The sequence below is a fragment of the Nocardia sp. NBC_01327 genome (genome assembly GCF_035958815.1).
Lineage (GTDB): Bacteria > Actinomycetota > Actinomycetes > Mycobacteriales > Mycobacteriaceae > Nocardia.
On record NZ_CP108383.1, the window covers coordinates 4,132,432 to 4,362,442 of the forward strand.

At 66.7% G+C, this 230,011-nt stretch carries 218 protein-coding genes and 1 pseudogene (2 of these 219 running past the window's edge); 132 read left to right on the forward strand and 87 right to left on the reverse strand.

Features of this window, described 5'->3' with window-relative positions; genetic code table 11:
- A protein-coding gene (locus OG326_RS18805) for an SDR family NAD(P)-dependent oxidoreductase (RefSeq protein WP_327145944.1) crosses the window boundary here: on the reverse strand, window positions 1-291 show its 5' end (the start). The gene continues 576 nt to the left of window position 1, outside the view; only the first 291 of its 867 coding nucleotides appear in the window; its start codon is at window positions 289-291; its stop codon lies off the left edge, out of view.
- Between the two features lie 208 nt (window positions 292-499).
- On the opposite strand from OG326_RS18805, the gene OG326_RS18810 reads away from it, so the two are divergent.
- Window positions 500-1,576, forward strand: a complete 1,077-nt coding sequence (locus tag OG326_RS18810) for a lipase family protein (RefSeq protein WP_327145945.1) — start codon at window positions 500-502, stop codon at window positions 1,574-1,576.
- Between the two features lie 41 nt (window positions 1,577-1,617).
- Here OG326_RS18810 and OG326_RS18815 read toward each other — a convergent pair whose 3' ends face one another.
- From OG326_RS18815 to OG326_RS18825, 3 genes are all read right to left on the reverse strand, one after another.
- Window positions 1,618-2,814, reverse strand: a complete 1,197-nt coding sequence (locus tag OG326_RS18815) for a lipase family protein (protein ID WP_327145946.1) — start codon at window positions 2,812-2,814, stop codon at window positions 1,618-1,620.
- Between the two features lie 10 nt (window positions 2,815-2,824).
- The gene (locus OG326_RS18820) at window positions 2,825-4,078 is read right to left on the reverse strand and encodes a family 1 glycosylhydrolase (protein ID WP_327145947.1); all 1,254 of its coding nucleotides are present in this window, start codon (window positions 4,076-4,078) and stop codon (window positions 2,825-2,827) included.
- Between the two features lie 189 nt (window positions 4,079-4,267).
- Complete coding sequence (locus OG326_RS18825; protein WP_327145948.1) at window positions 4,268-5,179, reverse strand: LysR family transcriptional regulator; 912 nt, start codon at window positions 5,177-5,179, stop codon at window positions 4,268-4,270.
- 117 nt (window positions 5,180-5,296) lie between these two features.
- Between OG326_RS18825 and OG326_RS18830 the strand changes: the two genes are divergently transcribed.
- Window positions 5,297-6,484, forward strand: coding sequence for a YbfB/YjiJ family MFS transporter (locus OG326_RS18830; protein WP_327145949.1), 1,188 nt, complete (start codon window positions 5,297-5,299; stop codon window positions 6,482-6,484).
- On the opposite strand, the gene OG326_RS18835 is transcribed toward OG326_RS18830, so the two are convergent.
- A complete protein-coding gene (locus tag OG326_RS18835; protein ID WP_327145950.1) occupies window positions 6,466-6,696 on the reverse strand; it encodes a hypothetical protein in 231 nt (76 codons plus the stop codon). The two genes, OG326_RS18830 and OG326_RS18835, sit on opposite strands and share 19 nt — an antisense overlap.
- 126 nt (window positions 6,697-6,822) lie before the next feature.
- On the opposite strand from OG326_RS18835, the gene OG326_RS18840 reads away from it, so the two are divergent.
- Window positions 6,823-7,065: a CDGSH iron-sulfur domain-containing protein gene (locus OG326_RS18840; protein WP_327145951.1), complete on the forward strand. Its 243-nt coding sequence runs from the start codon at window positions 6,823-6,825 to the stop codon at window positions 7,063-7,065.
- Between the two features lie 14 nt (window positions 7,066-7,079).
- Here OG326_RS18840 and OG326_RS18845 read toward each other — a convergent pair whose 3' ends face one another.
- Together OG326_RS18845 and OG326_RS18850 are read right to left on the reverse strand one after the other, a co-directional pair.
- Window positions 7,080-8,120: an iron-containing redox enzyme family protein gene (locus tag OG326_RS18845; RefSeq protein WP_327145952.1), complete on the reverse strand. Its 1,041-nt coding sequence runs from the start codon at window positions 8,118-8,120 to the stop codon at window positions 7,080-7,082.
- Between the two features lie 6 nt (window positions 8,121-8,126).
- Entirely contained in the window at window positions 8,127-9,257 is a 1,131-nt protein-coding gene (locus OG326_RS18850; protein WP_327145953.1) for a carboxylate-amine ligase, read from the reverse strand.
- A 258-nt stretch (window positions 9,258-9,515) separates the two neighbouring features.
- Here OG326_RS18850 and OG326_RS18855 point away from each other — a divergent pair, with 258 nt between their 5' ends.
- The gene (locus OG326_RS18855) at window positions 9,516-9,899 is read left to right on the forward strand and encodes a DUF5313 family protein (protein ID WP_327145954.1); all 384 of its coding nucleotides are present in this window, start codon (window positions 9,516-9,518) and stop codon (window positions 9,897-9,899) included.
- 276 nt (window positions 9,900-10,175) lie between these two features.
- Window positions 10,176-10,718 (forward strand): hypothetical protein, encoded by a 543-nt coding sequence (locus OG326_RS18860; protein ID WP_327145955.1) that lies wholly within the window; start codon window positions 10,176-10,178, stop codon window positions 10,716-10,718.
- Here the strand turns inward: OG326_RS18860 and OG326_RS18865 are convergent.
- The gene (locus OG326_RS18865) at window positions 10,708-11,583 is read right to left on the reverse strand and encodes a hypothetical protein (RefSeq protein ID WP_327145956.1); all 876 of its coding nucleotides are present in this window, start codon (window positions 11,581-11,583) and stop codon (window positions 10,708-10,710) included. The two genes, OG326_RS18860 and OG326_RS18865, sit on opposite strands and share 11 nt — an antisense overlap.
- Window positions 11,584-12,118: 535 nt before the next feature.
- Between OG326_RS18865 and OG326_RS18870 the strand changes: the two genes are divergently transcribed.
- The gene (locus OG326_RS18870; protein WP_327145957.1) at window positions 12,119-12,883 is read left to right on the forward strand and encodes a glucose 1-dehydrogenase; all 765 of its coding nucleotides are present in this window, start codon (window positions 12,119-12,121) and stop codon (window positions 12,881-12,883) included.
- Between the two features lie 14 nt (window positions 12,884-12,897).
- Here OG326_RS18870 and OG326_RS18875 read toward each other — a convergent pair whose 3' ends face one another.
- Complete coding sequence (locus OG326_RS18875; RefSeq protein WP_327145958.1) at window positions 12,898-13,350, reverse strand: SRPBCC family protein; 453 nt, start codon at window positions 13,348-13,350, stop codon at window positions 12,898-12,900.
- Between the two features lie 93 nt (window positions 13,351-13,443).
- On the opposite strand from OG326_RS18875, the gene OG326_RS18880 reads away from it, so the two are divergent.
- The gene (locus OG326_RS18880) at window positions 13,444-14,292 is read left to right on the forward strand and encodes a MerR family transcriptional regulator (protein WP_327145959.1); all 849 of its coding nucleotides are present in this window, start codon (window positions 13,444-13,446) and stop codon (window positions 14,290-14,292) included.
- A gap of 18 nt (window positions 14,293-14,310) precedes the next feature.
- Here the strand turns inward: OG326_RS18880 and OG326_RS18885 are convergent, their stop codons facing one another.
- The 5 genes from OG326_RS18885 to OG326_RS18905 form a co-directional block, all read right to left on the reverse strand.
- Complete coding sequence (locus tag OG326_RS18885; RefSeq protein WP_327145960.1) at window positions 14,311-15,672, reverse strand: TIGR01777 family oxidoreductase; 1,362 nt, start codon at window positions 15,670-15,672, stop codon at window positions 14,311-14,313.
- An 80-nt stretch (window positions 15,673-15,752) separates the two neighbouring features.
- Window positions 15,753-16,733, reverse strand: coding sequence for a glycine betaine ABC transporter substrate-binding protein (locus OG326_RS18890; RefSeq protein ID WP_327145961.1), 981 nt, complete (start codon window positions 16,731-16,733; stop codon window positions 15,753-15,755).
- Window positions 16,730-17,518, reverse strand: a complete 789-nt coding sequence (locus OG326_RS18895; protein ID WP_327145962.1) for an ABC transporter permease — start codon at window positions 17,516-17,518, stop codon at window positions 16,730-16,732. The genes OG326_RS18890 and OG326_RS18895 overlap by 4 nt, the downstream gene beginning before the upstream one ends.
- Window positions 17,515-18,696 (reverse strand): ABC transporter ATP-binding protein, encoded by a 1,182-nt coding sequence (locus OG326_RS18900; protein ID WP_327145963.1) that lies wholly within the window; start codon window positions 18,694-18,696, stop codon window positions 17,515-17,517. The genes OG326_RS18895 and OG326_RS18900 overlap by 4 nt, the downstream gene beginning before the upstream one ends.
- Window positions 18,689-19,339, reverse strand: a complete 651-nt coding sequence (locus OG326_RS18905; protein WP_327146521.1) for an ABC transporter permease — start codon at window positions 19,337-19,339, stop codon at window positions 18,689-18,691. Before OG326_RS18905 ends, OG326_RS18900 begins: the two co-directional genes overlap by 8 nt.
- Before the next feature lie 405 nt (window positions 19,340-19,744).
- On the opposite strand from OG326_RS18905, the gene OG326_RS18910 reads away from it, so the two are divergent.
- Window positions 19,745-20,359 carry a cutinase family protein gene (locus OG326_RS18910; protein ID WP_327145964.1) on the forward strand — a complete coding sequence of 205 codons (615 nt, stop codon included), beginning with the start codon at window positions 19,745-19,747 and terminating at the stop codon, window positions 20,357-20,359.
- Between the two features lie 18 nt (window positions 20,360-20,377).
- Here the strand turns inward: OG326_RS18910 and OG326_RS18915 are convergent, their stop codons facing one another.
- The gene (locus tag OG326_RS18915) at window positions 20,378-20,878 is read right to left on the reverse strand and encodes a hypothetical protein (protein ID WP_327145965.1); all 501 of its coding nucleotides are present in this window, start codon (window positions 20,876-20,878) and stop codon (window positions 20,378-20,380) included.
- A gap of 283 nt (window positions 20,879-21,161) precedes the next feature.
- On the opposite strand from OG326_RS18915, the gene OG326_RS18920 reads away from it, so the two are divergent.
- A complete protein-coding gene (locus tag OG326_RS18920) occupies window positions 21,162-22,397 on the forward strand; it encodes a cytochrome P450 (RefSeq protein WP_327145966.1) in 1,236 nt (411 codons plus the stop codon).
- 19 nt (window positions 22,398-22,416) lie between these two features.
- Here OG326_RS18920 and OG326_RS18925 read toward each other — a convergent pair whose 3' ends face one another.
- Window positions 22,417-23,298 carry an SDR family oxidoreductase gene (locus tag OG326_RS18925; protein ID WP_327145967.1) on the reverse strand — a complete coding sequence of 294 codons (882 nt, stop codon included), beginning with the start codon at window positions 23,296-23,298 and terminating at the stop codon, window positions 22,417-22,419.
- Between the two features lie 85 nt (window positions 23,299-23,383).
- Between OG326_RS18925 and OG326_RS18930 the strand changes: the two genes are divergently transcribed.
- A complete protein-coding gene (locus tag OG326_RS18930; protein WP_327145968.1) occupies window positions 23,384-23,956 on the forward strand; it encodes a TetR/AcrR family transcriptional regulator in 573 nt (190 codons plus the stop codon).
- 215 nt (window positions 23,957-24,171) lie between these two features.
- On the opposite strand, the gene OG326_RS18935 is transcribed toward OG326_RS18930, so the two are convergent.
- The 4 genes from OG326_RS18935 to OG326_RS18950 all read right to left on the reverse strand — a co-directional run bounded on the left by OG326_RS18935 (window position 24,172) and on the right by OG326_RS18950 (window position 27,324).
- A protein-coding gene (locus OG326_RS18935; protein ID WP_327146491.1) for an IS3 family transposase occupies window positions 24,172-25,586 on the reverse strand; the annotation gives its coding sequence in 2 pieces (ribosomal slippage) (window positions 24,172-25,220 and window positions 25,220-25,586; 1,416 coding nt in all).
- A gap of 105 nt (window positions 25,587-25,691) precedes the next feature.
- Window positions 25,692-26,492, reverse strand: a complete 801-nt coding sequence (locus tag OG326_RS18940) for a helix-turn-helix domain-containing protein (RefSeq protein ID WP_327145969.1) — start codon at window positions 26,490-26,492, stop codon at window positions 25,692-25,694.
- 3 nt (window positions 26,493-26,495) lie between these two features.
- Window positions 26,496-27,014, reverse strand: coding sequence for a DUF6879 family protein (locus OG326_RS18945; protein ID WP_327145970.1), 519 nt, complete (start codon window positions 27,012-27,014; stop codon window positions 26,496-26,498).
- On the reverse strand, window positions 26,995-27,324 hold the full coding sequence (locus OG326_RS18950; RefSeq protein ID WP_327145971.1) for a hypothetical protein: 330 nt from the start codon (window positions 27,322-27,324) through the stop codon (window positions 26,995-26,997). Before OG326_RS18950 ends, OG326_RS18945 begins: the two co-directional genes overlap by 20 nt.
- Window positions 27,325-27,541: 217 nt before the next feature.
- On the opposite strand from OG326_RS18950, the gene OG326_RS18955 reads away from it, so the two are divergent.
- The 3 genes from OG326_RS18955 (at window position 27,542) to ligD (ending at window position 29,482) form a co-directional block, all read left to right on the forward strand.
- Window positions 27,542-28,030, forward strand: coding sequence for a hypothetical protein (locus tag OG326_RS18955; RefSeq protein ID WP_327145972.1), 489 nt, complete (start codon window positions 27,542-27,544; stop codon window positions 28,028-28,030).
- Between the two features lie 183 nt (window positions 28,031-28,213).
- Window positions 28,214-28,459 carry a hypothetical protein gene (locus OG326_RS18960; RefSeq protein ID WP_327145973.1) on the forward strand — a complete coding sequence of 82 codons (246 nt, stop codon included), beginning with the start codon at window positions 28,214-28,216 and terminating at the stop codon, window positions 28,457-28,459.
- 63 nt (window positions 28,460-28,522) lie between these two features.
- On the forward strand, window positions 28,523-29,482 hold the full coding sequence (ligD, locus tag OG326_RS18965) for a non-homologous end-joining DNA ligase (RefSeq protein WP_442790974.1): 960 nt from the start codon (window positions 28,523-28,525) through the stop codon (window positions 29,480-29,482).
- Between the two features lies 1 nt (window position 29,483).
- Here the strand turns inward: ligD and OG326_RS18970 are convergent, their stop codons facing one another.
- Window positions 29,484-30,671: a L,D-transpeptidase gene (locus OG326_RS18970; RefSeq protein WP_327145975.1), complete on the reverse strand. Its 1,188-nt coding sequence runs from the start codon at window positions 30,669-30,671 to the stop codon at window positions 29,484-29,486.
- Between the two features lie 249 nt (window positions 30,672-30,920).
- Between OG326_RS18970 and OG326_RS18975 the strand changes: the two genes are divergently transcribed.
- The 8 genes from OG326_RS18975 (at window position 30,921) to OG326_RS19010 (ending at window position 39,535) form a co-directional block, all read left to right on the forward strand.
- The gene (locus OG326_RS18975) at window positions 30,921-33,152 is read left to right on the forward strand and encodes an MMPL family transporter (protein WP_327145976.1); all 2,232 of its coding nucleotides are present in this window, start codon (window positions 30,921-30,923) and stop codon (window positions 33,150-33,152) included.
- A 261-nt stretch (window positions 33,153-33,413) separates the two neighbouring features.
- Window positions 33,414-34,082: an XRE family transcriptional regulator gene (locus OG326_RS18980; RefSeq protein WP_327145977.1), complete on the forward strand. Its 669-nt coding sequence runs from the start codon at window positions 33,414-33,416 to the stop codon at window positions 34,080-34,082.
- Window positions 34,079-34,516 (forward strand): hypothetical protein, encoded by a 438-nt coding sequence (locus tag OG326_RS18985; protein WP_327145978.1) that lies wholly within the window; start codon window positions 34,079-34,081, stop codon window positions 34,514-34,516. Before OG326_RS18980 ends, OG326_RS18985 begins: the two co-directional genes overlap by 4 nt.
- On the forward strand, window positions 34,503-34,979 hold the full coding sequence (locus OG326_RS18990; protein ID WP_327145979.1) for a hypothetical protein: 477 nt from the start codon (window positions 34,503-34,505) through the stop codon (window positions 34,977-34,979). Before OG326_RS18985 ends, OG326_RS18990 begins: the two co-directional genes overlap by 14 nt.
- A gap of 11 nt (window positions 34,980-34,990) precedes the next feature.
- The gene (locus OG326_RS18995; RefSeq protein ID WP_327145980.1) at window positions 34,991-36,127 is read left to right on the forward strand and encodes an MAB_1171c family putative transporter; all 1,137 of its coding nucleotides are present in this window, start codon (window positions 34,991-34,993) and stop codon (window positions 36,125-36,127) included.
- Window positions 36,085-37,401: a cytochrome P450 gene (locus tag OG326_RS19000; protein WP_327145981.1), complete on the forward strand. Its 1,317-nt coding sequence runs from the start codon at window positions 36,085-36,087 to the stop codon at window positions 37,399-37,401. Before OG326_RS18995 ends, OG326_RS19000 begins: the two co-directional genes overlap by 43 nt.
- A gap of 224 nt (window positions 37,402-37,625) precedes the next feature.
- Window positions 37,626-38,861, forward strand: coding sequence for a sensor histidine kinase (locus tag OG326_RS19005; protein WP_327145982.1), 1,236 nt, complete (start codon window positions 37,626-37,628; stop codon window positions 38,859-38,861).
- Complete coding sequence (locus OG326_RS19010) at window positions 38,858-39,535, forward strand: response regulator transcription factor (protein ID WP_327145983.1); 678 nt, start codon at window positions 38,858-38,860, stop codon at window positions 39,533-39,535. Before OG326_RS19005 ends, OG326_RS19010 begins: the two co-directional genes overlap by 4 nt.
- Window positions 39,536-39,556: 21 nt before the next feature.
- Here OG326_RS19010 and OG326_RS19015 read toward each other — a convergent pair whose 3' ends face one another.
- A complete protein-coding gene (locus tag OG326_RS19015; RefSeq protein WP_327145984.1) occupies window positions 39,557-39,808 on the reverse strand; it encodes a hypothetical protein in 252 nt (83 codons plus the stop codon).
- Window positions 39,809-39,826: 18 nt separating this feature from the next.
- On the opposite strand from OG326_RS19015, the gene OG326_RS19020 reads away from it, so the two are divergent.
- The 5 genes from OG326_RS19020 to OG326_RS19040 all read left to right on the forward strand — a co-directional run bounded on the left by OG326_RS19020 (window position 39,827) and on the right by OG326_RS19040 (window position 43,236).
- The gene (locus OG326_RS19020; protein WP_327145985.1) at window positions 39,827-40,492 is read left to right on the forward strand and encodes a hypothetical protein; all 666 of its coding nucleotides are present in this window, start codon (window positions 39,827-39,829) and stop codon (window positions 40,490-40,492) included.
- Window positions 40,493-40,576: 84 nt separating this feature from the next.
- Window positions 40,577-41,335 (forward strand): nuclear transport factor 2 family protein, encoded by a 759-nt coding sequence (locus tag OG326_RS19025; RefSeq protein WP_327145986.1) that lies wholly within the window; start codon window positions 40,577-40,579, stop codon window positions 41,333-41,335.
- 48 nt (window positions 41,336-41,383) lie between these two features.
- The gene (locus OG326_RS19030) at window positions 41,384-41,542 is read left to right on the forward strand and encodes a hypothetical protein (protein ID WP_327145987.1); all 159 of its coding nucleotides are present in this window, start codon (window positions 41,384-41,386) and stop codon (window positions 41,540-41,542) included.
- A 59-nt stretch (window positions 41,543-41,601) separates the two neighbouring features.
- Window positions 41,602-42,363: a trypsin-like serine peptidase gene (locus OG326_RS19035; RefSeq protein ID WP_327145988.1), complete on the forward strand. Its 762-nt coding sequence runs from the start codon at window positions 41,602-41,604 to the stop codon at window positions 42,361-42,363.
- A gap of 99 nt (window positions 42,364-42,462) precedes the next feature.
- A complete protein-coding gene (locus tag OG326_RS19040) occupies window positions 42,463-43,236 on the forward strand; it encodes a TIGR03084 family metal-binding protein (protein ID WP_327145989.1) in 774 nt (257 codons plus the stop codon).
- Between the two features lie 4 nt (window positions 43,237-43,240).
- Here OG326_RS19040 and OG326_RS19045 read toward each other — a convergent pair whose 3' ends face one another.
- Entirely contained in the window at window positions 43,241-46,048 is a 2,808-nt protein-coding gene (locus OG326_RS19045; RefSeq protein ID WP_327145990.1) for an ATP-binding protein, read from the reverse strand.
- A 203-nt stretch (window positions 46,049-46,251) separates the two neighbouring features.
- Between OG326_RS19045 and OG326_RS19050 the strand changes: the two genes are divergently transcribed.
- Genes OG326_RS19050 through OG326_RS19060 form a run of 3 tightly spaced genes read left to right on the forward strand, consistent with a single transcriptional unit; the run spans window position 46,252 to window position 48,388 of the window.
- Window positions 46,252-46,608 carry a VOC family protein gene (locus tag OG326_RS19050; protein WP_327145991.1) on the forward strand — a complete coding sequence of 119 codons (357 nt, stop codon included), beginning with the start codon at window positions 46,252-46,254 and terminating at the stop codon, window positions 46,606-46,608.
- 38 nt (window positions 46,609-46,646) lie between these two features.
- Window positions 46,647-47,570 carry an ABC transporter ATP-binding protein gene (locus tag OG326_RS19055; protein WP_327145992.1) on the forward strand — a complete coding sequence of 308 codons (924 nt, stop codon included), beginning with the start codon at window positions 46,647-46,649 and terminating at the stop codon, window positions 47,568-47,570.
- Window positions 47,567-48,388 carry an ABC transporter permease subunit gene (locus tag OG326_RS19060; protein WP_327145993.1) on the forward strand — a complete coding sequence of 274 codons (822 nt, stop codon included), beginning with the start codon at window positions 47,567-47,569 and terminating at the stop codon, window positions 48,386-48,388. Before OG326_RS19055 ends, OG326_RS19060 begins: the two co-directional genes overlap by 4 nt.
- Window positions 48,389-48,479: 91 nt before the next feature.
- Here the strand turns inward: OG326_RS19060 and OG326_RS19065 are convergent, their stop codons facing one another.
- Window positions 48,480-49,427 (reverse strand): alpha/beta hydrolase, encoded by a 948-nt coding sequence (locus tag OG326_RS19065; protein ID WP_327145994.1) that lies wholly within the window; start codon window positions 49,425-49,427, stop codon window positions 48,480-48,482.
- A gap of 166 nt (window positions 49,428-49,593) precedes the next feature.
- Here OG326_RS19065 and OG326_RS19070 point away from each other — a divergent pair, with 166 nt between their 5' ends.
- From OG326_RS19070 to OG326_RS19165, 21 genes are all read left to right on the forward strand, one after another.
- A complete protein-coding gene (locus OG326_RS19070; RefSeq protein WP_327145995.1) occupies window positions 49,594-50,505 on the forward strand; it encodes a helix-turn-helix transcriptional regulator in 912 nt (303 codons plus the stop codon).
- Window positions 50,502-51,158 (forward strand): NAD(P)H-binding protein, encoded by a 657-nt coding sequence (locus OG326_RS19075; RefSeq protein WP_327145996.1) that lies wholly within the window; start codon window positions 50,502-50,504, stop codon window positions 51,156-51,158. Before OG326_RS19070 ends, OG326_RS19075 begins: the two co-directional genes overlap by 4 nt.
- Window positions 51,155-52,057 carry an alpha/beta fold hydrolase gene (locus OG326_RS19080; protein WP_327145997.1) on the forward strand — a complete coding sequence of 301 codons (903 nt, stop codon included), beginning with the start codon at window positions 51,155-51,157 and terminating at the stop codon, window positions 52,055-52,057. The genes OG326_RS19075 and OG326_RS19080 overlap by 4 nt, the downstream gene beginning before the upstream one ends.
- A gap of 154 nt (window positions 52,058-52,211) precedes the next feature.
- Entirely contained in the window at window positions 52,212-53,345 is a 1,134-nt protein-coding gene (locus OG326_RS19085; RefSeq protein WP_327145998.1) for an FAD-dependent oxidoreductase, read from the forward strand.
- Window positions 53,346-53,456: 111 nt separating this feature from the next.
- Window positions 53,457-53,831, forward strand: a complete 375-nt coding sequence (hypA, locus tag OG326_RS19090) for a hydrogenase maturation nickel metallochaperone HypA (protein ID WP_327145999.1) — start codon at window positions 53,457-53,459, stop codon at window positions 53,829-53,831.
- Window positions 53,789-54,613, forward strand: coding sequence for a hydrogenase nickel incorporation protein HypB (hypB, locus tag OG326_RS19095; RefSeq protein WP_327146522.1), 825 nt, complete (start codon window positions 53,789-53,791; stop codon window positions 54,611-54,613). The genes hypA and hypB overlap by 43 nt, the downstream gene beginning before the upstream one ends.
- A 112-nt stretch (window positions 54,614-54,725) precedes the next feature.
- Entirely contained in the window at window positions 54,726-55,781 is a 1,056-nt protein-coding gene (locus OG326_RS19100; RefSeq protein WP_327146000.1) for a hydrogenase expression protein HypE, read from the forward strand.
- A 10-nt stretch (window positions 55,782-55,791) separates the two neighbouring features.
- Entirely contained in the window at window positions 55,792-57,588 is a 1,797-nt protein-coding gene (locus OG326_RS19105) for a nickel-dependent hydrogenase large subunit (protein ID WP_327146001.1), read from the forward strand.
- Window positions 57,589-57,615: 27 nt separating this feature from the next.
- The gene (locus OG326_RS19110; RefSeq protein WP_327146002.1) at window positions 57,616-58,533 is read left to right on the forward strand and encodes a NifU family protein; all 918 of its coding nucleotides are present in this window, start codon (window positions 57,616-57,618) and stop codon (window positions 58,531-58,533) included.
- A complete protein-coding gene (locus OG326_RS19115) occupies window positions 58,530-59,162 on the forward strand; it encodes a DUF5947 family protein (RefSeq protein ID WP_327146003.1) in 633 nt (210 codons plus the stop codon). The genes OG326_RS19110 and OG326_RS19115 overlap by 4 nt, the downstream gene beginning before the upstream one ends.
- Window positions 59,162-59,812: a DUF6084 family protein gene (locus OG326_RS19120; RefSeq protein ID WP_327146004.1), complete on the forward strand. Its 651-nt coding sequence runs from the start codon at window positions 59,162-59,164 to the stop codon at window positions 59,810-59,812. The genes OG326_RS19115 and OG326_RS19120 overlap by 1 nt, the downstream gene beginning before the upstream one ends.
- Entirely contained in the window at window positions 59,809-61,134 is a 1,326-nt protein-coding gene (locus OG326_RS19125; RefSeq protein ID WP_327146005.1) for a hypothetical protein, read from the forward strand. The genes OG326_RS19120 and OG326_RS19125 overlap by 4 nt, the downstream gene beginning before the upstream one ends.
- 25 nt (window positions 61,135-61,159) lie before the next feature.
- Window positions 61,160-61,270 carry a DUF6893 family small protein gene (locus OG326_RS43050; protein WP_442791041.1) on the forward strand — a complete coding sequence of 37 codons (111 nt, stop codon included), beginning with the start codon at window positions 61,160-61,162 and terminating at the stop codon, window positions 61,268-61,270.
- A gap of 1 nt (window position 61,271) precedes the next feature.
- Entirely contained in the window at window positions 61,272-61,748 is a 477-nt protein-coding gene (locus OG326_RS19130; protein WP_327146006.1) for a hydrogenase maturation protease, read from the forward strand.
- A gap of 3 nt (window positions 61,749-61,751) precedes the next feature.
- On the forward strand, window positions 61,752-62,009 hold the full coding sequence (locus tag OG326_RS19135) for a HypC/HybG/HupF family hydrogenase formation chaperone (RefSeq protein ID WP_327146007.1): 258 nt from the start codon (window positions 61,752-61,754) through the stop codon (window positions 62,007-62,009).
- Window positions 62,006-64,444: a carbamoyltransferase HypF gene (gene hypF / locus OG326_RS19140; RefSeq protein WP_327146008.1), complete on the forward strand. Its 2,439-nt coding sequence runs from the start codon at window positions 62,006-62,008 to the stop codon at window positions 64,442-64,444. The genes OG326_RS19135 and hypF overlap by 4 nt, the downstream gene beginning before the upstream one ends.
- Window positions 64,445-64,462: 18 nt before the next feature.
- A complete protein-coding gene (locus OG326_RS19145; RefSeq protein ID WP_327146009.1) occupies window positions 64,463-64,804 on the forward strand; it encodes a HypC/HybG/HupF family hydrogenase formation chaperone in 342 nt (113 codons plus the stop codon).
- Window positions 64,801-65,913, forward strand: coding sequence for a hydrogenase formation protein HypD (hypD, locus tag OG326_RS19150; RefSeq protein ID WP_327146010.1), 1,113 nt, complete (start codon window positions 64,801-64,803; stop codon window positions 65,911-65,913). Before OG326_RS19145 ends, hypD begins: the two co-directional genes overlap by 4 nt.
- Window positions 65,906-66,991: a hydrogenase expression/formation protein HypE gene (hypE, locus tag OG326_RS19155; protein ID WP_327146011.1), complete on the forward strand. Its 1,086-nt coding sequence runs from the start codon at window positions 65,906-65,908 to the stop codon at window positions 66,989-66,991. The genes hypD and hypE overlap by 8 nt, the downstream gene beginning before the upstream one ends.
- Window positions 66,992-67,041: 50 nt before the next feature.
- Window positions 67,042-68,109, forward strand: a complete 1,068-nt coding sequence (locus OG326_RS19160) for a HoxN/HupN/NixA family nickel/cobalt transporter (RefSeq protein ID WP_327146523.1) — start codon at window positions 67,042-67,044, stop codon at window positions 68,107-68,109.
- The gene (locus tag OG326_RS19165) at window positions 68,106-68,837 is read left to right on the forward strand and encodes a DUF6390 family protein (protein ID WP_327146012.1); all 732 of its coding nucleotides are present in this window, start codon (window positions 68,106-68,108) and stop codon (window positions 68,835-68,837) included. The genes OG326_RS19160 and OG326_RS19165 overlap by 4 nt, the downstream gene beginning before the upstream one ends.
- On the opposite strand, the gene OG326_RS19170 is transcribed toward OG326_RS19165, so the two are convergent.
- Complete coding sequence (locus OG326_RS19170) at window positions 68,834-69,577, reverse strand: SDR family oxidoreductase (RefSeq protein WP_327146013.1); 744 nt, start codon at window positions 69,575-69,577, stop codon at window positions 68,834-68,836. The two genes, OG326_RS19165 and OG326_RS19170, sit on opposite strands and share 4 nt — an antisense overlap.
- A gap of 123 nt (window positions 69,578-69,700) precedes the next feature.
- Here OG326_RS19170 and OG326_RS19175 point away from each other — a divergent pair, with 123 nt between their 5' ends.
- Window positions 69,701-70,528 (forward strand): helix-turn-helix transcriptional regulator, encoded by an 828-nt coding sequence (locus tag OG326_RS19175; protein ID WP_327146014.1) that lies wholly within the window; start codon window positions 69,701-69,703, stop codon window positions 70,526-70,528.
- A gap of 56 nt (window positions 70,529-70,584) precedes the next feature.
- On the forward strand, window positions 70,585-71,694 hold the full coding sequence (locus tag OG326_RS19180; RefSeq protein ID WP_327146015.1) for a DNA alkylation repair protein: 1,110 nt from the start codon (window positions 70,585-70,587) through the stop codon (window positions 71,692-71,694).
- Between the two features lie 15 nt (window positions 71,695-71,709).
- On the opposite strand, the gene OG326_RS19185 is transcribed toward OG326_RS19180, so the two are convergent.
- The gene (locus OG326_RS19185; protein ID WP_327146016.1) at window positions 71,710-72,072 is read right to left on the reverse strand and encodes a nuclear transport factor 2 family protein; all 363 of its coding nucleotides are present in this window, start codon (window positions 72,070-72,072) and stop codon (window positions 71,710-71,712) included.
- Between the two features lie 406 nt (window positions 72,073-72,478).
- On the opposite strand from OG326_RS19185, the gene OG326_RS19190 reads away from it, so the two are divergent.
- Window positions 72,479-72,757: an alpha/beta hydrolase gene (locus tag OG326_RS19190; RefSeq protein WP_327146017.1), complete on the forward strand. Its 279-nt coding sequence runs from the start codon at window positions 72,479-72,481 to the stop codon at window positions 72,755-72,757.
- A 131-nt stretch (window positions 72,758-72,888) separates the two neighbouring features.
- Complete coding sequence (locus OG326_RS19195) at window positions 72,889-73,524, forward strand: TetR/AcrR family transcriptional regulator (protein ID WP_327146018.1); 636 nt, start codon at window positions 72,889-72,891, stop codon at window positions 73,522-73,524.
- Between the two features lie 21 nt (window positions 73,525-73,545).
- Here the strand turns inward: OG326_RS19195 and OG326_RS19200 are convergent, their stop codons facing one another.
- Window positions 73,546-74,328: an antibiotic biosynthesis monooxygenase gene (locus tag OG326_RS19200; protein ID WP_327146019.1), complete on the reverse strand. Its 783-nt coding sequence runs from the start codon at window positions 74,326-74,328 to the stop codon at window positions 73,546-73,548.
- A gap of 7 nt (window positions 74,329-74,335) precedes the next feature.
- On the reverse strand, window positions 74,336-75,829 hold the full coding sequence (locus OG326_RS19205; protein WP_327146020.1) for an FAD-dependent monooxygenase: 1,494 nt from the start codon (window positions 75,827-75,829) through the stop codon (window positions 74,336-74,338).
- Window positions 75,830-75,999: 170 nt separating this feature from the next.
- Between OG326_RS19205 and OG326_RS19210 the strand changes: the two genes are divergently transcribed.
- On the forward strand, window positions 76,000-76,446 hold the full coding sequence (locus tag OG326_RS19210) for a nuclear transport factor 2 family protein (RefSeq protein ID WP_327146021.1): 447 nt from the start codon (window positions 76,000-76,002) through the stop codon (window positions 76,444-76,446).
- Here the strand turns inward: OG326_RS19210 and OG326_RS19215 are convergent.
- On the reverse strand, window positions 76,425-77,003 hold the full coding sequence (locus tag OG326_RS19215) for a TetR/AcrR family transcriptional regulator (protein WP_327146022.1): 579 nt from the start codon (window positions 77,001-77,003) through the stop codon (window positions 76,425-76,427). The two genes, OG326_RS19210 and OG326_RS19215, sit on opposite strands and share 22 nt — an antisense overlap.
- 110 nt (window positions 77,004-77,113) lie before the next feature.
- Here OG326_RS19215 and OG326_RS19220 point away from each other — a divergent pair, with 110 nt between their 5' ends.
- Entirely contained in the window at window positions 77,114-78,061 is a 948-nt protein-coding gene (locus OG326_RS19220; RefSeq protein WP_327146023.1) for an SDR family NAD(P)-dependent oxidoreductase, read from the forward strand.
- 119 nt (window positions 78,062-78,180) lie between these two features.
- Complete coding sequence (locus OG326_RS19225; RefSeq protein ID WP_327146024.1) at window positions 78,181-78,921, forward strand: glucose 1-dehydrogenase; 741 nt, start codon at window positions 78,181-78,183, stop codon at window positions 78,919-78,921.
- Here OG326_RS19225 and OG326_RS19230 read toward each other — a convergent pair.
- Window positions 78,918-79,187, reverse strand: coding sequence for a hypothetical protein (locus OG326_RS19230; protein WP_327146025.1), 270 nt, complete (start codon window positions 79,185-79,187; stop codon window positions 78,918-78,920). The two genes, OG326_RS19225 and OG326_RS19230, sit on opposite strands and share 4 nt — an antisense overlap.
- A gap of 161 nt (window positions 79,188-79,348) precedes the next feature.
- Between OG326_RS19230 and OG326_RS19235 the strand changes: the two genes are divergently transcribed.
- Window positions 79,349-79,678, forward strand: coding sequence for a cupin domain-containing protein (locus OG326_RS19235; RefSeq protein ID WP_327146026.1), 330 nt, complete (start codon window positions 79,349-79,351; stop codon window positions 79,676-79,678).
- Between the two features lies 1 nt (window position 79,679).
- Here the strand turns inward: OG326_RS19235 and OG326_RS19240 are convergent, their stop codons facing one another.
- Entirely contained in the window at window positions 79,680-80,372 is a 693-nt protein-coding gene (locus OG326_RS19240; protein WP_327146027.1) for an alpha/beta hydrolase, read from the reverse strand.
- A gap of 142 nt (window positions 80,373-80,514) precedes the next feature.
- The gene (locus OG326_RS19245) at window positions 80,515-80,925 is read right to left on the reverse strand and encodes a WhiB family transcriptional regulator (protein ID WP_442790975.1); all 411 of its coding nucleotides are present in this window, start codon (window positions 80,923-80,925) and stop codon (window positions 80,515-80,517) included.
- Between the two features lie 515 nt (window positions 80,926-81,440).
- On the opposite strand from OG326_RS19245, the gene OG326_RS19250 reads away from it, so the two are divergent.
- Complete coding sequence (locus OG326_RS19250) at window positions 81,441-82,076, forward strand: ATP-binding protein (RefSeq protein WP_327146028.1); 636 nt, start codon at window positions 81,441-81,443, stop codon at window positions 82,074-82,076.
- 78 nt (window positions 82,077-82,154) lie between these two features.
- Here the strand turns inward: OG326_RS19250 and OG326_RS19255 are convergent, their stop codons facing one another.
- Entirely contained in the window at window positions 82,155-82,364 is a 210-nt protein-coding gene (locus OG326_RS19255; RefSeq protein ID WP_297614961.1) for a TOBE domain-containing protein, read from the reverse strand.
- 167 nt (window positions 82,365-82,531) lie between these two features.
- Between OG326_RS19255 and OG326_RS19260 the strand changes: the two genes are divergently transcribed.
- The 5 genes from OG326_RS19260 to OG326_RS19280 all read left to right on the forward strand — a co-directional run bounded on the left by OG326_RS19260 (window position 82,532) and on the right by OG326_RS19280 (window position 87,233).
- Entirely contained in the window at window positions 82,532-83,461 is a 930-nt protein-coding gene (locus OG326_RS19260; RefSeq protein ID WP_327146029.1) for a TauD/TfdA dioxygenase family protein, read from the forward strand.
- A 109-nt stretch (window positions 83,462-83,570) separates the two neighbouring features.
- Window positions 83,571-84,227: an ABC transporter permease gene (locus OG326_RS19265; RefSeq protein ID WP_327146030.1), complete on the forward strand. Its 657-nt coding sequence runs from the start codon at window positions 83,571-83,573 to the stop codon at window positions 84,225-84,227.
- Window positions 84,224-85,522: an ATP-binding cassette domain-containing protein gene (locus OG326_RS19270; RefSeq protein ID WP_327146031.1), complete on the forward strand. Its 1,299-nt coding sequence runs from the start codon at window positions 84,224-84,226 to the stop codon at window positions 85,520-85,522. The genes OG326_RS19265 and OG326_RS19270 overlap by 4 nt, the downstream gene beginning before the upstream one ends.
- Window positions 85,519-86,256, forward strand: coding sequence for an ABC transporter permease (locus OG326_RS19275; protein WP_327146032.1), 738 nt, complete (start codon window positions 85,519-85,521; stop codon window positions 86,254-86,256). Before OG326_RS19270 ends, OG326_RS19275 begins: the two co-directional genes overlap by 4 nt.
- Window positions 86,253-87,233 (forward strand): glycine betaine ABC transporter substrate-binding protein, encoded by a 981-nt coding sequence (locus OG326_RS19280; RefSeq protein WP_327146033.1) that lies wholly within the window; start codon window positions 86,253-86,255, stop codon window positions 87,231-87,233. The genes OG326_RS19275 and OG326_RS19280 overlap by 4 nt, the downstream gene beginning before the upstream one ends.
- A 25-nt stretch (window positions 87,234-87,258) precedes the next feature.
- On the opposite strand, the gene OG326_RS19285 is transcribed toward OG326_RS19280, so the two are convergent.
- Complete coding sequence (locus tag OG326_RS19285; protein WP_327146034.1) at window positions 87,259-87,864, reverse strand: class I SAM-dependent methyltransferase; 606 nt, start codon at window positions 87,862-87,864, stop codon at window positions 87,259-87,261.
- 102 nt (window positions 87,865-87,966) lie between these two features.
- On the opposite strand from OG326_RS19285, the gene OG326_RS19290 reads away from it, so the two are divergent.
- Window positions 87,967-89,565, forward strand: coding sequence for an FMN-binding glutamate synthase family protein (locus OG326_RS19290; RefSeq protein WP_327146035.1), 1,599 nt, complete (start codon window positions 87,967-87,969; stop codon window positions 89,563-89,565).
- Window positions 89,566-89,666: 101 nt separating this feature from the next.
- On the opposite strand, the gene OG326_RS19295 is transcribed toward OG326_RS19290, so the two are convergent.
- The 7 genes from OG326_RS19295 to OG326_RS19325 all read right to left on the reverse strand — a co-directional run bounded on the left by OG326_RS19295 (window position 89,667) and on the right by OG326_RS19325 (window position 96,588).
- Complete coding sequence (locus OG326_RS19295; RefSeq protein ID WP_327146036.1) at window positions 89,667-90,287, reverse strand: NAD-dependent epimerase/dehydratase family protein; 621 nt, start codon at window positions 90,285-90,287, stop codon at window positions 89,667-89,669.
- A gap of 222 nt (window positions 90,288-90,509) precedes the next feature.
- Window positions 90,510-90,911, reverse strand: coding sequence for a peptidase inhibitor family I36 protein (locus tag OG326_RS19300; protein WP_327146037.1), 402 nt, complete (start codon window positions 90,909-90,911; stop codon window positions 90,510-90,512).
- 126 nt (window positions 90,912-91,037) lie between these two features.
- On the reverse strand, window positions 91,038-91,808 hold the full coding sequence (locus OG326_RS19305) for an ATP-grasp domain-containing protein (protein ID WP_327146038.1): 771 nt from the start codon (window positions 91,806-91,808) through the stop codon (window positions 91,038-91,040).
- A gap of 42 nt (window positions 91,809-91,850) precedes the next feature.
- Window positions 91,851-93,068, reverse strand: a complete 1,218-nt coding sequence (locus OG326_RS19310; RefSeq protein ID WP_327146039.1) for a hypothetical protein — start codon at window positions 93,066-93,068, stop codon at window positions 91,851-91,853.
- A 219-nt stretch (window positions 93,069-93,287) separates the two neighbouring features.
- On the reverse strand, window positions 93,288-94,334 hold the full coding sequence (locus OG326_RS19315) for an alpha/beta hydrolase (RefSeq protein ID WP_442790976.1): 1,047 nt from the start codon (window positions 94,332-94,334) through the stop codon (window positions 93,288-93,290).
- A gap of 127 nt (window positions 94,335-94,461) precedes the next feature.
- Entirely contained in the window at window positions 94,462-95,271 is an 810-nt protein-coding gene (locus OG326_RS19320) for a class I SAM-dependent methyltransferase (protein ID WP_327146041.1), read from the reverse strand.
- A gap of 63 nt (window positions 95,272-95,334) precedes the next feature.
- Complete coding sequence (locus OG326_RS19325) at window positions 95,335-96,588, reverse strand: nitric oxide synthase oxygenase (RefSeq protein ID WP_327146042.1); 1,254 nt, start codon at window positions 96,586-96,588, stop codon at window positions 95,335-95,337.
- A 334-nt stretch (window positions 96,589-96,922) separates the two neighbouring features.
- Between OG326_RS19325 and OG326_RS19330 the strand changes: the two genes are divergently transcribed.
- The 4 genes from OG326_RS19330 to OG326_RS19345 are packed head-to-tail and all read left to right on the forward strand — an operon-like array spanning window position 96,923 to window position 100,005.
- Window positions 96,923-97,321 carry a TOBE domain-containing protein gene (locus tag OG326_RS19330; protein WP_327146043.1) on the forward strand — a complete coding sequence of 133 codons (399 nt, stop codon included), beginning with the start codon at window positions 96,923-96,925 and terminating at the stop codon, window positions 97,319-97,321.
- A gap of 5 nt (window positions 97,322-97,326) precedes the next feature.
- Window positions 97,327-98,115, forward strand: coding sequence for a molybdate ABC transporter substrate-binding protein (gene modA, locus OG326_RS19335; protein WP_327146044.1), 789 nt, complete (start codon window positions 97,327-97,329; stop codon window positions 98,113-98,115).
- 28 nt (window positions 98,116-98,143) lie between these two features.
- Entirely contained in the window at window positions 98,144-98,959 is an 816-nt protein-coding gene (gene modB, locus OG326_RS19340) for a molybdate ABC transporter permease subunit (protein WP_327146045.1), read from the forward strand.
- Entirely contained in the window at window positions 98,956-100,005 is a 1,050-nt protein-coding gene (locus OG326_RS19345; protein ID WP_327146046.1) for an ABC transporter ATP-binding protein, read from the forward strand. Before modB ends, OG326_RS19345 begins: the two co-directional genes overlap by 4 nt.
- A 16-nt stretch (window positions 100,006-100,021) precedes the next feature.
- On the opposite strand, the gene OG326_RS19350 is transcribed toward OG326_RS19345, so the two are convergent.
- Both OG326_RS19350 and OG326_RS19355 read right to left on the reverse strand, forming a co-directional pair.
- The gene (locus OG326_RS19350; RefSeq protein ID WP_327146047.1) at window positions 100,022-100,792 is read right to left on the reverse strand and encodes an MmyB family transcriptional regulator; all 771 of its coding nucleotides are present in this window, start codon (window positions 100,790-100,792) and stop codon (window positions 100,022-100,024) included.
- A gap of 142 nt (window positions 100,793-100,934) precedes the next feature.
- Window positions 100,935-103,559 (reverse strand): helix-turn-helix transcriptional regulator, encoded by a 2,625-nt coding sequence (locus OG326_RS19355; protein ID WP_327146048.1) that lies wholly within the window; start codon window positions 103,557-103,559, stop codon window positions 100,935-100,937.
- Between the two features lie 114 nt (window positions 103,560-103,673).
- On the opposite strand from OG326_RS19355, the gene OG326_RS19360 reads away from it, so the two are divergent.
- On the forward strand, window positions 103,674-105,491 hold the full coding sequence (locus tag OG326_RS19360) for an alkyl/aryl-sulfatase (protein WP_327146049.1): 1,818 nt from the start codon (window positions 103,674-103,676) through the stop codon (window positions 105,489-105,491).
- Window positions 105,492-105,530: 39 nt separating this feature from the next.
- Here OG326_RS19360 and OG326_RS19365 read toward each other — a convergent pair whose 3' ends face one another.
- Window positions 105,531-106,124: a TetR/AcrR family transcriptional regulator gene (locus tag OG326_RS19365; protein WP_327146050.1), complete on the reverse strand. Its 594-nt coding sequence runs from the start codon at window positions 106,122-106,124 to the stop codon at window positions 105,531-105,533.
- 160 nt (window positions 106,125-106,284) lie between these two features.
- On the opposite strand from OG326_RS19365, the gene OG326_RS19370 reads away from it, so the two are divergent.
- From OG326_RS19370 to OG326_RS19380, 3 genes are all read left to right on the forward strand, one after another.
- Window positions 106,285-107,811, forward strand: a complete 1,527-nt coding sequence (locus OG326_RS19370; protein ID WP_327146052.1) for a sensor histidine kinase — start codon at window positions 106,285-106,287, stop codon at window positions 107,809-107,811.
- 215 nt (window positions 107,812-108,026) lie between these two features.
- Window positions 108,027-109,457 (forward strand): sensor histidine kinase, encoded by a 1,431-nt coding sequence (locus tag OG326_RS19375; RefSeq protein WP_327146525.1) that lies wholly within the window; start codon window positions 108,027-108,029, stop codon window positions 109,455-109,457.
- Between the two features lie 51 nt (window positions 109,458-109,508).
- On the forward strand, window positions 109,509-110,225 hold the full coding sequence (locus tag OG326_RS19380) for a response regulator transcription factor (RefSeq protein ID WP_327146053.1): 717 nt from the start codon (window positions 109,509-109,511) through the stop codon (window positions 110,223-110,225).
- Here OG326_RS19380 and OG326_RS19385 read toward each other — a convergent pair whose 3' ends face one another.
- The 7 genes from OG326_RS19385 to OG326_RS19415 all read right to left on the reverse strand — a co-directional run bounded on the left by OG326_RS19385 (window position 110,226) and on the right by OG326_RS19415 (window position 116,988).
- Window positions 110,226-111,359 (reverse strand): mandelate racemase/muconate lactonizing enzyme family protein, encoded by a 1,134-nt coding sequence (locus OG326_RS19385; RefSeq protein ID WP_327146054.1) that lies wholly within the window; start codon window positions 111,357-111,359, stop codon window positions 110,226-110,228.
- The gene (locus OG326_RS19390) at window positions 111,356-112,735 is read right to left on the reverse strand and encodes an aldehyde dehydrogenase family protein (RefSeq protein ID WP_327146055.1); all 1,380 of its coding nucleotides are present in this window, start codon (window positions 112,733-112,735) and stop codon (window positions 111,356-111,358) included. The genes OG326_RS19385 and OG326_RS19390 overlap by 4 nt, the downstream gene beginning before the upstream one ends.
- Window positions 112,732-113,328: a thiamine pyrophosphate-dependent enzyme gene (locus tag OG326_RS19395; RefSeq protein ID WP_327146056.1), complete on the reverse strand. Its 597-nt coding sequence runs from the start codon at window positions 113,326-113,328 to the stop codon at window positions 112,732-112,734. The genes OG326_RS19390 and OG326_RS19395 overlap by 4 nt, the downstream gene beginning before the upstream one ends.
- A 2-nt stretch (window positions 113,329-113,330) precedes the next feature.
- Complete coding sequence (locus OG326_RS19400; protein WP_327146057.1) at window positions 113,331-113,873, reverse strand: thiamine pyrophosphate-binding protein; 543 nt, start codon at window positions 113,871-113,873, stop codon at window positions 113,331-113,333.
- 137 nt (window positions 113,874-114,010) lie between these two features.
- A complete protein-coding gene (locus tag OG326_RS19405) occupies window positions 114,011-114,721 on the reverse strand; it encodes a GntR family transcriptional regulator (protein ID WP_327146058.1) in 711 nt (236 codons plus the stop codon).
- A 98-nt stretch (window positions 114,722-114,819) separates the two neighbouring features.
- Window positions 114,820-116,175, reverse strand: coding sequence for an MFS transporter (locus tag OG326_RS19410; RefSeq protein ID WP_327146059.1), 1,356 nt, complete (start codon window positions 116,173-116,175; stop codon window positions 114,820-114,822).
- 114 nt (window positions 116,176-116,289) lie between these two features.
- Window positions 116,290-116,988: a class I SAM-dependent DNA methyltransferase gene (locus tag OG326_RS19415; RefSeq protein WP_327146060.1), complete on the reverse strand. Its 699-nt coding sequence runs from the start codon at window positions 116,986-116,988 to the stop codon at window positions 116,290-116,292.
- 111 nt (window positions 116,989-117,099) lie between these two features.
- Here OG326_RS19415 and OG326_RS19420 point away from each other — a divergent pair, with 111 nt between their 5' ends.
- Together OG326_RS19420 and OG326_RS19425 are read left to right on the forward strand one after the other, a co-directional pair.
- On the forward strand, window positions 117,100-117,678 hold the full coding sequence (locus OG326_RS19420) for a TetR/AcrR family transcriptional regulator (RefSeq protein WP_327146061.1): 579 nt from the start codon (window positions 117,100-117,102) through the stop codon (window positions 117,676-117,678).
- The gene (locus OG326_RS19425) at window positions 117,675-118,880 is read left to right on the forward strand and encodes an NADH:flavin oxidoreductase (protein WP_327146062.1); all 1,206 of its coding nucleotides are present in this window, start codon (window positions 117,675-117,677) and stop codon (window positions 118,878-118,880) included. Before OG326_RS19420 ends, OG326_RS19425 begins: the two co-directional genes overlap by 4 nt.
- Here OG326_RS19425 and OG326_RS19430 read toward each other — a convergent pair.
- Genes OG326_RS19430 through OG326_RS19455 form a run of 6 tightly spaced genes read right to left on the reverse strand, consistent with a single transcriptional unit; the run spans window position 118,874 to window position 124,422 of the window.
- Window positions 118,874-119,614 carry an anti-sigma factor gene (locus OG326_RS19430; protein WP_327146063.1) on the reverse strand — a complete coding sequence of 247 codons (741 nt, stop codon included), beginning with the start codon at window positions 119,612-119,614 and terminating at the stop codon, window positions 118,874-118,876. The genes OG326_RS19425 and OG326_RS19430 overlap by 7 nt on opposite strands.
- On the reverse strand, window positions 119,607-120,263 hold the full coding sequence (gene sigK / locus OG326_RS19435) for an ECF RNA polymerase sigma factor SigK (RefSeq protein ID WP_327146064.1): 657 nt from the start codon (window positions 120,261-120,263) through the stop codon (window positions 119,607-119,609). Before sigK (OG326_RS19435) ends, OG326_RS19430 begins: the two co-directional genes overlap by 8 nt.
- Window positions 120,264-120,273: 10 nt before the next feature.
- Window positions 120,274-121,056, reverse strand: a complete 783-nt coding sequence (locus OG326_RS19440) for a DUF1295 domain-containing protein (RefSeq protein WP_327146065.1) — start codon at window positions 121,054-121,056, stop codon at window positions 120,274-120,276.
- Window positions 121,053-122,324: a class I SAM-dependent methyltransferase gene (locus tag OG326_RS19445; RefSeq protein ID WP_442790977.1), complete on the reverse strand. Its 1,272-nt coding sequence runs from the start codon at window positions 122,322-122,324 to the stop codon at window positions 121,053-121,055. Before OG326_RS19445 ends, OG326_RS19440 begins: the two co-directional genes overlap by 4 nt.
- Window positions 122,321-123,115 carry a DUF1365 domain-containing protein gene (locus OG326_RS19450; protein WP_327146066.1) on the reverse strand — a complete coding sequence of 265 codons (795 nt, stop codon included), beginning with the start codon at window positions 123,113-123,115 and terminating at the stop codon, window positions 122,321-122,323. The genes OG326_RS19445 and OG326_RS19450 overlap by 4 nt, the downstream gene beginning before the upstream one ends.
- Entirely contained in the window at window positions 123,112-124,422 is a 1,311-nt protein-coding gene (locus tag OG326_RS19455; RefSeq protein WP_327146067.1) for an NAD(P)/FAD-dependent oxidoreductase, read from the reverse strand. The genes OG326_RS19450 and OG326_RS19455 overlap by 4 nt, the downstream gene beginning before the upstream one ends.
- 273 nt (window positions 124,423-124,695) lie before the next feature.
- Between OG326_RS19455 and OG326_RS19460 the strand changes: the two genes are divergently transcribed.
- The 7 genes from OG326_RS19460 (at window position 124,696) to OG326_RS19490 (ending at window position 152,800) form a co-directional block, all read left to right on the forward strand.
- Window positions 124,696-125,334 carry a fasciclin domain-containing protein gene (locus tag OG326_RS19460; RefSeq protein ID WP_327146068.1) on the forward strand — a complete coding sequence of 213 codons (639 nt, stop codon included), beginning with the start codon at window positions 124,696-124,698 and terminating at the stop codon, window positions 125,332-125,334.
- Window positions 125,335-125,454: 120 nt separating this feature from the next.
- Window positions 125,455-126,114 carry an ECF RNA polymerase sigma factor SigK gene (gene sigK / locus OG326_RS19465; RefSeq protein WP_442790978.1) on the forward strand — a complete coding sequence of 220 codons (660 nt, stop codon included), beginning with the start codon at window positions 125,455-125,457 and terminating at the stop codon, window positions 126,112-126,114.
- A complete protein-coding gene (locus OG326_RS19470) occupies window positions 126,114-126,854 on the forward strand; it encodes an anti-sigma factor (protein WP_327146069.1) in 741 nt (246 codons plus the stop codon). The genes sigK (OG326_RS19465) and OG326_RS19470 overlap by 1 nt, the downstream gene beginning before the upstream one ends.
- A 32-nt stretch (window positions 126,855-126,886) precedes the next feature.
- Window positions 126,887-128,455 carry a molybdopterin-dependent oxidoreductase gene (locus OG326_RS19475; RefSeq protein ID WP_327146070.1) on the forward strand — a complete coding sequence of 523 codons (1,569 nt, stop codon included), beginning with the start codon at window positions 126,887-126,889 and terminating at the stop codon, window positions 128,453-128,455.
- A gap of 254 nt (window positions 128,456-128,709) precedes the next feature.
- Entirely contained in the window at window positions 128,710-151,887 is a 23,178-nt protein-coding gene (locus tag OG326_RS19480) for a non-ribosomal peptide synthase/polyketide synthase (RefSeq protein ID WP_327146071.1), read from the forward strand.
- Entirely contained in the window at window positions 151,884-152,108 is a 225-nt protein-coding gene (locus tag OG326_RS19485) for an MbtH family protein (protein WP_327146072.1), read from the forward strand. Before OG326_RS19480 ends, OG326_RS19485 begins: the two co-directional genes overlap by 4 nt.
- Before the next feature lie 95 nt (window positions 152,109-152,203).
- Entirely contained in the window at window positions 152,204-152,800 is a 597-nt protein-coding gene (locus tag OG326_RS19490; protein WP_327146073.1) for a fasciclin domain-containing protein, read from the forward strand.
- Window positions 152,801-152,818: 18 nt separating this feature from the next.
- Here OG326_RS19490 and OG326_RS19495 read toward each other — a convergent pair whose 3' ends face one another.
- Both OG326_RS19495 and OG326_RS19500 read right to left on the reverse strand, forming a co-directional pair.
- Window positions 152,819-153,283 carry a nitroreductase family deazaflavin-dependent oxidoreductase gene (locus tag OG326_RS19495; RefSeq protein WP_327146074.1) on the reverse strand — a complete coding sequence of 155 codons (465 nt, stop codon included), beginning with the start codon at window positions 153,281-153,283 and terminating at the stop codon, window positions 152,819-152,821.
- 31 nt (window positions 153,284-153,314) lie between these two features.
- The gene (locus tag OG326_RS19500; protein ID WP_327146075.1) at window positions 153,315-153,725 is read right to left on the reverse strand and encodes a VOC family protein; all 411 of its coding nucleotides are present in this window, start codon (window positions 153,723-153,725) and stop codon (window positions 153,315-153,317) included.
- A 179-nt stretch (window positions 153,726-153,904) separates the two neighbouring features.
- Between OG326_RS19500 and mptB the strand changes: the two genes are divergently transcribed.
- Entirely contained in the window at window positions 153,905-155,542 is a 1,638-nt protein-coding gene (gene mptB / locus OG326_RS19505; protein ID WP_327146076.1) for a polyprenol phosphomannose-dependent alpha 1,6 mannosyltransferase MptB, read from the forward strand.
- A 21-nt stretch (window positions 155,543-155,563) separates the two neighbouring features.
- Here the strand turns inward: mptB and OG326_RS19510 are convergent, their stop codons facing one another.
- The 5 genes from OG326_RS19510 to OG326_RS19530 all read right to left on the reverse strand — a co-directional run bounded on the left by OG326_RS19510 (window position 155,564) and on the right by OG326_RS19530 (window position 163,317).
- The gene (locus OG326_RS19510) at window positions 155,564-156,790 is read right to left on the reverse strand and encodes a vWA domain-containing protein (protein WP_327146077.1); all 1,227 of its coding nucleotides are present in this window, start codon (window positions 156,788-156,790) and stop codon (window positions 155,564-155,566) included.
- Window positions 156,787-158,034 carry an AAA family ATPase gene (locus OG326_RS19515; protein ID WP_327146078.1) on the reverse strand — a complete coding sequence of 416 codons (1,248 nt, stop codon included), beginning with the start codon at window positions 158,032-158,034 and terminating at the stop codon, window positions 156,787-156,789. Before OG326_RS19515 ends, OG326_RS19510 begins: the two co-directional genes overlap by 4 nt.
- Before the next feature lie 53 nt (window positions 158,035-158,087).
- On the reverse strand, window positions 158,088-158,891 hold the full coding sequence (locus OG326_RS19520; RefSeq protein WP_327146079.1) for a hypothetical protein: 804 nt from the start codon (window positions 158,889-158,891) through the stop codon (window positions 158,088-158,090).
- Window positions 158,892-159,795: 904 nt separating this feature from the next.
- Window positions 159,796-160,485, reverse strand: a complete 690-nt coding sequence (locus OG326_RS19525; RefSeq protein ID WP_327146080.1) for an alpha/beta fold hydrolase — start codon at window positions 160,483-160,485, stop codon at window positions 159,796-159,798.
- Window positions 160,486-160,572: 87 nt separating this feature from the next.
- The gene (locus OG326_RS19530; RefSeq protein WP_327146081.1) at window positions 160,573-163,317 is read right to left on the reverse strand and encodes an AAA family ATPase; all 2,745 of its coding nucleotides are present in this window, start codon (window positions 163,315-163,317) and stop codon (window positions 160,573-160,575) included.
- 92 nt (window positions 163,318-163,409) lie between these two features.
- On the opposite strand from OG326_RS19530, the gene OG326_RS19535 reads away from it, so the two are divergent.
- The 9 genes from OG326_RS19535 (at window position 163,410) to OG326_RS19575 (ending at window position 169,291) form a co-directional block, all read left to right on the forward strand.
- Window positions 163,410-163,760, forward strand: coding sequence for a nuclear transport factor 2 family protein (locus tag OG326_RS19535; RefSeq protein ID WP_327146082.1), 351 nt, complete (start codon window positions 163,410-163,412; stop codon window positions 163,758-163,760).
- A gap of 47 nt (window positions 163,761-163,807) precedes the next feature.
- Window positions 163,808-164,398: a TIGR03086 family metal-binding protein gene (locus tag OG326_RS19540; protein ID WP_327146083.1), complete on the forward strand. Its 591-nt coding sequence runs from the start codon at window positions 163,808-163,810 to the stop codon at window positions 164,396-164,398.
- A gap of 118 nt (window positions 164,399-164,516) precedes the next feature.
- Window positions 164,517-164,978: an SRPBCC family protein gene (locus tag OG326_RS19545; RefSeq protein ID WP_327146084.1), complete on the forward strand. Its 462-nt coding sequence runs from the start codon at window positions 164,517-164,519 to the stop codon at window positions 164,976-164,978.
- Complete coding sequence (locus OG326_RS19550) at window positions 164,975-165,325, forward strand: ArsR/SmtB family transcription factor (RefSeq protein ID WP_327146085.1); 351 nt, start codon at window positions 164,975-164,977, stop codon at window positions 165,323-165,325. Before OG326_RS19545 ends, OG326_RS19550 begins: the two co-directional genes overlap by 4 nt.
- A gap of 50 nt (window positions 165,326-165,375) precedes the next feature.
- A complete protein-coding gene (locus OG326_RS19555) occupies window positions 165,376-165,819 on the forward strand; it encodes an SRPBCC family protein (RefSeq protein WP_327146086.1) in 444 nt (147 codons plus the stop codon).
- Between the two features lie 130 nt (window positions 165,820-165,949).
- Window positions 165,950-166,423 carry a carboxymuconolactone decarboxylase family protein gene (locus tag OG326_RS19560; protein ID WP_327146528.1) on the forward strand — a complete coding sequence of 158 codons (474 nt, stop codon included), beginning with the start codon at window positions 165,950-165,952 and terminating at the stop codon, window positions 166,421-166,423.
- A 13-nt stretch (window positions 166,424-166,436) separates the two neighbouring features.
- A complete protein-coding gene (locus tag OG326_RS19565) occupies window positions 166,437-166,871 on the forward strand; it encodes an ester cyclase (RefSeq protein WP_327146087.1) in 435 nt (144 codons plus the stop codon).
- A 244-nt stretch (window positions 166,872-167,115) separates the two neighbouring features.
- On the forward strand, window positions 167,116-168,054 hold the full coding sequence (locus OG326_RS19570) for an alpha/beta hydrolase (RefSeq protein WP_327146529.1): 939 nt from the start codon (window positions 167,116-167,118) through the stop codon (window positions 168,052-168,054).
- Between the two features lie 208 nt (window positions 168,055-168,262).
- A complete protein-coding gene (locus OG326_RS19575) occupies window positions 168,263-169,291 on the forward strand; it encodes an alpha/beta hydrolase (RefSeq protein ID WP_327146088.1) in 1,029 nt (342 codons plus the stop codon).
- 45 nt (window positions 169,292-169,336) lie between these two features.
- Here OG326_RS19575 and OG326_RS19580 read toward each other — a convergent pair whose 3' ends face one another.
- The 4 genes from OG326_RS19580 to OG326_RS19595 form a co-directional block, all read right to left on the reverse strand.
- The gene (locus OG326_RS19580; protein WP_327146089.1) at window positions 169,337-170,314 is read right to left on the reverse strand and encodes an AurF N-oxygenase family protein; all 978 of its coding nucleotides are present in this window, start codon (window positions 170,312-170,314) and stop codon (window positions 169,337-169,339) included.
- 119 nt (window positions 170,315-170,433) lie between these two features.
- Window positions 170,434-171,129 carry a TetR/AcrR family transcriptional regulator gene (locus OG326_RS19585; protein WP_327146090.1) on the reverse strand — a complete coding sequence of 232 codons (696 nt, stop codon included), beginning with the start codon at window positions 171,127-171,129 and terminating at the stop codon, window positions 170,434-170,436.
- 105 nt (window positions 171,130-171,234) lie between these two features.
- Window positions 171,235-171,858, reverse strand: a complete 624-nt coding sequence (locus OG326_RS19590) for an NADPH-dependent F420 reductase (RefSeq protein ID WP_327146091.1) — start codon at window positions 171,856-171,858, stop codon at window positions 171,235-171,237.
- A gap of 16 nt (window positions 171,859-171,874) precedes the next feature.
- Window positions 171,875-172,672, reverse strand: a complete 798-nt coding sequence (locus tag OG326_RS19595; RefSeq protein WP_327146092.1) for an inositol monophosphatase family protein — start codon at window positions 172,670-172,672, stop codon at window positions 171,875-171,877.
- Between the two features lie 117 nt (window positions 172,673-172,789).
- Between OG326_RS19595 and OG326_RS19600 the strand changes: the two genes are divergently transcribed.
- Window positions 172,790-173,752 (forward strand): Lrp/AsnC family transcriptional regulator, encoded by a 963-nt coding sequence (locus OG326_RS19600; RefSeq protein WP_327146093.1) that lies wholly within the window; start codon window positions 172,790-172,792, stop codon window positions 173,750-173,752.
- A 271-nt stretch (window positions 173,753-174,023) separates the two neighbouring features.
- Window positions 174,024-174,233, forward strand: a complete 210-nt coding sequence (locus tag OG326_RS19605) for a hypothetical protein (protein WP_327146094.1) — start codon at window positions 174,024-174,026, stop codon at window positions 174,231-174,233.
- Window positions 174,234-174,265: 32 nt separating this feature from the next.
- Here OG326_RS19605 and OG326_RS19610 read toward each other — a convergent pair whose 3' ends face one another.
- Entirely contained in the window at window positions 174,266-175,162 is an 897-nt protein-coding gene (locus tag OG326_RS19610) for a MarR family transcriptional regulator (protein WP_327146095.1), read from the reverse strand.
- Window positions 175,163-175,234: 72 nt separating this feature from the next.
- On the opposite strand from OG326_RS19610, the gene OG326_RS19615 reads away from it, so the two are divergent.
- Window positions 175,235-176,038 (forward strand): SDR family NAD(P)-dependent oxidoreductase, encoded by an 804-nt coding sequence (locus OG326_RS19615; RefSeq protein ID WP_327146096.1) that lies wholly within the window; start codon window positions 175,235-175,237, stop codon window positions 176,036-176,038.
- Between the two features lie 50 nt (window positions 176,039-176,088).
- On the opposite strand, the gene OG326_RS19620 is transcribed toward OG326_RS19615, so the two are convergent.
- From OG326_RS19620 to OG326_RS19630, 3 genes are all read right to left on the reverse strand, one after another.
- Window positions 176,089-177,171, reverse strand: coding sequence for a GGDEF domain-containing protein (locus OG326_RS19620; protein ID WP_327146097.1), 1,083 nt, complete (start codon window positions 177,169-177,171; stop codon window positions 176,089-176,091).
- A gap of 267 nt (window positions 177,172-177,438) precedes the next feature.
- A complete protein-coding gene (locus tag OG326_RS19625; protein ID WP_327146098.1) occupies window positions 177,439-177,858 on the reverse strand; it encodes a CD225/dispanin family protein in 420 nt (139 codons plus the stop codon).
- A gap of 138 nt (window positions 177,859-177,996) precedes the next feature.
- On the reverse strand, window positions 177,997-179,562 hold the full coding sequence (locus OG326_RS19630) for an adenylate/guanylate cyclase domain-containing protein (RefSeq protein WP_327146099.1): 1,566 nt from the start codon (window positions 179,560-179,562) through the stop codon (window positions 177,997-177,999).
- A gap of 278 nt (window positions 179,563-179,840) precedes the next feature.
- On the opposite strand from OG326_RS19630, the gene OG326_RS19635 reads away from it, so the two are divergent.
- The 8 genes from OG326_RS19635 (at window position 179,841) to OG326_RS19670 (ending at window position 185,638) form a co-directional block, all read left to right on the forward strand.
- A complete protein-coding gene (locus OG326_RS19635) occupies window positions 179,841-180,578 on the forward strand; it encodes a response regulator transcription factor (RefSeq protein ID WP_327146100.1) in 738 nt (245 codons plus the stop codon).
- A complete protein-coding gene (locus tag OG326_RS19640; protein ID WP_327146101.1) occupies window positions 180,565-181,527 on the forward strand; it encodes a sensor histidine kinase in 963 nt (320 codons plus the stop codon). The genes OG326_RS19635 and OG326_RS19640 overlap by 14 nt, the downstream gene beginning before the upstream one ends.
- Before the next feature lie 139 nt (window positions 181,528-181,666).
- The gene (ectA, locus tag OG326_RS19645; RefSeq protein WP_442791042.1) at window positions 181,667-182,185 is read left to right on the forward strand and encodes a diaminobutyrate acetyltransferase; all 519 of its coding nucleotides are present in this window, start codon (window positions 181,667-181,669) and stop codon (window positions 182,183-182,185) included.
- Complete coding sequence (ectB, locus tag OG326_RS19650; RefSeq protein WP_327146102.1) at window positions 182,182-183,456, forward strand: diaminobutyrate--2-oxoglutarate transaminase; 1,275 nt, start codon at window positions 182,182-182,184, stop codon at window positions 183,454-183,456. Before ectA ends, ectB begins: the two co-directional genes overlap by 4 nt.
- 1 nt (window position 183,457) lies before the next feature.
- Entirely contained in the window at window positions 183,458-183,853 is a 396-nt protein-coding gene (locus OG326_RS19655; protein ID WP_327146103.1) for an ectoine synthase, read from the forward strand.
- A 24-nt stretch (window positions 183,854-183,877) separates the two neighbouring features.
- Window positions 183,878-184,762 carry an ectoine hydroxylase gene (gene thpD, locus OG326_RS19660; protein ID WP_327146104.1) on the forward strand — a complete coding sequence of 295 codons (885 nt, stop codon included), beginning with the start codon at window positions 183,878-183,880 and terminating at the stop codon, window positions 184,760-184,762.
- Window positions 184,731-185,441, forward strand: a complete 711-nt coding sequence (locus OG326_RS19665; protein ID WP_327146105.1) for a DUF5753 domain-containing protein — start codon at window positions 184,731-184,733, stop codon at window positions 185,439-185,441. The genes thpD and OG326_RS19665 overlap by 32 nt, the downstream gene beginning before the upstream one ends.
- Window positions 185,438-185,638, forward strand: coding sequence for a DUF397 domain-containing protein (locus OG326_RS19670; RefSeq protein WP_327146106.1), 201 nt, complete (start codon window positions 185,438-185,440; stop codon window positions 185,636-185,638). The genes OG326_RS19665 and OG326_RS19670 overlap by 4 nt, the downstream gene beginning before the upstream one ends.
- A 622-nt stretch (window positions 185,639-186,260) precedes the next feature.
- Here OG326_RS19670 and OG326_RS19675 read toward each other — a convergent pair.
- A complete protein-coding gene (locus tag OG326_RS19675) occupies window positions 186,261-187,493 on the reverse strand; it encodes an IS256 family transposase (protein ID WP_327139069.1) in 1,233 nt (410 codons plus the stop codon).
- Between the two features lie 447 nt (window positions 187,494-187,940).
- On the opposite strand from OG326_RS19675, the gene OG326_RS19680 reads away from it, so the two are divergent.
- The 6 genes from OG326_RS19680 to OG326_RS19705 all read left to right on the forward strand — a co-directional run bounded on the left by OG326_RS19680 (window position 187,941) and on the right by OG326_RS19705 (window position 193,700).
- Window positions 187,941-189,533: a TROVE domain-containing protein gene (locus tag OG326_RS19680; RefSeq protein WP_327146107.1), complete on the forward strand. Its 1,593-nt coding sequence runs from the start codon at window positions 187,941-187,943 to the stop codon at window positions 189,531-189,533.
- Window positions 189,534-189,722: 189 nt separating this feature from the next.
- A complete protein-coding gene (locus OG326_RS19685; protein ID WP_327146108.1) occupies window positions 189,723-190,277 on the forward strand; it encodes a TetR/AcrR family transcriptional regulator in 555 nt (184 codons plus the stop codon).
- Between the two features lie 76 nt (window positions 190,278-190,353).
- Window positions 190,354-192,090 carry an alpha/beta fold hydrolase gene (locus OG326_RS19690; RefSeq protein ID WP_327146109.1) on the forward strand — a complete coding sequence of 579 codons (1,737 nt, stop codon included), beginning with the start codon at window positions 190,354-190,356 and terminating at the stop codon, window positions 192,088-192,090.
- Window positions 192,091-192,127: 37 nt separating this feature from the next.
- Window positions 192,128-192,544 (forward strand): VOC family protein, encoded by a 417-nt coding sequence (locus OG326_RS19695; RefSeq protein WP_327146110.1) that lies wholly within the window; start codon window positions 192,128-192,130, stop codon window positions 192,542-192,544.
- Between the two features lie 60 nt (window positions 192,545-192,604).
- Window positions 192,605-193,093 (forward strand): GyrI-like domain-containing protein, encoded by a 489-nt coding sequence (locus OG326_RS19700; RefSeq protein ID WP_327146111.1) that lies wholly within the window; start codon window positions 192,605-192,607, stop codon window positions 193,091-193,093.
- A gap of 16 nt (window positions 193,094-193,109) precedes the next feature.
- A complete protein-coding gene (locus OG326_RS19705; protein WP_327146112.1) occupies window positions 193,110-193,700 on the forward strand; it encodes a dihydrofolate reductase family protein in 591 nt (196 codons plus the stop codon).
- A gap of 25 nt (window positions 193,701-193,725) precedes the next feature.
- Here the strand turns inward: OG326_RS19705 and OG326_RS19710 are convergent, their stop codons facing one another.
- A complete protein-coding gene (locus tag OG326_RS19710) occupies window positions 193,726-195,048 on the reverse strand; it encodes a GDSL-type esterase/lipase family protein (protein ID WP_327146113.1) in 1,323 nt (440 codons plus the stop codon).
- A gap of 246 nt (window positions 195,049-195,294) precedes the next feature.
- Here OG326_RS19710 and OG326_RS19715 point away from each other — a divergent pair, with 246 nt between their 5' ends.
- From OG326_RS19715 to OG326_RS19730, 4 genes and pseudogenes are all read left to right on the forward strand, one after another.
- On the forward strand, window positions 195,295-196,812 hold the full coding sequence (locus OG326_RS19715) for a carboxylesterase/lipase family protein (protein WP_327146114.1): 1,518 nt from the start codon (window positions 195,295-195,297) through the stop codon (window positions 196,810-196,812).
- 21 nt (window positions 196,813-196,833) lie between these two features.
- Window positions 196,834-198,822, forward strand: coding sequence for an FAD-dependent oxidoreductase (locus tag OG326_RS19720; RefSeq protein ID WP_327146115.1), 1,989 nt, complete (start codon window positions 196,834-196,836; stop codon window positions 198,820-198,822).
- A 13-nt stretch (window positions 198,823-198,835) separates the two neighbouring features.
- Entirely contained in the window at window positions 198,836-200,275 is a 1,440-nt protein-coding gene (locus OG326_RS19725; protein WP_327146116.1) for an aldehyde dehydrogenase family protein, read from the forward strand.
- Between the two features lie 289 nt (window positions 200,276-200,564).
- Window positions 200,565-201,290 (forward strand): annotated as a pseudogene (locus OG326_RS19730) (M23 family metallopeptidase); the annotation flags it as partial.
- A 4-nt stretch (window positions 201,291-201,294) separates the two neighbouring features.
- Here OG326_RS19730 and OG326_RS19735 read toward each other — a convergent pair.
- Window positions 201,295-202,476: a cation:proton antiporter gene (locus OG326_RS19735; protein ID WP_327146117.1), complete on the reverse strand. Its 1,182-nt coding sequence runs from the start codon at window positions 202,474-202,476 to the stop codon at window positions 201,295-201,297.
- 567 nt (window positions 202,477-203,043) lie between these two features.
- Here OG326_RS19735 and OG326_RS19740 point away from each other — a divergent pair.
- From OG326_RS19740 to OG326_RS19760, 5 genes are read left to right on the forward strand one after another with little or no spacing between them, the layout of a single operon-like run.
- Window positions 203,044-204,039 (forward strand): ABC transporter substrate-binding protein, encoded by a 996-nt coding sequence (locus tag OG326_RS19740; RefSeq protein ID WP_327146118.1) that lies wholly within the window; start codon window positions 203,044-203,046, stop codon window positions 204,037-204,039.
- On the forward strand, window positions 204,036-204,911 hold the full coding sequence (locus OG326_RS19745) for an ABC transporter permease (protein ID WP_327146119.1): 876 nt from the start codon (window positions 204,036-204,038) through the stop codon (window positions 204,909-204,911). Before OG326_RS19740 ends, OG326_RS19745 begins: the two co-directional genes overlap by 4 nt.
- A complete protein-coding gene (locus tag OG326_RS19750) occupies window positions 204,899-205,786 on the forward strand; it encodes an ABC transporter permease (RefSeq protein ID WP_327146120.1) in 888 nt (295 codons plus the stop codon). The genes OG326_RS19745 and OG326_RS19750 overlap by 13 nt, the downstream gene beginning before the upstream one ends.
- The gene (locus OG326_RS19755) at window positions 205,783-206,853 is read left to right on the forward strand and encodes an ABC transporter ATP-binding protein (RefSeq protein WP_327146121.1); all 1,071 of its coding nucleotides are present in this window, start codon (window positions 205,783-205,785) and stop codon (window positions 206,851-206,853) included. Before OG326_RS19750 ends, OG326_RS19755 begins: the two co-directional genes overlap by 4 nt.
- A gap of 13 nt (window positions 206,854-206,866) precedes the next feature.
- A complete protein-coding gene (locus OG326_RS19760) occupies window positions 206,867-207,631 on the forward strand; it encodes a GntR family transcriptional regulator (RefSeq protein ID WP_327146122.1) in 765 nt (254 codons plus the stop codon).
- Here the strand turns inward: OG326_RS19760 and OG326_RS19765 are convergent.
- Window positions 207,609-208,178, reverse strand: a complete 570-nt coding sequence (locus OG326_RS19765) for an HD domain-containing protein (protein ID WP_327146123.1) — start codon at window positions 208,176-208,178, stop codon at window positions 207,609-207,611. The two genes, OG326_RS19760 and OG326_RS19765, sit on opposite strands and share 23 nt — an antisense overlap.
- Window positions 208,175-209,305, reverse strand: coding sequence for a 2-trimethylaminoethylphosphonate dioxygenase (tmpA, locus tag OG326_RS19770; protein ID WP_327146124.1), 1,131 nt, complete (start codon window positions 209,303-209,305; stop codon window positions 208,175-208,177). Before tmpA ends, OG326_RS19765 begins: the two co-directional genes overlap by 4 nt.
- A gap of 114 nt (window positions 209,306-209,419) precedes the next feature.
- Between tmpA and OG326_RS19775 the strand changes: the two genes are divergently transcribed.
- The 4 genes from OG326_RS19775 to OG326_RS19790 are packed head-to-tail and all read left to right on the forward strand — an operon-like array spanning window position 209,420 to window position 211,574.
- Window positions 209,420-210,610 (forward strand): inorganic phosphate transporter, encoded by a 1,191-nt coding sequence (locus OG326_RS19775; RefSeq protein ID WP_327146125.1) that lies wholly within the window; start codon window positions 209,420-209,422, stop codon window positions 210,608-210,610.
- Between the two features lie 13 nt (window positions 210,611-210,623).
- Complete coding sequence (locus OG326_RS19780) at window positions 210,624-210,920, forward strand: hypothetical protein (RefSeq protein ID WP_327146126.1); 297 nt, start codon at window positions 210,624-210,626, stop codon at window positions 210,918-210,920.
- Between the two features lie 4 nt (window positions 210,921-210,924).
- Window positions 210,925-211,236, forward strand: a complete 312-nt coding sequence (locus OG326_RS19785) for a DUF3349 domain-containing protein (protein ID WP_327146127.1) — start codon at window positions 210,925-210,927, stop codon at window positions 211,234-211,236.
- Window positions 211,237-211,262: 26 nt separating this feature from the next.
- Window positions 211,263-211,574 (forward strand): DUF3349 domain-containing protein, encoded by a 312-nt coding sequence (locus OG326_RS19790; RefSeq protein WP_327146128.1) that lies wholly within the window; start codon window positions 211,263-211,265, stop codon window positions 211,572-211,574.
- A gap of 9 nt (window positions 211,575-211,583) precedes the next feature.
- Here OG326_RS19790 and bla read toward each other — a convergent pair whose 3' ends face one another.
- The 3 genes from bla to OG326_RS19805 all read right to left on the reverse strand — a co-directional run bounded on the left by bla (window position 211,584) and on the right by OG326_RS19805 (window position 214,899).
- A complete protein-coding gene (gene bla, locus OG326_RS19795) occupies window positions 211,584-212,531 on the reverse strand; it encodes a class A beta-lactamase (protein ID WP_327146129.1) in 948 nt (315 codons plus the stop codon).
- 83 nt (window positions 212,532-212,614) lie between these two features.
- Entirely contained in the window at window positions 212,615-214,303 is a 1,689-nt protein-coding gene (locus OG326_RS19800; RefSeq protein WP_327146130.1) for an FUSC family protein, read from the reverse strand.
- Window positions 214,300-214,899 carry a TetR/AcrR family transcriptional regulator gene (locus OG326_RS19805; protein ID WP_327146131.1) on the reverse strand — a complete coding sequence of 200 codons (600 nt, stop codon included), beginning with the start codon at window positions 214,897-214,899 and terminating at the stop codon, window positions 214,300-214,302. The genes OG326_RS19800 and OG326_RS19805 overlap by 4 nt, the downstream gene beginning before the upstream one ends.
- A 79-nt stretch (window positions 214,900-214,978) precedes the next feature.
- Between OG326_RS19805 and OG326_RS19810 the strand changes: the two genes are divergently transcribed.
- The 4 genes from OG326_RS19810 (at window position 214,979) to OG326_RS19825 (ending at window position 221,109) form a co-directional block, all read left to right on the forward strand.
- On the forward strand, window positions 214,979-215,602 hold the full coding sequence (locus OG326_RS19810) for a phosphoribosylanthranilate isomerase (protein WP_327146132.1): 624 nt from the start codon (window positions 214,979-214,981) through the stop codon (window positions 215,600-215,602).
- Between the two features lie 104 nt (window positions 215,603-215,706).
- A complete protein-coding gene (locus tag OG326_RS19815; RefSeq protein ID WP_327146133.1) occupies window positions 215,707-216,330 on the forward strand; it encodes a DUF3159 domain-containing protein in 624 nt (207 codons plus the stop codon).
- Window positions 216,327-219,485: a cytochrome P450 gene (locus OG326_RS19820; protein ID WP_327146134.1), complete on the forward strand. Its 3,159-nt coding sequence runs from the start codon at window positions 216,327-216,329 to the stop codon at window positions 219,483-219,485. Before OG326_RS19815 ends, OG326_RS19820 begins: the two co-directional genes overlap by 4 nt.
- Before the next feature lie 631 nt (window positions 219,486-220,116).
- Window positions 220,117-221,109: a zinc-binding dehydrogenase gene (locus tag OG326_RS19825; RefSeq protein WP_327146135.1), complete on the forward strand. Its 993-nt coding sequence runs from the start codon at window positions 220,117-220,119 to the stop codon at window positions 221,107-221,109.
- A 72-nt stretch (window positions 221,110-221,181) separates the two neighbouring features.
- Here OG326_RS19825 and OG326_RS19830 read toward each other — a convergent pair whose 3' ends face one another.
- Complete coding sequence (locus tag OG326_RS19830; RefSeq protein ID WP_327146136.1) at window positions 221,182-222,180, reverse strand: sigma-70 family RNA polymerase sigma factor; 999 nt, start codon at window positions 222,178-222,180, stop codon at window positions 221,182-221,184.
- A 158-nt stretch (window positions 222,181-222,338) separates the two neighbouring features.
- On the reverse strand, window positions 222,339-222,668 hold the full coding sequence (locus OG326_RS19835) for a VOC family protein (RefSeq protein ID WP_327146531.1): 330 nt from the start codon (window positions 222,666-222,668) through the stop codon (window positions 222,339-222,341).
- Between the two features lie 16 nt (window positions 222,669-222,684).
- On the opposite strand from OG326_RS19835, the gene OG326_RS19840 reads away from it, so the two are divergent.
- Together OG326_RS19840 and OG326_RS19845 are read left to right on the forward strand one after the other, a co-directional pair.
- Entirely contained in the window at window positions 222,685-223,047 is a 363-nt protein-coding gene (locus OG326_RS19840; protein ID WP_327146137.1) for a VOC family protein, read from the forward strand.
- Between the two features lie 6 nt (window positions 223,048-223,053).
- Window positions 223,054-223,494: a Clp protease N-terminal domain-containing protein gene (locus tag OG326_RS19845; protein WP_327146138.1), complete on the forward strand. Its 441-nt coding sequence runs from the start codon at window positions 223,054-223,056 to the stop codon at window positions 223,492-223,494.
- Window positions 223,495-223,515: 21 nt separating this feature from the next.
- Here OG326_RS19845 and OG326_RS19850 read toward each other — a convergent pair whose 3' ends face one another.
- Window positions 223,516-223,857 (reverse strand): type II toxin-antitoxin system VapC family toxin, encoded by a 342-nt coding sequence (locus OG326_RS19850; protein ID WP_327146139.1) that lies wholly within the window; start codon window positions 223,855-223,857, stop codon window positions 223,516-223,518.
- A 165-nt stretch (window positions 223,858-224,022) separates the two neighbouring features.
- Between OG326_RS19850 and OG326_RS19855 the strand changes: the two genes are divergently transcribed.
- Together OG326_RS19855 and OG326_RS19860 are read left to right on the forward strand one after the other, a co-directional pair.
- A complete protein-coding gene (locus tag OG326_RS19855) occupies window positions 224,023-225,354 on the forward strand; it encodes a S8 family peptidase (RefSeq protein ID WP_327146140.1) in 1,332 nt (443 codons plus the stop codon).
- 9 nt (window positions 225,355-225,363) lie between these two features.
- The gene (locus OG326_RS19860) at window positions 225,364-225,615 is read left to right on the forward strand and encodes a hypothetical protein (protein WP_327146141.1); all 252 of its coding nucleotides are present in this window, start codon (window positions 225,364-225,366) and stop codon (window positions 225,613-225,615) included.
- Between the two features lie 30 nt (window positions 225,616-225,645).
- On the opposite strand, the gene OG326_RS19865 is transcribed toward OG326_RS19860, so the two are convergent.
- Window positions 225,646-226,599, reverse strand: coding sequence for an LppP/LprE family lipoprotein (locus OG326_RS19865; RefSeq protein WP_327146142.1), 954 nt, complete (start codon window positions 226,597-226,599; stop codon window positions 225,646-225,648).
- Window positions 226,600-226,937: 338 nt separating this feature from the next.
- On the opposite strand from OG326_RS19865, the gene OG326_RS19870 reads away from it, so the two are divergent.
- Entirely contained in the window at window positions 226,938-227,498 is a 561-nt protein-coding gene (locus OG326_RS19870; RefSeq protein ID WP_327146143.1) for a hypothetical protein, read from the forward strand.
- A 67-nt stretch (window positions 227,499-227,565) separates the two neighbouring features.
- Here the strand turns inward: OG326_RS19870 and OG326_RS19875 are convergent, their stop codons facing one another.
- The 3 genes from OG326_RS19875 to OG326_RS19885 are packed head-to-tail and all read right to left on the reverse strand — an operon-like array spanning window position 227,566 to window position 229,569.
- Window positions 227,566-228,138: a dihydrofolate reductase family protein gene (locus OG326_RS19875; protein ID WP_327146144.1), complete on the reverse strand. Its 573-nt coding sequence runs from the start codon at window positions 228,136-228,138 to the stop codon at window positions 227,566-227,568.
- 55 nt (window positions 228,139-228,193) lie between these two features.
- Window positions 228,194-228,928 carry an SRPBCC family protein gene (locus OG326_RS19880; RefSeq protein ID WP_327146145.1) on the reverse strand — a complete coding sequence of 245 codons (735 nt, stop codon included), beginning with the start codon at window positions 228,926-228,928 and terminating at the stop codon, window positions 228,194-228,196.
- A 2-nt stretch (window positions 228,929-228,930) separates the two neighbouring features.
- Window positions 228,931-229,569, reverse strand: coding sequence for an ArsR/SmtB family transcription factor (locus OG326_RS19885; RefSeq protein ID WP_327146146.1), 639 nt, complete (start codon window positions 229,567-229,569; stop codon window positions 228,931-228,933).
- Between the two features lie 118 nt (window positions 229,570-229,687).
- Between OG326_RS19885 and OG326_RS19890 the strand changes: the two genes are divergently transcribed.
- On the forward strand, window positions 229,688-230,011 hold the 5' portion of the coding sequence (locus OG326_RS19890) for a TetR/AcrR family transcriptional regulator (RefSeq protein ID WP_327146147.1). 258 nt of this gene lie beyond the right edge of the window; only the first 324 of its 582 coding nucleotides appear in the window; it begins with the start codon at window positions 229,688-229,690; the stop codon falls past the right edge of the window.

Below are 230,011 nucleotides of genomic sequence, written 5' to 3' on the forward strand. Positions count from 1 at the left end.
GTTGCACAGCAATTCGACCGAACCGAATTCGTCATAGGCGACCTTCGCGAGAGCCTCGGCCGATTCCGGATCGGTCACGTCCACCCGCACCCCGAGCGCGCTGATGCCGTCCGCCCGCAGCGCCTCCGCGACCGCCCGCGCGCCGTCGCCATCGATATCGGCGACGACCACCGACATGCCGTGGGCGCCGAGTTCGGCCGCCAGTGCCGCACCGATTCCACCCGCCGCGCCGGTCACGACCGCGCTGCGACCCGCGAACTCCCCGGATTCGGGCCCCGCAATTTCGGACATCGATATCCCTTTCCTCGGTGGATCGACGCACGCAAGCTAGCACACTGACTCGTCAGTCGGTTAGCCTTCGTCGAATATTCCGGATCCTCCGAGAAAGAGTTCGATCATGCTCCCGTGTCGCGTCCTGGCGGTCGCGCTCCTTGCGTTCGCCACTCCGATATTCGTTCCCGCCTCATCCGGCGCCTACCCTGTGACCTCAAGTTTCGCTGTGCCGGATCGGGATTCGTTCTATGCACCGCCTGCAGACCTGGGCGCCTATCCGCTCGGGGGACTCATCGCCTCCCGTCCGATCACGACGACCCTTCGTGTGCCGGTCGGCGCCTGGCAATTGGCGTATCGCAGCAACGATTCCCATGATCAGCCACGACTGGCGGTCACCACGATCCTGGTTCCACGCACGCCATGGCCGGGACCCGGACCCCGCCCGGCGGTCTCGGTGCAGGTGGCCGAGGATTCGACCGGCACCCGGTGCGCACCGTCGTATCAGCTGGCCTCGGGCGGATTTCGGGGCGATACCGTCGAAAAGCTGCTCGCCCGCAACTGGGCGGTGGCGGTACCCGACCATGAAGGGCCCGAATCCGCTTTCCTGGCCGGGATACCGGCCGGGCACGCGGTCCTCGACGGCATTCGCGCCATCGAGGGGTTCGGCGCGGCAGATCTGGGGCCGGACACCCGCTGGGGACTGACCGGCTACTCCGGGGGCGGCTTCGCGACCGCGTGGGCAGCGCAGCTGCAACCTGCGTACGCCCCGGAGCTCACCTTCGTGGGCGCCGCGATCGGCGGGCTCCCGGCCGACCTGCCGATTGTCGCCGCCAATGTCGACGGAAGCCTGTTCGCCGGTTTCGGTTTCGGAGCCATGGTCGGCCTGCGCCGAGAGTTTCCCGAAGCCGATATCGACAGTGTGCTCAATGATCGAGGCCGCGCGGACCTCGCCCGAGCCGACGGCAAATGCATGCTCGAGCTGCTGGCCAACTTTCCCTTCCAATCGGTCGCCGCCGGCACGGCACTCGCCGATCCCTGGCACGATCCGCGATTGATCACTGTGCTGCACCATAATTCACTGGGGGAGGGAGCCCCGGTGATGCCGATCTACAGTTATCACTCGATGGCCGACGAGGTGGTGCCCGTCGGCCAGGACGACGACCTCGTGCGTACCTGGCGTGAGCGAGATACGGATATTGTGACGGTCCGCGATCCCGTCGGCACGCACGCAGAGGAAGCGTCGAAAGGCCAAGCGGGCGCGGATGATTACCTCGCAGGCCGGTTCGCCGCCACGCCACGCTGACCCGACTATGCACGGCCGCCGCAGCACATGTTTCATCCGTTTCAGCGATGTGCGGCGGCGGCCACCGCGGTGGCGGCGAATCGGTTCTGCAGAAACTCCTGCGCTCGCGGCATGTGCTGGATCGATTCCAAGCCGTGCTCGCCGATCGGGTCGCGGACCGAAACTACCGCCGCTCCACCTGCCCGCCACTGCGCGACCAGGTTGTCGCTCTGGCTGACCGGAACGATCTCATCGGTCGACGCGTGATAGTCGTAGATCGGCATGGTGGGGGCGGACGCACCGAGCGAGTTGTCGCGCAACAGATCCGCGAGCCGGGGATCACGCAGTGGATCGGCGACCACGCTGAGGTCAGCCAACCGGCGGAACGGAAATCCGTACAGCAGATCGTCGACGCAGGAGTTACCGGCGGCGGCCAGGGTCGCGCGACCGCGCTCGTTCAGCATGGCGTCGAGGCCTGCCTCCGGGAACTCGCGCTCGTAGCCGATCAGGATATCGATGTTGTACGAGGAGAATATGCCACCATCGAAATGCACTGTGAGAGAGGGTAGATCGGCTGGCACGCCGCCCATCGCGGCGCCGGCGAACGTCAGCTCGGGAGCGTAGGACGGTTGCAGCTGCGCGGCCCAACCGGTCGCCGCGGCACCGCCCGAGTAGCCGTCGAGCGCCCACACGGCGCCCGGGCCCACGCCTGCCGGGCCGAACTGCCCCACCGCCCGGATGCCGTCGAGGACGGCATGGGCTGATTGCGGTCCGGTCAGGAATGTCGACTTCGGCCCTTCGAAGTCGGGTACGGCGACCACCCAGCCCTGCGCCAGCATCCGCGTCACCGCTTCGCCGGACTTCAGATAGCCCTTGGCAATTCCGTACGACGGCGCACAGCGGGTTCCGGTGGAGTCCTCCGGTATCTGCTCCGAGACGATCGGTCGCGGGCCCGGGCCGGACCACGGCGCGGTCGGAACCAGCACCGTCGTGACGGCGAGCTCGGGCAGATCGCGAGAGTTGTCGGTGCGGTAGGACAATTGCCACGCCCGCACCGGTACGCCCATATTCGCGGCGACCTCGCGGCTCGACGCCAGTTGGCCGTGACGGTAGGACGCGAGATCCGCAGGCGGTGCGTAGAACGGATCCGCGTCGGGGGCAACGGAACCGGCAACGAGGGGAACCTCGTCGGCCCAGGCCGGTGTGGTCGCGGAACAGGCGATGGCGAGGATCGCGGCAGCCGCTACTCGGGTGATCATGAAGTCTCTTTCAGCCGGCGGGGCGCAGGCAGCTGGCGAGCGCGTCGACGAGGGAGCACCGGGTCGAGGGGTGCACCGGGGTGTAATCGGCGCGAACGCCGCCCTGGGCGATGAGCGTGCGGTAGGTGTCGACCGCCTGGGTGGGCACGCGCGTGAGTGCCGGATCGTTCTTCACATCGACGGTGTACAGGCCGAAACGCGGTGCGTAACTGCCCCATTCGTAGTTGTCGGTGAGGCTCCAGTAGTTGTAGCCGATAACGTTCATCCCGTCCTGGACGGCGCGCTGGACCCAGTAGACGCTGTCGGCGAGATGATCTGCGCGCCCGTAGCCGTCCGGTCGCGCCGCGGCGTTCTCGGTGGGCATTCCGTTCTCGACCACATAGAGCGGACGTCCCGGATACGCCTCGCCGTAGTGCCGCAGCGCGTAGTAGAGGCCGTCGGGAGCGGGCGTGGCCTTCCACGGCTCGGAGAAGGTATTCGCGTAGCCGAGGTCCGTCGGTGACATCGAGTAGTAGTAGTCCACCCCGATGAAGTCGAGCTTGTCCGCCACCCGGTTCAGGAAGGTGGTGTCGACCTGGGATTCGGCGACCGGGAAGTAGGCGATATTGGACGAGACCTGCGCGCCAGGCTGTTTCGAGTGGATGTAGTCGTAGATCTCGCGGTGCACCCGCACCCATCGATCGAGGGCGCCCGGCAGGTCCGGCGCGCCCAGCCCACCGACCTGCATCTCCTCGAACGCGTACGCGGACGGTTCGTTGATGGTGATCCAGAGCGGGTCAGCGCCGGCGTAGCGGTCGACGACGCGGCGGGCATTGGCCAGCCACTGCTGCGTCATTTCTTCGTTCCGCCAGCCTCCCCGGTCGAACACCCAGCCCGGATACACCCAGTGATCGAGCGTGATCATCGGCCGCATACCGGCCGCGCCGATCGCCGCGATCACATCGTCGTAGTACTCCCAGGCCGCCGGATCATACTGTCCCGGTGCGGGTTCCAGCCGCGCCCACTCGATGCTGATCCGGAACACGCGCGCCCCGAGAGCGTGCGCGCGCTCGATATCCGCGCGGTACCGGTGCAGGAAGTCGACCGAGGTGCCGATGGCATCGCGGGTCTTACCCGAGGCGGCGAAACGTGACCAGTTGCTGTCGGGGGAGGTCCCCTCGGACTGAAATCCGGAGCCTGCCACACCCCACAGGAATCCGGCGGGCAACGGTTCCGGGGGTGGTGCGCCCGAAGGCCCCGCGGTCGCCGGTGCCACCGACAACATCGCTGAAACCGCTACGACAGCTGCGATTCCCACTCTTCGCCGCATACATGCTCCTCACGCTCGACCTTCCATCACCAATGGTGGAAGAGAGATTGCGCGAGATACTAGCCGACTGATGAGTCGGTCTGCTAGCTCTCCCGAGTGGAATCGTGCGATTGCCTGCAGTGGTAGGCGAAGGCTCTCAGAGGATCAGCGGTGTGGGTCGCCATCGGGAAGCCAGGTATTCGGCCCGTGCAGTCCGAGGTCGCCGACGTTGTCGCAGAGTGCGTCGACCACCGCGAGTACGGCGGCCCGATTCTCGTTCGCGCGCCGGACCAGCGACCATGTCCAGTACACCGCTGGTGCGACGATCTCTCGGCGGACGAGATCCGCCGGAATGGGTGCGGCCATATCCTTCGGTGATCGCACCACGGGTCGTGCGCTGTGGCGGACGTGATCGAAGAATGCGGATCCGGTGATGCCGCCGTCGCTGATTCGCGCGATGTGCGCGCCGGTGTCGCGGGCAAGCTGTTCGGCGTAGACGTTCCAGGACGACCAGGAGGTGGTGTCGTCGTCGAGCAGTACAAGGGTGTCGGCTGCCGGGACGGCGGCGGTCCGGGTGCCGGATGCGACGGCGTGCAGCCGATCGGCTCCGATCAGTCGCGCGTGTAAACCCAAGTCCGCCAGGTCTTTCGACTGTACCCAGCAGACCGCGAGATCGAGGCTGCCGTCCGCGACCCGCGCCGCCTGGGTGTGTGACGGCGCGACCCAGGCGTCGAGATGGATCTGCGCTACCGCGGTGGTGCGCGCGGTCAGGTCCGGGGGCAGCCAGCTGACGTATCCCAATCGCACCTGCTCGGCTCCGGACAACCGCCGTGCGTTCACCCGCAGATCGTCGGCGCGAGTCAGCAGGGCGTGCACCTCGGGCAGCAGGGTCGCCCCGGCCGGCGTGAGTGTCACCGACCGGCGGTCGCGGTCGAACAGCCGCACGCCCAGATCCCGCTCCAGGGCTTTGATCTGCTGCGACAGCGACGGACCCGCGATCAGCAGCCGCGCGGCGGCCCGGCCGAAGTTCAGCTCCTCGGCGACCGCGACGAAGTACCTCAGCTGGCGTAGTTCCACCCCTCGATGCTACGTCGGTAGGAGGCTGCGCCTAATACAGCGGAGGAAGCCGGTCGTGGTGCGACAGCCGGTCACGGGCAGAGGATGGACACATCCACCCGTGAATGGAGACGAGCCGTGCAAGAGATTCCGGTGCTCGAAGGATCCCGGCCCGCTGTCCGGAAAGCCCCGTGGGGGTTGGTCATTCAGGCCGCCGCCGCATTGGCCGCGGGTATGGGGGTGGGCCGGTTCGTCTACAGTCCGATCCTCCCGCTCATGCATGCCGGGGCCGGATTGTCCGCAGTCGACGGTGCTCACCTGGCTACCGCCAACTACGCCGGATACCTCGCCGGCGCACTGCTGGGCATTGCCCTGCCGCGGTTGGCGCGCTCGCCGGTGGGGCTGCGCATCGCCTTCGTCGGCCTCATCGCGAGCCTCGCCGGGATGCCGTGCGCCGAGAGTCCGCCGATCTGGATGGCGCTGCGGTTCATCGCCGGTGTGGCAAGCGCTCTGATCTTTGTCATCACGGTCAACTGTCTGCACAGCCGCCTGAGTGGTCACCCCGGCCATTTCGCGGGCTGGGCCTTCGGCGGCATCGGTGCGGGCATCGCACTGTCCGGGGTGCTGGTTCTCGTGCTGCGCGTGGTCGCGGACTGGCGAGCCGCGTGGTTCGCCTCGGCTGTTCTCGCGACGATTCTCGCCGCGGCAGCCTGGCGTCTGCACCCGGACTCTTCCCCTTCTGTCGAGATGAACAGGGTTGCGCCCCAGCCGCTTACAGCACATTCGCGTCGCCTGTTCGCGGCATTGTTCACCTCCTACACCTTGGAGGGCGTCGGATACATCATCGCCGGTACCTTCCTGGTCGCCGCCATCGAGCAGAGTTCCCCGGGCGGTCTCGGCAGCAGCGCGTGGGTCCTCGTCGGCATTGCCGCCGTGCCCTCCTCGGCCCTGTGGACATGGCTGGTCCGCCGCTGCTCCCGCTCGGTTCTACTGATGGCCGCGCTCCTGCTGCAATCGCTGGGCATTGCCCTTCCCGCCCTATCCAGCAGTCCCGCAGCCGCATTGGCCGCCGCGGTACTGTTCGGCGGCACCTTCGCGGGCATCAGCGTGCTCGCCCTGGCCGCGGGCGCGGCCCTCCGGATGCCCCATGCGGTCGCGGTATTGACCAGCGGCTATTCAGCCGGTCAGATAGCCGGCCCGCTACTCGCCGCCCCGCTCCTGCACGACGGCTACCGCCCCGCCCTCCTCCTGGCGTCCGCGGTCGTCCTCATCGCGGCCGTCGCCGCCCTCCCCACTTCGTCGGGGAGCTACCCTTCCGCGGCGTAGGCGTCGGTGACGCTCTCCACGGATTCGACGAACGGAAGCGATCCGACCCGGTCGATGGCGTCCTCGGCGATCCCGATCACCACGGGATCCGGAAACGTGCCGTAGATGACCATTCCGCCCAGCGCTCTGAGCCCGCCGCGAAAGGCCTCCGCGTCAGCGGTAGCGGGGAGCAGGGGCGAGAACCGCACTCGATACACACCTTCGTCGGCCATGCCGCCTCCTTGTCGATCCGGACTGACGTTGCGGTTGTGGTTTGCCCGTTTTTCCTCCTGCTACACAATGCTCCGGCGTGATTGCGGGCGATATGCCGGGGTATACGCACGTAGGAGGTGGAACAGATGCCAGAGGAATGGGCGAGGCCCGAGGATACGACGTCTGCGGCGGAGCCGTCGCGTACGCGAATCACCTTCAGTCCCGATGGTCCGGCACTGGTCGAAGGGCCGGTCGAATTGGTCCGAGCCGATGGCACGACGGTGTGTTCGGATCGATTCCTGGTGGCGTTGTGTATGTGCCGGCGCAGCAAGAGTTTCCCGCTGTGCGACACCAGTCACCGCAAGCGGGCCAGGCGCACCGCGGAATAGGCGGCTCGATCGCATCAGCTCGTGACGGGCTGACGTAGTGAGCTGCGCCCCGCACGCCAGCTGTCGAGCGTGTGCTCGCTGAAGCGATCCTCGAGCAGAGTGGTGGCCTGGATCCCGAGCACGACCGATTCGGCGAGCTCCGGTTCACGAGCGAGCAGGTTCGCGACCACGTCATGGCGCATTACCTGTTCATGCACCGCGTCCGCCTCGACGTGCTCCGCATAGAAACTCACGCATTCCGGTGCGGCGCCGAGCTTTTCGAGAGCGGCGATCATTCGGCGCGCCCCCGGCGAGGAGGTGATCTCGGCGGCGGCCAGGTGCCCGACCAGTGCGCCGCGATATTCCCGATGCAGCCCGAACAGCGACATCATGTTCACGATTGCCAGCATCGGAGCGGGGACAGCATCGAGGTAGTACAGATACTCGGTGCGCAGACCGGCTGCGGCCATGAGGTTCACATAGAGCCGAGCGTGTATGCGATCACCGTGCCCACCGCCGAATTCGTCGAACTCGACCGCGACCAGGGAGGCCTTCTCCTGACCCTGCAAACGGGGGATCACCCACGCATGCGGGTCGCCTTCCTTGTGATGGTAGATAGAACGGTGCACGAAGAATTCGCGGAGCTGCTCATAGTCCCCTCCGGTGAGTAGATAGCCCGCGATGCCCGAATCATCGGCAGGTGGCGACAGCAGCGCCCGGAATTCCCGCTGCACATCCGAGCCGCCGATCACAGTGCCGCGCAACGCATCGAGGAACGGCTGTTCCATCGCGGCGCGAAAGCGCAACAGGTCGGGATCCCACTCCCAGGCGGGGTCCACGCTGGGAAAACTCTGATAGTGCAACTCATAGCAGAGATGCAGCGCCAGTTGCAGATCGTCGCCAAAGGGATCGGCATTGCCGGGGTGCGGCAGTGCGGTGCGGGTCGCCGGTGAAGTGCGCAGCGCGTTCACGACCGCCGCGGACAAATCGCCACGCGGTACGGGTAAGCCCCGGGCGGGCTGCTGAAGGACGTCGTTCAGCGCTGACTGCGACGTGTATGGCAGGACATTGGTCATCGTTGATCACCCTCCTTCTTCGAAACTCATACCTGCCGGTGCGAATTCGCCTGTCAGCCGGAACGATTCGACCAGCCCCGGGAGGCCGGACACGGCGGCGATACGTTGTCGCGCGGCACCGGTGCCGTGCTGGTGCACTGCGGTCAGCAGTCGTGTCGCCTCCGCGGTATCGCCGACTTCCTCGAGTTCGTCGGCGATCCACGCGGTCAGCTTTTCCACCATCCGTACTGCGGGAACCTGGATTTGCCCGATCGGATCGATCGCGGGTCCGTCGAGCCCGTAGCGAGCCGCGGTCCACACGGCGGCCGCGGCGACCTGGTCGTCGAGAGCGGGTCCTTCGATCCCCGCGTCAAGTTTGCGTATCGCGGTGTGCACCAAACCGCGGGTCAGCAGCGCCTGTAAGACGGCGTCGTCGACTGTCGCGGCGGTGTCGACGGCCCGAACTTCGACAGTGGGAAAGGCGTCGGAGGGTCGAGCCATCCAGAACGACATGTGGTCGTCGATGAGGACACCGCATTCCCTCAGCACTGCAATCCGCTCTCGATAGTCCGCTGCCGAACGTGAGAACGGCGGTAATCCCGCACCGGGAAACCGGGCCTGTTCCGCGATCCGCCAGGAGCTGTACCCGGAATCGCGTCCATGGTGGAATGGCGAATTGGCGCCGATCGCGACCAGAATCGGCAGCCAGGGCCGGAGATGATTCACCACCGCGACGGCTTGCTCGGCATCGTCGATGCCGACATGCACGTGTGCCCCGCACGCGGTATAGCTTCGCGTCATTTCTCCGTACCGGTGGTGGATCCGTTCATATCGACTGTGCGTGGTGACATCGGCCGCAGCGCCGCAGGCCGGTGCCGTTCCGACCGGCAGGACGGCCAGCTCGCACCGATCGGCCGCGGCACCGAGCCGCTGCCGGGCGGTACTCAGCTCCGCGTGCAGTGCTTTCATGCTCGTGTGGACGCCCGATACCGATTCGATCTGCACTTTCTGCAGTTCCGGTTTGAACCTCTCGGATTCATCGGGATCGAGATTGGCGCGCAGCCAATCCAGAACCAGATCCGCCTTCGGTGCGGGAACTCCGTTCGCATCGACAAGGAGAAACTCCTCCTCGAATCCCACTGTGCGCCGGTCCTCCATCGGTTCCGCCTTCCGCCGAGGTGTCTGTCAGACTGCCCGAATCGTCTTCGACCGACGTGTCATCTTCGACCGGCGTGCCAATTGGCGAATAACCCGCTTCGGGAAGATCAAACAAGGGTTGCCGGTGTTCGCCGCCACTGCGGGGCAACCCATAGATTCGGGCTATGACTACATAGACGGCGGAGGGCTACCGGGTGGACGGCGCCGGGCGCACGCTCGAGGGGAACCGCCGATTGCACCGAACGAGAGGAGCCGGTCATGACCCGTCAACGCCGTCGCCCCACCTTCCCGGAATGGCTGGGGTACACCGTCGGTCGGCCCCTGCCGCCGGATCTACGCGGCTGGGTCCTGCGCGATCTGACCGGAAAGCACGCGTACACAAGGCATCTCGTGCGCGGCATGGTCCCGTTCCTGCCGATCTTCGCCGTCTTCCTGCTGCTGTTCCCGGGGCCGCTGTGGCTGCGCGGCGCCATGAGCCTGCTCGCGCTGATCCTGGCCCTGTTCTACTGCGCGGCCTATATGGCCCCCAACCGCGCCTACCGGCTGGCCCAGCACGGGCTGCCCGCAGACCTGGATGCCCCCGGAGTCCTGCACGCCACCAACCCGGAGCGTGTTCGCTACGCCCACAACCATCCGCACTGACGACACGCAATCCCGCGGCCTCGACTCGCCGTGACGTCGAATTCATTCGGTCGCATATCTTCTCGCCTGGATGTTCGATTGTTTCGTCTCGGTATCGAATCCGGAATGTCGGACGTTGGCGAGGTAGCGTCGAATCCGCACTTCACACAGTGTTATTCGTGGAATCGGAGGCGCGGATATGCGTGGTGGCGGTCGTGTAATTGTTCCGAGGCTCGTGAGTGAAATTCTGGAATTCTGTGATCGTTACCGCGTCGCATCGATCGTGAGGAATCTTCGGTGACCGCGCTGATCGATCTCTCGGTAGTCTCCGAACCCCGGGTTCGGACCGCCGAGTGCCGCACGGTCGAAGTGCTCACTTGCATCGAGGATATCGACCGTTTGCGGGTGGTGGTGGCGCATGTACTCGAACGTTGCCATCGAAGATGGTGCGGGCGTAATGATATTGATGCGTTCCCCCCGATCGGCCGCTGGCAGCATATCGAGCGCCCGCCGACACCGGCCGGCTGCCGCACCCCGCGGGAGCACATTCGCATTGCCGCGCTCGGCCGCCGCCAGCGCCTGGACCCGATCCACGGACTCGAGGCCGCGCTCATGATGACCTCGGGCTGCCCGGCCTTTGTCATCGCCGGCGATCCGGGCCAGGATCCCGGTCTGCCGCGCAGCGCCTCCGGGGCCCGCACCCTGGTGATCACGCTCTTCGCGCTCGACGGCGATGATCTCTCGCTGGCCGAAGGCCTGCTCAATGCCGTTCTGGAGCTGTGCGATGCGACGCTGCTGCGCCGGAACCTGCGTCACGATCAGCTGACCCTCACCGACTGAGCGGGCGCCTGGAGTGCAGCAGTGCCACACCGGCCATGCAGCACACCATGATTGCGCCTGCGGCCAGGCTCGGTGCCGCCGCGAAGGCCGCTCTCGGATCGTTCGAGTACCCCGCACGGTTCGCGGTGCGAATCGCCGTGACGCAGGTCGGCAGCGCCAGCGCCGCGATCAGCAGCACACCGCTGGGGACCTGCTGGGGTCGAGCGCTCGCGCAGAGGTGGCCGACCGTGAACGCCAGGACCGCGCCCCCGACCACTACGACGGCTCGACTGCCTCCGTGGGACGCGGCGGTCGATGCGGTGAATACGGCCACCGCCAAGGTCATTCCGGCCGAGGTCCACACGGAAGGGCGACGCGCGCCGGCGGCCAGTCCCGCCCCGGCGAGGACGATGAGAACCGGGACGATCCATCCGGGCTGCGGTGCGACGCCCACGGCGCCGGCAGTCGCCGCGATGCCGACGACCATGAGCAATCCCGTCCCGTCCCGCCCCGGCAGCAAGGCGGCGGCAATCATCGCAGGCACGACGGCCGCGAGTACGGCAATGCCGACGGTCACCGGTGTCGGATTTCTTCCGGCGAGCCACTCGGCCGAGAAGAGCGCTCCGAGTGCGAGTGCCACGGCCGCGATGATGGGCGGCAGGAAGGAAACGGGCGTCGTTTCGGCGTCGGAATCCAGTCGTGCTCGCCATGTGCCCGCGGCGGTCAGCAGAAGCGCCGCGGCCACCAGCCAGATCGGCGGCTCCTCGATCGGAGTCCACGCCACCGCCGCCGGTCCGCTGAGCGGATGCCTCCCGAACAGGTCGATGTCACCGGTCAGATCACCGGCCACAAAGGCCGAACAACCGCCCAGGGCAAAGCCGAACATAGGCAGTATCTTCCGCTGCGCGGTGGCCCCCAGCGCCCCCAATGTGATGCCGCCGGAAATGGAATCAACATAATTCAGCGAGGGCAATGTCAGGTCGTGGGTCCATATGTATTGACCCCCAATGTGATTCACGAAGATTATCAGTATGCCGGCGAGTGCGGCCAGCCAAATAACCGCGTTCCGCCCGGAAGCATAAGCGAGAACCGCCACCATCACGGCCACGATTACCCCGATCGCGGCCGCCCGGGGCGCACTGAGAATCAGCCTCTCGATTTGAAAGATGTGATCCTCGCGCGTCGCCCATCGGAAGTTGGTGGGTAATTCGATCGCGGAACTGGCGGCCATGGCGCCGACGAACAGCGTGACGGCTTGCATCCTGTTGCTGGCCGAATACATTTTGCGAGAATACAACCGCCGACGGCCTCGACATAGCTACAAGGTAGCTACGTTGTTTCGGTGTGGCGGCCACAGGTTAGGATCGGAGGGCCTTCTGGGATCTGGCTCGAAACAGGTATTCCCTTCGAACGGAGGACCCATGACCGATCTTTCCGGAAAAGTCATCATCGTGACCGGCGCCGCACGCGGCATCGGAGCGGAAACCGCGCGGGAGGCCATTGCCGCGGGCGCCAACGTCATCGTGGCCGATGTCCTGGCCGACGAGGGAGCGGCCACCGTTGCCGAGCTCGGTGACCGGGCCCGCTTCGTCGCGCTGGATGTGACCTCGGAACAGGAATGGGATGCCGCCATCGCCGCGGCCGAGCGCGAATTCGGCGGCTTGCATGGTTTGGTCAATAACGCGGGCATCTCCACCGGTCAGCCGTTCGAGACCGAGACCCCCGAACACTTCCGGAAGGTGCTCGAGATCAACCTTGTCGGCGTCTTCCTGGGGATGCGGGCCGCGGTGCCTGCAATGCAGCGGGCGGGCGGCGGCTCGATCGTGAACGTATCCTCCGCGGCCGGACTCATGGGTCTGGCGTTGACCGGCAGCTACGGCGCGTCCAAATGGGGTGTGCGCGGATTGACCAAGATCGCCGCAGTTGAGCAGGGCGTCAACGGGATTCGCGTGAATTCCGTGCACCCCGGCATGACCTATACGCCGATGACCTCCGGTGTCGGGATCCAGCGGGGCGAGGGCAACTACCCGAACACTCCGATGGGCAGAGTCGGTGAGGCGAACGAGATCGCCGCCGCCATCGTATTTCTGCTGTCGGACGCGGCGTCCTATATGACCGGCGCGGAACTGGCCGTCGACGGAGGATGGACGACCGGACCCACGGTCAAATACGTCATGGGGCAGTGACCGGCGCGTCCTGCCTATTCGACGAAGGCCTTGATGCGCTCGAGCGTCTCGCGCATCCCGTCGGTATTGGTCTTGCCCCGGGCCAGGCCCGCCACCGCCCAGTACAGCCGCAACACCGGTGTGCGGTGCAGTTGGAACGATTCGGTGACGTCGGTGCCGCCCTCGACCGGTTCGAAGAGGTAGCGCCAGGTATTGATCCCCATACCGCCGGGGCCCAGCACGGTGAAGGCGAATTCCCGGCCCGGTTCGCAGGCGATGATCCGGCAGACCGTCCAATACTTCAGACCCCACCCGTTGCGGTTCACATGCCCGCGAAATTTCACCCCGACAGCGGGCGCCGTCGCGCCACCGACCCATTCGGCGGCGAAGGTCTCCGGACTGAACTTCCCTGTGTTCGTGATGTCGCTGACGAGCCGCCAAATCTCTTCGGTGGGCGCGGCCATCCGAACTGTCACACTGCCCTGCATCCCCGTACGCTAACAGCCCCGCTCGGCCACCGGGTCGCCGAGAACGCGCGGGCGACTGGCGGCTGAGCGTGTCGATAAGGGCAGAATGGAATGATGACCGCGCGTTCCGCTGCTCCTGCCGAGGGCGTGCTCGGGTACCCGGTGCGCGTGGTTGCCGAGCGCCTGGGCATACCGACAGCGACACTGCGGACCTGGAATCAGCGGTATGGGATCGGACCGGCAGTACATCAGCCGGGGCGCCATCGCCTCTATTCCGAGGCGGATATCGTCCTGCTCGAGCGCATGTGCGCGCTGATCAAGTCCGGGGCCAGTCCGTCCGGTGCGGCCGGGCTCGTTCGCGAGGGCGGTGCGGCGCGCGGCGATATCGCGCCACTGCTGGAGGCGGCCTTCGCGCTCGACACGCCTGCGATCTCACGACTGCTCACCGCGCATCTGCGTGATTTCGGCGTGGTCGGCACCTGGGATCAGCTGTGCCGCCCGGCTTTTGCGGACATTGTGGCGCGACAGGGGGCGGGGGAGGGGTGTATCGATGTCGAGCATCTGCTGTCCTGGTGCGTGATGTCGGTCCTGCATCGCACGAATCCGCCTCCGGCACAAGGGGTTCCGGTGCGTGCGGTGCTGGCCTGCACCCACGGCGAGACGCATTCACTACCGCTCGAGGCGCTGCGCGCGGCGCTCGCGGAGCGCGGTGCCGGCGCACATATGCTGGGCGCGGATGTGCCGGCCGCCGCGCTGTCGGACACCCTGCGGCGGCTCGGGCGCGGAGTGCCGGTCATGCTCTGGTCGCAGCAGGAGTCCACGGCGCTGATCTCGGCGGTGCGAACCGGCATCGAAGCCGGCGCCCGTGTTCATGTCGGCGGTCCCGGCTGGACCTCGATCATATTGCCGGAGCGGGTAGTTCGTGTTGCCGACCTGCGTGAAGCTATCGATCTGATGAGCTGATTCGGGCCGGGGTCAGTGTCAGTCGCCGACCTGCGCCGAATCGACGGTGCGGCCCAGCAGATGGCGAAGCGCCGCATCGAGTTCGGGTGTGCGGAAGTGATGGCCCGCGGCGTTCAATCGAGCCGGGACGACCCGCTGACTTGCCGCGGCGAGTTCCCGCGCGCCCTGTCCGCCCAGTAGTAGCGCCGGTCCGAATCCCGGCACCGGCAGCGCCGCCGGACGATGCAGCACCGCGGCGAGCACCCGTGTGTATTCGCTACTGCGCACCGGTTCCGGCGCCACCGCATTCACCGCGCCCGACAGCGAATCATCCCACAGCGCACGGTGATACACATCGATCAGATCGTCGATCCCTATCCAGGACAGCCACTGCCGCCCATCGCCGATGCGCCCGCCCAGGCCGAGTGCGAACAGCGGCCGCAGCAGGCGCAGCGTGCCCCCGCCCGGTGACTGGACGATGCCGGTCCGCACCCGGACCACGCGGCAGGTGGCGGTCTCGGCGGCCTGCTCCCAGTCGGTCACGACATCGGCGAGGAACCCGTCGCCCCGGGCGCTGTCCTCGGTCAGCGACTCATCACCGCGGTCGTAGCCGTAGTACCCGATCGCCGAAGCGCTGATGAATGTGGAAACGCCTGCGCGCGAGGCCAGTTCGGCCAATACGCGAGTCGGTGCGATGCGGGAGTCGGCGATATCGCGCTTGTGCCGCTCGGTGAACCGGCCCGCGATCGGCGCTCCGGCCAGATGTACGACCGCGTCCACAGTGTCGAGCAGATCCGGCGCCGGATTCGCCGGGTCCCAATGACGTTCACCCGCATGCCGGGGAGCGTGGCGGACCAGGCGAATCACCGTGTGGCCGCCGGTGCTGAGAAATGCGGTCAGCGCGGTGCCCACCAATCCGCCCGCCCCGGTCACGGCGATGGTGGAGCGCGGAAATCCGTGCCGGGCCGCGTCCTGGTGTGCCGCCAGATCCGCGGCCAGCTGCCGGTAGCGGTAGTCGAAGGTGGAGCGCAGCAGCCCGGCCGGCACCGGCGTATCGACATGGTCGAGGACCCGGGTGTGCGTAGTGTCGACCGCCTCGAATTCGTGCGTGTGCCGCCAGCGCACGGCCATTCCGGCCGGCATCGAGGCGAGGCCGTCCACCGCGACCTCGTCGGTGAATCGATGAGGCGGGTCGTAATCGTCCGGGTCGTGGCGCGCGACCCACCGCAGTCCGCCCGGCAGCCCCAGCACGGCCCGGCCGTCGGCCAGTGACGTGGCCTCCTCGATCAGGGACATGGGCTGCCACGGCGGCGAGAGCCGGGTGAACGCTCCAGGCCGGGAGAACCAGTCGAAGACCTCGGTCAGCGGTGCGGCGACAATGCTCGAACACGAGATGCCCATCCCTCGACTGTAGCCAGACCAGCCTCGGATGCAACGTTTGTGAATCGTTTCATGCTGCGAGTCGGTGGGCCGCGATCCGGTCAGCGGGCGGTGACGAACCCCTGAGCGACCATCCAATCGCGTGCGACATCGGCGGGCTCGCGGCCTTTGACATCGACCTCACTGTTCAACGCGGTGATCGATTCATTGGTCAGCCGTGCCGAAATCGGCGCCATGATGGCCGCGATCTGCGGGTGGGCATCGGCGAAGGATTTGCGCATCACCAGTGCCGCATTGTATTTCGGGAAGAAGCCGAGATCGTCCTTCAGCAGCACCAGACCGAGCGCGGGAATGCGGCCGTCCGTCGCGGCGACCGAGCCGAACCTGCACTGCGTGGCATCGGCGGTGGCCTGGTAGACCACCGCGTCCTGCACGATCTGCTTGTGCACCTTGCCGACATCGATCCCGTACTTGTGCGCCATTCCCGGGAAACCGTCCTGGCGCACATTGAATTCGGTGCCGACGCAGGTCGTCGCGGCGCCCGGATCGGTGGCGATGAGCCGGGCATAGTCCGAGAGGGTCACCACCCCGGTCTCCTTGGCGGTGCGGGCGCTGGTGACCATGGCATAGGTGTTGTTCATGGGCGCCATATCCGCCCAGACGATGCCGTGCGCGGCCAGGTCGGCATCGCGGACGGCATTGAACTGCCCCACCTCGTCCGGAATCGGGGTCTCATTGCCGAGATAGTTGATCCAGCCGGTGCCGGTGTACTCGTAGGAGATATCGATCTGCCCATTTAGCTGCGCATCGCGAACACTGTTGGAGCCCTGGATATTTGTCAGATCGCGGACATTCGCTCCGGCCGCGGCCATGGCGAACTCGATGAGATAGCCGAGGATGTTCTGCTCGGTGAAGTCCTTGGAGCCCACCGTGATCGACACGCCCTCGAGCTCGGGCACCGGGCGAATGCTGCCGGGCCCCACCTGCAACGGCACCGCGCTTCCGGATTCCAGTCCGCACCCCGCGAGCGCCAGCACCGCCACGAACCCCAGCGCGGCCGCCCGCCACGCGCGCGTCCTCACTTCAACCCCCGGGGACCGAGGAACTGTTCCGCCAGTGCGCCGAGCCAGTCGACGAGCAGGGCCAGCGCGACCGCGAGCACCGCGCCGACCACCAGGGTCACGTTGTCCCGCAACTTGTATCCGGTATCGATGAGAATCCCGAGCCCGCCCGCGCTCACCAGGAACGAGAGCGTCGCGGTGCCGACGGCGAGCACCAGGGAGGTGCGCAGTCCGGCCAGGATGTAGGGCACCGCGAGCGGAAATTCGATGCGGCGCAAGACCGTCAGCGTCGACATGCCCTGCCCGCGCCCGGCATCGATGAGCGTGTCGTCCACCTGCTGATAGCCCAGGATCGTATTGCGCAGCACCGGAAGCAGTGAGCAGAAGGCGATGGGCAGCACGCCGATCCAGAAGCCGGTGGTGCGGGTGGCGAGGTAGAACAGCACGATCAGGCCGATGGCGGGCGCGGCCGCGCCGATATTGGCGATCCCGATGAAAAGCGGTGCCAGACGGCGGTATCCGGGCCGGGTGAGCAGGGTGCCCAGCGGTACCGCCACCGCGATCACGATCACCACGACGGTCGCCGAGATCAGCACGTGCTGCCAGGTGACATGGGCGATATTGGAGACGCTGATGCTCGCCTGCTGGGTGACGGTGAGAGTGCGCCGGAACGCCCACACCAGCACACCGGCGGTGAGCGCCAGCACGATCACCGGTTGGATGAGCAGCCGAAGTCGTTCGGCCCGGCGAACTGTCGCCGGCGCGTTCGTGGCCGGTGCGGCGGTGGTCGTGATCGCGGCCGTCATTGCTCGGCGCTCGTATGTGTTGCCCGCAGCGCCGACAGATGTCCGACGAGGGTGTCGATCGTAATGAGGCCCGCGTACTCGCCGCGGCGGCCGGTGACCACCGCCGTGGCCGTCTGCTCGGCGAGCAGGGCCGCCAGCGCCTCCTGCAGCGTCGACTGCAGTGAGAGCGGTTCGCCGATCGGCAATCCGATACCCCGCAGCGAATCCGCGTGTGCCAGTTGCTCGTTCGACACCCAGCGCAGCGGCCGCCGCTGGTCGTCACAGATCAGCGCCCACGGCCATTCCCGCCCGGCCAGTGTGGTCCGCAGAGTCTCGACAGCATCGGTCTCGCTGACGGTCGGGCAGTCACCGAGCTCGACATCGCGGACCCGGGTGAGGGTGAGCTGTTTGAGCGAGGCGTCCCCGCCGACGAATCCGGCGACCGTCTCATCGGCGGGATCGGCGAGGATCGCCGCGGGTGTGTCGTACTGCAGAATGCGGGAGTGGTTGCCCAGCACCGCGATTCGGTCGCCGAGCTTGACCGCCTCGTTGAAATCGTGCGTGACGAAGACGATCGTCTTTCCCAGATCGGACTGCAGCCGGAGCAATTCGTCCTGCAGCAGCCCGCGCGTGATCGGATCGACCGCGCCGAACGGTTCGTCCATCAGCAGCACCGGCGGATCGGCCGCCAGCGCGCGGGCCACCCCGACCCGCTGCTGCTGACCGCCCGAGAGCTGCCGCGGATACCGGTGGCGATAGGTGCCCGGATCGAGGCCGACCAGCTCGAGCATCTCATCGGTGCGCGCGGCGACCTTCTTGCGATCCCAGCCGATCAGACCCGGTACTGTCGCAATGTTTTTCGCGACGGTGAGATGGGGGAACAGCCCCGCCTGCTGGATCGAGTAGCCGATGCCGCGGCGCAGATGATCCGGATTCACCGAAGTGACATCGCGTCCGCCGATGGTGATGGTGCCCGAGGTCGGCTCGATGAGCCGGTTGATCATGCGCATGGTGGTGGTCTTGCCGCAGCCGGACGGCCCGACCAGGACGACGATCTCACCCGCCGGGATGGTCATCGAGACCGAGTCGACGGCCGGATCATCCTGTCCCGGATAGCGTTTGGTGACCTCGGTCAGCACGATCTCGACGCCGGACACCGCCGATGCCGTGCCGTCGCCGCGGATTTCGGTGTCAGTCACGAATTCCCCTCGAAGTGGTGAACCGCCCGATGATCACGAAGACCCCGTCCAGCAGCAGCGCCAGCACGACGATCAGAATCGTGCCGACCAGCGCCTGCGGTACCGCGTTCGGACTGCCCAGCCGGGCCAGGCCGGAGAAGATGAGGTTGCCGAGCCCCGGCCCCTTGGCATACGCGGCAATCGCGAGAATGCCCATGATCATCTGGGTGCTGACCCGCATACCGGTCAGAATCGACGGCCAGGCCAGCGGCATTTCGATGCGCGCGAGCACCCGCAGCCGGTTCATGCCCACACCGCGCGCGGCATCGACGATCGCCGGATCCACCGAGGCCAGCCCGACAATGGTGTTGCGCAGGATCGGCAGCAGGGCGTAGAGCACCAGTGCGGTGACGGTCGGCCCGACGCCGAGCCCGAGCCACGGAATCAGCAGCCCGAGCAGTGCGAAGGAGGGCACCGTGAGAATTGCGCTGGCCAGCGCCGTGGCCGCCGCCGACCCGATCGGACTGCGGTAGACCAGCACTCCGATCAGTACGGCGATCACCGTCGCGATCAGCAGTGACTGCACCACCGCCGAAACATGCAGATACGAATCGGTGACGAGCTGCGCTCGCCGGTGCACCACGAATGTCCAGAGTGTGTCCAGGGCCCTACCTCCCCGTTGCCCGGCTGTCCTCGGACCCTAGCCCGATCGCGCGTCCTCGGGACGGAAATCGCTCGGCGCGTTCAACTATCGCGAACGTCAGCTCCGAGGGCCGTCTCCCGGCCTCGGTGAGCCGCAACAGCAGCCGAAAGTGTGTGCAAACCTTCGGTTATGCGAAGTTTCCCGCGGGGGAGAGGGTTTCGTGACGACTGCGGCGCGCCCTGCTCCGGTGAACGCCCAGCCAGCGGATATGAGCTCCGGATGACGCCCTGCGACATCGCATTACGGCATACGAAAACATGCCCCAGGTAACTGTTTCGCTGGAGTGATTGGGCGCCAGCAATTTCTGGGTACATACCGTTCGAGCCGGGCAGGCCCCGGAGGCACGATTAGTTAAGAAGTACGATTATGCGTAGAGCAACGGCGCTCTTCGCCGCATTACTGTTGGCCATCCTCTTTTCCATCACCTACGTGACAAGTCCGAAGGCGCAAGCCGATGTCTGCACCGGCGATTGGGCCATAGGTATCGGCGGTCTCGGGGACAACACCTCGTCGGTGTTCGCTCCCACCGTGGACCAGCCTGTCGGGTACAACTCCGCCGACCCGATGTCGGGGTTGAACGAACTCGACCGGCTTTTCTGGTTGCATCGCAGCCAATGTCCGGACGACCACATCAAACTGATCGGACACAGCGAGGGCGCGGGCATCGTCCACGCCTGGGTCACCGCACACCAGGATGTCGGCAATGCCAATGCCATTCTGCTGGCCGATCCCAAACGTGACGCCGGGCCCGGCTCGGCCGGATTGGCGTCGACTCCCGGGAGCGGGATCATCGGCTATCCGCTGGCCGGTGTCGACGACTGGTTCGGCGGCTTCCCGGTATTGACGGTGTGCAATCACGACGATCAGATCTGCGATACCTCGGCTGGTTGGCAGGGGTACCTCTTCGGGGGTGCGCATAATCGCTACGATTTCAACGTCTGGGACTACGGCGACTGGGATTCCGGTGTCTGGTACCGGTAATCGGTGAATCATGGGGGATCAGTAGCCATTCGGCACTGGTCCCCTTTGGCTGAACCCGTGCCCCATCGAGGTGCACACGGCCGTTCCGTTGAAGGTGATTTGACAGTTCGCCCCAGCATAGGTGACCGAATACTGCGGGTCGTGGTAGTTCCCGGGTGCGAGGCGTGGCAGTGCGGGATTTCCGCCCGGCAGGGTGTGACTGCCGCCGGCGCTCCACTGGGGGCGCGCGGGCAAGCCGGCCGAATCGATGAGGATGGCGGGAACATTCGGCAGCGGTACCTGCATTCCGGCATAGAGCACGTTCATATACGACGCCGGGACCGCGAGGTCGCATCCCACGGCGCCGTTCGCGGCGATCGAGCAATTCCACACGCCCAGGGCGAAATACGCGGTGTCGCCGACGAGTATCGGACCGGGTGCGTCATCGTCATGCGCGGCGGCCACACCGGACAGGCACGCGAGAATCCAGATAATTGCTCCGCAAACTCCTGCGGCGGCGACTTTTACGGCTCCGGCCACGGCATCTCCTTGGATGCGCAATGATTCTCAGGTCTCCCCGACCATGCACAAAAACTATCACTTTACGGCGCAAAGACAAGAGATCTGTCGAGGGGTCTTGCACAATAAATTGCCCGCTCCGCACCCGTGCCGACCTCGGATCGAGCGATGCGGCAGCGTATTCGTTCGCGCAGCGAAAGACTCTGCCCGCATTGGGGTTCGAGGGTAGGCTGCCTGGGTTCCGCGTCCGGGATGTGCGGTGATCGGCGGCGGTGAGTGTCGTGCACCGCGGTGGAGTTCATTGATGTCAGATCCGGTCCCAGCCGTCCCCGTCGCGCCGATCGATGTTTCCGGTCCGCGCGTGCCGATGTACACCCCGCAATTCGCGGCCGATCCGCATCGGGCGTACCGGGAGATGCGGGAGAGGTTCGGCGCGCTGGCGCCCGTCGAGCTGGCTTCGGGTGTGCCCGCCACGCTGGTGCTCGAATATCGCACTGCGGTACGGATTTTGAATGATCCGGAACGTTTTCCGGCCGATCCCCGCGTCTGGCAGGAGGGGGTGCCCGCTGATTGCCCCGTATTGCCGATGATGCAGTGGCGTCCGAACGCGCTGCGCAATGCGGGGAATGTGCACGCGCGCTATCGGCAGACCAATACTGCCGGGTTGGCCGGGATCGATCAGTTCGGGCTGCAATCCGTCGTGGAGCGGACCGCGGTATCGCTGATCAATGCGTTCTGTGCGTCCGGATCCGCGAATCTGGTGCGCGACTACGCTTTTCCGCTGGCCTTCGAGGTGCTCAACCACCTGCTCGGCTGTCCTGCCGATATCGCCGGGCAGGCGGCGGAGGGGTTTCGCGCGATCTTCGAGGGCATCGGCGCGGAAACCGGTAACAAGCTCCTCGTCGGGGCGCTGCAACGCCTCGCCGTGCACAAGCGGGCGCAACCGGGCGACGACGTCACCACCCGGATGCTCGAGCACCCCGCCCGGCTGACCGATACCGAGATGGTGCATCAGCTGGCCACCCTCTACGGCGCGGGCATCGAGCCGCAGCAGAATCTGATCATCAACACTTTGCTGCTCATCCTGGCAGACGACCGTTTCGGCGGAATTGTGCTGGGCGGCAGCCTGTCCACCCGCGACGCCCTCGACGAGGTGCTCTTCGACGATCCGCCCATGGCCAACTTCTGCATCAGCTTCCCGCGCCAGCCCGTCCTGGTGGAGGACCGCTGGCTCCCGGCGCATCAGCCGGTGGTAGTCAGCATGGCCGCGTGCAATACCGACCCGGCGATTCGGGCCGGGCAGTTGGCCGGAAACCGCTCCCACCTCGCGTGGGGAGCGGGCCCGCACTCCTGCCCCGCGAGTTCCCTGGCCTATCTCATCGCCCAGGAGGCCATCGACCAGCTGCTGGACGCCCTGCCCGAGATCCGCCTGGCGGTCCCGATCGGTGAATTAGACTGGCGCCCAGGCCCTTTCCATCGCGCCCTATCGGCCCTCCCGGTCCTTTTCACGCCCTCGGCGCCGCTGCCGGAGCGGGCATGATCGCCCCGCCGGCGCCCGGTCAGGGCTGGATGTTCTCCAGATCTTCGAGCAGGCTCGGGTGGATGGGCTGCCAGCCGAGTGTCTGCCGGGTGTGGGTGCTCGACGAAGGCTGATCGGTGGCGAAGATCGGGCCGAGCGGTCCGAATGTCTCCTCCGGCACCGCTTCGACCGCGATCCCGAGCCTGCGACCGATGACCGCGGCCATATCGCGGACGGCATCGCCTTCATCGGCCACAGCGTGCCATGCGGTTCCGCCGGGCGCCTTCTCGAGAACGAGCCGGAAGAGTACGGCCGCATCGAGCGCATGCACCGCGGGCCAGCGCTGTGCGCCGTCACCCGGATAGCCTGCTACTCCGGTGCGGCGTGCGATGCCGGTCAGCAGCCCGGCGAATCCGCCGGTGCCGTTGTTGTGCACCGTGCGCGGCAGTCGCACGGCCGCACTTCGCACCCCGCGCGAGGCCAAGTCCAGCACGGCATTGACCGAGACGCCGCGCCCGCCGACGGGTCCGTCGGTAGAGGAGGGGTCGGCCTCGGTGGACGCCCGTCCCGGCACCCACGGAGTGCCCGAAACCGTGAGGAACGGCCGGTCGCTGCCAATGAGTTCCTCGCCCAGGGTCGCCAGCGCCGCACTCTCCTCGGCGACCGCCGCCGCGACGGCAGCGGGACTGCTGAAGTCATTGGCGAAGGCCAGATGGATCACGCCATCGGTCCGCGCGGCGCCGGCGCGGAGCGTGGCCAGATCGGTGAGGTCACCCCGAATCGTCTCGGCCCCAGCGGTTTCGAGGGCCGCCGCCGACGAATCGGAGCGAGCGAGTGCGAGCACGGTGTGCCCGTTGCCGAGCAGCTCGGCAATAACGGCCGACCCGATCAAACCGCTGCCGCCGGTGATGAATACCTGCATGTCTCTCCCTGGAGAGTGATGGGACTGTTGTCTCATCACTGTAGCAGAGTGATGAGACAACAGTCCCATCATCTATGGTGGTCTGATGGCGAGATGGGAACCCGGGGCACGTGAGCGACTAGTCCTGGCCGCAGTGGACCTGTTCACCGAGCTGGGCTACGACGCGACCACCGTCGCCCAGATAGCCGAACGCGCCGGCGTCACCAAGAGCACCTTCTTCCGTCACTTCTCCGACAAACGAGAACTCCTCGCCGCCGGCCAAGAGGCCCTGAGCCAACTCCTGACCGAGGGCATCGCCGAGGCCCCCGCCCATGCCACCCCCCTCGAAGCCGTCGCCGCCGGCCTCGAACGCGCCTCCACCGCCATGGGCCCGATGAACCGCGAACTAGCTCCCCGCCTTCAAGCCGCAATAGCCGCCAACAGCGAACTCCAAGCCCGCGACGCCCTCAAAAGCGTCGGCCTAGCCGAGGCCATGGCCACCGCCCTCCGCGCCCGCGCCATCCCCGCCCCCACCGCCCACCTCGCCGCAGAACTAGGCGTCCTAGCCTTCAAACAGGGCTACGCCCAATGGCTCCAAGCCACCCCCGACGCCCCCCTCGCCCCCTACGCCCTCGCCGCCCTCGAAGCCCTGCACGCAGCGACCAAGTCCCTCACCTGACAGAAACGCTCGAACGCCACCACACAGCCCGCATCCGCAACGCACAACCCATGTTGGGCCTGCGCGGCGCAGACATAGTCTGTGCGATCCGGGCTGTGCGGTAAGGGTTCTCGTCGCTGCCTCACCTGGTGCGGTGCGCTTGTAGTGCTTTGGTAATCAGCTGCCGTGCATCGTCTCCGGACGGAATTTTTCAAGGTGGATGAGTCCAACGGGTGTTAAGCGGCTGTCGTGTCGGCCTCCTGGGTGGCGTCGTCGGCTGGTCGGTTGATCCAGACGGTCTCGGGTAGGTCAAGGATCTTCGGTGCCGTGGTGGTGCCGAAGCGGTGTGGGTGGCGGGCGCGGGCCTGGGCGAGCACGGCTTGGCGGGCGGCGGCCTTGTCGGTGGCCAGCCCGTAGTGAACGTCGGCGGGGGTGTGTAAACCGATGCCGGTGTGGCGGTGTTGGTGGTTGTACCACCCGGCGAAGGAATCCATGAATTGTCGTGCCTCGGTGAGTGATCGGAAACGTTCGGGGAACTCTGGACCGTATTTCAGAGTCTTGAACAGCGCCTCCGAAAAGGGGTTGTCATTGGATACCCGTGGCCGTGAATGCGAGCGGGTGACCTCGAGATCGGCGAGCAGAGCGGCGACCGATTTGGACGTCATCGACGTGCCCCGATCGGCGTGCACTACCTGCGGAATCCCGTGGACCCCGAAGATCTCTTTCATCAATTCCGTTGCCAGAACACCGGATTCATGATTGTGAACATGGACCCCGACGATGTAACGGGAGTAGATGTCGATCATCACGTAGGCATCGAAATACTGTCCCTTGACCGGGCCGGCGAGCTTGGTGATGTCCCACGAATACACCTGCCTCGGTGCGGTGGCGACCAACTCCGGACACACCTTGGCCGGATGCCGCGCCAACCGGCGCCGCTCCTTGACCTGCTTGTTTTCCCCTAACACCCGATACATCGTGGACACCGAACACAGGTAGGTGCCCTCGTCCAGGAGCTGGGCGAAGACCTGCAACGGCGCCAGATCGACGAACCCGGCACTGCCCAGTTTCTCCAGGATCGCGCGTCGCTCGAACTCGGAGAGCTTGTTCACCGGATCTGAAACCGGTTGCGGTACACCCGAACTCGGTGCCGCGGCGGCCTTACGGCGGCGGTTCGCGGTGGAACGCACCAGTCCCGTCAATACCGCCGCACGCCGAGTACCGGCTCCGGCATCGGTCAACGACATGTACGCGGTGGTCAACGCCTTCTGCGCTGCTCGTCGGAATCCGCTCTCTCGGAGAGAGATTCCAAGAGAGCGTGTGCTTTTCCCATGATGTCCAGGGCGGCCTCGGTAGTGACGAGACGTTTGTTGGCACGCGCTAATTCCGCTGTCAGACGTGCGATTTCGGCTTGCTCAGCGGTCAGTTTACCGACCTTCTCACCCGGTTTCTTACCGGAGAGGACCCCCGCGTCGCGCTGCTTGCGCCACTCGCTGATCTGCGAGGAATACAGCCCTTCTCGGCGCAGATACCCGCCACCGTCGCCGTGTTCGATCGCCTGCTCGTAGGCCTGCAGATACGCCAACTTGTCCGCTGCGCTGAACGCACGCCGCCGCTTCGGCTCGTCACCACGCGGCCCTGGAGAACCCATCCGCCCATTGTGGCCTTCGGCGACCGCGGCTCTTGTCCTGGTCATGAAATAGCGATCCGTCTCTCGCCCTGCATCTCCGATTGGCTCCGAGCCGGTGGACTCACCTCACCCTGACACGCAGGGGGACACCGACTGCCCAACCAGGACATCGAAGGTTCGGTGATAGAGCTTGATTTCTCGCGGTTGGGTAACGGTGAGTTCCGCGGAAATCGACTCGACGGTTACCCTGCGCTGGTCGAACATGACGAAGTTGGTCAACTGCATCGGCAGTTCGGCGCTCATCGGCACGATCCCGAAGGTGACCCGGGGTAATCCCATCGCGGCCAGTAGTCTGTCCAACTGCCCGATCATGACCGAGTCCCCGCCGACAGTGTTGTACAAAGCTTGCTCGCCCATGAGGATATGAAACCGGTGGTCCCCTCGGTAGAGAATCTGCTGGCGCTCAATGCGTTTGGAGACTCCCTCATCGAGATCATCGGGTATCCCGTGGAATTTGATCGACCTGCGCAGGACCGTGGAAGCGTATTCCGCGGTCTGAAGAAGTCCTGGTATCAGGGACGGCTGATAGGCGCGGATCACCTTGGACTGCTGCATCAGATGCAGGATCTCGTGCTGTTTCTGTTTGGTCCCACCGCTGAGCGTTCGCCGCCACTCGCGATACGAGGTCTCTATATTCCGCAGCGTAGCAACAAGATTCGGCATCTCACTCTGGGCCCCGGTAAGGGTGCACCACACCTGGATGTCGGCGATCGACGGTTTCGTCCTGCCGTATTCGATCTTGGGTATCCTGGTCTGATGCCATCCGGCCCTGCGGGCAAGCTCGCTACCGCTGAGTCCGGCGGACTGGCGAAGCTCCCGGAGGCGTTCCCCGAGAGCTTCGCGCGCTTGCTGTAGAGAATTGGTCACCGGTCAGAGTTCACGTTCGTATTCATTGAACGGGACCGCCGATCGCCACAGCTTTTCCTTCACTCCCCGGCAGTACGCCGCGATGCCGGGGTCGGTGGTTATTGCCGCTCCGGAGGGTCTGCCGTCATTGTCTACCAGGTTGAAACCCACTGTCGTGCCGTCGAACAGCCACCAGTCATCCGAGGGCACGTCCCCGGCAAGGTGTCGAGGCAGATAGCGAATGTCTTCTCCGGCATCTACATTGCCCGCCGTGATCGAAAGCAGCCAGCGCTGATAGTCGCTGTGCGGCACCGTGACTACACGGACCCGAGTCACCCGCACTCCGCGACCGACGGTTTCCTGAACAAGCTCCGTCCACGGTCGCCTGCCGTACTCCGGTACCGGTGTTGCACCGTTGAGGAATCGGCGCAGCGATTCGGACTCACTGGGAACAGAGTAGGCGTCTCTCACCTCCAGATGGAATGCCTCCTGCTCGGCCAGCCGGAACAGCTCAGGCCACGGACTAGGCTGCCGCAGTAACACCGTGAAAAGCCCTCTCCGCCTTCGGCACTTCAATGGCGGCTTCGTGGGGTTCCATGCTCATCGTGTCCACCGTCGCACGGTCGGTGATCGGCTGGCCGGAGATCAGGAACGTCCCGCGGCCGGTGTCGCTCAATGTGGCACCGATGAATGTCTCCGGCTCTGCGAACCCCAGCAGTAGATGCGGAATCTCCACAGTCGCCTGCGTCCCTGTCTTCCAGCCCACCACAACGTAAGTGCCGGTGTCGGTCGCGTACAGCGTTGGGCAATCGCCGTCACCCGAACCGCCCTTGCCGAGGAATTTCAACAACATGATGACGCTCCTATCTGAACTACGCGCAACTATGCCTACAAGCTCCAATTGTCTCGCCCAAATGACCTGGCTGACCAGTGATTAAGTCATTTTCAGCATAGTTCGGCATAGGTGTGGCCAAGCAGGTTTGAGGTCTCTTAGCGTCGATCCAAGCGTTCGGGGCCGGTGCAATCGTCTCGGTCCAGGCGGGCCTCGCCAACCGACGACAGGGGCGGTCATGGATGACAAAGCGGAGCGCACACGACTGTTCTCGTTCCCCGGCGGGGTGCTCGAACTGCAGAGCACCGGGGACGTGGACGAGGACTACGCCGGGTTCTATCTCCAACTCCACGGACAGGCTCACGATGAGGAAGGCGGAGTGGCTGTAATGCGCTGGAAGCCAACATGTATCGGGTACCTGCGTACCGACGTATCGGGCGTTGCCCAGATGTGGGATCAATCCCAAATCCGAAGGCTAGCTGAGCGTCTCGGGTACGACTTCGCCGATATGGTGATCTATGACCCGAAGTTCGGACGTCCGCCACTGGCGCGTTTGAGGGCGCAGGCGACCCGCTTGGACGCTGAAGCGGTGGTAGTCCCCAGCCCTGAGCATTTCGAGGGTGGGGAGATACCGGCGGCGTTGGTGCTCCAAGTGGACGTGATCGTCGTGAACCCCGAAGAGACCTACGCGCGACGGCCCGTGAGTCAGCTTCCGCAGCACAGATGATGTTGTTGTGCAAGGGATCTGGATTGAGTCGAAGCGTCATCGAATTCGTGCAGTAGGTTGGATTGTGGCGTCGGCGGGGATGCTGTCGGCTCGTAGTCTCGATGCCGCCCTGGGGTGGCCGAAGGGTGGGAGGCGTTCGTGATTGTTGCGGTGTTTGCTCGGAGAGTTCGGGTAGGGGTGTCGGTGGACGATTTTGTGCGGGCTTGGGCGCCGGATAGCGGGGACCCGTATCCCGCTGGTGTCGAGGTGGGGGTGGATCCGGGTGATGATCGCCGGATTCTGACGATCATCAGGTTCGACGGGGATATGGAGGCGTTTCAGCGGGCGATGCCGCGGTTGATTCATCCTGAGTCGCATCGGCGGGTGGATGAGCTGGTGGAGTCGACTGAGCTGGAGAGTGTGTATGAATCGGTTGCCGTGAGCGTGTGACAACCTCGCCGCAGATCGTGTTGCGGCGGGCGTGTGGGCGGAATGCCCGTTATCGTCGGACGGGTGGCCAGTAAATCGGCGTCGCCGGCCGTGGAGTTGGCGGTGGGCGAGCAGACGGTGCGCGTATCCAATCCGGATCGGGTGTATTTCCCCGAGACCGGGGCTACCAAGTTCGATCTGGTGCAGTACTACCTGAGCGTGGGGGACGGGATCGTCAATGCGCTGCGGGATCGGCCGTGCATGATGCACCGGTTTCCCAAGGGTCTGCCCGGCGGCAAGGTGCATCAGAAGCGGGTGCCCGCCGGTGCGCCGGACTGGATTCCCACTGTGCAGCTGTATTTTCCGCGCTACGGGCGCACCGCCGACGAACTGTGTGTCGAAAAGCTCGCCGATGTCGTGTGGGCGGTGCAGATGTCGACGGTGGAGTTCCACCCCTGGAATTCCCGCCGCTTCGACACCGAGATGCCCGACGAATGGCGGATCGACCTGGATCCGATGCCGGACTGCCCATGGTCGCGAGTGCAGCGGGTGGCCGGTGTGGTGCAGGAGGTGCTCGACGAACTCGGTGCGGTCGGCTGGCCGAAAACCTCCGGCGGCAAGGGATTACACGTGTACGTGCGCACCACACCCCGCTTCGGCTTCCAGGAGGTGCGCCGGGCCGCGCTGGCCTTCGCCCGCGAGGTCGAGCGCCGCGCCCCGGACGACGTCACCACCGCCTGGTGGCGCAAGGACCGCGACCCGAGCCAACTATTCGTCGACTACAACCAGAACGCCCGCGACCACACCATCGCGGCCGCGTATTCGGTCCGCGGCGTCCCGGAGGCCACGGTGTCCACCCCGATCCGCTGGGACGAACTCCCCGACCTGCACCCCCGCGATTTCACCATGTCCACGGTCCCCGCGCGCTACGCCGAACTGGGTGACCTGCACGCCGGCATCGACGAAGCCGTCTTCGACCTCGAACCGCTGCTGGAATGGGCCGACCGCGACAAGGTCGACATAGCCGACCTCGACGAGGACTGAATCAGGCCGCGCCGCCGCGCAGCCAATCGGGCCAGGCGATCGTCCAGTCACCGTTCTGCCAGATATCGAGCGGATCGCCACCGGTATTGCGAACCTCGACCACATCACCCGGAATGACGAAGTCGTAGAACCACGCGGCATCGTCGGGGGAGATGTTCAAACAGCCGTGCGAGACATCCGTATTGCCTTGGGCCCACATGCTTCCCGCCAGCTCGTGCACATAGATTCCGTCGTGGGTGAGGCGGACCGCGTGGTAGATCGTCGTCCGGTAGCCCAAGCCGGAATTGACCGGCAGCCCATAGCTCGAGGAGTCCATGGTCACCGGATTCCTGCAGTCCAAAACGGTGTAGACCCCCGGCCGGGTCCAGAACGACAGCACAGTGCCGCCGACCACCGCCGTGCCACCCTTGCCCATCGATGTGGGCATGGTGCGCACCAGATTTCCGTTCTCGAACACCTCGATCTGCTTCGTATTGTCATCGGCGATCGCGACATGCGCGGGACCGATGAGCACCGACACCCGCTGATCGCGCAGTCCGTAACCACCGTCGGCAAGTGCCGCGCCGAACAGCTCGGCCGCAACGGTGATCCTGGTTCCCGGCGCGTAGTACCGCTCCGGCCGCCAGTGCGCATTCTGATCGTCGAGCCAATACCAGGCCCCGGTCACCGCCGGTTCGGCGGTGATCTTCATATGCGCCGCCGCCACCTCCCGGTTGACCGGCTCGTCGAAATGCGCGACAAGGACGAAACCCACTCCGTAAGTGTCGTTTTCGGCAATCTCGACCTTGTTGGCCGACCGCAGCGAGACATCGATGAGCCGATCGGGCAGCACCGTCGAGCAGGTCGTCGTCGCGCTGACCTCTCCGGTTTCGCCCTGCGCCACGGCTTTCGCGGTATAGGTGTGCCCGTAGCCGAGCGGTTCGCTACTGGTCCAGCTGCGGTGATCGGGCGCCGATACGCCCGGCAGCGAACGGCCGGTTTCGTCGATCCACTCGACATTCCGCAGCGTCCCGTCGGCGACCTTGACGGTGCCCGGCTTACGCGCTTCGACATTGTGCGCATCGGCCGCGGGATCGAACCGGATCACCGCGGGCTTGGGCGGCGGCGCGGGTTCTCCGGCGCATCCGGCAAGAGCGAGACCACCCGCTCCGGCAATGCCGATCAGCAGCTCACGACGTCGCAAGGCCACCGCATATCCTCCTTCGCCGGGTGTACGACCGGCCATGGTCAGCATGCGACAGCCGACCCCGGCCGCCACGCCGACAAGCCACACCTCCACCGAACCGACACACTTCTCGATCGAACACCCGCGCAACCGGGGCGCCGCTGCGGCCTGCGGATCGAGTACGAGGTAGCCCGGCGTACTGCATTCGCAGTACGCGCAACGGCCTCCGCACGCACGATGCCGACTACAGAGCCGTAGAACGATCATGGCGACATGGCGAAATTCCTGTACCGGCTCGGTCGGTTCTCGTTCGAGAAGCGGCGGCTCGTCGTCCTGCTCTGGCTGGGGGTCATGGCCGCGCTGGTGGCCGGAGCCGCCAATGCGCCGACGCCCCCGCCGGATACGTTCTCGATTCCGGGGACCGAATCCCAGCAGGCCTTCGATCTGCTCGGCGAACGCTTTCCCGGCACCAAATCCGATGGCGCACAAGCTCGTATCGTCTTCGTAGCGCCCGAAGGCCAGCAGATCAGCTCCGAGCCGAACAAGGCCGCGGTCGAGAAGATCGTGTCGGATGTGTCCGGCGGCGCCCAGGTCAAGGGCGTACTCGATCCGTTCCAGACCGGTGCGGTCAGTAAGAACGGCACGACCGCCTACGCGACCGTGAGCTACGGCGCGACACCCCAGGACCTCACCGACGCCACCAAGAACGCGCTCACCACGGCGATCGACAATGGCAAGACCTCCGGGGTCACCGTCGAGGTCGGTGGCACCGCGCTGATGGCCAAGCCCGAAATGGGCGGCGCCACCGAGGCCATCGGCATCGCCATTGCCGCCATCGTGCTGATGATCACCTTCGGCGCGTTCGCGGCAGCGGGTCTGCCCCTGCTCACCGCGCTCATCGGAATCGGCGTCGGCATCGCCGCCATCGTGGCGATCGGCATGTCCACCACCACAACAACTCTCGCCATGATGCTCGGGCTCGCGGTGGGCATCGACTACGCGCTGTTCATCGTCTCCAGATACCGGACCGAACGAGCCGAGGGCTACAGCGCCGAGGAATCGGCGGGCCGAGCCGTCGGAACCGCCGGATCCGCAGTGGTTTTCGCGGGACTCACCGTGGTCATCGCACTGGGCGGCCTGGCCGTCGTCGGTATTCCGGCGCTCACCAAGATGGGTCTGGCCGCCGCCGGCACCGTCGCGGTCGCCGTCACCATCGCACTGACACTGCTGCCCGCGCTGCTCGGATTCTTCCAGCGCGCGGTCATGCCGAAGGCATTCCGCAAGGCGCTCGCCGCTGATGCGAAGTCTCCGGCCGACGCACAGGCCTTGGCCGCCATGCCGATTGCGGAGAAGAAGCCCAATATGGGCACCCGCTGGGCCACCTTCGTCGTCCGCCGCCCGGTGGCAGTGTTGCTGATCGGCCTGGTCGGCATGGGCGTGCTGGCGCTGCCGGTATCGAGTCTCGAACTCGGTATGCCCGGTGACGAATCGCAGCCGACCTCGACCACCCAGCGCCGCGCCTACGATGCGCTGGCCGAGGGCTTCGGTCCGGGCTTCAACGGCCCGCTCACCGTCGCCGTCGATGTCAAGGGCGTCGGTGATCCGAAGGCCGCGCTGGACGAGGTCACCAAGACCCTGGCGGCGACCAAGGATGTGGTCTCGGTATCGCCCGCGATGTTCAACAAGGCCGGTGATGCCGCCATGCTCACCGTGGTGCCCGCCAGCGGCCCGTCCGCGACCGCGACCAAGGATCTTGTGCACGCGCTGCGCGGCGAAGCCGGCGGTCTGAAGTCGGCGACCGGTGCGACCGTACTGGTCACGGGTGCGACCGCCATGAATATCGATGTCTCGCAGAAGATGTCCGACGCCCTGCTGCCGTATCTCGCGGTGGTGGTCGGCCTGGCAATCCTGTTGCTGATGGTCGTATTCCGCTCGATCGCGGTCCCGATCAAGGCGGCGCTGGGCTTCCTGCTCTCGGTCGGCGCGGCCTTCGGTGTGATCGTCGCGGTCTTCCAGTGGGGCTGGCTGGCGAACATCATCGGCGTCCATCAGACCGGACCCGTGATGAGCATGATGCCGATCTTCCTGATCGGCGTGGTGTTCGGACTCGCGATGGATTACGAGGTCTTCCTCGTCACCCGCATGCGTGAGGCCTACGCACACGGCGAGAGCGCACACGATGCCATCGTCACCGGATTCCGGCACAGCGCCCGGGTGGTGGTGGCCGCGGCGGCCATCATGATCGCGGTTTTCGCCGGATTCATCGGCGGCGGCGAACCGATGATCAAGATGATGGGCCTCGGGCTCGCCTCGGCGGTCTTCTTCGACGCCTTCATCGTCCGCATGACGCTGGTGCCGGCGGTGCTCGCACTGCTCGGCGACAAGGCCTGGTGGCTGCCGCAGTGGCTGGCGAAGATCCTGCCGAATGTGGATGTGGAGGGCGAGAGCCTGAACCATCTGAAGGCGGAGGAGCCGGTCCGAGAGCTCGAATCAGCCAACGCCTGAATGTAATAGCACCGGTAGGCCGTCCCGAGGGGCGGCCTACTTTGCTGTATCCGAGTGCACTCGGGGTGGTGCGCCGATCTCTCCCCTCCGCACAGATCGGTGCACCACCGCGAGCCGTCGCACGACGACCAGCACGGCGCTGTCCCGGCCGTCGGCTTTCACAGCCTAGGTCAGATCCCGCAGCCCAGCAAGCAAAATCAGTAGAGAATGAACCGGATATCACTGTCGTGAAAGACAGGTCATGCAGTAGATTCGGTTTACATGCAACCTGAGTACGCCACGTTCCTCGCGGCCTGTGTGCGGGAGCGGCGGCGGGAGCTCAATTTCAGCCTCGACGATGTGATCGCGGCTGGTGGACCGACCCGGCGCACGCTCGTCCGCGTCGAGGCCGCGAATCTGGGGCCGGCGCCGAAGCCGGTGACCTTCCGGCGCCTCGATTCCGCGCTGTCCTGGGGGAGTGGCAGTGCCGCACGGGCATATTGGCGTGGTGAGAAGCCGCAGGCGGTCGTGCCGGGCCGAAAGCTCGACGCGGGCACGGCCTTCGTGGCGGTCCCGGCGGCGCTGGCGCTGGATCTGTTCGGTGTTCAGATCGAACTGAATCAGGTCCTGGCCGAGGATCCGGCCGATCCGGCCAGGCTGCGTGCCAGTGTCGACCGGCTCAATACCGATCTCGGCCGACTGCTCGGCCTCTACCTCACCGACCTGCTGGAACGGAACTGGCAGGCGGACGGATCGGCGCTGCCGCTGGTCGAGCACGCTTTCCGGGAACTGCTCAGCGCACCGGTTTCCGAGGACGATCCCGACTACGAGGAGAAGCTGTACCGGCGCTGGCTGATCGGCGGCACGGCGGGCATTGCGAGTGAACTGACGGGTAGATTCATGGAAAGGCTGCAGCAGGCGCGTAAGGATTCAGGGGAAAACCAGGCATGAATGTCGTCGCGGATCGAGTCAACCGACTGTGTGGGTTGCTCGGATCACCCGACGATCAGGACGGCCTGAACGATATGATCGCCGCGGCCGCGGCCGCGAACGCGATCCTCGCTCGCACCGTCACCCGCGCCGAGATCGCCGCGGTGCGTAGTGGAGAGGGTGACGCACCACCGGATCTCTTGCGCGCCATCGCAATACACTTCGATATCGACCCCAGATACGTACTGGAGCCCGACCTCGAGGAGATGCGGGTACTCGATCAGAAGCTCTCGATCCTCGAGACTGCGCGCACCCTCGGCATCAAGCTCGGCGCGGTGCATTTCCGGGGCGGCGCCATGGATGTCGAGGCCTTGGACTTGCTGGTCACCACCATTCGAGATGCGCGGTCCGCCGCACACCCGCACCCCGTGGATGCACCGCATGGCGGGCGCTGATCCCCTCGCGACGCTGGTCGCGGAACTCGAGATCCCCAGCCCCTGGAATCTGCAGCGATTTGTCGACCTGCTCGCCGAACAGCGCGGCAAACCCATTGTGCTGACCGGACATCGGGGCCTGCGCGCCGCCGGATTCCCGTGCGGACTGCTGGCGGAGATGGACGATCTGACGCTCATCGTCTACGAGGAGCGGTCCTCCCGCTATATGGTCGAGCACACCGTGCTGCACGAAATCGGCCATCTGCTGCTGGGGCACGAGGGTGAGCGCATCCAGGATTCCCTCGGCGAATACCTCGGTGGATTTGTCGGATCGGCCTCGATCGCGCGAATGGAGACGGTACTCGCGCGGGGCGTTTTCGATACCGCCAAGGAGCTCGAGGCGGAGACCTTCGCGAATCTCATCATGCCCGATATCCGCCGCCGCCCCTTCGCACCGCTGCGCAATATCTTCGTGCGCGGCTGAGGAATTCGCACATGCTGCCTCCGTACTCGTCCATGCCCGAAGTGGTGGCCTGGCCGCTGTGGATCCTCACCGCGAGTGTGACGATTCTTCGATTGCGCTGGTGCAGCGATACTTTCGCGCAGCGGCGCATCAATGGCGCACTGGTCGGATCCACGATCGCGTGGCTGCTGCTCATCGCGACGGCGCAGCAGTGGATTGTCCAGCTGCTCGAATGGCTCACCCCCGCACGGCAGTACCAGCTCGCGAACGCGCTCATGATCGTGGTGACCGCCGAGGCGTACCTGATGATCTCCCATGCGCGGCAGCAGAATCCGCTGTCCGCGCGGATCGTGTACGCCGCGGCCGTCGCTATGGGACTCGGCTACCTGGTGCTGGGCAGCCCCGTGGCGGCCGGCGGCGGGATCGTCCTGCAGTATCCCGGGTGGGAAGCCGCGCCGATGACGGTGCTGTTCGTCGTCTTCCCCTATGCCTGTTCGATATTGCTCGTCGCCGCCTGCGTCCAGGAACTGCGGGCCCGGCCACCGCTCGCCGCGCGAGTGTTCTACCTGCTGTTCATGGCCATCTTCGCCGGTCTGATCTGCAGTCTCAGCTTCGGGCTGAGCACCTCGCTCGTGCTGGCGACCGGGTATGTGAACGCCTTCACCGAATACGCGGCGAACACCGATCGGATGGCGTTCGTCATGGACATCATCGCCTTCACGCCGCTCGCCGCTATTCCCTTGGTGCTGCGGGCTTTCGACGCCGTCCGCGGTGATCCGGTGGCGCGCGCTCTCGACGATCTCACTCCGCTGTGGGAGGAGCTCACCGCCGCATGTCCCGATATCGTCCAGCCGCGTCCGGACAATGCCGGAGCCACCTACCGATTGCATCGCATGGTCATCGAGATCAATGACGCGATCCTGTCGCTGCTGCCGTATGTGCCCGACCACGAGCCCGCCGCGGCCACCGATCTCGCGTCGATCGCCCCGCTGCTGCGGGCCGCGCGGGATGCGAAGCTGGCCGCGGAACCGCCCAATTTCGCCGCCCGGCAGCTCGAGATTCCCGGTGGCGCCGACCTGCAGACCGAAACTCGAGTCCTGTCCGCCCTCGCAAAGGAGTGGTCCAGATGCCGGCCGTCCCCCATCCCCCCTGGCGCATTCCATTCGTAGGCGATGCCCTCTCACTCTCGGCGCAGACGCCCGCGCAGAGCATTACCGGCTATGCCGGACTCGGTGAGGTGTTCGAGGTACGCGTGCTGCGCTATCCGCGCATGCTCATTGTGAATTCGGCCGAACTGGCCGAACCGATCCTCGACGATGCCGCATGGACCAAGGTCAACGGCCCGGCCTTCCGCCGCCTGGCGCCCATGGCGCCGACCGGACTGCTGTTCACCGGCACGGAGGATGCGCTGTGGAAGCTCGCGCATCAGCGTCTGCAACCGGCCTTCAGTCGTACCGCCATGCGCGAGTACCACGCGAGCATGAATCCGCTCATCGCCGCGCACGTTCGCCGCTGGGCCGAGGCGCCGCAGCCGGTGAACATCACCGATCTGACGCAGGACCTGGCCTACGACATCATCACCCAGGCCGGATTCGGCGCCGCGCTCTCACGCGAGCAGCGCAATGATTTCGTGCGGACCATGTTCGCGCTCATTCGGGCCACCAACCGCGGCAAGATCATTCCGTTCCTCGATGCCGTCCTGGGCGTGAATCCCACACCGCCGCACGCCGAGGCCCTGCGCCGGCATGTCGAAATGATCATCGACACCCCCGGCGCGAATGCGCCCATTCTTCGGGCTCTCAGCGATACCGACCCCGAGCAGGGCGCACCGCTGACCCGCGATCAGATCATCGATCAAGCCCTGGTGCTGCTCATCGCCGGTCATGAAACCACCTCGGGCACAGTGGCATTCGCCCTCTATGAACTCGCCCGCAATCCGCAGATCGCCGAGCGTGCGCGCCAGGAGATCGCCGAAACCGGTAAGAGCCCAGCCGAACTCGAATACGAAGACATCGTCGGATTGCGCTACCTGCGGGCGATCATCGACGAGACCCTGCGCCTGCACCCGGTGGCCCCGGCATTCATTCGAAGCGCGCTGTCCGACACCACCATCGGCGAGCACCCGGTCACCCCGCACGACTGGGTGTATCTGAACCTGCTCGCGATCCATCGCGACCCCACCCGCTGGGACGACCCGGACGCCTTCGCTCCGGACCGATTCCTCACCGGACCCACTCCCAAGTCCTACAAACCCTTCGGCACCGGGGCCCGCGCCTGCATCGGCCGCGCGCTGGCACTGCACGAAGCCGTGCTGACCCTGGTGCACGTCCTGCACACCCAGACCCTCACCCCCACCGGATACCGCCTGGACATCGAGGAATTCCCGACCCTCAAGCCCCGTGACTTCACGCTCGCGCTGACCGCCCACCAGTACTCGAACTGAATCCGGCAGCACGCGGCACTCGATCTGCGGAACGCAGTACATAGCGGCCCTATGTACTGCATCCGCAGTACACGTGACGGCCTTCACACGCACGATGCCGACTACATGGCCGTGCCACGACCATGGGGGTATGGCGAGATTCCTGTAGGCCGTCCCGGGTGGGCGGCCTACCGGTCTCTTGCCGGCCTGCCGATTAGGGTTCTCAACGACGAGAGGAACGCATGATGACCGCAGAATGGTCGCAGTGGCCACGACGGCACAGCCGTGCCGTCGATGTGGTCATCGCCATTCTGCTGTGCGGGCTGGCCACCTATGCGAGCCGGTTGGCCGATCACGGCGCCGGGCAGGGCGCGGTGGTGGTCCGCCCCGCGTCGCTGGCGGTCTTCGGATTGTCGGCACTGGCCTCGTTCACCCTGCTGTGGCGGCGCATGTTCCCGCGTGCGGTCCTGGTGATCACCACCGCCTGCGGTGTTGCCATCGGCGCCCTGGGTTTCGAGGTGTCCATCGTGACCGCGGGCGCGGCATTGGTCGCGGCGTATTCGATCGGGCTCTGGACACCGGATCTGCGCACCGCGAAGGTCGCACCGGTGATCGCCGGCGGCGTCCTGCTGATCACCTCGCTCTTTCACCAATTCTGGCCGCTGCTGAATCCCGGGCGCATCACCCTGGTGGCTGCGGTGCTCGTGGCGGGCGCGTTCGCCGAGGCCGGGCGGAGCAGGCGCGACTATCTGGCGGCCCTGCACGCGCGCGCCGAACTGGCCGAGCGGACCCGCGAGGAGGAGGCGCGGCAACGCGTCGGGGAGGAGCGACTCCGGATCGCGCGCGAGCTGCACGATATCGTCGCGCACCATATGGCCCTCGCACACGCCCAAGCCTCCACTGCCGCATATCTGCTGCGCACCAAGCCGGATCAGGCGCAGGAGATGCTCGATCAACTGGCGGGCACCACATCGGCGGCATTGCGGGAACTCAAGGCCACCGTGGGACTGCTGCGCGAGGACGACTCCGACGCTCCGCTGGAACCGACACCGGGCCTGGCGCAATTATCGGAACTGCTCACCTCTTTCGAGCGGACCGGCCTGACCCTGTCACTGTCGATCACCGGGGTCCCGCGCCCGCTGTCACCCGGCGCGGATCTGACGGCGTACCGGATCATCCAGGAGGCGCTCACCAATGTCACCAAGCATGCGGGAACCTCGGCGGCGACGGTGCGGCTGGTCTACTCCCGGCTGCTGCTGACCATCAGCGTGACCAATGCCGGCGGCACGGCCTCCGAACCCGTTCGCGGCGAAGAGGACTCGGACAGCCAGGGTTATGGTCTGATCGGCATGAACGAACGAGCCGTCTCCGTCGGCGGCCACCTGCAGGCCGGGTGCCGGCCGGACGGCGGTTTCGAAGTCACCACCGAACTTCCCCTCGAGCCACCGAAACCCCCTGACGACGAGGACAAAACGCCATGACCATCCGTGTTCTGCTGGCCGACGATCAAGCCCTGCTGGCCGGAACCTTCCGGCTGCTGATCGATTCGGCCGAGGATATGGAGGTGGTCGGCATTGCCGGAAACGGCCGTGAGGCAGTCGAACTCGCGCAGGCGGCCAAGCCGGATGTGGTGGTCATGGATATCCGCATGCCCGGGGTCGACGGTCTCACCGCGACCCAGGAGATCTGCGCCGACCCGGAATTGCGCGAGACCCGCGTCCTGATCCTCACCACCTTCGAACTCGACGAGTATGTGGCACAGGCTCTGCGCGCCGGCGCCAGCGGATTTCTCGGCAAGGACGTCGGCCCCGAGGAACTGCTGCGCTCCATCCGCGTGGTCGCCGCGGGCGACTCGTTGCTCTCGCCCACCGCGACCCGCACCCTGATCGCGCGCTACCTCGCCCGCCCCGAAAGCCGTGTCAGCGCAGCCGAATCCCTCGAGGTCCTCACCGCCCGCGAGCGCGAAGTCGTCGCCATGGTCGCCGAGGGCATGTCCAATGAGGAGATCGCCGAGAAGATGTACGTCAGCCCGCTGACCGTGCGCACGCATGTCCAGCGCGCCATGTCGAAGGTGGGCGTCCAGAACCGCGCCCAACTCGTCGTCATCGCCTTCCAGTCCGGCCTGGTCCGCGTCGAGCCGCCCCGCCAACTCTGATTCACAGAGCGTCGGTCAACTTCACCGAGTGGCGGTGAATCGCTCGAACAACTGTCGCAGGCGTTCGCGGATACCGGAGGCGTTTCGCGTTGGGGGAGGGGCAGTTTCGATCGCTCCTTCGGCCGCGGTCGCCTGCGCGAATCGCACGTGTAGCTGTTCACGGACCTGGTCCGGGGTGTAGGCACGCCGACGACGCTCGGAACGCACGACGACCACTCCGGTCGCGACCACTCCGGCCGCACCCGCCAATCCCACTGCCTTCCACCACCTCATACCGCCTAGGCTACGGGTATGACGGGTACCGGCATCGGATTGGACCGAGCACTCGAGCTCACCAGAACCGGCGACATCTGGTTGTTCCGTGGACATTCGGCCGCCGACCGGGCGATTCGCATGACCACCAACAGTCCGGTCAACCATGTCGGCATGTCCGTCGTGATCGACGATCTGCCCGCATTGATCTGGCACGCGGAACTGGGTCGTTCGCTTCCGGACATGTGGTCCGGAACCGCGCACCGCGGCGTCCAATTGCACAACCTGCGCGATGCGGTCATGGTCTGGTCCCACCGCTACGAACAGCAGGCCTGGTTGCGCCAGCTGAACCGCCCGATCACCCCCGGTATGGAAGAAAGCCTGCTGCGCACCATCGCCCGCCTCGACGGCACCCCCTTCCCCTCCACCACCGCACTGGCCGGCCGCTGGCTCCGCGGCCGCGCCCAACTGCCCCGCCGCAAGTCTCCGCAGCCGACCGCCCGCCAACTGGAAAGCGCCTACTGCGCCGAAATCGTCGCCGCCACCTACCAGGGAATGGGCCTGCTCCCCTCGAACCGCAGCCCCAATTGGTATGACCCGGGCCGATTCTGGAGCGGTGACGGCCTGCACCTGGCCGACGGCTATGACCTGGGCGGTGAAATCTCCGTCGAGATACCGCCCGCCACAGCCGATCCCGCCACCTGAGCTTCGCCGATACGGACGTGTGGCGGCACGCGGTGTACCACCATGACTCATCAGGAAGCATCTGTTTCCGGAGGGAGAGGGTGGATGTTCACCGACGAGCAGTTCCAACTGTCATTGCGGCAACCGCGCCTGGCGCAGCCGATTCCGGCGGTGCTGACCAACCGCGCCGAGCCGGTCGAAGTCCTCGACGAAGCGGCGCTGACCGCCATGACGCAGACGTGGTTCGACGAATACGAGAAGAAGATCGAGTTCTATGCCGGGCACGGCCTCGATATCGCCTGGACTCTCGACTGGGCGAAGAAGTACTGGTGGAGTTGGCAGACCCGGGACATGAGCCATAACCATGAGCTCTACACGGACGACCTGCGCTATAAGGACGTGACAACCCTCGGCGCGACCATGGTCGGCCTCGACGAATTCGTGGCCTACAACTTCGCGTTCTTCGATGCCATCCCCGATTGGCGCTACGACCCCATACCCGGACAGTGCTACATCGACCTGACCCCGGACGGGGAGGTCCGAATGGTGGTGCGCTACTACGGAAGTGGTCATCTCGTCGGTCCGCTGAAGCTGCACCCCTACGGACCCGGCGCCGCCGCGATCCCCGGCAACGGCGCGTTCATCCAATGCACCGCCGTCGACCGCTACCACTTCAACGCCGACCACCTGATGTACGAGGGCGAAACCCTCTACGACCTGCTCGACGGCGTACAGCTCGCCGGAATCGTCCCCGGCCCCTCGACCACAGCCTTCAAATGGCTGATGCGCGGCGCAGGTCTCGCCACCCGGGCCCTCACCCGACTCCACCGTCCCGCCACCCACCCCTCGGCGACCCTCCGATAGTCGGCGTGCCGAGTTCGCCGGAGCCTCATCGCCCGAGGGCGAAAATGCTTGCGCACCTACGATGGCTACAGCGCGACGGAATGGATAGCGGTCAACCGGAAGAAGGGACGGCAGCCGATGAGCCTTCGTCAGTTCGAGATCGAGCTGTTTCACGGTATGTCGGCGAAAGAACCCGGGGCAAAGACGAATATTCAGCAGGTGGCATAGGAAATTCCTATGCAGCCCGGAGCTTCACGATTTGCGTGTGCTGCATTACGGTCCGAGAGATGCGACGGATTGCGGGTCTTGTGTGTGGGGTTCTTCTCGGTTTCGCGGCGCCGCAGTCGGCGTGGGCGGACGAACCGGCTGCGTATCCGGTCGAGACGGTTCCGGCGGCCGGGGCGCTGTTCTACCCCAGCGCACTCGGTGTGGTCCCGCGCCTCGGTGGCCCGCACTTCTGCTCGGCGGGCGTCGTGGACTCGCCCTCGCGCGATCTGCTGGTGACCGCGGCGCACTGTGTTCTCGGGCCGGGCGCGCTCATCGAGTTCGCGCCACTGCTGCACGACGCGGAGCTGCCCGTAGGAGTGTGGACGGTGACGGATATGTACATCGACCCGGCGTGGCAGCAATCGTTCGATCCGCGCCATGACGTCGCGTTCCTTCGCGTCGCGCCGCGCGATGGAAAGAAGATCGAGGATGTGGTGCCGGGGCTACCTCTGGGCGAACCGCGCGTGGGTGAGCCCGTCACCGTCAGTGGATATCCGCTGGGCAGTGGTGGTCGGCCGCTGACCTGCACCGCACCGTTGGAGGCCGTGGCGGACGGCTCCGCGATTCACTGCGGTGGTTTCGGCGAGGGGACCAGTGGCGGGCCCTGGGTCCAGAACGGTCAGGTCGTCGGCGTGATCGGCGGACCTGAACAGGGTGGATGCGCCCCAGATGTGGAGTACAGCACGCCTTTCGGGCCCGACGTCCGAGCGCTGCTGAGCCGCGCTGCGGCAGGCGGCAAAGGCGATGTGCTCCCGATCGGTTTCCTGGCGAACGACTGCTGACAGCGGCGTGACATTTCCGGAGGCGTCCGGCAGGGTGCCACCGGCGGCGATTATGTTGGTGGTGACCATGTTCGACCATCGGGGTGAGGGTGATACCGGATGTTGGATTACGGGCTCGATCTATCCGAGGTGAAGCGCGATATCGCGCTGCCCGACTTGGTGATCGAAGGAGATGAACTCGACGCCCTGGTGGCAGCGCACGCCGATTGGTCCGTACCCACACCGGCGGTGGGGTGGACGATCGCCCACCAGATCGCGCACCTCGCTGCGGCTGACGCGAACGTTCTCATCGCGCTGAAGAACCCGGAAGCGTTCGACATCGTGCTGCAGCAGGCGGAAGCCGCAGGCGGCCGAGCCGCTGATCTCGACGCCGCCGCGGGCGCAGCCCAACCGCGATCGGAACTGCTGCGGCAATGGCGCGAGGTCCGAGCCGACGTGGCTGCGGCGCTCCGGGATATTCCACTGGACCAAGGGTTTCCGTGGTTCGGCTCGCAATTGACCGCAACCCTGATGGTGCCGCTTCGCCTGATGGAGACGTGGGCGCACGGCCAGGACGTTTTCGATGCGCTGGGTGTCTCACGGCCCGCTACGGGCCGGCTCCGGCATGTGGCCGCATTGGGAGTAGCAGGGCGCGAACTGTCGTTTTACGCCGCCCAATTGCCCACGCCGGCAGCGCCTTTCCGTATCGAGCTGAACGGTCCCGTGGGTCAGGCCTGGGTATGGGGCCCGGAGGACGCCGAACAACGCGTACAGGGCAGTGCTCTCGACTTCTGTCTGCGAGTCACCCAGCGCAGGCCTCTTGCCGACACCGACCTCACGGCGGTGGGCGCGGACGCACAGAAGTGGCTCGAGATCGCTCGCGTCTTCCTCTGAAGTGCTATCGGCGCGGAGCCATCGGCGCGAGATCGAGATCGGCCAGTGTGGCCGCGCCGCGCGCGGCATGCTCGCCGCCGGCGAGGATCAGGGTGCGGGCTGACTGGTACGTGCAGCCTGCCACCTCGAATGCCGCTGCTGCGGTGAGCAATTGCTCCTCATCCTTGGTGAACAGGGCTTCGGCGCGGTCCACAATCGCTGTGGCCAGGGGATTTCCGGCCACGATGGTGCGGGCCTCCGCCACACGTGCACCGGCGTCGGGTCTTCCGGCGAGCACGGTGGCTTCGGCGCGCAGCGCCACATACCAGTGCAGCCAGATCCAGGTGAGCGAGCGCCATACCGCACTGGGCTCGGGCGCCATGCGCTCCAGCGCCTCGTCCGCCCGGTCTTCGTGCAGCAGCAGGATCGAGTCGAAGACGGCCTTGTAGCCGTAGGCATGTTCCGGTGGGGTGTCGAGCCGGTTCATGACGGAGGTCCATTCGGACCGGTCGTCATCATCCGCGCGCAGACCGTGGATCATCTCCACCCCGGCCACCGCCGCACCCAGACCCGATCCGGCGGGACTGCCGCTGCGCTGCCACGATTCGAGGAATCGCACACTGCGGGTGCGGACTTCGCCGACATTGCCCGCCAGCGCGTCGACCACCAGCAGCCAGCACGTGGCTCGATGACCCACCTCGGCCAGCAGCGGATGATCCGCGAGCTGCCGCGCCCACCGCCGAGCGCCCCGCAGATCTCCGACGCCGAGACAGGCTTCGGTGGCCTCGCCGAGCGCGTCGATCAGCTCGTGAATGCCTGCCGGAGTGTCCTGGACGGACGAGAGCAGCGCGATCCGCCGCCGTGCCGTGGCCGCCGCGGTGAAAGTGTCACCGCCCCAGCTCTGTGCGCCGGCGAGGGTATCGAGCGCGGCGGATTCGGCGAGCGGGTCGCCGGTGCGGTGCGCGAGTTCGACCGCCCGTTCGGCGCACGCGATCGTCTCCGGCACGACGGCGCCGGGCGAACATTCGGCGGCAGCGAACGCCTCGGTGAGCGCACTCCCGGCCTCGGCCAGCGCGACCGCGGCCAGGGCTGCCGGGTCGTCCCCGGCCAGCGCCCGCGCCTCGTCGATCACCGCGATCGCCTTGTCCTGCGGCAGGATTCGGGCGAACTTGCTGCCGAATCGGTAGGTGAGGGTGATGGCGGCGGCCAGGTCGGCGGCGGCCCCGGCGGTATCCCCGGCGCGAAGGGCGGCGTCCGCGGCGGCGCGGTGGAGGCGGTACATATCGTCGCCCCGCATCTGACATCCGGCCACCGCGGCCGCGTTCCGCAGCAGCGCCGCACCGGCGGCCGGATCATCGGCGAGCGCGGCCGCCTGCTCGTAGCGCATCTGAGATTCGCCGGTCAGGTGCCGGGTGAAGGACAGGTCCGCTAGATACCGGGCAAAGCGATACGCCTCCGGGCGCTGCTCGGGCCGGTCGGCCACCCATGCCATGGCGGCGCGGAAATCGTCTGCCACCGCGTCGAATCCGGCTCGCCAGTCCGAGCGCATGACGGTCAGATCGGCGGCCGCGGCCAGACACCAGCGCAGGTGCCGGGACCGGGCCTCGACGAGTTCGCCTGCCTCGGTGAGCCGTTCGATCCCGTACTGGCGAATGGTCTCGAGCGCCCGGTATTCGGTCCCGTTCGGCGACGCCGTCACCACCAGCAGACTCTGTTCGACGAGCCGGGCCAATCTGTCTGCGACAACACCTTTTTCGGAGTCGGTGACCTCCGCGGCGGCTGCCACCGTGAACGATTTCATGAACACCGACACCTGGCGCAGCAGCACGCGGTCCTCGGACTCCAGCAGCCCGTGGCTCCAATCCAGCGCCGCCCGCACCGAGCGGTGCCGGTCATCGCCGCGCGCGCCGCCCGCGAGCATTCGCAGCTGATCGGACAGACCCTCGGTGAGGCCGTCCAATCCGAGTGTGGTCCAGCGGGCGGCGGCGAGTTCGATGGCCAGCGCCACGCCGTCGAGTCGGCCGCAGAACTCCGAGACCTGGTCGCGCAGAGCATGATTCGGCGGCCAGCCACTGGCGGCCGCGCGGTCCATGAACAGCATGACCGCATCGGATTCGCCCTCGCCGGCCAGGGACATGGGCGGGACCGGATAGACCCGTTCGAACGGCACCATCAGCCGGGCCTGGCTGGTGGCCAGCACGGTCACCCGGGGACAGGCCGCGAGCAGGCGTTCGATGAACAGCGCCACGCCATCTCGCACATGTTCGCAATTGTCCAGCACCAGCAGGGCATGCCGGTCGGCCAGTGCGGCCAGCACCGACTCGTCCATGCCGCGGCCGGGTTGCTCGCCGATGCCGAGGGCATTGGCGACCGTGCCGGCGACCACGCAGATATCCGAGCTGGTGATCGGCACCAGGTCGACGAACCACACCCCGTCGGAGAAATCGCCCGCTGCGTCCGCGGCGATCGACAGTGCGAGCCGGGTCTTGCCCACCCCGCCGGGGCCGACCGCGGTGACCTGCCGGTGCTTGTCGATGAGCTCGGTCAATTCGGCCCGCTCCCGCGTCCGGCCGATGAAGGAGGTCAGCGGCGCCGGCAGGACCGGGGCCGGATGCGGTCGGTCGGCGCCGGTCTGCTCGGCGGCGCGCTGAGCGAGCGCGCGGCGGTCCGGAACCTCCAGCTTGCGCAGCAGCGAGGACACGTGGCTCTCCACCGTGCGTACCGAAATGAACAGTTGCGCACCGATTTCGGCGTTACTGAGATGTTCTCCCAGCAGCGCCAGCACCTCGGCCTCGCGCGCCGAGATCTCCACTGTTGCCGCCACGGTTCTCATCCTGCCCTATCTCGGCCTCCTTCCCGGTACATGCAGGTGGATTCCGTAGTGCACGTAGGTGGTCCGTGCCCCGATCAGTGGTGGGTTCCGTGATCGGCACGGATGTGGGGCGGCAGCACCGGAAGCCAAGCTATGACCACGTCCAGAACGGCTCACCGGCCGCGGAGATCGGGTCGCTTCGGCCCACTACCTCAGGAGTCATCATGACCACCTCGTCCACCCAGGGCATCAAGACCGTGCTGCACACCGTCTCCGATCTGCCCGCCGCCAAGGCGCTGTACACCGCGCTGCTCGGCGTATCGCCGCAGACCGATTCCTCCTTCTACGTCGGCTTCGATACCGAGGGCCAGCACATCGGCCTGGTCCCGGCCGGCGGCGCCGAGAACGTGACCGCACCGGTCGCGTACTGGCACGTGCCGGATATCGAGGCGAAGCTCGCCGAGGTGACCGCGGCGGGAGCCACCACGAAGGAGCCCGCACACGAAGTCGGCGGCGGCCGGCTGGTGGCCACCTTCGCCGATCCCGACGGCAATGTCCTCGGGCTGATCCAGGACCGATAAGCACCAGCCCCGTCGCTCGTCTTTCTAAGGAAGAAGCCATGATCGAGGCCAAGCACCTCACCAAGCACTACGGTGGCAAAACCGCCGTGAACGACCTCTCCTTCACCGTCCAGCCGGGCCGGGTCACCGGATTCCTCGGTCCGAACGGTGCGGGCAAGTCCACCACCATGCGCCTGCTGCTCGGTCTCGATCGCCCCGACCACGGCGACGCCACCATCAACGGTCAGCACTATCGCGATATGCCGCAGCCGATGCGGGTGGTCGGCGCGCTGCTGGAAGCGCGTGCCGTGCACAGCGGCCGCAGCGCCTACGACCACCTGCTGTGCCTGGCTCAGGCGCAGGGCCTGCCCCGGCGCCGCGTCGACGAGGTCATCGAGCAGGTCGGCCTGACCGCGGTGGCCCGCAAGCGGGCGGGCGGCTTTTCCCTGGGCATGGGCCAGCGGCTCGGCATTGCCGTTGCGCTGCTGGGTGATCCGGCCCTGCTGATTCTGGACGAACCGCTCAACGGTCTCGATCCCGAGGGCATCGTTTGGATCCGGAATCTGATGAAGGCGCAAGCCGCGGCGGGCCGCACCGTGTTCGTCTCCAGTCATCTGATGAACGAAATGGCCGTCACCGCAGACCATCTCATTGTCATCGGCCGCGGCAAGCTGGTCGCGGACTGCTCCACCGAGGAGTTCATCGAGCGCAGCACCGACCACAGCGTCCTGGTCAAGAGCCTCGATCAGGAGCGGCTCGCACAGCTGCTGCGCGCCGAGGGCGGCATGGTCACCGGCGGTGTCGAGGGTCTCGAGGTGACGGGACTGGAGGCTCCGCGCATTGCCGAACTCGCCGCCTCCGCCGGGCTGGTGCTGCACGAGCTCACCCGCCGGCGCGGCTCGCTGGAGGACGCGTTCATGGAGCTGACCCGCGAGAGCGTGGAGTACGACATCAAGATTCCGGCCGCTGGAGGAGTGAAATGACCACCGACACCGCATTTTTCATCGATACCCGGGAACCGGGTTTCGGGCAGCTGATGCTGTCGGAGTGGACCAAGATCCGCTCGGTCCGCTCTACGATCTGGTCACTGATCCTGCTGGTTGTCCTCGGTGTGGCGAGCACCGCGCTGTTCATCGGAATGGGCGTCGCCCAGTGGGACGGCGCAGATGCCTCCCAGCAGGCCGCCATGCGCCTCGATCCGACCGGAACCATCCTCGGCAGCGGAATCCTGCTCAGCCAGTTGACCGTCTGCGTGCTCGGCGTCATGGTCATCTCCTCCGAGTACTCCACCGGCATGATCCGCGCCAGTCTGCTCGCCGTGCCCAAGCGAGTACCGATGCTGGCGGCCAAGGGCGCGGTCTTCGGGCTGCTGACCCTGGTGATGGGCGAACTGGTCTCGTTCCTGTCCTTCCTGATCGGCGCCCCGATCATGAACAGCAAGGTCCCGGTCTCCCTCGGTGACCCCGGAGTCCTGCGCGCCGTCATCGGCTGCGGCCTCTACCTGGCCATGCTCAGCCTCTTCTCCCTCGCCGTCGGCGCCATCATCCGCCACACCGCAGCCGGTATCACCGGCGTCATCGCCTTCGTCCTGGTCATCGCGCCGATAGCCAAAATGCTCCCCGGCACCCTCGGCAAACACATCCACGCCTACCTCCCCTCCGAAGCCGGCCACCTCCTTGCCCAGCAACACCCCGCCGCCGGCGACCTCCTCGGCCCCTGGCAGGGCTTCGCCGTCCTAACCCTCTGGACCGCAGCCCTTCTGGTCATCGCAGCCGTGCGCCTACAGCGCCAGGACGCCTGACCCACCGCAGTTGCCGGGCAATTCGAGCAACTATCGAGCGGGGAGTGCTTCAGCGAATTCGTTGAAGCACTCCCCGCTCGATTCCGTTGTCCTACCCCGCCTCTTGACCCGACCCCGCCGGAGCGGCAGCTAGGTGCTCGGCAAAGAAGCCCGCCAGCTTGGTGACGGCGGCCGGAACGTATTCGTCCCGGTCGTAGAGGTCGATATGAGTCGCGCCCTCGATCCAGAACAGTTCCTTGGGTTCGCGGGCCTGCTCGATCGCCTGCCGGCTGAAGTAGGTGGTGTCCGCTTCGGTGCCGGCGATCATCAGCAGCGGTCGCGGCGAGATCAGGTGGATGAGGTCGTAGGAGGAGTACTGGGCGATCTGGTCCACACTGCGCGATACCCACCAGTTGGGTGAATTCGGGTGTTGCGCACGAGGTGTGCGGTAGTAGTCGCGGCCCTCGGCATAGAGGGTGGGCCAGCCCCGTGCGTCCTCTTCGGTCTCCGGAACCACGCGTTGCCGCCGAGGTTCCTTGCCCTGCGCCTCTTCATTGCGCGCGGCCCCGGCCTCATCGAGCATGCCGCGCACTATGTCTTCGCTCTGTCCGCCGCCGAGCCCCTCGCGGAAGAGAGCGCCGATATCGGCCGCGCTGACGGTCGCGACGGCCTTGATCCGGTGCTCGGTCTGCGCGGCGAAGGGAACATAACCGCCGGATGCGCAGATTCCCAGCGCACCGATCCGTTCCGGATCGACCTGCGGCAGGGTCGCCAGGTAGGTGACGGCGCTCCTGATGTCTTCGGCGCGGGCGAACGGATTCTCCAGGAATCGCGGTTCGCCCTCGCTCTCGCCCTGGTACGACGCATCGAAGGCGAGGGTGACAAAACCGGCGCGGGCGAGTCTTTCGGCATAGAGTCCCGCGGTTTGCTCCTTTACTCCGCCGAAGGGGTGCGAGACCACGATCGCGGGGCGTCGCTGTCCGTCGGTGTAATCAGCCGGGGTGTAAAGGTTTCCGGCGAGTGTCAGCCCACTGCTGGGGAATTTCACATCGGTCCGCACGTTTCGTCTCCTCAACGTTGTCGCTGCGATGCCGTCCTCGGCATGCTGTAGTCAGCCTCGCTCGCCGCGAATACCTCGACCAGCGTGAAATCGTTCCCGGGCACCTGCGTTCCTGGGACAAAACCTGCCATCCCTGGAACAGCGGGGGGAGTGCACAATCAAGACCATGGGCAGCGGCGCGGAACGGCACAACGAGCTGGGGGAGTTCCTGCGCACCCGGCGTGCCCAGATCACGCCGGACCAGGTCGGACTGCCTGCGGTGGGCCAGCCGCGCCGCGTTGCGGGCCTGCGCCGGGAGGAGGTCGCACAGCTGGCCGCGATCAGCGCCGACTACTACACCCGGCTCGAGCAGGGGCGTCTCACGAGTGCTTCGGAGTCGGCGCTGACCGCTATCGCTCGCGCACTGCGTCTGGATGCCGACGACGAGATCTATCTGCGGCAGCTGGCCCGCAAATCGAAGGTTCGCCGAGGTCCCGCCGTCCAGCGCGCCCGGCCTGCGACCGAGTTGCTGCTGAACAATCTGATCGACACCCCCGCCATTGTCCTGGGCAGGCATATGGACATCCTGGCGTGGAATCGGCTGGCCGCCGCACTGTTCACCGATTTCGCCGAAATCCCGGTCGAGCAGCGCAATTTCGTGCGGATGGCATTCCTGGACCCTGCGGTTCGCGGCCGCTATGTGGCCTGGGAGGCCACCGCCCGCATCTGCGTGGAGTACCTCCGGATGGATGCGGTGGAGTTCCCGGACGACCCCAGGCTGATGGCGCTGGTGGGTGAGCTGTCCGTCCGTGACGCCGACTTCCGGGACTGGTGGGCGGCCCGGCATGTGGCCAGGAAAACCTTCGGCGCCAAGACCTTTCACCATCCTGCCGCCGGTGAGCTCACCTTGGATTGGCAAATGCTGGCGTGCCTCGACGATCCGCACCAGACGATTCTGGTGATGACGGCGGTGCCGGGGACCCCGTCGCACCAAGCATTGCGTTTCCTCGCCTCCTGGGCCGATCCTGCAGATGGGCCGCCGGCATCCGAGAGCATCACTGCCACACCACGCGATCCTGATTACAGTGATCGTTCATGACGCGAACCGTTTTGGTCATCGGTGGTACCGGCCGCATCGGCGGGATTCTCGTCGCCAGGTGTGCCGCCCGCGGTGACAACGTCAGGATCATGAGTCGGCGCCCGGGGCCGGAGCAGCAGGATGCGCGATTCTTCGTGGGGAGCATTACCGATCGCGACGTAGTGGAACAGGCGATGCGGGAGGTGGATGCGGTGGTGATCACGGTGGAACCTCCGCGCGACGCCGAAGGTGTTGAGGCCGTTCTGCATCGAGGGGTCCGCTCGGTCGCGGAAGTCGCGGCATCGAGTCAGGCGGCGGTGGTGCTGGTGAGCCAGATCTACATCACCCGGCCGCACGCCATGCCCGGATTCGAGGAGATCGTCGCTGCCCGCGCCCGGGGCGAGCAAGCCCTGCGCGCCAGTGGCGCGCAGTACAGCATTGTGCGACCCAGCTGGCTCACCGACGAACCCGGCGGCCGGGCCGGACTGCTGCTCGACCAGGGCGACACCGGCGAGGGCAGCGTCACGCGCGAGGATATCGCCGGAATCTGCCTGCAGGCGCTGGTGCATCCGCAGGCCCGCGGCAAGACCTTCGAGGTCTACAACACCGACGGCCCACCCGATATCGACTGGGCCAAGCAGTTCGACGCGCTCGACCTCGATCCACAGGCATGACGGAGAGCGCGGCGTCGCTGCCACCGGATGTCCGGTCGTGGCGCGAGAGTGGGCGCTGGATGCAGTGTGCAGCCGGTCGGGTGTTCGTACGGTCGGGTCAAGGTTCCGGGCCGACTGTGCTGCTGCTGCATGGATATCCCTCGAGTTCCTACGATTTCCGGCGCGTTGTCGATCAGCTCGGGGGCCGGGCGTGGGTGGCGCTGGACTTTCTGGGCTTCGGGTTCTCGGATAAGCCGCGTCCGCATCGGTACAGCCTGTTCGAGCAGGCCGATATCGTCGAGGAGGTCGTCGCCGGGAGTATTGCCGGGCCGGTTGTGGTGCTGGCGCACGATATGGGGACCTCGGTCGCCACCGAGCTGCTCGCGCGGGATATCGAAGGCGCACTGTCGTTTTCGATGGAGCGCGTGGTGCTGGGCAATGGCAGTGTGATTCTGGAGAAGGCATCATTGCGGCCGATTCAGAAGATTCTGCGTGGTCGGCTCGGTCCGGTGGCGGCGCGGCTGGCCAATCGGGTGCTGTTCACTCGTGAGTTCGCGCAACTGTTCTCCGCGCGGCATCCGCTGTCGAAGGACGAGGCTGCCGCGCAATGGGCGCTGCTGTCCAATGAACGTGGCCACCGGATCACGGATCTGCTCACCGCCTACCTGGATGAGCGGGTGGTCCATGCCGCCCGCTGGCACGGCGCTGTCCGCGACTGGGGCAAACCTCTCGGATTTCTCTGGGCCACAGGTGATCCGGTCGCCACGACAGCCGTTCTCGACGGACTGCGCGCTTTGCGGCCCGCCGCGGCTGTTGTCGAGCTACCCGGCCTGGGCCACTATCCGCAGATCGAGGATCCCGGTGCGTACGCTGCCGGTGCCCGGCGGCTGCTGGGTATCGAGGACGGTCCCGGTACGTAGTATGGTGTGCGGGAACAACTGAACAGGATGCACGAAAAAATGTCCCAGAATGGTGTTTCGGGACAGCACGATTCGCAGGTTATCGCGACCTCCGTAGTGTGAAATCCCTTGGGGATCCGGTGCTTTCTTCGTATGTATTAGAAGGAAGTGGACTGTGAATTTTCGTGTGAATATTGTCGGGGCAGGTATGAGCGGGCTGGCGCTTGCGCACGGTCTCCATCGTCTGGGCATCGAGGTAGCTGTTTTCGAGCGGGATCCTTTTCCCGGTGCTCGGGCGCAGGGGTACCGCATTCAGCTCGACGCACCGGGGCTCGACGGCTTGCGGCGTTGTCTGCCGCCGGAACTGTATGAATCGTGTCTGGCCACAGCCGCATCGCCGCCACCTCGGGTGACAGTGCTGGATCAGCACCTGAAGGTCCTTGCCGATCGGGCGGTGAGCGAACGTGCGAGGTCGGGGATGATCACCTCGCTCGCTTTCGACCGCGCGACGCTGCGGCAGCTCCTGCTGGCCGGTCTGCCCGCCGACGTGCACTATGGCGCACAGTTCGCCACCTACGACCAGCTGCCCGACGGCCGCATCGCCGCCCACTTCGCGGACGGTCGCATCGTGGCCGGGGATCTGCTGGTCGGTGCGGACGGCGTCAACTCGGCTGTGCGCCGAAAACTGTTGCCAGAGGCCGAGATCGAGGACGCCGGGCTGCGGCTCATCTACGGGAAGATCCCGCTGCCGGATCCGGCCGCGCACGCAGTGCCGGACTGGGTGTTCGAGAGCATCTTCACCGTGGTGAAGGGAGCGGGCGGCACGCATATGGGCGTGGGTCCGGTCCGGAACTACGTCGCCTGTCTGGTCGGCGCGACCACCGATCATCCGTGCATGCCGTCGTTCGCCGAAATGCGTCGGCTCGACGGACCGAATCTTCGCGACCTCGCACACCGCATTATCGGAACCGGCCACCATCCCGATATCGACCGCATTCTCGGCAGTTGGGACACCGCCACCCTGATCCCCCTGCGCATCTCCACCTCCGGTGCCGTGCGGCAATGGGATTGCCACGGCGTCACACTGGTCGGTGATGCCGTCCATGCCATGAGCCCGGTACTGGCCATGGGCGCGAACACCGCGCTGCGGGATGCAGGGGAGCTGACCCTCGCGATATCGGCGGCACTCGAATCCGGAACATCCCCGCACGATGCGGTCCGCCGCTACGAAACCGGCATGCTCGAGTACTCCTCGGCATTGGTCGCCGCTTCCCGGCGCACGGGTCAGGAGCGCGTCGGGCAGCGATGAACCTGGTCAGTGGTCCACACGGCGGAACCGGTATCGGTCACCGGAACCGCTATATCTGCGGGACTCACAGCGGTAGCCTCGAAGTGGTCCTTCGATAAAACGAGGCCTGTGATGCACGAAATGGCTATCACCCAGAGCGTGGTCGAAGCCGTGTGTGAGCACGCGGCCGGCCGGACGGTGTACAGCGTCACCATTGCGGTCGGCGCGCTGTGCGCGGTGGTTCCCGATGCGATGCGGTTCTGTTTCGAGCTCGCCACCGAGGACACTGTCGCCGCCGGGGCCCAGCTCGACATCGAGCTGGTCCCCGGTCAGGCGAACTGCCGATCCTGCGGCGCGGAATTCACACTGGCCGACCTGATTCTGTTGTGCCCCTGTGGAAGTGCCGATCTCGATGTGACCTCCGGGCGGGAACTGAAGATCCGGTCGATGGAAGTGAGCGAAGAATGTGCGCAACCTGCGGATGCGGCAACGATGCGGCGGCCGTAATCACCATCCCGCATGAACACGGGCATGAGCACGCCGCCGGGCACAGCCATGAGCACGATCAGCACAGCCACGATCATGACCATGCGCACGGGGCGGATCATGTCCACCTGCCGGTGACCGAGACGATCACCCTGGAACAGAAGATCCTGGCGAAGAACGACATCCTCGCCGGTCACAATCGCACCTGGCTGGAACAGCGAAAGATTGTGGCGTTCAATATGACCAGCTCACCGGGTGCGGGCAAGACCACCCTGCTCGAGCGCACCATCCGTGAGCTCGGCGAGCTGCCGATCGCGGTGATCGAGGGCGATCAGGAGACCCTGCTCGACGCCGAGCGAATCCGGGCCACCGGTTGTCCCGTCGTGCAGATCAATACCGGCGCGGGCTGCCACCTCGACGCCGACATGATGCGCCGGGCGCTCGACACCCTGGCGCCGGCGGCCGGCACGCTGCTGTTCATCGAGAATGTCGGAAACCTGGTGTGCCCCGCGCTGTTCGATCTGGGCGAGCGGAGCAAGGTCGTAGTGATCTCGGTGACCGAGGGCACCGACAAACCACTCAAATATCCACACATGTTCGCAGCCGCCGGGCTCGTCATCGTAAACAAGATTGATTTACTTCCGTATGTCGACTTCGACCTGGAGAAATGCCGAGAATATGCGCGCTCGGTGAACCCGGGCGTAGAAATTCTGCCGATGTCGGTAACCACAGGAGAAGGCGTTCCGGCCTGGTATGCGTGGCTCGCGAAGGAGTGCGGGCTGGTTGCTTTCGACCGGCCTTGATCACGCTGGGGGCCGGGCCTAGACTCATGTGATCGGGGTCACGTTCAGGTGATGATCTCCATATTGGGAGAGACCATCACCAGCGTGTCCGTGCTCCAGAAGGGTGGCTTCCGTGCCAACTCAGGAAGCAGTCAAAGCCGAAGAAACGCTGATTCATGTCTTGTGGATCAATGCCGGCCTCAGTTGTGACGGTGACTCTGTGGCGCTGACTGCCGCCACTCAGCCGAGCATCGAAGAGATTGCGCTAGGGGCGCTTCCGGGCTTGCCGAAAATTGCGGTGCACTGGCCGCTCATCGATTTCGAATGCGGCCCGACCGGCGGCGCCGACGACTTCCTCGAATGGTTCTTCAAAGCCGATCGCGGCGAATTGGAACCGTTCGTCCTGGTGGTCGAGGGCTCGATACCCAATGAGCAATTACATGAAGAGGGCTACTGGTGCGGATTCGGAAACGATCCGGCCACCGGGCAGCCCATGACAACCAGCGAATGGCTGGACCGGCTCGCGCCCAAGGCGACCGCCATCGTCGCGGTCGGCACCTGTGCGACCTACGGTGGCATTCACGCCATGGCCGGTAACCCGACGGGCGCCATGGGCGTCCCGGATTACCTGGGCTGGGACTGGAAGAGCAAGGCCGGCATTCCGATCGTCTGCGTACCCGGCTGCCCGATCCAGCCCGACAACCTGTCGGAGACCCTGACCTACCTGCTGTACATGGCGACCGGCCAGGCGCCGATGATCCCCCTCGACGAGGCGCTGCGGCCGAAGTGGCTGTTCGGCGCGACCGTGCACGAAGGTTGCGACCGGGCAGGCTATTACGAGCAGGGCGAATTCGCCACCGAGTACGGTTCGCCGAAATGCATTGTGAAACTGGGCTGTTGGGGTCCGGTCGTCAAATGCAATGTGCCCAAACGCGGTTGGATCAACGGCGTCGGCGGCTGCCCGAATGTCGGCGGTATCTGCATCGGATGCACGATGCCCGGATTCCCCGACAAATTCATGCCTTTCATGGACGAGCCGCCCGGCGGCAAGCTGTCGTCCACGGCATCCGGGCTCTACGGATCGGTGATCCGCAATTTGCGGCACATCACGGGTCGCACGGTCGACAAAGAGCCGCGCTGGCGGCACAAGGGCGAAAAGCTGGAAACCGGCGCGTCGCGCACCTGGTAGGAGAAGCTCGATGACACAGATCATCCCGGAGCCGTCGCACCGAAAGATCGATCCGGACAGTCTCGTCGAAATGGCGTGGGATCCGATCACCAGAATCGTCGGCAGTTTGGGCATCTACACGAAAATCGATTTCGAGAATCGTGAGGTGGTCGAGTGTCACAGCACCTCCTCCATCTTCCGCGGTTATTCGATCTTCATGCGCGGCAAGGATCCTCGCGACGCGCACTTCATCACCAGCCGCATCTGCGGTATCTGCGGTGACAATCACGCGACGTGCTCGTGCTATTGCCAGAACATGGCATACGGTGTGAAGCCGCCGCATCTGGGTGAATGGATCGTCAATCTCGGCGAGGCCGCCGAGTACATGTTCGACCACAATATCTTCCAGGAGAACCTGGTCGGCGTGGACTTCTGCGAGCGAATGGTCGCCGAGACCAATCCCAGCGTGCTGGCCAAGGCCGAGAACACCGACGCACCGCACGCGGGTGAGCACGGCTATCGCAAGATCGCCGACATCATGCGGGCCCTCAACCCGTTCACCGGTGAGTTCTACCGGGAGGCATTGCAGGTCAGCCGGTACACCCGCGAGATGTTCTGCCTGATGGAAGGCAGGCATGTGCACCCCTCGACGCTGTACCCCGGCGGTGTGGGCACGGTCGCGACCATCCAGTTGATGACCGACTACATGTCCCGGCTCATGCGCTACGTCGAGTTCATGAAGAAGGTCGTGCCCATGCACGACGACCTGTTCGACTTCTTCTACGAGGCCCTGCCCGGCTACGACCAGGTCGGCCTGCGCCGCACCCTGCTCGGCTGCTGGGGTTCGTTCCAGGATCCCGAAGTGTGCAATTTCGCCTACAAGGATATGGAGACCTGGGGCAACAGGATGTTCGTGACCCCGGGCGTGGTGGTGGACGGCAAGCTGGTCACCACCTCCCTGGTCGATATCAACCTCGGCATCCGAATCCTTTTGGGCAGTTCGTATTACGACGACTGGACCGATCAGGAGATGTTCGTCAAGACCGATCCGCTGGGCAATCCGGTGGACCGGCGGCACCCCTGGAACCAGCACACGAATCCGAAACCGCAGAAGCGGGATATGGACGACAAGTACAGCTGGGTCATGTCACCGCGCTGGTACGACGGCCAGGACCATCTCGCGCTCGATACCGGCGGCGGGCCACTGGCCCGGCTGTGGTCGACGGCGCTGGCCGGGCTGGTCGATATCGGCTACGTGAAGTCTACGGGCCACAGCGTGCAGATCAATCTGCCCAAGACCGCGCTCAAGGGCCCGGTCAGCTTCGAATGGCAGATTCCGGTCTTCGGCAGCAATACCTTGGAGCGCAATCGAGCTCGCACGTATTTCCAGGCCTATGCGGCGGCGTGCGCACTGCACTTCGCCGAACAGGCGCTGGTGGAGATCCGGGCCGGCCGCACCAAGACCTGGGAGAAGTTCGAGGTGCCGGACGAGGCCATCGGCTGCGGTTTCACCGAGGCGGTGCGCGGCGTGCTCTCGCATCACATGGTGATCCGGGACGGCAAGATCGCCAACTATCACCCGTATCCGCCGACACCGTGGAATGCCAACCCGCGCGACAGCTTCGGCACGCCGGGACCGTACGAGGATGCGGTGCAGGGCCAGCCGATCTTCGAGGAGAACGATCGCGAGCACTTCAAGGGCATCGACATCATGCGCACCGTGCGCAGCTTCGATCCCTGTCTGCCGTGCGGTGTGCACATGTATCTCGGCGAGGGCAAAACGCTGGAGAAACTGCACTCGCCGACACAGACGCTCACCGCGGAGTGAACAGCACCGGGCGACAGGAGAGATGAAGTGGACAATCGCCCGGGAGATCGAGACGGCGGCGCTGTCGACGAGAGCTACTGGCGCGGAGCCGGTGAGCGGATAGAGACGCTGCTGGATGCCAGTTCGGCCGGCGGCGCGGTGGCCAGGGACCGCGCCGAGCAGCTGGTGCGTGAGGTCGCCGATCTGTACGGGGCCGCGCTCGCGCGGGTGCTACAGCTGGTCGACGCGCACACCGTCGACCGGCTGGCCGGCGATGATCTGGTGGCCAGTCTGCTGCTCGTGCACGGTCTGCACCCGCACGATGTACATCGCAGGGTGCAGACGGCATTGGACAGTGTGCGGCCCTACCTCGGATCGCACGGTGGTGATGTGACACTGCTCGGCGTCGCGGAAGGTGTGGTGCGGCTGGAACTGTCGGGTAGTTGCAAGACCTGCCCGTCCTCCTCGGTGACGCTGGAACTGGCGGTGGAGGATGCCGTCCGCGCCGCCGCGCCGGAGATCGAATCCATTGAAGTGGCTGCGGCACAGCAGGAATCGTCGAGCGGATTGATCGCGGCCGATTCGCTGTTCTCCCGCGTGCACGCGAACGGCCATTCCTCGGGCAGCTGGATCGCCGCACCCGAACTGGCGCAATTGCAGCCGGGTGAGGTGGGCGGCTTCGCGCTGGCCGGTATGACCATCCTGGCCTGCCGCGTCGGTGAGGATCTGTACGCCTACCGCGATCACTGCCCGTCCTGCGATAAATCGCTCGCGGGCGCGGCGCTGCACCGCCGGGTCGGCTACCCGGTCGGTGATGCGGTCCTGCGATGTCCGTCGTGCCGCGCGCATTTCGATGCCGTGCACGCCGGCGCGCGAGTCGACGGCGAGGGTCACCTCGAACCCCTGCCGGTGCTGGTGCGTTCGGGTGAGCTGTCGGTGGCCGTCCCGGTGGGGGTGGGCGGATGAGCTCTCCGTTCCGCGTGCTGCAACGCATTACCGCCGATCGCAAGCCCGCCGTCCCGGCCGGTGAGCGGTGCGAAATGTGTGCGGAGACCATTGCCGACCAGCATCAGCATGTCGTGAATGTCGAAGGCAGACAGCTCATGTGCGTATGCCGCGCGTGCTATCTGCTGTTCATCGACGGAAACGCCACCCTGCGCTACCGGGCCGTCCCGGACCGCTATCTGTCCTTTCCGGACTTCACGATCAGCCAGGGGGAGTGGGACGCTCTCGATATTCCGGTCGGCCTCGCCTTCTTCTTCCACAATTCGGCGCTGGATCGGACCGTCGCGTTCTATCCGGGTCCGGCGGGTGCGACGGAATCCGAACTGCCCCTGGCGGAATGGCGTGCGGTCCGGGAACGGCACCCCGAGCTCGACGTGCTGGCCGCCGATGTCGAAGCGCTGCTGATCCGGATACCCGAACGCGGTACCGCCGAGGCCACCTGCCTGCTGCTGCCCATCGACGCCTGTTACGAATTCGTCGGCCGGATGCGCACGCTGTGGCGCGGTTTCGACGGCGGGCAGGATGTGCACCGCTATATGGACGACTTCTTCGCCACGGTGTCCGCCCGCGCGCGGCCCGGAGGTGCGTGATGAGTCCCGTCTACTCCACCACCTTCGCGGTCATGGACATCGAACCGGAACCGTATGCGGTGGCGCCGATCCTGTCCGCGCGCGTGGGCATCGCCGCCCTCGGCGAGGACCCGGTGCATGCCATCGCCCTGCGGGCCCAGGTGCGGATCGAACCGTACCGCCGCTCCTACACCGATGAGGAGAGCAGCGGCCTGGTCGACCTGTTCGGCCCGCGTGAACGCTGGCGTGACACCCAGCGGTCCTTCCTCTGGATGCATTGCGCCACCATGATTCCCGGCTTCAACGGCGGCACCGAGGTGGATCTGCCGATGCCGGTCACCTATGACTTCGAAGTCACCGGATCCAAGTACCTGCACGCGCTGCGTGAGGGCACCGTGCCCTTGATCTTCCTGTTCAGCGGGACCGTATTCTTCAAGGGCGCCACCGGTTTCGCGATTCAGCAGATCCCCTGGGATCGTGAGGACAAGTTCGACATGCCGGTCTCGGTCTGGCACGACCTGGTCGCGGCGCATTTCCCCAATGACGGATACGTCCGCTTGACCTCGGAAACCCTCGCCGCCCTGGCCGCCTACAAATCCAGCCACGGTCTGCTCGGATTCGATGACGCCGTGACCAAGCTGCTGGCCCACGCGGCCGAGGGGGCGTCATGAACGCTCCCGGTTCCGCCGCCGTCCGTGCCGTCGCCGACGCGGTGCTGTACGAGGGCTATCTGCTCTACCCCTACCGCTCGACGTCGGGAAAGAACCAGTCCCGCTGGCAATTCGGGGTACTCGGCCCCGAAGGCGCGGTGCAGTCCGGCCTCGGTGAGGACCCGGAGATCTCCGCGCAATGCCTCATCGAGGCGGGCGAGGGAGCCTCGATCCAGCTCGCGGTGCGCTTCCTGCACTTGCAGCGCCGGGAGGCGCAGGACCGGGACAGGACACCGACTGCGGAACTGGTCGTCGGCGCGCAGTCCTGGATCACCTGGGACGAAGCCGTCGAAGGTGAGATCGCTTTCGGCCCGATGCCGCCCAATGACATGACATTGCCGTTGTCGGTGCCGGGCGGGACCGAGGTCGAACAGATCTGCGATGCCGGGGGAGACCCGGCCGGGCGGTTGGTGCGAACGCGTTTTCCCTTGGCGGGGGAGCTCACCCTCGCCGCCGAAAAGGACGGTCCCTACCTGCGATTGACCGTGCGGGTGCGCAATGCCGGTGCGCCCGCGGCCGATAGCCGCGATGCCATCGCCCGCTCATTCATCGGCGCGCACATCATTGCCGAACTCGAAGGCGGACAGTTCATTTCACTGCTCGAACCGGAGCCGGACGCGGCAGCTGCCGCGGAGCGCTGCGTGCATCACCGATGTTTCCCGGTCCTCTCGGGTCCGGAGGGTGATCGCAGCACACTGCTGATCTCCCCGATCATCCTCTACGACTACCCGCAGATCGCGGAACAGAGCGAGGGCGCGCTGTTCGACTCCACCGAGATCGACGAGATCCTCACCCTGCGCGTCATGACCATGACCGATGAGGAGAAGGCACAGGCCCGCGCCACCGATCCCCGTGCGGCACAGATCATCGACCGCTGTGACGCCATGACACCGGAGTCCATGCAGCAGCTGCACGGTGTGCTGCGCGATCCACATCTCGGCGAGCCCCGCCTGGTGCCGGAAATTCCGGAGGGCGTCGACTGGTGGGATCCGCTCGCCGACAATGCCGTCGCGCCGGAGTCGGATGCGGTGTCGGTCAACGGCATTCGTGTCAGCAAAGGCAGCCGTGTGCGCCTGCACCCGTCCCGTCGCGCCGATGCCCAGGACCTGTTCTTCGACGGACAGATCGCCCGGGTCACCACGGTGCACGAGGATGTCGACGGCCAAGCCCACGTCGGCGTCGTCATAGAGGACGATCCCGCGGCCGACCTGCATGAATGGTACGGCCGCTACCTCTACTTCGCGCCGGACGAAATCGAACCTGTCAGCAGCCCAGAAAAGTGAAGGGAAGTCATCCGCCATGGAAGTAATGGGAGTGATCGCGACCGTAGTGGTCGGTGTGGTCGTCGTGGCAGGGCTGTACCTCGGTGTCCGATCGATACCGGATGTACGGCGCTACCTGAAGATTCGCCACATGTGAGATGACGGATCGGGTGCTCGTCGCCGGAATCGGCAATATCTTTCTCGGTGACGACGGATTCGGCCCGGAGGTGGTGCGGCGACTACCGCAGCATCCGGATACCGCTGTGCGCGTGGTCGATTACGGGATTCGCGGCATGCACCTCGCCTACGACCTGCTGGACCCGTGGGCCGCACTGATACTGATCGATGCGATACCGAATCACGGTGCGCCGGGCGCGATCAGGATCTTCGCCCCCGAGCCGCATGCCTCCGGCGCCGCACAGCTCGATGCCCACGCCATGAATCCGGAGGCCGTCTTCGCGAGCGTGCGCGCACTCGGCGGACAGCTGCCGCGCACCGTTGTCGTCGGCTGCCAGGTCGAATCCGTGGACGAGCGCATGGGCCTGTCCGAACCGGTCGAGGCCGCCCTCGATGCCGCGGTCGCCGCGGTGGATCGGGTGCTCGCCGAGCTGCTGACCACCTCAGGGGAGGAGTGAACCATGTGCCTGGGTATTCCGGGACGCGTCGTGGAGATTCTCGACGGGTACAACAACCAGGTCGCGCTGGTGGACGTCTCCGGTGAGAAGCGGAAGGTGAATATCGGTCTCCTGGAGGATGATCCGGCACAACCGGGTGATTGGGTGATCATTCACATGGGCTTCGTGGTCGAGAAGACCGACGAGGCGGGCGCGGCATCGGCGCTGGCCGGATTGCGCCTGCTCGGCAGCGGTGACGAGCCGCCCGGTGACTTCCCATGACGCGCGCGCGTCGGCGGCTGCTGGTCGCAGGTGTGGTGCAGGGTGTCGGATTCCGGCCCTTCGTCTACAGCACCGCGGCCGAACTGGCGCTCTCGGGCAGCGTATCCAACGACAGTTCCGGCGTGATCATCGAAGTGGAGGGCGCCCCCGGGGATCTCGCGGAATTCGCGCGGCGGATGCGTGAGCAGCCACCACCGCTCGCCGTCGTGGAATCGGTGCGCGAGAGCGAAATCCCGCTACGCGGCGGCACGGGATTCCACATTGCCGACACCTCCCGCACCGGCGGCGGCCGCACCCTCGCCTCTCCCGATGTCGCCATGTGCGCGGACTGCGCCCGGGAACTCGCCGATCCCGGCAATCGCCGCTACCGGCACCCGTTCATCAACTGCACCAACTGCGGTCCGCGCTTCACGATCATCGCGGACCTGCCGTACGACCGCGACCGGACATCGATGGCGGACTTCGCCATGTGCGAACGTTGCGCCGAAGAGTACGCGGATCCCTCGGACCGGCGTTTCCACGCCCAGCCCATCGCCTGCCCCCACTGTGGCCCGACCCTGGCGTTCGACGCCCGGCCCGGCGCAGGGCAATTGCCCGAATCGAAAAGCCTTGCGGTGGAACCGGATGCCCGCGATGCCGCGTTGTGGCGAGCCTGGCGGAGCGTCGAGGCGAACATGCTCGCGCAGGCCGTGCGCCATCCGGGCGACAATGCACTCCCGCAGACCCAGTGGAATCCCGGGGAGTTCGCGCTGGCCCAGGCGCGAGAGCTGTTGCGCGCCGGCGGAATCCTCGCCGTCAAAGGCATCGGCGGATACCACCTGGCCTGCGACGCCGCCGATGACGCCGCCGTGGCCGAGCTGCGCCGCCGGAAGCGCCGCGGCGACAAGCCTTTCGCCGTCATGGTTCCGGACCTGGCCACCGCCCGCACCATCGCCGAGGTCGACCAGACGAGCGCGGCCCTGCTTACCGGCCCGCAGCGCCCGATCGTCCTGCTTGCCCGCAAGGACCACACGCTGGCGGCCTCGGTCGCGCCGCGCACTCCGGATCTGGGCGTCATGATCGCGTACACCCCGCTGCACGTACTGCTGTTCGGTGGCCCCGAGGATCGTCCCGGACCACAGGTGCTGGTGATGACCTCGGGCAATCTCGGCGGTGAACCGATCTGCTACGACGATGCCGACGCCCGCGAGCGCCTGGCCGAGCTCGCCGACGGCTGGCTGTCGCACAATCGGCGCATCCTCATCCCCTGCGACGATTCGGTGGTCCGCGTGGTGGACGGGATCGAACTGCCGATCCGGCGCTCGCGCGGATACGCGCCCCTGCCGCTGGCGCTTCCGGTCCCCGTGCCGCCCACCCTGGCGGTCGGCGGCGACCTCAAGAACACCTGCGCGGTCGCGGACGGCCGCTATGCCTGGCTGAGCCAGCACATCGGCGATATGGACGATCTGGCCACCCTGCGCGCCTTCGACAATGCGGAGCGGCATCTGGAGGTGCTCACCGGCGTGCAGCCGATTCAATTGGCCGCCGATGCGCATCCGCTCTATCGATCCACCGCATGGGCGCGCCAGCACGCGGGGGATCGGCCCGTGCGCACCGTCCAGCATCACCACGCCCATATCGCCTCCGTCATGGGTGAGCACGGCCTCGGCGAATCGGCGACCGTGGTCGGCCTCGCCTTCGACGGCACGGGCTTCGGTCCGGACGGCGCGGTGTGGGGCGGTGAGGTACTGCTGGCGAGCTACAAGGGATACCGGCGACTCGCGCATCTGAAATACGTTCCGCTGGCCGGTGGGGACGCCAGTGTGCAGCGGCCCTACCGCATGGCGCTCGCCCATCTGCGGGCCGCCGGCATCGAATGGTCGGACGACATCAACTCGGTGGCGGCCTGCCCGGAAAACGAAAGACGGGTGCTGGCACATCAATTCGACACCGGACTCGGCTGCGTGCCGACCTCGAGTATGGGCCGGCTGTTCGACGCGGTGTCGTCGCTGGCCGGTGTGCGGCATATCGCCGACTACGAGGCGCAGGCGGCGATCGAACTCGAAGGCCTTGCGCGCGGTATCGCTCCGGCAGCGGACGTCTCCGGGACGGTGTACCGGTTCGGAATCGACCGGGAGGCGGACCCTCTCGTGATCGACCCCGCGCCGGTGATCGCCGCGGTCGTCGCCGATGCGACCGGTGGCGTCGCCCCCGCGCTGATCGGTGCGCGCTTCCACGACGCCGTCGCCCGGCTGGTCCTGGAACTGGCGAACGCCTTTGCCGGCGCATCGACCACAGTGGCCCTGTCCGGCGGCGTCTTCCAGAATGCCCTGCTGCTTTCGCAGTCACGAACTGTGCTGCGGGAAAACGGATTCCATGTCCTGAGTCATCGGCGGCTGCCGCCGAACGATGGTGGTCTCGCATTCGGGCAGATTCTTGCCTCGGGCGCGGGCTGAGCGAAAGGAGAGCCGACAATGTGCCTGGCAGTCCCAGGAAAGGTGCTCAGCCTCCAGGAGCGCGACGGCACGCTGATGTCCGTCGTCGACTTCGGGGGCGTGCACAAGGATGTGTGCCTGCAATACATTCCGGACGCCGCCATCGGTGACTACGTGGTGGTGCACGTCGGCTTCGCCATTCAGCGGCTCGACGAGGTGTCCGCACTGCGCACACTGGCCGAATTCGAGCATCTCGGGGTGCTGAAGGAGGAATTCGGCGACGGTTTCGCACTGGCCGCCAAACAGGCCGGTCTCGCAGACCCCACCAGCGCGGGAGCCGAATCCGCACCGCCACAATCTGATACAGAGGTGCCGTCATGAAGTATCTCGACGAGTTCAGCAACCCTGAGCTGGCCAAGAACCTGCTCGACAAGATCCGCGCCGTCACCACCCGGCGCTGGGCGATCATGGAAGTATGTGGCGGACAGACCCATTCGATCATCCGCCACGGCATCGACCAGCTGCTGCCCGACCAGATCGAGATGATCCACGGGCCCGGCTGCCCGGTCTGTGTGACGCCGCTCGAGGTGATCGACAAGGCGCTCGAGATCGCCGCGCAACCCGGTGTGATCTTCTGTTCCTTCGGTGACATGCTGCGGGTGCCGGGCAGTAAGAAGGACCTGTTCCACGTCAAGAGCGAGGGCGGCGACGTCCGGGTGGTCTACTCACCGCTCGACGCGCTCACTATCGCCAGGGAGAATCCGGACCGCCAGGTGGTGTTCTTCGGCATCGGATTCGAGACCACCGCACCCGCCAACGCTATGACCGTCTATCAGGCGAAAAGGCTTGGTATCGAGAACTTCTCGCTGCTGGTCTCGCATGTGCTGGTACCGCCCGCCATTGCCGCCATCATGGAATCGCCGAGCTGCCGGGTACAGGGTTTTCTGGCGGCCGGGCATGTGTGCAGTGTGATGGGCACCGAGGAGTATCCGCCGCTGGCCGAGAAGTACCGGGTGCCGATGGTGGTCACCGGTTTCGAACCGCTCGACATTCTGGAAGGCATCCGCCGCACCGTCATCCAGTTGGAGGAGGGCAGGCACGAGCTGGAGAACGCGTATCCGCGCGCGGTGACCCTGCAGGGCAATTCCGCCGCGAAGGCGATGCTCACCGATGTCTTCGAGGTGACCGACCGGGCCTGGCGCGGAATCGGCGTCATCCCGCTGAGCGGCTGGCGGCTCTCCGAGCGCTACCGCGATTACGATGCGGAACAACGGTTCTCGGTGGGCGATATGCACACCGCGGAATCCTCGATCTGCCGCTCCGGCGAGGTCCTGCAGGGCCTGATCAAACCGCACGAGTGCGCGGCCTTCGGCAAGGAGTGCACGCCGCGAAATCCGCTGGGCGCCACCATGGTGTCCTCCGAGGGCGCCTGCGCGGCCTACTACCTGTATCGACGCCTGGATCTGCCCGCGGAGGTGGCTCATGCCTGACGATATCGCAATGCCGACCGCCGCTGCCGCGATCGATATGGAGAACTGGGTGTGCCCGATGCCCCTGCGGGACTCACCGAATATCGTGATGGGGCACGGCGGCGGGGGCGCCATGTCGGGGGAGTTGATCGAGCATCTGTTCCTGCCCGCCTTCGGCTCGGCCGCCGAGGCGGGGATGGGCGATTCCGCGGTCATCACCCTCGGAGGTGCGCGGCTGGCGTTCTCGACGGACTCGTTCGTGGTGAAGCCGTTGATATTTCCCGGCGGGTCGATCGGTGATCTGGCGGTGAACGGCACGGTGAACGATCTGGCGATGTCGGGTGCACGGCCGATGGTGCTGTCGACCGCGTTCATTCTCGAAGAGGGCACGGCGCTCGCCGATATCGCTCATATCGCGAAGGCACTGGGCACGGCGGCCCTGGCGGCCGGCGTCAAGCTTGTCACCGGCGATACCAAGGTGGTCGATTCCGGCCACGGCGACGGCATTTTCATCAATACCGCGGGTATCGGCATTGTCGACGACGGCGTGGATATCCGCCCGCAGCGGGCCGCACCGGGTGATGTGGTGATCGTCAGCGGCGATATCGGCGTGCACGGGGTCGCGGTCATGAGCTGCCGTGCGGGGCTCGAATTCGGGACCACGGTGGTCAGTGATACCGCGCCGCTCAATGGGCTGGTCGCGGCAATGCTCGCCACCGGGGCCGATGTGCACGTGCTGCGCGATCCCACCCGCGGCGGAGTGGCCGCGACGCTCAATGAGATCACCGGTGTCGCGAAAGTCGGTGTCTCACTGGATGAAAGGAAACTGCCGGTGCCCCCGGAGGTGCGCGATGCCTGCGGACTGCTCGGGCTGGACCCGATGTACGTCGCCAACGAAGGCAAGCTCATCGCCTTCGTCGCACCGGAGGACGCGGACCGGGTACTGGCCGCCATGCGGGAGCATCCGCTCGGCTCCCGGGCCGAAGCCATCGGCGTCTGCGTCACCGAACATCCGGGCATGGTCGTGGCCCGCACCGCATTGGGAGGTACCCGGGTGGTCGCACTGCCCGCCGGCGAACAGCTGCCGCGGATTTGCTGAAGCAGGCGGCGGTTCGGTCACCCGGCGCGCTGCACAGCGCGTGGGGTGGTCTGGACCGCCGGCAGCGCCTCGGCATGATCGGAATGGCGGGCACCGTTCTCACGCTGCACATTGCCGGCTGGGCCACGCTGCTGCTCCTGGTGGCGCCCGGCAACCATGTCGTGCAGGGCACCGTCTTCGGCGTGGGTCTCGGCGTCACCGCCTACACCCTCGGTATGCGCCACGCCTTCGACGCCGACCACATTGCGGCGATCGACAACACCACCCGAAAACTGCTGTCGGAGAAGCAGAAACCACTCTCGGTCGGGTTCTGGTTCTCCCTCGGGCATTCCACCGTCGTATTCGTTCTGGTCGCGTTGCTCGCCATGGGGGTGAAGGCGCTCGCGGCGAATATCGAGAACCGTGATTCCGGTTTGCAGCAGTGGACCGGCGTATTCGGCACCGGCGTCTCGGGGAGCTTCCTGATTCTCATCGGAGTGCTGAATCTTGTTTCGCTGATCGGCATCTGGCGGGTGTTCCGCGGCATGCGCCGCGGCAACTACGACGAGGCCCAGCTCGAACAGCAGCTCGAAACTCGTGGCGCGCTCAACCGAATCTTCGGACCGGCCATGCGCGCCGTGCGCAAGCCGTGGCAGATGTACCCGATCGGACTGCTGTTCGGCCTCGGATTCGACACCGTCACCGAGGTGAGCCTGCTGGTGATCGCGGGCGGCGCGGCCGCGACCGCACTACCCTGGTATTCGATTCTGGTTCTCCCGGTGCTGTTTTCGGCGGGTATGTCGCTGTTCGACGCGCTGGACGGGGTCTTCATGAACTACGCCTACGGCTGGGCCTTCGCCCGCCCGGTCCGCAAGATCTACTACAACATCGTGGTGACGGGGTTGTCCGTGGTGGTGGCGCTGTTGATCGGTGCGCAGGAGGTCATTTCGATCCTCACCGCCGAATTCGATGTCCGCTCCGGGCCGCTGGCCTGGGTGGGGAATCTTGACCTCGGCGCCATGGGTTTCATCATTGTCGGCCTCTTCGCGATCACCTGGATCGCCGCCGTCTCGGTGTGGCGGCTCAGCGATGTCGAGGGCCGGTGGCAGCGTGATCTCACCCCAAAGGCGTTGGAATGAAAGACGTCTCGGGCACCGAGATATTCGCCCGGTATGCCTACGCTCCCAACCGGCTCGGCTACTGCGGGCCGCCGGAGGCCACCGCACTGCGCGACGGTTCGCCGGACGAGGTGCGCGCGGTCGCCCGCCGCTTCTCGGGGGTCTGGCCGTACCTGCGGGTCATGTCGAGGATGACCGGGATCGCCGACCCGATGGATCCACGCCTGGTCGAATCCTATTGGCTCGGTGGCGGTCTGGGCGCGCAGCTCGATGCCGGCCGGTTCACTGCCGAGCTGCTTTCGCTGATCGGGCCGCTCGCAGGCCAGTACTGGGCGCACCTGACCGCAGATCTCGCGGCGGAGGCGGCCGCCAATCACTGCTTCCACGTCTTCGGCGTGTACCCGTGGTCCCGGTTTCTCGGAAAGGGCATGGACGAACAGCCGATCCACGTTCTCGACAGCTGCCGCATCGGCTGGGGAACCGTGGTCGATCGCGACGGTGACGATATTTCGGTGCTCGGTCCCCGGCTGCTGTGGGATGAGAATGCGCTGCGCCTGTCGGAACCCTCGGTGCAGCACATCGTGATCGACGGCTTCGCCCCGGAGACGACGATCGGCGATCAGGTCGCCGTCCACTGGGGCAGACTCTGCGGCTGCCTCGACCTCGCGCAGGTGCACGATCTGCAAGCGAGTACCGAACATCAGTTGCTGGCCACCAATCGCCGCCTCGCCGCCGATCAGCGTGCCTAGCTCTGCGCAGTAGGCCGGATGACGAGTTCGTTGACATCCACGGTTGCGGGCTGAGCGATGGCGAAGCCGATGGCCTCGGCGATGGCGGATGCGGGGATGGCGAGCCGGTCGGTCGCACCGCGCGCCGCCGATCGGGCCGCGTCCGAACCACCGTGGTCGGTGAGCTCGCTGTGGGTGAAGCCGGGGCTGACGACGGTGACGCGAATATCCTTGCTCTCCTGGCGCAATCCCTCGGACAGTGCGCGGACGCCGAATTTGGTGGCGCTGTAGACCGCTGCGGTCGGGTCGACGCGCAGGCCCGCGACGGAGGCGACATTCACGATGTGACCGCTGCCCTGCGCCTGCATGGTCGGCAGCACAGCGGCGATGCCGTAGAGCGTGCCGCGCAGATTGACGTCGATCATCTGCTCCCATTCGTCGATGCGCAGGTCGCTGATGGGGGAGAGCGGCATCACCCCGGCGTTATTGATCAGTACGTCGATCCGGTGGTAGCGCTCGACAGCGGTGGCCGCGAATGCCCGGACGCTGTCCAGGCTGGTGACGTCGAGTGCGAGGCCATCCAGCAAACCTCCGGCAGCGCGTACGCCGGCGGCCAGGTTCTCGAGCCGATCGGTGCGCCGGGCGCCCGCGACCACCCGATGTCCCAGCGCGGCGAGGTGACGGGCGGTGGCCTCGCCGATCCCGCTGCTGGCTCCGGTGATGAGGACGACCTTCGGCTCGGTCTGCGATGAGGAAGTCATTGCGCTCCTTGGGCTCCGATGAGGTGACAACCCAGTACATCCGGTGGTCGCCGCTTCGGGAAGGCAGTGGGAACCTGGGTGCGCGACACCCAGGCCAGTTCCGGCGTGGCTATCATCGCCAGCATGGGATCCCGTGACAATGAGCTCGGTGAGTTTCTTCGGGCCTGCCGCGCACGGATCGAACCCGCCGAGGCCGGGCTGCCGAGCGGCGGTTCGGGGCGCCGTGTTGCGGGGCTGCGCAGGGAGGAAGTGGCGGTGCTGGCCGGGGTCAGCGCCGATTACTACGCCCGCTTGGAACAGGGGCGTGAACGGAGTCCCTCCGCGCAGGTCATGGACGCCATCGGGCGCGCGCTGAAACTCACCGCCGACGCGCGCGGCCATCTGTATCGGCTGGCGGGGTTGAATCCCCTTGTGCCGCCTGGGAATTCCAGGGATCGTGTGCATCCGTCGCTGCTGCAACTGCTCGATGCGTTCCCTCGGGCCGGGGCGTATGTGCTGGGACCGGCATTCGACGTGCTGGCGGCAAATTCGATCGCCGATGCCTTGCTGGCGCCGTTCGGTGCCGAGCGGAATATGCCGCGCATCCTGTTCACACATCCGGAGGCGAGGACCGTATTCGCCGAATGGCCCGTGGTGGCCGCTGCTACGGTGCACGCGCTGCGCCTGAATGCCGGGCACTACCCGGCGGATCGGGCTATCAGCGGTCTTGTCGCCGAGCTCACCGAGAAGTCTCCTGAGTTTCGCGCGCTATGGGCCGATCACAAGGTCGGCGGCCTCGATCGCGCCTTCAAGATCTTCGTCCATCCCGAGGCCGGGCGAATCGAACTGACCTACCAGACCTTCGATGTGCGCGATGCGCCCGGACAGCAGCTGCTCGTCGGTACCCCGGAGCCCGGCAGCCGGAGCGAGGAAGCGCTCGCCTATCTCGCTGCCATGTCGGCTCCGGCCTGAGTTCGACCTGTCGCAGTACTTATATCGAGACCCAGCATCCAGGAGTATCGAACGTCATGCCCTTCGCTGATGAACTCATCAATGACCGCACCGCCCGCGATCTTCTCGCCGCGATCGAAAAGGCTGCGCCCACAGCCGAATTGGCTGCGCTGCGCGCCGCGACCGGCAAGCTCGGCCCTCTCGCCCTGCGCCCGCGTGCCGATCTGCTCCGCGATGCGCTCCTGGCGGATGTGCCGGGCGCCTACGCCGAACTCGCCGGTGTGGTGCGCACTGCCGCGGACAGTTCGGAGGCCTTCGGCGGCTGGCTGATCTGGCCGGTCACCAGCGCGATCGCGGCTCGGGCGGTACAGGAGAACAGCGGCGCCGCGTTCGATGATGCGATGGCGCTGCTGGCGGAACTCACCGGACGGCTCACCGCGGAGTTCGCGATTCGCACGCTGCTGCGCCACGATCTGGACCGGGCGCTGGGCATTATCGCCGGGTGGACCACCTCCGCCGATATCGATGTCCGCCGACTGGCCTCCGAAGGGACCCGGCCCTATTTGCCTTGGTCGACAAGGGTTCCCGAGATCATCGCCCGTCCGGGAGTCACCGTGCCGATCCTCGACGCGCTCTATCTCGACGACAGTGAATACGTCCGCCGCTCGGTGGCCAACCACCTCAATGATCTCAGCCGCGACGAGCCCGATCTGGTGGTCGCCGCCGCCCGGCGCTGGCTCGCCGCTCCGGGGGCCGATACCGCGCGCCTGGTGCGGCACGCCCTGCGCACCTTGATCAAAGCCGGCCACCCCGGAGCGCTGGAATTGCTCGGATTCGCCCACGCCGCAGTCGAAATCGACGGTCCGCTACTGGACCGGACAACCGTCCCGCCCGGCGGCAGCATCCGCTTCACCGCCACCATCCGCAATACCGGCACCGACCCCGCACGACTGTCCATCGACTACGTCATCCACCACCGCAAGGCGAACGGCGGCCAAACCGGCAAAACCTTCAAACTCGCCACCTGCACCCTCGCCCCCGGCGAAGCGCACACCATCGACCGCGAGCACTCCTTCCGCCCGATCACCACCCGCCGCTACTATCCCGGCGCCCACGCAATCGAATTGCGCATCAACGGCATCGCCTCCGACCGCGTCACCTTCGACCTCGAAGCGGAACCCGCCTGACCGGACGCGGGACGCTCACCGCTCGTTGTTCCACATCCGGAACACCGAACAGCGGGTCTTCTCACCGAAGGTCACCGTCCACAAATTAGCGAACGTCCCCAGCTTGCGATAAACCCCCGTCCCCCCGATCGCGGCCGTATCCCCATTAACGGCCAGCACCGACCACTCGAACTCCCACCCACCCTCCTGCCACGCCTCCCGACTCAACCACCCATCGACGATGGCCGCCCGCCCGATCCACGAAGTCGCATAAGGCCATTCGTGATACTCGGCCTCCTCCGTGAACAGCGCGGCAATGTCCTCCGGATCGGATGTCTTCCATGCCCGCACATACCGCCCGACCCACGCGTCCACCTGCTTCTCGGTAATCGCGACCATGATTCCCCTTAGCTCTCCGGCACTTTCGCCCATCCTCGGCTGATTCTCGGACGCGGAGAAGGCCGCGGAGTTCCTGGGTGCCCGGCTCCTAGGAACACCTCCGACGGCTGCCTGAGGGTGATGGCTACGCCATGGCGTGGTTCGCGAAGTACATCCCCGGCCCCGATATCGAAGGCCGCCGACTCTCAGCTGGTCCGGCTGTCCTCGGCGGCAGTCTTCGAGCTCCACGACAGGAGGATGCGGAGCGCGTCGTGTGAGGGGGTTCCCGGTTCGGCGGTGAGCACCAGCAGGCGCTGGCCGGAGCCGTCGGGGCTGAGCCAGGTGTCACCAGTCGAGGGTGAGGTCGCCGGCGAGCGGGTGCCGATAGCTCTTTGTGCCGAAAGTGGCGCTGTTGACCCAATGGTCGATGGCAATCTTCGACGCCTTCACCGCAGTCCCTCTGATCGAACAGCGCCCACTACTGCTGATCGTCGGCACCCGTGCGATCACCTCCTGGATGAGCGTGGAAGCGTTTCAGAAGGCCCTGGGCCCCAAAGAAATTCACTGGATTGCAGGAGCCGGCCACGTCGATTTATACGACCGCGAGCAATACCTCGGCCCGGCGATCGAGAAACTGACCGCCCACTTCACCGAGTACCTCGCCGCCGCACATCCGCTGGTGTCGACCTCGGAAGTTCCCCGATGACAGTCCTCAAGTAGGAACATGGAAATATATGCATCTGTTTATGTGAATCCCGTGGGTCATAACCACAGCAACAGACGCCAAGAAGAGGGCCGGGGTCGTTTGAAACGGTCGTTCTTGTTTAGGGTGGGGGTATGCCGCGCATCAGTGAGGAACTTTGGGCCGAACGGCGTCGTCATGTGTTGATTAGTGCTTGGGGCTGTTTCGCGCGGGATGGGTTCCATGCGGCGTCGATGGATCAGATTATTGGTGCGACCGGGTTGTCCTCGAGTGCTGTGTACCGGTACTTCCGTAGCAAGGACGAACTCATTGACGCTACGGCGGAGGAAGCGCTCGTGCTGATCGGGAGTCTGTTCGATCGATTGCTGGCCGCTGAGCCGATACCGACCCCGGACGAGACGGTTGCCGTGCTGGTGGAGGACCTGCACAGCAGGGGGGAGCAGGAAGGGTATGACCTCTCGCAATTGGCTATGCAGGCGTGGACCGAGGCGCTTCGGCGGCCGCACCTGCATGAGCTGGTCAACGCCTACTATCGCTCCACCCGGGCGAACTTCGCCGAGCTCGCCCGGCGGTGGCAGGCTGCCGGATACCTTGCGCCGGATGCCGATATCGACGCTGTGGCAGCGTTATTGACGACGCTGATGCCGGGTCTGATCGTTCTGGAACACCTCGGTGACGGCTCCTCGGCGCAGCAATTGATCGCCGGCATAAGCGGTTTCGCCTCGGCCTCGTCGCTTCGAGACGGGGCTCGCGACCGAAATCCGGTGTGAACGCGGGATTGTGCCCAGCTGTCACGTCAATGGTGTGAGTAGATCCTGCTGTGGAGGCCAATCCACCAGCGGCCTAGCGAATCTGGCGAACTGCTCCATATGGGCAGTCTTGTGGTGCGCATCGAGTGCGGCCTGATCGGCCCACGACTCGTAGACGACGATCGTGTTCGGATGCTCGTTTTCCGTGTGTACCAGGTAGGCGAGGCAGCCGTCCTCCTGCCGGATGATGTCTTCCAGTGACCGCATCCGGGCGAGTACCCGGTCTCGGTAGCCGGGCAGCGCCGTGAGCCGGGCGACCGCGCACACGGCGGATTCGCCTGCGGCGCTCGCTGTTTCGGCGACAACTCCTGCGCCGAGCCAGGGTGAATCGAATTCCACCGCATCGGCGCCCAACCGGTGGGGCTCGGTGGTGTAGAAGCGCAGCCGGAGACCGTCGGGATCGGGAACGACCAGCAACCAGCCGATCAGCGCGACGATCGGGGGCGAATGCGGGATGTCGAGGGTATTGAGCCGTGCAACCCAGTCGTCGATCGCCACTCTGTCCGTGACGGACAGGGTGAGAAGGTCATAACCGTTAAGAGCCTTGGCCGTCACCGGATCCAGCCGTAGCTCCAGGCGGCCGGGGAAGCCGGGAACATCGAGGATGACGGCGAAGAGTGTGCCGTCGGCGCGACGGTGATCGAGCTCGGTCAGACGATGCGCGCCGAGGACGGTGCGATACCAGTCGGCACTGCGCTCGAGGTCGGTGACGGGCAGTTTCAGGTGATGGATTCCGCTGTGTACGGGGTTCGCGGGGGCGCTCATGATCAGATCAACTCCGTCGGAAGTGTGATTCGGACGCGGTGGTGTTATCGGACGGGAGGTAGCTCGAAAGGTCGTGCAGCACAGCGTCGGCACTGGTCGGAACGTGGTCCGCGGCCAGATATCCGTCCGGCCGGACAAGCAGTGCCTTGTCGAGCCCGGCCACGTACTGAACGGTCACCACCCCGTGCTGGACGGGGTGCGCCGAGGCCGGCCCACTGTCGCCGGGCAGTGCAAGGGTCCAGTTCAGATCAGTACCGGGCACGGTCAGTGGCGAGACCCGCCCGCCGATACGGGGTGATCCGCGGTCGGGCTCATCGGTATAGGCGATATCGAGCTGAGCGAGTTTGGTGGTGATCCAGTCGGTGACGCCCGGTGTGGCGGCGGCCGCGGCCAGGACTCGATTGCGGAGATCGCCTGCGACCGAGTCGCGCAGATTTGCCAGTGTGGCGAATTGGCTTGTGAAGGAGACCATTCCGGTCGCGACCGGGTGCCGCTCGCGGTGATAGCTGTCCAGCAGTTCGACCGGTGCGAGCCCCGTCAGTACCGCATGCAGTTTCCATGCCAGATTTCCGGCGTCCTGAATGCCGGTATTCATGCCCTGAGCTCCCGCCGGGCTGTGGGTGTGTGCGGCGTCGCCGACCAGGAAGACATTTCCGGCCCGGAAAGAAGCCGCCACCCGTTCCTGCACGCGGTAGGTCGATGCGGCCACCACCTCGATCACGCGGGCCGCGCTGGAACGCGAACCACGCTCGGCGAGAAGGCGTTCGAGATCACCGGGTGTCGGGGGCGCCGCGCTGGGCGCCGAGGCCACCATGCGATGCAGGCCGCCGGCGAGCGGTGACAGCAGCAGCATGCCGTTGGCGGAAAGGTAGAACGTGGTGTCGGACTTGGCGTTGTCGCCATCGAGACTCAGCCGAACATCGGCAATAGCGAATCGCTGCTCGTGCGCCGCACCGGGGAAATCGATTCCGGCTGTCGCCCGGACCGCACTGTGGACGCCGTCGCAGCCGACGATATAGCGCGCGGATATCGCGCGCAGCACGCCGTCGGGGCCCGCGACGGTCGCGACCATCCCCGGGAAATCGGTGGCCGCGCCGAGGAATTTGTGACCGCGATGCACCTCACCGCCCAACTCGTTCAAGCGCCGCAGCAGATGCGCCTCGGTGGTCTGCTGGGAGATCAGCAGCACGAAGGGGTACGGCGTCGGCAGGTCGTCGTAGCCGGCCCGCAGCAAGGTCCTGTCGCGATCGTGCAACCGAAACCCCCGCCCACGCTCCCCGGCCTGGACCAATCGCGCACTGACCTCGAGCCGTTCGAGATATTCCAAAGTGCGGGGCTGCACGGCCGCCGCTTTACTGCCGGGCTGAACCTCGGTGACGCGGTCGATCAGGACATGGTCCACGCCCAGCTGGCGCAGGCTTGCCGCGAGTGTCAGTCCTGCCGGTCCGGCGCCGACGATCAGCACGTCGGTCTGGGTGGGAAGCAGCGGAATGGATACCATCGCCTTCTCCTAAAACGAAACGCTCGTTTCCGTATGAGTCTCAGAGTAGTCCCCGGAGAACCGTTAGCGCAAACGTTCATTCCTCTTTGTTGCTACCGCTTTTCGAGATTCAACGCACGGACGGACTGCCCGCTCGACAATGAACCCGGCAACGAACTGAAGGTGAGTACATGAGCAGAGCTATCGAGAATCTGATCGCCGCATATGCCGAGCTGGTGGACGGCGGCGACTTCGCGGGGCTGGGCGCCCTGCTCGCCGATGCGAGCTTCGGCAGCAGTGGGGGATCGGTCAGTGGGGCCGAGGCGATCGAGGCGATGTTCCGCGGCACGGTGATCGTTTATGAGGACGGCACGCCGCGCACCAAGCACGTCACCACCAATCTCGCGATTGAGGTGGACGAGGCTGCGGGTACGGCTGGGTGCCGGAGTTACTTCACGGTGCTGCAGGCGTTGCCCGAATTGCCTTTGCAGCCCATCGCAAGTGGTCGCTACCACGACAGTTTCGCTCGGCGTGACGGGCGGTGGCGGTTTGTTGAGCGGCGGGTGTTTGTCGATCTTGTGGGTGATGTCAGCAGGCATCTGTACCCGCGCGGGGGTCAGGCGGTGGGTGGGGAGTAGCGCAGGCCGTCCATCAGGAGGTCCAGCAGGCGGCGGGCCAGGTCGCGTTGGTCGAGTTCGCCTGCGATGAGGGTGATTCCGCCGAGGCTCATCAGGACGTCGGTCGGGTTGATGTCCGAGCGGATGGTCTTGTCAGCGGCACCGGCGGTCAGGAGTTCCGCCAGGGCGTCGGTGAGTAGTGCTCGGGTGTGCATGATGTCGGCTTCCGAGACGAGCAGGGTGCGCAGGGCGTCTGCCATCGCGTTCTTGGTGGCCATGAAGTCGATGAAATGGTCCATCCAGGTTCGGAGTGCCTGGGGGGCGGGAACATTCGACAGTAGGTCGAGAGCGGAGTCGCACAGTCTGGTGACTTCGTTGCGGTAGGTCGCTTCGACCAGGGTCTCGCGGGTGGGGAAGCGGCGATACAGGGTGCCGATGCCGACGCCCGCGTCCTTGGCGATCGCTTTGAGTGAGGCCTGGGTGCCCTCGCGGGCGAAGGCCTGTGCGGCCGCTTCGAGTACGCGGTCGTGATTGAGCTGCGCGTCGGCGCGCAGGGGGCGGGATCCTGCGGGGGGCATTTTTTCGACGTCTCCTGACTGTTGATAAACGGAGCCGGGTCCGCTTATGCTGGGTAAGCGGACCCGGCTCCGTTTATCAGTGTAGAGCGTCGTCAGGAAGAAGTAGTGTGATGAGTATCAGTCGCGTCACCACTCCGTTCGGTGCGCAGACCACCGCGTCGGAAGTCATTGCGGGCCTGGACCTTACGGGCTATCGAGCGATTGTCACCGGCGGTGGGTCCGGGATCGGTGTCGAGACGGCCCGTGCCCTCGCCGGCGCGCACGCGGAGGTGACCCTGGCCGTGCGCAATATCGAAGCCGCGAAGGCAGTCGCCGAGGAGATCATCGGCGACACCGGAAATGACAAGATCCGAATCGAACCACTCGACCTCGCGGACCAGGCATCGATCGCGGCGTTCGCCGCAGCCTGGCAGGGGCCACTGCATATCCTCGTCGACAATGCGGGCATCATGGCCACCCCGGACCTGCGAACCCCGCAGGGCTGGGAAATGCAGTTCGCCACAAACCATCTCGGCCATTTCGCGCTGACCGGTGCTCTGCACGATTCGCTGGCGGCGGCGGGCACGGCGCGAGTGGTCGTGGTGAGCTCGGTCGGTCATCTGAACGGGCAGATCGTGTTCGACGACATCCACTTCCAGCGCCGCCCCTATGACCCGTGGGAGGCGTACGGGCAGTCCAAAACGGCCAATATCCTGTTCGCGGTCGAGGCCGCGCGGCGGTGGGCCGACGACGGGATCACCGTGAACTCCCTGAACCCGGGCAGAATCCCGGCCACGAATCTGAGCAGGCATATGGGCGCGGTGCAGAACGCGCCCGCCTCGTTCGAGCCAGACAGCACCGCGGTCTCGTGGAAGACCCCAGCGCAGGGTGCGGCCACCTCGGTCCTGCTGGCCACCTCGCCGCTGCTCGAGGGGGTGAGCGGTCGCTACTTCGAGGACTGCAACGAGGCTGAACCACATCAGCCCGGCATTCGCCGCGGTGTGGCGTCCTATGCACTCGACGCTGGCAATGCCGAACGGCTGTGGCAGGTCTCGCTCGACCTGCTTGCCGGGCGGTAGCGGCCGAAGGGATTCAATCAACGATTGAATTACTGATTGACACGTGTTTCACTTCTCGGCATGGTTCAGAAGGTCGTCCCGGATCCGTGGCGGCCGTCCACACCCATCGAGGAGACACCATGAGTGGCCGACTGTCCGGCCGAGTCGCGCTGATCAGCGGCGCGGCATCGGGAATGGGCGCATCACACGCCCGCGCCTTCATCGCCGAGGGCGCCGCCGTCATGATCGGCGATATCACCGATGAGCCGGGGGAGCGGCTGGCCGACGAGCTCGGCGACCGGGCCGCCTTCATTCATCTGGATGTCACGCGCTCCGAGGACTGGACGGCCGCGGTGGCCGAAACCGTCCGGCGCTTCGGCAAACTCAATGTCCTGGTCAACAATGCCGGCATCTTCGACGGCGGCCCGCTCGGTGAGTACACCGAAAAGCAATGGCAGACAGTTATTTCCATCAATCTGACCGGGCCTTTCCTCGGCCTCACCGCCGCCCGCGACGCACTGGTGGCGGCACGTCCGGCCGCCGTCGTGAACATCTCCTCGGCCGCCGGAATTCAGGGCGTCGCCGGCGTACACGCCTACACCGCATCCAAATTCGGCGTCCGCGGCCTGACCAAGTCGGCGGCCCTGGAGCTGGCTCCCCACGGTGTCCGCGTCAATTCCGTGCATCCGGGCGGCATCCTCACCCCGATGCTCGGCGCGACCGGCGAGGTCACCGTCGACCGCGCCTCGAATCCGCTTGCCAGACTAGGCGTTCCCGAAGAGGTGACCCCGCTCGTCGTCTTCCTCGCCAGCGAGGAATCCAGCTACTGCAATGGTGCGGAGTACGTCGTCGACGGCGGTATGACCGCCGGTCGCCCCTAACCGCACCAGGGCGCCGCGGACCCGTCGAGGACCGGGAGCGGGCCCTTGTTGCACTGGCCGGACCCGGTCTGGAATGACTTGATGAGGTTCGCCGAACCGGTCGGTGACGGATCGAACGAGCCGGTCCCGCCCGTACCCGCCACCGAGTCGGCGGTCTGCGCCGCGGGCGAGAGCGCCAGCGGCTCGGCGGCCGCCATGGCCGCAGGGGCGAGCAGTCCGGCGAATACGCTCGCGGCGGCCACCGCGGTACGGATGGGTGTGATCATCAGTCGAGTCTCCTTGGGGTGCAGTGTTGTTCGCCCCAGAAAACTAGATGGTGGACCTTCCATGTTGCGAGACCATGAAACCAGCGGCACCAGAACCTCGGGCGACGCAACTACCGTCACCCGCGCGGAATAGGCCGACGGTGACGGCGGTTGCGGCCGTTATGGAGATCAGTGAATTTCCCGGATATGAATGGATCGACTCGGCGGATGCGCCGGTGCGGGAAGTGTTTCCGGGAATCCGGGCGCGGCCGCTGTGGTCCGGCGTGAACGGCGCCAAGGCGCATGTGCTGGAGATGGACCCCGGTACCCGCTGGGAGGGGATCGACCTGCACGAGCCTGGGCCGGAGGAGGTATTCGTCGTTTCCGGCGTTTTCAACGACGGTTTCCGCGATTACCCGGCCGGATCGTTCATTCACGCTCCGGCCGGTTCGTCTCATATCCCGCAATCCACTACCGGCTGTACGTTGTTCCTGTTCTACCCCGAAGGCTGACTCAGGCGAGCTCGCGCGCCGCCTCATCGATCAGGTCGGTCACCGGGCCGGGCTGCGAAGCCAGGGAGGCGTGGCCGGCGTCCAGTTCGATGATCTTGCGCGGATTCATCCGCTCGGCCATGCGACGTTCGTTGTCGGGGTTGATCATTCGATCGGCGGTCGAGACCTGATACCAGGTCGGCTTCGCCTTCCAGGCGGGTGCGGTGACATTGTCGCCGAAAGTGGTTGCCAGGGGCGCCTTCTGGGTGACGGCCATGACCAGGGCTTCTTCGGCCGAGAGGTCCTGACAGAAGCTCTCGTGGAATTTGTCCTGCTTGACCCACAGATAGCCGTCGGAGTCGGGCGCGAGGTTCGCGGCCGCCTCCGGAGGCAGTTCTTCGGTGATCTGCCCGGGGCTCTCTCCGGCGTCGGGCGCGAAGGCCGCGATATAGACCAGACCGGCCACATTGGGCAGGTCACCGGCCTCGGTGATCACCGCGCCGCCGTAGGAATGGCCGACCAGCACCACCGGCCCGTCGACCTGCTCGACCATCTTGCGGGTCCGCTCGGCGTCGTCGGCCAGGGAGGTCAGCGGGTTCTCCACCGCGAAGAGCGATCGATAGCCCCGCTTGTCGAGTTCGACGATGACCTTCGCCCAGTGCGCCGCGCCACCCCAAAAGCCGTGCACCAGTACGATTGTCGGCTTGATCGTCATATCGAAACCCCTCTCGGCGCACCGGGGTGCGCACAACTGATGGTTACCTCGACTTGATCAGATCTGCGCTATCGGTGCGACTCAGGTTCCTTGTGATGACACTAAGGTTAGCTGCCACTTTGCGCAATGTTGCCGACTCCCGTCAGCGCGGTGCTCGATGGTCCTGATCCACTCGGATGAGCGGCGGCTCGGGGGCGATATGCGGCGCCGTCGAGGCCCCGACCCGGCGTTGCTGCGAGTAGCGGCGGCGCTCAGCGTCCGTCATTCCACCCCATATTCCGAAACGCTGGTCATGTGCCAGCGCGTAGTCGAGGCACTGCTTACGCACCTCGCAGCCCTCGCATATGCGTTTGCCTGTGCGGCCGGAACCGCCCACCTCGGGAAAGAATGCGTCCGGATCGGTTTGTGCGCACAGGGCTTGTTCGCGCCAGCTCTGGGGGCCGAGCTCGTCCAGATTGAACAGTGATCGCGCAATCATCGGTTGCTGCTTCATCTCAACGCCTTCGGTCAACGTGTCGTGTGTCGTCAGAGCCTTTGAAATCGTCTGCTGCATCCAGGTCTGTCCCCCCGGAAGATCTGCGGCAACTCTGAAAAGTGGTGTTGCCAAGTGCAATGAGCCCGCATGATGCGACGAACATACATTGATAGTTACCGTTCAGCAATCGCTAGCTTTTCGAGAACGGGATCGACGGGTCGGCTTTAATGGCCGAACGCGTTCCAAAAACGCCCTCACCTCGTCGCATCGGCCTGATGCCATTGCGCCTCTATGCGACCGATCCCAGTTGCTGGTGGATCGCCGAAGGTCCATTCGAGTGCGGCTGGTCGGCAATTGCCCGCCGCGGCGTTATCCACGGGTGAGCTAGCGGCGATCGTGGTCGTTGTCGTGCGCGTGATCGTCGGGGCCGATGTGGTTGTGGTTGTCGTTGAATTCGCGGCAGTACGGATTATCGATGCCGATCGATCCCACGCGCTATGCGAGGCCGGATGGCGCGGCGCGGTGGGGCATGCCGATTTCGGCACGTACGATCTGACGATCGTAACGATCTCCCTGAGGAAGGGGCGTTCGAGATGGTGTTGTCCGACAGTGAAACAGCGGCCGCGCGGATCGTCGAACTGCTCGGGTCGGCCCGATCCGGCCTCGGTTCCGCTGCAGTCCTGCGGGGCGATCCGGGTATCGGCAAGTCTGCGCTACTCGGTTATGCGGTCGAGCGGGCCGAAGGCTTCAAGGTCATGCGGTGCCGGGGCAGGAATGGGGAGACCGGCGTCTCGGGTGTGCGCGAACTCTTCGAGCAGGTGCAGGATCCCCTCGAAATCCTGGCGGAACCGCACGCCGAGATACTCGGTCGTGCACTCACGCTGGGTAGGCAGGCGGTGGACCCGTATCTGGTCGGCATCTCCATGGTGACACTGCTCGGCGCACTCGCGCGTGAACGCCCACTGCTGGTCGTCGCCGATGATGTGCAGTGGCTGGATCTTTCGACGGTGGAGTACCTGGCCTTCGCCGCGCGCCGGCTCACCTCCGCCCCGATTGCCCTACTGCTGGCACACGAGGACCCGATCGGCCCCATGCTGCGCGGGCTTCCGCACATCCATCTGACCGAGCCCATCGAACTCCCTGTCCCCGCAGCCGAGCCGACTGCGCCGGCGCGGGCATACGAGTCCCCCGCGCCGGTAAAGTCTCGTGCCGGCCGCCGGTCGGCGTGACCGCGAATCGGCAGCGGATCATCGGGCGCGCCGGCTGATCGTCATCCGAATCGCCTGGCGCGCACCGGCGTTCGCGGTCTACTCGATGCCGAGGGTGACTTCGGTCGACTTGATCAGGACCTTGACGGGAGTGCCGTCGGCCAGGCCGAGATCGTCAACGGCATCCCGGGTGATCGAGGAGGTGATCTCGTCCCCGCCATTGAGCCGGATCTTCACAACAGCCATCGCCTCCCCGCGCGTGATCGAGGTGACGGTGCCGTCGAGTTGGTTACGGGTGCTCAGTCGCATGGCGGCGAGTGTAGGCAGCAGGGCGTGCGGTAGGTGGGATGCGCAGCGTGCAAGGGGTGTTGCCAGGCGGTTGCCTGTTTAGATCTGCGTGACTCTAATGCTCGCCGGGCCGCGCGCGGGGTGGTTCGATCGCAACGATCGTCAGGATCGAGCGAAAGGCCCCCGAAATGAGCGTCGATTACATCAGTGACACCGCGACCGCCGTGCGGGTGGTCAAGCTGGGCGCCCACATCGGTGCGCAGATCGACGGGGTTCGGCTCGGTGGTGACCTGGACGCGGAGACGGTGGCCACGCTGCGCGCGGCGCTCAGTGAGCACAAGGTGATCTTCTTCCGTGGGCAGCACCACCTCACGGAGGATGGGCAGTACGAGTTCGCGCAGTTGCTCGGGACTCCGACGACTCCGCATCCGACGCTCAGCGCGGGTGCGAAGAGTTTGGCCATCGATTCCCAGCACGGCCGGTCGAATACCTGGCATACCGATGTCACCTTCGTCGATCGGGTGCCGAAGGCGTCGATCCTGCGGGCGGTGGCGCTGCCCAGCTATGGCGGCTCGACCACCTGGGCCTCGACTGTCGCCGCGTACAACGCGCTGCCGGAACCGCTCAAGCGGCTGGCCGAGAGTCTGCGTGCGCGGCACACCAATCTGTACGACTACGCCGCCGAGGACCGGCCGGACGAGAACTTCCGGGCCTACCGCCGCGAATTCGAATCCACCTATTTCGAGACCGAGCATCCGGTGGTGCACGTGCACCCGGAGACCGGTGAACGCGCCCTGCTGCTGGGCTGCTTCGTGAAAGAGCTTGTCGGCGTATCCAGGAGCGAGTCGCAGGCGCTGTTCCGCCTGTTCCAGGACCGGGTGACCCGGCTCGAGCACACCGCACGCTGGAATTGGTCGCTGGGCGATGTCGCCATCTGGGACAACCACGCCACCCAGCACTATGCCGTCGACGATTACGACGGCGCCGAGCACCGCAGGCTCACCCGCATCACGCTGGCCGGTGACATTCCCGTCGGCATCGACGGTGTGCCGAGCACCGTCATCGCAGGTAGCGCCGAGTCCTATTCGACCGTCGATCGGCTGCGGGGCGCGGCATAACGCCGTATTCCTCCGGGATGCCCCGCGCGCCTTTGCGGAGCCCAGCGCACCGCACCGAATAGGCTTTTACGGCTCGCGCAGACAAGTACCGACCGGACTTCGGCTGACGATGGGAATCCCCGTGGACTTATGGAGCTATATCCGAGGGCGGGAAGGATTTCTGGCGTTCCTCACGTATCAGCATGCGTCCCTGGCATTTCAGACGGTTCTGGTCGGGACCGTGGTCGCGGTCCTCATCGCGGTGGCGGTCTACCGGCTCCCGCTGCTGTCGGCGCTCACGCTGACATCGAGCCGGGTCGCGCTGACCATTCCCTCGCTCGCCCTGCTGGCGCTGTTGCTGGTTCCGTTCGGACTGGGCGTGGTTCCCTCGTTCGTCATGCTGGCGTTCTTCGCCGCCCTGCCGGTCATCGGTAATGCGATCGTGGGTTTGCGCTCGGTTCCCGCCTCGGTCATCGAATCCGCGCAGGGCATCGGCTTTTCGCGCTGGCGCATTCTGCTGACCGTCGAATTGCCGATTGCCTGGCCGGTGATTCTCACCGGCATCCGGGTCTCCACGCAGATGATCGTCGGTGTCGCGGCCATCGTCGCCTATGTCCTGGGACCGGGCCTCGGATCCCTGATTTTCAATGGCCTGTCCCGGCTCGGCGGTGCGAATGCCCTCGAAATGGCGCTCACGGGCACTCTTCTCATCGTTTTCATCGCACTGGTATTCGATGCGCTCCTCGTCCTGCTCGGCCGCCTCACCATCGCAAAGGGACTGTCATGACCGATGCCGTGACCAGCCGGATCGCTCCGGGTACGCCGGACCGCAATGTGACGGGTGCGTCCATCAAGCTGGACTCGGTCGTCAAGCGCTATCGGGGACAGGACAAGCCCGCGGTCGAAAGCCTGGACCTCGAGATCGAGGCCGGGCAGATCGTCGCGTTTGTCGGGCCCTCCGGCTGCGGTAAGACGACCACGCTGAAGATGATCAACCGGTTGATCGAGCCGACCGAGGGTCGGATCTTCATCGACGGCCGCGATGTCACCAGGGAGGATCCGGACAAGCTGCGCCAATCGATCGGCTATGTCATCCAATCCGGTGGCCTGTTCCCACACTGGTCGGTCGCCAAGAACATCGGCGCGATCCCGCGGGTGCTCGGCTGGGACAAGAAGCGGATTGCCGAGCGCACCGAGTATCTGCTCGATCTGGTGGGTCTGGACCCCGGCACCTTCGCCGATCGGCTGCCGAAGGATATGTCCGGTGGACAGCAGCAGCGGGTCGGCGTGGCCCGCGCGCTCGCGGCCGATCCGCCGGTCCTGCTCATGGACGAGCCGTTCGGCGCCGTCGATCCGATCACGCGGGTTCGCCTGCAGGACAGCCTGATTGCGATCCAGCACGAACTCGGCAAGACCGTCGTGATCGTCACGCACGATTTCGAGGAGGCCACCAAGCTCGGCGATAAGGTCCTCATCCTGTCCGAGGGCGGTCATATCGAGCAGTACGCGGCGCCGGAGGAGATTCTCACCGATCCGGCCACGCCGTTCGTGGAGGAGTTCGTCGGATCGGGCGCGAAGCTGGCGTACCTCACCGTGTCCCGGGTGCGCGATGTCGACTGCGATGCCGTGACCACCGCGCGCATCGGGGAGCCGGCGCAGAGCGTGATCGCCCGCGCGAAGGCCGCCGGGCACACCTGGGTCGTGGTCGTGGATGCGGCCGGGCGGCCGCGGTCGTGGCCGTCGCTCACCGAGGTCGCGAGCAAACCCGAGGTGTCCGACTACCTCGATCGCCGATTGCCCGTGGTCGCACGGTCTTCGACCCTCAATGACGCACTCGATGCCATGCTCGCCGCCAGCCAGGGCGCCACGCTGGTCACCGACGGCCGCGGCGCGGTGGTCGGCTCGCTCAATATCGGCTCGGTGACGGAGGTCATCCAGACCAAACTCGCCGAGGGGCATGCCGCCGAGGAGGACCTGTCGTACGCGACGTATGTCGACGGCACCGATCCCGCGCCGACACCGGTGATCGCGGCCGCCGACGAACCCGGAACCGAGGAACTCGGAACGGACGAGCAGTCATGAACCGCCTGCGCCGCACTCCGATCGACGTGTGGTTCGAGCCGATCATCATTCTTGTCATCGGCATCGGCTACTTCCTCTGGTATCGGTCGACGACCTTCACCCCGACGGAGCAGGCCTCGCTCGGCTGGGCCAACCTGCAGCACACCATCTTCGAGCACATCAAGCTGACCGTGGTGGCCACGCTGATCGTGGTGGTCATCGCGATTCCGCTCGGCATCGCGCTGACTCGGCCCGCACTGACACGGCTCGAACCCATTGCCGTCAATGTCGCCAATATCGGTCAGGCGGCGCCGGCGGTCGGGCTGCTCGTCCTGTTCACCTTCTGGCTGGGCACCGGATTCCGCACTGCGGTCATCGGTTTGGTCATCTACGCGATTCTGCCGATTCTGCAGAACACCATTGTCGGACTGCGGCAGGTGGATCAGCGCACGATCGAGGCCTCGCGCGGTATCGGCTTCTCGGCCGCGCGGACGCTGTTCCAGGTCGAATTGCCGCTGGCGGTGCCGGTGATCCTGAACGGGGTGCGCACCGCGCTGGTGATTCTGGTCGGCACCGCGACACTGAGCACCTTCATCGGCGCGACGAGTCTCGGCACGCTGATCACCACCGGCGTCACGCTGTTCCTGCCCAGACTGCTCGTCTCCGGCGCGATCCTGGTCGGGCTGCTGGCCCTGATCATCGATTGGCTGGGCAGAATCGTCGAATTGGCCGCGACCCCACGGGGTATCGCATGAGGTCGCCACGAGCGCGGCTGCTCACCGTGATTTCGGTGCTGGCCGTGACAATGCTCGCGGGATGCGGTCTGGTGAGCTCGTCCGGAACGTTCCATCATGCGCGGCTGCCGGGCGGTGCGCAGCCGCTGGACGGTGCGAAGCTGGTCGTCACCTCGAAGAGCTTCACCGAGGGGGTGCTGCTGGGCAAGATCACCGCGACCTACCTGTCCGCGGCAGGCGCCGACGTCAAGGACCTGACGGGGGCACCAGGTTCGGCATCGTCCCGGCAGGCTCAGCTCAATGGCGACGCCGATATTCTCTGGGAGTACACCGGCACCGGCTGGGTCAATTACCACAATGAGACCGAGACGATCGCGGACCCGAAGGAACTCTGGCAGCGCGTCCACGATATCGAGAAGAAGGACCACAATCTGGAGTGGCTGCCGCCCTCCAATTTCAATGACACCTACGCCTTCGCGGCCTCGACGCCGACCGCCACACGCTTGAAGGTGAAGTCGCTCTCCGAGGTGGCGGCGCTTCCGGTCTCCGATCGGACCTTCTGCGTCGATGACGAATTCTTCAGTCGCTCGGACGGTTTCATTCCGATGCTGAAGAAGTACGGGATCCCCTACAACGATCCCAACGGCGTTCCGGCCGGCAATGTCACGCGCATGGACGCCGGGGTCATCTACCCGGCGACGGCCAAGAGCGCCCCGTGCAATTTCGGCATGGTCTACACCACCGACGGCCGGGTCAAGAATCTGAATCTGACGGTCCTCGACGATGACAAGAAGTTCTTCCTGCCCTACAGCGGTACGGCAGTGGTGCGCGGTGCCGTGATCGACCGCTACCCGCAGCTGCGGGCACTGCTCGGAACGATCTCCGAGCGCCTCACCGATCAGCTCATGCAGGAACTCAACGGCCGTGTCGACATCGACGGCCAGGACCCCTCCGATGTCGCCTACGACTGGCTGAAGAGCGAAAAGCTGGTCGAGTAAACAGGATTCGCGGCGGTCCGCACGGTTACGTGCGGGTCATCGCGACCAGCCACGCCCGCAGGGTGTCCGGGTCGATGAGGATGTCGATGGCGGTCTCGGTGATCGAGTCGATATGCCAGCCTTTGACGAAGGCTGTCTCGATATCGGCGCGGCTGAGGCGATACGGGCCCCAGGTACCGGGTTGGCGGTCGCTGCAACCGAGCAGGAAATAGCGGCCGCCGGGACGGACGAGGGAGGCGATGCTCTCGACATACACCGCACGCAGCTCGGGATCGAAGGTGTGGAAGAGGCCGCAGTCGAGCACGGTGTCGAAGGTTTCGCCGAGATCGGCCAGTGCGAGCGCGTCGCGGCACAGGAATCGGGCGGTGAGGCCGCGTTCGCGCGCCTTCTGCTGGGCCAGTTCGATGGCGTGCGCCGATTGGTCGATGCCGACCGCCTCGTGCTCGAGGCGCGCGGCGAGCAGGGCATGTTCGCCTGTGCCGCAGCCGATATCGAGCACGCGCCCGCGCAGCTCGCCCTGCTCGGCAAGAGCGGCGAAGTCGGTTTGCGGCCGGCCGATATCCCACGGTGGCGTGGTCGCGTAGGAATCGCCGCCGTGGAACGGTCGGCGGAACTCTGGTTCAGGGTTCATCGAGCCATTGTCTCTCCGGTGGCCGACACGATTACGCGGATTCGGAGCGTGTCCACAGCCGCCGATGAGCGTGAACCGCCGCTGGTGGGGTAAGAACGCCACATGCTGCGGTTCTTCTTGATCGGTTTCCTGGCGACGGCCACCATTGCGGTCGGAGTGGCCGCCTCCATCGGCTCGTGGGCGTGGTGGGTGCTGGTGGCCATATTGGCGGCGCTACTCGCGGTCGGGGTGTACGACGTCGTGCAGAAGCGGCACTCGATACTGCGGAACTATCCGGTGCTGGGGCATATGCGGTTTCTGCTGGAAAGTCTGCGGCCGGAACTGCAGCAGTACTTCATCGAACGCAACTTCGATGGGCGGCCCTACGATCGCGATACCCGCACCATGATCTACGAGCGGGCCAAGGGGATTCACGGTGAGCTGTCCTTCGGCACCGAGCGGGATATCGAGGAGGTGGGGTACGAGTATCTGGTGCATTCGATCGCACCGGTTCCGGAGCCTGCCGAGCCGCCGCGGGTGCTGATCGGCGGGCCCGATTGCACGCGGCCGTATTCCATTTCGCTGCTGAATGTTTCGGCCATGAGCTTCGGTGCGCTGTCGGCCAATGCTTTGCGGGCGCTGAACCGGGGTGCGGCGCTGGGTGGTTTCGCGCACGATACGGGGGAGGGCGGATTGACGCCCTATCATCTCGAGGGTGGCGGAGATCTGGTGTGGGAGATCGGGTCCGGCTATTTCGGCACCCGCACCAGCGAGGGGCGATTCGATCCGGTGCGCTTCCGCGAGCAGGTCGCGCACGAGCAGATCAAGGCGGTGTCGATCAAACTCAGCCAGGGTGCGAAGCCCGGGATCGGCGGTGTTCTGCCCGCGGCGAAGGTCAGCGCGGAGATCGCGGAGTTCAGAGGTGTTCCGGCACATGAGAAATGCATCAGCCCGTCCGCGCACTCCGCCTTCTCGACACCGCGTGAGCTCATTCGGTTCGTGGCGCAGCTGCGGGAGCTCTCGGACGGCAAGCCGATCGGTTTCAAGCTGTGTGTCGGCTCCCGAATCGAAGTGCTGGCCATCTGCAAGGCCATGATCGCCGAGGGCACCGCACCCGACTTCATTATCGTCGACGGCGCCGAAGGCGGCACTGCCGCAGCGCCTTTGGAGTATGAGGACCATGTCGGGCTGCCGCTCACCGATGGGCTGATGATCGTGCACAATGCGCTCGTCGGGGCCGGTCTGCGTGAGAAGATCAAGATCGGTGCGAGCGGTAAGGTGGCCGTCGGCAACGACATTGTCAAACGGCTCATCCAGGGTGCGGATTTCACCAGCGCGGCCCGCGCCATGATGATGGCGGTCGGATGCATCCAGGCTCAGCGCTGCCACACCAATGAATGCCCGGTCGGCGTCGCCACCCAGGATCCCCGGCGCGCCCGCGCCCTCGATGTCCCGGACAAGAGCGAGCGCGTATTCAAATACCACCAGGCCACCGTCGCCCAGGCTGTGCAGATCATCGCCTCCATGGGAGTGTCAGACCTGCACGAGCTGAGCCCGCAACTGCTTCGGAAGAAGGTGTCTCCCACCGAACAACGCTCATTCGCCGAACTCTACGAGTGGCTTGCTCCGGAGCAGTTGGTGAAGGAGCCGCCGGCAAATTGGGCCGGTGACTGGGCGGCGGCCGACGCCGATTCCTTCAGGCCGCGCGCTGTGGTGGTCTGAACAAGGTCGCTAGCTGTGGTGGTCTGAGGAAGGCCGCGAGTTGCGGTGGTCTGAGCAACGCCGCGAGTTGCGGTGGTTTGGGGATTCCGGCTGTTCGGATGTCAGCCGATTGGCTGTTGTGCGGCCAGCGGCGGCAATTCCCATGCGCCGGCGGCAGTCCCGTCGGTCTCGGGCGTGCGTTTCACGTTGCCCAGGTTGTAGATCTCGTGCGCACCGGGCTGGAGGGTGTCCAGGGCGAGCAGGTGCGCACGAGCCAGCTCGGTAATGCCGAGATAGTCGCGCAGCCCGGTGTCATCGGCGGGGCAGTGCCTATCGAAGTCGAAGTACCGCAGGCTGATTGCGCCGAGTCCGCCGACACGGCAGTAGGCCGCGATCGCACCGTCGATCGCCAATTTGCTGTCCCCATGGACGGTGGAGGTCGAAGAGAACACCAGCTTCGACACCTCCGCATCGGCCATAGCATCCAGCAGCGCCAGCGCGACCCGAGTGCTGTTGTCCCACTGCCATTCCGGATGCGCCATCGATTCCCCGCCCGCCACCAGCCCGGCGATATGGAACACAGCCTCGAAACCTGCTCCGGGCGTGAGGATTCGCGCTGGAGTCTCCCCTCCGCCGCCGCAGGACAGCCCATCGACCACGTCGACCTCGTGCCCGGCATCGAGCAGCATCCCCGCGACCGCTGAACCAACGACCCCCGCACCCCCGGTGACCAGCAGTTTCATTTCAGATCTGCACTCTCATCCCTAGAGGTTCGACGATCTCCACACGCGCCGGATCACTGTATCGACTCGTCGTGGATTCCCTGACGTTCCTCGGCAGCAGCCGAGTTGGCGGGCGAGTCGATGATCTCAAACTGAAGGTCCTGCCCCGATGACAACCGGGCCGACCCAGCACGAAGCCCTCAGGCTGATTGCCTGAGGGCTTCGCGCTTTGCGTCGGTGATGTCAGTCGCAGACCTTCACCGCGTCGGCCTTGTTATCTGCCCAGGACGACAGATTCCCCCGAGCACTGTCGGGGATGGATGCGAGCAACTGCCAGCGTTCGCCCGTCCAGTTGTACACCCCCACAGTCTGTCCGGTCCGGTTCCAGTACGACGTCAGCCGATCCCCGACCCCGCCATTGCCGATATCGTGCAGCACACAATTCGAATCGACCTGCACGATCATGCTGCCCGTCCCGCCGGACCCGTCCCACCCGCAGAACACCCCGCCCGGACAGTCGTACCCCGGCGACGCAGCCGCCGGCCCCGCCGAAACAGCGCCGACCGCAACCGTCCCCACCGCCAGCGCGGCCGCCGCGACAACCGGCCCCAGCCGCCCTCTCCCAGCCCGATAGACATTCTTCACGGTGATTCCCCTCTTCCATTCGGTATCAGCCACTTCCACGGCCGAACACCAACCTCCGCGCCCCCACCAACAACCCACTAACGACCGACTAGTCGCCCAGTTCGGAGCGCCCGGCGGAGGCGTTTGTCAGGGCATCGCGGAGTTGAGTAGCTCCGTCCACCTGCGCATGAGCAACGCTGTGTACTCGTCCGCGCCGATGTCGTAGGCACCCAGCGCATAGCCGTCATTGGCTTCCACGAGCGCGGTTTCACCGCTTGCCAGAACACCGAAATCAATGCCATACGCGCTCGGTGCTGTCCCGGAGCGGTGGTACGCCGCTACTGCCGCCTCCACTGTGCTTCTATCGAGCGAAATTGCCGGATCGCCCTCGTAGTGGTCGATGGCGACGACTTGGTGATCGAGCACGTAGACGCGGAATTCTGCAGTCCAGCTGACAACCTCGGAGCACCGGACCCGCTGCCGCCTGCTGACGTTGCCCAATGCCGCGATGTCTCGCTCGGAATAGCAGACGGTGCCGGTAAAGTTCTTTCGCCGATCGGCGGGCTTGACGAACATTGCTGGCGCAGAGCCGATCTCGAGCAAGCGTTCGATCTCGCCCAGCGTCGAGGTCCATACCCTGCGCCGGAGGAACTCGCCGAGGCAGGCTGGATAATCGTCGGGTTCGGGCACCGGGATGTGCAGCTGACGCATGGCTCCGTGCATCGCATCCATATCGCCCGCGATGAACGTGTCCGATCCCAATGCCAGCTGGCGGCGGTGAATACGCTTGATTGTGTAGTGCTGCACGGGAATCCCGCGCCGACGCAATCCCTCCGCCAGCAGACTTTCCTCGTGCCGCATCGGGCCTTTGCCGGAGTACTGGAGAAACGCGGTAGTGATCATGATGTGGTCCATCATGCTGGGAACCGCTCGCGGGAGGCGAGCTCGCGGGTCGTCCAGTTACGACGTCTTCGGGAGGTCGGGGTCGGGGGCGGGTTGGACCAGGCGGAACGGGGAGGTTGGCCGGTCCATGGGGCGTCGCTGGTATCGGCCTTCGATCTGGTGGTTGGCGAGGGTGCCGGAGAGGGTCAGGGTGTGGTCGGGGTTCCAGTGGTACCGGATTGGGGTGGGGGAGTCGGAGAGGTGCCGGCGGATGAGGAGGGTTTGGTCTTTCAGGTCCAGGGCCCAGGAAGTGGTTGCGCCGGAGGGGGTTTGGGTGATGAGGCTTTGGGAGTCAGGGCGGTCGGTGATTGCTACGTTTGCCCAGGGGGGCGGGTCCTGTGCGGTTATTGTCGCCGGGGTGCCATCGATGGTGAACGATATCGCCTGCCATTCGCCGTCGAGGGGTGAGCGGGGGGAATGGATATCGATGACGGCGATGATGGCGAGGGTTGCCATCAGGGCTGAATGTGCCACTACGGCAACGAGTCCGAGGGAGGACGCGCCTAGGCGGAGGCGTCTGGTTCCTGGGGCGGGCCACAGTTGTTTCGGTGGGAGGGGGGTGGTGTTGGTCAGGACTCGCAGGATGTTGGGCCAGCAGGGGGCGGTGAGGGCGATGGCGGTGGCCAGGAGGACGCCGGAGAGGATTTTTACCGGCACGTCGTAACAGAGGTTGAGGAGGAATACCTGTGCCATGGCAACAATGGCCAGGAGGCCACCGGCGAGCCAGGTGCGTTTCCAGAGCAGGAGTAGGCCCGCGGTGATTTCGGCGAGGCCGGTCGCAATCGAATACGCATCCGATGCGCCCATGAAGGTCCACAATGTGTCTTTCAGCCCGAGATCGCCCACCAGGGGAAGCTGATGCGCCGGCTGGGTCATGTAGCCCATTTGAATGGGTATCGCTTTCGCCAGACCGTAGGCGAGCAATTCGACAACAAGACCGATGCGGGCGACCTCGAATAGCGCCCGCCCCAGACTCCGGTAGTCGGTTTTCCTGCGATCGAGGACACTCCAGAGGGCGGCGGCGACTATTCCGAAGACCAGGCATCCGACAAGGGCGCACCAATCCCCGAGAGAGTCGCCGCTATTGGTCGTATCCATGGCTACTCCGCGCCCGCGCATCAGCACGCTTCCGATCTGCGCGAGAGCGGCCCTGAACGGCTGGAATAATCCGTTCAGGGCCACAAAATTGCCGTACACGAATACGACCAGCACGGAACCGCCGATCGTGAAGAGCAACCGGAATCCAATTCTGCGCAGGGGCGTCCAGTGACCTGGTACCGGAACACGCCGTCGCTCAAGAGAATTCGAGTCCAGCGTCGAAGAGGGCATGAGCAGGACGTTAGCATCGCCGAATACGGTGCGAACATCGCTCGCATTGCTCATTCGGTGTCATCCCTCCGGCGTATTGCCGGTCGGAAATGGTCCACCCTGTGTGGCGAACAGAGCAGCCCGCAGTCAGTTGACGTCGGCGCCGACCGTTGTCGCCAGGAATGGCCAGGAACGTTTCAGTTCATCTTCCCAATAGCCCCAGGAGTGGGTGCCGACCGGCTGATCATCCACTGTCACCGGGATATTCAGCTCATGCAGCCGATTGGTCAGGTTCACCGTGCAGTAGTGGATGGCTGCCTCGATCGGCCCGCCGAACACGATCTGCACCGGCAGCGGAATGCGGCCGTCCTGAACTCGCGGATCGGCCGGGCTGTCGTGCGGCGCCGCGGGAATGCCGCTGCCCGCACTCAGGTAGATGGCGGTCCCGCGCAACCGATCGGCATTGACCAGTGGGTCGTTGGCGCGCCACAGCGGCCCATCGGCGGGGCCCCACATGTTCTCGACGCTCTGCCCGCCGCCCCAATTCTCCACCGTGAGCCGGACGAATTCGTGCCCGATGGGATCGGAGGTCTGCGCGCAGCCGCTGTAGGACGCCACGCTGTTCCAGAATCCGGGTTTGGCGATCGCCAGGTTCAGCACCGAGGTGCCGCTCATGGAAACACCCACCAGCGTGCGGTTTCCATTCGCGCCCAGGAACCCCTCGATGGCGGGCGGCAACTCCTCGTTGAGGAAGGTCTGCCATTTGTTGTGGCCCAGAACGGCGTCGTCGCGAATCCAGTCGGTGTAATAGGAATCGCTGCCACCGTACGGCGTCACGACATTGACATCTTTGCCGCGCAGGAAGCTCACGACATCGGTCTGCGCATCCCACCCGCTCTGATTCGGGCCACCGCCGGACCCGTTGAGCAGGTACATGGTCGGGTGCGGTGTCGCCCGGTCCGCCGCGCGAATGACCTGTATCCGGATCGGCCTGTCCATGGCGGGCGAGTAGACCATGACATTCTGCTGCCGGTCGTTCACGTCCTCGACCGAGACAACACGAGCCGCCCCCGGATCGGCCGTTGCGGGACTCACGGTGCCGGCCAGGCTCGCCGCGGCCAGCGTGCCGCCGAGCACCCAGCGTAGTGCTGCCGTACGTGTCAATCGCCGTGTTCTCAAGCGGAATCCTCCCATTGTGGCCAATTTCGGAGTGGCGCTGCAGCATGCCTCGGTAACCGCCGCCGTCCTGGCCGGCGCACAAGGAGGTTCGTGCTGCCACCGTCTCCGGTTTGGTGCAATCGGGGAGGGGTGTCGGAATCCGCTACAGAGGGGAGTCGGCCGCGCGTTTGACCGCACGGATCGTCTTGGTCCGAATGGGGACGTCGAACTCGCCGTCCGCGGTCTCGGGCCTGCCGCGCAGATAAGCGTGGATCCGATCGAGCAGCGCGGTGCGCTGCGCACCGGGAATGACGACCGTATGCGAATACGTGCCTATTGTGGCCGTGAGGGATTCGGCGGTCCGCCGGTGCGTGTGCGCGAAATCGGAGTCCTCGAAGTCCGTGAACAGTGGATGCGCGGGCAGTGCGCCGTCCTTGTCCGGCGGCGGGAGCGAGGCGCCGGAGCGGGAGACCTGCTTCAGCCCGGCCACCCACTCGACCCGGTCGTCCTCGATATTCCAGAATGCGGCCAGCACCCCGTCGGCGCGCAGCACACGCGCGATCTCCGGAAAGGCCCGCGGCAGGTCGAACCAGTGCAGCGCCTGTCCGGCGACCACCGCGTCGACGGAACCATCCGGCAGTGGAATCGCTTCTGCCGCACCGGCAATTGCTGTCACCCCGGGACAGCGGCGCACCAGTTCGGCGCGCATCCCGTCATCGGGCTCGACGGCGATCACCTGGGCCCCGGCCGCGATCAGTCCCTGCGTGAGTTTGCCGGTACCGGCGCCCAGATCCAGTACCACCGGCGACTCTTTTCCGCCGAGCGGCGCCAACGCCCACCGAATCCCGGCCGCGGGATAGTCCGGCCGATGCTCCGCGTACGCGGCGGCCTCCGCGCCGAACGACGTCGCACGCCGCGCGTGGATATCGTCCTGCTCCGCCGTCCGATCCTTCGAATCCCCGATGTTCCACACGGCCACGACGCTACCGGGTCCGCGAGCGCCGAGAAATGCGTTATCGCGGGAAGGAACGCGAGCTCAATGGCGTCGTGCGCGAAAGATATTGCGCCACAGCGATGTCGGCTCCTGGTCGACGGCTTCGGCCTGTGGCCCGGGCCGGGCGGCGCCGCGGCGCACGAATGCGGGCCGGATATGCGGGTCCGGGGGGTCGTAGGAGCGGTGGAAGGTGGGGGTGAGGCTGGCCGAGAGCGGGGGATTGATCCAGGTCCAGTCGGTGGGGCAGGAGCGGCCGGCAATGCGCTCGCGGTCGACGTGGTCGAGGAACTGGCGGGCCACGGTGTGGTGGTCGACCAGATGCACGCGTGACTGCCGGTAGCTGTGCAGGATCGCGCGGCTGAGTTCCACCAGGGCCTGGTCGCGCCAGAGGGTGCGCTCGGCGCTGCGGTCCAGGCCCATCGCGTCGGCGATCGCCGGGAGCATGTCGTAGCGGTCGCTGTCGCCGAGATTGCGGCCGATCTCCGAGGAGACGTACCAGCCGTTGAACGGCGCGAAGGCGTAGGAGAGCCCGCCGATCTCCAGATCCATATTCGAAACAGCCGGTACCGCATGCCATTTGAGTCCGAGGTCGGCGAACCAGGCGAACTCGGGATGCCGCATCGGCACCTCGAGCACGAACTCGGGCGGCACGTCGAAGCGCTCGATGATGCCGTCGGGAGTGTGAATCAGCAGGGGCAGCACATCGAATCGCCCGCCCGGTGCGCGCCAGCCGTGTTCCCGGGCCAGATCGGTCAATTCGACATTGGCCGGATCGCCGACCACCCCGTCCCCGACCCGATATCCCGCATAGCGGATGAACTGGGAGTTCAGGATTCGGAATCCGCGCCCCTGCGCATCGGCGGGCGGGCCGATAGTGATGACCGAGCGGACCGCGCCGCCATTGGTGGCGCGGCGCAGATGTTCCAGGCACGCACCGGCCAGCTCGGCGGCCGAGCCCGCATCGCGCGCATCGACGACTTCCAAAGCGCGCCACTGTCTTCGGCCCACACACCGATCGTGATTGCGCCACGCCAGCTTCGTGCCGATGGCCAATTCCTCGAGCGTGTGGTGATACGACCCGGTCCTGCGCAGCTGCCGTGCCGCGACGCCCCCGCGCTGGGCGGGCAGATGCGCCAGTTCCGGTAGCGCGAAGAACTGCGCGCACTCCGTTTCACGGTCCTCGGCAGCCGCAGCGCGAATGTCGAGCACCTGATGAGCTGGTGAGTTGCGGTAGGGGCACCCAGGATTGACCTCGTCGACAAGCCGAGGGTCCGTAACCGCGGTGGGGATCATCATTTAGTTGTTGCCTCCGTGGGTTGTGCCAGTGGCTGCCCCCGTTTGGGGGGCAGTCCTCTTCACATCCCCCCTTCCCGTGCACAAATATCGCACGATCACGCCCGGTGTTTGCTCGAAATCGCCCACAAGAACAGGAAACTGGTTCGAGAACCCTTATCAACACCGCCAGCCGGTTGCCGGCAACCTCGAATAGATCAACCGCATCCTCGGTTCGCGGCCGATGGGCGCTTCGCACGTATGTGCTAGTCGCGGACCCGGTGGCGGCCCGAAATGCTGGCACTTTCGGCGCGGAGGTGGGCTTGTGTTCCGCGCATACGGCAATATGATCCCTATCGTGACGAATTTGCGGATCAGTGAGGCGGCGGCGCTGCTGGGCGTCAGCGACGACACCGTGCGCCGCTGGATCGAGCAGGGACGGCTGGCCGAGGTCCGTCTGGACAGTGGTCGCAAGGGCGTGCGCGGGGCGGATCTCGCCGAAATCCTGCGCAGCTCCTCCGACCCGCACGTTCCCGGGCCCACCGTGGCGGTCTCGGCGCGCAACCGGATGCGCGGCATCGTGACCCGCATTGTCAAGGACACGGTCATGGCGCAGGTCGAGATGCAGGCCGGTCCGTTCCGCCTGGTATCGCTGCTGAGCCGCGAATCGGTCGACGAACTCGGACTCGAGGTGGGCAGCATCGCTGTCGCCTCGGTCAAATCCACCCATGTTGTGGTCGAGATACCAGAAAGTTGATGAGGATGAAGACAATTCGTACGCTCGCGCTGACTGCCGCAGCGCTCACCGTCACGGCCGGACTGGTCGGATGCAGCTCCGATGACAATTCGAGCAAGCCCGCCGCCACCGGCCAGATCTCCGGCACCGTCACGGTCTTCGCGGCCGCGTCGCTGACCGATACCTTCAACCAGCTCGGCCACGATTTCGAGGCGGCGCATCCGGGCGTGAAGGTCGTCTTCAGCTACGGCGGCAGCTCCGCGCTGGCCCAGCAGATCAACCAGGGTGCGCCCGCGGACGTCTTCGCTTCCGCGGCGCCGGCGAATATGAAGCAGGTCGTGGACACCGGTGAGATCACCGCCCCGCAGCCGACGTTCGTGAGCAACCGTCTGGAAATCGCTGTGCCCAAGGGCAATCCGGGCCACATCAGCGGACTGGCCGACTTCGGCAAGGCCGGATCGCGCACCGCGCTGTGCGCCGAACAGGTGCCGTGCGGCGCCGCGGCCAAGCAGGTCTTCCAGATCGCGGGCATCACGCCGCAGCCCGTCACCCGTGAGCAGGATGTGAAAGCGGCGCTCACCAAGGTGACCCTCGACGAGGTGGATGCCGCGCTGGTCTACCGCACCGATGTGCAGGCCGCCGGTGACAAGGTAGAGGGCATCGACTTCCCGGAATCGGCCAAGGCGATCAATACCTACCCGATCGCGCCGCTGGCCAAGGCGCCCAATGCCGCCGCGGCCGCGGCCTTCGTCGATTTCATCAAGGGCGATCAGGCGAAGAAGGTCTTCGCCGCCGCCGGATTCGACACCCCGTGACGGTCGTGACCACCGCCGAGGGACGCCGGTGAGCGGAGCCTCGGCACGACGGCGGGCAGTACGGGGACGACGACCGGTCATCCTGGTACTGCCCGCCGTGTGCGCCCTGGCCTTCCTGCTGGTGCCGCTACTGGGCCTGCTGGTCCGCGCGCCCTGGCGGACCATGCCCGAGCGGCTCTTCAGCGCGGAAGTCGGTCAGGCCCTGCGGCTTTCACTGCTCTGCGCGACCCTGGCGACGGGCATCTGCCTGGTGCTCGGGATTCCGCTGGCCTGGCTGCTGGCCCGGGCGCAACTGCCGGGACGCGGGTTGATTCGCGCACTGGTCACGGTGCCGCTGGTGCTGCCGCCCGTGGTCGGCGGTGTGGCCCTGCTGCTGGTGCTCGGGCGGCGCGGATTGGTCGGCCAGTACGCCTACGACTGGTTCGGTGTGGCACTGCCGTTCACCACCGCCGGTGTGGTGGTGGCGGAGGCGTTCGTGGCCATGCCGTTCCTGGTGATCTCCGTGGAAGGCGCACTGCGCGCGGCGGATACGCGCTACGAGGATGCGGCCGCCACCCTCGGCGCTTCCCCCTGGTACACCTTCCGCCGGGTCACGCTGCCCTCGGTGCTGCCCGGCGTGGTCGCCGGTGCGGTGCTGTGCTGGGCGCGGGCGCTGGGCGAATTCGGCGCGACCATCACCTTCGCGGGCAACTTCCCCGGCAAGACCACGACCATGCCACTGGCGGTGTATCTCGCGCTCGAGACCGATCCCGATGCGGCGATCGTGCTCAGCCTGGTGCTGCTGGTCGTCTCGGTGGGCGTACTGGTCTCGCTGCGGGAGCGCTGGATGCGGGGACCGGTATGACGCTGCACGCCGAATTGCGTTTCGAGCGGCCACAATTCCGCCTGGACATCAGCATCACCTCCGCACCCGGCGAAGTGATCGCACTGCTCGGCCCCAATGGCGCCGGTAAGACCACCGCGCTGCGCACCCTGTCCGGGCTCACCCCGCTCACCGGTGGCGAGATCACGCTGGGTGATGCGGTCTGGGATGCGCCGCCGGCGGTGTTCGTGCCCGCCGAACGGCGTCAGGTCGGTGTGGTTTTCCAGGATTACCTGTTGTTCCAGCATCTTTCGGCCTTGGACAATGTGGCTTTCGGACTGCGGGCCCGCGGTATGCGCCGGGCCGCGGCCCGTGCCCGCGCGAGCACCTGGCTCGACCGCGTCGGCCTGCACGACCACGCGAAATCGACGCCCCGCGCACTGTCCGGTGGTCAGGCGCAACGGGTCGCGCTGGCTCGCGCCCTGGCCACCGAACCGCAACTGCTGCTGCTCGATGAACCCCTCGCCGCGCTGGACGCGAGCACCCGGATGCAGGTGCGCGCCGATCTGGCTCGGCACCTGCGGGACTATTCGGGACATACGGTGCTGGTCACCCACGATCCCCTGGACGCCATGGTGCTGGCCGACCGGCTCATCATTCTCGAAGACGGCGCCATCGTCCAGGAGGGCGCACCCGTCGACATCGCGCGCCGGCCTCGCTCGGACTATGTCGCGAATCTGGTCGGGCTCAACCTGTTTCGCGGAACCGCCGACGGCGCCGTGGTCGCGGTCGACGGCGGCGGCACGCTCACCGGCACCGAATCCGCGGCCGGGCGGGTATTCCTGGCCTTCCCGCCCACCGCGGTCGGCCTGCACCCGCAGCAGCCCGCCGGTAGTGCGCGCAATGTCTGGCCTGTCACCGTCGCGGGCTTCGAGCAGCACGGCAATACCACCCGTGTGCAACTCGACGGCGCACCGCCGGTCCTGGCCGACGTCACCCCCGCGGCGGTAGCCGACCTCCGGCTGCAGCCGGGCATGCGGCTGTGGGCGGCGGTCAAGGCCACGGAGATTCACATCTACCCGGCATGAGGTTCCGGCGCCCGGATCAGGCCGGAAGGCTGTGCGGCGGAGTGGTTTGCAGGTACCAGATCCAGCCGGGGAAGCGGGTGTGATCCATGCGGAAGCCCTGGATGTCGACCGCATATTTCGCGCCGGTGGCCGCCTCGTGCAGGTGCACCCTGGTCGGGCCGTCGGAGTAGACGGGGTCCGCGGCCGCCCAGGCCTCGCGGAATTCTGTGAAAGTGGCCAGACCGGAAAGCAATTCGGCGAAATCACCGTCCGATCGCAGGCTGCCCGCGGCCCCGCGCAACCAGCCCACGATATGGGTGAGCATGCCGTTCCAGTCCGCGACAATCTGTTTCGCCACCGCATTGCCGAGGTACCAGCGCAGGAAATTGCCCTCCTCCGCAATTCCCTTGAACGCCTTGGTGAATGCGTCGTTGCATGCCAGCACATTGAGGCGGATGTCGAAATAGCAGGCGATCCGCGGCTCGCAGAGCGTGAGGGTGCGCCGGATATCGCCGGTGATGGTCTCGCGCAATTCGACGACGGTCGGGATGGAATCGATGCCCACCCCCGCCAGGTCCAGGCAGTGCCGTCGTTCGGCATCGGTCAGCGAATCGACCCGATCGAGCGATTTGAGCAGAGCGATGATCACCGAGCGTCCGGGGTGATCCCGGTGGCCGCGTTCGAGATGCGCCAGATAGCTGGCGCTCACACCGCTGGCGAAGGCGAGCGACTCCCGGGAGATCCGCCGGGCTTCACGCAGACGCCGCAGAGTGTCGCCGAGCCGGGGCGGCTGAGGGCAATGAAGCAAAGTCGTCTCCGAGCATAGTGGTGGATAGTGGTGTTCCCCCAGCCCGGCCGCGCCAGCGGAGCGCACCACAACCTGAGTTCAGTATCTTGGGAAAACCGGAGCCGGACTTCATCCGCAGCGGGTGAAAAGCGCGTTGGAAAGTTCAGATCAAGCCGGTGCGGCGGGCACGATCGAGAGCATCGACCCGGGTATTCGCGCCCAGCTTCGTATAGATGCCGCGCAAATGGGTTTTCACGTTATTGATCGATACACCCAGATCATCGGCAATGTGCTGCGTGGTGCGGCCCGAAGGCAGCAGGCGCAGCACGGTGACCTCGGTGGTGGTCAGCGCCGGATGCTCGGTGCTGCGCGCCGCCTTGGGATGGCGTCGAACGAAATCGGCGAAGACATCATGACGGCCCAGCTGCCCGGCGAGCGCGTCGAGCAGCCGAATGGCCTGGGGCACATCGAGAAACGGCCGCACCAGTTTGTCGCGCGCGGCGATCCGGAGCGCGTTCTCCATCCCTTCGCGCGCTTTGAGCGGCTGCTCGGGATGCGATACCGCGTAGAGCAGCCAGGCGAATGTCGCAGTGGTGGGGTGGATGGTCTCGGAGTTCTCGATGAGCGGACGCACCAGATCGCGGGCGGTCGCCGGACTGTTCGCCGCGTGGGCGAGCGCGGCGCGGGCGATCACGATATCGGCGGTATCGCCGAGTGTGCGCCGGGCGCGCTCGACAAGCAGTCGCGCCGTGCGCGGTTCGTGCACCCGCAGCAGCGCCCACACCACCGGCGGAACCAATCCGCTGCTCATCATCGGCACGGCCTGTTTGTCGAGCAGCTCGAGCATGCTGTGGCGCAGCACATCGGCGGCAGCGGATCTGTCGGCCGCCCGCTCGAAGGTCAGCAGCTGGCCGAGGACATGGGCATGCCAGCCCGCCGCCGGAACCGATGAGCCGTCCTGTCGTGAATGCAGGGTCAGGGCCGCCCGCACCTGCGCCGGATCGGGCCATTCGCCCTGAAGATAGGCGGCCAGCGCCGACATGGTGAGCGACAGCGTCGTATCCGGGTTGTCGGGCACGGCATATTCGGCGGCAATGGCCAGCGCCCGATCGGCCCGCTCCCGCATGGCGGTGATCTCACCCGCCAGACCGGCCGCGGTCGCGAGCCGGGTGATCGCCTGCACCGCCAGACGTGCGCGCCCGGAGTGCTCGGCGACCGCCAGCGCCGAATGCAGCAGCTCCGCGCCGCGGGCGATATCGCCTCGGACGAATGCCGCCATGGCGAGCTGATTGGTTGCGTAGCAATCGATATCGGCATTGCCGGTGTACTGCAGCGGCTCCCGCATCGTGATGCCGTCCACCGCGGTGCCGGCCATGACCGCCGCACCCGCGGCGGTGGCGGCACTCAGCAGTTCGATCCATGAGGCCGGGACGAACGACACCCGAGTCTCCTGCCGCGTCCGGGCCACCTCCAGCAGCGGAAGCGCATCGGCCGCATCGCCGTACAGCAGTGCGTTCATCGCGCACAGCAGCCAGATGTACGGGTCGTCCGCGAGATCGGGCTGCAGACTGTGCAGCGCCGCGAACAGGCCGCAGCCGCGACCCTCCAGCACCAGCTCCAGCGCGGCGTCGATGAGGAAGCGCCGCAGATGGGTTTCGCCCGGGCCCGCCAGCAGATGCGGCAGGGCCGCGAGCGGCTGGTCGGCATGGCGTAGCCAGGCCGCGGTCCGGACATGCAGATCGCGCCGCGTCTCGATACCGAGCCGATGCGCTTCGCCGCGCAGATACGAGCGCAGCATCGGGTGGTAGCTGAACCAGAGTTCGTCCCCGCGCAGCTCATGGGTGAGCGGGAAATTGGCCCGATCGAGTTCGTACATGCGATGCGCCGCGCCGCCGCCGGTCAGTTCGTCGGCGAGCTGCTCGGTGAAGGAATCGGGAATGCTGGTGTAGGTCAAGAACAATCGCAGCTCCGGCGACAGAGTCTCGAGGAGTTCGCGCACCAGGAAATCGGAGACCGCCTGCGACGGCCGCGCGAGCGTCGTGAGCGCGGCGACCCGATTCCGGCTGTGGCCCGCGAGATGAATGGCCGAAATGCGTACCAGCGCAGGCCATCCGCGCGTCAGGTTCGCGATGGTGCGCAACTCGTCGACGGTGAGGGAGGGCAGATGCCGGCGGCACACCTGCGCCACCTGCTCGTGCGACATCACCAGCAGCCCGGCGGGCAGGCGGGTGAGCTGTCCGGCGAGCTCGAAATTATGCCAGCGCACCGGGGGATCGAAGCGGCCCGCCATGATCGCGGTGACGGTGTCCGGTGCATGGGTCAGGAAATACTCGAGGCCGGCCACCGCGACCGGATCGGTGAGCAGATGGGCATCGTCGATCACCAGGACCACGGGTGTCTGCCGCGCGCTGAGGGCATCGAGGAGATGGACCGCCTCCGCGAGCGGTGCGGCATTGTCCGCGCGGGGCGCCTCGGGGACGGCCAGGCGCGTGCGCAGTGTGCTCCACAGCAGCTGCGACTGCGCGCTTGCCGGGCTCACTGTCAGCCAGGCCGAGTCGGCGCCGCTGACCTGTCGGCGCAGCCAATCGGTCAGCAGGACGGTCTTGCCGCTACCGGCGGCTGCGCAAATCATCAGCACGCGTGTATGCGGGTCCGCGACCGCGATATCGATGCGGTCGCGCAGGTCGGAGCGATCGATGGGCTGAAAGGTCAGGCGCGCAGGTCCGGCCGGTAACCTTCCCAGCCCCTGCGTGGCAGGCAGGGGCACAGATCGTTGCGGCGTGCGCACTGTGCCTCCTTCACCATTTGAACTGACCGAATTCACCCGCCGCGGGTGATGTGGTGGCCCCGACGTGCCGGAAGCATCGGTGAAACGTGCGCCCCAACTGTGCAGGGAGTGGATATGTCTTTGGATTACAGCGATCGGTCCGACTTCGATGATGCGGAGCGCGGGTTCATTACCGCGCTGTCGCCGGCGGTGATCAAGGCCGCAGACGGGAAGGTCATCTGGGACGGAGAGGCGTACGCCTTCCTGGACGGGGAGTGCCCGCCGACCGCGAATCCGAGCCTGTGGCGGCAGGGCCAGCTGAGCAACAAGCAGGGCCTGTTCGAGGTCGCTGACGGTATCTACCAGGTGCGCAACCTGGATCTGTCGAATATGACGATCATCGAGGGCGATACCGGTGTCATCATCATCGACCCGTTGATCTCCGCCGAGACCGCGGCCGCCGCCTTGGCGCTGTATTACTCCCATCGTGGTGAGCGCCCGGTCACGGGTTTGATCTACACCCATTCCCATGGTGACCACTTCGGTGGCGCTCGCGGTGTCCTGCCGCACGGGCACGCGCCGGTCCCGGTGATCGCCCCGTCCGGATTCCTCGAGCACGCCGTCAGTGAGAACGTGTACGCCGGTACCGCCATGACGCGGCGGGCGGCGTTCATGTACGGGGCGAACCTGCCCAAGGGGCCGGACGCGCAGATCGGGTGTGGTCTGGGCATGACCACCTCCACCGGCACGATCACCTTGATTCCGCCGACGGTGGACATCACACACACCGGGCAGGAGGAGACGGTCGACGGTGTCCGTATCGTCTTCCAGCTGACCCCCGGGACCGAGGCACCCTCGGAGATGAACTTCCTGTTCCCGGATCGCCGGGCGATGTGTATGGCCGAGAATGTGACGCACAATATGCACAACATCCTCACCCTTCGTGGTGCGGTGGTGCGTGATTCGCGCATTTGGGCCCGCTATCTGGACGAGGCGATCGCGATGTTCGCCGACAAGATCGATGTGTCGTTCGCGTCCCATCACTGGCCGGTGTGGGGCCGGGACCGGTTCGTGGATCTGCTTGCCGGGCAGCGCGATATGTACGCGTACCTGCACGATCAGACCCTGCGCCTGTTGAACAGCGGTTTGACGGGTCCGGAGATCGCCGAGGTGATGGAATTGCCTGCGGCGCTGGGTGATCGGTGGGCCAACCGCGGGTACTACGGGTCGGTCAGCCACAACGTGAAGGCGATCTATCAGCGGTACATGGGCTGGTTCGACGGCAACCCGGCGCATCTGTGGGAGCATCCGCCGGTCGAGCAGGCCAAACGGTACGTCGTGGACTACGGCGGTATCGATGCCGTGCTGGGCAAGGCCCAGGGGTATATCGACAGTGGCGATTTGCGTTTCGCGGCAACGCTTCTCAATCACGCGATCTTCGCCGAGCCTGCGAATGCGGCAGCGAAGGAGACTCTTGCCGGGGTGTACGACACGCTCGGTCAGGGTGCGGAGAACGGTCCGTGGCGCAATTTCTACCTGACCGGCGCGATGGAACTACGCCAGGGCATCGTGCACACCGCGATCGACACCGCCAATCCGGAGATGGCGATGGCGTTGACGGTGGAGATGATCATCGATTCGATGGCCGTGCGGGTGAACGGCCCGAAGGCCGCCGCGACCGGTTTCCTGATGGACTGGAAGATGACCGACGACAACCAGGTCGTTCGCCTGACATTGTCGAATGGTGCACTGACACATCGGACTGCGACCGCGGATGCCCCCCATCACGGCGAGGCGAATCTGACGCTGTCGATGACCAAGCCGCAGCTGCTGGGTGTGCTGGCGGGCAAGGGCCTCGACGGTGTAGGCGTGGAGGGAGACCCCTCGGTGCTGGCGACCCTGGTCGGGGTACTCGATACCCCCGATATCGATTTCGCCATCGTCACCCCCTGAGGAACCCCGGTCGTGGCGGTCGGAGGCCGATCGCCACGATCAGGTCGGCGTGCGGGTCAACAGCGGAATGGTGAGGTCGTCGATGATGTCGCGGACGAATCCGTCGTCGACCGGTCCGCTGCGGATGGCGACCCGATAGAACAGCATGGCGGGGAAGATGTCCCGGACGTTCTCCCAGCCGTCGGCGCGCGAGATCTCCGCGCGCGCATGGGCATTGGTGAGAATGGTGGCGAAGGCGTCGTGGCGGGGACGGTCGACGACCTCGTCCACCGCGTGCCGGATGGTCGCATCCCGCGCCATGGCGGTGGCCATGCCCGCCAGAACGCCGTCGCGCAGCGGATTTCGCTCCATGAAGATCCGGGCGAGCGCGAACAGATCCTCGCGCAGGGTTCCGGTATCGGGTGCGGCGACATCCCAGTCGAATGCCCGCACGGCGTCGATCACCAACTCGGACTTCGTCTTCCAGCGTCGGTACACCGTGGCTTTACCGGCTCCGATACGTGCCGCGACCGCTTCGATGGTCATCTTGTCGTAGCCGACCTCGGCGAGTAATTCCTGGGCGGCTCTGACGAGGTCCCGGTCGCGCTGCGGATCGCGTTTGCGACCGGCGCGCGGCTCGCTCGCATCGGTCATCGACCGGTTTCCTCTCTGTCGGGCGTCGGTATCCACCCTATTGCGAGACGATACGGCTTCGTATTATTGCGGTGGGCCGTGTTGCGGAGATCCGGCGGGGACGGCAGCCGGTCGCCCGGCGGCCTGAGCGCCTGTCGCGCCGGTGCCTATTGTGTGATCCGTGAAGGGACGCACGGCGGTGGCGCGGTTGCGGCGCCGATGGACTCTGCGGGCGCGGTTGCTGGTGACGATGCTGGTGATGACCGCGCTCGGGCTGATCGTGTTCGGCGTACTCAGCGTGAGTCTGCTCGGCCGCTCCGAACTGGCCCGCATCGATGCGCAGATCGACGCTGTGGCCATCGATATGTCCTCGTCGAACCGGCCGCCGCCCCCGCCTGCGGATGTCTCGGATGAGGCCGATGCCGATCTGCCCTCGCCGTTCCGGGTGTTCTTCTTCGACAAATCGGGAGCCTCGACGGGATTGATCGGCGACGGGGTCGCACCGCCCGCATTACCGGCGATGGATGCCGCAGCGGTCAGATCCCGGGGCAGTGAGCCGTTCACCGTGCCGGATGTGGACGGGGCGGTGCAGTGGCGGGTGCGCACCAATGTTCAGGTGCCGAGCCGGACCGAGCCGGGCGGCGGGACCGTCGCGGTCGCCATGTCGCTGGACACCTATCACGCAACCGGCCGGCAATTGCGCTCGATCGAGCTCGCGGGCGGGATCGGCGTGCTCGTGCTGCTGGGTGTCGTCGCGGCGTGGATGGTCCGGGTGGGGTTGATGCCCCTGACCCGCATCGAGCACACCGCCCAGGCGATTGCCGCGGGTGATCTCGATCGCCGTGTGGCACAGACTGATTCGCATACCGAGACGGGACGGCTGGGTACCGCGTTCAATGTGATGCTGGCGCGCCTGTCCTCGACGCTGCGCCGGCTGGAGGAGTCCGAGGAGCGGATGCGCTTGTTCGTCGCGGACGCCTCGCACGAGCTGCGCACGCCCCTGACCTCTATTCGCGGCTATGCCGAGCTCTATCGCCACGGGGGCGCGCGGACCCCGGCCGAGCTGGAGCGCATGATGAGCCGCATCGAGAGCGAGGCCGTGCGCATGGGTCTGCTCGTGGACGATCTGCTGCTGCTGGCCCGGCTCGACGAGGAGCGCCCGCTGGTGCTCGCCGATATCGACCTGTCGGCGGTGGCCGGCGATGTGGTGCAGGACGCCGTCACGCGCCAGCCCGAACGCAGTGTGCGGCTGCATCTTCCGGACGATCCGGTGCGTATCGAAGCGGATGAGTATCGACTGCGCCAGGTGCTGACCAATCTGGTGGGCAATTGCCTCATGCATACCCCGGCTACCGCCGCGATCGATGTCACCGTCGATCGGGTGAGCGCTCCCGCGAGTGCGGGCGTACTCGCGGAATCCGGTGGAATTCTTGCCGATTCCGGCGAATTCGCGGTGATCGAGGTGCGCGACGACGGCCCGGGAATTCCGGTGGAGAAGGCGCCGCACATTTTCGACCGCTTCTATCGAGTCGATGAATCACGTTCCCGTGCAGGGGGTTCCGGTTTGGGCCTGGCCATCGTCGCAGCCATCGTCACCGCACACGGCGCCCGGATACAACTGCTCGGTGCGCCCGCCCGCGGGACGATCTTCCGGGTCTATTTCGCACTCGGAGACGCCGTCTCCGGCCCGGCGAGCGGTCCCGCCTGACGGTTTCCCGCGTGGTTCACAGGAAACCCCCAGCTCACTTTAAGTATGAAGAGGGTTGGTACGGGAACCATGAGCTGCATGATGAACCGAATCCCGCGGCTGCGACTACACGGCTGCGGGCCGCGTGAACTGCGGCCGAGCCGGAAGTGAAGCTGCGGGAGTCGCTGGGGCAGCGGGCGTCGTCGGTCCCGCTGCGAATCGGCCTGGTGGTCGCGATGGTGGGACTGGCCGCGCTGGTCCTCATGGTGTCCGGTGTGGCATTGACCTCGGCGCTGTCACGATCGCTGACATCGCGCACCGATGAGCAATTGAACGACGCCGCGCGCAGCTGGGCGCAGCCGCGCGCGATGAAGCAGATTCAAACCGATGACGGTCACACCGTGTGGGTGCCCGCCGATGCCCCGCGACCGCCGAATTCCGACAGATTGCCCAGCGAGCAACCGCGCCGCTTCTTCGAACTGCGCAAAGGCCCTGACGGGCAGGTCTATTCGGAAGTGGCGGGCGGCAATGAGGGTGCCACTCCCGATCTGAAGGGCCACACCGGCGGCAGCCCCGCGACCGTCGGCTCGACCGATGGTTCGACAACCCGGTGGCGGGTGCTGACCGTCACCAACAAGTACGGCTCGACCACGATCGGGGTCTCGCTGGCGGACAACCTGCAAACGGTGTCCGGTCTGATCTACTTCGAACTGGCCACCGGCGCAACGGCTTTGCTGCTGCTCGGCTGTGGCGGCTATCTGGTGGTACGCCGCAGCCTGCGGCCGCTGCGGCAGGTGGAGGAGACGGCGGCCGCCATCGCCGGCGGCGATCTGCATCGGCGGGTGCCGGTGCGGGGCGTCGATACCGAGGTCGATCATCTGGCGCGTTCGCTCAACGAGATGCTGGCCCAGATTCAGCACGGGGTGGCGGCGACCGAGGCCTCGGAGGAGGCCGCGCGGCGCTCGGAAGCCAAGATGCGCCGCTTCATCGCCGATGCCAGCCACGAATTGCGCACTCCACTCACCACGATTCGTGGTTTCGCGGAGCTGTATCGGCAGGGCGCCAGCACCGATGCGGCGGGTGTGCTCACCAGAATCGAGAACGAGGCGTCCCGGATGGGGCTGCTGGTGGAGGATCTGCTCATGCTCGCGCGGGTGGACGCGAATCGCCCGCTGGCCCGAAAACCGGTGGATATGTTGCTGATTGCCGGTGACACCGTGCACAACGCGCAGGCCATCGCCGCCAAGCAGAAGCCCGCCCCCGATGCGCCGGACCGTTCCATCCGCCTGGAGGTGCTGCCGGGGGAAGGCACCCTGCAGGTGATCGGCGATGAGACCCGATTGCGTCAGGTGCTGACCAATCTGGTCGGCAATGCGCTGACCCACACTCCGGTGCAGGCGCCGATCACGGTGCGGCTCACGCCTTTTGCCGAGGAGGTCCGGGTCGATGTCGTCGACGGCGGGCCGGGACTCTCGGCGGAGTCGGCGGCCCGGGTCTTCGAACGCTTCTATCGCACCGATGCCTCGCGGGCGCGGGCCAGCGGCGGCACCGGACTCGGCCTGTCCATTGTGCAGGCGCTTGTCGTCGCGCACGGGGGACAGGTGACACTCGACACCGTGCAGGGCGAGGGCGCTACCTTCACGGTGTCCCTGCCGCGCACCCTGTGACCAGGCAAGGTTGACACACGCTATGCCCGGATTGTGCCTATTGTGGGTTTCGTGACCGACCGATCAGCACCGGGCGAGGCCTCCGTCCTCGTAGTCGACGATGAGCCCTTCATCCTGGACCTGCTCGGTTCCGCCCTGCGGCTGAGCGGATTCGAGGTGCATTCCGCCGATAGCGGCCGCGGCGCCCTGGCCGCCGTCGCGGCGCATCGGCCGGACATCATCGTGCTCGATGTCATGCTGCCCGATATCGACGGATTCACCGTGGCGCAGCGGCTGCGCGATCGCGGCAGCGATATCCCGGTGCTGTTCCTGACCGCCCGCGATGCCGTGGCCGACCGGCTGGCCGGGCTCGCCGCTGGTGGCGACGACTACGTCACCAAACCGTTCAGCCTCGAAGAGGTGGTGCTGCGCCTGCAGGCCATCCTGCGCCGCAGCCGCGTCTCCGACGCCGAGGCCTCGGGTCACCTGCGTGTCGCAGACCTGGAACTCGATGCCGAGTCCCACGTCGTCCGGCGTGCCGGTGAGTCGATCTGGCTGTCGGCCACCGAGTTCAACCTGCTGCGCTACCTCATGCTCAATGTCGGCAAGGTCGTGAGCAAACGCCAAATCCTCGACCGCGTCTGGGAGGCCGAGGAAGGCCGCGGCGAACGAGTCGTCGAAACCTTCGTCAGCCAGTTGCGCCGCAAGATCGACGCCCAGGGCCCGCCCCTGATCCACACCGTCCGCGGCGTCGGCTACTCGCTGCGCCTGTCCACGGCGAGTTCCTGATCAGTCCATCAGTTCGTATTTGCGCACCGTCTCCTCGTCGAATTCGATGCCCAGACCAGGACGCTCGGGAATGAAGATCTGATTGCCGCCGTACCGGAGACGCGTTTCGGGGGTGAGCAGGGTTTCGAAATTGTAGATCCCCTTTTCCAGGGCGAAGTACTCCACGACCAGGGTGTTGGAGACCGCGCCGCACAGGTGCGCGTGCAGGTTGTGGTGCCAGTGCGGGGCCATCTGCAGTCCGAAGGTGTCGGCCGTATGGGCGATGCGCAGCCATTCGGTGACTCCGCCGGCCACGGCGGCATCACACTGCAGAACGGGGATTCCGGATTCGATGAGAGGCCGGAATTCCCAGCGGGTTTGATGGATTTCACCGGTGGCGATGGGAGTGCGCACGGTGTGCGACAATTCGGCGTGGCCGGCGATCGCTTCGGGGGACAGCGGCTCTTCGAACCACCACAGCGGGGTGTCACCGGCGGCGCGCTCGAAAGCCGCTATGGCGGTGCGGGCTTCGTGGACCGAGCGGTAGGCGTTATTGGCATCCAGGGCCAGTCGGCCGGTATCCCCGATGGCGGCGATGGCGGCGGCGACCCGGCGGGCGTCCTCGGCCACCGGCAGTCCGCCGACCTTGATCTTGTGATCGGTGAAGCCCTGGGAGACATTGAATTCCAGCTCCCGCACCACCGCCTCGGTCCACTCGCCCTCGTCCGGGCGGTAATACCCGCCGGAGGCGTAGGCGGGCAGTGCGGTGGTCGATCCGCCCAGCAGATTCACCAGCGGCAGTCCGGCCTGCTTGGCGCGCAGATCCCACAGCGCGATATCGATCGCCGAGAGGGCGCGCAGCACGGTGCCGCGCCGACCTTCCAGCAGTGTCTCCTGATAGGCCCGATCCCACAGTCCCACTACATCATTGGGGTCGTCGCCGATATACACCCGCGCGAGTAGATCATCGACGGCGGATTTGGCGAGCAGTCCCGACCCGGTTCCGGCATAGGTGTAGCCGACGCCGGACGCGCCATCGGTGGTGGTGACCTCGACCAGCAGATAGTGCCGGAAATTCAAGTCGCGATTGGACATTCGAGTCGGCTTGTCGACGGGGACGCCCACCGCGCGGGTGCGAATGCTGGCAATCGTCATCGGTTGCTCCTGGAGGTCGCGGCGGTGCGGACCGCCTGGATATTGGCGAATTCGGCGAGTCCGTAGCGGCCCAGCTCCCGGCCGTAGCCGCTGGCCTTGACGCCGCCGACGGGTAGGCGCGGATCGGATTCGGAGATTCGGTTGATGAAGATCGAGCCCGCGTCGATGCCGTCGGCCAGATAGTCGATGACGCCGCGGTCGGCGCCCCAGATCGAACAGCTCAGTCCGTAGACCGAACTCGCGGCGGCGGCCAGCGCCTCCGCCGGTGACTCGACGGGCAGGATCGCGCCCAGCGGCCCGAAGGTCTCCTCACGGAAGGCGACCGCGGAGGTATCGGGCACCTGCACGAGGGTCGGCGGGAACCATGCTCCGGGCCGCTCATCGGGCTTGCCGCCGAACAGCACCTGTGCTCCGGAGGCGAGTGTCGCCTCCAGCTGCCGGCGCAGCTCATCGCGCAGATCGATGCGCGCCATCGGGCCGATCTCGGTCTCCGGCGACCTCGGATCGTCGTACACCAGCTCGTCGAGCCCGCTCACCATGGCTTCGACGAATTCCGGGAAGACAGTGCGCTCCACAATGATTCGCTTGGCAGCGATACAGCTCTGCCCGGCATTGAGATACCGCGAGCGCACCGCGGCGGCCGCGGCGGCGGGCACATCGGCATCCCGCAGCACGATGAGCGGATCGGAACCGCCCAGCTCGAGCACCGACTTCTTGACCGCGCGCCCGGCGCGCGCCGCGACCAGCGCACCGATGCGATTGCTGCCGGTGAATGCCACGCCCGCAATCGCCGGATCGTCGATGAGCGGGGCCACCCGATGGGTCGGCAGCACCACGCTGCTGAGAATTCCGGCCCCGAACACCTCATCGAACAGCGATTGCACGGCACGGGCGCATCCGGTGACATTGTCGGCGTGTTTGAGCACGATGGCATTGCCGACCGCGACCGCGGGCAGCATGGCCCGGATGACCTGCCAGAACGGGTAATTCCACGGCATGATCGCCAGAATGACGCCCAGCGGCCGCAATCGGACCGTCCCGGCATCGGGCAGCACGTCGACCTGTCGCGGGGCAAGCATTTCCGGCATGCGGTCGGCGTAGTACTCACAGGTCGTCACGCATTTGTCGATCTCGGCGCGGGACTGCGTGATCGGCTTGCCCATCTCGGTGGTGATCAGCAGCGCCAGTTCCGCACGCCGCGTGCGCATCAGCTCCGCCAGGGCGCGAAAACCCAAGACGCGCTGGGACACCGGGAGATCGGCGTGATTGCGGACCGCCGTCTGCGCCCGGCGCAGCAGCTGGCCCACCTCGCGATCACTGCTGAATCGGTAGGTGGCGAGCGTCTTTCCGCTGCGGGGGTCGGCGGTGGTGATCACAGCAGGACCTCCGCCGGTGCGGCGATGCGGGCGCGCAGCCAGTCCTGGAACCGGCGGCCGATGATCACCGGATCCTCCAGCAGCTTGGGCACATTCGTCGCATTGCCGACCTCGATATGGGTGTGCACCAGGACCGGACCGGGCGAATCCAGCGCGGTGACGAGCGCGGCGCGCAGTTCGAGAGCGTCGGCGGCGCGGTGCACGGTCCAGCCGGTGGCCTCGGCGACCAGTCCCAGGTCGATGGTGTCGGCGTACGTCGGCAGATTCGCGGTCGCGCCGTAGACGGCATTGTCCAGCAGCACCGTCACCAGCGTGTCGGGGCGTAGAAATCCGCCGGTGGGAAGCACATTGGGGTTCATCAGCAGGGAGCCGTCGCCCTCGATGGCCACCACCTTCGGCACCGGCGTGTCCGTTATGCCCAGCGCGATGCCGGTGGCGGCCGAGATGGCCAGCCCCATGGAATCGAGCAGATACAGATGATTGGGCCGATCGGCCACCGCGGCGAGCTCCCGGCTGGAGGCCGCGCAGGTGACCACCACCGGCACTTCGGCCGTGCAGTCGGCGATCACCCGGAGCGCTTCGATACGCAGCACGGTCAGGCCGCCTTTCCGTCGGTATTCCAGAAGTGGGTCAGCACGACGACCGGCCGGAAGGTCATGCGCGCGTGCACACCCGCCTCGGTCACGACCGCCTCCCAATCGGAAGCCGAACTGCGCCGGTCGATTTCGAAGACCGGCAGCCCGATCTGCCGCAGCATGCCGGGTGCGTACTGGCTGAAGGTGTGGATCATCGAGTTGTATTCGCCGAGCCCGCCGCGGGTATTGGCCACGATCAGCAGCGGCAGGTGATAGGCCGTGTTGAAGGTGGTGAGCGCGGTCAGCGCATTGCCGAATCCGTTGTCCTGCATGACGATCGCGCCGAGCTTGCCGGTCAGCGGCAGTGCGCCGAGCACCCCGGCGGCTTCTTCCTCTCGGGACAGCGGGAAGACGGTCCGCGAGCGGCCGTCCGCGCCGCCGCTGGATGCCACGAGGGCGGAAATGACGGGCGCGACGCTCACGGACGGGACATATCCGACCAGATCGACCCCCGCCGACCAGATGCCCCGGGCGATCGACGCCGCATACGAAGTTGGGTCCACAGCATGTCCTTTCACCGGACCTGACTGCCGAGTGATGGTTCACTAGGCCACTGCAACATACTAATAGTGATGAGTAGCATGCAACTGTTTGGCAGCAAAGATTCAGAAAGGTGACATGAGAGTGCGTGCGGGGTGCCCTACTCGCCTTCGAGCGCGGAAATCGCGACCCAGCGCCGCCATTCGGCGACCAGCCCGCGCTCATTGCCGGTGCTGTGCGCGACCAGCAGATCGCCGGAGCGCACCAGATGCCGGCGCATGGCACGCTCGGCCGCGACGCCGTCACGCGCGAGCAGGGCGTCGAGGATCTCCTTGTGATCGTGCAGCGCCACCTCGACCGGCTGATACTGCGGCACGCTGTGCCGCCCATCCAGGCTCAGCGTCTGGCGCAGTTCGCGAACGGCCTTGACCAGCCGCTGATTTCCGCTGGCCTGCAGAATGAGATCGTGCAATCGCTCATCGGCGGCGAAGTATTCGGCGCCGCCGTCGGCCAGCTGCTCCATGATTCGGTACTCGGTGAGCATGGCCGCGTCGTCACGACTGGTCATCACCGCGGCGGCGCTGCGGCAGGCGGGCGGCTCCAGCAGGATGCGCATGCTGCACAGGTCCACAATGCCGCGCCCGTCCTGGCCGACCACACGCGCACCGCGATTGCGCTCGATCCGCACCAGGCCCAGATCGGCCAGCTTCAGCAGTGCCTCGCGGACGGGAGTGCGTGAGGCGCCGAACATTTCGCCGAGCTCGCGGGAGGAGTAGAGCACGCCCCGTGCCAACCGGCCCTGCCGGATCGCATCGCGAATATCTTCGGCGATTCGCTCGGACTTGCTGTCAGCTGGCACATCCTGCGACACGAGACCTCTTCAGGGGGAACCGGGGCGAACAACGGCAATTCGCCCGCGGCGGGTTGCCACGGGCGATTGCCCAGCCTAATCGTTGCCCGCGCGAACGCCTACGTGCCCACGCCGGATGCCGGTTCGGGCCCGGCCGTCATCACCGGTGCTCGCCGAACGCGGGCCGCCAGTCCTGCCAGCACCGCGAAGGCGGCGATATTGGCGAAGATCATGACGCCCATCGACAGCGAGGTGTCACCGTGTGAGGCGTCCTGAATCCAGCCGAAGGCATACGGGCTGACAAATCCGGCCGCATTGCCGAGGGAATTGATCAGGGCGATGCCGCTGGCCGCGCCGACGCCCGCGAGATAGCCGGTCGGCACCGACCAGAACAGTGGCTTCGCTGTCTGGGCCGCCATGGTGGCCACCGTGATGGCGGCGAAAGCAATTGCCGCCGTGTGCAGTTCGACCGCGGTCAGCAGAAAGGCGGCCACCGATACGGCGAGGGCGATCAGTACCGGCCGGGACGACGCCGTGCCCCGGACCCTGCGGCCGGTGAGGTACATGCAGATCGCGGCCAGCAGGAACGGCACGGCCGAAAGCCAGCCGATCTGAAAGCTGCTCAGCCCGTGCCCGGCCTGTTTGATCACCGAGGGCATCCAGTAGGTGAGCGGATACGCCCCGCACAGCAGCAGGAAGTAGGCCGCGCACAGGGCGATCACCCGCTTGTCCCGCAGCGCGGCGCGGTGCCCGGCGGGTGCGGCGCTCGCCCGTTCCGCGTCCTCGGCCTCCAGAATGGCGGCGAGCGCGGCCTTTTCGCCGTCGGTCAGCCAGCGCGCCACGGCGGGCGTTTCGGTGAGCACGAAGAAGAACACCGCACCCAGCACGATCGCGGGTACGCCGCCGACCACGAACACCCAGCGCCACCCCGAGAGTCCCAGCGTGCCGTCGAAGGTATCCAGAATCCAGCCGTTGAGCGGCCCGCCGATCACGCTCGCCACCGGGATGGCGACCATGACCGTCGAAATCACCCGGGTGCGTTCGGAATTGGGGTACCAGCGGCTGAGATAGACGATGATGCCGGGGAAGAACCCGGCCTCGGCCACGCCGAGCAGAAACCGCAGTACGCACACCGTCGCGAGGTTCGGCGCGAATGCGGTCGCCGCCGCGATCAGCCCCCAGGTCACCAGGATTCGGCTCAGCCACATCCGCGCCCCGACCTTGGTCATGACGATATTGCTCGGCACCTCGGCCAGGATGTAGCCGACGAAGAAGATGCCCGCGACAAACCCGTACTGGGTGGCGCTGAGCCCGAAGGCCTTATCCATGCCGAACTTGGCGAACCCGATATTGATTCGATCGATATAGCTGACGATGTAGCCGACCATCAGCAGTGGGACCAGTCGTACCGTCACCTTCCGCAGGGCGCTCGCCCGCAGTAGTAAATCCTCGGACCGAGGACCGACACTGTCCATTTTTCCTCCACATGGACCCAGACGGCACACCACCCAATGTTGTGGCATGCCCTATTGCGTGAGTAGCATGCTACTCACGCTGTGACGGGGACCACAAGGGGGAAAATCATCGGCTCAGCGGGGCAGGGTCCACACCAGGGCCATGGTGAACGGATGCCCGCGCAGGTCCGCCCACTTGGGTTTGATCGCCAGCCAGGCATCGTCCACCAGTGCCTCGGTGGCCTGCGTGAGCTGCCACCCTGCGGCCACACCTGCCGTCACGTGCGCGCTGAGCAGGTGCAGGTGGGTGCTGATGGCCAGCGGCTCACCGGATTCGGCGGTGTAGTGCGTGGGCATGCCGGTCACCATCATGAACTGCGGGTGATAGCTGACCAGGACGAAGGCGGCGCCGGGTGCGGCCACCCGGCGTGCCTCGGCATAGAACGGCGTCAGATCGGGCAGATGCTCGTCGATGAGTGAGGAGATCACCAGATCGTATGCGCCGCTTGTCAATCCACTCTCACGCACATCGCCCTGGGTGAGGGTCGTGTGCGCGCCGCGGGTGCGGGCGCGGGCCAGCATGCCCGCGCTCAGATCCACCCCGTCGATATGCGTGACACCTCGTGTGCGCAACCAGGCACCGGTGCGTCCGGTGCCGCATCCGAGGTCGGCGGCGCGGCGTACCCCGCTCCAGTTCAGTCGCACCCGGTCCAGCAGTGCGAGATCCATGTCGTCCATGACGGTCTGTTCGTAGGTGGCGGCCCAGCCGTCGTATCCGGTGGGGACGTCGACGGTGCGGTAGTTGCGGCGATCGAAGTCGGCGAAGCTCGGCATGTGGGCGAGTATCGCGGGTGAACATGGGGGCCGGCCAGCCATTTTCCTGCTGTCGGGCCGGGGGTTCAATCAATGATTGAAATACTGATTGAGACGTGATTCACTGCTGGCATGGTCGAGAAGGTCGGGGCGGGAACCCGGGAGCGGTTGCTTGCCGCCGCCGAGCGGATGCTGCTGGTCGAGCCGTACGACGAGGTGTCGGTGCGGGGGATCTGCGCGGCGGCCGGGGCGAATCCGGCTGCGGTGCACTATCACTTCGGGTCGAAGGAGGCCCTGGTCGGCGCGCTCATCGAGGATCGGCTGGGCCCGCTGTGGGTCAGCGGGCTGGCGGATGCGACGGCGGGCCGGGATTCGGTGCCCGCGGTGGTCGACGCGATTCTGGGGCCGTTCGTCGAACTGGTCTCGGATCCCTTGGGCCGCATGCATGTTCGGCTGCTGGCCCGCTTCGTACTGAGCCGGCAACTGACGTCCTGGCAGGGACCGTGGTTCCGGATGGACACCTGGGCCGCGCTGCTGCCGGAGCTCAGTGCCAGTGAGAGCCGCCGCCGCTGGGCCCTGGCCTTCGACCTGATCATTATGCGTTTCGGCAGCCCTGAGATCGACGAGCACGGAATATCCGAGCGGGCCCTGGCGACACTGCGCGATTTTGTGGTGGCCGGGCTGACCGCGCCGGTAGGAGAACGAGCATGAACGAGATATTCGCACCGGCCACGCTGGGGCCGGTCACCTTGCGCAACAGGGTGATCAAGGCCGCGACCTTCGAGGGCCGCACGCCCGAGGCCCTGGTGACCGATGAGCTGATCGACTTCCACCGGGAGGTGGCCGCCGGCGGTGTGGGCATGACCACCGTCGCCTACTGCGCCGTGGCCCCGGGCGGTCGCACCGATCGGCATCAGATCTGGATGCGCCCGGAAGCCGTTGCGGGACTGCGGAAACTGACCGATGCGGTCCACGCCGAGGGCGCTGCGGTCAGCGCGCAGATCGGCCATGCCGGGCCGGTGGCCAATGCGGCGTCCAATCGGGTGCCGGCGCTCGCACCCAGCCCGTTGTTCAGCCCGCTGAGCATGAGCGCCATGAAGGTCCCCGATGAGCACGAGATCAAGGAGCTGGTGGGTGCGCATGCGAATGCGGCCCGGCTGGCGGTCGAGGCCGGATTCGATGCGGTGGAAATCCACTTCGGGCACAACTATCTGGTCAGCTCGTTCCTGAGCCCGCTGCTCAACCGGCGCAAGGACCGCTACGGCGGGTCGACCGCCAACCGGGCCCGTCTGGCCCGCGAAATCGCCTGTGCGGTCAGGGAAGCCGTGGGCGACCGGATCGCGGTGACCGCCAAGCTCAATATGGAGGACGGCCGACGCGGCGGGCTCACCGTCCCGGAATCGCTGCAGGTGGCCGCATGGCTGGAGGCCGACGGCGCCCTGGACGCGCTGGAATTGACCGCGGGCAGCTCACTGCTCAATCCCATGCTGCTCTTCCACGGTGATGTGCCGCGGCGCTCCTTCGCGAATGCCCTTCCGGGACCGGCCCGCTGGGGCTTCAAGGTGGTGGGCCGGGCGTTCCTCAAGGAGTACCCCTACCGGGAGGCGTTCCTGCTGGAGCGCGCGCGTCAGTTCCGCCGGGAACTGGCCATGCCGCTGATCCTGCTGGGCGGCATTACGAATATGGACACCATGCGCACCGCCATGGCCGAGGGCTTCGACTTCGTCGCCATGGGTCGTGCCCTGCTGCGCGAACCGAACCTGTTGCACCGCATCCGATCCGACGAGGACACCCGGTCCGCGTGTGTGCACTGCAATGAGTGCATGCCCACCATCTACACCGGAACCCGCTGCATCTACCGCCCGGACCGCGCCCCCGAGCCGATCGAGCTCACCCTCGATCGCCGCTACTGAACGGTCACCGCGACAAGGGGAGTGGTGGTCGGCTGGTCGGAGCCGCCCGCGGGTTCGACCGAGAGTGCGATGCCCTGCGCATGATCGAGGCGCATGAGCATGGGCGCGCGGTCGGTCGGCAGGCTGGTGACAATGCCCGCCGACTTCGGTTGCCCGCCCTCCGGCAGCAGCCAGAGCTGATAGGTGTGATCGGCCGGAGCCGCCGGAACGGCCGCGAAAGACACTGTGGCGGCATCCAATTCACGGGAGGCATTGACGGTGACGGTGCCGCCGCCGGTGAGTTCTTCGGTCGCGGCGCGGGTATCGGAGTGCGTGAGCACCTGCGAGGCGGTGACCGCCCCGGAATCGGTGGAGCCACTGCGGTGCACGGCGATGGTCGTGCCGAGTGCGATCGCGACGACCACCGCGGCGGCCGCGATCCAGCGCAGTGTCACGGCGCGGCGCCGGCGCAAAGGTATGGCTTGTGTTGCGCCGGTGCCGGATTCGGCGATCTGCCGGTCGAGCGCGCGCTGCAGTGCCGCCTCGAGTTCGGGCGGTGCGGGCCGCGCGTCGACGACCGTCATGGACGCCATGGCCTCGCGGATATCCCGCACCGTGGCCCGGAAGTCGGCCGCGACGGGTTCGTCGGCGCGGCTCAATCGCTGTTCGACCTCCTCGCGCTCGGTATCGGCGAGCGCGTCGAGAGCGTAGGGAATCGCCAGTTCGAGCAGGTCGGCGTGCTGGTTCTCAGACATCGGTCACCGCTCCCGTCAAACAGTTCTGCAGCCGCTTGAGGCCGTCGCGAATGCGCGTCTTGACGGTCGAGAGGGGTATGCCCAGATGTTCGGCCACCTGAGGATAGGTGCGCCCGCCGTAGTAGGCGAGCGCGAGGGTTTCGCGCTGGGTGTTCGTCAGGGTGCCGAGGCAGTCGACCACCGCGCGCTCGTCCGAGCGCTGGCCGACCGTCTCCGCGACGACATCGTGGTCGCGGCCGAGTTCGCGATGGCCGTACGCGATATCGCGAGTGTAGGAACGGGTTTCGGTGCGTACCCGATCGACGGCGCGCCGATGGGTGAGCATCATCAACCATCCGATCGGGCTGGCCAGCCGCTGATCGTATTGCGCCGCGGTGTTCCAGACGTAGAGGTAGACCTCCTGGGTGATCTCCTCCGCCGCGTTCTCCCGGCGCAGCACCCGCAGCGCCAAACCGAAAACACGGTCGTGGGTCGACCGATAGAACTGCGTGAAGGCCGCGCGATCGCCCGTCGCGATACCGGCCAGCAGTTCGGCCAGCCGATCCGCGACATCCGGCCCTGCCGCGGGTCTGGTCGCCGGACAGGCCGGTCCCGATTCGCGCTCGGCATCGTCGGTGTGCACCGACTCGAAGCGCTGCTGGTCCGCCATTTCTGCGAGCCTAGTGTGATCGCGCACGATGTGGGGGCCATGGCAGGAAATAGGCCGTACGCTGCTGGTATTCGCGATACCCGGGGCGTTGGCCCATATACCGTTCGAGCAGGCGCGCTCCGGTGCCCTGGATCAGGACATAGGACATGAGCAGGGGAGCGAAGATCGTGAGCGCCCCCGGCCACGCGCTCGCGGCAATGAGCCACAGACCCCACCAGACCGCGAAATCACCGAAGTAATTCGGATGCCGGGTCCACGCCCACAGCCCCCGATCCATGACGGTGCCCCGATTGGCGGGGTCGGCCCGGAACCGTTTCAACTGCAGATCGCCGATGGCTTCGAACAGGAAGCCGAGCAGCCATACGGCAATGCCCGCGGCCGCGGCGAACCGGCCGAAACCAGCGGTCGGACCGGCGGTGGCCGATACCTGCAGGGGCACGGAGATCACCCATTGCGAGAGCCCCTGGGTAAGGAAGATCCGGCGCAGCGCAATCGCGGGCGTGTGGCCGTGCCGATCGAGCAATTGCGTATAGCGGGGGTCCTCGCCGTGTCCCGCCGTCTTGCGGTGCAGATGCCAGCTGAGCCGCAGCCCCCACACGGTGACCAGCCCGAGCAGGAGCAGCCGGCGATCGAGTGCGCCGTCGCCGAACAGGGCCGCCACGAGAGCGACGAGTACGAAGCCGAGACTCCACACCACGTCGACGATGTTGTACCTGCCGATGCGCCGGGCGATGGCGAAGGTGACGCCCTGGAGGACGGCGAGTACCAGCAGGCTCAGTAGTGCGATGGTCATCGCTGCTCCTCGGGACGGTCCAGCACGAAATGCCGCACATCGAGATAGCGCGAGCGAAATCCGGCCTCGGAGTAGGCGAGATAGAACTGCCACAGCCGCCGGAACCGCGCGTCGAAGCCCAGTGACTCGATATCGGCGGCGCGGCTGTCGAAGCGTTCCCGCCACAGCCGCAGGGTTTCCGCGTAGTGCGGTCCGAAACCGTGTTGTGCGCGCACCCGCAGCCGGGTGTGCTGTGCGGCAGTGCTTTCGATGGCCTCGGCCGAGGGCAGGAAGCCGCCGGGGAAGATGTACTTCTGGATCCAGGTGTAGGTCCGGCGGGTGGCGAGCATGCGATCGTGCGGCATGGTGATGGCCTGCAGGGCAATTCGCCCGCCCGGTGCGAGCAGCCGGTCCAGGCATGCGAAGTAGGTGGGCCAGTGGCGGTAGCCGACCGCCTCGATCATCTCCACCGAGACGATGGCATCGTAGACGCCCCGGACATCGCGGTAATCCTGCAATTCGACGCAGACCGATTCCGCATACCCGGCAGCCGCGACGCGCACCCGCGCGAGTTCCTGCTGCCGCGCCGACAGCGTCACCGAATGCACGAGCGCTCCGCGTGCGGCGGCCCGCACACACAATTCGCCCCAGCCCGTGCCGATTTCGAGCACCCGGCTCCCGGCGCGCACCCCGGCCGCGTCCAGCAGCCGGTCGATCTTGTGCTGCTGCGCCGCCGCCAGCCGCTCCCACGGCACCGGCCCGGCCGCGAGTTCGGCGTCGTCGAACAGCGCGGCGGAGTAGGTCATCGTGTCGTCCAGGAACAGATGGAACAGCTCGTTGGACAGATCGTAGTGGTGCTCGATATTGGTGCGCGCATTGTCCGCCGTGCCCAGTTCTCCGGCGGGCGGCGTCGGCAGTGCGGCCCGGAAGCGTTGCAGCGGACGGGGAATCAGCCGGGTGAGTTCGGTCGCGAGCACATGCAGTACGGCCGCCGGATCCGGCGCGGTCCATTCGCCGGCCGTATACGACTCGCCGAAACCGATGAGCCCCTGACTGCCGACCCGGGCGAAGAACGCGGCCGGATCGCGAATGATCATGCGCGGCAGGGGCTCGGTCTCGGCGCGCGTGCCCAGGAGCGTCCCGTCGGGGAGTTCGACCCGCAGCGGCAGTTGCGCCACCGCGCGCCGGAAGAGTAGGGACGCACCCGCACCCAGCAGCCGCGCGCGCAGCCCGGCGGGCACCGGTGGTTGCAGGGCGTCGGTGGTGGAGTCGAGGCAGGAACTGGTCACAGTGCTGTCCTTCGGGAAGATTCGGCGAGTGGCCGGGGAGAGATCGGCAGTCCGCGCGCCCACAGGGAAATGCCGTGTCTGCGAATGCGGGTCGCGATGAGCCAGGGAGCGAGCGGGGCGCGCCACTGGGCGCGCAAGACGGTGCGCGGTGTGACCGGCACGCGGTGGCCGGACACCGAGGCGGTGAACGGCGCCCGGCGGTCGCGCAGCAGCGTGATCCGCAGCGCCAGCCCGTCACCGGGTTCGGGCAGTCGCAGCAGGTATCGCCCGTCGACGTCGTTGAAGGGCGAGACGTAGAACCGCTTGTCCACGCTGGCGCGGCCGAGATCGTCGGGCCGCACCAGATAGGCGTGCCGTTCGCCATAGGTGTTGTGCACTTCGGCTATGACACAGCGCAATTCGCCGTCGGCGTCGTGGCACCAGAACACGGTCAGCGGATCGAAGACATAGCCGAACATGCGCGCGTTCATGAGCGCGGTGATCCGCCCGCCCGTGCAGTCCACGCCGTGGCGGGCGAGGTAGTCGTCGAGCCGGGCCCGCAGGTCATCGCTCCCGCCGTCGTGCCGCACCGCGCCCGCATAGCCGTGCGCGTCGATCTCGCCGCGCGTCGGCGCGAGATGATCGGCGGCGTGGAACGAGGCGAAGGGGCGCAACGGGATCGGCAGCACCGGCGGGTTCTCGACATCGAAAAACCAGCTGTAGCCGCGATATTCGAATTCGTGATGCACGGGTTCCTTGCGTACGTGCCGAATTCGCGTGAAATACAGCGCGGGCTCGCGCGCGGTGCTCACCGTGCACCCACCGCGTCCGCCGCCTGCCCGCGCAGGTGCACCGGCCACCAGCCGCCGAGCCGTTCGGCCGCGCGCAGCCCGGACAGGGCGCCGTCCTCGTGGAATCCCCAGCCGTGATAGGCCCCGGCGAATGTCAGCCGGTCGCTGTCGATTTCGGGCAGCCGGGCCTGAGCGGCCACCGATTCGGGCGTGTATATCGGGTGCTCATAAGTCATTCGGGCGATGAGATGCGCCGGATCCACCAGATGCGCACCGCCCAGGGTGACCAGGAATCGGCGATCGGCGACGTGGTCGAGCCCCATCAGCCGGGTGATGTCATAGGTGACGACAACACCCTCGGCGCCGCCGGTGTCCTGCGGCACCAGATAGTTCCAGGACGCCCGCGCCCGCGGCGCCGTCGGCAGCAGCGATTCATCGGTATGCAGCTGCGCGGGATTGAGCGAGTACGGCATGGCGCCGAGCACGGCGGCGGTGAGCGGCGACGGATCGGCGAGCAGGGCCAGGGCCTGCTGCGGATGGGTGGCCAGCACGGCGGCGTCGAAGCGGCGGATGCCCGAGCGATCGCCGATCAAGACGTGGTCCCCGCGTTCGGCGACCGTGAGCACCGGCGTGCCGGTGCGGACCTCGTCCAGCGTCGCGGCGATCTTCTCCACATAGCGCGCCGAACCGCCGACGACGGTGCGCCAGGCGGGGGAGTCGTAGACGCTGAGCATGCCGTGGTGGTCGAGGAAGCGGAACAGGTACTGGGCCGGGTACTGCGTGGCGGTGCCCGGATCGCACGACCACACCGCGGCCACCAGCGGCGTCATGAAGTATTCGGTGAAGTACCGGCTGAATCTGTGCTCCCGGAGGAACTCCGCGAGGGTGAGATCGCAGCCCTCCTGCCGCAATAACTCTCGCGCCGCACGGTGGAAACGCCGGATTTCGGTGAGCATGCGCAGATAGCGGGGCTTGCGCAGCATGCGCGCCGTCGGGAACAGGCCACCGAGCCCCTTCGCCCCCGCGTATTCGAGGCCGAGGGCGTCCGCACGCACCGACATCGACATATCGGTCTCCCGGGTCGGCACCCCGAGTTCCTCGAACAGTCGCAGCAGGGTCGGATAGGTGCGGTCGTTGTGCACGAGAAATCCGGAGTCGACCCGGACCCGCTTGCCGGGCGCGTACTCCACCTCATGGGTGTGCGCATGCCCGCCGAGCCGGGAATCTCGTTCGTACAGGGTCACCCGATCGTGCTTGGCCAGCACATATGCCGCGGTGAGCCCGGCTACTCCGCTACCGATCACGGCGATATTCCGTCTTGGGTGCATACCTCGATTTCGACATGCCCCCCTGCCCGGTTTGGCCGCGGCGGCACGAGTTTCGCGGGCGTCCGCCACGGGCCGTTTTCGAAGAAGTTTCCGATTCGACCAAACCGGTGGGCAGGTCAGGGCGAAACCCAGTACGTGGTCATCGGATACGGGTGAGCACCGGGGCTCGAGCCGCCCCGCCTGTAGAAGGTCACCGGCCGACCGAATCCCACCCCGATCTTCGGCCGGTGACCGGCGGCGGGGGCCGTCCAACACATCCGAAGGAACAAACTCATGAAGCTGATACAGCGTTCTGTTGTCGTGGCGATCGCCCTCGTCGCGACCACCGCGGGCGTCACCGCCTGTTCGAGCGATAAATCCGACTCCGGCAGCGCCTCGACCACCTCCATGGCCGGTGCGACCACCAGCGCGGCCAGTGCCGCGAACCTGGTCGGCCCCGGCTGCAAGGACTACGCGCAGCAGGTGCCCACCGGCGCCGGCTCCGTGAGCGGTATGGCCCAGGATCCGGTGGCCGTCGCGGCCTCCAACAACCCGCTGCTCAAGACCCTGGTGTCGGCGGTGTCCGGACAGCTCAACCCGCAGGTGAATCTCGTCGACACCCTCGACGGCGGGCAGTTCACCGTCTTCGCTCCGGTGGACGCGGCCTTCGCCAAGGTGCCCGCGGCCACGGTCGATTCGCTGAAGACCGATGCGCCCACCTTGACCAAGATCCTCACCTATCACGTGGTGCCCGGGCAGATCTCGCCCGACAGCATCGCCGGCACCCACAAGACCGTCGAGGGCGCCGACGTGATGGTCACCCGCACCGGTGACGACATCAAAGTCGGTGGCGCATCGGTCATCTGCGGTGGTGTGAAGACCGCGAACGCGACGGTCTATCTGATCGACAGCGTCCTCATGCCGCCCTCCTGAGCGGGGACGAGCACCATGGTCGCCCACGTCCACCACGTCGTCAGGAGGCGAGAGGCAGATGTCGAAGCCACGAATCCCGTTCGTCCCGGCCGGATCTGGAGGAATACCGCAGGTGCCAGCGTGACGGAGGAAGAGAATTCGACCGTTGTCCCGCTGTTCCGGGACTTCGACGGGGAAATGTCGTCGGGCCCGTCGTGTCCCAGCCGGGGACACGAGCGGGACCACGAACTGGCTCGCCGCCTGGCCGCGCTGGTGGCCGCGGTGGGCGCGGGTGATCGTGCCGCGTTCACCCAGCTGTACCGGCTGACCAGCCATCGCGTATTCGGTCTCGCACTGCGCATGTCGCGCAATCGCGCGACGGCCGAGGAGGTCACCCAGGAGGTGTACCTGCAGGCGTGGTCGCTGGCGTCGCGCTACGACGAGCGGATGTCGAGTCCGATGGGGTGGCTCATGATGCTCACCCATCGGCGGACGGTCGATCGCATCCGCGTGGAGAGCGCCGCCGCCGGCCGCGATTTGGCCTACGGCCAACTGCATTTGGGCCGCGACCACGATGTGGTCGCGGAGACGGTCGAGCAGCGATTCGAGGAGCGCGCGGTGGTGCACTGCCTCGGCACGCTGACCCCGCTGCAGCGCGAAACCATCGAGCTGGCCTACTACGGCGGCCGCACCTACACCGAAGTGGCCGAACATCTCGGCACCCCGGTGCCCACCGTGAAAACCCGGATCCGCGACGGCCTCAAACGCCTGGCGGCCTGTCTGACAGGAGGTGACCTGTGATGAGCATTGTCGAGCATCCGGATATGGAACTGCTCGAACTCGCCTATCCGTATGCGATGGACGCCGTGACCGATCATGAACGCGGCGATATCGAACTGCGGCGCACCCGCGCCGATCGGGTGACCGTGGCCGAGTTCGACGCGACCGTGTCCGCGGTGCGGGAGAGCATGGCCGAGCTCAGCATTGTCGACGCCTACCCGGCGCCGAAGCATGTGGAGGACCGGCTCATGCGCGCCCTCGATCGGGTGCTTCAGGGCACCCGGGACGAGAGCGGGCCGCAGCGAGCCGGTGGTTTCGCGAGATTCTCGAGACTCGAGTGGCTCGCCGCCGCGGCGGTACTCGTGGTGGCGATCGGCATGGGCTTCGGCCTGGTCGCCTATCGCAGCACCGACCGGCCCGGTATCACCGCGGCGATGATCGATCAGCAATCCGATGTGTCGATCCGCACCGTCCAGGTCTCGGCCGGCGGCGAACTCGAGATACACACTTCCGCAACACTTTCCGCGGCTTCGATCCGCTTCCTCCGGGTTCCGCCGCCGCCGGGCGCCCGCGCCTATCAGGTGTGGCTGGTACCGCTGGGCGGCCAGGCCCGCTCCGTCGCCGTCGTCGACTCGCTGCCGGGCGGTCCGGTGGTGACCACCTTCCGATCGGTGGACACCCTGGCCGTCACCGTCGAACCGGCGGGCGGCTCACCACTGCCGACCACCACCCCGATCGCCAGTCTCAATCTCGTCACCTGAGCGGCGATCGGCCCGGAACGAGAGCCGAAGCGATGACCGCACCGAGCAGTACCTCCTTTGCGCCCCAGCAGAATTCACCGATCACGCGGCGGCACTGGATACGGGGCGCGGTGGCGGGCCTGCTCGCCGCGGCACTGGTGCTGGGTGTCGGCCAGCTCGTCGCGGTGTTCATCGATCCGGCGTCCTCGCCCTTCTTCGTCCTCGGCGCGACCATGGTCGATCACACGCCACATACCCTGAAGGACGCGGCGATTCGCCGTTTCGGCAGCAATGACAAACTGGCGCTGTTCATTTCGATGTCCGCTGTCATGGCGCTCGGCGCGGCGCTGGCGGGCATGGTCGAGCGCCGCCGCCCGCTGGGCACCGTGCTGTTACTGCTGCTGGGCGGCGTGACGGTGCTCGCCGCGCTGCAGAGGCCAACGGCGACAGTATGGTTCGTGCTTCCGACCGTGGTGGGCATCGCCGCCGGAATCGTGGCCCTGCGACTGCTGGTGGCAGGCACACCGTCCCTGCGCACTCCCGAACCCGCGGATATGACGCGCCGCCGATTCCTGGTGTCCGCGGTGAGCGTCGGCGCGCTCGCCGTGGGCACCGTCGCGGCGGCCCGCTGGCTGGGCGCACATCTGCGCGATGTTGTCGCGGACCGGGCCCGCTTCCTCCTGCCGAAACCGCTCCGATCCGCACCCGCGGTGCCGCCGGACGCACAGCCCCGGGTCGCTGGCCTGACCTCGTTCATCACCTCCGAGGATCGGTTCTACCGGGTCGACACCGCCCTGCAGCTGCCCGCGCTCACCAGCGCCGACTGGCGGCTGCGGATTCACGGAATGACCGATCGCACCGTGGAATTGGATATCGATGGGCTGCGCCGGCGCACCGCGGTGGAGCGGATCCTCACACTCACCTGCGTATCCAACGAGGTGGGCGGTGAGCTCGCCGGAACCGCGCGCTGGCTGGGCTATCCGCTCGCCGACCTGCTCGCCGAGGCGGGCGTGCATCCCGACGCCGATATGCTGCTCTCGCACAGCATCGACGGATTCACCGCCGGCACACCGCTGTCCGCCGTACTCGACGGCCGCGACGCGCTGCTGGCCATCGGCATGAACGGTGTGCCGCTGCCGATCGCGCACGGATATCCCGCGCGACTGATCGTTCCGGGCCTGTACGGATACGTCTCCGCCACGAAATGGGTAGTGGACCTGGAGGTTACCCGTTTCGACCGGGCCAGCGCCTACTGGACCGATCGCGGCTGGGCCGCTCGCGCGCCCATCAAGACCGCCTCCCGCATCGATGTGCCCGCCGCCTTCGCGACCGTCCCCGCGGGTGTGGTGACCGTCGCGGGTGTGGCCTGGGCGCAGCAGCGCGGTATCGCGGGTATCGAAGTGCAGGTGGATGATCAGCCCTGGCAGCCCGCGACGCTCGCCGCCGAATACTCCATCGACACCTGGCGGCAGTGGACCTGGCAGTGGACGGCCGGCCCGGGTACCCACACGCTCCGTGTGCGCGCTACCGACCGGACCGGGCAGCTGCAGGCCGAACAGCGCACGCCGCCCTTCCCGAGCGGGTCCACCGGCTGGCATAACCGGGTGGTCAGCGTCCGATGAGGGCCGCTCCCTAGGTATTTCCGTTTTAATCGAGCCGGACCGCCCGTGGCGACCGGCCCGATTCTTGCTGCAGCAGTGAATAAATCGGCCCCATTTGCCCGAATTGACTGTTCCTATCAACGTATTTCGGGCGAAAACCAATCCGTCCGTCTGGTCTGTGCGATTAACTCTCTGGGAGTTGCAGTGATGTTGCTGTCTTCCCGGTGATTGTTCAGGATCGTCCAGATTCTTCTATCGGAGATTGGAGTGTTTTGATGACCGCCTTGGCCTCGGAGCCCGCAGGTCGTGACGCATCGGACACGGTATTCTCTTTTCCCTTGTCAGAGGCACAGATTGGCATATGGAACGCGCAGCACATTGCGCCAGATGAGCCGCTGACGGTCGCGCAGTACGTCGAGATTCATGGTGATTTTGATGTGGCGCGCCTCGAACAGGCCGCCCGTTTATGTGCTAGGGATTTGCAGAGCCCTCGGTTGCGTATCGTCGAGGTGGCAGGAAACCCACGTCAGGTGGTGGGACCGGACGAACCGATCGATATGGCCCGGCACGACTTCCGATCCTGCGACGACCCGCGCGCCGCCGCGATGTCCTGGATGCGCCGCGATTCCGCGATGTCGATTCCGCTGCTGGACCATCGGCTCTTCGAGTCCGCCGTACTGCGCACCGGTGACGACGAATACCTCTGGTACGCCAAGATGCACCACATCGCCATCGACGGCTACGGGGCGATGCTGCTCGTCGCGCGCATTGCCGAGCACTACACCGCGCTCACCGACGGTGCGGCGCCGAGTCAGTCGGCCGCCAAGGATCTGCACTCCATCTACGAATCCGAACTCGCGTACCGCGAATCGGCGGCTTTCGCCGAGGACCGCCGCTTCTGGCGCGGCCGGTTGAACGCCATCGGATCGACCTTCAGCCTGAGCGACCGTTATGGCGCCGCGGGTGCGGAGCGGTGGATCGAAGGCGGCGTGCTGCCTGCGACCTGCCGCACCGAACTCGATGCGGTACGTGAACGATTCGGCGCCTCACGCCCCGCTCTGCTGACCGCCGGTGTGGCCGCCTACCTCGCCGCCGTGACCGGCAGGACGCAGGTCACGCTGAGCCTGCCGGTGACCGCCCGCACCACCCCCGAGCTGCGTATGTCCTCGGGCTATGTCTCGAATGTGGTTCCGCTGCACGTCGATATCGCCGCGCACACCACGGTCGCGGATCTGGTCGGCCGGGTCGACCCCAGCATTCGGGACGCACTGCGGCATCAGCGCTACCGGCACGAGGATATGCAGCGCGATCGCGGCGCGGCGGGTGAGCACCGCAGCTTCTTCGGCCCGGTGGTCAACATCATGCTGTTCCACAACGGTCTTCGTTTCGGCCGGGCGGCCGCGACCATGCATCTGCTGTCGACCGGACCGGTGGAGGACCTGTCGGTCAATATCTACAACGGCTCCGGCGCGGGTGAGCTGCATGTCGACTTCATCGGCAATCCGGCGCGCTATACCGCCGACGAACTGCGCGCGCATCATCGCCGCTTCCTGGACTACCTCACCGAATTCCTGAGCACCGCTCCCGAATCCGTGCTCGCCGATCTGGCTGTCATGGGTCCGGCGGAGCAGGAACTGGTGCTGCGGGATTGGGCGCGGACCCCCGCGGAATCGCTGCCCTCCGAGGACACGCTGGCCGACCTGTTCGATGCCACGGTCGCCGCGCACGCCGGTGCGACCGCGGTCACCTGCGACGGGGTGTCGCTCACCTATCGTGAGCTGGACGCTCGTGCCAATCGTCTTGCCCGGGAACTCATCCGGCACGGCGTGGGCCCGGAGACGCTGGTCGCGGTGGCGCTGCCGCGCTCCCTGGACCTGGTGATCGCCCTGCTCGCGGTGATCAAGGCCGGCGGCGGATACCTCCCGATCGATCCGGACTATCCGGCCGATCGCATCGCGTACATGCTCACCGACGCCGGGCCCGCGTGCGCGATCAGTTCCGCGGCGCTGCGTTCGGCGCTGCCGGCCGGACTGCCGATCATCGCCGTGGAGTCCGTGGACCCCGCCGCCGACGGCAGTCCTGTCGCCGCGGCCGAGCGCCGGGGCACGCTCACGCCGGGCAATGTCGCCTACGTCATCTACACCTCCGGATCCACCGGCCGCCCCAAGGGCGTGCAGATCCCGCACGCGAATGTCGCGACCCTGTTCGGAAACACCGACCGCGCCTACGGATTCGATCAGAGTGATGTGTGGACGCTGTTCCACTCCTATGCTTTCGACTTCTCGGTATGGGAACTGTGGGGTCCGCTGCTGTACGGCGGCACGCTGGTCGTCGTCGATTACGAGACCTCGCGGTCGCCCGAACTGTTCCTGGCGCTGCTGCGCCGGGAGCGGGTGACGGTGCTCAACCAGACGCCGTCCGCCTTCTCGCAGCTCGTCGAGGCCGATCGCGTCGAGGCGGAACGCGATCCGGCCGTGACTCCGCTCGCGCTGCGCTACATCATCTTCGGCGGTGAGGCCCTGGAGCCGCGCCGGCTGGCGGACTGGTACAGCCGCCATCACGACCACGCACCGCGCCTGGTCAATATGTACGGCATTACCGAGACGACCGTCCATGTCACGCAGCGCGCACTCGATCGTGCGGCCGCGGCCTCCGGCGGCGGTGGTATCGGCCGGGCCATTCCGGGTCTGGGAATCTTCCTGCTGGACAGCCGATTGCGACCGGCGCCCATCGGCGTCGCCGGCGAGATCTATGTCTCCGGCGCCCAGCTCGCGCGCGGTTACCTCGGGCAGCCCGCGCTCTCGGGCGCGCGATTCGTGGCCAACCCGTTCGGCGAACCCGGCACCCGGCTGTACCGATCGGGCGATCTCGGACGCTGGACTGCCGCTGGTGAATTGGAATACCTGGGCCGCGCCGACGATCAGGTCAAGGTGCGCGGTTTCCGCATCGAACTCGGCGAGATCGAGGCGGCGCTGCTGGCCCAGGAATTGGTGCGGCAGGCCGCGGTGATCGTGCGGCACGACGATGCGGGTGATGCCGGCATCGTCGCGTATGTGGTGACCGAATCGGCTGCCGCACTGGATATTCCGGCGTTGCGCGGCGCGTTGGCCGACCGGCTGCCGGAGTACATGGTGCCCGCGGCCTACGTGGTCATCGACGCGATTCCCCTGACCGCCAACGGCAAACTGGATCGTCGCGCCCTGCCGGAACCGGTGGTGGTGACCGTGGCCTATCGGGCCCCGGGCACCGCGGCGCAGCGAACGGTGGCCGCGGTGCTGGCCGAGGTGCTCGAGGTGGAGCGAATCGGCCTGGACGACGGCTTCTTCGCACTCGGTGGCAACTCCTTGAACGCGACCCGGGTATCGGCGCGCATCGGCGCGGAACTCGGTGTCGCGGTGCCGGTCCGGCTGGTGCTGGAGGAGACGACGGTCGAGGGTCTCGCGGCCCGGGTGTCGGCATTGCTGCCCGAGACCGGTCGCGCCGCGCTCGCCGCGCGGGTGCGCCCGGCGCGCATTCCGCTCTCCCCGGCGCAGCAGCGGTTGTGGTTCATCAACCGCTTCGACCACCGCGCCTACACCTACAACATCCCGTTCGCGGTACGCATGGACGGCGACCTCGATGTCGCTGCCCTGCGCGGCGCGGTCGCGGATCTGCTTGCCCGCCACGAGCCTTTGCGCACCCTCTTCCCGGACAGCCAGGACGGTCCGCACCAGGTGATCCTGGATGCCGCGGCCGCCGTTCCGGAGCTGCCGGTGCTCGAAGTGCCCGCGGCCGAGCTAGGGGAGCGTCTGCGAGCCGTCGCCGCCCGTGGCTTCGAACTGACCCGTGAGACCGCACTGCGCATGGAGCTGCTGCGCACCGGGGCACGGGAACACGTGCTGGCGGTCGTCATTCACCACATCGCGGCCGACGGCTGGTCGCTCGCACCCCTGTTCGCCGATCTCTCGGCGGCATACGCGGCCCGCCTGGCCGGGCAGACCCCACAGTGGGCGCCCCTGCCGGTGCAGTACGTGGACTACAGCCTGTGGCAGACCGAGACCCTCGGCGACGTCGCTGATCCGGCCAGTTCCGCTGCGGCGCAGCTCAATTACTGGCGCACCGAACTGGCGGACCTGCCGGACGAACTCTCGCTGCCCTACGATCGGCCGCGTCCGGCGGTGCAGTCCTTCCAGGGCGCGAAGGTGAACGTCGCGGTGGATGCGGCCGTGCACGCCGATCTGATGCGGCTGGCCCGCGAGACCGACGCCACCCTGTTCATGGCGGTGCACTCGGCGTTCGCGGTGCTGCTGGCGCGCCTGTCCGGAGGTCTCGACATCGCCGTGGGCACACCGGTCGCCGGTCGCGGTGAACAGGAGCTCGACGCGCTCATCGGTATGTTCGTCAATACCGTCGTCTTCCGGGCCCGGCCCGAACTCGGTGAATCCTTCCACGCGCTGCTCACCCGGCAGCGCGCGATCGATCTGGCTGCCTTCGCGCATGCGCAGCTGCCCTTCGAGCGCCTGGTGGAGGAGCTCAACCCGGTGCGCTCCACCGCCCGGCATCCGCTGGTGCAGGTCGGCCTCTCGTTCCAGAACCTGGGCCGGATCGCGGTCGAACTGCCCGGCCTGACGGTGTCCGGCACCGAGATCGAAACCGGTGTGGCACAGTTCGATCTGCAGCTGGTGCTCACCGACCACTACGACAGCACCGGTGCGCCGGCCGGGATCACCGGCCATTTCGTATATGCCACCGACCTTTTCGACGAGCACACGATCGAGGGCTTCGCCGCGAGATTCGCCCGGATGCTCGGTGATGCCGCGGCCCGCCCGCATCGGGTGATCGGCGATCTCGATCTGCTGGACGACACCGAGCGCACCCGAATCCTGCACGGCTGGAACGCGACCGCCCAGGCGGTCGATGCCCGTCAGACGCTGGCCTCGCTCTTCGCCGCACAGGCCGCCCGCACCCCGTCGGCGGTCGCACTCGTGGCCGAGTCGGGGCCGGAGGCCGATCCGCTGACGCTGACCTACCGGGAATTCTCCGAGCGGGTCAATCGTCTTGCCCGCCATCTGATCTCGCTGGGCGTCGGTCCGGAGGCGCGGGTGGCGCTGGCCGTGCGCCGTTCGGCGGAGCTGCTGGTGGGCATGTACGCGGTCGCCGTCGCCGGCGGCGCGTACGTGCCGATCGATCCGGATCAACCGGCCGAACGCCTGCACTACATTCTCGATACGGCCGCACCGCAGTGTGTGCTGAGCACTCGCGCGGACGCGGCCGGGCTGCCCGAGGTGGGTGTGCCGATCGTCGCGATCGACGCGCTGGATCTGGCCGCGGTGCCGCCGTACCCCGTCCTGGACGGCGAACGGCGCACTCCGCTGCGCCCGCAGCACACCGCCTATGTCATCTTCACCTCCGGTTCCACCGGCCGTCCCAAGGGCGTCGCGGTGCCGCATCGCGCCGTGGTGAACCAATTGCTTTGGAAGCAGCGGACTTTCGGTCTCGACGGCGATGACACCGTGCTGTTGAAGACCGCCGCCACCTTCGATCTGTCGGTCTGGGAGTTCTATTCGGCAGTTCTCGTCGGCGGCCGCACCGTCATCGCGACCCCCGACGGTCATCGCGATCCGTCCTACCTGACCGCGCTGATCGAGGACCGCCGCGTCTCGGTGCTGCACCTGGTGCCGTCCATGCTCACCGCCCTCATGGCGGGACGCCAGGCGGAGCTGCCCGCTACGGTCCGGCTGGTCCTGGCCATCGGCGAGGCGCTGCCGGCCGCTACAGCGCAGCGCTTCCGCCGCGCGAATCCGCGCATTCAGCTGTGGAATCTGTACGGCCCCACCGAGGCCGCGGTCTCGGTGACCGCGCACCGGGTGGACGCCGCGGACACCGTGACGGTGCCGATCGGCCGCCCGGAATGGAACAGCCGGGTCTACGTACTCGATACCCGGCTGCGGCCGGTCGCGCCGGGTGTTGTCGGCGATCTGTACCTCGCGGGAATTCAGTTGGCGCACGGCTACGTCAGCCGCGGCGTGCTGACCGCCGAGCGGTTCGTCCCCGATCCGTTCGCGGTGGACGCGGGCGAACGCATGTACCGCACAGGTGATCTCGCGTCCTGGAAGACCACCGGTGAGCTGGAGTACCACGGCCGCACCGACTTCCAGGTGAAGATTCGCGGCTTCCGCGTCGAGCTGGGCGATATCGAGGCCGCGCTGCTCGCCGAGGACGATATCGAGACGGCGGTCGTCGTCGCGCGGGCCGATGCGCAGCGCGGCGATCAACTGGTGGCCTACGTGGTCCCGGCGCCGGGTCGTACCGTCGAACCGGACGTCCTGCGGACTCGCCTGGCCGCCGCCCTGCCCGCCTATATGGTTCCGGCCGCCCTCATGGTGCTGCCCGAACTGCCGATGACGGCGACCGGCAAGGTGGATCGCCGGGCGCTGCCCGAGCCGGTCTTCGCGGTAGCCCGCTTCCGCCAACCGGTTTCGCGCGCCGAGCGCGCGGTGGCCGCGGTCTTCGAAGAGGTGCTCGGGGCCGAGCGGGTGGGCCTGGACGACGACTTCTTCGCCCGGGGCGGTAATTCGCTGCTGGCGACCAAGGTGGCGACGCGGCTCGCGCTGGCATTGAACACCGTGGTCGAGGTGCGGGCGCTGTTCGACGCGCCGACCGTGGGGACACTGGCGGCGCTGCTGGAGCAGTCCGAAACCTCCGGCGCGCGCCTGCTGCTGACGGCGGGGGAGCGCCCGGAGCGCATCCCCTTGTCCCTGGCACAGCAGCGTTTGTGGTTCCTCAACCGTTTCGACACCGATTCGGGCGCCTACAACATCGCGGTCGGCCTGCGCCTGTCGGGCCGGCTGGACACGGCGGCGCTGCAGCAGGCGCTCTCGGATGTGGTGGCCCGGCACGAGGTGCTGCGGACGGTCTTCCCGGAGGACGCCGACGGTCCGCATCAGGTGGTGCTGCCGGAACAGAATGTGGTGGTGCCCTTCGCGCACATCATGTCCGGACCGGACACCGCCGATACCGATGCGCTCGAATTCGCCGGCACCGGTTTCGATCTCACCGTGCAGCCGCCGATTCGCGCGGGCCTGCTGCGGCTCACCGCCGAGGAGCATGTGCTCGTCGTGGCGATCCATCACATCGCCGCGGACGGCTGGTCCTTGACGCCGCTCGCCACCGATCTGGTGACGGCATACGAGGCGCGCCGCTCCGGCGGGGCGCCGCAGTGGGCGGCACTGCCGGTGCAGTACGCGGATTTCAGTGTGTGGCAACGCACTCTGCTGGGCAGTGAGGACGATCCGGAGAGCCCGGCGGCCCGTCAGCTCGGGTACTGGCGCGAACGCCTCGCGGAGCTGCCGGAATGCCTCGAGCTGCCGACCGACCGGCCCCGTCCGGTGGTGGCCTCGCACCGCGGCGCCACGGTGCGCACGCATCTGGACGCACACCTGCACACGGCGCTCACCGCCGTGGCGCAGCGCTCCGGCGTGAGTGTGTTCATGGTGCTGCACGCCGCGCTGGCGACCGTACTTGCCCGGCTCGCGGCCACCGATGATGTAGCCGTCGGCACGCCGATCGCGGGCCGGGTGGACCCCCAGCTCGACAGCCTCGTCGGCATGTTCGTCGGCACCCTGGTACTGCGCACCAGTGTCGACACCGGCGCGTCCTTCGCGGATCTGCTGCGTGCGGTGCGCGATACCGACCTGGATGCCTTCGCACACGCGGAGCTGCCGTTCGAGCGCCTGGTCGAGGTGCTCGAACCGGTCCGCTCCTCGGCGTATCACCCGCTGTTCCAGGTCATGCTGTCGCTGCACAGCTCTGTGCCCGCGGCGGTCGAGCTGGCCGGACTGCGCTCCACCGCCTCGGCGCTGGAGACCGGCGCGGCGCGCTGGGACCTGGAATTCACCCTCATCGAACAGCATTCGGCTCAGGGCGCTCCGGCGGGCATCGATCTGGCGCTGACCTACGCGACCGATCTGTTCGCGGCGGCCACCGCCCGGCGCTTCACCGAGCAGTTCACCCGGGTACTGGCTGCCGCTGCCGCCGATCCCGCCCTGATCGTCGGCGAGCTCCCGATGCTGACGGCGGACGAGATCCGCGCTCTGGCACCGGTATCCGGGCCGGACTCGGCGCCCGTGGCGACACTGGCGGAGATCTTCACCGCCGCGGCCGCCATCGACCCCGCCGCCGTGGCGGTGCGCTGTGGTGATTCCGAGCTGACCTACGCGGAACTCGATCGGCGCTCGAATCGCCTGGCGCGCCTGCTCATCGGGCACGGTGTGGGGCCGGAATCCATCGTGGCACTGGGCATTCCGCGTTCCGTCGATTCGGTGTGCGCCACCGTGGCGGTCGCCAAGACCGGCGCGGCCTTCCTGCCCGTCGATCCGGCCTATCCGCTGCAGCGCAAGCAGCACATGCTGGCTGACTCCGGCGCGCGGTTCGGTCTCACGGTCGCCGCACAGCGCGGCGAACTGCCCTCCGACGGCGTCACCTGGCTGGTACTCGACGATCCGCAGATCACCGCACCGCTGGCGAGCCTGCCGGACACCGCGGTGACCGATGCCGATCGCACTGTGCCGCTGCGTTTCTCGCACACCGCCTATCTCATCTACACCTCCGGATCGACCGGCACCCCGAAGGGCGTGACGGTCACCCACACCGGTCTCGCCAACTTCACGCGCACCATGGCCGAGCGGTTCGGCGTCGTATCCGGTTCCCGGACCCTGCATTTCGCCTCGCCGAGCTTCGACGCCTCGGTGCTGGAAATGCTGCTGGCCTGGTCCGCGGGCGCGACCATGGTGGTGGCGCCGCCGCACCTGTACGGCGGCGAGGAATTGGCGGAACTGCTCGAACGTGAGCGCATCAGCCATGCCTTCCTCACCCCGGTCGCCCTGGCGACCCTGGGTGCGGGCGGGCGAACGCTGCCCGCGCTGCGCGGACTGATCGTCGGCGGCGAGGCCGTCGGCGCGGAACTGCTCGAGCGCTGGGCAGCGGGCCGCGCGATGTTCAATGCCTACGGTCCCTCCGAGGCGACAGTGGCCGTCGCCATGTCGAATGCCCTTGCGCCGCAGCAGCAGATCGTGCTGGGCGGTCCCATTCGAGGCGCCGGACTGGCGGTGCTGGATCGCCGGTTGCGCCCGGTCCCGGTCGGCGTCGCGGGTGAGCTCTACATCGGCGGCCCGGGTCTGGCGCGTGGTTACTTCGCGCAGCCCGGTCTGAGTGCGGCCCGGTTCATTGCCGATCCGTACGGTTCGGCGGGTGAGCGGTTGTATCGCACCGGCGATCTGGTGCGCTGGACGACCGAGGGCGAGCTGGTCTTCCTCGGCCGTGGTGACGACCAGGTGAAGGTGCGCGGCTTCCGTATCGAACTCGGGGAGATCACCGCGGTGGTCGCGGCCCTCGACGGAGTTCGCTTCGCGCACACCGAGGTCCGGCACGATGAGGCCGGGCGCGCACACATCGTGAGCTATGTCCGCGCCGAGGATGCTCGCGAGCTGGACGCGCAGACGGTGCGAGCCCACGTCGGGGCGAAGCTGCCCGCGCATATGGTGCCCTCGGCGGTGGTCGCGCTCGATTCGATTCCCTTGTCGCCCAGCGGCAAACTGGACAGGCGTGCCCTGCCCGCACCCGTATGGGATCTCGGCATCGCGGGCCGCGAACCGGCGACTCCCGCCGAGGCGCTGGTGGCCGGGGAAATGGCGCGCCTGCTCGGGCGCGAACAGGTCTGCGCCGATCACAGCTTCTTCGATCTGGGCGGCAACTCGCTCTCGGCCACCGGGCTGGTATCGCGGATCGCCGCCGCGTGCGGACATCGGCTCGCGGTGCGCGAGGTCTTCGAGCACCCGACCCCCGAGGGTCTGGCGCGGCTGCTGGATCAGGTTGCGGGACAGGAGATCCCGGACCGGCCGCGACTGGGCTCCCTGGCCCGCCCGTCCCGGGTCCCGCTCACCTCGGTGCAGCGGCGACTGTGGTTCCTGAACCAGCTCGACACCGACTCCGGCGCCTACAACATTCCGGTGGCGCTGCGACTGCGCGGCACACTGGATGAGGCGGCGCTGCGTGCCGCACTCGTCGATGTCATTGCGCGGCACGAGATCCTGCGCACCCTGTACCCGCAGGACGGGCAGGGACCGTACCAGGCGATCATTCCCGCCGCCGAGGTGCCGCTCACCCTGGCACTACTCGAGACCTCCGCGCTGGAGCTCGAACAGCATGTCGAGGTCGCCGCCGAACAGGGTTTCGACCTCACCCGCGAACTCCCGCTGCGGGTCGAACTGCTGCGCACCGGGAAGACCGAATACGCGCTGGCGATGGTCGTGCACCACATCGCCATGGACGGCTGGTCGCTCGCGCCGCTGGCCTCGGACCTCATGACGGCCTATGCCGCCCGCCGGTCCGGACTCGCGCCGGAGTGGATGCCGCTGCCGGTGCAGTACGCGGATTACGCGGTGTGGCACCAGGATCTGCTCGGTGACGAGGACGATGCCGAGAGTGTGGCCGCTCAGCAGCTGCGGTACTGGCGCACCCGCCTGGCCGCGCTGCCGGACTGCCTCGACCTGCCCGCCGATCGCCCGCGCCCGGCGGTGGCCACCCATCGCGGCGATTCGGTGCGCACCCGGGTGGACGCCGGCCTGCACGGCCGGCTGACGGAACTGGCGCGCAGCCGTGACGTCAGTGAATTCATGGTGCTGCACGCCGTACTCGCGGTGCTGCTGGCCCGGCTCGGGGGCACCCCCGATATCTCCGTCGGCACCGCGATCGCGGGTCGCGGGGAACCCGAACTCGATGCGCTGATCGGTGCGTTCGTCGGCACCCTGGTGCTGCGCACGCCGGTCGACGGCGGCGCCTCCTTCACCGATCTGCTGCATACGGTGCGGGAAGCGGACCTGGAGGCGTTCGCCCACGCGGATCTGCCGTTCGAGCGGCTGGTCGAGGCGCTGAACCCGGTGCGCTCCACGGCACATCACCCGCTGTTCCAGGTGAGCCTGTCGCTGGACAACTTCCAGGCGCCCGCACTGCGGCTGGCCGGTCTGGATATCACTGCCGCGCCGGTCGATTCGATGGTGGCGAAGTTCGATCTGCAATTCGTCTTCACCGCTGTCCCGGAGGCGGGTGGCGGCACGGGCGGCCTGGACCTGTGCCTGACCTATGCCACCGACCTGTTCGACCGCGCCACGGCCGTGGACCTGAGCCACCGCTTCGTGCGGGCGCTGACCGCAGCGCTCGCCGATCCCGCTGCGGCGGTGGGTGATCTGGAGCTGCTGGCTCCGGAGGAAGCGCGGGCGCTCTCACCCGTGCGCGGTCCGGCCGCCGATATCGTGCTCACGCTGCCGGAGCTGTTCGCCTCGGCGGCCGCCGATCCGGAGCAGGTCGCGCTCGTCGCGGAGCACCGCTCGCTGACCTACGGCGAACTCGACGAGTGGTCGAATCGCCTGGCGCGCACCCTGATCGCACAGGGCGCGGGACCGGGCGAGGTCATCGCACTGGGCCTGGCGCGGTCGGTGGAGTCCGTCGTCGCGACGGTTGCCGTCGCCAAGACGGGTGCGGCCTATCTGCCCGTGGACGTGCGGCATCCGGCCGACCGGATTCGGCATATGCTCACCGACTCCGGGGCGCGCCTGGGCCTGACCACTGCCACGGACCGCGCGCTGCTGCCCGCCGATCTGACGGTGCAGTGGCTCCAGGTGGACGGTGCGTCCGACGCGGAATCGGCTGCGGCAGTGCTGGATTCCGATCGCATCCGCCCGCTGGCCGTCGACGATATCGCGTACGTCATCTACACCTCCGGCTCCACCGGCGTGCCCAAGGGCGTCGCGGTACCGCATCGCGGGCTCGCCGCCTTCGCACTGGAGCAGCGCGCCCGCTACGGATTGGAATCCACCAGCCGCACACTGCATTTCGCCTCGCCCAGCTTCGACGCCTCGGTGCTCGAACTGCTGCTGGCCTGGTGCACGGGCGCAACCGTGGTGGTCGCCTCGGCGGAGATCTACGGTGGCGACGAGCTGGCGGCGCTGCTCGAGGGTGCGGGCGTCACCCACGCCTTCATCACCCCGGCCGCGCTGGCGAGCATCGATATCACCGCCCACCCGCTGCCGGCACTGCGCTGCCTGGTGGTCGGCGGCGAGGCGGTCGGCGCTGATCTGGTCGCCCGCTGGGCGGTCGACCGGGCCATGTTCAATGCCTACGGTCCGTCGGAAGCGACTGTGGCGCCGGTCATGTCGGACGCGCTCACCGCGGGCCGCCCCGTGGTGCTGGGCCGTGCGATTCGCGGCGCCGCGCTGACCGTGCTGGACACCCGGCTGCGGCCAGTACCGGTCGGTGTCGCGGGTGAGCTCTATGTGGCGGGTGCGGGTCTGGCCCGTGGGTATGTGGGCCGGACCGCGCTCACCGCGGAGCGATTCGTGGCGAATCCGTTCGCCACGGTCCCGGGTGAGCGCATGTACCGGACCGGTGACGTGGTGCGCTGGACTGCAGACGGCGAACTCGTGTTCGTCGGCCGCAGTGATGATCAGGTGAAGATCCGCGGCTTCCGCATCGAACTCGGTGAGATCAGTGCGGCGCTCTCGGAGGCCGAGGGAATCCGCTTCGCGCACACCGAGATCCGCCGCGATGAGGCCGGAACGCCGCGCATTGTCGGCTATGTGGTCGCCTCCGGCGACCAGGAGCCCGACCGGCAGGCGCTGCGCGCATTCGCCGCCGACCGGCTGCCCGGATACATGGTGCCCACCGCCCTCGTGGTGCTGGCGGATATCCCGCTCTCGCCCAGTGGCAAGCTCGATCGCCGGGCGCTGCCGGAACCGCAGTGGGAGGTGGCGGCCGGGCGTGCGCCCGGCACGCCCAGTGAGATTCTGGTGGCGAACGCCATGGCCGAGGTGGTCGGCCGCGACGAGGTCTGCGCCGATCACGATTTCTTCGAGCTGGGCGGCACCTCGCTCTCGGCGACCCGATTGGTGGCGCAGCTGGCCGCCACCACCGGTCGCCAGCTCGGCGTGCGCGCCGTCTTCGAACACCCGACCCCCGAGCAGCTGGCGCGGGTCGTGGACGAGCTGCTGGCACAGGACGATCCGGGTCTGCCGCAACTCACCCGCGGCCGCCGACCGGCCCGGGTTCCGCTCTCCCCGGCACAGCAGCGACTGTGGTTCCTGAACCGTTTCGACACCGATTCGGGCGCCTACAACATCCCGGTGGCCCTGCGCCTGCGCGGTTCGCTCGATGCGGCGGCGCTGGCGGCGGCCCTGCGGGATGTGGTGGAGCGGCACGAGGCGCTGCGCACCCTGTTCCCACAGGACGCGGACGGCCCGCACCAGGTGATCGTGCCGGTTGCCGCCGAATTCACGCTGCCTGTCGTCGACGTGGCCGCGGAGGATATCGCGGCACGGCTGTGTGCCTTGGCCACCAGGGGATTCGATCTGGCGACGGCGCTGCCGTTGCGCGCGGAGTTGCTGCGCGCCGGTGAACACGATCATGTGCTCGCGGTCGTCGTGCACCACATTGCCGCCGACGGCGGTTCCGTCGCTCCGCTGGCCTCGGATCTGGCGGCCGCGTATGCCGCACGGCGACAGGGCGCCGCGCCCGCATGGGCCGAATTGCCGGTGCAGTACGCCGATTACAGCGTCTGGCAGCGTGAGCTGCTGGGCGACGAGGCGGACTCCGCGAGTGTGGCCGCGCAGCAGCTGCGGTACTGGACCGAACGCCTGCAGGGGCAGTCGGACAGTCTGGAACTGCCTGCCGACCGGCCGCGCCCCACGGTCCGATCACAGCACGGCGCTTCGGTATTCACCCGTCTGGACGGTTCGTCGCATGCCGCGCTCTCCCGGCTCGCCCGCGACCATGACGCCAGCCTGTTCATGGTGCTGCACGCCGTGCTGGCGGTTCTGCTTGCCCGGATCACGGGCACCGCGGACGTGACGGTGGGCACCCCGATCTCCGGCCGGGCCGATGCGCGCCTGCACCCGCTGATCGGTATGTTCGCCGGCACGCTGGTGCTGCGCACCGAGATCGATCGTGCCGGTTCCTTCTCCGGCCTGCTGGCCCAGGTGCGCGATCACGATCTGAATGCGTTCGCGCACGCCGATATTCCGTTCGAGCGACTGGTGGAGGCCCTCGATCCGGTGCGCACCACCGCGCATCACCCGCTGTTCCAGGTCATGCTGTCGGTGCACGACGCGCTGCCGGCGCTGCCTCGTCTCGATGACGTCGAGGTGGCGATCGAGGAGATCGCACTCGAGATCGCCAAATTCGATCTGCAGTTCACCTTCACCGAATCGCATACCGCACAGGGTGATCCGGACGGCATCGATATCTGCGTGACCTACGCGACCGATATGTTCGAGGCCGAAACCGCCGAGCGCATCGGCGCCCGCTTCGTCCGGCTGCTGTCCGGAGTCAGCGGCCGTCCGCACACCGCGGTCGGCGATATCGACCTGCTGTCGGTCCCGGAGCGCTCCGAGCTCGCGCCCGCGCGTGGTGTGAACGGACCGGTACCGGCGACCCTGGCGGAGGTGTTCAATGCCGCCGCGGCGACGCGCGATGCCATTGCGGTGGTATCGGAGTCGGGCACGCTGACCTACGGCGAACTCGACGAGCGCTCGAACCGGGTGGCGCGGGCCTTGCTCGCGCACGGCGTCGGACCCGGCGATATCGTCGCGCTCGGCCTGCCCCGCTCGCCGGAGTCGGTGCTCGCCACGGTGGCGGTCACCAAGACCGGCGCCACCTTCGTCCCCGTCGATGTGCGCTATCCGGCCGAGCGGATCGCGCATATGCTCACCGATTCCGGTGCGCGACTGGGCATTACAACGGCCGCTCACTCCGGCGCGCTGCCCGAGGCCCTGAACTGGCTCACGCTGGCGGAACTGGAGCAGACCGAATCGGCCGCACCGATCAGCGATTCCGATCGGCTGCGCTGGCTGGGGATCGACGACCTCGCCTACATCATCTACACCTCCGGTTCCACCGGTGTGCCCAAGGGCGTGGCGGTCACCCATCGCGGTATGGCCGGGTTCGCGGTCGAACAGCGCACCCGCTACGCCATGGACTCCGATTCGCGCCCACTGCATTTCGCCTCGCCGAGCTTCGACGCCTCGATCCTGGAACTGCTGCTGGCCTGGTGCTCGGGCGGCGCCCTGGTTCTCGCCTCGCCCGAGGTGTACGGCGGTGACGACCTGGCCGCGCTGCTGGACCGGGAGCGGGTGACACACGCCTTCATCACCCCGGCGGCGCTGGCGAGCATCGATATCACCCGCTGGCCCCTGCCCGCGCTGCAGCACCTGTCGGTGGGCGGTGAAGCGGTGGGTGCGGATCTGGTGGCCCGCTGGGCCCCGGACCGGCACCTGTACATCGGCTACGGGCCGACCGAAACCACCATTATGAGCGCCATTTCGAACCCGCTGGCGGCCGATGACGCGGTGGTGCTCGGCCGTCCGATTCGCGGCACCGGGATGGTCGTGCTCGATGAGCGACTGCGCCCGGTGCCGCCGGGTGTGGCCGGTGATCTCTACATCGGCGGCGACGGTCTGGCACGCGGGTATCACCGGCGGCCCGGTCTGACCGCCGGCCGCTTCGTCTCGAATCCGTTCGCGACCCTGCCGGGCGCGCGGATGTACCGCACCGGTGATGTGGTGCGCTGGACGCAGTCCGGGGAGCTGGACTTCGTCGGCCGCAGTGATGATCAGGTGAAGATCCGCGGCTTCCGGATCGAGCTCGGCGAGATCAGCGCCGTGGTGGTCGACGCCGAATCGATTCGCTTCGCCCACACCGAGATCCGTGATGATGCCGCGGGTCGCCCGGCCATCGTCTGCTATGTCGTCCCGGAGGACGGGCACACGGTGGATGCCGCGCAGCTGCGCGATATCGCGGCCGAGCGCCTGCCCGCGCACATGGTCCCCGCCATGTTCGTGCCACTGGTCTCGATTCCGTTGTCGCCCACCGGAAAACTCGATCGCCGCGCCCTGCCGGAACCGGCCTGGGCGACGGTCGAAGGCGGACGGGCCCCGCGCACGCCCAATGAGAAGCTGGTGGCACAGGTCATGGCCGAGGTCCTCGGTCACGACCAGGTCTGCGCCGATCACGGATTCTTCGAACTGGGCGGCAATTCGCTCTCCGCGACGCAGCTGGTCGCGCGTATCACTGCCGCCTCCGGACAGCGGCTGGCGGTGCGCGCGGTCTTCGAACATCCGACACCCGCCGGACTGGCGCTGCTGCTCGATGATTCGATGGGCGAGGCGTCCGCCGGGCGTCCGGTTCTGATGGCGGGTCAGCGACCCGAACGGGTGCCGCTGTCGCTGGCACAGCAGCGACTGTGGTTCCTGAGCCGTTTCGATCCGGGTTCGGCGGCCTACAACATTCCGGTGGGCCTGCGCCTGACCGGCCGCCTGGACGCGGCGGCGCTGCAGCAGGCCGTGTCGGATGTGGTTGCGCGCCACGAGGTGCTGCGCACGGTGTTCCCCGAGGACGGGCAGGGTCCGCATCAGGTGGTGGTGCCGGAGGCGGCGGCGGTGGTGCCGTTCGTGCGCATCGTCTCCAGCCCGAGCACGGTGATCACCGATGCGTTCGAGCTGGCGCAGGCGGGATTCGACCTCGCGGCCGAGATCCCGATCCGCGCGGCCCTGCTGCGCGTCGGCCCGGACGAGCACGTCCTCGTCGTGGTGATCCATCACATCGCCGCCGACGGCTGGTCGCTCACGCCGCTGGCCGGAAATCTGGTGGCGGCCTACGAGGCGCGCTGCTCCGGCGCCGCGCCCGCATGGCCGGCGCTGCCGGTGCAGTACGCGGATTTCAGTGTGTGGCAACGGGAACTGCTCGGCAGCGAGGACGATCCGGAGAGTCTGACCACGCGGCAGCTGCAGTACTGGACCGAGCGCCTGGCGGATCTGCCGGAATGCCTGGAACTGCCCGTCGATCGGCCCCGGCCGGTGGTGGCCTCCCATCGCGGCGCCTCGACCTCGGTGCGCATCGACGCGGAACTGCATGCCCGCCTGGCGCATTCGGCGCAGTCGAACGACGTCAGCGTCTTCATGGTGCTGCACGCGGTACTGGCGGTGCTCATCGCCCGCACCAGCGGCAGCGGCGATATCGCCATCGGCACCGCGGTCGCCGGGCGCGGCGACGCGGCGCTCGACGATCTCATCGGCATGTTCGTCGGAACCCTGGTGCTGCGCACCAGGATCGACGGTGCGGCCAGTTTCGCGCAGGTGCTGGCCTCGGTGCGCGATACCGATCTCGATGCCTTCGCGCACGCCGATCTGCCGTTCGAGCGACTGGTCGAGGTGCTCAATCCGGTGCGCTCGACCGCACATCACCCGCTGTTCCAGGTGAGTCTGTCGCTCACCAATATGGGTGTGCCCACGGTGCGCCTGCCGGACGTCGCGGTGACCGGCTTCCCGGTCGATCCGGGCCTGGCCAAGTGCGATCTGCAATTCACCTTCACCGAAGCCTTTACCGCGCACGGTGATCCGGACGGCATCGAGATGTCGCTGTCCTATGCCACCGATCTGTTCGATACCGCCACCGCGGACCGGATGAGCCGCCGGTTCGTCCGGCTGCTGGCGGCGGTGCTGGCCCGGCCGGAGGTCGCGGTCGGTGACGCGGATGTGCTGTCCGCGTGGGAGCGTTCGGTGCTGGCTCCGGCGCACGGGGCCCGGGCCGCGGAGCCCATCACGCTGCCCGAACTGTTCGATCGGGCAGTGCGAGCCGATCATCCCGCCCTCGTCACGGCGGAGCGGACGCTGACCTACGGTGAGCTCGACGCCTGGACGAATCGCCTGGCGCGCACGCTGATCACGCGTGGTGTCGGACCCGGCGATGTGGTCGCACTGGGCCTGGCTCGGTCGCTGGAATCGGTGGCGGGTTCGCTGGCCATCGCCAAGACCGGCGCGGCGTTCCTGCCCGTCGATGTGCGTCATCCGATGGACCGGATCCGGCATATGCTCACCGATTCGGCGGTGCGTTTCGGACTCACCTGCACCACCGACCGCGCCGCGCTTCCCGGCGATCTCGGCATCGAGTGGATGCTGGTCGACGAGGCCGCGGAAATGTCCGCCGCACCGTTGGACGCCGGTGAGCTGCGGCGCGCGCCGCGCATCGACGATATCGCCTATCTGATCTACACCTCCGGATCCACCGGTCTGCCCAAGGGTGTGGCCGTCACCCATCGCGGTGTGTTCAACTGCGCCGAGGTGCAACGGGTCCGGTTCGATGTCGAGCCGTCCGCGCGGACACTGCATCTGGCCTCACCGAGCTTCGATGTGGCGGTGCTCGAATTGCTGCTGGCCTGGTCCGCGGGCACCACCATGGTGATCGTCCCGATCGACGTCTACGGCGGCGATCCGCTGGCGGAATTGATCGAGGCGAACGCGGTCACCCACGTCGTCATCACTCCCGCCGCGCTGGCCAGCATCGATGCGGACCGCTGGCCGCTGCCGCGCCTGCACACGCTGATCGTCGGCGGTGAGGCGTTCGACCGGGAACTGGTGGAGCAGTGGGGCCGTGGCCGCGATATGTCGAACGGGTACGGCCCGTCCGAGGCGACCATTGCCACCACCTTCTCCGAGCCCATGCATCCGGAGCGGCCGATCGTGCTCGGGCGCCCGATGCGCGGTGTGAGCACGGTGGTGCTGGACGCGCGGCTGTGCCCGGTGCCGCCGGGTGTGGTGGGCGAACTCTATGTCGGCGGAATCGGCCTGGCGCAGGGCTACCACCGGCGTCCGGAGCTGACGTCGGAACGGTTCGTGGCCAATCCGTTCGGCGGTAAGGGCGAGCGGATGTACCGCACCGGGGATCTGGTGCGGTGGAACGCCGAGGGTGAGCTGGTCTTCGCGGGCCGTGCCGACGACCAGGTCAAGGTGCGCGGTTTCCGTATCGAACTGGGCGAGATCTCCGCTGTGGTCGCGGGGTGCGCGGGAGTTCGGTTCGCGCACACCGAGGTTCGCAAGGACGACGGCGGCCGGGCGCATATCGTCTGCTACGTCGTCGCGCTGGAGGGCGGCGATCTGCAGGCGCGCGAACTGCACGACCTTGCCGCCCAGCAGCTTCCGGCGCATATGGTGCCGTCGGCCTTCCTGATGCTGGACTCGATCCCGCTCTCGCCCAACGGGAAACTGGATCGCCGTGCGCTGCCGGAACCGGATTGGACCGTCAGCGATACCGGTCGTGCCCCGCGCACGCCCGGCGAGGTACTGGTGGCCAAGGCCATGGCCGAGGTGGTCGGCCACGACAGCGTCTGCGCGGACCACAGTTTCTTCGATCTCGGTGGCAACTCGCTGTCGGCAACCCAGCTGGTGGCGCGGATCGCCGCCGCTTCCGGCTGCCGGCTGGAGGTGCGGGCGGTATTCGAGCACCCGACGCCGGAGAAGCTCGGCGCCATGCTCGATCGGATGCTGTCCGCCGGCGGCGGGGACCGGCCCGCGCTGGTGTCCCGCCCCCGGCCCGCACGCATTCCGCTGTCTCCGGCGCAGCAGCGGCTCTGGCTGCTGAATCGGTTCGATACCGCCTCGGGTGCGTACAACATCCCGCTGGTGCTGCGGCTGCGCGGCGCACTGGATGTCGAGGCGCTGCGGCGGGCGGTCGCGGACGTGGTGGCACGCCACGAGGTGCTGCACACGGTGTTCCCGGCGGATGCGGAGGGGCCGCACCAGGTGGTGCTGCCCGTCGCCGATCCGGCGCTCGACGTACCGCTGCACGAGCTCGCCGCCGCCGCGGCGCCGGAGTTCATCCGGTCGTTCATCACGGCGGGATTCGATGTGACACAGCAGCTTCCGGTGCGTGCCGCACTGCTGCAGCTCGCGGCGGACGAGCACCTGCTGGTGCTCGTCATGCACCACATCGTCGCCGACGGCGCCTCGGCGGGACCGCTCGCGGCGGATCTGGCCGCGGCCTATGCGGCGCGGCGGGCGCAGCGGGAACCCGAATGGTTCGCGCTGCCGGTGCAATACGCCGATTTCAGTCTGTGGCAGCACGCGGTGCTCGGCAGTGAGGACGATCCCGAGAGCCCGGCCGCGCGTCAGCTCGAGTACTGGACGAGCAAGCTGGCCGGGACGCCGGACTGCCTCACACTGCCCATGGATCGGCCGCGCCCCGCGGTCCCGTCCCAGCGTGGTGCGTCGGTGTTCGCTCGTATCGACGCCGAATTGCACGACGAGCTCACCGAATTGGCGCGCTGGCACGGTGTGAGTGTGTTCATGGTGCTGCACGCGGTGCTGGCGGTCCTGCTGGGCCGGCTCGGCAGCACCGACGACGTGGTGGTGGGCACGCCGATCGGCGGCCGGGTGGATCCGCAGCTTGATCTGCTGGTCGGCATGTTCGTCGGCACGCTGGTGCTGCGGACGTCCGTCGCTCCCGGCGATACCTTCGCGGAACTGCTCGACACCGTGCGGGAAACGGATCTGGATGCGTTCGCGCACGCCGATATTCCGTTCGAGCGGCTGGTGGAGGCGCTGGATCCGGCCCGCTCGGCCGCGCATCATCCGCTGTTCCAGGTCATGCTCTCGGTGCACAATGTGGTGCCGGGCCTGCCGCAGCTGGCCGAGGTGACCGCGATCGCCGAGGACGCGGCGTTCGAGGTGGCCAAGTTCGATCTGCAGTTCACGCTCACCGAATCGCAGACCGCGCACGGCGCTCCGGACGGTATCGATCTGTGTGTCACCTATGCCACCGATCTGTTCGATGCCGCCAGCGCGGAAGTGCTGTGCCACCGGTTCGTCCGGTTGCTCACCGCCGCGATCGGTGATCCCGCCACCGCGGTGGGGGATCTGGACCTGCTGGATGCGCAGGAGATGCGCACGCTGGCTCCGGTCCGGGGATCCGCATCGGTCACCACCGCCACCTTCCCGGAGGTATTCGCCGCCGCCGTCGCCCGGGCGCCGGGCACGGTCGCGGTGTGCGACCGGGAGATTCAGATGAGCTACGACCAGCTGGATCGATCCACCAACCGGCTGGCGCGAGCGCTGCTGGCGCGCGGGGTCGGACCGGAATCGTATGTGGCGCTCGGTATTCCGCGCTCGGTCGAATCGGTGCGGGCCATGTTCGCGGTGCTCAAGACCGGAGCGGCGTTCGTGCCCGTCGATCCGTCCTATCCCGCGCAGCGCAAGGAGCACATGGTCAGCGATTCGCGGGCGCGCATCGGGCTGACGGTCTCCCGGTGCCGCGGGGATGTGCCCGTGGGGCCGCAGTGGCTGGTGCTCGACGATCCGGCCTTCGCTGCGGAGACCCGGTTCTATTCGGGCGCACCGCTTTCCGATGCCGAGCTCGTTCGCGCACCGCGGCTGGGCAATCCCGCGTACCTGATCTACACCTCGGGATCCACCGGTGTGCCCAAGGGTGTTGTCGTCACCCATGCCGGTCTGGCCAACTTCGCCGCGGAGCTCGCGCATCGCGGCGGGGTCACCACGCGGTCGCGGGTATTGCATTTCGCGTCACCGAGTTTCGACGCCGCGATCCTGGAGATCCTGCTGGCTCTGGGCAGTGCCGCGACTCTGGTGCTGGCCGATACCGGGATCTTCGGCGGCGGCGAACTGCGGGACCTGTTGCGCGCGGAGCGGATCACGCACGCGTTCGTGACGCCGGCGGCGCTGGCCACCGTCGAACCCGCGGGGCTCGGGGAACTCGAAATGATCATGGTCGGCGGTGACCGCACCGGCGGTGAGCTGGTGCAGCGCTGGGTCGGTGCCGATGTACCGGGTCGCACCATGCTCAATGCGTACGGTCCGTCCGAGATCACGGTCGCCGCGAGCATCAGCGCGGGATTGCGGCCGGGCGTGCCCGTCACCATCGGCGGAGCGCTGCGCGGCTTTGCGCTGATGGTGCTCGACGGGCGGCTGCGTCCGGTGCCGGCAGGTGTGCCGGGAGAGCTGTATATCGCCGGAATCGCCCTGGCGCGTGGCTATCACCGCCGTCCCGCGCTGACCGCCGAGCGGTTCATCGCGAGTCCGTTCGGGGCGCCCGGTGACCGCATGTACCGCACGGGTGATCTGGTGCGCTGGGTGATGTCGAGTGGCCGGCAAGAGCTGGAGTACCTCGGCCGCAGCGATGATCAGGTGAAGATCCGCGGGTTCCGCATCGAGTTCGGCGAGATCAATGCCGCGCTCTCGGACCGCGCCGAGGTGAGCGCGGCGACGACCATCGGATACGAGATGGCCAGCGGTGCACTGATTCTCGCCGCCTACGTCGTGCCGGCGTCCGGCGCCACGGTGAACGTCGAGGAGCTGCGGCGGTACGTGGCCGGTCGTGTGCCGGGATACATGGTGCCGCAGTCGATTACGGTCCTGGAATCCCTGCCGCTGACACCGGCCGGGAAGCTGGATCGCACGGCGCTGCCCGAGCCGGAGCTGCTCGCGGCGGCGACCTTCCGTGCGCCCGGCACGCCCGTCGAGGTGCTGGTGTGCGCCGCCTTCGCCGAGGTGCTCGGTCTGGACTCGGTGGGCGCGGACGATAATTTCTTCGAGCTGGGCGGCACCTCGCTGCTGGCCACGCGACTGGTCGCGGTGATCCGGGATCAGCACGGGGCCGATGTGCCGATGCAGGCGCTGTTCCTGGATCCCACACCGTCCGGTATCGCCGGTCGGATCGAGGCGCCGTCCGACGGTGATGACGATGCGGTCGAGGCGGCACTGAGTCCGCTGCTGCCGATTCGGCCGAACGGCACGCTGCCACCGCTGTTCTGCGTGCACTCGGTCAGTGGTGTGGCCTGGAGCTACACCGGACTGCTGCCGCACCTGGAACCGGAGCGGCCGATCTACGGTTTGCAGCTGCCGCACCTGACCGAGGACAACTGCGGTCTGGACACGGTCGAGCAGCTGGCGCAGCGGTACATCCGCGAGATGCGGACCGTGCAGCCGCACGGGCCGTATCACCTGCTGGGCTGGTCGCTGGGCGGGTTGATCGCCTATGACATCGCGACCAGGCTGGAAGCGGCGGGGGAGCAGGTCCAGATGCTGGCCATGCTGGACAGCCGCATCCTCGCCGACGAACCGGAGATCGCGGACGCCAGTGCCGGTGAACTGCTGGCGGCGCTGCTGGGTGATTCGAGCCTGGCGGCGGAGAACGTCTCCGCCGAGCGTGCGGCGGAATTGCTGCACGAGCACCAGGGACCGTTCGGTGCGCTGGGGGCCGCCCATATGGAGCGGCTGTACACCGGTTACCTGGCCGGTACCAGCATGGGCTACCGGTTCCGTCCGCGCCGTTACGACGGTGATCTGGTGTATTTCACTGCCACAGAGCCGGATTCACCGGCACCCGCGGGCGGGCAGGCTCCGCCGACACCCGGTGCGGGCCCCTGGCGCGGGGTGGTCCGCGGCGAGATCACCGAGCACTTCGTCGGCTGCTCGCACGTCGATATGGGTTCACCGCGGGCGCTGGACGAAATCGGTCCGATGCTGCGGCAGCACCTCAGCGAAGGTGAATGCCGGACAGGGTTTTCCGTTCAGGCCGCCGCCGACCGGCGCTGGTCGTCATCGAGTACGAATACCGGAACAGGAAGGGACATCGAATGAGCGACACCAACCCGTTCGACAACGAGGAGGGCCGATTCGCGGTGCTCGTCAATGCCGAGGGGCAGCATTCGCTGTGGCCGGATTTCGCGGCGGTGCCCGACGGCTGGCAGCTGGTCCACGAGGGTAGCCGCAAGGAATGCCTCGACTACGTGGAGCAGCACTGGACCGATATGCGTCCCCACAGCCTGGTCGCCGCCATGGCAGCGGACGCTCAGTCCTGAGGAAGGCCCGCGTTCGGTCCTGAAGAAGTGCTGTGAACCAGGCCCCGGCAGTCCGGGGCCTGGTTCGGTCGGATTACGGAAACGATATGGGGACAATGACATTGAGGCGATGCTCGAGCGCCGCGGCGCTCCTGCTGGCAGTGACGGCAGTGGGTCCGCTGGGCTGTTCTCCCGAACAACTCACCAGCGGCGCCGACCCGATCGGCCTAGCCGCCCCAGCTCCGCTTCCGGCCGCACCGCAGCACATCGAACGGCCCGCCGAACTGACCGGTCCCGGATGTGATTCCGCCGCCTCGTACCCGGACAATCCGATGCTGGAGGCGGTCATGCTGTCCGCCGCGAAGGATGCCGGACTGCGGGCGCAAGCGCCGGGTTCGACTGCGCCGCAGCGGTTCACCGTCTTCGTGCCGGAGGAATCCGCCCTCGACAATCTCGACGAGAAGACCGTTCATCGCATGCGCAGCGACGCCTCGGAGCTGCTGAAAATTATTGCGCACCATCTGGTTCCGGTCGATCTTCCGCCGGATCGGATAGGCGGGCGGTATCTGGCGGCCGACGGAGGAGAGGTCACCGTGACCCGATCGGCCGACGGCATCGATGTGGACGATGCGAAGGTGATCTGTGGCGGCTTCCGCACCGCCACGGCCACCGTCTATCTGATCGACCGGGTGCTCACGCGCACCTCGGTGTGACGGTGCGCGCGGTGTGAGTCAGCGCGGGCTGAGCCGGACCACCGGGTACTGGCGCTCGGACTTGCTCTGGTACTTGGCGATACGAGGCTGGGCGGCGGCGATGCGCTGCCACGCCTCGTAGCGCTCGGCGCCCTGCAGCTGTTGCGGGACAACAGGTTCGGCTTCGCGACCCGGGAGTTCGATCTCGACCTGATCGGGGTGCGCCAGCATATTGGCGTACCAGCCCGGATTCCGGCTGCCGCCGCCCGATCCGATGAGCAGCCGTGCGTTCTCACCGTCGGCGAACCACGCCAGCGGTGACTGCCGCGGCTGCCCGCTCCGGCGGCCCACCGTATGGAGAATCAGCACATCCATGCCCATGAAGGTGCCGTGACCGTTCCGGATCTTCCGATTCATCCGGCCGTTCATCTTCTGCTGCATCCATCGGGAGAATGCTCCCGGCGTTCCGGCCGGGCGCTTGCCCGCCTGCTTTTCCTGTGCCATTTCTACCTCCGTTTACTCGGCGGACGTTTTCTCAGCGGACCTGTTGAATGCGCACCATATTTCCCGCCGGATCCCGGAACGCGCAGTCCCGGACCCCGTACGGCTGATCGGTCGGCTCCTGCACCACCTCGGCATCGGTGGCCTGTACCCGCTCGAAGGTGCCATCGAGATCCTCGGTCGCCAGCAGCAGGCTGGCATAGGTCCCCTTGGCCATCATCTCGACAATGGTGCGCCGCTCCTCCTCGGTGATACCGGGATCGGCAGCCGGAGGATGCAGAACAATGGAGGTTCCGGGCTGACTGACCGGCCCCACCGTCAACCATCGGAGCCCGTTGTAGCCGACATCCTTGCGAAGTTCGAAACCCAGGGCATCGCGATAGAAAGCCAGCGCTGCCTCCGCGTCATCATGCGGCAGAAAGCTCGAATGAATGGTGATATCCATTCCCGAAACGCTAATCTCGCCCCACCACCGGGGGCTTCTCGATTCCTGATCGGTTCCCGTGTCCGGGCGTGCTCGCGCCGCCCTAGACCACAGTGGGCGCAGGCCTCGAGATCACCGGATTCGCCGGTGAATGCCGCTAGGCTCGCCTGGTGCGGGTTGCCGGGAGTATGCGGAGCGACATGCTGAGACTCGGACGCCGAGTCATCGGCCTGGACTCCGCCGCCGCGCACTACGTCGCCGCGCTGCACAGCACCGAGCAGGAGGTTCCGGGGCTCGACCGCCGGGAAGTCCTGCAGTTCAGGCGGATCCAGTTGCTCGGCGCGACCGGCACGGTGGTGATGGCGGTCAGCGCGCTCGGCGTGGGCGCACAGCCGGTGCATCAGAATCCGGTATCGGGTGTCCCGGTCTTCGGACTGTTCGCGCGGCTCCCGACGTCCATGCTGGCAATGTGCATGATCGGCGTGGTCGCGGTGGTGGCGGCGTGGTTGTTGATGGGCCGCTTCGCCATCGGTAGCGTCGGCGGGGCGCCCTCGCACCGGATCACTCGTTCCCAGCTCGACCGGACGCTGCTGCTCTGGGTGACTCCGCTCATCGTCGCGCCGCCGATGTTCTCCAATGACGTGTATTCGTATCTGGCGCAGAGCGAAATCACCAGGCGCGGTATGGATCCCTATGTGGTGGGCCCGGCCACCGGACTCGGCCTGAGCAATGTGCTGACCAATAATGTGCCCAATATCTGGCGGGAGACACCCGCGCCGTACGGTCCGCTGTTCCTCTGGATCGGGCGCGGTATCGCCGAAATCACCGGGGACAACATCATTTTCGGCGTCTGGTCCCATCGGCTGCTCGAACTCGGCGGGATGGCATTGATCGTCTGGGCTCTGCCGCGACTGGCGCGTCGCTGCGGGGTCGCCCCGGTGAGCGCGCTGTGGCTCGGCGCGGCCAATCCGCTGGTGCTGTTCCACCTGGTCGCCGGGGCGCACAACGACACGCTGATGCTGGGGCTCATGCTGTTCGGGCTGGAATTCTGCCTGCGTGCGCTCGCCGGCGGCCCCGAGGCGGAACCGGGAGCGCCGCCAGGGTTGGACGGCCGGGCGTGGGCGCTGATGGTTCTCGGCGCGGTGCTCATCACCCTCGCGGCATTGGTCAAACTTCCCGCGATCGTCGCGCTCGCCTTCGTTGGTATGGCACTTGCCCGGCGGCGGGGCAGCACATTCGGTTCCCTGGTGGTCGCCGCGGCGGTCCTCGGTGTAATCGCCGGGGCGACAATGCTGCTCATCAGCTGGAGCAGCGGGCTCGGCTTCGGCTGGATCTACACGCTGTCCACCAATACGGCCGTCAACAGCTGGATGTCGCTGCCGACGGCGCTCGGCATCGCCACCGGATTCGGCGGCGTCCTGCTCGGATTGGGTGACCATACGAACGCGCTGCTGAGCATCACCCGCCCGATCGCCCAGGTGGTCGCCGCATACATCAGCCTGCGCATGCTGGTCGCCACCTGGACCGGTCGCCTGCACCTGATCGGTGCCCTGGGGCTGTCCCTGGGCGCCATCGTCCTGCTCTCCGCGGTGGTGCAGCCCTGGTACCTGCTCTGGGCGATCGTGCCCTTGGCGGCCTGGGCCACGACCCCGGCGTTCCGTGTTCCGGCAGTGGCGTTCTCGGTGGTCGTCGGAGTATTGCAGATGCCGCGCGGCGCCGACTTCGCCGTCGTGCAGATCGTCGAAGCCGCCCTTGCCGCAGTGGTCGTCTCGGCGATATTCATTGCCATGACACGCAATACGCTGCCCTGGCGAAACCCCTCGCCGGAGGGGTCGTAGCACAGGGCTTCCGCGTGGTTGTCACCCGATATGGACCACTCGTGCCCAAGTCGGCGGTGCGGGAACATAATTCGGTTCATCGTCATGTTGGGTGTGCTCCCGGCGGAACAGACCCACCACCGTCCGGCAGGACGGCCTAGCGGCCGGCCACGGCGTCTGACCGTCGGTCAGCACCACGATCACATCCGGACGTGCCTGTGCGCGTAGCGCTTTGGCGAACCCGGTCCGCAGGTCGGTGCCCCCGCCGCCGATCAGCGGTATGCCCTCCGCACGGCACAGCGGGTCCGTGATCCGGGCCGCGGCATCACACGAGAGCACCGTGACCAGATCGCGGCGACCGCCCACGGCCCGGGTGACAGCGGCCGTTTCGAGCAGCGCGCTGCCCAATTCGACATCGCTGACCGATCCCGAGGTGTCGATGACCACGCTGACCCGCGGTGGTGTGCGCCGCAGGCTCGGCAGCACGATGCCGGGCAGCGCGGCCGAGCGCCGAGCGGGCCGCCCGTAGGTGTAGTCCGCGCCGGCGCCGGAGGCCGAAGCCGCCGCGCGGATGGCCGCGCCGAGCAGATCTCGCCATGGTTGCGGTGGGTGCATCGCCTCCTGCGCCCAGCGCCGCCAGCCCTGGGGCGTGGTGCCCGGATCGCCGATAATGCCCTGCGCCACACGGAATCGGACCGCCTCGCGTTCCTGTTCGCTGAGCCCGTCCGCACCGTCCGGCCCGAGTTCCCACTCGCGATCCGAGCCGTCGGCGCCGCTGCCGCAGTCGAGCCACGCCAGCTCTTGCGTATGCCGACCGAGGCGGAACTGATGCAGGTAGTCCTCCATGAGCTCACCGGCCGCCAATCCGAGGGTCGCCGGCATGATCGCACCCTCGGGCCGGACCAGCCCGTGACCGAACGCATCGTCGTTGATCTCGGCGTCCGCGGCGATATTCATCCGCAGTCGTTCGGCCGGGCCACTCAGGTTGTGGCGCTGTGCGAATCGGTCACTGCGCCCGTGATGGTCCCGCAGCAGATGTGAGACCTCGTGCACCAGTACCGAAGCCAGCTCCTCCACCGGTGTGTAGTCCACGAACGCGGGCGATACATAGCACCGCCAATACCGGTCCACGCCCATGGTCGGCGCCCGGGGTGACTCGACTATGTGCAGTGCGAACAGGGCGGTCGACAGGTAGGGGCGGGCCCGCACCGCCAGTAGGCGGGCGGCATAGAGCTTGTCGAGATCCAGGCGTCCGGCGGCGGCTGTCATCGGCCCGCCTGCGCGGCGACACGGGCCGCGGCGCGATTCGCGCCCTGGGATACCGACACCATTCCGGTGAGTTGTTCGATGGATGCCGGTACGTCCCAATCGTCTTGGCGCAGGGTGGCGAGGGTGGTCGCGGGGACGACGACCAGATCCGGCGCACCGGTCTGCACGGCCTTCACCAGCAATGTCCAGGCCGCGTCCCAGCGGGATTTCTCCGGGCGTTTGCGGACCGCCGCCACCACACCGTCGAGCACCGCCTGGCGCAGATCCCCGCGTTCGGGCAGTTCGGCCGCGGCCGGATCGGCGAGCAGCAGCTCGGGGTCGGGGAGATCCATCCGGTCGATGGCGCTCAGGAGTTCGAAGCCGGGGCCGTCTCCGACGGTGCCCCGGACCAGCAGCGACAGCACATCCCGGCTCGAATCGGCCGCGGTGGCGAAGGCGATCAGCCGCAGGGTCATATCCCAGCTGCGCGGTGAGGGCCAGGCGCCGCCGCGGCGGGTCTCGCTGGTGGGCAGCTGATGTACGAGTTTGGGGCGTGCCGCGAGCAGCCCGCATACCGCGCGCCGGGCGAAAAGTACTGCCTCCGGGAGCTTTTCGGGATCGAGTGCGGGCAACATCGCGCGTGGCCAGGTTCCGCCGAGGCCACGGACGACCACGTCATGATCGTGGGTCCATTGCAGGTGCACAAAACGGTTGGCCAGCGGCGGGCTCAACTCCCAGCCGTCGGCCGCCGAGGAGCGCGGGTTGGCGGCGGCGACGATGCGGACACCGGCGGGCAGTTGGAGCGCGCCTATGCGCCGCTCCAGCACCAGGCGCAGGAGAGCGGCCTGCACGGCCGGCGGCGCGGTGGAGAGTTCGTCCAGGAACAGCAATCCCCGGCCGGCCCGCACCAGGCGTACGGCCCACTCCGGCGGAGCCATCGGGACGCCCTGGGTCGCCGGATCGTCGCCGAGGATGGGCAGGCCCGAAAAGTCCGAGGGCTCATGCACACTCGCGATAACGGTGGTCAGGGGGAGTTGCAGGGACTCCGCGAGCTGGGTCAGGGCCGCGGTCTTGCCGATTCCCGGTTCGCCCCACAGGAGCACCGGGAGATCGGCGGCCACGGCCAGTGTCAGGGCTTCGAGTTGGCTATCCGCGCGGGGCTCGGTGGTCACCGTGCCCAGCAGGGTGAGCAGTTCGCCGGCGATGTCGAGTTGGGAGGTGTGTGCTCGATCGGAGAGGGGAGCGTACGGGGCGTATGAGGGCATGCGTGAATCACCTTGGGGTTGAGTAGAAGTGAATGGGCCGCGAAAGTCGCGGGTCACCGCAAGACGGCGTGGCGCGGATGCGTGCGGTGCGGCGGGCGCGGGCGCCCGTCGCGTTCCGGGCTGGGGCTGGAGAGCCCGGATCGATACAGCCCGTAGGTGATCCGCCGCTGCGCGGCCGCCTCCAGTTCGTCGCGCAGCGCTCCGTCACGCAGTTGCGCACCCGGACCCAGGAGGCCTTCGACAACGGCAAGCGCACCGGCAATATCGCCGTGGCGCAACCGTTCTCGAACGCCGGTGAGGCAATCCGGGTGGCGATGCGCCTGATCGATCGCCTGTAAGCAGGGCAGCGGAGTGCCGGTCAACGCGACCAGCAACTCCTCCCGCCGGACTTCGGCCGGGTGGTGATCCAGTGCGGTCAGCACGCCGTTCAGCAGCCCGATTCGGTGCTGTTCGCCGCGGCACTCCACCAGGTGTGGGTGATCGGACCGGTCTGTACCGCAAGGTATTTCGGCCGGTGAGTAGCCCGGTACGAGCGCCGAGGCGACGAGCGGATGCAGCCGATCGGCCGTTATCGCACCGGCCCGGAGCAGTTCCAGGTCGGGGAGTGCCCAGGTCGCCGCGTCCGGCAGCACCGGCAGTGCGGACACGCTGCCACGCGGGTATTTCCGCACGATCCGCAGCACGGCAGGGTCGTCCCCCTGTGTATATGGCTCCACGACAACCCGTCGGCGCGCTCCCGGGCGCACCAGCAGCGGACCGGCCGGGAGCCCCTCACCGTGCAGCAGAATCTCCGCCTCGGCAGCCCATCGCTCGATCGCGCACCCCTGTTGCGCCAGCTCCTGTAGCCCGGGGTCCATGAGATCAATGGCAGCGAATTGATCTGCCCCGGAACGTATTCGAAGCTCGTCGCTTCGCCGTGCATCCCAGAGGTGCCGGTGGAGATCGAGTCGGAATCGCCGATCGGGGCGGGAGTGCGGGTGCAGTCCGGTGCCGGTCCCGGGCAGGGATTCGCCCCATAGTGCGAGGCTGATCCGCTGACCGGCATCCGCCCAGGCCGGTGCGGTCCGGGCGACAAGATGCACCGAACCCGCGCTGCCACAAGAAGTTCCGTGCCCCTCGGCGCTGTACCGAGCGAGTGTCATCGTCAGACCGGGGCGTAACAGCCCGTCAGGAGCAACCCTGGGCATCTGCCACCGCAGCAGATCCGGCGCCAGCCGACGCAGATCGGCCCGCACCCGGACCGCGAGGTCCCGCCCGTGCGTACGCACCAGCGCACCCAAATCAATATCAACATCGAAACCCGCTGCGGCACAAGCCCCGCCCCAGTCCCCGGCCGCACGCCGAGCACTCGCGGTTTCGATCATGGAAGGCGGAACAGCGAACTCGCGCACACGCCGCCAGACAGAAATCCGGGATCCGTTCCCATTCGCCATCGAAGTGAGCATCAGCACTCACCAGACACGAACGAGACCCCCAATCCTTCTTCAGAATGAGTCATCATCGTCCCGACTATAACGCCCCACCCCACCCCGAGCCAGTCGAGGGGTTGTCCGCCCTAGCCGCGGGCCGGATCACTGTCGGTGGCCTGTGCCAGCAGGTACGTTTCGGCGAGCTCGCGCAATCCGTATGAGCGGCCGGTGACGTTGTCGGTGTTCACGTTCCGATGTCTATCAGGTGGCATCCGGGTCGGCTGGATTCCGTCGCCGGGATGGGCGGCGGGAGTCGGCCGCTCGCGGACTGGGAGCGGCCGACCCTTCGGGGTTAGGCGTCGCCGGCTGCGGTTCGGATGAGGGTGGCGACTACGTCGGGGCGGGAGACGTAGATGGCGTGGCTGCCGGGGGTGTCTACGACGGTGGCGCCGATGCGTTCGGCCATGGAGGCCTGGGCTGCGGGCGGGATCATTTTGTCTTCGGTGACGTGCAGGTACCAGCTGGGCTTGAGGCGCCAGGCGGGTTCGCTGATGGGGCCGCCGAGTGCTTCGAGGCCCCAGGGGACCTGGGAGTCGGCGAGGAATGCGGCGTCCTGGTCGGAGAGGTCTCCGGCGAAGGACTCGTGGAACTTCGCGCGGTCGAGGAAGAGGTAGCCCTGCTGGGGGGCGAGGATCGGGGGCTGGGGGCCGTCCTGGGGGAAGCCTGCGATGAGCGAATTGACCGATTCGCCTTTGTCGGGGGCGAAGGCGGTGATGTAGACGAGGGCGGTGACCTTGTCGTGTGTGCCTGCCTCGCTGATGACCGCGCCGCCGTAGGAATGCCCGACGAGCACGGCTTCGCCCTCGATATCGTCGAGGATCTGGCGGGTCGCCGCGGCATCGTCGGCGAGCGACTTGGTCGCATTCTGTACGACGCGCACGCGGTATCCATCGTTGGTGAGCTCGTCATAGACTGCTCGCCATCCGGACCCGTCCACGAATCCGCCGTGAACCAGGACGACGGTCTTGCTCTTCGCACTCATTCCGAGTCTCCTCTGCACTGAATTGCCGTTCGGCACAATCGAATCTAGGTTCGTGTCGGCGCGGGAGAATCCGTCAATTGACGTAGTTCAGTCGCGCTGCGGGGCCAGGGCGTCGCGAAGGGCGCTGCGAGTGCTGATGCCGAGCTTCGGGAAGACCCGGTGCAGATGGGTGGAAACCGTTCTCGCCGAGAGGAACAGTCGTTCGGCGATCTCCTTGTTGGTCAGCCCCGAGGCCGCAAGTTCCGCGACGGCCCGCTCCTGGGGTGTCAGAGCCGAGCCGCGCACCTCCGCGGGCACCGGCTCACCGGCCGCCCGCAGTTCCGCTCGAGTCCGTTCCAGCCATGGCATCGCCCGCAACTGTGCGAAAGCCTGTGCCGCGGTGGCCAGATGCACTCTGGCCGCCGCCGGTTCGCGCTCCCGGCGCAGCCTTTCCCCGTAGAGCAATTCTATTCGGGCACAGTCGAATACCCACCGCCTACTGTCCGCAGTGCCCAATGCCTCCTCGAACAGCCTGCGCCAGCCACGCGGATCGGAGACAGCGAGGGCGGCGGTGGTCAGCATCCGGAGCCTGGGGGAGAGTTCCGGCAGACCGGCCGTGGCAGCGGCCTCGGCATGGGCTCTCGCTTCGGCGCCTCGTCCGCTGCGTGCGGCCGCTTCGGTGAGGTCGAGCACCAGCCACACCGCATGCGGCCCGTAGTGCGGGAAATCCCCCGGCGCAGTGATCGACGCCGCATGCCGGTACGCCTCATCGAAACTCGAGCGCCCGAGCGCCGACACACATCGAATATGCGAGGAGTAGGCGGCATAGGTGACCAGATGCCGCGGTGCGGCCCACAGCAACAGTTCCTCGGCGGCCAGATCAGCTGCATCCCTCTGCCCCCGGGCCGCATCGACGAGTGCGCGCAGCAGCCGTCCCGGTCCCGCGAGCAAGGTGTAGCCGAGCTCGGCACACAATTGCAGCCCCTCGTCCGCGACCGCGAGCAGCGCATCCCAGTCGCCTTCGAAGAAATTCAGCTGGGCGATCAGGAACAGCGCCTCGATGGCCTTGGCGATCGCGCCACCGCGCCGGCCGTCCTCGATCACCCGCCACAGGGCTTCGCGGGCAGCGCCGATGCGATCGATATAGGCGCCCGCGGTCGCGACCCGGACGATCCGCACCGGATCCGAGGTGAAGCGCAGCCCGTCGAGCGCTCCGGTGAGCTGCCGCAGATCCTCCCGCGTAGCACCGACCGGATCGGCAAAGATGTTGTGCAGCAGGGACAGCGTATCCATCGGCTGCGGTTCGGCACGCCGCAGCACCACGCCGATGTCGTCCCAGAGGTCCCGTCGGCCACTGAAGAATCCGATATACAGCAGCGTGTGCAGCGCCTCGACCATGGTGTCCGCACGGGAACCGATTTCACGATCGTGCACCCGGATGGTCGCGAGCAGCAGCCTGCCTGCGGTGGTGGCGTCACCTTCGTCATTGAGCAATTGGTAGGCCGCCGCGACCGCAGCTTCCAGCGAAGGCGACTCGCGCACCTCCGCGCGATTCACCTCCGCCAGCAGCCGGGCGGTATCGGCCAGGTCCCCGGTGATCAACGTCCCGAGATACGCCGCCCGCGCGGTCCGCCTGGCGCGATCGGAATCAGAGGTGCTCAGCTCAGCGGCCCGCAGCAGTGCCGCCGTCGCCCGCCTGCTGTCGCCATGCCGAATCATCTGCTGTGACAAAGCTTCCAGCGAGGCGGCGATCTCACTGTCGGGTCCGACCGCCGCGTGCCCGAGATGCCACGCCCGCCGCTGCGGATCCCGGTCGAAGGCCTCGGCGAGCACCCGATGCACCAGCCGCCGTTCCGCGCTCGTCGACTGCTCGATGACCGCCGCGCGAATCAGCGGATGCCGGAACTCCACTCTGCCGGTGCGAGGATTCACCCGCACCACCCCCGCGCGCTCGGCCTGGGGAAGATCGGCGAGCCCCTGCGGATTCGGTGCCCACTCCTGCAGCGTCACACTGTTCTCCGCACCGGCGAGAACAACGAACAGCAGCATTCGCCGGGTGCCCTCCGGCAGTCCTGCCAGCCGATCGGCGAACACCCGCTGTAACCGATCGGTCAGCGGCAGCAGCGCGGGCAAAGGGGCTGGGGGACAGGCATTCTCGAACGCGACAGGCAGTTCGAGCAGCGCCAGCGGATTCCCGAGCGCATCGGCACGCAGGCGTCGGCGCACATTCGCGGTCAGCGCCGGATACGCGACGCGCAGCAGCGCATCGGAATCACCCTCGTCCAGCGGCGTCAGATCATGGACGCGAAATCCACTGCGGGTGAAGCCGTCATCGAATTCCGCGCGCCCGGCGACGACCAGGCGAATGCCGATCCCGGTCCAGCGCCGGGCCGCATAACTCAATGCCATCGTGCTGGGCAGATCCAGCCACTGCACATCGTCGACGATCAGCAGCAGCGAAAAGCCCTGCCCCGCAGCGGCCTGCAGGAGCGCCAGCGTGGCCGCACCTGCGATCAGCTGCGAGGGCATCGCCCCCGGCTCCGACCCCATGATCACGTTCAAGGCCTGCCGATGTGTCGCACCGAGCTCATCGGCCGCGTCCAGCAGCGGGTGCAGCAGCTGATTGAGCGCACCGAACTTCAGATCCGCCTCGTACTCGAGCGCCGCCGCCCGCAGGACCCGAAAGCCATGGGACACCGCGATATCGGCGGCCATATCCAGTACGGCGGTCTTTCCCACCCCCGGTTCGCCGCGGATGACCAGTACCGGCTCATCGCCGGCCTTGCCGAGTACGAACGCCTCGAGCAGCTCACGCTCGACCTCACGACCCACCAGCACGTCGACCCGGACCACCGTTCGACAGTACTATTCACCCAGTCGGCATCACGGGTGAACGGCGGGACACGCACTCCCAATCATCCACTGCCAGAACGGGGAACGGTGAATTGCTAGTCAACGACCCAGCGGAACTCGGGTACCTGATGCATCAGGCCTTCAACGACCGGGATATCGACGCCATCGACACGATTTTCGCCGCCGACTTCCACAGTCACCCGCTGGCCGCCGGGCGGGACGCGCTCAAGGTGGCATGGAAGGCACTTGCCGACCAGCATCCGGATTCGCGGACAGTGGTCGATCATGCCTTCGCGCACGGTGACGTGGTCGCACTGCGTGCGACCGTGCACGGATTCGACCCCGGCGGGCAGACAACCACACTGCTCGAGATGTTCCGCGTCGCCGACGGGCGCATCGCCGAACTCTGGGGCGCGATGGCCACCGCTCACCAGCGCTCCTGACGCATTCTTCCAAGACCCCGCGATCGGCCGCTCGTAGCGTTCCAGGCATGAACAAGATCCTTTCCGCGCTGACCGAATGTGCCGCTGAAGCCGCCCGCGTGGCCCGGGAAATCCGCCCCGGGCAACTGTCCGGGCCCACGCCCTGCACCGAGTTCGATACGCGCGCGCTCATCAATCACTGGGTGCTCTACTCCTCGTACGGACTGGAGTGCCGGGCCTTGCGTCAGGCGATTCCGGACGAACTGACCGACCGCGACTTCACCGCGGTGCCGGACTGGGCCGAAGAGTTTGCGGCACAACTGGATCGGGCGCTACACGCCTGGTCCGACCCCGCAGTCTGGGAGGGGGATATCGACCTCGGCTGGGCTACGACACCTGCCGCCGATGTCGCTGGGATGCTGCTGTTGGAACTGGCTCTGCACGGCTGGGACGTGGCCGCCGCCACCGGCCTGCGATACCGGGTCTCCGAGTCGTCGGCCGCGACCATCCAGCAGATCATCGACGTCAGCGGCAAGGAGTATCGGGAATACGAAATGTTCGGTGCGGCAGTCGATGTCGCCGATACCGCGGACCCGTGGACGCGCGCTGTCGCCGCGTCCGGCCGAGACCCGCAGTGGGCGAGCACAATTCGATCCTGATCGCCGCTGGGAAGCGCAGAACGGTGTACGGGTGTCTGGAAATGGGCAACCAAAGGTTGCGTGATCGCGGTTGATTCGCTAGCTTTATGTGCAACCAAACGTTGCATATGGAGGAAGCGTGACGAGTACCGAGTACGGCAGTATCGAACGAGAGATCTACGTCGACGCCTCGCCCGAGGTGGTTTTCGAGGTGGTCAGCAGTCCCGAGCACATCTCGCAGTGGTGGACCGACGACGCCGAGTTCGAGGTGAGTCCCGGCGCGGTCGGGGAATTCGTCTGGGGCGACCGGGTGGATGTCCACGCGATGACGGTGGTGGACGTACAGCCGCCGCGCCGGTTCTCCTTCCGCTGGTGCTTTCCCGACGACAAGGTCGAGGACTCCGCCAATTCGCTCCTGGTGACCTTCGAGCTCACCCCCTCCGGCGCCGGCACCACGATTCGCCTCACCGAGACCGGATTCCGGGAGATGGGCTGGGAGGTGGCCAAGTTGGAGGAGCAGTACCGCGAGCACAGCATCGGCTGGGACACCTTCGTTCCCCGACTAGGGGAGTACCTCGCGCGGCTGGTGTCGACCCCGTGACCGCTGCCGTCGACGACGACCTCTGGTCCGCAATCGGGGATCCGACCCGTCGGCGGATGCTCGACCTGCTGCTGGCCGCCGGTAATGGCACGGCGACCAGCCTCAGCGAGCAACTACCTGTGACCAGGCAGGCCATTGCGAAACATCTCGGCGTACTCGACCGCGTCGGCCTGGTGCACGCCACGCCCGCCGGGCGCGAACGCCGGTACCACGTGGACGAGGCGCAACTCGCGCGCGCGGTCGCCCAGCTGGCATCGGTCGGCTCGGCCTGGGATGCCCGCCTCCGGCGTATCAAGCGCATTGCCGAGGCCATTCAGGCCGCGAAAGACCAGCGCTCCACCCAGTAGTGAATCTCCGAACGCCCATCCGATTGCGAACACCGGAAAGAAGATTCGAAATGGTAGACATCCTGCACAGAGTCGGAATCAAGTCCGAGCCCGACGCGGTCTACGCGGCTCTGACCACAGTCGAGGGGCTCGCCGGCTGGTGGGCGAACAATACTCAGGGCGTAGCCGATGAGCTGGGCGGTGTAGTCCAATTCCGCTTCGGCGCGGGCGGATTCGATATGAAGGTCCGTGAGCTCACCCCCGGCAAACGCGTGTCGTGGGAGGTCGTCGAGGGCCCCGAGGAATGGGTCGGCACGCACGTGGACTGGGACCTCAGCCAGGCCGACGGCTACACCATCATTCTTTTCAACCACCAGGGCTGGAAGGAGCCGGTCGAATTCATGCACCACTGCAGCACCAAGTGGGCGCTTTTCCTCATGAGCCTCAAGTCGCTGGTCGAGACCGGTACGGGCACCCCGGACCCCCATGACGTCAAAATCGACAACTGGAACTGACCTGCGCTCAGCGGTGTGACGGCCGCCATAGCCGCGGCATGTCACACTCCGTCCGCCTGCGGAGTCTTCCTTACGTACGGGTGTCGCCCGACCGCGGCACGGGTCCGAATGTAAGGACAGGGCAATGGAACTGGAACCTCGATTCAACCTTCGCACCAACGAGCTCGGCGCCAAGATCGGCAAGCGGATCGCGGGTGTCGGCCTGCTGCTGAAGGAATCGTCGCTGCCGCATACGACGCAGCAGCTGATCGAGATCCGCGCCAGCCAGATCAACGGCTGCGGATTCTGCACCGATATGCATACCAAGGACGCAGCCGTGGCGGGGGAGACCTCGGTGCGGCTGAACCTGGTCGCCGCCTGGCGGGAGGCCACGGTCTTCACCGAGGCCGAGCGGGCCGCACTGGCCCTGGCCGAGGAGGGCACCCGGCTGGCCGACACCCATCAGGGCGTCAGCGACGACACCTGGGCGGAGGTTCGCAAGCACTACGACGACGACCAGATCGCGGCGCTGATCTCGGTGGTCGCGGTGATCAACGCCTTCAACCGGCTGAACGTGATCGCCCGGACTCCCGCGGGCAGTTACGAGCCCGGCATGTTCAACTGAAAGGCGAAAGCACATGTCGAGCAATCAGACCGCGGCCAACAAGGCCGCCTTCAAACGCCTGCACGATGTGGTCGGTACCGGTGACGCGGAGCTGATCTCGAAGACGATCGACGAGTTGGTGCGCCCCGATGCGCTGCTGCACATCCCGCTACCGGTGGAATCGGGCGGGGCGCAAGGGTTTCAGCAGGTGATGACGACCTTCCTGCGCGCCTATCCGGATATCGAACTAGCAGTTCAGGACATGATCGCGGAGGCGGACAAGGTTGTCGGCAGGACCGTGGTCACCGGAACCCATCGTGGTGAGTTCATGGGCCTCGCGCCTACCGGGAGATCGGTCGAATACGACGAAATCTTCATCTTCCGGTTCGTCGAAGGTCAGGTCGCCGAGGTCTGGGGTGTGGCCGATGTTCTTACCCAGATGAAACAACTGGGCGTGCTCGAGCGGTAATACCAGCGGCGCAGCGCCCCGAATTCGCGTCGGGGCGTTGTGATCTTGAGTAGCGGTGGATTGTATGGCAGGGTCTAACCGATCTATGGCCGAATACATCGACTGATAATTCCGCCTCGACGGAAGACGTAGCGCGACGGGGATCGGTGCAGCGTGCGGGCCGACGAAGCATAAGCATAGGGAGTGATGAGTGCTGCATACAGCTTTCCGTACCGCCGCATTAACGCTGACCGCGGCATTGTCCATGGCGCTGCTCGGCGGCGGCACGGCAGCGGCGGATGCCCAGAAGCCCCCGTCGGTCACCTCGGTGACCAAGGATGGGCGCACCTGGCATCTGAAGGTTTACTCGGCGGCGATGAACAAGGACATCGCGGTCGACGTGCAGCGTCCGGTCGACGAGTCCACACCCGCGCCGAACCTCTACCTGCTCAACGGCCTGGACGGCGGTGAGGGCACCGCGAACTGGAAGACCCAGACCGACGTGCTGGGCTGGATGGCCGATAAGCAGGTCAATGTGGTCCAGCCGATCGGCGGGCAGGGCAGTTACTACACCGACTGGCTGAAGCCGGATCCGGTGCTCGGCGTGAACGAGTGGAAGACCTTCTTCACCGAGGAGCTTCCGCCGCTGCTCGACGACACGCTGCATTCCACCGGATTGAACGGATTGGCCGGCACCTCGACGTCCGGAACGTCGGTGCTGCAGCTGGCCGAGGCCAAGCCGGGACTGTTCAAGTCCGTCGCCGCCTACAGCGGTTGCGCGCAGATCGCCGACCCGGCCGGTCAGCTGTTCGTCAATCTCGCGGTCGGCACCTGGGCCGGCGGCGATACGAAGAATATGTACGGCCCGTCCGACAGCCCGCTGTGGGCCGCGAACGATCCGGTCATCAATGCCGAGAAGCTGCGCGGCACCCTGCTCTATGTCTCCGCCGGCAGCGGTATTCCGGTGGCGAACGACGTTCAGTACTACCTGAACAACGGCGGGCCGACGACCCTCGCGCTCGGCATGATCATCGAGGGTGCGGTCAACGCCTGCTCGCATAATCTCAAGGGCAAGCTCGATTCGCTGAACATCCCCGCGACCTACCAGTTCAACCCGGTGGGAACGCACTACTGGCCGTACTGGCAGCAGGCGCTCGAGGAGTCCTGGCCGCTGCTCGCACAGGGCATGGGACTGGCGAACTAACCACTCGTCCAGATGGGCTTGAGCCGAAGCCGGTTGCATGGGAAGGTCATACGGGCCTTCGGGCCGCCTGTGCGTCGATTTCGATAGTCGGCGCACAGGTTTCGAGTGACAGTTTCGCTTCGACGGAACGCAGCGGCATGGACGGTGCAGCCTGCGGGCCCGGCGAAGCACAGGCTTGGGGTGACCCACGGATTGGATTGACTGGTTTATGAAGCTCTCCGCACTACGCAGCGTGGCCTCCGTCCGGACCACTGCTCTAGCGCTCACCGCCGCACTGTCCATGGCGCTGCTGGCGGGCACCGCCGGCACCGCTTCGGCGGATCCGCAGCAGGCCCCCTCCGTCACGTCCGTCACCAAGGACGGTCGCACCTGGCACCTGAAGGTGTACTCGGCGGCAATGGATACCGATATCTCGGTCGACGTGCAGCGTCCGGCCGACGATTCGCAGCCGGCGCCGAACCTGTACCTGCTCAGCGGGTTGGACGGCGGCGAGGGCACCGCGAGCTGGCAGGGCAGTACCAATGCCCTCGACTGGCTGTCCGACAAGCCGGTCAATGTCGTCCTGCCGATCGGTGGTCGCGGCAGCTACTACACCGACTGGCTGCAGAAGGATCCGGCTCTGGGTCTGAACAAGTGGAAGACCTTCCTGACGGAAGAGCTGCCGCCGCTGCTGGACGACACGCTGCACTCCAACGGCCTCAATGCGCTGGCGGGCCTGTCGACCTCGGGTACCTCGGTACTGCAGCTGGCCGAGGCCAAGCCCGGTCTGTGGAAGACCGTCGCCGCCTACAGCGGCTGCGCGCAGATCGCCGATCCGGCGGGTCAGGCCTTCGTCAAACTCGCCACCGAGACCTGGGCCGGCGGCGATACGAAGAATATGTACGGCCCGTCCGACAGCCCGCTGTGGGCCGCGAACGATCCGGTCATCAATGCCGAAAAGTTGCGCGACACACTGCTTTACATCTCCAGTGGTAGCGGCATCCCGGTCACGGGAGACGTTCAGTACTACATGAACGGCGCCGGCGCCATGGGTGCGGTGAACCTCGGTCTGGGCATGGTCATCGAGGGCGCGGTCAACGCGTGCACGCACAACCTCAAGAGCAAGCTCGATTCGCTGAACATCCCGGCGACCTACCAGTTCAATCCGATCGGTACGCACCGCTGGTCGTACTGGGAGGACGCGCTGCACACGTCCTGGCCGCTGCTGGCCCAGGGCATGGGTCTGACTCAGCCGTGATCACCGCTCGGTAGGGGTCCGGCATCGGACCCCTACCGGTCGCGATCAGGCGGCGGGCTCGCTGCGGTAGCGCGCGGGCCTGCCGTCGATACGCAGGATCTTCCAGATGAGCCGCGAGACCGGATTCATCAGTCCGGCATTACCGATCAGCATGCGCACGTCGGCGAAGAAGTCGCTCAGTGCCCGGCGTGATTCGGGGCTCCGCCAGTAGACATCCTTGAAAACCGCACGCGGCACATCGAATTCGCGGCGGAAGCGGCTCGGCGGCACCGCGATCAACCACAGCGCCGCCCGCATGGTGATGGGCGTGAGCACCGACAGCGCGAAGCGGCTGACCGCCGACAGTTCCGGCACGTGGTGCTCGACGTATTCATGGGCGAACGAAATATGCCGGGCTTCCTCGGCGACATGGATCTGCATGACCCGGGTGATCATCGGATGCATCTCCGAGTCCGAGCGCAGAATCGCCTTCTGGCCGTGATCGATGGGTTCCTCTCCGGCCAGCACCATAATGAAGAACCAGGTGGGGAAGGCGATCGGCACCAGCGGGACGATCGGGCCGAGCGCCCGGGTCAGGCGGCTCATTCCGGGCACGTCCACACCGATTCGATTGACCACCTGCTGGAACATCTGGGTGTGATTGCACTCCTCGGCGGCCTCGTGCGTGCTGTAGCGGAACTCCGGCGACCCGTTGGGCTGTGAGAACACGTACTGCATCAGCCCGCGAATGAGGATGTTCTCGAACTGCAGCCCGACCTTGGCGATATTGGCCTGCCGCCACATACCGATGGCAATCTGCTTCTCCCGCGGCAGCGCCCGGTACCAGGGGTGTGCGCCGAACGGATCGGCGGTCGGCAGAATCCAGCGTTCGTCATCGGGCACCACCGCGAAAGCCGGGTCGTCCCAAGGGATATCGAGGAAGGGATCGAACTTCCGATGGACCGATCCTTCCGACAGTGTGGCGAGTGTGTCGGTGTACTGCTCGTCGGTGTGCGCGGACGTGGCGTGGGTGGTGGACGTCATCGGCTGTCTCCTCGAACCCCCGATCGCGACACCGTGTCGCGGTCATAGGAGTACGGTAGCCCGGCACGTCAGGTCGGACAAGGGGTGATCGCGACACTATGTCGCGATCATGGTCGCGCCTACAGCGCGGCGGACGCCCGAGCCAACAGGTCCCCGACCGGAATATCCGGGTCGACCTGCAATCCTCGCGCCCGAGCATGACCATCGACGAGAAAGACGATCGACTCGGTCAGCATCCGGCTCATCTCCGCCGCGCCCCAGCCCTCGGGCCGCGTGTGCAGCCATCGCGTCACCGCGCCGTCCACCATCGATACGATCGAGAACGCCGCCACCTCGATCCCCGGATCGGTCTGCCCCAGCACCGCGGCGGCCGTCTCGAACAGCGACGCAATCCGTTCGGCCACAGCGGCTTTGGTACCCGTGACAATGGCCTGCCCGTTCGGCTCATTGCTCCCGGGCCCCCGTTCGATCCATTCGTGCAACCGCGGCGTCGCCGCCACCAGCGTCACGTACACATCGATCGACCGAAAGATCGTCTCCCGCAGGGTGTCCCCGGGATCGAGCGTCGGCATCACCTCATCGGCATGCGATTCGACCGCATACTCCCGCGTCCGCGCGTCGAGATCCTTCCGGTCGATGAAGTGCCGATAGATCACCGATCGCTTGACCCCGGCCCGATCGGCAATGGCCTGCAAGGGAATATCCGCCCCGGGCTCGCACTCCTCGATCAATTCGATGAGCGCATCCATGATCACCCGCCGCCGTTCGGCATTGTGATCCCCCCACCGCCCGCCGGCCACCTTCGCTACCACCATCCGCCCAGCATTCCACCAAACCGCCGCCTCCAAGACCCACCACCCCACAACCCGGGACAGTCTCGGCGGGTCAAGTCGTCGCGGCCTGCGGTGCGGTTCGCATTTTCAATGGCTGACGGTCAGGGCGAACGGGGTGAATCCGAACGCCTTCAGTAGCGGGGCGGTCAGCAGTGTGAATGCCTCGGGCGCGCGAGCGGTGGTGATATCACCGAGATCGAGAATCCATTCGGAGGCCCAGCCGAGGTCGGTGAGTAGCGCTGTGGCGGACTGTTTTGCCTGGCCGTCATTGCCGGAGAGGAAGGCGGTGGCCGGGTGGGGCAGGGATTGCGGAGCGGTCATGACGGTGTAGAGCATGGTGTTGAGGGTCTTGACGACCCGGGTGCGGGGGAGCGCCTGCTGCAGCTCCTCGGCGAGACTGCCTGCGGGATAGAGCAATTCGGAGGGCAGGCCGTCCGGCCCGCGTTCTGTCGCATTGGCGATGTCGATGAGGACCTTTCCCGCCAACTCCTCGGCAATGCTGGAAAGGACTGCGACGGAGACGTTTCCGGGCAGTGCATTGATGATGATGTCGGCGCCGGCGGCGGCCTCTGACAGTGACGCGATGGCGATCTGCGCGGGCGCCTCCACGGGACCGCGCGCGCCGACCGTCACGGTATGTCCGGCGGAATGCAGTGCGGTGGCGAGATTGAGGCCGACGCGACCTGCTCCGAGAACGGCGATGGTGGTCATGATTGCTCCTCCTTGTTCAGTGGTTCGTGAGTGCGGTGACAGCGGCGGCGTGCACGCCGGGCGCCGTGGCCAGGAAGGTGTCGGAGGCAGGCGTCCACGCTCGACCGCCGATATCGGTGACGACACCGCCTGCCTCGGCGACGAGCAGCGCGCCGGCCACGGTGGCGGCCCGGTCCTGACCGTGCAGCCAGAACACATCGAGCTGTCCGGCGGCCAGCCGTGCCAGATGCTGCGTGGACGGCACGCCGGAGCGCACGACCAGGGCGTTTCGGTACATTGCGGCGATCGATCGGCCCTCCTCATCGCTTCGCTCGGTGTGGCCCGGGGCGGCTTGGGCGGTGGCGGCGATTGCCATCGCCAGATCGGTCTTTCGGGAGGCATGGATCGGCAGGTTGTTGCGGAACGCACCGCCGCCGCGCAGCGCGGTGTACGTATCGCCGGAGAGCGGAGCGTGCACGACGGTCAGCAGCGCGGTGTCATCGCGGACCAGGCTCACGGCCACCGTCCACTCGGGCAGACCGTGTACCGCATTGACATTGCCGTCGGCGGTATCGACCACCCACCACTCACCCGCGCCGAGCAGTCCGGTCTCGAACTCGCCTGCCCAGTCGGCATGCGGTCGCACGGCTTGCAGTCCAGGACGCAGGATGTCCTCCGCCAGCTGATCATTGTGGGTCAGTGCCGCGCGGATTTCCTCCCAGTCGCTGGGCGCCGCGCCCATGGCAGTGAATTCCGCGGCCTGGCGAGCGCCTGCCCTGCGCACGGCAGCGACTACTTGCTCGAGTTGTGTGCTCTCGATCGTCGCGCTGGTCATCATCTTCTCCTTCGCTGTGCGGTGGTTGCTGCGGACAGTTCTATCGGCGTTGCACGCGTACAGAGCGCTCAGGGCGATGGATATGCTCAGTACTGGACAAAGGAGAAGGACAGAAGCATGGAATCGGACACCACCCTGGATGATCTGGACCGCCGCATCGTCTCGGCCCTGCAGATCGACGGTTTCGCTCCGGTCGCCCTGATCGGCGACGTACTGGGCGTTTCCGGCCGGACGATCTCGCGCCGTGTGTCGCGGCTGACCCGCTCGGCGGGGCTGCTGGTGACCCGGGTGCCGGCCCGCACGTCCTATCCGGCGGATGCCTCGATGGTGTTGCGCGCCAAGGTGCTGCGAGGTCGTATCGATGCCATTGCCGATGCGCTCGCCCGGCGCCCGGATGTGCCCTTTGTGGACATCACCCTCAGTGGCGACGAGATCGTCGCACTCGCGATCGCCGATCCGCGGGTGCGGGATCGCCTGATCTACGAACAACTTCCGGCCAGCAGTGCCGTGGTGTCCACCACCGCCCTGTCGGTGCTGCACGTCTTCGCGGACGCCGCCGACTGGCGCGCGGGATACCTCACTCCCGAGGAGATCGCCGCGCTGACGCCGCCGGCCGCGACCGAGTCCGCCGCGCCCGATGCCGCTGATAATCACCTGCTGGCCGAGCTGACCCGGGACGCCCGCCTCGGGATCTCCGTCTTGGCCACCGCGACAGGACAATCCGAATCCACCGTGCGCCGTCGTCTGCACCGGTTGCGCGCGATGGGACTGCTGCGCACCCATGTGTCGATCGATGCGGCGCTGATGGGCTACGCGGTCGATGCGCACATCTGGATGAGCGTGTCCCCGGGACGGCTGCACGACACCGGATTACGGCTGGCGGGCGATCACCGTGTGCACGGGGTCATGGCGACGACCGGGCCGACGAATCTGCTCGCCACGGTCTTCTGCCGGAATTTGCCCGGACTCTATGAATTCGTCACCGATACGCTCGGCCCTCTGGATATCGCGACCGTCGATACGAGCGTGGTCGGCCGCGCCGTCCAGCGTGCCGGTTATCGAGGCGCGACGATCCGATAGTGGTGACCGAAATAGTACCGTTGTGCCACTTCGAATTTGAGTGTCCAAGCGTTTGCCCGCAGGAAAGAAGTTGGCACAATAAGTCATCTACTGCCCATTCCGCTGCGGCGAGTCGTGCCACTACAGTGATGGTCGGTCCAGGAGGTGTGGGGTAAGTCCCTGGGTCCGTTCGGGTGGTGGGGGTTTCGCTCGGCTCTCCCGGTGGCAATGTGCAGCCGGGTGAAACCCCTACCGTACGAGCTGGTTACGTACATTCGAGGTGAGGGTGGCGATGACAGCGGTGACAGTTCCCAAGGCCCAGCAGTTGTTGACAACGCAGCAATTGCTGACCGATGTGCTGCATCGATACGGCAGTGTGGATGCCTTTCTCAACCGTCTCCGCGGCGCGCTCGACGCGCCAACTGTCGAGTTGCCGAATGTCAGCCCGGACGACCTCGAGTCGGGAGGCAGTGGCCGTCATCGCCGCCCGGATATGGGCTGAATTCGCCTCTCGGAATTCGCCGGCGATTGCCGTCAGATCAGGTGCGCGCCGCCGGTATTCGGGGTCGGCGCGGTAACCGTATCGGTGGGGCGCGGGCTCATATCGAGAGTGACCTCGTGCTGGGCGTCGACGCCGCGCACCAGTGAGATGGGAAGCGTCCCGGACCCTGTCGCTGCGCTCAGTGCCGTGTGCAATGCGGTAATCGAGCGGAGATCTCGGTCGTCGGCGCGCAGCAGCACATCGCCGGTCCTGATTCCCGCGCCCTCCGCTCGCGAACCGGGCTCGACCTCCCGGACCAGCAGTCCGGTGAACTCGGGGAGCCCGACTGCCCGGCGCATCTGCACGGCAATGTGCGCCGGCGCCAAAATCATTCCCAGCCTGGGAAATTCATCGTCGGGAACCGATCCTTCGAAGGACACCAGCAATCGGCGCAGAATGCTCTCCAGGGCCTCGCGCTGCTCGGGATCGAGCGCGGCGAGTAGTCGATCCTCGATGCTCAGGTGCGCGGGCGTGACGCGGTCGAACAGTTCACGGCCCGCGGTGGTCAGGGCCACGCGCGTATTGCGCTTATCGCCCGGATCGGGGGAGCGGGTGACCAAACCCTGCTCCACGAGTCGATCGACGCGGACGCTGATCGTGCCGGAGGTCAGCCCGAGCTCGCGCATCAGCACCCGCTGCGAGATCCCGCCGGCGCCCTCGTGCAGCCGCAAGGTCGCCAGCGCGACATAGTCCGAACCGGTGAGCCCGAACTCGGCGAATCCGGCCTCGACTTCCGCCTCGATAATGCGCCGCACCCGCCCGAGGCGCTGGACCACCGCCACCGGTGAGTGATCGAGCTCGGGCAGCGACCGGGTCAATCCGGCCAGCAGCCGATCCACGGAATCCTGCGGGCCCTCGGGGCCGGTTTGCGCACGGGTTGACGACGACACCCGGTCAGCCTACGCTTCGGATCAATAGCTTGGACTCAAGCTATTTATCCAAATCAAGGAGCTGGGCCGAATATGGACCTACAACTGCAGGGCAAGCGAGCGCTCGTCACCGGAGCATCCAGTGGCATAGGCCGCGCGATCGCGCTCGGATTGGCCGCCGAAGGCGTCGCCGTGGTCGTTCACGGGCGCGACGGCGACCGGGCGAAGGCCACCGCCGACGCCATTACGGCCACCGGCGGCGTGGCGGCCGTCGCACTGGGAGATCTCGCATCCGATGCGACGGCGAAGGAGGTAGCGGTAAGCGCGACAACGGCTTTCGGCGGCATCGACATTCTGGTGAACAATGCCGGCGGCCTCGGCGCGGACGGCTGGACCACCGCCGTCGCCACCGACTGGCTCGCGCTCTACAACACCAATGTCGCTTCCGCGGTGCGGTTGATCCACGCGCTGACGCCGCAGATGCGAGAAGGCCGGTGGGGCAGGGTAATTCAGATCGGCAGCGCGGCGCACCCCGATCCGCTCCCCATGCGGGCGGCCTACAGCGCCGCAAAGGCGGCGCTGGCCAATCTCACCGTCAGTCTGTCGAAGGAATTGGCCGCCACCGGGATTACGGTCAATACCGTCAGCCCCGGCCCGGTCCTGGTCGAGGGCTGGTGGGACTTCGCCCGGGCGTTCGCACAGGGCCACGGTCTGGGCGACGATGTCGCCGCCGCGACTCGAATGCTGCTCGACGGGCCATTGGCCAACCCGTCGGATCGCCTGGTCGAGCCCGCCGAGATCGCGAGTTCGGTGGCCTTCCTCGCCAGTCCGCTCAGCGCGTCCATCAACGGCGCGAATCTGCGCATCGACGGCGGATTGGTCTCGACCGTCAACTGAGCACCGGCGGCTCACCTCTCGCAGGGGGAGTTCAGCCGCGCGGCGACGCTTCAGCCGCGCCGTGCCTCCGGCCGAATCGCCTCGTCGATGACCACGCGATTTCCGCCGTCATGTTTGGCCTGATACATGGCCGAATCGGCACGCTGCAGCAGGACCTGCGGTGTCGGATGCGGACCATCGCCGCCGATGGCCACGCCGATACTCACGGTCACCGGCACGGTGTGCTGGGCGGCGGCGGATTGGCGGAACAGTTCGGCCGCGGCACCGGCCTCCTCGGCGGACATCAACCCGACCACGGCGAATTCCTCACCACCGGTCCGGGACACGATCAAATCGGGGGTCGCGGCGGCCTGGATCCGCTGCGCCGTCCGCATCAGCACGTCATCGCCCACCGAATGACCGAAGCGGTCGTTGACGCTTTTGAAACCGTCCAGGTCCACGATCATGACGCAGATCCGCGCCAGATCACTGGTGGCGAACATTCTGCTCAAATGGAATTCGAGCCCGCGCCGATTGATCAGCTTCGTCAGCGGATCCGACATCGATTCGGTCTGCACCAGCCAGAACATGAACTGCAGTGAGGGCAGCGCGACCACCAGCGCGGCCATGACGATCAGCACGATGGCGGTGGCGAGGAAGATGTCACCGCCGCCGGTCACCATATGCCAGGACAGCACCAGCACCGACAGCACCGACCAGAGCGCATGCGCGGCAAGGACTTTGGGACTGTGGAAGAAGGTGAGATAGGAGCCGGTGACCACCAGCAGAATGACGCCGAGCGAGCCGTATACGCGATTGGAGTCCTGCAGACAGCCGACGGTGATGCTCACATCCGCGGCGGCGAACAGGATCAGCGATTCCTTCGCGCTCGGCCACGGCCCGAACCACCATCGCAGCGCCCACAGCAGTGCGCCGATACCGATGATGGCGAAGATCACCCGCCCCGACGTATCGGAGGGGCCGCTGGGCGAGGCCGCCGTCGCCGCGGCCACGAAGGCCATGACCAGTCCGCCCGCGCCGACGGACCACTGCTCCCAGCGCAGCACCGAATGGGATTCCAGGACGTGCACCAGCCAGCGGCGATCGATCGGATCCCGCCACCATGATTTCAACAATCCCGCACTGCTACCCATGGGCTCCGTTTGGTAGGTCACGCGCCGCGCATGACCCGCCATACCCACGAAAGCCCGGGTCAATGCGATTTCACCTGTCAGATGCACCCAGTGTAAGACGCCGGTGCGCGGGCCCTGCCGTAGGCGCGGCCCACACCGGCTCAGGCGGCGGGTAGCGGCTGCGCACCCGGCGCAGCCCGTACGAGTCCCTGCGCGCTGCCGGGCGGGAAGTGCGCGGTGGTCCGCGTTTTACCCGCCCGGATACAGCTTGCGCGGCGAGCGCGCCGGTCAGCCGCGGCGCATACGCGGGCCCTGTCCGCCGGAGAAGCCGTGGTGGTGGTGTCCGTGATGGATCATCACGATCATCAGGATCAGATACAGCGCTCCGAATACCACGATCAGTGCGCCGCCGACGCACAGCGATACGATGCCGAGCCATCGGGCCCGGTGCGACGCGTGCTGCGCGCCCTCCACATCACCTTCGCTCCAGAGCGGAAACACATTGAGCGCGTGGGTGAATGCCGAGAAGGCCAGCGGCCAGAAGACGAGCAGGGACGCGACCGCCCAGCCCACATTGCTCGGCGGGCGCCGCACGGGGAACGCGGGTGGCGCGACCGGCTCGGGTTCGGTGGTATCCGGTGCGGGTTCGGTGCTGATCGGCTCGGTGAGGGAAGTGTCTGCTTCCGATTCCGGTTTCGGGTTCGTCATGGTGACAACCTCTTCGAATGACCAGGTAGGCGCTGTTCGCCACCTGCTGTGAGGTCGATTACGTCACCGAAGTCTGGTGAACGCCAGTGAATGGCCGGTGAGACACCCGTGATGTTCCTGGATGGTTGCTGAATGCCGCTAGAAACGGGGGCGAGCCAGGCGTGTCGGCTGAATTCGCCCTCGGAGTGTCACGGATTCGCCGATGTCCCAGTGCTTCTGTTCGGTAGCTGCGGCCGCATCCACGGTGCTCGCGGAGGCCAGCACCCGGTGTTCATCGCTCTTGGCGAGTTCGCACAGGCGGGCAGCCTCATTGACAGCGTCACCGATGACCGTGAACTCGTAGCGGCGGTGGGCCCCGACATTGCCGGCGACGACTCGTCCGGCGGCGACACCGATACCGGCATCGAATTCGGTGGTTTCGCTGGACAACCGCTCCCGGATGGCGCGGGTGGCCGCGAGCGCCGAACCGGCCGCATCGGGCAGCAGTGCGGGCGTTCCGAAGACCGCGAGGGCGGCATCGCCCTCGAATTTGTTGAGCAGTCCGCCGTATCGCTCGACCTCGTCGACCACTATGCCGAAGAAGTCATTGAGAATCGTCACGATCTCACGGGCCGGCCGGGTCGCGGCCATGGTGGTGGAGCCGATGATATCGATGAAAATCGCTGCGGCATCCAATTCTTCGCCGCCCAGCTCCGGATTGCGCCGCAGCGCCGCCGCCGCGACATCGTGGCCCACATGGCGGCCGAACAGATCCCGAATCTGTTCGCGCTCACGCAATCCCAGCACCATGCGGTTGAAACCGCTTTGCAATTCCCCCAATTCGGTGCCGTCGTAAACCGTGACCGCCGCTTCCAGGTCACCGTCCTCGACTCGCCGCAGCGCATTGCGCACACTGCGAATGGGTGCGACCGTCGCGCCGAGCGTCTGTGTCATGAGCAGTCCGCCGAAGACCAGCGTGGCGCCGCCGAGCGAGAGCACGCAGACCGCGAGCCGCTCGGTACTGATATCCACGCCGCTCAGCGCCAGGATCGCGACCACCATGAGCAAGGCCACCGGTGTGCCCGAACCGAGCATCCAGACCAGCGCAGAGCGCCCGAACACTCCGATCCCGCGCGACTGCCGCGACGGTGCGGCGTCGAGTACTCGTGCGGTGACCGGCCGCAGCGCGAACTCCGCGGCCAGATAGCTGTTGGCGCAGACGACAATCGCACTGGACCCGATGCCCAGCACGAATTTCGGCACGAAGGCGGGGTCCGCCAGTCCGTACAGCGGTGTGAGGACCGCCATCCCGCCGAGCCAGAGCAGCGCCTGCTGCAGAACCAGCCGCCTGGGCACCCGGGCGGCGGCATGCCGCTCCTCGGCATTCGGTATCCGGTCCGGATCGGTCGACCAGCGCAGCGTCCGCAGTCCCCAGACGGTGCCCCACACCATTCCGAGCAGCAGGGCCAGCGCCGCGTAGAGCGGGGTCGCGACGAAGTTCAGCAGTACCAGTCGGCGCGTGAGCACCGACGGACCGGGCAGGACCACCCCGATCAACACCATGGCCACCGCGATGCCGATCAGATTCGCTCCGATCAGCGGCACGGTCAGCAGGACCTGCACGCGCACCCGCCGGGACATCGCCCCTTCCTCGGCGGGACCGAGCAGCCTCGATCCCCATGGAGCCGCGCCCAGCGCCTCCCTGACCCCCTCGCCCTCGACCATGGGTGCAGCCTAGGCGAGAGCCCGTGCGGGTGCCGCAGTCCGCCGATCGGATGTCGTGCCCCGAATCGCGCCGATTCGAGGGTGGTTGCCGCTGGTCAGACGTTCGAGAGGGCACTGTCCACGGCGGTGTGCCGGTCTCCGGGGTTGCTGGGAGTTGTTTGGCGACCACTCGGTCGGGTACTCGGCATTTCGTGTGTTCGAAGGACGCGCCTGCGGGCAGCAGGCGCGTGATCGTGAGGATGCGGTTCGCCGCATCCGTGTGCAGGTGAGGGATGTGTATGGGTGCGAGCCTGATGATCGTGGAGGATGACGACCGGGTTCGTGGCGCTCTGCGGCTCGCCATGGAGGACGAAGGCTACGACGTAGCCGAGGCCGAGGAGGCCGAGACGGCCCTGGAACATCTGCGCGACCACGGCGTCCCGGATGTGATGATCGTCGATCTCATGCTGGGCGAAATGGACGGATTCACCTGTATCCGTGAGGTGCGCCGCGATCATGATGTGCCGATCATCGTGGTCAGTGCGCGCGACGACACCCATGATGTGGTCGCCGCACTGGAGGCGGGCGCGGACGACTTCGTCACCAAACCGTTCGAGATCAAGGAGATCACCGCGCGTATGCGGGCGCTGCGCCGGCGGGCGCGGCTGGCCTCGTCCCGGGATGATGCACCCGATGACGCGGCCGAGGAGGCGCCCGAAGAGGTGCTCTTGGACGCCGATCCGGACTCGCCGCTGGTGCTTTCGCCGGATGGCGGCACGGTGCGGCGCGGTGACGAGGAACTGCATCTGACCGTCACCGAATTCCGGGTGCTGTGCGAACTCGCCGCGAGTCCGGGACGGGTGCTCAGTCGCACGGCGCTGCTCGAACGCATTTGGGACCGCGGCTTTTTCGGCGACGAACGCATTGTCGACGTGCATGTGCGCCGCTTGCGCACCAAGATCGAGCACGATCCCTCCGATCCGCAGATCGTGGTGACCGTACGGGGCCTGGGTTATCGACTCGATGCGCAGCGCTGATCCGGGCGGTACCGTCCCGGATCCGCGTTCCTCCCGGCCGATCATGCGCACCGAAACCCTGCGCAGCCGTGTGATTTTCGCCTTCACACTGGGAGCCGGGCTCATCGCGCTGCTGGTGGGAGTCACCGGATACTGTGTCGGTCGTGAAGGCGCCGATCCCGTATGGCTGCTGATCGGCGGTGCGCTGGCCGCGGGCGCTTTCGGTGCGGCAGCGGGCATTTGGGTGAGTCGCCGGCTGTCGGCGACGGTCGACGACTACGACATGATGGTCGATTCCCTGCGGCAGCGCATCGAACGCGAGCGCCGCCTGGTCGGGGATGTGAGCCATGAACTGCGTACACCGCTGACCACCCTGATCACCAGTGTCGGTGTGCTGAACCGGCATTCCGAGGAGCTGCCGGAGCGTTCCCGCCGCGCACTGGAGTTCGTCAGCGCCGAGCTCGAACATCTGCGTCACATCCTCGACGACATGCTCGAGCTGGCGCGGGTGGAGGCCGGGGTGCATCGCGGGGATACCGAACCGCTCTCGGTCGCGGAGCTGCTCAGACATATGCTCGCCGAGCGTTCGTACAGCCCGGAGCTGCTGACGGTGACGGGCGAGGTGATGATCTCCGGCCGCAAGGTCGAGCTGGAGCGCGCGATCGGCAATCTGTTCGAGAACGCCAAGCGGCACGGCGGCGGCGTGACCGCGGTGACCGCCTCGCGGGTCGGGACGGAGGTGGTGATCACCGTCGACGATGCCGGACCCGGAGTGCCCGCGGCGGAACGTGAACGCATCTTCGAGCGCTTCGCGACAGTCCGCAATGCCCGCCGTTCCGCCAGCGGGACGGGCATCGGGCTGGCCCTGGTCGCGGAAACCGTTGCGTCCCATCGTGGCCGGGTGGAGTGCGGCGAACGGCCCGGCGGCGGCGCCAGATTCACCGTTCGCCTGCCCGGTGTCACCGGATGACACGGGATCGTCACACGATCGTAAAGAACCCAACAGAAGACCTCAAAGTTCGTCCGCGAGGCTCGAAAGGGTCATGCAGACGCAATTGAAGCAATTCGAAGCAATAGTCCAGCAAATCACTCGAGAGCGGCACTCCGCGTTGCCTCCGGTGCGCGGCAGCAACGAATTTCTCGTCCGGGCTCCGACATTGGAGGACGGAGCCCGGATATGGCGCATCGCCGCGGATTCCGGAGTCCTCGATACGAATTCGAGCTATGCCTACCTGCTGTGGTGCCGCGATTTCGCGGACACCTCGGCGGTGGTCGAAATCGACGGCAGGGTGGGCGGATTCGTCATCGGATATCTGCGCCCGCAGCAGCCCGGGACGTTTTTCGTCTGGCAGGTCGCGGTGGATGAGGCCTATCGCGGTCGCGGTCTGGGCGGGGCCATGCTCGACTCCCTGATGGACGGCCTTGCCGGGCAGGGCGTCTCCACGCTGGAGACGACCGTCTCGCCGGACAATGCGGCGTCGACCGCTATGTTCGCCGCACTCGCCCGCCGCCGCGGTGCGCTGCTCACGGCGCGGCCGCTCTTCGATCCCGGCCATTTTCCGGACGGACACGAACCCGAACACCTGTTCCGTATAGCCACGGCAATAGACCAGGAGGTGGGCCGATGACTGCCCCCGATTTGACCATTTTCGACGAACTAGAATCCAATGTGCGCGGTTACTGCCGCTCCTGGCCCGCGGTGTTCGATACCGCGTCCGGAGCCTGGCTGCGTGATGAGGACGGCCGGGATTACCTGGACTTCTTCGCGGGCGCGGGTGCGCTCAATTACGGCCACAATAATCCGGTGCTGAAGCAGGCGCTGCTGGAATACCTGGCGGGCGACGGCATCACGCACGGTCTGGATATGGCGACGGTCGCCAAGCGTCGTCTGCTGGAAACATTGCAGCGCACCATATTGCAGCCGCGCGGGCTGGACTACAAGGTGCAGTTCCCCGGGCCGACCGGCGCGAACGCGGTCGAGGCGGCGCTGAAGCTGGCGCGCAAGGTGACGGGCCGGACCTCTATTCTCAATTTCACGAACGCTTTTCACGGTATGACGCTGGGCGCCCTGGCGGTGACCGGCAATGCCGCCAAGCGGGCCGGCGCGGGTGTGCCGCTGCCGCATTCGACTCCGATGCCCTATGACGGCTATCTGACGGATTCGCAGGACGATCCGTTCGTGTGGATGGAGACCATCCTCGATGACGCTTCCTCCGGGGTGGACAAGCCCGCGGCGGTGATCGTCGAAACCGTCCAGGGTGAGGGCGGCGTCAATATCGCTCGTCCCGAATGGCTGTGCGCCCTGTCCGAATTGTGTTCGGCGCGTGAGATTCTGCTGATCGTCGACGATGTGCAGATGGGCTGCGGGCGGACCGGGCCGTTCTTCTCCTTCGAGGAGGCGGGCATCATTCCCGATATCGTGACGCTGTCGAAATCCATTGGCGGCTACGGGCTTCCGATGGCGCTGGTGCTCATGCGTCCCGAGCTCGACCAGTGGGCGCCGGGGGAGCACAACGGCACGTTCCGCGGTAACAACCCGGCGTTCGTGACCGCGCAGGTGGCGCTCGAGCACTACTGGTCCGACACGCTGCTCTCCACCGCGACTCTGGCCAAGGGTGAGCTGGTACACCGCACCCTGGACGAGATGTGCGGGGCATTCGAGGGTCTGTCCACGCGCGGTCGCGGCCTGGTGCACGGTGTGGTCTTCGGAGAACCGTCCCAGGCGGGCAAGGTGGCCCAGGTGGCCTTCGAGCGCGGGCTGCTGGTGGAGACCTCCGGCGCCCAGGACGAGGTGATGAAATTGCTTCCGCCGCTGACGATTACCGAACCCGAGTTGGATCACGGACTCGCCATTATCGCCGACGCGGTCGCTGTTGTGTGCGACGGGAAGGGACGCTGAAATGATCGTGCGTAGCACTGCGGAGATCACCGGTACCGAACGTGATGTGGCAGAGGCGGGTTGGCGCAGCAAGCGCATTGTGCTCGGCGGTGACGGTGTGGGTTTCTCGTTCCACGAGACCACGATCGAGCCTGCGACCGTGCACGAGTTCCACTACCTCAATCATGTGGAGGCGGTGTGGCTCGTCGAGGGGGAGGGCAGTCTCACCGATCTCGACAACGGCGTCAACTACGAGCTGGGTCCGGGGTCGATGTACCTGCTCGACGGGCATGAGAAGCACCGGCTGCACGCGCATACCCGCATGCGCATGATGTGCGTGTTCAATCCGCCGGTCACCGGCCAGGAAGTGCACGACGAGAACGGGATCTACCCGCTCGTCGCGGTATCGACCGACTAGTGGAATGACGGGAGTTTCCAGGGAATGACGGCAACGTACGAGACCAGGTTCGATCGATATCCGACGCGCACGGACGGACCCGCGCCCCACCTGGAGCGCACCGATCCCACCGTATGGGGCGAGGTCGGGAGCGCGGCGCTGACCGGCTTCGATGCCGACGGGTACGCGATCCTGGACGGCCTGCTCGATCGTGCGGAGGTCGCCGATGTGGCGGCCGAGATCGAGCGCATGACAGGCGATCCCGAGCTGATGCTTGACGAGCGGGTCGTCATCGAGCGCGAATCGAACCGCGTCCGGTCGATCTTCGAGGTGCACAAGCTCAGCGTGCTGATCGCGAATATGTTGCGCGAGAGTCGAATTGCCGGACTGGCCCGGCAGGTCCTCGGCTCAGAGGTCTATATCCATCAGAGCCGGATCAACTACATGCCCGGACTGCGGGGCGCGGGTTTCTACTGGCATTCCGACTTCGAAACCTGGCATGCCGAAGACGGAATGCCCGCACCGCGCGCGGTCAGCCTCTCCATCGCCCTGACCGACAATTTCCCCTTCAACGGCAGCCTGATGGTCATGCCCGGCTCGCACCGGACATTCGTGCCGTGCCAGGGTTCCACCCCGCCCCAGCACTACCGAGACTCGTTGCGGGAGCAGCAGATCGGCGTCCCCTCCGAAGCCGATATCACCGACCTGGCGAACCGCCACGGCATCGCCCAGTTCACCGGCCGCGCCGGATCCGCCCTCCTGTTCGACTCGAACATCATGCACGGCTCCCCCAACAACATCACCCCATTCCCCCGCTCGAACCTCTTCATAGTCTTCAACAGCGTGGAAAACACCCTGACCGACCCCTACGCAGCCACCACGCCCCGCCCCACCTACGTTGGCAGCCGCGACTTCACCCCGGTCATGTAATCACCGCGGCCACCCCGTCGAGAGGGACCACCCGAAGGGCGGTCCCTCTCGCCATTTCCGCTCGACCTCAACGTCAACCCTCCATGCCCAACAACCGCAATGCCCGAGCGAGTCCGCCCGCAGGATCACCACATGGCATCTCACGTTGCTGCCGGGCCTACTCCAGACCCTCGAGTATCGCCGCGCGATGATCTGGACGGTCTTTCCCTGGATGTCCACGGCTGAAGTGGAGCAGCGCGTGGAAGTGACCGTGAAGCGTCAGCAGCGGCTCGATGATCCGGAATTCTGTGTGTCAGCACTACTTTCGGAGTCGGTGCCGCACCATCAGGTGGGCGGCCCGGCAGTCACGGCGAGGTCTCTGTGGCATCTCGCCGAGCTCGGTGACCGGCGAAACGTCTCCATACGCATTGTTCCGCATCGGGTCGGGTCGCATCTCGGGCTGCAAACGGACCACTTCGTCCTGCTGGAGTTTCCGTCGCACACCGCTTCCGGGACTCGGACCAAATGGATCGAGCCTCCGGTGGTCTACGTCGAGGGATTTACCGGCGCCCTCTACCTCGAAAGAGACACCGAGGTTGACCGTTATCGCAGCGCGCTTGTAGAAATCAGCCGACTTGCGTTGGATGAAGGGGATACGCGAAAGATGTTGGTACAGACGGCGAAGGAGTGCGCACCGTGAGCATCCCCGACAGAAGGCGCTGGTTCAAGAGCAGCTACTCCGCTCAGCAGGATGCCTGCGTAGAGGCCGCCCACTTCGCCGGGGGAGCAGTCGGCGTCCGTGACTCCAAAGATCCAGTCGGCCCAGCGCTCACTTTCGGTCCGCAGCAGTGGGACAGCTTCCTGGTCGGCCTTCGCGCAGGCACTTTCGACATCTAGCGCGTGGCACGGTGAGGCTCCGGCCTGAGCGGTCAAATGCCCGCCACGACGGCATGGTCCGCCGCCCACACCAATTCCGGACCCGCCGTCAGCGCAGGTCCTTCGACATGTAGCGTCTGATACGGCGATGGCCCGGCCTGAGCGGTCAAACCCCCAGTCACCGCGGCAATATTTGGTCGCCCCGCATCGATCTTTGACCGCTGAGGCCGGTGACGAAGCGCGAGCACGACCTGAGGCATCGCCGAGAGGGCTCTGGTGGTGGGATTTCTCGGCGTGTCACCACCATCAGAGCCCGCTCGGCGTTGTATCGGAGGGGGGCGCCGACGGAGGTCGCCTCTCGAGGGGTGGGGTGTGGCTAAATTGGTTGGCGCGTGGTGGGGGTGAACATTTACAGTCGATCGAGTACAGCAGATGGTTTGTGAGCGGGCCGGATTCGGTCGGTTACCACTTCTAATGGGGATGTCGCGGGTTCGAATCTCGCCGGGAGCTTGCTTCCGTAGCTCAGTTTGGTAGAGCGCCAACACGTCGGTCGGAACAACATGACCGCTCACCTCTGTGTGCTGTGGGTCAAGTCCAAATGCGTGGTGTAGCAACGGTGGTCATCGCTTGATCCGGTAGTGGGTCAGGCGGTCAGTGCCGCGGTGGTGTCCTCCTGTTCGTCGGGGTCGGTGAGCCCGCGGGAGCGGGCAAGAACGTCCAACCCGAGGTAGCGGCGTCCTTCGATCCATTCGTCGTGTTGCTCGGCCAGGACGGCGCCGACGAGACGGATGATCGCGGTGCGATCGGGGAAGATACCGACCACGTCGGTGCGGCGGCGGATCTCTTTGTTCAACCGTTCCTGGGGATTGTTCGACCAGATCTGGTGCCAGATCTGCTTGGGAAACGCGGTGAACGCCAGCAGGTCCGCGCGGGCAGCATCGAGGTGCGCGGCGACTCTGGGCAGCTTCTCGGTCAGGGCGTCGAGCATCCGATCATATTGGGCGGCAACCGATTCGGTATCGGCTTGATCGAATACCGAATGCAACAGGGTGCGAACCCAGGGCCAGGAACTCTTCGGGCAAACCGACATCAGGTTCACCGTGTAATGGGTGCGGCAGCGCTGCCAGCTCGCGCCGGGCAAGGTCGCGCCGATCGCGGCCACCAAACCCGCATGCGCGTCGGAGGTGACCAACGCGACCCCGGACAGGCCGCGAGCGACCAGGTCGCGGAAGAATGCCAGCCAGCCGGCACCGTCCTCGCCGGAAGTGACTTGGATACCCAGGATTTCGCGGTAGCCGTCGGCGTTGACGCCGGTGGCGATCAGGGCGTGGACGTTGACCACGCGCCCGTTCTCGCGGACCTTGAGCACCAGGGCGTCTGCGGCGAGGAACGTGTAAGGGCCCTGATCCAAGGGGCGGGTGCGGAATGCTTCGACCTGGGCATCGAGGTCGCGGGCCATGATCGAGACCTGGGACTTGGAAAGTGTTGTGATGCCCAGGGATTCGACGAGTTTCTCCATCCGCCGTGTCGAGACCCCGAGCAGATAGCAGGTCGCGACCACGCTGGTGAGGGCCCGTTCGGCGCGTTTGCGGCGTTCCAGGAGCCAGTCCGGGAAATACGAGCCGGATCGTAGTTTCGGGATCGCGACGTCGAGGGTGCCGACGCGGGTGTCGAAGTCGCGGTGGCGGTAGCCGTTGCGGTGGTTGATCCGGTCGTCGGAGCGTTCGCCGTAGCCGGCTCCGCAGGCGGCGTCGGCCTCGGCGCTCATCAGGGTTTGCACGAAGCTGGACACCATCTCGCGCAGCAGGTCCGGGCCCATTACCGCCAATTGGTCGGCGAACGGCTTGCCCGGGTCGATAGGCTGGATATTGGTCATCGCGTGAAGTCTCCTTCGAGTGACTGTGAGAGGTCCTTCGAGGATCACGCGGTGACCACCTTGCTGTCCGGGGATTACGCCAGACTCAGCAGCTGATCAGCTGCCGTACACCATCTTCGTGGACGCAACCGTGCTGTGGCGAGTGAGGGCGGGCCGGAGCTGATCGGTTATCGGTTACCAAGGTTCAACTCCTTGCTGATATTCGGAGCGATCCTGATATCAGTCCCGGTCGGCGCACCATGACCGTCCGCACTCGAATGCATTACAGGAGAATGGAAGACGGGCCGGCGCTGATCGGTTATCGGAGCGGGAATTCGCGGGTTCGACTCCCGCCGAACGGCATTGCCGTTTGTAGCCGAGTGGCATAGGCGCCCGCCAAACCCCGGTCGGCATTCACACGCCCGTCTTTCCCCATGCCCTTCGCAGGGCTGAACAAATGAGGTGAACATGGACGCTTACGCAGGCGTGAACCTGCGGGCAACCCCGCAGTCGCAGCCCGCCGATCGGCGCCAGGTTGCCAATAATGCCGGTGGTTTCACCTTCGAGGTGACGCCGGAGGTACGGCTGCGCCGATTCTTGACCCTCGGCAGCGAGGGCGGAACGTACTACGTGAGCGCGCGGGACCTGACCAAGGAAAACGCCACTGTCGTACTGGATTTCGCGCGCACTCGCACCGCGGACCTGGTCGCCGAAATCGTCGCGATCTCGACCGCGGGCCGGGCACCGAAGCAGAATCCGGCGCTGTTTGCCCTGGCCGCTGCCGCGTCTCTCGGCGATGTCGACGGCCGCCGCCTCGCGCTCGACGCACTGCCGCTGGTCGCGCGTACCGGTACCCACCTGTTCCTGTTCGCCCGCTATGTCGAGCAGTTCCGTGGCTGGGGACGCGCGCTACGGCGTGCCGTCGCGCACTGGTACGTGGACAAGTCCGTCGACGACCTTGCGTATCAGGCCGTGAAGTACCAGCAGCGTGAAGGCTGGACGCACCGCGATCTGCTGCGTCTGTCGCACCCGGACACCGATCAGGACGAGCGTCGCCGCCTGTTCGATTGGATCTGCCACCGGGAGGCATCGCTCGAGGGGCTGCGCCTGATCGAGGGGTTCAAGCGTGCCCAGGACGCGCCGGTCGCACGCATCCCGGATCTCGTGCGCGAGTACCGGCTGTCGTGGGAAATGCTGCCCGACGCCGCACTCAGCGAGGCATCCGTATGGGAAGCGCTGCTGGACAACGGTATTCCGCAGACCGCGCTGATGCGTCAGCTGCCGCGTCTGACGCGTCTGGGTCTGCTGTCCCCGCTGGGGGCGCGCACCAAGGCCGTCGCCGAGCAGCTGGCCGACCGCGATCGTCTGCGGAAGTCCCGCGTGCACCCGGTGAATGTCCTTGTCGCGCTGCGTACCTACGCATCCGGCCGATCCGTGCGCGGCGAAAGCTCCTGGGAGCCTTCCCGTCCGATCGTGGACGCACTCGATGCCGCGTTCTATCAGGCATTCGAGTCGGTCCAGCCGACCGGCAAGCACCACCTGCTCGCACTGGACGTGTCCGGATCGATGACAGCTGCCGTGTCGGGGCTGCCATTGTCCGCGCGTGAGGCGAGTGCTGCGCTCGCGCTGGTCACCGCATCGACCGAATCCTCCTACGACATCGTCGGATTCACGTCGAACGGCGACTACCGGAACGCCGCACTGACCCCCCTGTCGATCAGCCCGCGCCAGCGCCTGGACGACGCGATCCGAGCGGTGAGCAATCTGCCGTTCGGTGGCACCGACTGCGCCCTGCCGATGCAGTACGCACTGGAGAACAAGCTGCACGTGGATGTCTTCGAAGTCATCACCGATAACGAGACCTGGGCGGGGCGGGTGCATCCGCATCAGGCGCTGCGGCAGTATCGGCGTGAGATCAACCCGGAGGCGAAGTTGGTTGTGGTCGGGATGACGGCGACGAACTTCTCCATTGCCGATCCCTCGGATGCCGGCATGCTCGACGTTGCCGGGTTCGATTCGGCAGTGCCTACGCTGCTGGCGGACTTTGCGCGTGGGCTCTGACGGTCGCGTGTGGCGATGCAGTGAAATGACGCTGACCAGGAACTGAGGGTGGGAAACGCCGAGATGGCGCCACCATCGTTTCCTGGTCGGCGTCGTTTCGCTTGCGCGAGAGAGGGATCTGAGAGCAGCGGATGGCGGCGTGCGGTGCGAGGGTTGCTGAAATATGTAGGTCGGTCTATTGTTTGTCTGGTGAGCAATAAGGGAGCCGAGACCAGGGTCAAGCTGTTGGATGCGACTCGGACGCTGGTCGAGGCTCGCGGGTACTTCGGGACCGGGCTCAATCAGATCATCGAAACCAGTGGGGCGCCGCGGGGTTCGCTGTACTTCCATTTTCCCGGTGGTAAGGATCAGTTGGTCGGCGAGGCAATCGGGCGCAGCGGCACTGATATTGCGGAGCTGATCGCCCTTGTCGAAGCGCCGGATGCCCGAGAGTTCGTGCGGCAGTTGCTCACATTGCTCGGTGACCGGCTGGAGCAATCCGACTGGACCAGTGGATGCCCCGTCGCGGCCGTTGCGCTCGATGTGGCCTCCTCTAATGACACTGTGCAGCAAGCCTGTTCGGCTGTCTACCGGCAGTGGGAAGACGTGCTTCGGGACCGGCTGACCGCCTACGGTCACCCCGAACCGGAACGCCTGACCACCGCGGTTCTCGCGATGATCGAAGGCGGATTGATTCTCGCCCGCACTCACCGCGACCGCACACCGCTGCGACAGCTGGCCGAGATCGTCGACATCCTCGTCTGAGCCGCACCCGCTGGGTTCCGTGACCTGGCGTTATGTCTCAAAAATATATAGATCGATCTACTGAAAGCTGACAATCATGGTAGACACCGACTCGATCGTCTTCGGCGCCGCCGGATTCATCGGACGCTCCCTGGTCGCCGAACTGCTGCGGGACGGTCATACCGTCACAGCGGCTGTCCGGGCCGGCAGTCAGGAACGCCTGCGCACCTGGCTCACCGGCCAGGGCGTCGATCAGGGCGAACTCACCATCGTCGACACCGATATCGCGGAATCGGATCTGGCCCTGCGCAGCACGATCGGGGGCGTCCGCGACGTCTACAACGCCGCGGCGCTCATGAAATTCGGCCTGGAGCCCGATGCGGCCCGCCGGGTCAATGTCACCGGCGCGCTGAACGTACTCACCTGGGCGAGTAGGCAACCGGAGCTGCGGCGCGTTGTGCACATCACCGCCTACCGCGCCACCGTGGAGGGCGGTCTCGAACGCGATTATCGCAATGGCGCGTACGGCGCCTCGAAACTCGAGGCCGACGCCGCGCTCCGTGAACTCGCTGCGGCACAGCGCATTCCACTGACCATCGCCAACCCTTCCTCGGTGCTGGGGCCGGGGCAGTACTTCGGCCTGGCCGAGGTCGTCGATAATCTGTGGAACGGCAAGCTGCCCGCGCTGCCCGGCCGGAGCGATACGTTCATCCCGGTGGTCGACGTCGACTATGTCGCCCGATTCCTCGTGGGACTGCCCACGCTGCCCGACACCGTCGGCAGGGCCTACACCCTCCTCGACCCCGCCACTCCGGATCTCCCGGACCTGATTCGGCTCATCGCCGACCATCTCCACGTTCCCGCACCACGTTTCAGCGTCCCGGTCTCGCTGCTGCGGGCACTGCCGCGTGCACTGACCAAGGCCGATCCCGAGACGCTGATGTTCATCGCCAGCGACCGATACGACACCACGGCCGCGGATGACGTGGCCCGCAGGCTCGGAATCGCCCATCCACCGGTCGGCGAACTGCTGCGCGGCTGGACGGACGGGATTGTCGCGACTCGCTACGGTGCCGCCCCGGAGTCCGCCGCCGGTTTCAGCAATGGCACGTGGGTCTCGGGTGACACCAGCACACCGAAATACGTGCTGCTGCACGGTCTTCCCATCGACAGCGACGGCTGGAACGACGTCGTGAGCCGGCTGGACGCCCCCGTGCTGGCCGCCGATCTGCCCGGCGTCGGACGCTCAGCGGCGCGTCCCGATTCGATGGTCGACTGGCTCGACGAACTCCTGGCGACAGTGCGCACCCGTCCGGTATTGGTCGCCCACTCGCTCGGCACCGAACCCGCCGTGCGCTACGCCCTCCGCCACCCCGATCGCATCTCACGGCTGGTCCTCATCTCACCGGCTTTCCTGCAGTCGCGCGCATCATGGCTGACTCGCTCCCGAATCATCGCGGAGGTGATGAAGCGCCTCCCGGTAGCGAAACTGGCTGAGCAACTGGGTGTTCCGAACAGCCCGGCCATCGAGAGCGCCGCCGCCAACCTGCGCCGCCCCGGCGTTGCCCGCCGCACAGTCGCCGCCCTCGCCGCCGCGAGCGCCCCGAAAAACCGCACCGCGCTCGCCGCTGAATTGGCCCAACTGCGTGTGCCTTTCGAGATCATCGCCGGTTCCGACGATCCGGTGACCACACCCACTACCTACCCGGTGACAATTATCGAAGGCACCGGCCATTACCCCCAATTGACTCATCCCGAGATCGTCGCGGGCTTACTCATCGGCGGTGGAAGTCGTACGGCTCCCTCGGAGGGTGCAGCGACAACCGTCGGGTGACCGGTCATCGCATCGAGTCCCGGCCTACGCTCAGTGGGTGCGTCTGGAGCTGATCACGATCGTGGTCGCGGAGTACGACCCGGCTATCGAATTCTTTGTGCGGGTTCTGGGGTTCGACCTGGTTGAGGATTCTCCGTCATCGACCAACGACGGTAGGCCCAAGCGGTGGGTGGTCGTGAGGCCACCCGGCGCGGTGACTGGAATCCTGCTGGCGCGGGCTGATGGGGAGGCGCAGCGTGCCGTGGTCGGCGATCAGGTCGCTGGGCGGGTGGGGTTCTTTCTGCGGGTCGAGGATTTCGGCGATGCGCACCGCCGAATGACAAGCGCCGGTGTGGAATTTGTGACCGAACCCCGCAATGAGCCGTACGGGCAGCTTGCCGTGTTTCTCGATATCGCCGGCAATCGGTGGGATCTTCTCGGACCGAGGGAAGAACCGGGCGAAGAAGAGCGATGAGTTTCAGGTGGCTGTGGCGTCTGCGTTGTGGATGGGTTTCCTACGGCATGGAGGAGAGTTGTGGCTGAGCAGAGTGCCGATGCGTCGGTGGCGGGTCCCGGGCTGGTCGATGTTGCCGAGGTGACGACGGCCGTTGTTCGTGGCACGGTTCCGCTGTTCGGACTGCGGGACTTCTTCGATACCTCGTTCCGTGTACTGCCGGAGGTGGTCGCCGCACAGGGGGCGGCGATCGGCGGACCGGCGTTCGGGCTGTATCGGGGGGTCTCCGGCGAATCGATCGACCTCGAGGTCGGGTTCGCTGTCGACAGGGCGGTGCGGCCGGAGCGCGGCGTCATCGCCGGGAGTCTGCCCGCGGGCCGGGTTGCCCGCGTTATCCATGCCGGCAACTTCGACGGGTTGAGCGACGCATGGGATCGCCTGCAGGCCTGGATCGGCGAGCAGGGCAGTGTGGCCGGTCCGGTTCGCTGGGAGGTCTACCACACCCAGCCGACGCCGGACATGGATCCTTCGGGCCTGCGCACCGAGCTCAACTGGCTCCTGAGCGACTGACGAGAGGACAACGGATATGCGGATTCTGGCTCGCCTGGGTATGAGCGCCGACGGGTACATCACCACGCCGAACGGCTGGCCGCCGCAGGTGGTCGATCCCGTGCATGGTCCGGGGAGTCACGGCACCGCGGAGTTTCTCCAGACGTGTGAGGCGGCGTTGATGGGGCGCACCACGTTCGAGCCCGCGCTCAGCAATGACCGCTGGCCATGGCCCGATCTGCAGGTGTTCGTGCTCGGGTCACACCGCCCGGAGGGCACCCCCGAGAACGTGACGGTCGACGAGGATCCCGTGCGGTTGCTGAAAGCCCTGCGCGCTGCCAACCGCGGGGGCGATGTGCATCTGATCGGCGGTCCCCGCACCATCGAGACCTTCCGCGCCCTCGGCGTTCTGGATCAGCTGCAATTGGTGGTGCTGCCGTTTGTAGTCGGCGGCGGCATGCGATTGACCGATGCGATGAGCCCTGACACCGGTTTGGAGTTCGAGAGCACCCGCGCCCTGCCGGGCGGATCGGTGGAGATCACCTACCGACTCGCACCCGCGGACGGGACTTCCGTTGCGCGCCAGGCGGGTTGGGCGCCGGCATCACAACGGCCGGCGGGCGGATAGGCGTGCTCCGAGTTGACGCCGACTCTCACCCGCAGGTTTTCCCGCCCAGGGTCGAGATATCGATAGCGTCGGCCATGGCCTGATAGCCGGTCAGGTTGGGATGGAGTTTGTCGGGCCCGGCGTAGCGGGGATCCAGAGCATCGGTATCGGCGGGGTCCTGGACGGCGGCGGCGAAGTCGATGACCGTGTCGGAGAGGTGCTGGGTGCGGATCCAGTCGTTGATGCGCAATCGAATCGGGTTCTGCCGCGGCGCGATGGTGCTGCCGAGGAGAGATCCGCCCGCCGGCATCAGGGTGCCCAGATGGACCCGCAGACCGGCGGCCTTCAAGCGCGTGATGATGTCGGTGTAGGCGCCGATGAGCCGGTCGTAGTCGGCGCCGATGGGGGAGTCGAGATCATTGATCCCCTCCAGCAGGATGACATCGGAGACCGCCGATTGATCGAGCACATCCGCTGCCGCGCGGGAAACAGCGCTCGGGCCGAATACGGGGAGCATGCCGTCGTCGGCCAGCGCATTGCCGGAGATGCCCGCATTGAGCACGGCCAGCGGAATTCCCGCCGCGTCGAGGCGGTGTTGGAGGAAGTCCGGATAGCGGGCGTTGGTATCGGGGAGCGTCGGATTCTGCGGTATGCCGATGTAATCGGCGGAGACGTATCCGTCGGTAATCGAATCACCCAGTGCGACAACGGCGGAAGCATCGCCCGAAGCCGAGACATCCAGGGTCGAGACGAGTGGAACCGCGGTGGTGCTCAGGCTGAATGCCGTCCCGGCGGAATCACCGGTGGTGTCACCCGCTCCGGGCACGGTGTAGTAGCTGGTGGCATTGCCGTTGAAATGTTCGGTCAGAAACGGCGCAGCCCCCGGCAGATACACGCTCACCGCTATGGGTTCCCACGCCGTTGCGGCGAATTCGACGGGGTCGCTCAGTATCTCCGCACCCGGCGCCAGCGTGACGCCCGCCTGCCCGGCGAAGGTGATCGGCCGCATCGAGGCCGGATCTACGCCGGGTCCCGCAGCGCGGTCCGCGATCGTGGCATGGCCGACCGTGAGCGGCATTGACCGGAACCGATTGGTCAGCCGAATCCGCACCCGGTCGCCACCGCGATGCGGCGTGACCACGATCCGATACGACTGCTCGCCCACCGAAAGTATGGGCTGCAGTGCCGGATCGAACGCACCGAGCGCATCGGACGGGCTGGCCGCCCAGGAACCCACCCAGTGCGCGGCCGAACACTCGGCGCCGCCCGGACCATCCGCCCCGGCCGGTCCGACACCCACGGCTGCGAAGACCGCCAGCGCGGTCAGCAGCACCGCTCGCCCCCGAATGGCTGTCGGATCGTTGGCCATCACATGTCCTCCCCTGCTATGCACAGCCGTCCCAAACCAGCTGGACGGGTGCCCACATTAGCCGTGTGCGACTCCGCACAGGACCGATCCGCAAAGAAGCGGAGCGGCGAGTAATCCGCGGGATCGCACGGTCATCCGAATCCGATTTCAAGTTCATTTCGCGGTATCGCCGCGATCCGGTGCGCGGCGAATTTCAATGGACTCACACCGATGCCTGCGGCGTGGGCGTAGCGATGGAGGAGCGGAATGGAACCGATCGTCGAAGTAAGCGGCGGCAAGATCCAGGGACGAACGACAAACGGTGTGAGCGCGTTTCTCGGTGTCCCGTATGCGGCGGCGCCGATCGGGCTCGCGCGATATCTCGCACCGCAGCCGGTGGCGCCCTGGGACGGTATTCGCGCGGCGAATACGCTGGGCCCCACCTGCATTCAGCCCTCCTACCCGCCCGGTATCGAGGAGATCCTGGGGACCTACACCGTGCCCGGTGCGGAGTACCTCAACGTGAATGTGTGGACCCCGGACCCCGGCGGCGCGGGCCTGCCGGTCCTGGTCTGGATTCACGGCGGCGCGTTCGAACACGGTTCCAATGCTGTCCCGGCCTATGACGGCGCTGCCTTCGCCCGCGACGGCGTGGTGCTGGTATCGGTGAACTACCGGCTCGGCATCTCCGGCTTCGCGGTTCTCGACGGCAGCCCCGCCAACCGCGGGCTACTCGACCAGCTCTTCGCCCTGGCCTGGGTGCAGGACAATATCGCGGCCTTCGGCGGCGATCCGGCCAATGTCACGGTCTTCGGCGAATCGGCGGGTGCGATGAGCGTGGCGGCGCTGCTCAGCGCCCCGGCCTCGCGCGGCCTGTTCGGCAGGGCGATCATGCAGAGCGGCAACGGCAGCGTGGCGGTGACCGCGGACGATGCCCGGCTGATGAGCGCGAAGTTGGCCGAGAAGCTCGAAATAGCGCCGACCGCAGCGGAATTCGCGCACGTGACGCCTGCCGATCTACTCGCCGCCCAGCAGTCCGTCCATGCCGAATACTCCCTGAACCCGGACCCGGCACGATGGGGAGCCTCGGTGGTCGCGGCAGGCGGCGGCGTCATGAACCTCATGCCCACGCTCGACGGTGAACTGCTGTCGGCGCTGCCGATCGATGCCATCACCGCCGGATCCGCCCGCGGCATCCCGCTGATCATCGGCGTCACCGCCGAGGAATTCCGCCTCTTCACCGTTCCCACGGGCCTGGCGGATGCGGCCACCACCGACATGCTGCCGTTCCTGCTGGCGCGCTTCGGTATCGCGGCCTCGATCGCCGAGGAGTTCGCGGCCGCGCGCCCGGACGATACCCCCGGCGACATACTCGCGGCCGTCATCACCGATGGCATGTTCCGCCGTCCGACCGCGGAACTGGCCTCCGCACACGCCGCCACCGGAACCCCGGCCTTCGTCTACGAATTCGGCTGGCAGCGCACCGATGGCGACCTCGGCGCCTGCCACGGCCTCGAAGTCCCGTTCGTCTTCGACACGCTCGCGAATGCGGTTCCGCTCGCCGGTCCGCACGCGCCGCAGCGCCTTGCCGACGAAATCCATTCGGCCTGGGTCGCTTTCGCCACCACCGGCGAGCCCGGCTGGGAGCAGTACAGCGCCGATCATCGTGCCGTCATGCGGTTCGGCGATCCCCGATCACAGCTCGTCACCGGCCCGGCCGGCGGCGCGTGGAGCACCGAGCCCTTCGCAGCGGCCGATACCGCTGTGCCCGGCGCGGAACGATAGACCCGGAAAGTCGAGGAAGACATGACCGAATGGATGACCGACGAGCGGTCACAGGCGCTGCGCGCGATCTGCGACACCATCGTCCCGGCACTGCGGCGACCCGATGACCAGGACGGCTTCTGGGCGCGCACCGCCACCGAACTCGGCGCGGATCAAGGCATTATCGCCTATCTGGCGGGCATGCCCGAGGACCAGCGCGAGGGTCTGCTCGGGCTCATCGATGCCCTCGGCGCACAGGGCATCGTCACGGCCTCGCCGCTGTCCCGCGAGGAATTGCTCAGGCGCACAGCACTGCTGGGTCCGCTGACCGGAGCCGGAGTCGGCGTACTGATCTCGCTCACCCTGTTCCTCACCTACGGCCTGCCGGACCCGGCCACCGGCCAGAACCCCATGTGGCGCAGATTCGGCTTTCCCGGCCCGATCGGCGCACCGCAGCAGGACACCAAGGCCCTGCACATCACAGTGCCGCAACCGGATTCGACCATCGAGACCGATATCGTGATCGTCGGCTCCGGTGCGGGCGGTGGCGTGATCGCCGGACAGCTGGCCCAGGCCGGACTGCGCGTCGTGGTCCTGGAAGCAGGCGGCTATTTCGACGAATCCGACTTCAACCAGCTCGAACTGTGGGGCTTCCAGAACCTCTACTGGCGTGGCGGCCCGACGCCGACCGCCGATTTCAATATCTCGCTGCAGGCCGGTGCGACCCTGGGCGGCGGCACCACCGTCAACTGGACCAATTGCCTGCGCACCCGGCCCTGGGTGCGCGAGCAGTGGGCGCGCGAATACGGGCTCAAGGATGTCGACGGCCCCGAGTTCGACCGACACCTGGACGCAGTGGCGCAACGCATTTCGGTCAACGAGCAATGCTCCGACTTCAACGGCCCGACCAAGCGGTTCCAGGAAGCGGCGGAGCACCTCGGCTGGTCGTTCGCCACCATCGCCCGCAATACCGATCCGGCGACCTACGATCCGGCCAGCGCGGGCTACCTGGGTTTCGGCGACCAGTCCGGATCCAAACAGGGCACCATGAAGACCTACCTGCGTGATGCCGCCGACGCGGGCGCGCAGATCATCGTGCGCAGCCGCGCCGATCGGGTCCTGGTCGAAAACGGCCGGGCCGCAGGTGTTTCGGCGACCTACGCCGATCCGGTGACCGGCGACGCCGCGACCTTCACCGTCCGCGCGCCCCGGGTGGTCATCGCGGGCGGCGCGCTCGAATCACCCGCATTGCTCCTGCGCTCCGGCATCGGTGGGCCCGCCGTCGGCAAGTACCTGCGCCTGCACCCGGTCGCCGCGGTCGCGGGCATCTACGCGGAGGATCAGCAGGCGTGGTGGGGCGCCCCGCACACCGGTCTGATCGATGAATTCGCCGACACCGGAGACGGTTACGGCTTCCTCATCGAAACCGCGCAGTACACGACCGGCCTGGGCGCCTCGGCGGTGCCCTGGGCGTCCGGCGCCGCGCACAAGCAGTTCCTGAGCCGATACCGCAATGCGGTCACCAGCCTGGCGGTGCTGCGCGATCGCGGGCACGGACAGGTGAGCATCGATGCCACCGGAAATTCGGTGGTGTCCTATGCCATTACCGATGAGCTCGACCTGGCCAATCTGCGGCGCGGCGTGGAGGCGCTGGCCGTTATGCACGAGGCCGCAGGTGCGGTGCAGATCGTGGCCTTCGCCGAGGGATTGCCGACCTGGCGCTGGGGGGACGACCTCGCCCCCTACATTGCCGCGATCCGCCGAATCCCGTTCCGCGCCGGTGGCTATCGCATGTTCTCCGCACATCAGATGGGCAGCTGCCGCATGGGCACGGACCCGCAGACCAGCGTCGCCGGACCCACCGGCGAGCTGCACGACACCCCCGGCGTCTGGATCGGCGACGGCAGCGCGTTCCCCACCGCGTCGGGCACCAATCCCATGCTCTCGATCATGGCGCTGGCGCACCGCACCGCCGAAGCGATCGCGGCCGATGCGGGTGCGACCCTCCGCACCGGCATCACGGCGAAGTAGAGACGAGGACGATATGACCACCACCGAACCCGCCGTCCGGCTGTATGACCGGGCCTACATCGGCGGCGAATGGATCACCCTGTCCGGCACCGACACCCACGATGTCATCAACCCCGCCACCGAGCAGACCCTCGCGACGGTCCGGCTCGGCACCGCCGCCGATGTGGACAATGCGGTGCGGGCCGCACAGGCCGGATTCGAATCCTGGTCGCGCAGTGCGGTTTCCACCCGTGCCGAGGTGCTGGCCGCCATCGCCGCCGGACTCGAAGCGCGCGGAGATGAACTGGCGGCGCTGATTTCACAGGAGGTCGGCACCCCGGTCGCCGTTTCCCGGCTGCTGCAGGCCGGATTGCCCGCCATGACCTTCTCGGCGGCGGCCCGCTTCGTGAGCGAGCTGCCCTGGGAGGAGGAACTCGGCAATGCCCTGATCGTCCGGGAGCCGGTGGGTGTGGTCGGCGCGATCACCCCGTGGAACTATCCGCTGCACCAGATCGCCGCCAAGGTCGCCCCCGCACTGGCCGCAGGGTGCTCGATCGTGGTGAAACCCAGTGAGGTGGCGCCGCTCTCGTCCTTCCTGTTCGCCGAGATCATCGATGCGCTCGGTCTGCCCGCCGGTGTCTTCAACCTGGTTCCCGGCACCGGGCCGGTGGTCGGCGAAGCATTGGCCGCCCACCCCGGCGTGGACATGATCTCGCTGACCGGCTCGGCCACGGCGGGTGCGCGGGTCTCGGAACTGGCCGCGCGGACGATCAAGAAGGTCGCGCTGGAGCTGGGCGGTAAATCGGCCAATATCATCCTCGATGATGCCGACCTGATGACCGCGGTGGTGGACGGCGTCGGCAAGTGCTTCCTCAATTCCGGCCAGACCTGTACGGCGCTGACCCGAATGCTGGTGCCGCGCAGCCGGTTGGCGGAGGTGGAGGCCATAGCCAAGGCCGCCGTGGAAGCCGCCGTCGTGGGTGATCCCTTCGATCCGGCCACCGCCGTGGGGCCGATGGTCACCGCCGCCCACCGCAATCGGGTACTCGGATACATCCGGCGCGGCATCGAGGAGGGGGCCACCCTGGTGACCGGCGGCACCGATCCGGTCGAGAGCCTGGAGCGCGGCTGGTTCGTGCGCCCCACCGTCTTCTCCGACGTCGACCCGTCCATGACGATCGCCCAGGAGGAGATCTTCGGTCCGGTGCTGGCGATCCTGCCCTATGACAGTGAGGACCATGCCGTCGCCATTGCCAATGGCACGCATTACGGCCTGTCCGGCGGAGTCTGGTCCGCCGACCCGGAACGCGCCCAGCGCGTCGCTCGCCGGCTACGTACCGGACAGGTCGAAATCAATGGCGGCGCCTTCAGTCCGGTCGCTCCGTTCGGCGGCTACAAGCAGTCCGGAAACGGTCGCGAACTCGGTCCGTACGGCGTGCTGGAGTTCCTCGAGACGAAGGCCATGTTCCGCTAGCGATGACCCGGGCGGGCGGAGTCCACTTTCGGACAATCCGCCCGCCGAGCCTCGCGATGCTACGGTGTTCACCTGCGCCGGAGCCGAATTGCCCCCTTCGGGGCCGGAACCGGACGGTACTTTCCTGGGAGTCGTTCACAGTTTCGGGTGATATCGTCTCGCCGCCGCAGAGGGCACATGCGGCCGGCGGTTTCGGACCGGGACGAATCGGGACGGGACCGCGCGCCGGAGAGATCGCGTAGGAGGCTCGGTTCTGTTGCACGGCAATACTTCCTGGACTGCTGGTGGACGATCGGGTGCACACCGGAAACCCCCGGCTATCACCATCTTGAAGGGGCGTGCGGTCATCGCCGCGGTGGCCGCGGGTGCGGCCGTCGCCGCCGGGCAGGCCGGTCTGCAAGACGTGGGCGGGCACAAGACCACCACTACTGCCGAGCCCGCGACGCAGGAGATCGCCGCACTGCAGCCCGCGGCTCTCACCGGAACGGATGCGCACTTTCCCGAGATCCTGGACGCCGCCCAGCCGGAGGATCCCGCGCAGTATCAGGACATTCTGGAGAACGGACAGCAGTTCGCGGCCGATATCACGGCCCGCGCGGAATCGAAACTGCGCCCGCTCTTCGTGAAGTTCGCCTCGGGCACCTTCACCTCCGGCTTCGGAACCCGCTGGGGCGCCGAGCATTTGGGCGTGGACGTGGCCGCCCCGATCGGCACGCCCATCTACGCCATCATGGACGGCACCGTGATCAGCGCCGGTCCGGCCGACGGCTTCGGCATGTGGGTCCGGCTGCAGCACGACGACGGCACCATCACCGTTTACGGTCACGTGGACACCGCGACAGTGTCTGTGGGCCAGCGGGTCCTGGCCGGCGACCAGATCGCCACGGTCGGCAATCGCGGCTTCTCCACCGGTCCGCACTGCCATTTCGAGGTGTGGCTCAATGGCGCCGACAAGATCGACCCGCTGCCCTGGCTCGCCAGCCGCGGCATCTCGCTCGGGCCGGAAATCGACTGACCCGTCAGGCGGTGCGCACGCGCAGCCGATCCACACCGCGCAGTACCGGTTCGATCACGCGCGCGGCAATGGGACCCAGTACCGCCATGATCAGCACATAGGTCGTAGCGAGTGCGGCGAACTCCGGCGGAACCGCACCGGCGGTGACCGCGAGACCCGCGATGACAATGGAGAATTCGCCCCGCGCGACCAGTGCTGATCCGGCCCGGGCGCGACCGTAGCGCGAAGCCCCGGCGCGCTCTGCCGCCCACCACCCGGTGGCGATCTTGGTCGCGGCGGTCACCAGGGCGAGCAGGAGCGCCCATCCGAGCACGGGCGGAATACTGGCCGGATCGGTGCTGAGGCCGAACAGTACGAAGAACAGCGCCGCGAACAGATCCCGCAGCGGTTCCAACAGTTTGGCGGCATTGTGCGCGGTGGAGCCGGAGATGGCGATACCCAGCAGGAAGGCGCCCACCGCGGCCGAGACCTGCAGCGATGAGGCCAATCCGGCGATCAGCAGGGCCGCGCCGAGCAGTTTGAGCAGGAAGATCTCACGATCGTCGCTGTCGACGATCCGGGAGACGTACTTGCCGAAGCGCAGGGCGACCACCAGTACGACCGTCACCGTCACCAGCGCGATGCCGACGGTGGTCATCCCGGCCGCGAAGCCCGCCCCGGCCAGCACCGCGGTGAGCACCGGGAGATATCCGGCCATGACCAGATCCTCGAATACCAGAATCGACAGGATCGTCGGCGTCTCCCGATTGCCGAGGCGGCCCAGATCGTTGAGCACCTTGGCGACAATGCCGGAGGAAGAGATATAGGTGACACCGGCCATGGCGACCGCACCGGTCAGACCCCAGCCCAGCAGCAGCGCCACCGTCACGCCCGGTGCGGCATTGAGCACCAGATCGACCACGCCGGCAAGCCATGAGGTGCGCAGACCGGTGACCAATTCGGTTGCGCTGTATTCCAGCCCCAGTAGTAGGAGCAGCAGCACCACGCCGATCTCACTGGCCAGTTCGATGAACTGATCCACATGTTCGAGCCTGATCAAACCGCCGGTGCCGAATACCAGCCCGCCGATCAGATACAGCGGGATCGGCGACATTCCGATCCGTGCGGCGAGCCGTCCGAGCAATCCCAGCCCGAACAGCACCGCCCCGAGCTGGATGAGCGACAGCGCGGTTTCGTGTGCGACCACCGGACTCACCCGTCCGTCAGGATGGGCGCGGCGGTGCGCCCGTCGGTGGTGCCGTAGTCGCGTATGCGGAAACCGGATATGTGTGTTGCTGCAATGTTCACGCCCCTACCTTAATCGGACAAATCGGTCAGATTGACCAGTGGGGTCGAAGTGCCTACCTGCGGTTGGTGGTGAACAACGCATGGAGGCAACACAATTCGTGTCTGCCCGGGCGTTTCGGGGCAATCTCGGGTTCGAATCCGCCGGGGCCGCGCACGGGCATGGCCGGACAGGTGAACGGGGAGTGGATCGCACATGGCATTGCCTGTTCACCTTCCGTATGGGTGCGATATCTTGGCTATACAACTTTTGGGCCGAGTGTGTGTTCTGCTGCCGGGCGTTTCGTTTCCCGGCCTCTGATGGAATGCCGGATCCAGGAGTTCACTAGTGCGTATCGCAACTGCTCGCAATGTTGGAATCTGTCTTGTCGCAGGGGCTTTGGTCCTCGGCGTGGGCGCCTGCACGAAGAAGTCGGACACGTCGGCGGGTGGGGCCGCGACGGCGACTTCGGCTGCGGATCTCGGAGGAATGGACGCGCTCGTGGCCGCGGCCAAGAAGGAGGGCACGCTGAATCTCATGGCGCTGCCCCGTGATTGGGCCGGTTACGGCGCGCTGATGGACAATTTCGGCGCCAAGTACGGCATCAAGGTCAATGACGATAATCCCGGCGCCGCCAGTGCCGATGAGATCAATGCGATCAAATCGCTGAAGGGCCAGGATCGCGCGCCCGATGCGGTCGATGTCGGCACCTCCTTCGCCATCAGCGGCGCCAAGGACGGGCTGTACGCGCCGTACAAGGTCAGCACCTGGGCCGATATCCCGGACTCCCAGAAGGATTCGGCCGGCACGTGGTACGGCGATTACGGCGGCTACATCTCCATCGGCTGTGATGCCGCGAAGGTCGCCGTCTGCCCGACGACCATCGCCGACCTGGCCAAGCCCGCGTACAAGGGACAGGTCGCGCTCAGCGGCGACCCGCTCAAGAGCAACTCCGCGCTGATGGCGGTGTGGACCGCGGCCCTGGCGACCGGCGGGTCCGCCGACAATATCCAGCCCGGTATCGACTTCTTCGGCAAGCTCAAGTCCGAGGGGAACTTCGTTCCGGTCAAGGCTACGGCGGCCACCGTGCAGTCCGGCGAGACGCCGATCATTATCGACTGGGACTACCTGAACGCCGGAATCGCTCAGACACTGGGCAATACGAACGTGAAGTGGACCGTCGCGGTGTCCACTGATGCCTCCATCGGCGGATACTACGCACAGGCGATCAGCAAGACCGCACCGCATCCGGCCGCCGCGCGGCTGTGGCAGGAGTACCTCTACAGCGATGAGGGTCAGAACGGTCTGCTCAAGGGTTTCGCGCGCCCGGTGCGACTGCCCGCCATGCAGAAGGCCGGCACGGTCGATCCGGCGCTGACCAAGGTGCTGCCGGCCGCCAGCGACAAGGCCGTCTACCCGACGGACGATCAGGCCGCGAAGGCCAAGGACACGCTCACCCAGAACTGGGCGAACACCGTCAAATGAGAACATCGGTTCGTTCGGCCCGGGCCCTCGGCTGGCTCGGGCTCGTTCCGTTCCTCGGCTACGTCGGTGTGTTCTTCCTGCTGCCCACCGGCGTGATCGTGTATTCGGCCTTCCAGGTCGGTGACGATGCGAATTCGTCCTTCGGGACCGCGAATGTCACGGCGGCGCTGAAGGGCGCGTATCTCACCGGGCTGAAAAACAGTGTGGTGCTGTCGCTGGTGGTCGCGATCATCGCCGCGGTGCTGGGTGTGATTCTGGCGTACGCGGTTACGAGCGGACGCGGGCAGATGCTGCAGCGGGTGGTGTCCACCAGTGCGGCCGTGCTCGCCAATTTCGGCGGGCTGCCGCTGGCATTCCTGTTCGTCGCGGCGATCGGCAATGCCGGTGTGCTGACGAAACTCCTCCAGGATCATCTGGGCGTCTCCCTGCGCGATGACCTGCATCTGGATTTGTACTCCCAGGCGGGTGTGCAGTTCGTCTATCTGTATTTCCTGGTGCCGCTGATGGTTCTGGTGATCACACCGGCACTCGAGGGATTGCGCCCGGAATGGCGTGAGGCGGCCGAGAGCCTCGGTGCGCGGGGCTGGCAGTACTGGCGCTATGTCGCCGGACCCGTGCTGCTGCCGCATTTCCTCGGCAGTGTCGCGCTGCTGTTCTGCACCTCCTTCTCCTCGTTCGCCACCGCCGATGCGCTCACCAATGGCACGCTCTCGATCACGCCGCTGCAGATCGAGAGCGCCGTATCCGGCAATGTGCTTGTCGGACAGGAGAATCTGGGCGCGGCCATGGCTCTGAACATGATCGTGGTCGTGGTGCCGCTCACCCTGCTCTACCAGTACATGCAGAACAGGACCTCGCGATGGCTACAGTGACCGATCCCGCGGCCGTGGTGGGCGGCCCGGCGGTGCAGCCGAATCCGGCACGGCGATCGACCCGCCGGATCGCACCGCCCACGGCGTATTGGCGCTGGATTGTGCTCGGCCTCGCCGCGATCTACTTCATCGGGCCGTTCGCGGTGGCGTTCTGGTTCACCATCAATGACAAGAACGGGGTGAGTTTTCGCGTTTATACGCGAATCCTCTCCGCGAACGGGCTTTCCGGCACTCTGGGCACCTCGCTGGTGCTCGGCCTGATCGCGGTGGTCATCACACTGGTGCTCATGGTGCCGACAATGCTGCTGGTGCACTTGCGTTTACCCGCCGCACGGCCGCTGGTCGAGCTGTTGTCCCTACTGCCGTTGGTGATTCCGCCGGTCGCCCTGGTCGTGGGTGTGCGCAGCGTGCTGTCGTGGGGCAATAACAGCGACTATGTCGAAGTGTCCCAGGTGTTCACGGCATTGCAGCAGCAGCCGCTGTCGTTGATCCTGGCGCTCGAGTACGTGGTCATCGCGCTGCCGTTCACCTTTCGTGCGCTCGATGCCGGAATTCGGGGTTCGCGCATCGGCGTCCTGGTCGAAGCCGCGCAGAATCTCGGCGCCGGATGGACGATCGTCATGTGGCGGGTGGTGCTGCCCGCACTGCGCACCTCACTGCTGAACGCGGCCTTCCTGACCTTCGCACTGGTCATGGGCGAGTACACCATTGCGAAGATTCTCATCTTCCGCACCTTCCCGGTGTGGCTCGCGCAATCGGCCAATTCCGATGGCCAATTGCAGGTGGCGCTGTCGATTCTGAGCCTGGTACTCACCTGGCTGCTACTGCTCGTTGTCGTCTCGATCGCAGGTCGATCACGAAAGGCCCCCCGATGACCGCCCAGTCAGTTCCCGAGATCAACAGCACCGCAGTCGCTTTCGTCGACGTGCACCGCCGGTACGGTTCGGTGCGAGCCCTCGACGGGCTGAATCTGGATATCGCACCCGGGGAATTCGTCGCGCTGCTCGGCCCGTCCGGATGCGGGAAGACCACGGCGCTGCGCATTCTCGCCGGATTCGATCACCCGACCTCGGGGGAGATTCGCGTCGACGGTCGCGATGCGTCCGCTATTCCGGCGAACAAGCGCGATATGGGCATGGTCTTCCAGTCCTACAGCCTGTTCCCGACCATGTCGGCGCTAGACAATGTCGCCTTCGGGCTCAATCTGCGTGGGCGGCCTGCCAAGCGGCGGCGGGAGCGGGCGCAGGAGCTGCTCGATATGGTCGGGCTCGCCGATCACGTGGCGAAATTCCCGCATCAGCTCTCGGGCGGGCAGCAGCAGCGCGTCGCCCTGGCGCGTGCGCTGGCCATCGCCCCGCGGGTACTGCTGCTCGACGAGCCGCTGTCGGCGCTGGATGCGAAGGTTCGCCAGCAATTGCGGGAGGAGATCCGCCGTATTCAACGGGAATTGGGCGTGACCACGGTCTTCGTGACCCACGACCAGGAGGAGGCGCTGGCGATCGCGGACCGGGTCGCGGTCATGCGCAATGGCCGGATGGAGCAGTGCGCCAGTCCCGATCAGGTGTACCAGCGGCCCGCGACACCGTTCGTGGCCGAATTCGTCGGCACCATGAATCGCATTCCGGCGACCGCGGTCGATGCCACCCATGTGCGAGTGGGGGAGCAGGTGCTGCTGTGCGATGGTGAGGCGACGTGCACCGGCGAGGTGACGGTGCTCGCCCGCCCGGAGGCGGTGCTGGTGCACGAATCTGCCGAGGGCACAACGATTGTGGAGGCCGGGACCTTCTATGGCGCGACCACCCGGCTGCGCCTGACCCGGGCCGACGGGACGCGATTGCTCGCCGATATCGCCAGCCATCGCGCGGGCGACCTGTCTCCGGGTACCCGGGTCACGGTATCGCTGCTCGACCGGCCGGTGCTGCTGGCGGCGGATCCGCAGTGAATAGAGTTGGCGTGTGACCACTGGACAGCCGAAGGTGCCGCGCTATCGGGAGATCGCCGAGCAATTGCGCGAGGCGATCGAGAACGGTGAGTTCGCCGACGGTGAGTCACTGCCCTCGGAGCACCATCTGAGCGAGCGCTACGGCGTCTCGCGCGGCACCATCCGGCAGACCTTCGCCTATCTGCGCGCCTCGGGCATCGTCTCGTCGCGACAGGGCGCGCGGCGGCAGGTGCTGCGCGGCCCGCGCGCACAACCGATGACCGAACTGCTCAGCTTCTCCCGCTGGGCGCGCAGTATCGGCGAGACGCCGAGCAGCCGCACCGTCGGCACCGATATCGTCACACCCTCCCCGGAGGTCCGGGAGAAATTGGGTCTGACACAGGGGGAGAAGGCTTTTCACGTCGAGCGGGTCCGGTTGCTGAGCGGGGCGGCGATCATGCTGGAGAGCACCTACTACCCCGAACGGCTCGCCGCGCCGATTCTGGCCATGGATCTGGAGGCCGAGTCGATCACCGACAATCTGGAGGACTACGGCATCGTGTTCGTGGACGCCGAGCATTCGATCGAGGCGATCGGCGCCACCGCGCGCACTGCGGAGCTGCTCGGAATCCATATCGGCACACCGCTTCTGCGCACCATGCGCCGGACCACCGACCCGGCGGGCGAGGTGCTCGAGTGTTCTTTCGACACCTACCTCGGGTCGGCGGTCGCCTTCGTCGTACGCAATTCGGTGGCCGCGGGTGCGGTCAGCCGGGTCAGATCGAGGCTGTCGAACTGACCGTGCGATCCATCGCCTCGATATCGGCGCGGAAATCGGCGAGTGTCAGCTCCGGCGCATGCGGATCCTTACCGGCATCGTCGAATCTGCGCAGTGCCGTCGCGGCGTCGCGGTGCGGTTCGGCGGCGAAGGCCGCGACCTCCTCGGGGCTCATGGTCCCGCCCTGCACGGCCATGGTGAATTTCGATGCCTCCGAAAGCCGTTCGTAATAGGTCGAATCCGTGGCGCACAGATACCGTTTGGCGGCCACGTGCAGGCGGACCGGCTCGGTGACCGCGGCGTCGAACCACTGCGAAAGCCATTCGGCGGCAATCGTGTCATGGTGATTGTCGGTGCCCCGCATGAGTTCCCGGCCGCTCATCGCACCGGAGAAATGCCCGACGTCGTGCACCACGGCGGCGACGACCAATGCCGTGGGAGCACCCGATTCTCGGGCCACCCGCGCGGTCTGCAACATATGTGCCGCCATCGAAACCTGTTCGCCGAGGTAGTCTTTCGCGCCCTCGCCCTCGAACAGGCCGGCCAGGATCTCGTAGGCATGTGTCATCGCGTGCGCTCCTCCAACGTCCGCAGGGTGCTCGAGAGCCCGTCCAGATCGGCATAGGCGCCCTGTAGATGGCGGCCGCCGGCGGCCGCGAAAGCCGTGCGGGCGTGCAGGGTCCGGGTGTTGTCGAAGATCAGGCAGTCGCCGGTGCCGAGCCGGAAGTTCAGCCGGGCCGCCGGTGCGTACAGCAGTTCAGCGAAGGTGCGGTACGCGGCGTAGAAGGCGCGCACGCGGGCGGGATCGGCGAGCGGCACCTCCATCGACCGGTTGTTGAATCGGACCTCGCGAATCCGCTGCCCGGCATCGAGACCGATCAGGGGCGCCACGGCCGCCAAGCGGGTGCCGTCGCCCTCGTACCGGTAGGTGATTGGGGTGCGGGTGAGCACCTCGAAGGCGGCGGGATCGTGCGCGCGCAGGGCCGCTGCCGCCGCGAAGCCGTCGACAAGACCCGAATCCCCGCCCTCGGCGGCATTGTGCAGGCACAGCAGCAGCTGCAGCGTCGGCACCGGATCCCGGTACGGGTTATCGGTGTGCGGGGTGATGGCCAATCCCGTGAATGCCAGGTTCACCGGGTTGGGCTCCACCCGGACATCGAAGATCCGGCCGTAATTCGTCTCGCGTACATACCCGAATGTCTCCGCGACCTGTGTGACCTGGCCGAGTTCGGCCGGGACGCCGCGTAGCAGCACGAATCCCCACTCGACCACCTGCCGCAATGCCGGAGCGGGATTCTCCAGGTATGTCTGCCAGGCGACCGGCTCGAGGTCTGCTGCTGCGTCGGCCTGCGGCCAGAGCGTCTTCGACCGTTCGCTGCGATGGTCGAGTTCAATGCGGGCGGTATCGCCCAGCAGGGTGTCGATCGCGAAGGACGTACGGTGGCTGCCCGGTGCGAAGACGACCTCGAGCCGGTCGTCGATGACCCCGGCGTCCTCGACGCGTACATCGGCGGGCAGATCCACGATATCGAACAGTCGCTGCCCGCTCGAGGTGTCTCGGCTGAGCGCATCAGTGGCGTTGTCCCGCAACCACATTGCCGGAATCTCGACCGTGCGCGCGGCCGTCGTCAGCCACACATCCCCGTCCACGACGGCGGCCTCGACCACCGCCCCGTTCTCAACTTGGCTATACATGTTGAGGAGTATGGCACGGCCTTCCCGGCCGCCTGGGTGGTCTCGTCCTGAATATCGCGTGAACAGCTTCCTTCCCCATAGCAGTTGAGCGGGGGCGTAGCTGAAAATATCGATGTGAGTTCAGAAATGATCGTTCTTTTGATCGTGATCGTCACCGCGTTGGGATTCGATTTCACCAACGGTTTCCATGACACTGCCAATGCAATGGCGACGTCGATCGCCACCGGAGCTCTCAAGCCCCGGGTGGCGGTCGCCATGTCGGCGGTCCTCAATTTGCTCGGCGCCTTCCTCTCGGTGGAGGTCGCCAAAACTGTGTCGGGTGGTCTGCTGAATATCGGCAATGTGAACCACATGGCAATGCTGCACATCGTTTTCGCCGGCCTGGTCGGTGGAATTCTGTGGAATCTGCTCACCTGGCTGTTCGGTATTCCGTCGAGTTCCTCGCATGCGCTCTTCGGCGGTCTGATCGGTGCGGCCGTGGCCGCGCTGGGCGCCAGCGGCGTGATCTGGACCGGTAACGAGAAGACCGGATTGATCAGCAAGATCATCGTTCCGGCGGTGCTGGCGCCGTTCGTGGCCGCGCTGGTCGCGGGACTGGGCACCTTCCTGATCTACCGGCTCACCCGCCGCTCGGCGAAGAAGCGGGTCGACGACGGCTTCCGCTGGGGCCAGATCGGTTCCGCCGCACTGGTTTCACTCGCACACGGCACCAATGACGCGCAGAAGACGATGGGCGTGATCTTCATGGCCCTGGTCGCGCACGGCACCTTCAGCAATAACGACGATATTCCGCTCTGGGTGAAGTTCGCCTGTGCCTCCGCCATTGCCCTGGGCACCTATCTGGGTGGCTGGCGCATTATCCGCACGCTCGGCAAGGGGCTCGTGGAAATCGATCCGCCGCAGGGCTTCGCGGCCGAAGCCTCCTCTGCCGCAATCATTCTCACCTCGGCGCAGTTCGGCCTTCCGCTCTCGACCACGCAGGTCGCGACCGGATCGATCCTGGGCACCGGGCTCGGCAAGCCGGGCGCGGAGGTGCGCTGGGGCGTGCTGGGCCGGATGGCGACCGCCTGGTTGTTCACGCTGCCGCTGGCGGGCCTGGTCGGCGCGCTGTGCTGGGGGATCGCGGATCTGTTCGGCGGACTCGGCGGTGTGCTGGTCGACTTCGCCCTGCTGATCGGCCTGTCGGCCTTCATCTACCTGCGTTCCCGGCGCAATCCGGTGGACACCAGCAATGTCAACGACGAATGGGACGGCGGCCTCACGCCTCCGTCGGACGTCAAGGTCGCCGCCGGCGCGACGGTCTGAGGAGAGACGGTCCATGCATACGTTCAATGCCATCGCCAAGTCACTCGGTGAAGTGACACTGATCGCCCTGCTGCTCGGGGCCGGGCTGCCGCTGATCTTCACCATCGGCATCCGGTTCTGGTCGATGGAGACCGTCGCGGCGGACGGTGCGCCCACCGGCGCCCGCAATCCGGCCGCACTCGCGGTGGCCTACCTCTGCTTCGCGATCGTCGTGCTGGCGATCGGGGCCGGAATCCTGTACATCGCAAAGGATTTCATCAGCCACTCGTTCGACGTCCAGCTGTTCGGCGCCAAACCTCCCAAGAAGTGAATCCATGACAATTTCGAATACGTCAATTCTCGGTGCGGTACTGCGCTGGTTGCGTGCGGGATACCCGGACGGCGTTCCGCCCGAGGACTACGTGGCCCTGTTCGCGGTACTGCACCGCAGACTCACCGAATCCGAGATCAATCAGGTCGTCGAAGAACTGGTGGCCGAGAACACCGGCGGCCGCATCGATCGCGATCGCATCGAAGCCGCGATCACCGGGCTTGCCCTGGAAAAGCCCGGCGACGAGGATGTGAACCGGGTCGCCGCACGGCTCGCTGCCGCCGGTTGGCCGCTGGCCCGTCCATCCGAGGACTGATACCTACCGCGGAGGCTGGAAGTCCTATGGCGTTATCTGCACTGCTGTCCCGCATCGTCGCCTGGCTGCGTGCCGGATATCCGCAGGGTGTCCCGGATACCGATTACATCCCGTTGCTTTCGCTGCTGGCGAAGCGACTGCCCGAGGACGAGGTGCGGCAGGTGGCTGCCGCACTCGTCCAGCAGGGCACGATTCCGGCCGATAAGGCGGACGTCGGGGTGGTCATCACCAAACTGACCGATGAGCTGCCGACCGAATCCGACCTGGCCCGCGTGCGCGCGCACCTGGTGGCCTCGGGCTGGCCCATCGAGGACGATTGGAACGACATCGACCAGTGACAGGCGGGATCAGCGCACTGCCGCTATGGCATTCCTGGTCGCCTCGGCGATCAAGGTGTTGTCCGCCTGGGCGTCTTTGGCGGGGTGGGTGGACAGCACCGCGATAACGATGGGTGCGGTGCTGCCCGCCGGCCAGGTGACGGCCACGTCATTGGCCGTCCCGTAGGCGGAGCCGGTGCCGGTTTTGTCGGCGGTGCGCCAATCGCCCGGCAGGCCCGCGCGAATCCGCTGGCCACCGGTGGTGTTGGCGAGCAGCCAGTCCGTCAGCTGCTTGCGCTCCGGGGCCTGCAGAGCGTCGCCGGTGGTGAGGGCCTGGTAGTCGTGGGCGATCGCGGCCGGTGTCGTGGTGTCCTGCTCATTGCCCGGAATCGAGTCGTTGAGCACCGGTTCCCAGCGGTCGAGCCGGCTGACCTGATCGCCGAGGGTCCGGACGAACTGGGTGACGGCCTGGGGTCCGCCGAGCAGTTTCAGTACCTCGTTGCCCGCCACATTATCGCTGTAAGTGATTGCCGCATCGCAGAGTTCGAGTATCGACATGCCGCTGGCGACCCGGCTGCCGGTGACCGGTGCGCCATCGGCCGCGGTGACGTCCGCATCGGTGAAATGGATGATCTGGTCGAAGTAGCCGGTGTCGAGCGGGTGGGCGTGCAGCAGGGCGCCGCAGGCGAGGGTCTTGAACGTCGAGGCCATGGGGAATCGCTCGTCCTGGCGGTAGCCGACCGTCTTTCCCGATGCGGTGTCGAGGGCGAACACCCCGAGCCGGGCCTGACCGCGCTGTTCGACGGCGCTCAATTGCGCGTCGGCGTTGACGGCAGCGGCGGTGCTGGTGGCTGCGGGCGCCGTGGTGTTTGCGGTGTCCGACGTGTTCCCGCAGGCGGCGATCGCGGGCAGCGTCAAAGTCATCATCGCGGCGAATATCCGGCGGGCCGGGGTGAGCCGCATCCTGCTCTGAGTCATGGTGACACGACAACACGGAACCGGTACGGCTGTCCAAGACCACGCCGATATGCACCGATATCCGATCCGATATCGGCGCAGCGTCAGTGCCGCTTCCGGTGGGCGCGGGCCTGGAATACCTCGCGGTGCGTGGCGACCACATCGGGCCAGAGGGCGTGCGCCCCGCCGCGGGTGAGGCCATCGGCATTGAGAGCATCGAAGGTCTGCCACGCGTCGAGTGCGTGGTGAGTTGCCCTGGCGCGCAATGCCTGCGGTGGCGCTCCGGCGGCGGCCCGCAGTTCGGCCGCGGCGGTGGCCGCGTTGCGCAATGCCTCGGTCAGGTGGGTGATGGTGACGGGCCGCCGGAACAGGTAGGCGGCGGCCAGTGCGATGGTGGCACCCAGAGCTGTTTCCCAGGCGCGCGGGCCCATCGACTGGGCCGCGACGCCGGGGTGCGCGAGTTCGGGCATCAGCAGTGCCAGCGGAGTGACGAAAGCTACTGCGACGCCGTAGTTTCGCGGGAAGAACAGCTGCGCCACGAACATGCAGACGGCGATGACCGCGAGTATCCCGGCGACATTCGGGGCGATCCAGAGCACCGCGGCGGTGACGGCGATGCCGAGCAGTGTGCCCGCGGCGCGCTGCAGGGCGCGGTGGAAGATCATGGTGGTGTGCGCGCCCTGCAGGACCGCCGCGGTGGAGACGGGTACCCAATACCAGTGCGGCATATGGGCGCCCAGGGCCAGGGCCGCGGCCAGCGCGGTGGGCACCGCCATGCGTTCGGCGTGCACCCGGGCGATCGAGTGCCGATCGATCAGGTGGCGGTGGATATCTCGCAGCAGGGTGGTGCGTGATTGTCTCCGGTGCAGTCGGCCGCCGGGCGTCATCTCGCCGTGAGCGGTTCTCGTGGCAGCGGCGATCGTCGCATCGACGGGCCGATCTCCCGCCCTCGCGGCGGATGTCCGAACCCTCTTCCCGCCGGCGAGGGCGGCGAGAATGTCGCGACGAGAGTTGTTGCCGCCGTCGTCGATCAGTGCCGTACGATCGGCGATCAATTCGTCGAGGATCAGATCTGCCTGCTCCGCAAGGTGATTGAGCCGCGTGACCCGGTGGTGATCGCGAGCGGGGAGCGACAGTGCCGTCTGGACGGCCACCGCGGCCGCGTGCCGCGCCGCATCCTCTCCGGGGGTGCCCAGCGCCCCGGCGAAGCGCGAAAGCTGAAGGTAGGCATGGGAGATCGCCGCACGGTACGGGCGGGCCGGGTATGCCACAGCTGCGAGTGCGGTCATGGCGATCGCGAAGCCCGCACCGGCGGCCGTCCACAGCGCGCGCCGGCCGACCTGATCCGGTTCGACGGGCAATGCCAGCGCGATGCTCGACGCGATCAGGATCAAGATCATGCCGGGTTGCCCGGCGCGGGCCACATCGATGACGAAGGTGGCGAGTCCGGCGACGATGGCAATGAGAACCGCCGCGACCCAGGGCGATCCCGCGACCGCGGAGAACACGGTGACACCCACGATGATGGCGAGACCGGCCGCGGCGCTGATGCGCAGCCGGCGGGCGCCGTGCTCGCCGATGCCGTAGACGACGGCGAATCCGCCTGCGACCGCGAGCAATCCGGCGGCCCGGCCGGCAAGGGCGTTCACCGTGAGAAACGGCACCACGGTGGCGAAGAGCGCCAGTACGGCGGCCTCCCATGCCCAGGGGCCGGGCCGGTGCGCCACGAGCGCGCGCAACAGCGGCGGATGTGCCGGGGCGGGCGGGAATTCGGTGGTGATCGCGTGGGTCATCGAATCGCGCCGGTGATCACGAATTGCAGCGTATTGCCCAGGACTTCCTCGAACTGCGCGGCAGGCAGTGAGCAGGCCGGCTCGAAGCGGAAGACGTAGCGCTCCATGATCGTTCCGATGAGCAGGCAGCGCACCAGCGCATTGCGGGACGGGCCGGTGCCGTCATCGCCGAAAATGGCCCGCAGCGGGGTGGCCAGCTGCACATCGAGAACCGATCGCATGATCTGCTCGCTCGGCGCATGCGTCATGGCCGAGCGCAATAGCGCCTGCCAGGGATCGTCGGCGCTCATGTGCTCCCACCGTTCGACATAGCGCCGCGCCAGGCGGGCGCCCAGGCCGTCGAGCTCCCCGGGCAGAACGTCGTCGCGCAGCCGGAGATCGCTGACGATCTCCCGGAACAGGGCCTCTTTGCTGCCGAAATAGGTGATCACCAGTGCCGGATTGACATCGGCGTCGGCGGCGATGGCGCGAATCGAGGTCTGGTCGAAGCCGCGCTCGGTGAAAAGCCTGCGCGCGGAATCCAAGACGCTGCGGCGGCGGCCCTCCGGATCGTGCGTCCGCTTGCGTTTGGTCGTGTGTTGCTCCGCGGTCGCCATCCTGACAATCTAAACGGGTGTTTAAAAATAGTCTATGTGGGTTGATTCACTCCCGGGTACGGGCTGGTTAACTGGCCGTGTGACTACCCCCTTCATCAAGATCTGCGGTTTGAAGACCGAAACGGACGTCGACGCGGCCGTGGCGGCCGGGGCCGACGCGGTGGGGTTCGTCTTCGCGCCGGGGAGTCCGCGCACGATCGACGCCGCCACCGCGCGGCGGCTGGCCGGGCGAGTACCGGCGAATGTGCTCACCGTCGGCGTCTTTCGCGGTCAGTCCGTGGAGGAGATTCGGCGATTCGTGCGGGAAAGCGGTGTGCGCGCAGCGCAATTGCACGGCGAGGAGGGGCCGGAGTACTTCGAAGCGCTGCGAGGTGAGGGAAAGACATTGCTGCGGGCCACCTCCCAGCATGTCGAGAAGTGCGGAGAGTACGGCGAGGATCTGCTTCTGCTCGATGCTCCCGATCCGGGCTCGGGCACACCGTGGAATTGGGGCTCGGCGCAGTTCTCCGCCCCGGCGGGACAGTGGCTACTGGCAGGGGGCCTGACCCCGGTCAATGTCGGTGCGGCTCTCGAGTTGACGGGCGCGTGGGGCGTCGACGTCTCCAGTGGGGTCGAGAGCGCGCGCGGTGTGAAGTCGCCGGACCTGATCCGCGCATTCATCACCGCGGCCCGCGACGGCGGGCCGGTGACCGCCGGGAAGTGAGTCTCGGCGGGGAGTCGGCGGGCCGTGCTCATCCCTCGCGCGGGGGACCTGAGATCACCCGCTCGAGCGATGTTCCGGGCGGTTGTGCTGGCTAGCGTGGCGGTATGGAGCCTGCTCAGGAAGTAACCCGGCAGCAACCGCTCGCTCGCCCGCTGCGGCAATTCGATCGCAGGCATGTGATCGATGCGCTGGTGCCCAATAGCGCCTTCCTGCTCGGATATGTCATCGCGGGACCGCTGGCAGGTGTGGCCGGCGCGCTTGTCGTGGCCTCGGTGCTGGTGCTGGTGCGGGTGTTGCGCAGCGAGCCGTTGCGCCTGATCGCGATGTCCTTCGGTGCGGTGCTGTTGCAGGCCGCCTTGGTGGTGGGCACGGGGGAGGGGCGCAACTTCTTCCTGTCCTGGTTGGTGGTCAATACCGCGCTTCTTGTCGTCTTCGCGGGCTCGCTGGTTCGAGGCCGCCCCATTACCGTGCGCATCGCGCGGCGTGCCGGTCTGCCCGAGGATTCGGACCTCCACCAGCGGCTGACCGGCTACTGGCTCGGACTGTGGGCGCTGCACCTGGCGGTCGGCCTGCCGCTGTATCTCGTGAATCAGGTTGTCGCGCTAGGCATTGCGCACTTCGTGCTCGGGTTGCCCCTGCTCTTTGCCCTGGCGGTGCTGTCGTGGCGTCTGCTCACGCGGCCCGCCGCACCGGCTCCCGCCCTTTACTACCGAGAGGAAGTTCGATGAAAACGCAGTCCAGTACCGAGATTCCGACTCTCGGCCGGGCTCGGCTGCCGGTGTTCGGCGATATCGGCGGCTTCGCGGGTCAGCGCACGGCATTCGAATTGCCCTCGGCGTTCGGCGAACTCGGCAGTCTGATCTCCGCCAACCGATTCGGGCGGCAGGTGCTGCTGGCCGGGCGGGTCGATGTGGTCGGTGATCTGTGCGACGACTCGCGGTTCGTCAAATTTGTCGGGCCCGCGCTGAAACTGCTGCGCGGCAATATCGGCGGGGGTTTGTTCACCGCCGACAATGAGGATCCGAATTGGGCGAAGGCCCACAACATCTTGATGCCCAGCTTCGCGATGGACGAGATCGACAGCTATCACCCGGTCATGCTCCGGGTCGCGGACGCGCTGATGAGCAAGTGGGATGCCGCGGCCGACCGTGCTCCCGTCGATGTTGTCGGGGACCTGACCGGATTGACCTTGGACACCATCGGACTGGCCGGATTCGGCTACGACTTCGGGTCGTTCGGCCGGGCGACCGCGCATCCGTTCGTCGAGGCGCTGCGTGAGGTGCTGACGAGCACGCAGCAACGGCTGCGGCGACCGCCGGGCAGTGATCGGCTGTTCCGGCGGCAGGATGCCGCGCAGCGGGAGCAGACCTCGGTCATGCTGTCCACCATCGACGATGTGCTGCGGGCCCGCCGGGAGCGGGGCGACACCTCGGCCGATGACCTGCTGGGTCTGATGCTCAATGCGGTCGATCCGCGGTCCGGCGCCGGGCTCGACGACACCAATATTCGCGATCAGATCGTCACCTTCCTGGTGGCGGGGCATGAGACCACCTCGGGTGCACTGTCTTTCGCGCTGTACGAGCTCGTCAAGAATCCGGTCGCACTGGCGCGGGCCACCGCCGAGGTGGATGCGCTGTGGGGTGCGGATGACAATCCGCGGCCTACCGCCGAGGATGTCCGCGGATTGCGTTATGTACGACAGTGTCTGGACGAATCGCTGCGGCTGTGGCCGACGGCTCCCGGATTCAACCGGGTCGGTGCGGCCGATTCGGTGCTGGCCGGACGCTACCCGGTTCCCGCGGGTCAGCAGGTGCTGGTGGTGCTGCCCGCGCTGCATCGCGATCCGTGCTGGGGTGAGAATGTCGATGCCTTCGATCCCGATCGCTTCACCCCCGAACGCACCGCAGCGCGCCCGGTGCATGCCTACAAGCCGTTCGGGACCGGCGAACGCGCCTGCATCGGAAGCCGTTTCGCGGTGCACGAGGCCACGCTGGTGCTCGGACTGCTGCTGCACCGCTACGCCCTCGACGATCACAGCAATTACCGGCTGCAGGTCGCGCAGACGCTGACGGTGAAGCCGCGCGGGTTCACGCTGCGGCTGCGTCGCCGCACCCCGGGTGAGCGGGCGGTCGCGGAGGTCGCCGCCGCGATTACCGTCGAGAGTCCGAAAGCGCTGCGTGCCAACGGAACACCGTTGACCGTCCTGCACGGTTCGAATCTCGGTGTGACCGAGCGGTGGGCCGATAATCTCGCCGCGCGCGCCGGCGAGGCGGGATTCGCGGTGCACCGGGGCAGTCTCGACGATGCGGTCGATGCGCTGCCGACCGATCATCCGGTGCTGCTGCTCGCCGCGTCCTACAACGGCCGGTGCACCGACGATGCGTCGCGGTTCGTCGATCGGCTCGAGCATGCGCGGGACGGTGAGTTCGACGGTGTGCGGTTCGGTGTTCTCGGTGTGGGCGACCGCAATTGGAGTGCCACGTACCAGCGCGTGCCGGCCTTCATCGATGAGCGGCTCGCGGCGGGCGGGGCGCAGCGGCTGGTGCCGCGCGGTATCGCGGATGCCGCCGTGGGGCTGGCCGTCGCCGCGGATCCGTGGATCGAGGAGGTGCTCGGCACCCTGCTCAGCGAATTCGGTGAGCCGGTCGACGGCCCGGTCGGCGCGGTCCCTTCGGGTCATCGGATCGTGAAAGTCGCTGGTACCGATGCCGCTACGGCCTTGACCGCAGGATTCTCGGAATTCACCGTGGCAGCCAATGAGCCGCTCACCGATCAGGGTCGGCCGGGGCGCACCAAGCGAATACTCCGACTCGGGCTGCCCGCCGGAGGCCGGTACCGCACCAGTGATCAGCTTGTTGTGCTCGCACCCAATCCCGATCGGCACGTCAAGGGTGCGCTCGCCGCGTGCGCGCTCGATGGTGAGCAGCTGGTTCTCGTCGAGCCGGCGCGTACGGCCGGTGAGTCCCGTATTCCGGCCGGTGTGCCGATCAGCGTGGAGGATCTGCTGCGGCACACCGTCGATCTGCGTAGCCCGGTCTCGGACGCGATTGTCCGCCGGCTGGCCGAGCTCAACCCCTGCCCGCCGGAGGCTCGGGCGCTGGCCGATCTCGCCGGATCCGCGCCCGAGCTCACCCGGCCCACCCTGATCGAGCTGGTGGAGCGGTATCCGGCGCTCACCGGGCGCATCGATCTCGCGACCCTGCTCGATCTGCTGCCACCGCTGCGCCCCCGGACCTATTCGATCTCCTCGAGTCCGGCGGTGAGTCCGGCTGCCGTCGACTTGCTTGTCGCGGTGGTCGAATCCGGCGTGGGCGAGCGCGGCACCGGATCCGGGTACCTCGCCGACCTCGTGCCCGGTGATCGGATCTGGGCACGGGTGCAGCCCTGCCGTGAGGTCTTCCGGGTCGATCCGGTCAGTGCGGTGCCCACGGTATTGATCGCGGCCGGGAGTGGGCTGGCGCCCTTCCACGGCGTTATTGCCGACCGGGTCCACGCCATTCGCCAAGGCGCGGAATTAGCTCAGGCCACACTGTATTTCGGCTGCGACCACCCTGATCTGGACTATCTATATCGCGCTGCGCTGGCAGCTGCCGAAACCGCGGGTGCGGTGCGTGTGCGGGCCGCGTTCAGCCAACAGCCCGCGGAGAACGTCCGCTACGCCCAGGACCGCCTGATGCAGGACGCCGACCACATCTGGGCCCAGTTGCAGGCGGGTGCACAGGTTTACGTCTGCGGTGACGCGCGGCGTCTCGCTCCCGGCGTCCGCGAGACCCTGATGCGGATCTACCGCGACAACACCGGAGCCGATGCCGACCGAGCGCGGCAGTGGCTCGGTGACCTCGGACAAGAGGGTCGCTACGTCGAGGACGTCTACGCGAGCTGAGGTCGAACGGAATAGTCGAAAGGCCCTGTCCCGCCTGTGAATATCGCAGGCGGGATTTTCGTCGTCACCCCTTCGGATGATTTCGCATCCCTCTCGAGAGGGATATTCGTATGGAAAAGTCGGTGAGAATTCAGGGTTGTGGATCACAAATGTCTTATATGAATGACGAATTCGATTTCTATACAGGTGAATTCACAGGACGTGTTAAGTGATCTCTCAGCTGCGGTAGGCAGAGTGGGCTGTGTCAGCAGCGAAATGTAATGGCTGGCAGTGTATTCCACTATTGAGAGGCGATCGAATGATTCCCGTTATTATCAACACCGGCAGCGCTGCTCTCGGAGGTCTGCTGAACACCGGAAGCGCGGCACTGGGAGGGATCCTCGGTACGCTCTGGACCGGTTCGTTCGGCTGACAGTCGCCGCTACGAGGAGTCCTGGGCGGCAGCCCTGACAAGGCGCCCAGGGTGCCGGAATACGAACACCCAGGACTCGGCCGGTCCGGAACCAGTTTCCGGACCGGCCGAATTGTTGTTCCGGGGCGGCGATTCCTTTGTGTGATGGCAGTGGTCTACATGGTGGAGGTGCGGCGCAGGCCCGCCTCGTCTCACCAGTCGACTAGAGAGCTGAGTGCCTTGACGCTTCCCACCACCATGCGCGCCCTGCAGCAGATGTCCCTGAACGGTCCGCAGGACATGCGACTGATCACCGATGCACCGGTACCGGTCCCCGGCCGGGAGGAGATCCTGCTGCGAGTCACCGCCGCCGGTATCAACTTTCGCGATATCTCGCAGACCCGGGGGACCTCTGCGGGCGGCCCGCAGCCGCCGTATCTGGCGGGATTCGAGGCTGCGGGGGAGATCGCCGCCGTGGGCGCGGCAGTGACCGGTCAGGAACTCGGGTCCACCGTAATCGGTGTCGGATACGGCGCTTTCGCCGAGTACATGGTCCTGCCCGCGGCCGGTGCGGCACCGGTGCCCCCGGGCTGGACTGCCTCGCAGGCGCTGGGTCTCGTCGTGAATGTGCCGACCGCGCTCGCCGCACTCAGACCCCTCGGTCAGATCGCCGCCGGGCAGACCGTGCTGATCCATGCCGCGGCGGGTGGCACCGGCCAGGCCGCAGTGAAAATGGCCAAACACTATGGTGCGACAGTCATCGCCACCGCCGCGCCGAGCAAGCACGACACCGTGCGGGCCTTGGGCGCCGACCACATCCTGGACTCCCGCAGCGCCGATATCGCCGCCGAGGTACTGCGGCTGACCGGCGGCGCGGGAGCCGATCTGGTGCTGGAGTCGGCGGGCGGCGCCACCTTCGGCGCGAGCCTGGCGGCCGCCAAGCGCGTCACCGGACGGGTCATCGTCTTCGGGCTGGCGGGCGGCGAGGCCTCGATCACCAACTGGGACCTGGTGTATCAGCACCAGGTCCACGTCATCGGCCTCAATATCGGCGTGCTGATCCAGTCCGCACCGCAGATCTTCGGTGAACTCATGGGCGAGCTGTTCGGGCTCATCGCCGGTGGCGTCCTCGCTCCGGGAGAGCCGACCTCGTACGAATTGGCCGACGGCCCCAAAGTTCTCGTGGAGCTGGAAAGCCGTGCGACCGTGGGCAAACTCGCACTGGTGCCCTGAGGTGGTCATCGGGCCGGGTGTCGCGGCGCGCTGGCCGATACTGCTGCGGTGCGATGGCGGATACGCTCGCGGTCAATCTGCGAGCGTATCCGGGAAACCGAATGTCGTGGTGATCAGTTCGGGATGGTGGAACGCGACCGCACGGGTCACGCCGGTGGCGGTGGTTTCGAGCACCACCACGCCGTATGCCTGGAGTCGGCCGTCCGGGTCACGGTGGTAGACAACGGCGGCGGGCTGGCCATTGGCGCTGGTCGGGAGCATCCGCCAGTCACCGGGGTCGCCCAGTACGTACTCGTCGAGCACGTGGATGCACATCGTCCGCCCGGCCTGCCAGTCGCGGAACGGTGTCGCCTCCAACGTGGCGTCCGCGCGCAGCACCTGCTCCAGCAGGACGGCATCGGACTGTTCGAAGGCGGCGATGTAGCCGTCCAGCAGTGCCCGCGCCCGCGGATCGGCCGGTTCGAGCAGTTCCGCCGGCTGGGGTCCGAGTTCGTCCAGCCGGGCGCGGGCGCGCTGCAGGCCGCTTTTGACTGCGGCAGTGGTGGTTTCGAGGATCTCTGCGGTCTCGGCCGCGGAGAATGCCAGCACCTCGCGCAGAATAAGGATGGCGCGCTGGCGGGCGGGGAGGTGCTGCAGGCTTGCGATGAGCGCCAGCCGCACCGATTCGCGCCCGACGACCACCACCGCCGGATCGTCGTCGGCCGGGAGGATCCAGCCGTCCGGCAGCGGTTCCAGCCATGAGACCTCGCCTGGCGCAACGGGACTCGGCGCGCGATCGGGTCCCTCGTAGGGGCCCGCCAGGCCGGAGGGGAGCACCCGAATCCGCCGCGATTGCAAAGCGGTGAGGCAGACATTGGTGGCGATTCGGTAGAGCCAGGACCGCATCGACGAACGGCCCTCGAATCCGGCATAGGACCGCCATGCCCGCAGGTAGGTCTCCTGCACCAGATCCTCGGCATCATGCGCCGAGCCGACCATCCGATAGCAGTGCGCCAGCAATTCGCGGCGGAATCGCTCGGTCTCCGCCGCGAACCGGTCCTGGTTCGCCGCCGGCCGCAGATGCGACGTCATGCGCCGAGCCTAAACTGCCGCAGGCCTCCCGGCCGGTACACATTCGCTGCTGACTGCCTGCCCGCCATGCGCGCACTCCTTCGTCGTGGCCGGTCCCACGGGTCGGAACCGTTCGCCATTACGACCGGAGCGCCTCATAAAAGGAATCGAATCCCAGGTCAGGGCACCTTCGGAGACTCCGCGAGGGACAGACTATTGCGGCTCGGATCGAGCACCTCGACATGTCGCAGGCCGCTACCGTACGTCTCCACCGGTTCATGCTCGATCCCGTGCGCCGCAAGCCGACCAAGAATCTCGTCCAGATCGGTCACCCCCAGGGTGACCATCGTTCCGCCCACCCGCGCGGCCCGCACCTCCCGATCATCGATGACGATCCACGCATTCCCACCCACCTGCCACAGATACTCCTCACCGATGACCACATCCGCCGTGCGCCCGAAGAACACCTCATACCACCGCACCGCCTCGGCCCGATCCCTCACGCACATAATGCTGTACAGGTCCATGTCGCCCACTTCTGTCGATAGTCTCGAAACTTGGACGACTGCTACAGCCGAAACTCATCGAACGAGTGATGAGCATGGGAGAGCTATGACCGCCATCGCGCGATTCGGAGCGATTTCGCTCGACAGCCGAGATCCTCGACACGTAGCCGACCATCAACCACCGGACTGGCCCGGCAACCAGGTCCCCAAACAAATGCACCTGGACCTCTTCGTGACTGACCTCGACTCCGCCGAGCGGGCGGCCATCACCGTCGGTGCGGTCAAGCCCGCCTTCCAACCCTCCCCGGACCGATGGCGAGTCCTGCTGGACCCATCGGGTCACCCCTTCTGCCTCACGGTGATGTCCGGTGGCGGTGAGTGAATCCTGATGTTCGAATTACTCGACGACAATGCCAAACGGGTCATCCTGCTGGCGACGAAAGAAGCCGAAGCGCTGGGTGACGATCACCTCCGTCCCGAGCATCTGCTGCTCGGCATTCTGAGCGCGCAAAAGACACCGGCACTGTCCGAACTCATCAGGTCCATCGGCCTGCGGGTAGACCGCGCCCGACTGGACATCACGCCGATCGATCCGAACCCCGGAACCCCCGCCGGGATCCTCCCGTTCGACGACGACGCCAAACACGCACTGCGACAAGCGCAGCGCGCAGCCCTCTCGCTGACGCACACTCACATCGTTCCAGAACACCTACTCCTGGGAGTGCTCGGCACCGCCGCCAACGACCGCGTCCGCGCCGCGGTCGAACCACACCTGTCGGTCACCGAATTCCGCCTCCGAGTCGACCAAATCCTGCGCGACGCAGACTGATTCCGAGAACGGATTCACTCCTCAGCGCAGTTCGTCGATCGAACCGAGTGTGACGATGCCGTCGGCGCTGTGGGCGAATTCGGGATCCAGGGTGATCAGTTTGTCTGCCTGGAGTTGGGTGAGGGCGAGGTATTCGGCGTTGTAGGTTGAGGCCCATCCGAGCTGGTCGGCCAGGTTCCATGCGCGCTGCCGGAGTTTGGCGTCGCCGAGAAGGCGAATGGGCATCCGGCCGATGTGGGCCAGACACTCCTGGGCTGCATCATGGGCTATCTCGTCTCGCCCAACCGCTTCGTGCAGGGCTGAGAGGGTCTGTGAACGCAGCAGAGTCGGGGCGAGAAGCTGGTGCGCGTCGGAGATCTTCATCTGTGTGCGAGCCAGATGCACAACAGCGCTGCAATCGACAACGAATCTGGTCACCACGCCCGCTCCTGTCCTACCGCGAGGTTCCGCCTTCGATCGCACCCAGGATAGGGTGCGAAGTTTCTGACCCGCGAGCGGTGTGGGGCGAATGGCGGCAGGATGGCGGGTATGCGTCTTCTGATTCAGCTTCGCCCGGCGGCCGAACTGGTTGCGGCAGTGGCAGATCCCGGGGTCACGGTTCGCTCTTCCGATATTTTGGGCGAATCGGGCGGGCTTGTGCTCGATGATTCGTTTGCGCCGATCGTGGTGCCGGGACCGGTGCCCGGCGGTGCGGATCGGCTGGCCTACTCCTCGGCGCCCGAGCATGCCCAAGTGCTGGTGCGCGGCGAGATTCCGGATGACGACGTGGCCTCGGGCATTCGGGTGCTGAGCCAATCGCCCACGATCACAGGGGTATTCGCGGATCCGGTGATCGAGACCTGCCTCACCTGTGGCGGCGATCCGGCGGTCGGGGACTGGCACGATATCGAATCGCGGCTGCATGTCGATCAGCTCACCGCCGCCGGGCTCAACGGTGCGTCCGTGGCGCTGGCCATTGTCGATACCGGTATCAATGCCGCCTTTGTCGGAAAGGTTCGCGGCACACCGCCGATCATCGACAAGACCCGCAGCTGGAATCCCTCGGGAGTGACCGGTACGGCGGGGGAGTTCCCCGTGGCGCACGGCTCGATGTGCGCGTTCGATGTGCTCATCGCCGCACCGCAGGCGACTCTGCTCGATATTCCGGTCATGCAGAGCACCCGGCACGGCAGCACGGTCATGGACGGACTCCTGTCCGATGCCGTCGCGGCCTACGCGCAGCTGCGCACCGTGCTGAGCAATCAGCCGGAATCCACACGGGCACTGGTGGTCAGCAACAGCTGGGGGTCGTTCTCACCGCAGTGGGATTTCCCGGTGGGCAACACCGGTAACTACTCCGACAATCCCTCGCATCCGTTCAATGTCATCGTCGGATCACTCGAAGCCGCCGGGGCGGACATTATCTTTGCCGCCGGAAATTGCGGCCGGGACTGCCCGGATGCCCGCTGTGCGTACCCGAGTCAGCCGATCGGCGGCGCGAATTCGCATCCGAGCGTGCTGAGCATCGGCGGCGTCGATGACACGGGCACCCGGGTCGGCTACTCCTCGCAGGGCCCGGGTCGCCTGAGCGCGCAGAAGCCCGATATCTGCTCCTACACGCACTTTCTCGGGTCGACGGCCTTCGGCGCAGGCGAGCCCGATACCGGCACCTCCGCCGCCTGCCCGGTCACCGCGGGCGTGGTCGCCGCCATTCGCACCGAATGGTCCGCTACCGCACTGCCGCCCGCCCAGCTGCGGGCCCTACTGCGCAGCACCGCCACCGATCGCGGAACCCCGGGCTTCGACAACGACTACGGATTCGGCGTCATCGATACCGCCGCCCTGCTCACGCAGCTGCAGCGCACCGTCCCGCACGCGTAGCGTGAAATCATGCTGCTGCTGACCGTTCGGCTCGCCCAGGACGCGACCCTCGAGCTCGCATTGCGCACGCTCGGGCTCGCCGTGAGCGATGTCGACGCCGGCTACGGTCTGGTCCCACTCGACCCCGCGCAGGGCCTGTACGCCCTGCGCGTCACCGATTCCGCCGCATCCCGCCTGGCGACCGCCGACGATGCGGGCGTCGGCATCTTCGCCGACCCCCGCATCGAACCCAGCCGCGAGGGCCCCGAATCTCCTGAGTGAGAACACATTCGAGGCGCCTCGCGGCGGCGGTCAGCGGCAGATCTTGGCGGCGACGTCGGCGGGGACGCCGATCTCGGTGCAGTGCAGCGCGCTGCCGAGATCCGCGGGCTTCCATCCACCGTCGGCCGCCACATAGTGGAACAGGACCTGGGCCCGGTTGACGGTGTTGTTGTGAGTCCCGCTGTGCGCCATCGCCCAATCACCGGCACAGTCGATCTGATCCTCGAGCTCGATCGGCTTCGCCAACCGCGATTCGATATCCGTGCCCTTCAATGCCGCGAGCAGGGTGGACTTGGAGACCGGGCACGCGGCCGGGGCCGGCGTCCCTCCCGAATTCGGATCCGTTGCCTGCGTGGGGAAGTCGCGATCCGGAGTCACCGTGTGATTGTCCGACCCCAGCGTGAGCGTGACGGTCACCGGCCCGCCCGAGGGGCAGCAGCTGGCATCCTGACCCGCCAGCCAGCGGTACTGCACCTGCACACTTCGATCCGACGACCCGACCACCGTCGTATACGCGGTCGAATTCTTGGTCGCCGTCCCCAGATACCCGGCGTGATTGAACAGCATCACCTGCCAGGGCGAGCTCGCGGTCCCGTGCGGTGTCCCGGCGAGCACCCACAGCAGGCTGGGGCAGGAGCCGACCGCGGCATCGGTGCCACTGTCCGCATAGAACCCGTCGCCCCCGACATTGGCGCCGAGCCTGCCGAGCGCGGCCGTGACGACCCCGGAGGTGAGATCCACACATTTGCCGTTCCCGGCGGTGGCGGGAGCATCAGTGCCACCGGGCTGTCCACCGCCGGGTGACTGCTGCCCGCCCCCCGGTGACTGCTGGGTGGTCGACCCCTGGACCGATCCCGGCGGGGCCGCAGTGACGGAAGGCGACGCCGACGACCCCCCGGCCGCAGGCGTCGTCGTGCCGTCCTGGCATGCCGTCGCCAGGGCCACCACGGCGACCGCCGCGATGATTCCGACAATTCGCTTCATGCGTTCCCTTCCACTCGGTACTACCCAACACGTCGCGCCGAGGATGAAAAACGTTGCGCCCCCGCTTTTATGGGCATACCCGGAGAACAGCGTGCAGTCGACCCCGGCAACGGCTGGCGCGGACGAGCGATCCCGCCGGTTATCGTTGATGCATCTCGTGGCGACGGCGCGCAGGCACGGCTCCGGTCCGCAGTGGGAACGGGGAGGAAACAGTGTGGCGGTTCTGAGGGAGAATACGGACATGAGTGACGCAGCGAGACAGAAGTACAGAGATCAGCCCGGGCTACCGGCAGTAGTTGTGACGACGGGTGCCACGGCATCTGTCGGCGGTTAGCTCGATGTCGGACCAGGAAGTTCCGGGACGCGGATCCCTGCCGGGGCCCGGCGGGAACAGGTTCGATGCGGTGGAACGGTTACGCCGGAAGCTGGAAGGCCTGAAGGCCGCCGAGACCGGTTCTCCCGAGGCGGGCCAGGACAGTTCGAAACTCACCCGCCTGCCGCGCCGCCCGCGGCGCATGACGGAGGAAACCGACGAGCGTCCCCGCAAAACGTGGCATTCGGAACTCGGCTCCCTCTACGATCCCGCACCGACCAGGCCGGTCCTGCGATCGGAACTGCAGCGTGAGACCGGATGGTGGCAGGTCGATCCCGGCCAGGCGCCGCATTCCGCCGCGGCCGATGAACCGGGCAGCGCCGAGCATGACGCGAGCGTCATCGACCTCGGCGCGGTGCGACGGAAAAGGGCCGGTGACGACGCCCCGGCCGCAGGTATGCGGCGCATGGCCCGACCACGCCGAATCGGATCCGATAAAAGCGAGGAATCAGGCGGCGATCCGGACGGTGGCCACAGCGGCGAGCCCGGTTCCCCCCGGCCGAACGGACGTTCTCCGCGGCGCTGACCGCTGCTCCGGCACACGCATTTCGACCGGCCGCCGCCCGCCAGGGGCGACGGCGTGGCGCGGGTTGTCAGTGAATGACGTCGAAGACGTTCTTCTGCAGGCCGTTCGAGTAGGCCTCGGACTCGACCAGCTTGAGCTTCTGCGCGTCCTTATCCGTGGTGCTGAACAGGCGCTTGCCCGCGCCGAGCAGGAGCGGGAACACGAGCAGGTGGTAGCGGTCGATCAGGCCTGCGTCGGAAAGGCTTTGGTTCAGCGAGGCGCTGCCGTGAATGATGATCGGACCGCCCTCGGTCTCCTTCAGCGCGGCGACCTGATCGAGTGAGCGCAGAATTGTGGTCTCGCCCCAGTTCGACACGAGATCGTTCTCGGTGAGGGTCGTAGAGACGACGTACTTCGGCATCGTCTTGTAGTCGGCGAAATCCTCCATATCGGGCCATACCGGGCTGAAGGCCTGGTAGCTCACCCGGCCCAGCAGGATCGCGGCCGATTCCTTCTGTTCCCGCCCTTTGATTTCGAAGGCGTCGGGGACGAATTCGATGTCCTTGAAGGTCCATCCGGAATTGCGGTAGCCGGGTTCGCCGCCGGGGCCCTCCACGACGCCGTCGAGCGAAATGAAGGCGGTGCTGATCAGAGTGCGCATGGTTGTCTCCCTGGTATCTCGGTTGTCGATGTTCGTGGGTGGTCGATGGTGACCCTCAGCTGACGAGCTCGGTCAGCCACTGCTGCCAGGCGGCTTCCGCCCCAGCGGTTTTCGGTGCGAACAGGTGGTGGAACATCAGCGCCATACCGGTCGGGCCCTGGTGGAAGGAGTAGAGCCCGTCGGCGGTGCGAATCCCGATGCGCTCGTCATCCGCCCAGACCACTTCGCCGTCCAGCGGCGGCAGCTGCTCCGGCGATGCCTGCACCCGTGCACCCACGGTGAGCGGGGTGGGCAGTGCCAGCCCGCGCAGGAGCGCCGCCCGCACGTCCTGCGCCGACTTCCCCTGTGCCACAGCGAAAACCGGGACTCCGGTGCGACCGGGGAAGTGCGTCAGGTACTCCCGCAGCGTATGCAGGTGGAACGGCCAGCCGCGGCGCAGGGCGTCGTACTCGTCCTGCCAGTTGTCGCCGAGCATGCCGCTCTGCACAACGCGCAGGACGGTGCTGCCGCCCTCGCGGCCCTCGATCAGATACTCGAAGGCCATGAACCGGCCGTCCTCGGCGGCGGCCGTGCGGGAGGCGAGACGCTTACCGGGCTCATAGGCGGTGATCACCGCCTCCTCCCGATGGCCTCCGGTATCCATGGCGGCCACCCCGCCCTCGCGGGGCTCGATGTCATTGCGCCCCATGAACCAGGAGTCGATCCCCGGTCCCGTCGCAATGGCCTCCCAGACCTGTTCCGGGCTCGCCGGCAGTGTCGTCTCCAGTTCGATCTCGAACGGATGCGGCATTGTCAGTTCTCCTGTCCTGCTTCGGGTTCGATACTTTCGGGCAGTTGTCGCGGGCCGGTCTGCGCGGCCGGGATCTGATGGAGTCCGACGACCACCCGGTGGTTCCGGCCGCCGGCGGCGGACTCATCGTGGTAGCGGCCGACGAGGGTGGTCACCGCCTGTGCCAGCTCCTCGGTGAAGGCCGCCCGATCGGCCGCGGAGGCGAACCGCACCTGGGCGTCGATGCCGAAGGTGGCGACCCGCTGCTTGGCGCGCTGAGCGCCGGTGAGCAGTGCGCCGACCTCCTGCAGCAGCCGGGAACCCAGAGCCAGCAACCAGTAGCCGGAGAGCTGATCGGGGGACTGGGACGGATCCGGGCTGATGGTCCCCAGCGCGCTGGGGGAGATCACGTACGAGCACGCGGTGGCGCGATACACCCGCTCGGTCACATTGCCCTTGCGGCGTTCGACCTCGAGTTCGACCAGCCCGTGCCGTTCCAATTCCTTGAGGTGGTAGTTGACCTTCTGCCTCGGCAGCCCCAGCCGGACGGCCAGCATGGCAGCCGAGCCGGGTTCGGCCAGTGCGGCGAGGATCCGGGACCGGATCGGGTCCAGGGACGCCTCGGCCGCGGCGGGTTCTTCGATCACAGCTACGTCCAGCACGGGTCCATCCTGCAGCCGACGAAAAAAATTGTCAAGGACAATTCTGTTGTCACTGCAGGTGGGTAGATCAGATTCAGTTAGGTATCCGATACCTATCGGTATCCGTTATGCTGTGTGAGTGCCCAAAGGTGTAACCAAACGCAGGCCGATCACCGTGACCGCACTGCTGGACGCGGCGCTGGCGCTGTTCGCTGAGCAGGGATTCGGGGCCACGTCGATCGCGGAGATCTGCGCGCGCGCCGGATTGACCAAGGGCGCCTACTACTCCAACTTCAGCGATAAGGACGAGCTGTTTCTGGCGCTGTTCGACCGGGAGTGGAACGTCCGGCTGCAGCGGTTGCGGCAGGCTCTGCCGTCGGTGGTGGACGAGGCGGAACGGCAGTGGCTGCTGGTGTCGGCGGAATTCGGTCTGCACGCGGTGCGCCGGCCGCCGCTGGCGCGG

Coding starts and splice junctions, on each gene's coding strand:
- OG326_RS18815 (WP_327145946.1), bottom strand. CDS start 2,814: ATGATCACCCGAGTAGCGGCTGCCGCGATCCTCGCCATCGCCTGTTCC.
- OG326_RS18820 (WP_327145947.1), bottom strand. CDS start 4,078: ATGTTGTCGGTGGCACCGGCGACCGCGGGGCCTTCGGGCGCACCACCC.
- OG326_RS18835 (WP_327145950.1), bottom strand. CDS start 6,696: ATGGCCGACGAAGGTGTGTATCGAGTGCGGTTCTCGCCCCTGCTCCCC.
- OG326_RS18840 (WP_327145951.1), top strand. CDS start 6,823: ATGCCAGAGGAATGGGCGAGGCCCGAGGATACGACGTCTGCGGCGGAG.
- OG326_RS18845 (WP_327145952.1), bottom strand. CDS start 8,120: ATGACCAATGTCCTGCCATACACGTCGCAGTCAGCGCTGAACGACGTC.
- OG326_RS18850 (WP_327145953.1), bottom strand. CDS start 9,257: ATGGAGGACCGGCGCACAGTGGGATTCGAGGAGGAGTTTCTCCTTGTC.
- OG326_RS18855 (WP_327145954.1), top strand. CDS start 9,516: ATGACCCGTCAACGCCGTCGCCCCACCTTCCCGGAATGGCTGGGGTAC.
- OG326_RS18865 (WP_327145956.1), bottom strand. CDS start 11,583: ATGTTCGGCTTTGCCCTGGGCGGTTGTTCGGCCTTTGTGGCCGGTGAT.
- OG326_RS18870 (WP_327145957.1), top strand. CDS start 12,119: ATGACCGATCTTTCCGGAAAAGTCATCATCGTGACCGGCGCCGCACGC.
- OG326_RS18875 (WP_327145958.1), bottom strand. CDS start 13,350: ATGCAGGGCAGTGTGACAGTTCGGATGGCCGCGCCCACCGAAGAGATT.
- OG326_RS18880 (WP_327145959.1), top strand. CDS start 13,444: ATGACCGCGCGTTCCGCTGCTCCTGCCGAGGGCGTGCTCGGGTACCCG.
- OG326_RS18885 (WP_327145960.1), bottom strand. CDS start 15,672: ATGGGCATCTCGTGTTCGAGCATTGTCGCCGCACCGCTGACCGAGGTC.
- OG326_RS18895 (WP_327145962.1), bottom strand. CDS start 17,518: ATGACGGCCGCGATCACGACCACCGCCGCACCGGCCACGAACGCGCCG.
- OG326_RS18910 (WP_327145964.1), top strand. CDS start 19,745: ATGCGTAGAGCAACGGCGCTCTTCGCCGCATTACTGTTGGCCATCCTC.
- OG326_RS18920 (WP_327145966.1), top strand. CDS start 21,162: ATGTCAGATCCGGTCCCAGCCGTCCCCGTCGCGCCGATCGATGTTTCC.
- OG326_RS18925 (WP_327145967.1), bottom strand. CDS start 23,298: ATGCAGGTATTCATCACCGGCGGCAGCGGTTTGATCGGGTCGGCCGTT.
- OG326_RS18930 (WP_327145968.1), top strand. CDS start 23,384: ATGGCGAGATGGGAACCCGGGGCACGTGAGCGACTAGTCCTGGCCGCA.
- OG326_RS18950 (WP_327145971.1), bottom strand. CDS start 27,324: ATGTTGTTGAAATTCCTCGGCAAGGGCGGTTCGGGTGACGGCGATTGC.
- OG326_RS18955 (WP_327145972.1), top strand. CDS start 27,542: ATGGATGACAAAGCGGAGCGCACACGACTGTTCTCGTTCCCCGGCGGG.
- OG326_RS18975 (WP_327145976.1), top strand. CDS start 30,921: ATGGCGAAATTCCTGTACCGGCTCGGTCGGTTCTCGTTCGAGAAGCGG.
- OG326_RS18980 (WP_327145977.1), top strand. CDS start 33,414: ATGCAACCTGAGTACGCCACGTTCCTCGCGGCCTGTGTGCGGGAGCGG.
- OG326_RS18985 (WP_327145978.1), top strand. CDS start 34,079: ATGAATGTCGTCGCGGATCGAGTCAACCGACTGTGTGGGTTGCTCGGA.
- OG326_RS18990 (WP_327145979.1), top strand. CDS start 34,503: ATGGCGGGCGCTGATCCCCTCGCGACGCTGGTCGCGGAACTCGAGATC.
- OG326_RS18995 (WP_327145980.1), top strand. CDS start 34,991: ATGCTGCCTCCGTACTCGTCCATGCCCGAAGTGGTGGCCTGGCCGCTG.
- OG326_RS19000 (WP_327145981.1), top strand. CDS start 36,085: ATGCCGGCCGTCCCCCATCCCCCCTGGCGCATTCCATTCGTAGGCGAT.
- OG326_RS19005 (WP_327145982.1), top strand. CDS start 37,626: ATGACCGCAGAATGGTCGCAGTGGCCACGACGGCACAGCCGTGCCGTC.
- OG326_RS19010 (WP_327145983.1), top strand. CDS start 38,858: ATGACCATCCGTGTTCTGCTGGCCGACGATCAAGCCCTGCTGGCCGGA.
- OG326_RS19015 (WP_327145984.1), bottom strand. CDS start 39,808: ATGAGGTGGTGGAAGGCAGTGGGATTGGCGGGTGCGGCCGGAGTGGTC.
- OG326_RS19020 (WP_327145985.1), top strand. CDS start 39,827: ATGACGGGTACCGGCATCGGATTGGACCGAGCACTCGAGCTCACCAGA.
- OG326_RS19025 (WP_327145986.1), top strand. CDS start 40,577: ATGTTCACCGACGAGCAGTTCCAACTGTCATTGCGGCAACCGCGCCTG.
- OG326_RS19035 (WP_327145988.1), top strand. CDS start 41,602: ATGCGACGGATTGCGGGTCTTGTGTGTGGGGTTCTTCTCGGTTTCGCG.
- OG326_RS19040 (WP_327145989.1), top strand. CDS start 42,463: ATGTTGGATTACGGGCTCGATCTATCCGAGGTGAAGCGCGATATCGCG.
- OG326_RS19045 (WP_327145990.1), bottom strand. CDS start 46,048: ATGAGAACCGTGGCGGCAACAGTGGAGATCTCGGCGCGCGAGGCCGAG.
- OG326_RS19050 (WP_327145991.1), top strand. CDS start 46,252: ATGACCACCTCGTCCACCCAGGGCATCAAGACCGTGCTGCACACCGTC.
- OG326_RS19055 (WP_327145992.1), top strand. CDS start 46,647: ATGATCGAGGCCAAGCACCTCACCAAGCACTACGGTGGCAAAACCGCC.
- OG326_RS19060 (WP_327145993.1), top strand. CDS start 47,567: ATGACCACCGACACCGCATTTTTCATCGATACCCGGGAACCGGGTTTC.
- OG326_RS19070 (WP_327145995.1), top strand. CDS start 49,594: ATGGGCAGCGGCGCGGAACGGCACAACGAGCTGGGGGAGTTCCTGCGC.
- OG326_RS19075 (WP_327145996.1), top strand. CDS start 50,502: ATGACGCGAACCGTTTTGGTCATCGGTGGTACCGGCCGCATCGGCGGG.
- OG326_RS19080 (WP_327145997.1), top strand. CDS start 51,155: ATGACGGAGAGCGCGGCGTCGCTGCCACCGGATGTCCGGTCGTGGCGC.
- hypA (WP_327145999.1), top strand. CDS start 53,457: ATGCACGAAATGGCTATCACCCAGAGCGTGGTCGAAGCCGTGTGTGAG.
- hypB (WP_327146522.1), top strand. CDS start 53,789: ATGTGCGCAACCTGCGGATGCGGCAACGATGCGGCGGCCGTAATCACC.
- OG326_RS19105 (WP_327146001.1), top strand. CDS start 55,792: ATGACACAGATCATCCCGGAGCCGTCGCACCGAAAGATCGATCCGGAC.
- OG326_RS19115 (WP_327146003.1), top strand. CDS start 58,530: ATGAGCTCTCCGTTCCGCGTGCTGCAACGCATTACCGCCGATCGCAAG.
- OG326_RS19120 (WP_327146004.1), top strand. CDS start 59,162: ATGAGTCCCGTCTACTCCACCACCTTCGCGGTCATGGACATCGAACCG.
- OG326_RS19125 (WP_327146005.1), top strand. CDS start 59,809: ATGAACGCTCCCGGTTCCGCCGCCGTCCGTGCCGTCGCCGACGCGGTG.
- OG326_RS43050 (WP_442791041.1), top strand. CDS start 61,160: ATGGGAGTGATCGCGACCGTAGTGGTCGGTGTGGTCGTCGTGGCAGGG.
- OG326_RS19130 (WP_327146006.1), top strand. CDS start 61,272: ATGACGGATCGGGTGCTCGTCGCCGGAATCGGCAATATCTTTCTCGGT.
- OG326_RS19135 (WP_327146007.1), top strand. CDS start 61,752: ATGTGCCTGGGTATTCCGGGACGCGTCGTGGAGATTCTCGACGGGTAC.
- hypF (WP_327146008.1), top strand. CDS start 62,006: ATGACGCGCGCGCGTCGGCGGCTGCTGGTCGCAGGTGTGGTGCAGGGT.
- OG326_RS19145 (WP_327146009.1), top strand. CDS start 64,463: ATGTGCCTGGCAGTCCCAGGAAAGGTGCTCAGCCTCCAGGAGCGCGAC.
- hypD (WP_327146010.1), top strand. CDS start 64,801: ATGAAGTATCTCGACGAGTTCAGCAACCCTGAGCTGGCCAAGAACCTG.
- hypE (WP_327146011.1), top strand. CDS start 65,906: ATGCCTGACGATATCGCAATGCCGACCGCCGCTGCCGCGATCGATATG.
- OG326_RS19165 (WP_327146012.1), top strand. CDS start 68,106: ATGAAAGACGTCTCGGGCACCGAGATATTCGCCCGGTATGCCTACGCT.
- OG326_RS19170 (WP_327146013.1), bottom strand. CDS start 69,577: ATGACTTCCTCATCGCAGACCGAGCCGAAGGTCGTCCTCATCACCGGA.
- OG326_RS19175 (WP_327146014.1), top strand. CDS start 69,701: ATGGGATCCCGTGACAATGAGCTCGGTGAGTTTCTTCGGGCCTGCCGC.
- OG326_RS19180 (WP_327146015.1), top strand. CDS start 70,585: ATGCCCTTCGCTGATGAACTCATCAATGACCGCACCGCCCGCGATCTT.
- OG326_RS19185 (WP_327146016.1), bottom strand. CDS start 72,072: ATGGTCGCGATTACCGAGAAGCAGGTGGACGCGTGGGTCGGGCGGTAT.
- OG326_RS19190 (WP_327146017.1), top strand. CDS start 72,479: ATGGCAATCTTCGACGCCTTCACCGCAGTCCCTCTGATCGAACAGCGC.
- OG326_RS19195 (WP_327146018.1), top strand. CDS start 72,889: ATGCCGCGCATCAGTGAGGAACTTTGGGCCGAACGGCGTCGTCATGTG.
- OG326_RS19200 (WP_327146019.1), bottom strand. CDS start 74,328: ATGAGCGCCCCCGCGAACCCCGTACACAGCGGAATCCATCACCTGAAA.
- OG326_RS19205 (WP_327146020.1), bottom strand. CDS start 75,829: ATGGTATCCATTCCGCTGCTTCCCACCCAGACCGACGTGCTGATCGTC.
- OG326_RS19210 (WP_327146021.1), top strand. CDS start 76,000: ATGAGCAGAGCTATCGAGAATCTGATCGCCGCATATGCCGAGCTGGTG.
- OG326_RS19215 (WP_327146022.1), bottom strand. CDS start 77,003: ATGCCCCCCGCAGGATCCCGCCCCCTGCGCGCCGACGCGCAGCTCAAT.
- OG326_RS19220 (WP_327146023.1), top strand. CDS start 77,114: ATGAGTATCAGTCGCGTCACCACTCCGTTCGGTGCGCAGACCACCGCG.
- OG326_RS19225 (WP_327146024.1), top strand. CDS start 78,181: ATGAGTGGCCGACTGTCCGGCCGAGTCGCGCTGATCAGCGGCGCGGCA.
- OG326_RS19230 (WP_327146025.1), bottom strand. CDS start 79,187: ATGATCACACCCATCCGTACCGCGGTGGCCGCCGCGAGCGTATTCGCC.
- OG326_RS19235 (WP_327146026.1), top strand. CDS start 79,349: ATGGAGATCAGTGAATTTCCCGGATATGAATGGATCGACTCGGCGGAT.
- OG326_RS19240 (WP_327146027.1), bottom strand. CDS start 80,372: ATGACGATCAAGCCGACAATCGTACTGGTGCACGGCTTTTGGGGTGGC.
- OG326_RS19245 (WP_442790975.1), bottom strand. CDS start 80,925: ATGCAGCAGACGATTTCAAAGGCTCTGACGACACACGACACGTTGACC.
- OG326_RS19250 (WP_327146028.1), top strand. CDS start 81,441: ATGGTGTTGTCCGACAGTGAAACAGCGGCCGCGCGGATCGTCGAACTG.
- OG326_RS19255 (WP_297614961.1), bottom strand. CDS start 82,364: ATGCGACTGAGCACCCGTAACCAACTCGACGGCACCGTCACCTCGATC.
- OG326_RS19260 (WP_327146029.1), top strand. CDS start 82,532: ATGAGCGTCGATTACATCAGTGACACCGCGACCGCCGTGCGGGTGGTC.
- OG326_RS19265 (WP_327146030.1), top strand. CDS start 83,571: ATGGGAATCCCCGTGGACTTATGGAGCTATATCCGAGGGCGGGAAGGA.
- OG326_RS19270 (WP_327146031.1), top strand. CDS start 84,224: ATGACCGATGCCGTGACCAGCCGGATCGCTCCGGGTACGCCGGACCGC.
- OG326_RS19275 (WP_327146032.1), top strand. CDS start 85,519: ATGAACCGCCTGCGCCGCACTCCGATCGACGTGTGGTTCGAGCCGATC.
- OG326_RS19280 (WP_327146033.1), top strand. CDS start 86,253: ATGAGGTCGCCACGAGCGCGGCTGCTCACCGTGATTTCGGTGCTGGCC.
- OG326_RS19285 (WP_327146034.1), bottom strand. CDS start 87,864: ATGAACCCTGAACCAGAGTTCCGCCGACCGTTCCACGGCGGCGATTCC.
- OG326_RS19290 (WP_327146035.1), top strand. CDS start 87,967: ATGCTGCGGTTCTTCTTGATCGGTTTCCTGGCGACGGCCACCATTGCG.
- OG326_RS19295 (WP_327146036.1), bottom strand. CDS start 90,287: ATGAAACTGCTGGTCACCGGGGGTGCGGGGGTCGTTGGTTCAGCGGTC.
- OG326_RS19305 (WP_327146038.1), bottom strand. CDS start 91,808: ATGATGGACCACATCATGATCACTACCGCGTTTCTCCAGTACTCCGGC.
- OG326_RS19315 (WP_442790976.1), bottom strand. CDS start 94,334: ATGGGAGGATTCCGCTTGAGAACACGGCGATTGACACGTACGGCAGCA.
- OG326_RS19325 (WP_327146042.1), bottom strand. CDS start 96,588: ATGATGATCCCCACCGCGGTTACGGACCCTCGGCTTGTCGACGAGGTC.
- modA (WP_327146044.1), top strand. CDS start 97,327: ATGAAGACAATTCGTACGCTCGCGCTGACTGCCGCAGCGCTCACCGTC.
- OG326_RS19345 (WP_327146046.1), top strand. CDS start 98,956: ATGACGCTGCACGCCGAATTGCGTTTCGAGCGGCCACAATTCCGCCTG.
- OG326_RS19360 (WP_327146049.1), top strand. CDS start 103,674: ATGTCTTTGGATTACAGCGATCGGTCCGACTTCGATGATGCGGAGCGC.
- OG326_RS19365 (WP_327146050.1), bottom strand. CDS start 106,124: ATGACCGATGCGAGCGAGCCGCGCGCCGGTCGCAAACGCGATCCGCAG.
- OG326_RS19375 (WP_327146525.1), top strand. CDS start 108,027: ATGGTGGGACTGGCCGCGCTGGTCCTCATGGTGTCCGGTGTGGCATTG.
- OG326_RS19385 (WP_327146054.1), bottom strand. CDS start 111,359: ATGACGATTGCCAGCATTCGCACCCGCGCGGTGGGCGTCCCCGTCGAC.
- OG326_RS19410 (WP_327146059.1), bottom strand. CDS start 116,175: ATGGACAGTGTCGGTCCTCGGTCCGAGGATTTACTACTGCGGGCGAGC.
- OG326_RS19415 (WP_327146060.1), bottom strand. CDS start 116,988: ATGCCGAGCTTCGCCGACTTCGATCGCCGCAACTACCGCACCGTCGAC.
- OG326_RS19420 (WP_327146061.1), top strand. CDS start 117,100: ATGGTCGAGAAGGTCGGGGCGGGAACCCGGGAGCGGTTGCTTGCCGCC.
- OG326_RS19425 (WP_327146062.1), top strand. CDS start 117,675: ATGAACGAGATATTCGCACCGGCCACGCTGGGGCCGGTCACCTTGCGC.
- OG326_RS19430 (WP_327146063.1), bottom strand. CDS start 119,614: ATGTCTGAGAACCAGCACGCCGACCTGCTCGAACTGGCGATTCCCTAC.
- sigK (WP_327146064.1), bottom strand. CDS start 120,263: ATGGCGGACCAGCAGCGCTTCGAGTCGGTGCACACCGACGATGCCGAG.
- OG326_RS19440 (WP_327146065.1), bottom strand. CDS start 121,056: ATGACCATCGCACTACTGAGCCTGCTGGTACTCGCCGTCCTCCAGGGC.
- OG326_RS19455 (WP_327146067.1), bottom strand. CDS start 124,422: ATGCACCCAAGACGGAATATCGCCGTGATCGGTAGCGGAGTAGCCGGG.
- OG326_RS19460 (WP_327146068.1), top strand. CDS start 124,696: ATGAAGCTGATACAGCGTTCTGTTGTCGTGGCGATCGCCCTCGTCGCG.
- OG326_RS19470 (WP_327146069.1), top strand. CDS start 126,114: ATGAGCATTGTCGAGCATCCGGATATGGAACTGCTCGAACTCGCCTAT.
- OG326_RS19475 (WP_327146070.1), top strand. CDS start 126,887: ATGACCGCACCGAGCAGTACCTCCTTTGCGCCCCAGCAGAATTCACCG.
- OG326_RS19480 (WP_327146071.1), top strand. CDS start 128,710: ATGACCGCCTTGGCCTCGGAGCCCGCAGGTCGTGACGCATCGGACACG.
- OG326_RS19485 (WP_327146072.1), top strand. CDS start 151,884: ATGAGCGACACCAACCCGTTCGACAACGAGGAGGGCCGATTCGCGGTG.
- OG326_RS19490 (WP_327146073.1), top strand. CDS start 152,204: ATGACATTGAGGCGATGCTCGAGCGCCGCGGCGCTCCTGCTGGCAGTG.
- OG326_RS19495 (WP_327146074.1), bottom strand. CDS start 153,283: ATGGCACAGGAAAAGCAGGCGGGCAAGCGCCCGGCCGGAACGCCGGGA.
- OG326_RS19500 (WP_327146075.1), bottom strand. CDS start 153,725: ATGGATATCACCATTCATTCGAGCTTTCTGCCGCATGATGACGCGGAG.
- mptB (WP_327146076.1), top strand. CDS start 153,905: ATGCTGAGACTCGGACGCCGAGTCATCGGCCTGGACTCCGCCGCCGCG.
- OG326_RS19510 (WP_327146077.1), bottom strand. CDS start 156,790: ATGACAGCCGCCGCCGGACGCCTGGATCTCGACAAGCTCTATGCCGCC.
- OG326_RS19515 (WP_327146078.1), bottom strand. CDS start 158,034: ATGCCCTCATACGCCCCGTACGCTCCCCTCTCCGATCGAGCACACACC.
- OG326_RS19520 (WP_327146079.1), bottom strand. CDS start 158,891: ATGGACCCCGGGCTACAGGAGCTGGCGCAACAGGGGTGCGCGATCGAG.
- OG326_RS19525 (WP_327146080.1), bottom strand. CDS start 160,485: ATGAGTGCGAAGAGCAAGACCGTCGTCCTGGTTCACGGCGGATTCGTG.
- OG326_RS19540 (WP_327146083.1), top strand. CDS start 163,808: ATGAACAAGATCCTTTCCGCGCTGACCGAATGTGCCGCTGAAGCCGCC.
- OG326_RS19555 (WP_327146086.1), top strand. CDS start 165,376: ATGGTAGACATCCTGCACAGAGTCGGAATCAAGTCCGAGCCCGACGCG.
- OG326_RS19565 (WP_327146087.1), top strand. CDS start 166,437: ATGTCGAGCAATCAGACCGCGGCCAACAAGGCCGCCTTCAAACGCCTG.
- OG326_RS19570 (WP_327146529.1), top strand. CDS start 167,116: ATGGCGCTGCTCGGCGGCGGCACGGCAGCGGCGGATGCCCAGAAGCCC.
- OG326_RS19575 (WP_327146088.1), top strand. CDS start 168,263: ATGAAGCTCTCCGCACTACGCAGCGTGGCCTCCGTCCGGACCACTGCT.
- OG326_RS19580 (WP_327146089.1), bottom strand. CDS start 170,314: ATGACGTCCACCACCCACGCCACGTCCGCGCACACCGACGAGCAGTAC.
- OG326_RS19585 (WP_327146090.1), bottom strand. CDS start 171,129: ATGGTGGTAGCGAAGGTGGCCGGCGGGCGGTGGGGGGATCACAATGCC.
- OG326_RS19590 (WP_327146091.1), bottom strand. CDS start 171,858: ATGACCACCATCGCCGTTCTCGGAGCAGGTCGCGTCGGCCTCAATCTC.
- OG326_RS19595 (WP_327146092.1), bottom strand. CDS start 172,672: ATGACCAGCGCGACGATCGAGAGCACACAACTCGAGCAAGTAGTCGCT.
- OG326_RS19600 (WP_327146093.1), top strand. CDS start 172,790: ATGGAATCGGACACCACCCTGGATGATCTGGACCGCCGCATCGTCTCG.
- OG326_RS19605 (WP_327146094.1), top strand. CDS start 174,024: ATGACAGCGGTGACAGTTCCCAAGGCCCAGCAGTTGTTGACAACGCAG.
- OG326_RS19615 (WP_327146096.1), top strand. CDS start 175,235: ATGGACCTACAACTGCAGGGCAAGCGAGCGCTCGTCACCGGAGCATCC.
- OG326_RS19620 (WP_327146097.1), bottom strand. CDS start 177,171: ATGGGTAGCAGTGCGGGATTGTTGAAATCATGGTGGCGGGATCCGATC.
- OG326_RS19625 (WP_327146098.1), bottom strand. CDS start 177,858: ATGACGAACCCGAAACCGGAATCGGAAGCAGACACTTCCCTCACCGAG.
- OG326_RS19630 (WP_327146099.1), bottom strand. CDS start 179,562: ATGGTCGAGGGCGAGGGGGTCAGGGAGGCGCTGGGCGCGGCTCCATGG.
- OG326_RS19635 (WP_327146100.1), top strand. CDS start 179,841: ATGGGTGCGAGCCTGATGATCGTGGAGGATGACGACCGGGTTCGTGGC.
- OG326_RS19640 (WP_327146101.1), top strand. CDS start 180,565: ATGCGCAGCGCTGATCCGGGCGGTACCGTCCCGGATCCGCGTTCCTCC.
- ectB (WP_327146102.1), top strand. CDS start 182,182: ATGACTGCCCCCGATTTGACCATTTTCGACGAACTAGAATCCAATGTG.
- OG326_RS19655 (WP_327146103.1), top strand. CDS start 183,458: ATGATCGTGCGTAGCACTGCGGAGATCACCGGTACCGAACGTGATGTG.
- thpD (WP_327146104.1), top strand. CDS start 183,878: ATGACGGCAACGTACGAGACCAGGTTCGATCGATATCCGACGCGCACG.
- OG326_RS19675 (WP_327139069.1), bottom strand. CDS start 187,493: ATGACCAATATCCAGCCTATCGACCCGGGCAAGCCGTTCGCCGACCAA.
- OG326_RS19680 (WP_327146107.1), top strand. CDS start 187,941: ATGGACGCTTACGCAGGCGTGAACCTGCGGGCAACCCCGCAGTCGCAG.
- OG326_RS19690 (WP_327146109.1), top strand. CDS start 190,354: ATGGTAGACACCGACTCGATCGTCTTCGGCGCCGCCGGATTCATCGGA.
- OG326_RS19705 (WP_327146112.1), top strand. CDS start 193,110: ATGCGGATTCTGGCTCGCCTGGGTATGAGCGCCGACGGGTACATCACC.
- OG326_RS19710 (WP_327146113.1), bottom strand. CDS start 195,048: ATGGCCAACGATCCGACAGCCATTCGGGGGCGAGCGGTGCTGCTGACC.
- OG326_RS19715 (WP_327146114.1), top strand. CDS start 195,295: ATGGAACCGATCGTCGAAGTAAGCGGCGGCAAGATCCAGGGACGAACG.
- OG326_RS19720 (WP_327146115.1), top strand. CDS start 196,834: ATGACCGAATGGATGACCGACGAGCGGTCACAGGCGCTGCGCGCGATC.
- OG326_RS19725 (WP_327146116.1), top strand. CDS start 198,836: ATGACCACCACCGAACCCGCCGTCCGGCTGTATGACCGGGCCTACATC.
- OG326_RS19740 (WP_327146118.1), top strand. CDS start 203,044: ATGGACGCGCTCGTGGCCGCGGCCAAGAAGGAGGGCACGCTGAATCTC.
- OG326_RS19745 (WP_327146119.1), top strand. CDS start 204,036: ATGAGAACATCGGTTCGTTCGGCCCGGGCCCTCGGCTGGCTCGGGCTC.
- OG326_RS19750 (WP_327146120.1), top strand. CDS start 204,899: ATGGCTACAGTGACCGATCCCGCGGCCGTGGTGGGCGGCCCGGCGGTG.
- OG326_RS19755 (WP_327146121.1), top strand. CDS start 205,783: ATGACCGCCCAGTCAGTTCCCGAGATCAACAGCACCGCAGTCGCTTTC.
- OG326_RS19765 (WP_327146123.1), bottom strand. CDS start 208,178: ATGACACATGCCTACGAGATCCTGGCCGGCCTGTTCGAGGGCGAGGGC.
- tmpA (WP_327146124.1), bottom strand. CDS start 209,305: ATGTATAGCCAAGTTGAGAACGGGGCGGTGGTCGAGGCCGCCGTCGTG.
- OG326_RS19780 (WP_327146126.1), top strand. CDS start 210,624: ATGCATACGTTCAATGCCATCGCCAAGTCACTCGGTGAAGTGACACTG.
- OG326_RS19785 (WP_327146127.1), top strand. CDS start 210,925: ATGACAATTTCGAATACGTCAATTCTCGGTGCGGTACTGCGCTGGTTG.
- OG326_RS19790 (WP_327146128.1), top strand. CDS start 211,263: ATGGCGTTATCTGCACTGCTGTCCCGCATCGTCGCCTGGCTGCGTGCC.
- bla (WP_327146129.1), bottom strand. CDS start 212,531: ATGACTCAGAGCAGGATGCGGCTCACCCCGGCCCGCCGGATATTCGCC.
- OG326_RS19800 (WP_327146130.1), bottom strand. CDS start 214,303: ATGACCCACGCGATCACCACCGAATTCCCGCCCGCCCCGGCACATCCG.
- OG326_RS19805 (WP_327146131.1), bottom strand. CDS start 214,899: ATGGCGACCGCGGAGCAACACACGACCAAACGCAAGCGGACGCACGAT.
- OG326_RS19815 (WP_327146133.1), top strand. CDS start 215,707: ATGGAGCCTGCTCAGGAAGTAACCCGGCAGCAACCGCTCGCTCGCCCG.
- OG326_RS19820 (WP_327146134.1), top strand. CDS start 216,327: ATGAAAACGCAGTCCAGTACCGAGATTCCGACTCTCGGCCGGGCTCGG.
- OG326_RS19830 (WP_327146136.1), bottom strand. CDS start 222,180: ATGACGTCGCATCTGCGGCCGGCGGCGAACCAGGACCGGTTCGCGGCG.
- OG326_RS19835 (WP_327146531.1), bottom strand. CDS start 222,668: ATGTGCGTGAGGGATCGGGCCGAGGCGGTGCGGTGGTATGAGGTGTTC.
- OG326_RS19840 (WP_327146137.1), top strand. CDS start 222,685: ATGTCGCCCACTTCTGTCGATAGTCTCGAAACTTGGACGACTGCTACA.
- OG326_RS19845 (WP_327146138.1), top strand. CDS start 223,054: ATGTTCGAATTACTCGACGACAATGCCAAACGGGTCATCCTGCTGGCG.
- OG326_RS19850 (WP_327146139.1), bottom strand. CDS start 223,857: ATGAAGATCTCCGACGCGCACCAGCTTCTCGCCCCGACTCTGCTGCGT.
- OG326_RS19855 (WP_327146140.1), top strand. CDS start 224,023: ATGCGTCTTCTGATTCAGCTTCGCCCGGCGGCCGAACTGGTTGCGGCA.
- OG326_RS19860 (WP_327146141.1), top strand. CDS start 225,364: ATGCTGCTGCTGACCGTTCGGCTCGCCCAGGACGCGACCCTCGAGCTC.
- OG326_RS19865 (WP_327146142.1), bottom strand. CDS start 226,599: ATGAAGCGAATTGTCGGAATCATCGCGGCGGTCGCCGTGGTGGCCCTG.
- OG326_RS19870 (WP_327146143.1), top strand. CDS start 226,938: ATGTCGGACCAGGAAGTTCCGGGACGCGGATCCCTGCCGGGGCCCGGC.
- OG326_RS19875 (WP_327146144.1), bottom strand. CDS start 228,138: ATGCGCACTCTGATCAGCACCGCCTTCATTTCGCTCGACGGCGTCGTG.
- OG326_RS19880 (WP_327146145.1), bottom strand. CDS start 228,928: ATGCCGCATCCGTTCGAGATCGAACTGGAGACGACACTGCCGGCGAGC.